The organism is Lacrimispora sinapis (genome assembly GCF_043633585.1).
Taxonomy (GTDB): domain Bacteria; phylum Bacillota; class Clostridia; order Lachnospirales; family Lachnospiraceae; genus Lacrimispora; species Lacrimispora sinapis.
Window position 1 is genome coordinate 3,570,446 of the sequence record NZ_CP141832.1, and the last position, 183,202, is coordinate 3,753,647.

169 protein-coding genes, 2 tRNA genes, 4 pseudogenes and 1 riboswitch (1 of these 176 only partly in view) are annotated in these 183,202 nt (G+C 44.7%); of the genes and pseudogenes, 44 read left to right on the top strand and 131 right to left on the bottom strand.

Features of this window, described 5'->3' with window-relative positions:
- The 12 genes in view from VIG27_RS16870 to VIG27_RS16925 are tightly spaced (at most 46 nt apart) and all read right to left on the bottom strand, a layout consistent with a single transcriptional unit that may run on beyond the window.
- On the bottom strand, positions 1-61 hold the start of the coding sequence (locus tag VIG27_RS16870) for an aldehyde dehydrogenase family protein (protein ID WP_394523819.1). 1,355 nt of this gene lie to the left of the window's left edge; the window shows 61 of its 1,416 coding nt (coding positions 1-61); its start codon is at positions 59-61; its stop codon lies off the left edge, out of view.
- A gap of 6 nt (positions 62-67) precedes the next feature.
- Complete coding sequence (locus VIG27_RS16875; RefSeq protein ID WP_394523821.1) at positions 68-748, bottom strand: phosphate propanoyltransferase; 681 nt, start codon at positions 746-748, stop codon at positions 68-70.
- Between the two features lie 40 nt (positions 749-788).
- The gene (gene pduA / locus VIG27_RS16880; protein ID WP_394523822.1) at positions 789-1,064 is read right to left on the bottom strand and encodes a propanediol utilization microcompartment protein PduA; all 276 of its coding nucleotides are present in this window, start codon (positions 1,062-1,064) and stop codon (positions 789-791) included.
- Positions 1,065-1,106: 42 nt separating this feature from the next.
- Positions 1,107-2,291 carry a methionine adenosyltransferase gene (metK, locus tag VIG27_RS16885; protein WP_394527632.1) on the bottom strand — a complete coding sequence of 395 codons (1,185 nt, stop codon included), beginning with the start codon at positions 2,289-2,291 and terminating at the stop codon, positions 1,107-1,109.
- A gap of 25 nt (positions 2,292-2,316) precedes the next feature.
- A complete protein-coding gene (locus VIG27_RS16890) occupies positions 2,317-3,630 on the bottom strand; it encodes an aldehyde dehydrogenase (RefSeq protein WP_394523823.1) in 1,314 nt (437 codons plus the stop codon).
- Between the two features lie 46 nt (positions 3,631-3,676).
- Entirely contained in the window at positions 3,677-3,940 is a 264-nt protein-coding gene (locus VIG27_RS16895; protein ID WP_394523824.1) for a EutN/CcmL family microcompartment protein, read from the bottom strand.
- Positions 3,941-3,985: 45 nt separating this feature from the next.
- Positions 3,986-4,495, bottom strand: a complete 510-nt coding sequence (locus VIG27_RS16900; RefSeq protein WP_394523826.1) for a BMC domain-containing protein — start codon at positions 4,493-4,495, stop codon at positions 3,986-3,988.
- Positions 4,496-4,499: 4 nt separating this feature from the next.
- The gene (locus VIG27_RS16905; protein WP_394523827.1) at positions 4,500-5,246 is read right to left on the bottom strand and encodes a hypothetical protein; all 747 of its coding nucleotides are present in this window, start codon (positions 5,244-5,246) and stop codon (positions 4,500-4,502) included.
- A gap of 42 nt (positions 5,247-5,288) precedes the next feature.
- The gene (locus VIG27_RS16910; protein WP_394523829.1) at positions 5,289-5,567 is read right to left on the bottom strand and encodes a BMC domain-containing protein; all 279 of its coding nucleotides are present in this window, start codon (positions 5,565-5,567) and stop codon (positions 5,289-5,291) included.
- Between the two features lie 46 nt (positions 5,568-5,613).
- Positions 5,614-6,411 (bottom strand): propanediol utilization microcompartment protein PduB, encoded by a 798-nt coding sequence (gene pduB, locus VIG27_RS16915; RefSeq protein ID WP_394523830.1) that lies wholly within the window; start codon positions 6,409-6,411, stop codon positions 5,614-5,616.
- A 26-nt stretch (positions 6,412-6,437) separates the two neighbouring features.
- A complete protein-coding gene (locus VIG27_RS16920; protein WP_394523832.1) occupies positions 6,438-7,355 on the bottom strand; it encodes a glycyl-radical enzyme activating protein in 918 nt (305 codons plus the stop codon).
- Positions 7,356-7,388: 33 nt separating this feature from the next.
- Positions 7,389-9,911 carry a glycyl radical protein gene (locus VIG27_RS16925; RefSeq protein ID WP_394523833.1) on the bottom strand — a complete coding sequence of 841 codons (2,523 nt, stop codon included), beginning with the start codon at positions 9,909-9,911 and terminating at the stop codon, positions 7,389-7,391.
- A gap of 270 nt (positions 9,912-10,181) precedes the next feature.
- Between VIG27_RS16925 and VIG27_RS16930 the strand changes: the two genes are divergently transcribed.
- Positions 10,182-10,643: a GlcG/HbpS family heme-binding protein gene (locus VIG27_RS16930; protein ID WP_394523834.1), complete on the top strand. Its 462-nt coding sequence runs from the start codon at positions 10,182-10,184 to the stop codon at positions 10,641-10,643.
- A 53-nt stretch (positions 10,644-10,696) separates the two neighbouring features.
- Here VIG27_RS16930 and VIG27_RS16935 read toward each other — a convergent pair whose 3' ends face one another.
- The 19 genes from VIG27_RS16935 to VIG27_RS17025 all read right to left on the bottom strand — a co-directional run bounded on the left by VIG27_RS16935 (position 10,697) and on the right by VIG27_RS17025 (position 32,280).
- The gene (locus VIG27_RS16935) at positions 10,697-11,584 is read right to left on the bottom strand and encodes a hypothetical protein (RefSeq protein ID WP_394523836.1); all 888 of its coding nucleotides are present in this window, start codon (positions 11,582-11,584) and stop codon (positions 10,697-10,699) included.
- A gap of 81 nt (positions 11,585-11,665) precedes the next feature.
- Entirely contained in the window at positions 11,666-12,859 is a 1,194-nt protein-coding gene (locus VIG27_RS16940) for an acetate/propionate family kinase (protein WP_394523838.1), read from the bottom strand.
- Between the two features lie 186 nt (positions 12,860-13,045).
- A complete protein-coding gene (locus VIG27_RS16945; protein WP_394523839.1) occupies positions 13,046-13,876 on the bottom strand; it encodes a helix-turn-helix domain-containing protein in 831 nt (276 codons plus the stop codon).
- Positions 13,877-13,894: 18 nt separating this feature from the next.
- Entirely contained in the window at positions 13,895-14,701 is an 807-nt protein-coding gene (locus VIG27_RS16950) for a glucose 1-dehydrogenase (RefSeq protein WP_394523840.1), read from the bottom strand.
- 34 nt (positions 14,702-14,735) lie between these two features.
- Positions 14,736-15,566, bottom strand: coding sequence for a MoaF C-terminal domain-containing protein (locus VIG27_RS16955; RefSeq protein WP_394523841.1), 831 nt, complete (start codon positions 15,564-15,566; stop codon positions 14,736-14,738).
- A 56-nt stretch (positions 15,567-15,622) separates the two neighbouring features.
- The gene (locus tag VIG27_RS16960) at positions 15,623-16,402 is read right to left on the bottom strand and encodes an SDR family NAD(P)-dependent oxidoreductase (RefSeq protein WP_394523842.1); all 780 of its coding nucleotides are present in this window, start codon (positions 16,400-16,402) and stop codon (positions 15,623-15,625) included.
- A 169-nt stretch (positions 16,403-16,571) separates the two neighbouring features.
- Complete coding sequence (locus VIG27_RS16965; protein ID WP_394523844.1) at positions 16,572-17,015, bottom strand: DUF2798 domain-containing protein; 444 nt, start codon at positions 17,013-17,015, stop codon at positions 16,572-16,574.
- Positions 17,016-17,027: 12 nt separating this feature from the next.
- Entirely contained in the window at positions 17,028-18,746 is a 1,719-nt protein-coding gene (locus tag VIG27_RS16970) for an amidohydrolase (protein WP_394523847.1), read from the bottom strand.
- 298 nt (positions 18,747-19,044) lie between these two features.
- The gene (locus VIG27_RS16975) at positions 19,045-19,944 is read right to left on the bottom strand and encodes a fumarylacetoacetate hydrolase family protein (RefSeq protein ID WP_394523848.1); all 900 of its coding nucleotides are present in this window, start codon (positions 19,942-19,944) and stop codon (positions 19,045-19,047) included.
- Positions 19,945-19,956: 12 nt separating this feature from the next.
- Positions 19,957-20,517 (bottom strand): glycerol-3-phosphate responsive antiterminator, encoded by a 561-nt coding sequence (locus VIG27_RS16980; RefSeq protein WP_394523849.1) that lies wholly within the window; start codon positions 20,515-20,517, stop codon positions 19,957-19,959.
- A gap of 260 nt (positions 20,518-20,777) precedes the next feature.
- A complete protein-coding gene (locus VIG27_RS16985) occupies positions 20,778-21,143 on the bottom strand; it encodes a DUF1667 domain-containing protein (protein ID WP_394523851.1) in 366 nt (121 codons plus the stop codon).
- A 1-nt stretch (position 21,144) separates the two neighbouring features.
- Positions 21,145-22,407: an NAD(P)/FAD-dependent oxidoreductase gene (locus VIG27_RS16990; RefSeq protein WP_394523853.1), complete on the bottom strand. Its 1,263-nt coding sequence runs from the start codon at positions 22,405-22,407 to the stop codon at positions 21,145-21,147.
- A complete protein-coding gene (locus VIG27_RS16995; protein ID WP_394523854.1) occupies positions 22,394-23,854 on the bottom strand; it encodes an NAD(P)/FAD-dependent oxidoreductase in 1,461 nt (486 codons plus the stop codon). The genes VIG27_RS16990 and VIG27_RS16995 overlap by 14 nt, the downstream gene beginning before the upstream one ends.
- A gap of 169 nt (positions 23,855-24,023) precedes the next feature.
- Positions 24,024-25,523 carry a glycerol kinase GlpK gene (glpK, locus tag VIG27_RS17000; RefSeq protein WP_394523856.1) on the bottom strand — a complete coding sequence of 500 codons (1,500 nt, stop codon included), beginning with the start codon at positions 25,521-25,523 and terminating at the stop codon, positions 24,024-24,026.
- Between the two features lie 194 nt (positions 25,524-25,717).
- A complete protein-coding gene (locus VIG27_RS17005; RefSeq protein WP_394523858.1) occupies positions 25,718-28,324 on the bottom strand; it encodes a cation-translocating P-type ATPase in 2,607 nt (868 codons plus the stop codon).
- A 68-nt stretch (positions 28,325-28,392) separates the two neighbouring features.
- Entirely contained in the window at positions 28,393-29,145 is a 753-nt protein-coding gene (locus VIG27_RS17010; protein WP_394523859.1) for an ABC transporter ATP-binding protein, read from the bottom strand.
- Entirely contained in the window at positions 29,142-30,203 is a 1,062-nt protein-coding gene (locus VIG27_RS17015) for an iron chelate uptake ABC transporter family permease subunit (protein WP_394523862.1), read from the bottom strand. Before VIG27_RS17015 ends, VIG27_RS17010 begins: the two co-directional genes overlap by 4 nt.
- Positions 30,200-31,207 (bottom strand): ABC transporter permease, encoded by a 1,008-nt coding sequence (locus VIG27_RS17020; protein WP_394523863.1) that lies wholly within the window; start codon positions 31,205-31,207, stop codon positions 30,200-30,202. The genes VIG27_RS17015 and VIG27_RS17020 overlap by 4 nt, the downstream gene beginning before the upstream one ends.
- Before the next feature lie 20 nt (positions 31,208-31,227).
- Positions 31,228-32,280, bottom strand: a complete 1,053-nt coding sequence (locus VIG27_RS17025) for a siderophore ABC transporter substrate-binding protein (protein ID WP_394523864.1) — start codon at positions 32,278-32,280, stop codon at positions 31,228-31,230.
- Between the two features lie 295 nt (positions 32,281-32,575).
- Here VIG27_RS17025 and VIG27_RS17030 point away from each other — a divergent pair, with 295 nt between their 5' ends.
- From VIG27_RS17030 to VIG27_RS17050, 5 genes are all read left to right on the top strand, one after another.
- Positions 32,576-33,061, top strand: coding sequence for an S-ribosylhomocysteine lyase (locus VIG27_RS17030; protein WP_394523866.1), 486 nt, complete (start codon positions 32,576-32,578; stop codon positions 33,059-33,061).
- An 89-nt stretch (positions 33,062-33,150) separates the two neighbouring features.
- Positions 33,151-33,552 (top strand): RrF2 family transcriptional regulator, encoded by a 402-nt coding sequence (locus VIG27_RS17035; RefSeq protein WP_394523867.1) that lies wholly within the window; start codon positions 33,151-33,153, stop codon positions 33,550-33,552.
- A gap of 52 nt (positions 33,553-33,604) precedes the next feature.
- Positions 33,605-35,488, top strand: coding sequence for an anaerobic carbon-monoxide dehydrogenase catalytic subunit (gene cooS / locus VIG27_RS17040; protein ID WP_394523868.1), 1,884 nt, complete (start codon positions 33,605-33,607; stop codon positions 35,486-35,488).
- Positions 35,489-35,499: 11 nt separating this feature from the next.
- The gene (locus tag VIG27_RS17045; protein ID WP_394523870.1) at positions 35,500-35,952 is read left to right on the top strand and encodes a 4Fe-4S dicluster domain-containing protein; all 453 of its coding nucleotides are present in this window, start codon (positions 35,500-35,502) and stop codon (positions 35,950-35,952) included.
- Entirely contained in the window at positions 35,949-37,178 is a 1,230-nt protein-coding gene (locus VIG27_RS17050; protein ID WP_394523871.1) for an NAD(P)/FAD-dependent oxidoreductase, read from the top strand. The genes VIG27_RS17045 and VIG27_RS17050 overlap by 4 nt, the downstream gene beginning before the upstream one ends.
- Positions 37,179-37,334: 156 nt before the next feature.
- On the opposite strand, the gene VIG27_RS17055 is transcribed toward VIG27_RS17050, so the two are convergent.
- Together VIG27_RS17055 and VIG27_RS17060 are read right to left on the bottom strand one after the other, a co-directional pair.
- Entirely contained in the window at positions 37,335-37,472 is a 138-nt protein-coding gene (locus VIG27_RS17055; RefSeq protein ID WP_394523872.1) for a family 1 glycosylhydrolase, read from the bottom strand.
- Between the two features lie 31 nt (positions 37,473-37,503).
- Complete coding sequence (locus tag VIG27_RS17060) at positions 37,504-37,929, bottom strand: hypothetical protein (RefSeq protein WP_394523876.1); 426 nt, start codon at positions 37,927-37,929, stop codon at positions 37,504-37,506.
- 67 nt (positions 37,930-37,996) lie between these two features.
- Between VIG27_RS17060 and VIG27_RS17065 the strand changes: the two genes are divergently transcribed.
- Entirely contained in the window at positions 37,997-38,164 is a 168-nt protein-coding gene (locus VIG27_RS17065) for a hypothetical protein (protein WP_394523877.1), read from the top strand.
- A 758-nt stretch (positions 38,165-38,922) separates the two neighbouring features.
- Here VIG27_RS17065 and VIG27_RS17070 read toward each other — a convergent pair.
- The 13 genes and pseudogenes from VIG27_RS17070 to VIG27_RS17130 form a co-directional block, all read right to left on the bottom strand.
- Positions 38,923-40,066 (bottom strand): annotated as a pseudogene (locus tag VIG27_RS17070) (IS3 family transposase).
- 678 nt (positions 40,067-40,744) lie between these two features.
- Positions 40,745-41,056 (bottom strand): hypothetical protein, encoded by a 312-nt coding sequence (locus tag VIG27_RS17075; protein WP_394523878.1) that lies wholly within the window; start codon positions 41,054-41,056, stop codon positions 40,745-40,747.
- 12 nt (positions 41,057-41,068) lie between these two features.
- Positions 41,069-42,658: a hypothetical protein gene (locus VIG27_RS17080; RefSeq protein WP_394523880.1), complete on the bottom strand. Its 1,590-nt coding sequence runs from the start codon at positions 42,656-42,658 to the stop codon at positions 41,069-41,071.
- A gap of 21 nt (positions 42,659-42,679) precedes the next feature.
- Positions 42,680-43,798 carry a pentapeptide repeat-containing protein gene (locus VIG27_RS17085; RefSeq protein WP_394523882.1) on the bottom strand — a complete coding sequence of 373 codons (1,119 nt, stop codon included), beginning with the start codon at positions 43,796-43,798 and terminating at the stop codon, positions 42,680-42,682.
- 68 nt (positions 43,799-43,866) lie between these two features.
- On the bottom strand, positions 43,867-44,466 hold the full coding sequence (locus tag VIG27_RS17090; RefSeq protein ID WP_394523883.1) for a hypothetical protein: 600 nt from the start codon (positions 44,464-44,466) through the stop codon (positions 43,867-43,869).
- Between the two features lie 21 nt (positions 44,467-44,487).
- On the bottom strand, positions 44,488-45,843 hold the full coding sequence (locus VIG27_RS17095) for a hypothetical protein (RefSeq protein ID WP_394523885.1): 1,356 nt from the start codon (positions 45,841-45,843) through the stop codon (positions 44,488-44,490).
- Positions 45,824-46,351, bottom strand: a complete 528-nt coding sequence (locus VIG27_RS17100) for a hypothetical protein (RefSeq protein ID WP_394523887.1) — start codon at positions 46,349-46,351, stop codon at positions 45,824-45,826. Before VIG27_RS17100 ends, VIG27_RS17095 begins: the two co-directional genes overlap by 20 nt.
- A 12-nt stretch (positions 46,352-46,363) precedes the next feature.
- Positions 46,364-47,794, bottom strand: a complete 1,431-nt coding sequence (locus VIG27_RS17105) for a contractile injection system protein, VgrG/Pvc8 family (RefSeq protein ID WP_394523888.1) — start codon at positions 47,792-47,794, stop codon at positions 46,364-46,366.
- Complete coding sequence (locus VIG27_RS17110; protein WP_394523889.1) at positions 47,791-48,120, bottom strand: DUF4280 domain-containing protein; 330 nt, start codon at positions 48,118-48,120, stop codon at positions 47,791-47,793. Before VIG27_RS17110 ends, VIG27_RS17105 begins: the two co-directional genes overlap by 4 nt.
- Positions 48,121-48,631: 511 nt before the next feature.
- Complete coding sequence (locus tag VIG27_RS17115; protein ID WP_394523890.1) at positions 48,632-48,769, bottom strand: hypothetical protein; 138 nt, start codon at positions 48,767-48,769, stop codon at positions 48,632-48,634.
- 715 nt (positions 48,770-49,484) lie between these two features.
- Complete coding sequence (locus tag VIG27_RS17120; RefSeq protein ID WP_394523892.1) at positions 49,485-54,902, bottom strand: RHS repeat-associated core domain-containing protein; 5,418 nt, start codon at positions 54,900-54,902, stop codon at positions 49,485-49,487.
- Between the two features lie 17 nt (positions 54,903-54,919).
- On the bottom strand, positions 54,920-55,975 hold the full coding sequence (locus VIG27_RS17125; RefSeq protein ID WP_394523893.1) for a hypothetical protein: 1,056 nt from the start codon (positions 55,973-55,975) through the stop codon (positions 54,920-54,922).
- Positions 55,976-56,172: 197 nt separating this feature from the next.
- Positions 56,173-56,604, bottom strand: coding sequence for a hypothetical protein (locus tag VIG27_RS17130; RefSeq protein ID WP_394523894.1), 432 nt, complete (start codon positions 56,602-56,604; stop codon positions 56,173-56,175).
- 1,066 nt (positions 56,605-57,670) lie between these two features.
- Here VIG27_RS17130 and VIG27_RS17135 point away from each other — a divergent pair.
- From VIG27_RS17135 to VIG27_RS17145, 3 genes are all read left to right on the top strand, one after another.
- Positions 57,671-58,258 (top strand): hypothetical protein, encoded by a 588-nt coding sequence (locus tag VIG27_RS17135; protein ID WP_394523897.1) that lies wholly within the window; start codon positions 57,671-57,673, stop codon positions 58,256-58,258.
- Positions 58,259-58,838: 580 nt separating this feature from the next.
- Positions 58,839-61,100, top strand: coding sequence for an ATP-binding cassette domain-containing protein (locus VIG27_RS17140; RefSeq protein ID WP_394523900.1), 2,262 nt, complete (start codon positions 58,839-58,841; stop codon positions 61,098-61,100).
- A gap of 11 nt (positions 61,101-61,111) precedes the next feature.
- Positions 61,112-61,549, top strand: a complete 438-nt coding sequence (locus tag VIG27_RS17145; RefSeq protein WP_394523903.1) for a MarR family winged helix-turn-helix transcriptional regulator — start codon at positions 61,112-61,114, stop codon at positions 61,547-61,549.
- On the opposite strand, the gene VIG27_RS17150 is transcribed toward VIG27_RS17145, so the two are convergent.
- From VIG27_RS17150 to VIG27_RS17235, 18 genes are all read right to left on the bottom strand, one after another.
- Positions 61,536-63,365, bottom strand: coding sequence for an alpha-amylase family glycosyl hydrolase (locus VIG27_RS17150; RefSeq protein ID WP_394523904.1), 1,830 nt, complete (start codon positions 63,363-63,365; stop codon positions 61,536-61,538). The genes VIG27_RS17145 and VIG27_RS17150 overlap by 14 nt on opposite strands.
- A gap of 31 nt (positions 63,366-63,396) precedes the next feature.
- On the bottom strand, positions 63,397-65,211 hold the full coding sequence (locus VIG27_RS17155; protein ID WP_394523905.1) for an ABC-F family ATP-binding cassette domain-containing protein: 1,815 nt from the start codon (positions 65,209-65,211) through the stop codon (positions 63,397-63,399).
- A gap of 28 nt (positions 65,212-65,239) precedes the next feature.
- Positions 65,240-65,995, bottom strand: a complete 756-nt coding sequence (locus VIG27_RS17160) for an exodeoxyribonuclease III (RefSeq protein ID WP_394523907.1) — start codon at positions 65,993-65,995, stop codon at positions 65,240-65,242.
- Positions 65,996-66,110: 115 nt separating this feature from the next.
- Positions 66,111-66,428, bottom strand: coding sequence for an energy-coupling factor ABC transporter substrate-binding protein (locus VIG27_RS17165; RefSeq protein WP_394523909.1), 318 nt, complete (start codon positions 66,426-66,428; stop codon positions 66,111-66,113).
- Between the two features lies 1 nt (position 66,429).
- Entirely contained in the window at positions 66,430-67,179 is a 750-nt protein-coding gene (locus tag VIG27_RS17170) for an energy-coupling factor ABC transporter permease (RefSeq protein ID WP_394523912.1), read from the bottom strand.
- Between the two features lie 125 nt (positions 67,180-67,304).
- Positions 67,305-67,491, bottom strand: a riboswitch (cobalamin riboswitch).
- 13 nt (positions 67,492-67,504) lie between these two features.
- The gene (locus VIG27_RS17175; protein WP_394523913.1) at positions 67,505-68,368 is read right to left on the bottom strand and encodes an energy-coupling factor ABC transporter ATP-binding protein; all 864 of its coding nucleotides are present in this window, start codon (positions 68,366-68,368) and stop codon (positions 67,505-67,507) included.
- A 31-nt stretch (positions 68,369-68,399) separates the two neighbouring features.
- The gene (cbiQ, locus tag VIG27_RS17180) at positions 68,400-69,176 is read right to left on the bottom strand and encodes a cobalt ECF transporter T component CbiQ (RefSeq protein WP_394523916.1); all 777 of its coding nucleotides are present in this window, start codon (positions 69,174-69,176) and stop codon (positions 68,400-68,402) included.
- 174 nt (positions 69,177-69,350) lie between these two features.
- On the bottom strand, positions 69,351-70,991 hold the full coding sequence (locus VIG27_RS17185; protein ID WP_394523917.1) for an ABC-F family ATP-binding cassette domain-containing protein: 1,641 nt from the start codon (positions 70,989-70,991) through the stop codon (positions 69,351-69,353).
- 163 nt (positions 70,992-71,154) lie between these two features.
- Positions 71,155-71,793 carry a hypothetical protein gene (locus VIG27_RS17190; RefSeq protein WP_394523918.1) on the bottom strand — a complete coding sequence of 213 codons (639 nt, stop codon included), beginning with the start codon at positions 71,791-71,793 and terminating at the stop codon, positions 71,155-71,157.
- Positions 71,794-71,893: 100 nt separating this feature from the next.
- Positions 71,894-72,658, bottom strand: a complete 765-nt coding sequence (locus tag VIG27_RS17195) for an amino acid ABC transporter ATP-binding protein (protein WP_394523920.1) — start codon at positions 72,656-72,658, stop codon at positions 71,894-71,896.
- 10 nt (positions 72,659-72,668) lie between these two features.
- Complete coding sequence (locus tag VIG27_RS17200; protein ID WP_394523922.1) at positions 72,669-73,319, bottom strand: amino acid ABC transporter permease; 651 nt, start codon at positions 73,317-73,319, stop codon at positions 72,669-72,671.
- 24 nt (positions 73,320-73,343) lie between these two features.
- On the bottom strand, positions 73,344-74,195 hold the full coding sequence (locus tag VIG27_RS17205) for an amino acid ABC transporter substrate-binding protein (protein WP_394523924.1): 852 nt from the start codon (positions 74,193-74,195) through the stop codon (positions 73,344-73,346).
- A gap of 133 nt (positions 74,196-74,328) precedes the next feature.
- Positions 74,329-75,888, bottom strand: coding sequence for a hypothetical protein (locus tag VIG27_RS17210; protein ID WP_394523925.1), 1,560 nt, complete (start codon positions 75,886-75,888; stop codon positions 74,329-74,331).
- A gap of 52 nt (positions 75,889-75,940) precedes the next feature.
- A complete protein-coding gene (locus tag VIG27_RS17215; RefSeq protein WP_415926618.1) occupies positions 75,941-77,218 on the bottom strand; it encodes a dihydroorotase in 1,278 nt (425 codons plus the stop codon).
- Positions 77,218-77,691: a threonine/serine exporter family protein gene (locus VIG27_RS17220; RefSeq protein WP_394523929.1), complete on the bottom strand. Its 474-nt coding sequence runs from the start codon at positions 77,689-77,691 to the stop codon at positions 77,218-77,220. The genes VIG27_RS17215 and VIG27_RS17220 overlap by 1 nt, the downstream gene beginning before the upstream one ends.
- Positions 77,688-78,527, bottom strand: a complete 840-nt coding sequence (locus VIG27_RS17225) for a threonine/serine exporter family protein (protein ID WP_394523931.1) — start codon at positions 78,525-78,527, stop codon at positions 77,688-77,690. The genes VIG27_RS17220 and VIG27_RS17225 overlap by 4 nt, the downstream gene beginning before the upstream one ends.
- A gap of 13 nt (positions 78,528-78,540) precedes the next feature.
- Entirely contained in the window at positions 78,541-79,287 is a 747-nt protein-coding gene (locus VIG27_RS17230) for an MBL fold metallo-hydrolase (RefSeq protein ID WP_394523932.1), read from the bottom strand.
- Between the two features lie 146 nt (positions 79,288-79,433).
- A complete protein-coding gene (locus VIG27_RS17235) occupies positions 79,434-79,730 on the bottom strand; it encodes a hypothetical protein (RefSeq protein ID WP_394523933.1) in 297 nt (98 codons plus the stop codon).
- A gap of 557 nt (positions 79,731-80,287) precedes the next feature.
- On the opposite strand from VIG27_RS17235, the gene VIG27_RS17240 reads away from it, so the two are divergent.
- A complete protein-coding gene (locus tag VIG27_RS17240) occupies positions 80,288-80,857 on the top strand; it encodes a nitroreductase family protein (protein WP_394523935.1) in 570 nt (189 codons plus the stop codon).
- A gap of 80 nt (positions 80,858-80,937) precedes the next feature.
- Here VIG27_RS17240 and VIG27_RS17245 read toward each other — a convergent pair whose 3' ends face one another.
- The 21 genes and pseudogenes from VIG27_RS17245 to VIG27_RS17345 form a co-directional block, all read right to left on the bottom strand.
- Positions 80,938-81,318, bottom strand: a complete 381-nt coding sequence (locus VIG27_RS17245; RefSeq protein WP_394523937.1) for a zinc ribbon domain-containing protein — start codon at positions 81,316-81,318, stop codon at positions 80,938-80,940.
- A gap of 325 nt (positions 81,319-81,643) precedes the next feature.
- The gene (fliB, locus tag VIG27_RS17250; protein WP_394523940.1) at positions 81,644-82,897 is read right to left on the bottom strand and encodes a flagellin lysine-N-methylase; all 1,254 of its coding nucleotides are present in this window, start codon (positions 82,895-82,897) and stop codon (positions 81,644-81,646) included.
- Between the two features lie 73 nt (positions 82,898-82,970).
- Entirely contained in the window at positions 82,971-84,179 is a 1,209-nt protein-coding gene (locus tag VIG27_RS17255) for a flagellin (protein ID WP_394523941.1), read from the bottom strand.
- A 403-nt stretch (positions 84,180-84,582) separates the two neighbouring features.
- Positions 84,583-84,795 carry a DUF378 domain-containing protein gene (locus tag VIG27_RS17260; RefSeq protein WP_394523943.1) on the bottom strand — a complete coding sequence of 71 codons (213 nt, stop codon included), beginning with the start codon at positions 84,793-84,795 and terminating at the stop codon, positions 84,583-84,585.
- Positions 84,796-84,848: 53 nt separating this feature from the next.
- The gene (locus VIG27_RS17265) at positions 84,849-86,363 is read right to left on the bottom strand and encodes an ATP-binding protein (RefSeq protein ID WP_394523946.1); all 1,515 of its coding nucleotides are present in this window, start codon (positions 86,361-86,363) and stop codon (positions 84,849-84,851) included.
- Between the two features lie 14 nt (positions 86,364-86,377).
- Positions 86,378-87,697 carry a VWA-like domain-containing protein gene (locus VIG27_RS17270; RefSeq protein ID WP_394523947.1) on the bottom strand — a complete coding sequence of 440 codons (1,320 nt, stop codon included), beginning with the start codon at positions 87,695-87,697 and terminating at the stop codon, positions 86,378-86,380.
- 30 nt (positions 87,698-87,727) lie between these two features.
- Positions 87,728-88,702 carry a leucine-rich repeat protein gene (locus tag VIG27_RS17275; protein ID WP_394523948.1) on the bottom strand — a complete coding sequence of 325 codons (975 nt, stop codon included), beginning with the start codon at positions 88,700-88,702 and terminating at the stop codon, positions 87,728-87,730.
- A 168-nt stretch (positions 88,703-88,870) separates the two neighbouring features.
- Positions 88,871-89,680: an ATP-dependent sacrificial sulfur transferase LarE gene (larE, locus tag VIG27_RS17280; RefSeq protein WP_394523950.1), complete on the bottom strand. Its 810-nt coding sequence runs from the start codon at positions 89,678-89,680 to the stop codon at positions 88,871-88,873.
- 92 nt (positions 89,681-89,772) lie between these two features.
- Positions 89,773-90,216 carry a MarR family winged helix-turn-helix transcriptional regulator gene (locus VIG27_RS17285; RefSeq protein ID WP_394523951.1) on the bottom strand — a complete coding sequence of 148 codons (444 nt, stop codon included), beginning with the start codon at positions 90,214-90,216 and terminating at the stop codon, positions 89,773-89,775.
- 29 nt (positions 90,217-90,245) lie between these two features.
- Positions 90,246-92,102, bottom strand: a complete 1,857-nt coding sequence (locus VIG27_RS17290) for an ABC transporter ATP-binding protein (protein WP_394523954.1) — start codon at positions 92,100-92,102, stop codon at positions 90,246-90,248.
- Positions 92,099-93,829 carry an ABC transporter ATP-binding protein gene (locus VIG27_RS17295; RefSeq protein WP_394523955.1) on the bottom strand — a complete coding sequence of 577 codons (1,731 nt, stop codon included), beginning with the start codon at positions 93,827-93,829 and terminating at the stop codon, positions 92,099-92,101. Before VIG27_RS17295 ends, VIG27_RS17290 begins: the two co-directional genes overlap by 4 nt.
- 238 nt (positions 93,830-94,067) lie before the next feature.
- Entirely contained in the window at positions 94,068-95,246 is a 1,179-nt protein-coding gene (locus tag VIG27_RS17300) for a pyridoxal phosphate-dependent aminotransferase (protein ID WP_394523956.1), read from the bottom strand.
- A 15-nt stretch (positions 95,247-95,261) separates the two neighbouring features.
- Positions 95,262-96,650 (bottom strand): FAD-binding oxidoreductase, encoded by a 1,389-nt coding sequence (locus VIG27_RS17305; protein WP_394523957.1) that lies wholly within the window; start codon positions 96,648-96,650, stop codon positions 95,262-95,264.
- Between the two features lie 24 nt (positions 96,651-96,674).
- Positions 96,675-97,598: a MetQ/NlpA family ABC transporter substrate-binding protein gene (locus tag VIG27_RS17310; RefSeq protein ID WP_394523958.1), complete on the bottom strand. Its 924-nt coding sequence runs from the start codon at positions 97,596-97,598 to the stop codon at positions 96,675-96,677.
- Positions 97,599-97,619: 21 nt separating this feature from the next.
- The gene (locus VIG27_RS17315; RefSeq protein ID WP_394523959.1) at positions 97,620-98,579 is read right to left on the bottom strand and encodes an L-lactate dehydrogenase; all 960 of its coding nucleotides are present in this window, start codon (positions 98,577-98,579) and stop codon (positions 97,620-97,622) included.
- A gap of 27 nt (positions 98,580-98,606) precedes the next feature.
- Positions 98,607-99,287, bottom strand: coding sequence for a methionine ABC transporter permease (locus VIG27_RS17320; RefSeq protein ID WP_394523960.1), 681 nt, complete (start codon positions 99,285-99,287; stop codon positions 98,607-98,609).
- Positions 99,268-100,314, bottom strand: a complete 1,047-nt coding sequence (locus tag VIG27_RS17325) for a methionine ABC transporter ATP-binding protein (protein ID WP_394523961.1) — start codon at positions 100,312-100,314, stop codon at positions 99,268-99,270. Before VIG27_RS17325 ends, VIG27_RS17320 begins: the two co-directional genes overlap by 20 nt.
- A gap of 386 nt (positions 100,315-100,700) precedes the next feature.
- Positions 100,701-101,135, bottom strand: a pseudogene (locus VIG27_RS17330) (glycosyl hydrolase family 18 protein); the annotation flags it as partial.
- A gap of 31 nt (positions 101,136-101,166) precedes the next feature.
- Positions 101,167-101,628, bottom strand: a complete 462-nt coding sequence (locus VIG27_RS17335) for a chemotaxis protein CheX (RefSeq protein WP_394523963.1) — start codon at positions 101,626-101,628, stop codon at positions 101,167-101,169.
- Positions 101,619-102,482, bottom strand: coding sequence for a response regulator (locus VIG27_RS17340; RefSeq protein WP_394523964.1), 864 nt, complete (start codon positions 102,480-102,482; stop codon positions 101,619-101,621). The genes VIG27_RS17335 and VIG27_RS17340 overlap by 10 nt, the downstream gene beginning before the upstream one ends.
- Positions 102,483-102,574: 92 nt before the next feature.
- Complete coding sequence (locus VIG27_RS17345) at positions 102,575-102,748, bottom strand: hypothetical protein (protein ID WP_394523965.1); 174 nt, start codon at positions 102,746-102,748, stop codon at positions 102,575-102,577.
- Positions 102,749-102,863: 115 nt separating this feature from the next.
- Here VIG27_RS17345 and VIG27_RS17350 point away from each other — a divergent pair, with 115 nt between their 5' ends.
- The gene (locus VIG27_RS17350; protein WP_394523966.1) at positions 102,864-104,420 is read left to right on the top strand and encodes a recombinase family protein; all 1,557 of its coding nucleotides are present in this window, start codon (positions 102,864-102,866) and stop codon (positions 104,418-104,420) included.
- 23 nt (positions 104,421-104,443) lie between these two features.
- Here VIG27_RS17350 and VIG27_RS17355 read toward each other — a convergent pair.
- Positions 104,444-105,160: pseudogene (locus VIG27_RS17355) on the bottom strand (LysM peptidoglycan-binding domain-containing protein); the annotation flags it as partial.
- A 149-nt stretch (positions 105,161-105,309) separates the two neighbouring features.
- On the opposite strand from VIG27_RS17355, the gene VIG27_RS17360 reads away from it, so the two are divergent.
- Positions 105,310-106,005, top strand: a complete 696-nt coding sequence (locus tag VIG27_RS17360) for a response regulator transcription factor (RefSeq protein ID WP_394523968.1) — start codon at positions 105,310-105,312, stop codon at positions 106,003-106,005.
- 8 nt (positions 106,006-106,013) lie between these two features.
- Positions 106,014-108,284 carry a sensor histidine kinase gene (locus VIG27_RS17365; RefSeq protein ID WP_394523969.1) on the top strand — a complete coding sequence of 757 codons (2,271 nt, stop codon included), beginning with the start codon at positions 106,014-106,016 and terminating at the stop codon, positions 108,282-108,284.
- A gap of 69 nt (positions 108,285-108,353) precedes the next feature.
- Here the strand turns inward: VIG27_RS17365 and VIG27_RS17370 are convergent, their stop codons facing one another.
- A complete protein-coding gene (locus VIG27_RS17370; protein ID WP_394523971.1) occupies positions 108,354-109,889 on the bottom strand; it encodes a peptidoglycan-binding protein in 1,536 nt (511 codons plus the stop codon).
- 166 nt (positions 109,890-110,055) lie between these two features.
- Between VIG27_RS17370 and VIG27_RS17375 the strand changes: the two genes are divergently transcribed.
- Entirely contained in the window at positions 110,056-110,862 is an 807-nt protein-coding gene (locus VIG27_RS17375; protein ID WP_394523973.1) for a ZIP family metal transporter, read from the top strand.
- Between the two features lie 123 nt (positions 110,863-110,985).
- On the opposite strand, the gene VIG27_RS17380 is transcribed toward VIG27_RS17375, so the two are convergent.
- The 12 genes from VIG27_RS17380 to trmB all read right to left on the bottom strand — a co-directional run bounded on the left by VIG27_RS17380 (position 110,986) and on the right by trmB (position 121,140).
- Positions 110,986-112,704, bottom strand: coding sequence for a methyl-accepting chemotaxis protein (locus tag VIG27_RS17380; RefSeq protein ID WP_394523974.1), 1,719 nt, complete (start codon positions 112,702-112,704; stop codon positions 110,986-110,988).
- Between the two features lie 202 nt (positions 112,705-112,906).
- Positions 112,907-113,332, bottom strand: coding sequence for an ATP synthase F1 subunit epsilon (gene atpC / locus VIG27_RS17385; protein WP_394523976.1), 426 nt, complete (start codon positions 113,330-113,332; stop codon positions 112,907-112,909).
- 16 nt (positions 113,333-113,348) lie between these two features.
- Positions 113,349-114,743, bottom strand: coding sequence for a F0F1 ATP synthase subunit beta (atpD, locus tag VIG27_RS17390; RefSeq protein WP_394523978.1), 1,395 nt, complete (start codon positions 114,741-114,743; stop codon positions 113,349-113,351).
- Between the two features lie 61 nt (positions 114,744-114,804).
- Positions 114,805-115,701 (bottom strand): ATP synthase F1 subunit gamma, encoded by an 897-nt coding sequence (atpG, locus tag VIG27_RS17395; protein ID WP_394523979.1) that lies wholly within the window; start codon positions 115,699-115,701, stop codon positions 114,805-114,807.
- Between the two features lie 3 nt (positions 115,702-115,704).
- Complete coding sequence (atpA, locus tag VIG27_RS17400; RefSeq protein WP_394523980.1) at positions 115,705-117,213, bottom strand: F0F1 ATP synthase subunit alpha; 1,509 nt, start codon at positions 117,211-117,213, stop codon at positions 115,705-115,707.
- A gap of 5 nt (positions 117,214-117,218) precedes the next feature.
- Entirely contained in the window at positions 117,219-117,722 is a 504-nt protein-coding gene (gene atpH / locus VIG27_RS17405) for an ATP synthase F1 subunit delta (protein ID WP_394523981.1), read from the bottom strand.
- Positions 117,703-118,203 carry a F0F1 ATP synthase subunit B gene (gene atpF, locus VIG27_RS17410; protein WP_394523983.1) on the bottom strand — a complete coding sequence of 167 codons (501 nt, stop codon included), beginning with the start codon at positions 118,201-118,203 and terminating at the stop codon, positions 117,703-117,705. Before atpF ends, atpH begins: the two co-directional genes overlap by 20 nt.
- A 54-nt stretch (positions 118,204-118,257) precedes the next feature.
- Positions 118,258-118,476, bottom strand: coding sequence for an ATP synthase F0 subunit C (gene atpE / locus VIG27_RS17415; RefSeq protein WP_394523985.1), 219 nt, complete (start codon positions 118,474-118,476; stop codon positions 118,258-118,260).
- 29 nt (positions 118,477-118,505) lie between these two features.
- Positions 118,506-119,168: a F0F1 ATP synthase subunit A gene (locus VIG27_RS17420; RefSeq protein WP_394523986.1), complete on the bottom strand. Its 663-nt coding sequence runs from the start codon at positions 119,166-119,168 to the stop codon at positions 118,506-118,508.
- A 911-nt stretch (positions 119,169-120,079) separates the two neighbouring features.
- A tRNA-Lys gene (locus VIG27_RS17425) sits at positions 120,080-120,152 on the bottom strand.
- 110 nt (positions 120,153-120,262) lie between these two features.
- The gene (locus tag VIG27_RS17430) at positions 120,263-120,415 is read right to left on the bottom strand and encodes a hypothetical protein (RefSeq protein ID WP_394523987.1); all 153 of its coding nucleotides are present in this window, start codon (positions 120,413-120,415) and stop codon (positions 120,263-120,265) included.
- A gap of 86 nt (positions 120,416-120,501) precedes the next feature.
- Complete coding sequence (trmB, locus tag VIG27_RS17435) at positions 120,502-121,140, bottom strand: tRNA (guanosine(46)-N7)-methyltransferase TrmB (RefSeq protein ID WP_394523988.1); 639 nt, start codon at positions 121,138-121,140, stop codon at positions 120,502-120,504.
- Between the two features lie 211 nt (positions 121,141-121,351).
- Here trmB and VIG27_RS17440 point away from each other — a divergent pair, with 211 nt between their 5' ends.
- The 10 genes from VIG27_RS17440 (at position 121,352) to VIG27_RS17485 (ending at position 131,036) form a co-directional block, all read left to right on the top strand.
- Positions 121,352-122,305 carry an SH3 domain-containing protein gene (locus VIG27_RS17440; RefSeq protein WP_394523989.1) on the top strand — a complete coding sequence of 318 codons (954 nt, stop codon included), beginning with the start codon at positions 121,352-121,354 and terminating at the stop codon, positions 122,303-122,305.
- A 218-nt stretch (positions 122,306-122,523) separates the two neighbouring features.
- A complete protein-coding gene (locus tag VIG27_RS17445; protein ID WP_394523990.1) occupies positions 122,524-122,835 on the top strand; it encodes an ATPase in 312 nt (103 codons plus the stop codon).
- Between the two features lie 4 nt (positions 122,836-122,839).
- Positions 122,840-123,886, top strand: coding sequence for a V0D/AC39 family V-type ATPase subunit (locus VIG27_RS17450; protein ID WP_394523991.1), 1,047 nt, complete (start codon positions 122,840-122,842; stop codon positions 123,884-123,886).
- A gap of 16 nt (positions 123,887-123,902) precedes the next feature.
- Positions 123,903-125,834, top strand: a complete 1,932-nt coding sequence (locus VIG27_RS17455; RefSeq protein ID WP_394523992.1) for a V-type ATP synthase subunit I — start codon at positions 123,903-123,905, stop codon at positions 125,832-125,834.
- A gap of 25 nt (positions 125,835-125,859) precedes the next feature.
- The gene (locus tag VIG27_RS17460; protein ID WP_394523993.1) at positions 125,860-126,291 is read left to right on the top strand and encodes an ATP synthase subunit C; all 432 of its coding nucleotides are present in this window, start codon (positions 125,860-125,862) and stop codon (positions 126,289-126,291) included.
- 2 nt (positions 126,292-126,293) lie between these two features.
- On the top strand, positions 126,294-126,602 hold the full coding sequence (locus VIG27_RS17465) for a V-type ATP synthase subunit F (RefSeq protein ID WP_394523994.1): 309 nt from the start codon (positions 126,294-126,296) through the stop codon (positions 126,600-126,602).
- Positions 126,603-126,618: 16 nt separating this feature from the next.
- Positions 126,619-127,221, top strand: a complete 603-nt coding sequence (locus VIG27_RS17470) for a V-type ATP synthase subunit E (RefSeq protein ID WP_394523995.1) — start codon at positions 126,619-126,621, stop codon at positions 127,219-127,221.
- Complete coding sequence (locus VIG27_RS17475; protein ID WP_394523996.1) at positions 127,214-128,980, top strand: V-type ATP synthase subunit A; 1,767 nt, start codon at positions 127,214-127,216, stop codon at positions 128,978-128,980. Before VIG27_RS17470 ends, VIG27_RS17475 begins: the two co-directional genes overlap by 8 nt.
- 14 nt (positions 128,981-128,994) lie before the next feature.
- Complete coding sequence (locus VIG27_RS17480) at positions 128,995-130,398, top strand: V-type ATP synthase subunit B (RefSeq protein WP_394523997.1); 1,404 nt, start codon at positions 128,995-128,997, stop codon at positions 130,396-130,398.
- A gap of 11 nt (positions 130,399-130,409) precedes the next feature.
- Entirely contained in the window at positions 130,410-131,036 is a 627-nt protein-coding gene (locus VIG27_RS17485) for a V-type ATP synthase subunit D (protein WP_394523998.1), read from the top strand.
- An 83-nt stretch (positions 131,037-131,119) separates the two neighbouring features.
- Here the strand turns inward: VIG27_RS17485 and yaaA are convergent.
- Positions 131,120-131,278: pseudogene (gene yaaA / locus VIG27_RS17490) on the bottom strand (peroxide stress protein YaaA); the annotation flags it as partial.
- A gap of 250 nt (positions 131,279-131,528) precedes the next feature.
- Here yaaA and VIG27_RS17495 point away from each other — a divergent pair.
- The 9 genes from VIG27_RS17495 (at position 131,529) to VIG27_RS17535 (ending at position 142,305) form a co-directional block, all read left to right on the top strand.
- Positions 131,529-134,186: a calcium-translocating P-type ATPase, PMCA-type gene (locus VIG27_RS17495; RefSeq protein ID WP_394523999.1), complete on the top strand. Its 2,658-nt coding sequence runs from the start codon at positions 131,529-131,531 to the stop codon at positions 134,184-134,186.
- A gap of 151 nt (positions 134,187-134,337) precedes the next feature.
- Positions 134,338-135,036 carry a LytR/AlgR family response regulator transcription factor gene (locus VIG27_RS17500; protein WP_394524000.1) on the top strand — a complete coding sequence of 233 codons (699 nt, stop codon included), beginning with the start codon at positions 134,338-134,340 and terminating at the stop codon, positions 135,034-135,036.
- A 37-nt stretch (positions 135,037-135,073) separates the two neighbouring features.
- Complete coding sequence (locus VIG27_RS17505; protein WP_394524002.1) at positions 135,074-136,381, top strand: sensor histidine kinase; 1,308 nt, start codon at positions 135,074-135,076, stop codon at positions 136,379-136,381.
- Positions 136,382-136,474: 93 nt separating this feature from the next.
- Complete coding sequence (locus VIG27_RS17510; protein ID WP_394524003.1) at positions 136,475-137,467, top strand: CPBP family intramembrane glutamic endopeptidase; 993 nt, start codon at positions 136,475-136,477, stop codon at positions 137,465-137,467.
- Between the two features lie 74 nt (positions 137,468-137,541).
- Complete coding sequence (locus VIG27_RS17515; protein WP_394524005.1) at positions 137,542-138,195, top strand: trimeric intracellular cation channel family protein; 654 nt, start codon at positions 137,542-137,544, stop codon at positions 138,193-138,195.
- 16 nt (positions 138,196-138,211) lie between these two features.
- A complete protein-coding gene (locus VIG27_RS17520) occupies positions 138,212-138,907 on the top strand; it encodes a TIGR01906 family membrane protein (protein WP_394524006.1) in 696 nt (231 codons plus the stop codon).
- An 86-nt stretch (positions 138,908-138,993) separates the two neighbouring features.
- Complete coding sequence (locus VIG27_RS17525; protein WP_394524007.1) at positions 138,994-140,490, top strand: D-alanyl-D-alanine carboxypeptidase family protein; 1,497 nt, start codon at positions 138,994-138,996, stop codon at positions 140,488-140,490.
- Between the two features lie 20 nt (positions 140,491-140,510).
- Entirely contained in the window at positions 140,511-141,602 is a 1,092-nt protein-coding gene (locus tag VIG27_RS17530; RefSeq protein ID WP_394524008.1) for a DUF4118 domain-containing protein, read from the top strand.
- Positions 141,595-142,305: a response regulator gene (locus VIG27_RS17535; protein WP_394524009.1), complete on the top strand. Its 711-nt coding sequence runs from the start codon at positions 141,595-141,597 to the stop codon at positions 142,303-142,305. Before VIG27_RS17530 ends, VIG27_RS17535 begins: the two co-directional genes overlap by 8 nt.
- Here the strand turns inward: VIG27_RS17535 and VIG27_RS17540 are convergent.
- The 5 genes from VIG27_RS17540 to VIG27_RS17560 form a co-directional block, all read right to left on the bottom strand.
- The gene (locus VIG27_RS17540; RefSeq protein WP_394524011.1) at positions 142,302-143,294 is read right to left on the bottom strand and encodes an exonuclease domain-containing protein; all 993 of its coding nucleotides are present in this window, start codon (positions 143,292-143,294) and stop codon (positions 142,302-142,304) included. The genes VIG27_RS17535 and VIG27_RS17540 overlap by 4 nt on opposite strands.
- Positions 143,295-143,306: 12 nt before the next feature.
- Positions 143,307-143,519 carry a DUF3006 domain-containing protein gene (locus tag VIG27_RS17545; protein WP_394524013.1) on the bottom strand — a complete coding sequence of 71 codons (213 nt, stop codon included), beginning with the start codon at positions 143,517-143,519 and terminating at the stop codon, positions 143,307-143,309.
- A gap of 25 nt (positions 143,520-143,544) precedes the next feature.
- Complete coding sequence (locus tag VIG27_RS17550) at positions 143,545-144,678, bottom strand: ComEC/Rec2 family competence protein (protein ID WP_394524015.1); 1,134 nt, start codon at positions 144,676-144,678, stop codon at positions 143,545-143,547.
- A 135-nt stretch (positions 144,679-144,813) separates the two neighbouring features.
- Positions 144,814-144,939, bottom strand: coding sequence for a hypothetical protein (locus VIG27_RS17555; protein WP_394524016.1), 126 nt, complete (start codon positions 144,937-144,939; stop codon positions 144,814-144,816).
- Complete coding sequence (locus VIG27_RS17560) at positions 144,914-145,375, bottom strand: hypothetical protein (RefSeq protein ID WP_394524017.1); 462 nt, start codon at positions 145,373-145,375, stop codon at positions 144,914-144,916. Before VIG27_RS17560 ends, VIG27_RS17555 begins: the two co-directional genes overlap by 26 nt.
- Positions 145,376-145,847: 472 nt before the next feature.
- Here VIG27_RS17560 and VIG27_RS17565 point away from each other — a divergent pair, with 472 nt between their 5' ends.
- Positions 145,848-147,221 (top strand): hypothetical protein, encoded by a 1,374-nt coding sequence (locus VIG27_RS17565; RefSeq protein WP_394524018.1) that lies wholly within the window; start codon positions 145,848-145,850, stop codon positions 147,219-147,221.
- Here VIG27_RS17565 and VIG27_RS17570 read toward each other — a convergent pair.
- The 4 genes from VIG27_RS17570 to gdhA all read right to left on the bottom strand — a co-directional run bounded on the left by VIG27_RS17570 (position 147,218) and on the right by gdhA (position 150,746).
- A complete protein-coding gene (locus VIG27_RS17570) occupies positions 147,218-148,057 on the bottom strand; it encodes an alpha/beta fold hydrolase (protein ID WP_394524019.1) in 840 nt (279 codons plus the stop codon). The two genes, VIG27_RS17565 and VIG27_RS17570, sit on opposite strands and share 4 nt — an antisense overlap.
- A gap of 131 nt (positions 148,058-148,188) precedes the next feature.
- Positions 148,189-148,265 (bottom strand) — tRNA-Arg (locus VIG27_RS17575).
- A 117-nt stretch (positions 148,266-148,382) separates the two neighbouring features.
- A complete protein-coding gene (locus VIG27_RS17580) occupies positions 148,383-149,270 on the bottom strand; it encodes a DUF3881 family protein (protein WP_394524020.1) in 888 nt (295 codons plus the stop codon).
- Between the two features lie 141 nt (positions 149,271-149,411).
- Positions 149,412-150,746 carry an NADP-specific glutamate dehydrogenase gene (gene gdhA / locus VIG27_RS17585; protein WP_394524022.1) on the bottom strand — a complete coding sequence of 445 codons (1,335 nt, stop codon included), beginning with the start codon at positions 150,744-150,746 and terminating at the stop codon, positions 149,412-149,414.
- A gap of 342 nt (positions 150,747-151,088) precedes the next feature.
- Between gdhA and VIG27_RS17590 the strand changes: the two genes are divergently transcribed.
- Both VIG27_RS17590 and nudC read left to right on the top strand, forming a co-directional pair.
- Positions 151,089-151,679, top strand: coding sequence for a biotin transporter BioY (locus tag VIG27_RS17590; protein WP_394524023.1), 591 nt, complete (start codon positions 151,089-151,091; stop codon positions 151,677-151,679).
- 145 nt (positions 151,680-151,824) lie between these two features.
- On the top strand, positions 151,825-152,667 hold the full coding sequence (nudC, locus tag VIG27_RS17595; protein ID WP_394524024.1) for an NAD(+) diphosphatase: 843 nt from the start codon (positions 151,825-151,827) through the stop codon (positions 152,665-152,667).
- 93 nt (positions 152,668-152,760) lie between these two features.
- On the opposite strand, the gene VIG27_RS17600 is transcribed toward nudC, so the two are convergent.
- From VIG27_RS17600 to adhE, 5 genes are all read right to left on the bottom strand, one after another.
- Positions 152,761-153,276 carry a DUF3267 domain-containing protein gene (locus tag VIG27_RS17600; RefSeq protein WP_394524025.1) on the bottom strand — a complete coding sequence of 172 codons (516 nt, stop codon included), beginning with the start codon at positions 153,274-153,276 and terminating at the stop codon, positions 152,761-152,763.
- A 230-nt stretch (positions 153,277-153,506) separates the two neighbouring features.
- The gene (locus tag VIG27_RS17605; RefSeq protein WP_394524026.1) at positions 153,507-154,082 is read right to left on the bottom strand and encodes an NAD(P)H-dependent oxidoreductase; all 576 of its coding nucleotides are present in this window, start codon (positions 154,080-154,082) and stop codon (positions 153,507-153,509) included.
- Positions 154,083-154,099: 17 nt separating this feature from the next.
- Entirely contained in the window at positions 154,100-154,654 is a 555-nt protein-coding gene (locus tag VIG27_RS17610) for a flavodoxin family protein (RefSeq protein WP_394524027.1), read from the bottom strand.
- 103 nt (positions 154,655-154,757) lie between these two features.
- Positions 154,758-155,084 carry an ArsR/SmtB family transcription factor gene (locus VIG27_RS17615; protein ID WP_394524028.1) on the bottom strand — a complete coding sequence of 109 codons (327 nt, stop codon included), beginning with the start codon at positions 155,082-155,084 and terminating at the stop codon, positions 154,758-154,760.
- 117 nt (positions 155,085-155,201) lie between these two features.
- Positions 155,202-157,817, bottom strand: a complete 2,616-nt coding sequence (adhE, locus tag VIG27_RS17620; protein WP_394524029.1) for a bifunctional acetaldehyde-CoA/alcohol dehydrogenase — start codon at positions 157,815-157,817, stop codon at positions 155,202-155,204.
- 434 nt (positions 157,818-158,251) lie between these two features.
- Here adhE and coaW point away from each other — a divergent pair, with 434 nt between their 5' ends.
- Positions 158,252-159,094 carry a type II pantothenate kinase gene (gene coaW / locus VIG27_RS17625; protein WP_394524030.1) on the top strand — a complete coding sequence of 281 codons (843 nt, stop codon included), beginning with the start codon at positions 158,252-158,254 and terminating at the stop codon, positions 159,092-159,094.
- A 131-nt stretch (positions 159,095-159,225) separates the two neighbouring features.
- Here coaW and VIG27_RS17630 read toward each other — a convergent pair whose 3' ends face one another.
- Genes VIG27_RS17630 through VIG27_RS17640 form a run of 3 tightly spaced genes read right to left on the bottom strand, consistent with a single transcriptional unit; the run spans position 159,226 to position 161,480 of the window.
- Positions 159,226-159,732, bottom strand: a complete 507-nt coding sequence (locus VIG27_RS17630; RefSeq protein WP_394524031.1) for a DUF4446 family protein — start codon at positions 159,730-159,732, stop codon at positions 159,226-159,228.
- Between the two features lie 24 nt (positions 159,733-159,756).
- Positions 159,757-160,707: a ParB/RepB/Spo0J family partition protein gene (locus VIG27_RS17635; RefSeq protein ID WP_394524032.1), complete on the bottom strand. Its 951-nt coding sequence runs from the start codon at positions 160,705-160,707 to the stop codon at positions 159,757-159,759.
- Positions 160,708-160,709: 2 nt separating this feature from the next.
- Positions 160,710-161,480, bottom strand: a complete 771-nt coding sequence (locus VIG27_RS17640) for a ParA family protein (RefSeq protein ID WP_394524033.1) — start codon at positions 161,478-161,480, stop codon at positions 160,710-160,712.
- 230 nt (positions 161,481-161,710) lie between these two features.
- On the opposite strand from VIG27_RS17640, the gene VIG27_RS17645 reads away from it, so the two are divergent.
- The gene (locus tag VIG27_RS17645) at positions 161,711-162,661 is read left to right on the top strand and encodes an alpha/beta fold hydrolase (RefSeq protein WP_394524034.1); all 951 of its coding nucleotides are present in this window, start codon (positions 161,711-161,713) and stop codon (positions 162,659-162,661) included.
- 1,013 nt (positions 162,662-163,674) lie between these two features.
- Here the strand turns inward: VIG27_RS17645 and rsmG are convergent.
- The 13 genes from rsmG to VIG27_RS17710 all read right to left on the bottom strand — a co-directional run bounded on the left by rsmG (position 163,675) and on the right by VIG27_RS17710 (position 176,525).
- Positions 163,675-164,406, bottom strand: coding sequence for a 16S rRNA (guanine(527)-N(7))-methyltransferase RsmG (gene rsmG / locus VIG27_RS17650; protein ID WP_394524038.1), 732 nt, complete (start codon positions 164,404-164,406; stop codon positions 163,675-163,677).
- The gene (mnmG, locus tag VIG27_RS17655; RefSeq protein ID WP_394524040.1) at positions 164,403-166,319 is read right to left on the bottom strand and encodes a tRNA uridine-5-carboxymethylaminomethyl(34) synthesis enzyme MnmG; all 1,917 of its coding nucleotides are present in this window, start codon (positions 166,317-166,319) and stop codon (positions 164,403-164,405) included. The genes rsmG and mnmG overlap by 4 nt, the downstream gene beginning before the upstream one ends.
- 79 nt (positions 166,320-166,398) lie before the next feature.
- Positions 166,399-167,778, bottom strand: coding sequence for a tRNA uridine-5-carboxymethylaminomethyl(34) synthesis GTPase MnmE (gene mnmE / locus VIG27_RS17660; RefSeq protein ID WP_394524045.1), 1,380 nt, complete (start codon positions 167,776-167,778; stop codon positions 166,399-166,401).
- Between the two features lie 72 nt (positions 167,779-167,850).
- A complete protein-coding gene (gene jag, locus VIG27_RS17665; RefSeq protein WP_394524047.1) occupies positions 167,851-168,516 on the bottom strand; it encodes an RNA-binding cell elongation regulator Jag/EloR in 666 nt (221 codons plus the stop codon).
- Positions 168,517-168,530: 14 nt separating this feature from the next.
- The gene (locus VIG27_RS17670) at positions 168,531-169,814 is read right to left on the bottom strand and encodes a YidC/Oxa1 family membrane protein insertase (RefSeq protein WP_394524050.1); all 1,284 of its coding nucleotides are present in this window, start codon (positions 169,812-169,814) and stop codon (positions 168,531-168,533) included.
- A 19-nt stretch (positions 169,815-169,833) separates the two neighbouring features.
- Positions 169,834-170,049 carry a membrane protein insertion efficiency factor YidD gene (gene yidD, locus VIG27_RS17675; protein ID WP_394524057.1) on the bottom strand — a complete coding sequence of 72 codons (216 nt, stop codon included), beginning with the start codon at positions 170,047-170,049 and terminating at the stop codon, positions 169,834-169,836.
- Between the two features lie 4 nt (positions 170,050-170,053).
- Positions 170,054-170,401: a ribonuclease P protein component gene (rnpA, locus tag VIG27_RS17680; protein WP_394524060.1), complete on the bottom strand. Its 348-nt coding sequence runs from the start codon at positions 170,399-170,401 to the stop codon at positions 170,054-170,056.
- A gap of 72 nt (positions 170,402-170,473) precedes the next feature.
- Positions 170,474-170,608 (bottom strand): 50S ribosomal protein L34, encoded by a 135-nt coding sequence (rpmH, locus tag VIG27_RS17685; protein ID WP_394524072.1) that lies wholly within the window; start codon positions 170,606-170,608, stop codon positions 170,474-170,476.
- Between the two features lie 262 nt (positions 170,609-170,870).
- Positions 170,871-171,668, bottom strand: coding sequence for an ABC transporter ATP-binding protein (locus VIG27_RS17690; RefSeq protein ID WP_394524076.1), 798 nt, complete (start codon positions 171,666-171,668; stop codon positions 170,871-170,873).
- Positions 171,669-171,682: 14 nt separating this feature from the next.
- Entirely contained in the window at positions 171,683-172,714 is a 1,032-nt protein-coding gene (locus VIG27_RS17695) for a FecCD family ABC transporter permease (protein WP_394524078.1), read from the bottom strand.
- Complete coding sequence (locus VIG27_RS17700) at positions 172,714-173,739, bottom strand: FecCD family ABC transporter permease (RefSeq protein ID WP_394524079.1); 1,026 nt, start codon at positions 173,737-173,739, stop codon at positions 172,714-172,716. The genes VIG27_RS17695 and VIG27_RS17700 overlap by 1 nt, the downstream gene beginning before the upstream one ends.
- A gap of 51 nt (positions 173,740-173,790) precedes the next feature.
- Positions 173,791-174,762, bottom strand: a complete 972-nt coding sequence (locus tag VIG27_RS17705; protein WP_394524080.1) for an ABC transporter substrate-binding protein — start codon at positions 174,760-174,762, stop codon at positions 173,791-173,793.
- Between the two features lie 152 nt (positions 174,763-174,914).
- On the bottom strand, positions 174,915-176,525 hold the full coding sequence (locus VIG27_RS17710; protein WP_394524082.1) for a helix-turn-helix domain-containing protein: 1,611 nt from the start codon (positions 176,523-176,525) through the stop codon (positions 174,915-174,917).
- 314 nt (positions 176,526-176,839) lie between these two features.
- On the opposite strand from VIG27_RS17710, the gene VIG27_RS17715 reads away from it, so the two are divergent.
- The 5 genes from VIG27_RS17715 (at position 176,840) to pta (ending at position 182,034) form a co-directional block, all read left to right on the top strand.
- Entirely contained in the window at positions 176,840-177,715 is an 876-nt protein-coding gene (locus VIG27_RS17715) for a glycoside hydrolase family 43 protein (RefSeq protein ID WP_394524084.1), read from the top strand.
- Positions 177,716-177,719: 4 nt separating this feature from the next.
- Positions 177,720-178,589: a helix-turn-helix domain-containing protein gene (locus VIG27_RS17720; protein WP_394524086.1), complete on the top strand. Its 870-nt coding sequence runs from the start codon at positions 177,720-177,722 to the stop codon at positions 178,587-178,589.
- Positions 178,590-178,756: 167 nt separating this feature from the next.
- A complete protein-coding gene (locus tag VIG27_RS17725) occupies positions 178,757-179,464 on the top strand; it encodes a carbohydrate ABC transporter permease (RefSeq protein WP_394524087.1) in 708 nt (235 codons plus the stop codon).
- A 25-nt stretch (positions 179,465-179,489) separates the two neighbouring features.
- A complete protein-coding gene (locus VIG27_RS17730) occupies positions 179,490-180,917 on the top strand; it encodes an MGH1-like glycoside hydrolase domain-containing protein (RefSeq protein ID WP_394524088.1) in 1,428 nt (475 codons plus the stop codon).
- A 139-nt stretch (positions 180,918-181,056) separates the two neighbouring features.
- A complete protein-coding gene (pta, locus tag VIG27_RS17735; RefSeq protein WP_394524090.1) occupies positions 181,057-182,034 on the top strand; it encodes a phosphate acetyltransferase in 978 nt (325 codons plus the stop codon).
- A 75-nt stretch (positions 182,035-182,109) separates the two neighbouring features.
- Here pta and VIG27_RS17740 read toward each other — a convergent pair whose 3' ends face one another.
- Positions 182,110-182,739 carry an ECF transporter S component gene (locus tag VIG27_RS17740; protein WP_394524091.1) on the bottom strand — a complete coding sequence of 210 codons (630 nt, stop codon included), beginning with the start codon at positions 182,737-182,739 and terminating at the stop codon, positions 182,110-182,112.
- Positions 182,740-183,202: the final 463 nt, after the last annotated feature.

Sequence of the window (183,202 nt, forward strand, 5' to 3'; positions counted from 1 at the left end):
ACTGAATCTCCCGTAAAACCTGTTCTACCATTTGCTCAATTGCTTTTAAATCCATATCCAAGTGTCTCTACCTTCTTTCCCTTATTGTGAATCTGCTTTGGCAATCCTTACCGCTCTTTCTGATGACTACGTGGTCCCCATTGCTTAATGAGAAGGCATTGGCCTCATCAACGTCTACATGCATTTCCAGAGCGAACTGGTCCGATACCCGGACCAGAACATCTCCAAATACACCGCGTCTCTCACCAAATACTTCCACCTCTACCATATCTTTGTCTTTCAGACCCATGGCAAGTGCCTGCCCGGGCGTCATATGTATATGGCGTAATGCAACAATGGTGCCACTGGAAAGAGAAACCGTACCTTCCGGACCGATTAATTCCAGTCCGGGAGTTCCTTCTAAATCTCCGGATTCCTTTATGAGAGGACGGATTCCAAGACGAAAACTGTCGGTTTTTGAAACTTCCACCTGACTTTGTTTTCTCACTGGTCCAAGAATCCGTACCCGTTCAAATTCTCCCTTAGGGCCTCGTATGGTTACTGTCTCATTGCTTGCAAACTGTCCCGGCTGTTTTAAATCAGCTTTTTTTGTCAGTTCGTAGCCTTTTCCATAAAGTATGTCTAAATCCTGTCTGGATACATGGACATGCCGGTTCGATACCCCAATGGGAACTTTATATGCATCATAATCTTTGATTTTCTCGATCACCCGCTTGGTAACAAGCTTGATTAATTCTTCTTTATCCATGATTCCCTTTTCCTTTTGAACGTGTTATTTCCCTGACAGTTTATAATTTGGGCAGAATCTTCTCCACATCGGTATGAGGTCTTGGAATGACATGCTGGGATACCACTTCCCCTACATTTGCGGCTGCGGCTGCTCCTGCGTCTACAGATGCTTTTACAGCGCCCACATCTCCGCGTACCATAACCGTTACAAGACCGGAACCGATCTTTTCGTATCCTATCATGGTTACATTTGCTGCTTTTGTCATTGCGTCTGCGGCTTCAATCGCACCTACCAGACCTTTTGTTTCCACCATTCCTAATGCTTCATTTGACATTTGTTTTTCCTCCTGATTTTTTGTTCTGATTATCATAATATATTAAAAGGCCAACTGTTTTAGTATCCATGCCTTATCGGTCTCTTCCCAGCCAAATCCCTGGTCTGTTCTTCCGAAATGCCCGTATGCGGCCGTCTTTAAATATTGAGGCCGTCTTAGTTTCAATTGGGTAATGCACTCGGAAACTCCAAAAGAAAATACATTTTTTATCAAGGCTTCAATCTGGCCGTCTCCAATGGTTCCTGTTCCGAAGGTATTGACCGTGACCGCCTCCGGCTCCACTCCGCCGATGACATAGGCAAACGCTACTTCACACCTTTTTGCCAAGCCTGCCGCTACAATGTTCTTTGCCACATAGCGGGCCATATAGGCAGCGGAACGGTCCACCTTCGTGGGGTCCTTTCCGGAAAAGGCTCCGCCTCCATGCTTTCCGACGGTCCCATAGGTGTCCACCATGATCTTTCTTCCGGTGACCCCCGTATCTCCTGCCGGACCGCCAATCACAAACCGTCCGGTGGGATTGATATGAATCCTCGTCTCCGGTGTGAGAAGGGCAGGATCAATCACCGGCTCAATGACCGTACACCGGATAAATGCCTCCAGGACTTCCCGGGACACCTTTTCGCTGTGCTGGGCAGATACAACGATGCTGTGGATTCCTATGGGTTCCCCTGCCTGGTTGTAGCGCACCGTGACCTGAGTCTTTCCGTCGGGATATAAAAAAGAGGCTCCCTGAGTGATTCTAACGCAGTCCAGCCGTTCTGCCAGACGGTTTGCCAGATAACAGGGCAAAGGCATCAGGCTTTCGGTCTCATCGACCGCATAGCCGTACATAACTCCCTGGTCTCCTCCGCCAAGCACTTCCTTCTTCCCGTCGGTCTTCTTGGTCACTCCCTGGGAAATATCCGGCGACTGGCTGTGAATATTGGTAAAGATCATGCAGGTATCTGCATCAAAGCCTTTGCCATGTTCCACATACCCGATCTCCCGGATGATTTCTCTTGCTTTTTTTACCACATCAATCCGGGCAGTGGAGGTGACTTCTCCTGCCACCATCAGAGTATCCGTAGAAGCCATAACTTCTACCGCCACCCTGGAAGCAGGGTCCTCGTTCAGATAGGCATCCAGAATCCCGTCCGCAATCTGATCGCAGACTTTATCGGGATGCCCTCTTGTAACTGATTCCGAGGTTACCAAATAGGTTCTTGATTGGCACCCTTCCAACATTTTCATCAACCTGCTTTCTCAATGATTAACGGAGGGAGAAGCCGTCTGTCAGCGTACACCTTCTCCTCCTGGTGAAGTGCCTTGCAGTGGCAGTTCCCTCTCCCGTTGCCGTTGCTACGGTAAAGCTAGCATGCCCCTCAAGGTCAAACCCGACGCCAAGGAGAGACGGGCCGTTTTTTACAAATACTGAGGTCTGCATCTTCTGCGCCGCACGGTTTAAGTGTTCGATGCACTGGGAATGAATGGTTGCCGTATGCTTAAACCCTTGTTCCAGCTCAAAGGCTGTTTCCAATGCCTGCTGAAAATCCGCTGCCTTGATAAGAGGTACAAGGGGCATGAGAAGTTCAAGAGTGGCAAAGAGGTGGGTCTTTTTCGTTTCCACCACGATCAGCTTTACAGGAGAGGAACAGGAAATTCCTGCGCTGGCAAGGATCTTATCTGCACTTTTTCCTTCCAGCTTTTTATTGATCACCCGGTCTTCTGTGATGGCAGTACGAAGAAGCTTTTCAATATCTTCTTCATTTTTCACATAATAGACCCCATTTTTCAAAAGCTGATAGATCAAAGCGTCGGCTGCCGGTTCTGTTACTACAATCGCTTTTTCGGAAGTGCACATTAAATTGTGGTCAAAGGCTGCTCCCCGAACGATATCATAGGCTGCCTGCTTCATATCTGCGGTTTCATCTACAATGGCAACCGGGTTTGCCGGTCCTGCTCCGATCACCCTTTTTCCCGAATTCATCGCCTGGTGCAGGGCGTCGGCGCCTCCTGTGCAGACCACCAGATCTACATCGGGATGACTCATGAGCTCTTTGGTATATCCCATAAGACTTTCATGGAGTGTTACCACAAGATCCGGTATGTTACACGTATCCATAACCGCATTGCTGATCACTGCCGTTACCAGCTGGGAGACCCGAAGTGCTCTGGGGTGAGGACAATGGACCACACTGTTTCCTGCCGCAAGCATTCCAATGGTGTTGTTTATGAGTGTGGCACATGGATTGGTGGAGGGCTGGACTGCACAGACGACCCCTGCAGGAGCAAGCTCATAAAGGGTCATGCCGTGATCTCCTGTATTGACCTCTGTAATCAGGTCTTCCACTCCTGGAGTTTTCTCTATGGCAAGACGGATCTTTTCGGTCTTATCGGTTTCATTGCCCATACACGTCTCTGCCACCGTCAGTGCCGCCAGTTCTCCTGCAATGGGGCGGAGAGCCGTCTTTACTGCTTCTATCACCTGCCGCCGCTCATTCAGACTCAACTCCGCATATCTTACGGATGCGGTCTTTGCGGCTGCTACTGCCTCCGTTACACTGGAGTAAATGCTGCTAATCATACTAATTCTTACCTCCTTTCCTGTTAAGCTGATAAGGAGAACGTTTTTAACCTACAACGGTATCAACAATTCCGATGATCGCCATGTCAATGACGGCCTCCCGCTTCTTCTTATCTACACGGACAGAAGAGCCCTGGCCGATAAGGACCGTCTCACCGACTCCTGCCCCCACATAATCTACCGCCACTTCTTCCGAATCTATGAAATTCCCGTGGACGTCGATCCTGCGGACGATCATCAGTTTGTAGCCCGTCAGGGTCTCATCCTTTCTGGTCGCTACAACCGTACCGGTAATCTTTGCCAGCCTCATTCTGTTCCCTTTCCTTTCCTGTCACAAGCCGCTTGATGCCTGCGGTCAACTTCTATTTTTACGGCTGCCGGTTCTTTTTGCAGAAGCACTGGCAGGTGCCGGTTCTTTTGTTTCCCGGACTTCTTCCGCAATTTGTGCAGGTGCTGCTTGTTCCGTCTCTTTTACTTCTTCCGCTTGAATTGTTTCTTCTGGATTTAATGTATCTTCTTTTTTAATTGTTTCTTCTTCTTGAACAATTTCTTCTGCTTCAGCTGCTGCTTCCTGCTCTGTCTTTGCTTGTTTCGCAGCTCCAAAGACCTGTTCTACGGAATCTGCGGGCCGGGCAATCACGTTCCAGGACACCAGTTTCTGGTTTTCCAATCCTGTCTGCCTGCCTGCGCTGACAGCCGCATTGACGGCACCCACATCTCCAGCAACTTTAATGGTCATATAGCCCTGGCCTTTGGAGTTTTCAATCTCAAGAATGCTGACATTTGCCGCTTTCACCATGGTATCCGCTACCAGTACTGCCGTTGATAATCCCTGGATCTCAACCAATCCCAATGCCTGTTTCATTTCATCACCTCACAACTTTTGTTTCCTGCAAGGCAATGTTTAACACCCTTGCCCTGTCTTTTGCCATATCTGTAATAATGTCCCCCTGGCGCACAGTGAGAACCCCGTCTGATGCATACTGCTCTACAGTTGATGCTGTTATGACCCGTTTTGGGCCAGCTGCACATACTTCCGTTTTTTTATCCGGAATAACGGCCGTAACGGGACTGCACAACTCCTTGCAGGAACAGATTTCTACTCCATATTCCAGGATTTTTCTGTAATAAGACAAGATCTGGTCCTGATAGGCCGGCTGTTCCTTTCCGGAAAAAGGGGTGAGTCCGGTCTGCATAAACAGAACCCGGCTCCCCTCCCGAAAACAGGCCGCCACCCAGGAAGTCTCAAATGTATCCTGTATGCACAGAGCAGTCTTCACGACCGCCTCGGTGGAAACCACTGGAAAAACGGTAACTGCTTCTTCTAAATTTTTTGGTATTCCCTGGGAATAACAGCGGATTCCGGTACAGGAAGGAAAGCCTTTCAAACGGGATTCCAGGCCCGATTCCTGCCATTCATCGGGAATGACAGGACAGACACGGTATTGCCCCGACAGCTGCAGTTCTTCCAGAAACGTTTCATACCTTTCATCCCAGGCTGAGGTGCAGACCATATACAGCAGTTTTTTTTCTTTTTTGCTCTCTTCTTCCAGCTTTTTTAATATCTTCCATACCAACTGCCTGAGCTGTTCTTCACTGATCTTCAATTCATCCACCTCATTTTAAGTCATAGGACGGTCAAAGTCCCATCGCCCCAATTACAGAAGATTGGGAATTACCTTTTCCACATCTGAATGGGGACGTGGAATGACATGGGTTGAAATAAGTTCTCCAACGGCTGCTGCAGAAGATGCACCGGCATCGGTGGCTGCTTTCACGGCTCCCACATCTCCTCTCACCATAACAGTTACAAGCCCGGAACCGATTTTCTCATATCCAACCAGTGTTACATTTGCTGATTTTACCATGGCATCTGCTGCCTCGATTGCTCCGATTAATCCTTTTGTCTCTACCATACCTAATGCATCTGCGCTCATTGTGAATCCTCCTTATGTTTCCTTCGTTTTCTCTCCGGGTTTCTTATCAAATATAGGGGGGCTGGGAAGACTTTGCTTCTCCTCCCATTGCTCCAAGCATCTTCTTTCCTGCTTCTATTGCGGCACGCACTGCCTGCCTTACCGCACCGGAATCTCCGGTAAAGGTAAATATTACTTCATTGGAATAGCTGGTGCCTGACGCTGGGGAACTGTATCCTACCACTTCAACATTGGCTGCCTTTACTGCGATATCCGCAAGAACGGTTCCAATGGCTGCCGGGCCGGCACAGGTCATTCCAAACGCTTTGCCTACCGGTGCTCCCAGTGCTTTTTCCAGACAATAGCTGGCTCTTGCCGTGTACTGGAACTCCAGATGACCGGCATCGTTGGAATAAACATCACCAAAGTATTTTGGCAGGACGGAAAGTGCGATCTCTACCGCCCTTCTGGCATCGGATACATCCTCTGCACCGATATAAATCAAACTTCCGTGACCGGCTCCGCCTTTGGTATCTCTGGGAAGCTCTACGGAAATAATTTCCGTGTTGGTCGCTTTTACTGCTTCATCTACGGCCCATATCTGCGGACCTGCTCCAACTCTGCCGCCGATGATTCCGATGGAACGGTATTTTCCCAGCTTCATGGCATCGGCAAGCATTGGGTCCACACTGGCAATCACAAGCCCTATGGTATCGCCAACGGAGGTTCCTACAAATTCAGTCAGCCCGATTCCGGCGGCCGGACGTGCTGTTTCTGCTTTTACCGTCTCTTTCTGGACTTCCGGCTTTATTCCCAGTTCATCCGAGACCTGTTTCATTACTTTTTCAATTAACTGCTGATCCATTCCTTTTCCTCCATTCTCAAATCACTCTAACCACCGATCACACACCGGAACCCACAGCGTTCCACTACTTCTTTGCACGCGTTTAGGTCCTCCGGGTTTAAGGGTTTTATATGCTTCAGTCCGTAATCCTTCCCCATGAGTCCATATTTGTTTTCTCCAAATGTATGATAGGGGAGAAGGTGTATGGTTCTTATTCCTGTCAATGTTTTTGCAAATTCTGCAATCGCCAGAATCTCCTCCGGCGAATAATTAAAGCTGGGAATCACCGGGACGCGGATGACGGTATCCGATATCTGGCTTATACGGGGAGCATTCTGCAAAACCACCTCATTGGAGGCTCCGGTAAACCGTTTGTGCTTCTCTTTGTCCATGTGCTTAATGTCCAACAGGACGGTGTCCACATAGGGAATGACGGTTTCCACCGCTTCGGCACTTCCGATCCCAGCGGTTTCTATGGCAGTATTCCAGCCTTGACTCTTACTGGCTTTTAAAAGCTCTGAGGCAAACTGATACTGCACCAGCGGCTCCCCTCCGGAAAGGGTGATCCCCCCTCCGGAACGGCGGTAAGTCGTGGCATCTTTTTTTAACTCCCGTACTACCTGCTGGACAGACATGGTCTTTCCCTTTGATACCAGGGCACCTGCCGGACATGCATTGGCGCACTCTCCGCATCCGGTACACTTATCTCTGTCAATCCAGGTTTCATTCTCCGGGCTGATGGCTTTCACCTTACAGACTTTGATACAGCGTCCGCAGTGAATACACTCACTTTTTTTATACATCATTACTGGGTTTATACTCTGGGATTCCGGATTGCTGCACCACTGGCAGGAGAGAGGACAACCCTTTAAAAATACGATTGTACGGATTCCCGGACCATCGTGCAGGGAAAACCGCTGTATATCAAATACGGTTCCCGTCAGATTATAATTGATCGAATCCATGCCGACTCCCTTCTTTTTCTTTGCCGGTCCCCTTTAGAGGGTCTGTTCGGTACGGCTTATGATATCGTCCTGGACTTCTTTTGCAAGAACGGTAAACTGGGCACTGTATCCAGCTACACGTACCACCAGATCCTTATGCTGTTCCGGGTCTGCCTGTGCGGCAAGAAGTGTCTCCCGGTCAATTACGTTAAACTGTACGTGCATTCCCTTATGGTCAAAGTAGGAACGTACAATGGAAGCAAAATGCTTCAGTCCATCATCTCCTGCAAGTGCGGACGGCAGGAACTTCTGGTTATATAAGGTTCCGTTTGAATAGTTTGCATGATCCAGTTTTGCTACAGACATGGCTGCAGCGGTAGGACCATTGGTATCCTTTCCCTGTCTTGGGGATACCCCGTCTGCCAACGGTTTCTTTGCCAGTCTGCCGTCAGGAAGAGCACCTACGTCCTTGCCGAATAATACATTGGCAGATACCGGATAGCAGCCTGCCTGGAACTGGCCCCCTCTTGGATTTTTATACTTTTCCACTTCATAGGAATAAATCTGTCCGCAGCGTCTTGCAATCATATCCACTTCGTCCTCGTCATTTCCATACCAGGGCGTGTTCTCAAGGATACGCTTAATCTGTGCATAGTCTTCCCTGCTGCCTTTTGCCTCTTTTGCCGGCTTGCTTAACTGGGCCTGAAGATCGGCCAGGTTGATGGAACCGTTATTGCTTAAAATCCTCTTTACCGCTTCATAAATTCTGGCTTCCTCTGTGTCTTCCGATGCAGTCTCAGCCTGTTCACAGTCATATCCAAAGTTATGATCAAGTGCTTCCTTTAACTGCTCCATTGTAATCTCTTTGTTCTCAAAAACGTGTTTTTTGATGGCACAGAGAGAATCTCCTGCATCCGCCACACCAAAGGCCTGAGGACCTGTGAAGTTATAGATGGCTCCGCCTTCCTGTACACTCTTTCCACGGCCGATGCAATCATCCACCAGCGCGGATAAGAATGGAAGAGGTGCTCGTTCCGCGTGGGCAAAATCCACACAGTTATCTGCTTCCGCCAGATGGTAAACAAAGTACTCCATCTGCTTTTTATATGCTTCAAAAAGCTCTTCCAGACTGGTGAAGGAAGTGATATCTCCGGTAACCGGACCTAACTGCTTATCTCCTACCTTTCCGTTATGTAGTGTGATTTCCAGGACCTTTGCAATGTTAAAGAATGCCGCATCATGCCAGCCTTCTGTTTTGTGAGGGCACTGAGGTTCCACACAGCCGATAATGCAGTAATTTCTTGCATCTGCTAAAGAAACTCCCCGGTTACAGAGTGCAGGAATGATCACTTCATCGTTATACATAGCCGGAACTCCAAGACCTAAGCGGGTGAGTTCACAGGCACGGTAAAGAAATTCGTCCGGTGTATTCTGATGAACCCTTATGGAGAAGGAAGGTGCAGGAAGTTTTACATGAGCAACTGCCTCCATGCACATATAGGACATTTCATTGGTCGCATCCAGCCCGTCTTCGGTCTGTCCGCCTACAATTAAGTTCTGGAATACTGCATATCCGGCAAACGCCTGAGCGGATACCTCGTCTCTGGTCTTATTTACATCGTTTAATTTGACCCAGATACAGTCTATTAGTTCCTGTGCAAATTCATGGGATATGCTCTGATCCATGGATAAGTAGGGGTTCATGTACTGGTCAAAACGTCCCGGAGAAATGGAATGGCCGTTGGCTTCAATCTGAAGAAGAATCTGCACGAACCAGAAGGACTGGCAGGCTTCATAAAAATTAGTCGCTCCTTGTTCCGGAACCCGGTCACAGTTGGCAGCGATTTGAAGCAGCTCTGCTTTTCTCTTTGCATCCGGACAAACCGCTGCCATTTCTCTGGCTTTGGCTGCATAACGATGTGCAAATTGAATGGCAGCTGTATAGGTAATAATGAGAGCTTCATAAAAATTTTTCTTTTTGATATATTCAGGATCTGAGGTATCAAGCTTTGTCATTGCCTCCATTACCTGACGGATAATTCCTGTAAATCCGATTTTTAACACTTTGCCGTAATCCACGCACACATGGCCTACACCGCCATAAAAATAGTTTCCTACGGTAAACACGCCGTTGCTGATGCAATCCTTTGTTTCCTGGGACATATAAGATTCTGCCAGCGCACTGGTGGTTTTGCCTTCCCAGTAGCGGAATGCTTCTTTTAATTCGGAAGCGGTCTCTTTGGGGATCTGGAATGGGTCTGCCATTCTGGTTCCCATTGTCTCAAACTCTTTTTCCACCCATTCATAAGAAAACTCCGGACAGATCTCCGTTGAGCGGATATTCTTTGTGATGGCACCTACGATCAGTTCGTCCTCACGAATGGTAACAGGAAGATTCTTAAAAATCTTCTCCGCGGCCTTGGCCCGTCTCATAATAGGGGAAAGCCCTTCTGTTTCTTTATAAGATTCCGTTACCAGGACTGCTCTTTCCGATTCCACATATGGAACAGCTTCCACAATTGCCCTTTTCAGCCTTTTTACACGCTCCGTTGGTTCTGTAAACCCTTTTGCAAGCATAAAATATCCTCCTTTTACATCATAAGTTTTTGGATGATTCCTCTATCCACATCATATCTCATCCGGGGACAAATGATGAAATATTATTAAAGCATAAAAAATGTACAATCCAGACTTCTTAAATCTTTTCTATTGTGCCTGAAATTTCATTTATGGATTTTATCTGTATTGGATCGTCCATTTTTTCGGATTGTACTGTGATTGAACCCAAGGAACTTCCCCCTTATAATGGACTTAAAACGATTAAAATTTCTGTGAGGAGGTATTTCTATGAGCGATTCCCATATGACGGGAGAAATTGCGGCTGCTGTGATCCAGGCTCTAAAAAGTGAACGAATGACTTTAAAAGACGCCTTAACCATAATAGAGAGAGGGGAAGAAATGGCCCGTAGCCTTGAGGTTTCCATGGTTTTTACCGTTGTGGATGACGGCGGGAACATGGTGGCTATGCACCGGATGGATGATTCCCTTCTTGCCAGTATCTCCGTTTCCCATTCAAAGGCTTATACTGCTGCCGCACTTCGCCTCCCTACCGAGGAGGCAGCCAAATCCATTCTTCCCGGACAGCCTCTTTACGGTCTCCAGCAGACCCACCCCGGAAAGTTCTGTATCTTTGGAGGAGGAGTCCCCTTAACATACAAGGGCCGTTTCCTCGGCGGGCTGGGTGTTTCCGGCGGAACGGTCGAGCAGGATATTGCCGTAGCCAGACACGCTGCCGGCGGCAGGGTATAACCAATACAAAAAACAAGCATGAGACAGTTTTTAACGACTGCTCATGCTTGTTTTTATATAGGAAGGAAAAATCCATTTCCAAATAGCACGTTTATCAAAAAGGTGAAGATAAAAATGGTACATGCAGGAGGGTCTACATGGGTATCACAATAACTGTTAAAGGTCTTTCCTGCAAAATCACCAAACAAAGCGGCCAGAATGCCAAACACACATCCCATAAGCGGATTCCCTGAGGTTACTGCCGCCAACGCAGAAATAAGGGCAATGTGATGGGTTGCCGGTACGGCAAAACCGGTCTGGGTAAAAATCAGGGAAAATGCCGCAATTCCAAAACAGAGAACCGGAAAGCTTCCTATAGCAGCCTGGGACACCCCGCCAGAGACCATGGCCTGGTATACAAAGCCGGCCCCAGTTCCGATTCCGGCCCCCAGCAGTACATTGCAGAACATTCCTTTTCCAGGGGTTATATATTCCCTTTTTACTCCCGATTCCGGTTTCCCGGTCAGGCCGCAGCTCCCAAAAGCAAAACGTACAATCAATGCAGAAATAATAACGGTAATTCCCGGAAGATCGGTGTTTAAACGAAGGACACTGCTCACAAAATAGTGAATCACAAATCCAAGCACCCCAAACCCTCCGCCTACCAGCAGAGTCAAAGGATCTGACAATCCGTACAAAGGCGATAAAATGTCCGCACCGCTTTTTAAAATCTTCTTTTTTCCTGCGTAAGCCGCTGCTGCTACGCCTCCTGCAAAAGCGATATGGGGACCGAGATAAGAACCAAACGCAACATAAGCGATGGTTGCATCCGCTCCTCCCGCCATGGCCGCTGCCGCCCCCGCAATTGCCATGACTCCTGTAAGAATAAACGCCGGCAGCGCTCCTATGTATGCCCCTATGATTCCTCCGCCAAACGCCCCGATTAAAGCAAAAACATCCATACCTTTTGCTCTCCTTATACTTTTTATTTTAAGCCTTTTTAAAACCCCTTTACAGGCTTACGTTCCTATCTGCCGGACCAGTTACCCCACAAGAGCAATGGTCTCTCTGGCAATGGCAAGTTCCTCGTTGGTAGGAATCACCAGAACCGCAACTTTAGAATCCGCGGTGGAGATTAACTGCTCGCTTCCTCTCTTTGCGTTCGCCTCATCATTTACATCAATTCCTAAAAATGCCAGCTGATGGCAGATCTTCTTCCTCATTTCTCCATCATTTTCCCCTACACCTGCGGTAAAAACAATGGCATCAATCCCGCCCATGGCCGCCGCATAAGCCCCAATATACTTTACGACCCGGTAGGTAAAGGTATCAAGGGCAGCCTGTGCTCTGTGGTTTCCTTCTGCTGCTGCCTTCATGATATCCCTGAAATCACTGGATACACCGGATATTCCAAGAACCCCCGATTTACGATTGAGCACATCAAGCATTTCATCAATGGTTAAGTTCTCTTTGTTCATAAGAAACTGCATGGCACCTGGGTCCACGTCTCCGCTTCTGGTTCCCATTAAGAGTCCTTCCAAAGGAGTAAATCCCATACTGGTATCAACGGACGCTCCGTTTTTTACTGCAGATATACTGGAACCGTTGCCCAGATGGCATACCACGATCTTCATGGCTTCATAGTCCCTGTTTAAGTATTCTGCCGCTCTTTTTGACACATAGCTGTGGCTGGTCCCGTGAAATCCATACTTCCGAACCTTATATTTCTCATAATATTCATACGGAAGGCCATAGAGATAAGAACTTTCCGGCATGGTCTGGTGGAATGCCGTATCAAATACTGCCACCATGGGTGTTTCCGGCATAAGCTCCATGCACGCCCGGATACCGGTCAGACTTGCCGGATTATGAAGGGGAGCCAATGCACAGCATTCTTCAATGGCCTTTAGCGTCTCCTCCGTAATGAGAGCGGAAGAAGTAAATATCTCTCCGCCATGAGCCACCCGGTGACCCACTGCCCCCACTTCCTTTAAACTTTTTATAATACCCGACGGTTCATCGGTGAGCAATTTCTGCATGATGATTACTGCTTCTTTGTGTGTGGGCATCGGCGCAAGAAGCACGCTCTTTTCTCCGCCCTTCTTCTGGTAAGTGACTTTGCTTTCCTCAATTCCGATCCTTTCGCAAAGTCCGATTGCCATCACTTCCTCTGATTCCGGGTTGATTAACTGGAATTTAAGGGAAGAGCTTCCGCAGTTTATTACCAATGTGTACATAATCGTTCCTCCTGCTTTGTTTATAGACCTGATTATACCTTTCAGACAGGAACATTATATCATCAGGGCCACTGGCTTCAGGTGTATTATACAGACAGGAAACCTGTAAAATACGTACCAATTTGTAAACGTAAAAAAAGCCTCCGGAAGGACCGGAGGCTTTTTATACCGCTTGTTATATGCACCTTAAAGGCTCTGGCAGGAGGCAGTTTGAATATTCAGACAGGACTTCACAAGGAATCCTGGTGTAAAAGAGGTGAACTGACGAAATTCGTTAATGAAGTGGGCCTCGTCATAATAGCCGTTATCATATACCGCATTCAGTATTTTATCCTTTTCATAAAAGCCTGTAAGCAAGGTGTTAAGGCTGTTCTGAAAGCGTATGATCCTGCAGAAGTTCTTCGGTGACAATCCCATCTCAGCGGTGAATTTTTTCCGAATGTACCGGTCTGAATAACCGGTGATATCCGACAATACCAAAAGGTTTAAATTCCCCTTTTGCTCCATTATCTTCCGGGTGCACACCATCATGACCGGCTGGGGCTGTTCCAGGGGCAGAAGCGGAGAAATCCTCTCCTGAAAAAAGGTTATCCGTTCCTCAAAGGAAGGCTTCTGAGCCAATTTAAGAAGAAGCTCCCCGTCTAGCTTCACGTAATTGCTTAAAGGCATGTTCTGATTGAGCAAGTCCTTCATGGTACAGGTCAGACCCTTCAAATTCTGATCCGGCATTAACCGAACCCCGAAATATTCTGTGTCCTCATCGAAAACATCTGATTTGTATTCTGTTAATTTGCCATAAATAAACAAGGCAGGATTGACAGGGTCACATTTCAGAATCAGATCCAGACAGCCATCGGGAAATACAGGCAGCCGCCCTGTCTCTCCGTTCTTAGGGGTCCTGAAATTAAAAAACAGTACCTCACTGCTCTCTTTGATTCCCCAGATATTCCGGCGTTCCTTGTAAGAATCACCTTCCAATAAAAACCGCGGCTGAATTGGAGCATAATACTCTGGCATCACGATCACCGCTTTCCATCAGGTATTGGGGGACCAGCCGGTGGCCGGTGTTTCCGGTAAGGTGCTTCCGCCGTCAAACACGATATGAGTGCCTGTAACATAACTGGATTCTTCGGAGGAAAGAAATGCGGCGACCTCTCCCGCCTCCTCTGGTGTCCCCAGCCGTTTCAGCGGAATTCCGGAGGCAATATTGTCCTTTATGCTCTGGGGATCCTCCGGGCAGGCTTCGGTACAGGATTTCTGCAGCATGGGGGTGTCCACCATTCCAGGAAGAATGGCATTAACGGTAATATTATGGGAGGCCAGATCCTGGGCAAGCGCTTTTGTAAAGCCCATGATGGCACCTTTGGAGGAAGCATAGGCCGTCATCCCCGGATCAACTGCCAATACCCCTGTCACCGATCCGAAGTTTACGATCTTCCCGTAGCCGGCATTCATCATATAGGGCACCGCAGCGCGGCAGGAATTCCAGGTTCCCTTAAAATTAACATCAAAGATCCGGTCCCGGAACTCATCGTCTGCTTCCCAGAACAGCTTTAAGTCTCCAACTCCTGCCACGTTGACCAGGATATCAATCTTCCCAAAACGTTCTGCTATTTCTGCATATGTATTTTTCAGTCCTGCCGCATCACGGACATCCACCTTGTAGCCCAAAGCGTTATAGCCTTCCTTTTGAAGCTCTTCGGCTGTATCAAAAACAGCTTCCGAAAAATCAATCAAAGCAATTTCGGCACCGTATCTGACAAAGGTCCTGGCAACACCCTTTCCCATGCCGGCTGCCGCGCCTGTAATAATTGCAGACTTATTATCTAATTTTCCCATCATAGAACTCCTTTCGTGAAATACCGGTTCGCCGGCTTTACTTCAAATCGTATTCTGTCTGGTTCAAAAGTGAGGCAAAAGACCCAACTGCAAAATTTGATACCTTGCCCGTCTCATATGTTTCATAACCGTAGAGCTTTCCGTAGGATCTCATTACATCAAGATCCTCCAAAACGATACCGAGTGTGGGAATGATTTTTTCGATCCAGATAAAGCAGTATAGATTCTCTGCCAGCTTATAGTAAAAGCATAAGTCCGTATCCGCAAGTCCCTCCTCGTTCCCCTGGATACAATGCCATGTGTAAAAATGCTTATTCAGATAAATATGTTCATATACACCGGTAGAGCTGTAATGGAACACCATCCGTTTGCCGACAAGTTCTGTGGTTTCCTCATGCTTTTTCGTGGAACTGCCAAAGGGTATTCCCACACTTGCATGTGTAACGGAAAGATTCACGGAGGAAAGGGGGAGGTCGCTTTTGGCCCGCTGGATCAACGGGATTTTCATTTCTTCTGCATTGGGAAGCACAGCCGTTATGATGGTGGCAATCTGCTGGGCGGCATCTAATATTACCGATACAGAGGTGGTGCATCCGTAAGAAACAACAAAATCTATAAAGTAAATATCTTTCCGGGGGGAATTGGCGCTGTATCCGCATATTACGCTGTACCGGCTGTCATCTGTCTCCGCCCTGGTATATTTAAGAGCCTGGCTGTCAATAAACTCCAGCTCCAGTATGCTGCCGTCTTCTAAAAAGAGCTTTAGAGATGTGTCTGCAAAGGTATCCACAAAAGGGATGATGTTGTCACTCATACCGATTGACAAATCACCTACCGAAATAAACTGCTCTGTTATTTTATTTTTCATGTTCATTCTCCCTATATTTTAAATTTTATACTGTTTTGTTCTTAGGTTTGTTCCTGTTATTCAGCCTCGCCGATCCACCGTTTCAGGCCCAGCCTTCCGATCCCTGCCGAATATCCCCCGTCGATCTGTATGTCCTCGCCAGTGATGAACTGGCAGTCGTCACAGGCCAGGAAATGAGCCAGGGCTGCCACCTCCTCTGGTTTGCACGGCCTTCCCAGAGGCCAGCAATAGTGCGCCATCTTTAACTCGTTTTCGCATCCTGGCAGATAGAGCATGGGAGTGTCAATGCTTCCGGGGCAGATCGCATTGACCCGGATATTCCGGTCAGCCAGCTCAAGGGCTACGGTTTTTGTAAGGCTGTTAATGGCACCTTTGGAAGCATTATAGGCAGAGTATCCGGGAAATGCCTGCACGCCTGCATTGGAGGAAATATTGATAATCGAGGAGCCGTTGGGCATATACTCCACAGCATATTTAATGCCGTTAAAATATCCAAAAAAATTGGTGTCAAACAGCTTTTTTGCCTTTTCTGTGTCAAGGTCCTGGATATCGGATTCGGGAAGGATCACAGCGGCATTATTCACTAAGATATCAATTCTTCCATAGCGGTCATAAGTATCCTTTAACAGACTCTGCACCTGACCTTCCACACTTACATCCGTCTTTATAAAGGTGGCATTGATGGCTTTCGCTGCCTCTTCTCCTTTGCCGTCACTGTTTCTGCCTGCCATTATGACCGTGGCTCCGGCTTCGGAAAATCTCTTGCAGACAGCAAATCCGACCCCTTGCTGCCCTCCGGTAACGACTGCAATTTTATTTTCTAATGAAAAAAACATAGCTTCACCTCATTCTGATTTTAAACTGACATCGGGTTGCAGGTACTTTTGATTGATCATACTTTGATTCATTGGAAGAGTATATCATGACACAGGAACAGGGGATTGTAAAAACCGGAAGCAGTCCGTGTTCCGTCTGAAAAAGCAAAGCCGCGCTTTTCTCCGGTCTTCATACTTCTTTTGTCAGCGTCACCGCCAGCTTCAGAGCCAGCGGCATAAAGACCAGCAATAAGACATATCCGATGAGAAGGGAAGGGGGATATGTACTTAACCAGGCCGGTATGAGAACGGGAGTAAACCCCACATTTATTAACGTACATAAAAAACCGATGCAGGTAACCATAATTGCGTCAAGCACCAGGGTACTCACCAAAGCATGACCGACCGTACCCTCTTTGCGTCCCAGCCGTTCTGCAATCTTATCCCCCCACATTTTAGCGGGAATTAAGTCCCCAATGGTGTAGCTTATGGCAAATGCAGGAATATAGGAGATAATAAAGGTCAGAAACGTAAGAGAGCCGTTGTGATATAAAATATAGCTGTTGAGTCCAAGACAAAGAATAAATCCAATAAATGAATTGATAATGGTTCCGAAACGGGCTTTACTGATCATAATCCTCACCTCTCAAAGTTCAATTTGTGAATTTCTGCAATAAACAACCTTTCCGCCTGCCATGGTCATCTCCACGCCCACGCTGCTGATTTCTTCCGGGTCGACCTGAAAAATATCCTGATCAAGAACCTGAAAATCAGCCACCTTTCCGATTTCGATGGAACCGCGGACCTGCTCGCAATTTTCCTGATATGCACCGTTGCAGGTAAACAACCGGATGCCCTCCTCCACGGAGATGGCAAGCTCCGGGGAATAGACCCTGCCAGTGATTGCAGAGCGTCTGGTAACGGCAGACTGCAAAGCCTTCCGCCAGTTGCAGTACTCGCCGTTCAGCGAATCAGAGCCGCCAGCCAGCACGACACCGTACTGTAAAAACTCTCTCAGCCCGAACATCCTGCTTGCCCTCGGCCCCACGCAATCCAGGGACGGTTCAAAGAGGTAATCCGCAAGCCCGGGCTGAACAGAAAATGGAATCTTGTATCTGGCCGCCTTTTGGGCCATCTCATTTGTTGCAAAAGAGTCTGCGTGAATCACATAATGCCTTAAATTACGGGACGGACACGCCTGCTTTGCCTTGATGTAGCCGTCAATTACAGCCTTGACAGAACGATCCCCGATGGCATGAGCGGCTACCTGATAGCCTCTCTGATGGGCAAGCATGATCATCTTATGAAGTTCCTCTTCCTGTTCCTCATCCGTATCCCCAGGGAACATGGACCGGCCATGGTATCCGGGCTGATCGTAATAATCCTCCATCATCCAGGCCGTATGGCCCAGGTGAACCCCATCACAGAAAATCTTAAGCATGGAAATTTTAAGCCAGTTAGGGTCCATATCCTTTGGCAGCTTCATGGTATCAAGATCATGAAGCATACTCTCGTAAGACTGTATCCCCTGACAACCCGTATATACCCCAATGGACACGCGGGCGGTCAGCAGACCTTCGTCATAAAGCTGCTTATAGATATGAATGTTTCTTTCTCCGGATGCACCGGAGTCCCGTTCATTTCCCCCAGGTCCCAGAGTGCTTTCTGTGTAGCTTGTATAGCCCTGCTCATTGAGTATTCTCTGATATTCCAGAATAAAGCTCCTAAGTTCCTCATCGGTCCAGAGGGGAACATGCTGGGAGATCAAATTGATGGCACTGCTTTCCAAAAATACTCCGGTAGGTACCCCGTGTTCATCCCGTTCGATGACACCGGATTCGGGATCTTTAGTGGTTGGCTGAATGCCGCAGATTTCAAGTGCCCTGGTATTTACCAAAACTCCATGTCCGCTCCAGAGGACAAGAATGACCGGATGGTCCGGCGTTACCGCATCCAGATCCCGCCGGCTCAAACCTCTGCCCGGATGATTGCGGCATTCCTCAATATTGTCGGAGTTTATTCCGTTGCCCCGGATCCATTTGCCCGGGGGAAGCTCCCTGGCCTTTTCAGCTAACATTGCCTGTAAGTCACCGATTGTCTTTACTTTGGGAAAGCTGCAGTCACAGCAAAGATGATTTGCACCGAAAACAACACCGTGGGAATGTGCGTCATGGGCGCCGGGCAGTATTACCTTGCCCTTCAGATCCATGATCCGGGTCCCGGAGCCAATATACGGTTTTATATCGGAGTTCTCTCCCACATCAATGATCCAGCCATCCTTGACTGCAATTGCCTTTTTGAAACTGAAATCCTTGTCTGCCGTCACTACTTTTCCGTTGATAAATACGCTGTCTGCCTTTTCCATACGATTCGTTTCATCCTTTCCGTTTTGATGGCATTATCCGCCAGAATAAGCACATGCACCAATCCTTTCCAATATTCTATAGTGGCCGTCGGAATAAAAGAAGCAAAAAAAGGAGCCTTCTCTTTACAGAGAAAAGCTCCCTTGCCTTCTTTTATTGTTAAATTAATTTACCGCCGGCAGCAGGTTCGGATTGAAATCCTGTGATCCTGCATCTCCTAATGGCAATATCATAGAACTGTTTTCTAAAAAAGGATTGTAAAATTCGGAACAAAAACAGAACAGCACAGATCTATTTCTTTTAAACTACCTTATTAATAATCGACCCGATCCCTTCGATCTTACATTCCACTTCATCTCCGGCCTGCAAAAACCTAGGAGGTTCAAATCCCATTCCAACACCCTTCGGGGTACCGGTGGAGATAATGGTCCCTGCACGAAGAGTCATTCCCTTTGACAATTCACTGATGATCTGGTCAATGTTAAAGATCATAAGCTTTGTATTGCTGTCTTGTCTTAACTCTCCATTCACCTTAGACTGAATGGCAAGCTCCGGCGGATAGGATAAGGAGGCTGCCGTCAAAATACAGGGTCCCATGGGGGTAAACCCGTCCAGGCTTTTTCCGAAATACCACTGTTTGTGTTTGTTCTGTACGTTGCGGGCGCTCACATCATTGATGATGGTGTAGCCAAAGATATAGTCCCTGGCCTGATCTGCGGGCACATCCTTTGCATCTTTTCCAATGATGATGGCCAGCTCCACCTCATAATCCAGGCTGTCCACCATGTCGCTGTGGCTTTGTATCTCTCCGTAAGGGCCTACCGCTTCGTTCACCCGTTTGGAAAAATAGACCGCATTTGCACGCTTTCCGTCAAATTCTTCTTTTTTGAACCGTGCGGATTCTTCGGCATGTTCCATGTAATTGATCCCCAGACAGATAATATCCTGTTCCGGCCGAGAGATAGGAGCCAGAAGCTTCACTTCCTTCATCATAGCAGCTCCCACGATGTTATTGTTGTAGGGGTCAAGTCCGGAAGAATGTTCCAGTAAATCGAGTTCTGACTGGCTAAGTCCTTTCACGACCTCCAGCATCTCCTTGTACTCCATACCAAAAGCCCTGAGGGGAAAGACCCACTTCTCATCCTTGCTCACGACTCCGATATCTCTTCTCCGGTCAACCTCGTATGTAACTAATTTCATAGCATCCTCCTTTTACATGAACCATAACTCTTCCTTGGTGGTGGAAATTGCATCTGCGCCTGCCGAAAAGGCCGCCATGATATCCTTTTTGTCCGATATCAGTCCGCCTGCTATAATGGGAATATCCGTGTAGCTGCGAATCTCTTTTAATACCTTTGGCATCACCCCAGGCATGACCTCTACCAGGTCCGGATGATAGGTATCCATTTGTTTTTTCATCGTACTCATGGCCAGGGAATCAATGATAAAAGTCCTTTGTATTCCGATAAATCCCAGCTCCACCGCCCGTTTTACCAGAAGGGGCTTTGTACTGATGATTCCATCCGCACACGTATTCTGCTTTAAGAAATCCACAACGATCTCCTTGGAGCTCAAGCCATGTGCCAGATCTGCGTGTACGATTGCATATTTCCCATGTTCTTTTATCTGACGTACGATACTGCCGATGTTTAAAATATTCCCATAAAGAATAAATACCACCTGGCACTCTGATTCAAAGCATCTATGAAGTCCATTCTCGTCCTTAACGGCTGCTATCACCGGAGATGCCTCCAACAGTTCCATCGCTTTCATCAATCTTCCTCCACACCTGCAAAAATATGGATCTTGTTCTACTTTATCAATCCTTTTCCCCACCGTCAAGGTAATTTTACCCATTGACGGTTTTCTTTGCATAGGAAAGCACTTGACCGCTCTTTTCCTAGTATAGCATTCTGCACAGGAAAATGCCATACGCCCCTAGCTCTTTTATGTAAAACAGCCCCGCAGGATTGGGAAGGCAAGAGAGTAATTCCTCTCATATTCCGGTTTCCGCGGGACTTTTTTTGTTGTTTTTAGGATACTTTTCCTACATTTCTGGTGGCAACAATGGGAACGCCGGTCCCGGCACAATCTTTAAGGATCACGTCCCCAATAGAAACGGGAGCATTTACGGTGATGTTCCTAATCTCCTTCATACAGGCAAAAATTTTGTCTTTTGGAATATCCTGACCGGTTTTTACGGAGACCCTTTTTAACACTCCGCCGATGACAGGGACGGAAGACGTCACCATTCTGGTGGGACTTAGAACTTCTTTTCTGCCATATTCCATTCCTCGGTTACAGGAATTACCGGTCACGCTGATTGTTTCTTCCCCTATGGTGACGGTTAAGGAACACCCAAGAGGACAGCAGATACAAGTCAATTCTCTCACTTCCATCTCATTCCACCTCCGTACAGACAACGATCTTTTGAAGCGCAGGGTGTTTTTTGAAACTGTCTCTGTTTAATACCACCTGTTCCATCTTGCCGGGGGCCAGCACCCGTTTCTTTTTATGGAGAACTCTGGTTCCATCATAGTAAACACTGATATACCGGTCCTTATAAACATCTGCTACCCGAAAACGCACCGTGACCTGGTCTTTTCTGGTTTCTATATCAAGCTTCTGGGGCACCGTATAGCGGACTCCGTTTCCGGTCTCAATGTCTGCCGCCCTGGACCCTTTCTTCTCCTTTGCATTTATATAGGAAGCCGCACTGGTTCCTGCCAGCGAGGCTTCCTCTGATACATAATCCACCAGATCGTGGACATGAAGCACATTGCCGCAGGCAAAAATTCCATCCTGGCAGGTTTCCAGCCGGTCATCCACCACAGGCCCCCCGGTCACCGGACTGATGCGGACTCCCGCGCCCTTTGACAGCTCATTCTCCGGAACCAGGCCAACGGATAAGAGGAGGGTATCGCAGCGGATAAATTCCTCCGTCCCCTTGATGGGCACCCGGTTTTCATCCACCTTTGCTAACGTCACTCCTCTCACCCGTTCCTTTCCTTCGATATCCACCACCGTGTGGCTTAGCTTTAATGGGATATTATAATCATCAAGACACTGGACTATATTTCTCTTTAAGCCGCCGGAATAAGGCATCAGCTCCGCCACCACCTTCACCGCGGCACCTTCTAACGTCATACGCCTTGCCATAATCAGGCCAATATCCCCGGAGCCAAGAATCACCACTTCTCTGCCCACTTTTTTTCCTTCTATATTTATGAACCGCTGGGCCGTTCCTGCGGAGTAGATTCCGGCGGGGCGGTATCCGGGGATATTTAAGGCACCTCGCGGGCGTTCCCGGCAGCCCATGGCAAGTATGATGGCTCGTGCCTTTATGACGGATAAACCATGTTCCCGGTTTACCATGGTGATCTCCTTTTCCGGACTGATATCTAGGACCATGGTATCCAGCAGAAAGGGGATGTTCTCCTTTTTCACCATTTCAATATAACGGGCCGCATATTCGGGGCCGGTCAGTTCTTCCTGAAACGTGTGAAGACCAAAGCCGTTGTGGATGCACTGATTTAAGATTCCCCCAAGAAAGGAATCCCGCTCCAAAATAAGAAGATCTGTTACTCCTGCGTTTCTCGCAGCCACGGCCGCAGCCAATCCTGCAGGACCTCCCCCTATAATTACAATATCATGCTCTGTCATGTGCTGTCCCTCCCTCTTCTTTGTCCAACAGATTGGAACCGGGTCTGTTTTTACAGATTTCCTCCATGGTCCTTCCTGTTTCTCTTGCCAGTATTTCCATGGTCTTTGGCATACAGAACCCGGCCTGGCAGCGGCCCATGCCCGCACGCACCCGGCGCTTGATCCCGTCAAGGGAAACCGCACCCAGGGTCCGGTTTACGCAATCCACGATCTCTCCTTCGCTGACTTCCTCACAGCGGCAAATGATGGTTCCGTACCTGGGATCGTTTTTAATCAGCCTGGCCCGTTCTTCAAAGGTCAGCTTTCTGGGATCTGTAATGCCTTTTCTGGTTTCCTTAAAATCTTCTTTTTTTCCGGCTCCGGCTTTCCTTGCAACCAGCTCTGCCAGATATTTCCCGATTGCCGGAGCACTGGTCAGACCAGGGGATTCGATGCCTGCCGCATCAAAGAAGCCCGGAGCGTCAAAAACCTCTCCAATGATAAAATCTCCTCCCACCTCATGGGCGCGGAGACCGGAAAAGGATGTGATGACCTGACGGAATGGAATGTCCTTCACTCCCCAGGAGGCTTTTTCCATAATATCCTTCCCCTCTTTTGCTGTGGTTTTCACATCCTCTTTCTCTTCCACGTCCGAAGCCGTAGGACCTGCAAGGAGGTTTCCATGGACCGTAGGGGTGACCAGGACCCCCTTTCCCATCTTTCCTGGCAGCTGGAACATGGTATGGGACACATGATTACCGGCTTCTTTATCAAGAAGCAGATAATCTCCTTTTCTCGGAATAATGGTAAGCTTTTTATCACTGACCAGGTTGTGGAACCGGTCCGCATACACGCCTGCCGCATTGATGACGTATGCAGTATGGAGCACACCTTTTGACGTTATTAAATCATAACCGCCAGACGTTTTTTCAATTTCCTTTACTTCAGTATGGAAGAAAAACTCCACACCGTTGTCGCAGGCATTTTCCGCCAGTGCAATGGTAAGGCCAAAGGGACAGACAATTCCTCCGGTGGGCGCATAAAGGGCTGCCACTGTCCGCTCTGATGCATTGGGCTCCATTCTGCGCACCTGGTCACCGGATAGAATGGCCAATCCAGACACACCGTTTTTTACTCCCTTTTCATAGAGTGCGTGCAGCGCCGGAACGTCTTCTTCCGATAAGCACAAAACCAGAGATCCGTTTCTTTGAAAGGGAAAATCCAGCTTCTTTGAAAGTTCCTCCATCATCAGACTGCCTTCTAAGTTAAATTTCGCTTTTAAGGACCCGAAAGATGCGTCGTAGCCCGCATGGACAATGGCGCTGTTGGCCTTTGATGTGCCGGAGCATACGTCTTCCTCCCGCTCCGCCAGACAGACCTTTAACTCATAACGGGCCAGCTCTCTTGCAATCGCACAGCCAATGACTCCGCCGCCGATGATTGCAGCATCGTAATACATTTCCTTCATGTTCTCCTCCTTCATCAACGCCATGAATACTCCTTGTTAAAACATATAAAAAAAGAGCAAGGAAAATAAACGGATTGCTCCGTATTATCATCCTTACTCTTTATTCTCAAAGGTTCGTTATTCAATTAAGCTCATGCTAACACAGATACAACCCTGGTGTCAAGCGTTTCTAACCTTCATCCTCCGACCAGCAAAGGGCACATTTTACCGCCCTCTTCCAGCCTTTGATCAGGCTCTTGCGTCTTTCTTCCTCCATCTGACTGTCAAACTCCCTGGACACCTTCCAGTTCTTTCTGATTTCCTCCCGGTCCTTCCAGTACCCTACCGCAAGTCCGGCCAGATAGGCAGCACCCAGAGCCGTGGTCTCAATGCACTCCGGCCTTACGATCCGGGTATTCAACAGATCCGCCTGAAACTGCATCAGGAAGTTATTGGCACAGGCCCCGCCGTCAACCCGCAGCTGCTTCAAATGAATGTCAGAATCCTGTTCCATGGCCTCGATCAGATCGGAGACCTGATAGGCCATGGATTCAATGGCGGCACGAATGAACTGTTCCTTGCTGGTCCCTCTTGTGACCCCTACAATGGTCCCTCTGGCATACGGGTCCCAGTAAGGGGCTCCAAGCCCTGCAAAAGCGGGAACAATGTAGACACCCCCCGTATCCTCCACTGCCTTGCAGTATTCCTCGGTCTGAGGCGCGGAGCGTACCATACGCATCTCATCCCGCAGCCACTGAACGGCAGCACCCGCCACAAAAACACTTCCTTCTAAAGCATACTGGATCTGTTCCTCATCGCTGGCGGCAATGGTCGTCAAAAGTCCATGCTGGGACCGGACTGCCTTGTTTCCCGTGTTCATAAGAAGGAAACAGCCGGTTCCATATGTATTTTTCACCTCCCCGGCATCAAAACAGCACTGGCCGAACAAAGCCGCCTGCTGGTCTCCTGCGGCTCCGGCAATGGGAATCTTTCCCCCCATAACGTCGGAGGAGGTATAGCCGTAAATACAGCTGGAGGGTTTTACAACCGGCAGCATGGATTTTGGGATACGGAAATAATTTAAAATGTCCTCATCCCAGCATTTCTTATGGATATCAAAAAGCATGGTCCTGGACGCATTGGTATAATCCGTCACATGGATACAGCCCTTTGTCAAATTCCAGATCAGCCAGGTATCCACCGTTCCGAACAAAAGCTCCCCCCGCTCTGCCCGTTGTCTGGCACCTTCCACATGATCCAGAACCCATTCGATCTTGCTTCCGGAAAAGTAAGCATCCGGAATCAGTCCTGTCCGTTCCACTATGAGATTCTCAAGGCCCTCGCTTTTTAAGTCTTCGATCCGGTCCGCCGTCCGTCTGCACTGCCAGACAATGGCGTTATAAACCGGTTCTCCCGTTTCCTTATCCCAAATGATGGTGGTCTCTCTCTGGTTGGTGATTCCGATGGCTGCAATGTCGCTGTTATGGACCCCGATCTTTCCCATGGCCTCCATGGTCACGGAAAGCTGTGAGGACCAGATTTCCATGGGATCATGCTCCACCCAGCCTGGTTTTGGAAAAATCTGTGTAAACTCCTTTTGTGCTACACTGCAGATGGTTCCCTGCTCGTCAAACAGGATGCATCTGGAACTTGTGGTGCCCTGATCCAGGGCAATGACGTAACTTCCCATAATTCCTTCCCCTTCCAATATTTGCCTTCGTCTGCTGCCTGTTAAAATTTTCCCAAGCAGCAAAGAAAGAGCCTCGGAAATGAACGGTCCCCCCGCATTCATCACCTGGCTCTCTCATCTCTTAGGCTTTTGCTTTAATATAGTTCATAGTATCATGGCCGGTATACCATGTCAAGTTTCAAGCATGTTTTTTCTCAATAAAGGCTTTCCCTGATGGTCTTGATTGCCTGGATCACAAGGGTGGGGATAAAGGCAAAAATAAATATGGTTACAAACTGTCTTCCGCTTAAATCTGCCACATAAAAAAAGGTATGGAGCCCCGGAATAAACAGCACCGCTGCAAGCAGGATGGTGCCTGCTTCAAAGGCCATGATGCTCCACAGATTGCTTTTTAAGCCGATCTTCAAGATGGAATGGCTGCTTCTGCAGTTAAAGCCGTGAAACAGCCTGGCAAGGGTCAGCGTGGAGAATGCCATGGTGCTGGCGGCGGCTTCGCTTCCCGTCACCAGACCTGTGGCATAGGCACTCATGGTGCAGACCGCAATTAAGGCTCCCTGAAAGAGAAGCTGAAAAACAAACCGTTTCGTTAAGATGCCCTCTTTGGGATTTCTTGGCTTTTGGGCCAGCAAATCTGCCTCCGCCTTTTCCATACCAATGGCTATGGCAGGAAGAGAATCGGTCAAAAGGTTGATAAACAGCAGATGGACCGGAGCAAATGGAACGGGCAGACCCTTTAAGGAAGTATACAGCACGCACAAAATTCCTGCCATGTTGCCGGATAAAAGAAACTTGATGGCATTTCTTATGTTCCGGTACACATTCCGTCCGTTGGCTACGGCCTTGATAATGGTTGCAAAGTTGTCATCGGTCAGGATCATGGCGGAAGCATCCTTGGACACCTCGGTGCCCATTTTCCCCATGGCAACGCCGATATCGGCCTGCTTTAAGGCGGGAGCATCGTTGACCCCGTCTCCCGTCATCGCCACAATATGGCCTTTTTTCTGCCAGGAGCGGACGATCCGGATCTTATGCTCCGGTGAAACCCGGGCGTAAACACTGATTTTTTCCAGTTTGCGGTTCAATTCCTCTTCGGACATATCGTCAAGCTCCGGCCCGCTGACCGCCAAATCTCCTTCTCCCAAAATGCCGATTTTTTCCGCAATGGCAGAAGCGGTAACCTTATGGTCCCCTGTAATCATCACCGGCCGGATGCCGGCGCGGCGGGCGTTCATCACCGCAGTTTTCGTCTCGGGACGGGGCGGGTCCATCATGGCTGCCAGCCCTAACAAGATATAGCCGTCTTCTGACTGCTCTGCCAGTACCTCATCATCCTTTACTTCCCGGCAGACAAAGGTCAGGACCCGCAGTCCCTGCGCGGAAAAGTCTAAGTTCTGTTCCATCAGGGCCTGGCGGTCCCCCTCTCTTATGGGACGGACGCCCTCACTGGTCCAGATATGGGTGATCCGGGGCAAAAGCACATCCTGGGCGCCTTTGGTAAAAAGAATGTTTTTCCCTTCGATCCGGTGAAGAGTACTCATCAGCTTTCTTTGGGAATCAAAGGGGATCTCCCCCAACCTGGGATAATGGGATTTGATGACTTCTTCCTCCGCACCGGCACGCTCTGCCATCTGCAAAAGAGCGGCCTCCGTGGGGTCTCCCAAAAGCTTTCCTTCCCGGTAGGTGGAATCATTATTTAGTACGGCATCGTAGAGCAGATATTTATGTACGGGAAGCTCCGGATTCAAAAGCTCCGGCGGATACAGGCGGTTGTTGACAAAGACCTGCTGGACGGTCATCCGGTTCTGGGTCAGGGTCCCTGTTTTATCCGAACAGATGACCGACACACAGCCAAGGCTTTCCACCGCCTTTAAATCCTTTATGATGGCATTTTCCCTTGCCATCTTCTGGGTCCCCATGGCCTGGACAATGGTGACAATGGAACTTAGGGCCTCTGGAATGGCAGCCACCGCCAGGGCGACCGCAAACATCAGGGAATCCAAAACCGGCATCCGCCGGTAAATACTCAGTCCAAACACCAGGAGACAGACCAGTAAAATGGCGGCGGCCAGCCTGCTTCCAAACTGATCCAGGCTTACCTGAAGAGGAGTCTTTTTCTCTCCGGTGTCATTCATCAAAGAAGCAATGCGGCCGATTTCTGTATTCATGCCAATGCCTGTGACCAGCACGATCGCCCGGCCGGCCGCCACCAGAGAACCGGAAAACACCATGTTGGACTGCTCGGCAAGAGGAACTTTTTCCTCCCGGAGCTTTCCCGTCCGCTTTTCCACATTGACAGACTCCCCGGTAAGAGAGCTTTCATTGACCAGAAGGGAATAATTTTCCAGAATCCTTCCGTCCGCCGCCACCATATCCCCTGCCTCCAGCAAAAGAATATCCCCCGGCACCACCTCTGCCGATAAAATCTCCTGGACCTTCCCTTCCCTCAAGACCGTTGCAACCGGTGCCGACAGGGCCATTAAACTGTCTAAGGATTTTTCTGCCTTCTGGTTTTCCACCGTTCCCAAAATCGCATTGAGCAAAAGTACGGCAAAGATTACTCCTGTGCTTTCTACATCACCGGATATCATGGAGATAACCGCTGCAATTATCAGGATAATAACAAGCAAATCTTTAAACTGATCCAGAAATACCTGGAACGCACTTTTCCGTTCCGCCTTTATAAGGGTGTTCTGGCCATACTGTTCTCTGCGCTTTATTACTTCCGCGCAGTCCAGCCCGGATCTGCTTGCCTGAAGCTGAGAGAGGGCTTCATCCTCTGATAAACGAAACCATTCTTCCATTCATGACGCTCCTTCCCATTTCTCATACTATGGTATGAGCCTCCCCCTTAATTTCATGAATGATAGAATTAATAAATTGCGATCGGCCCATAAGGACCCTCAATAATTTCGATGTTTGTCTCAAAGATATCCGTCAAAAGCTCCGGCTTCATAATCTCTTCCACCGTTCCGAACGCGGCGATCTGTCCTTGCTTCATGGCACAAATCCGGTCCGAATATTTGGCGGCAAAATTGATATCGTGAATAACGGTCACAATCGTTCTGCCAAATTCATTGGCGGCATGTCTTAAATGCTCCATCATCTGCACCGAACGGGCCACGTCCAGGTTGTTCAAAGGCTCATCAAGAAGCACGTATTCGGTTTCCTGGCACAAAACCATTGCCACATAGGCTCTTTGCCTCTGCCCCCCGGAAAGCTCGTCCAAATACCGGTTTTCCAACTCTCTTAAATCCAAAAAATCAATATATTTGGAAATAATCCTCTCGTCTTCCTTTGTCAATCTGCCCTTTGAATAAGGAAAACGCCCGAACCCGGCCAGCTGTCTGACCGTCAGCCTCGTCACAAAGTGATTCTCCTGCCGCAGAATTGTTAAAATTTTAGCAAGGTCTTCTGATTTAGAATCGGAAACATTCTTACCAGCCACTTTAATCTGGCCTTCATCCATGTTCAGAAGCCTTCCGATCATTAACAGTGCCGTAGATTTTCCCGCACCATTTGGTCCGATCAGAGAGGTAAGACCGGCTTTTGGTATCTGAATATTTAAAGGCCCTATTTTCACCTCATCCGAATATGTTTTTCTAACATTAAGAATCTCGATCATAGCGTTCCCTTTCTCAGCATTACAACTAAAAATGTGATTCCCCCAAACAGTTCAATGATAATAGAAACGACTCCCTGCGCCCGGAATATATGGTACATAAAAAAGTAGGAACCGGTTAAAACCAGAAATCCTATGGCAAGGGCCATTGGAAAAATATATCTGTGATCATAGGTGGGCGCTGCCTGATAAGTCATTGCGGCGACCAAAAATCCGTAGAACGTGAGGGGTCCCACCAAAGAAGTCGAAACGGACATCAGAACCGAAACCAGAATCAGGGTATAGATGACCCCCGGCTTATGACGGACCCCCAAGGAGGTGCTGGTGCTCTTTCCAAGGGACAATACATTCAGTTTTTTTGAATGGGCAAGAATCAGGACTGCGGCAAGGAGCACAACCGGAATTGCAACCGGAAAATATTCCGGATCTGCATTACTAACCGAGCCGAATAATCTGGACTGCAAAATATCAAACTCAGACGGAGCCAGAAGCTTTCTCATAAAAGACGATACCGACTTCAGCCCGGTTCCGATGATAATCCCCACCAAAAGCATCAGCTGGAGATTGCCATACTTTCCGGAAAGCAGCCACCCATAAAGGAGCAGGCACAGCAAAACCATGACCGCGATTTGAAACAGAAACGGCCCAACCCCGCTGAATTTTATAAATGCACTGGCACCAAAAAAGAACATGGTACTGGTATGTATGGTTGAGTAAAGTGCCTCAAACCCCAAAAGGGACGGAGTGATGATCCTGTTATTGGTGCTGGTCTGGAACGCAACCGTAGAAAGGCTCTGACAGACAGCCGCAAGGATCATTGCAATCACCGCCGTCAGCCTCCGTTTCACAACCGGGAGAAAGGAAGGTGAATCTATGGGAACCGGATTGTTGTAAACCAAAAGCCCATAGGCAGCAAGCGTCCCTAAAAGCAACAAGGTCATCAGCACGATCCAATAACGTGTCTCCTCTTTTCTGGAACGAAACGCTCTGGCCGATCTGTTTTTATCATAAAGTCCGGAATCTCTTCCGGGATCATTGTTATTGTATGTCAATTCACTCATCTTAGCTTCCTTTGTTTCATTAAGATCACGATAAATATAACCGCACCTACAGTTCCAAGTATGAAAGAAACAGGCACTTCAAAAGGCATGATAAGGGTACGGGAAACGATATCACAAAGGGTGATGGCCCCCATTCCCAGCACACAGACCCAGGGCAGGTTGCTCTTAAGATCATCGCCTCTGTACATGGAAACGATATTGGGGACGATCAACCCTAAAAAGGGCAGATTTCCAATCACAGCCGCAACGATACCAACGGCTGCCGAAATCAGGCCGGTGCCTAAAATAACAATCCTGTTATAATTTACTCCAAGGCTTGTTGCCACGTCTTCTCCTAATCCGGCTAACGTCAACCGGTCCGCATAGATAAAAATGACGATATTGATGATTACGATCAGCCATAAATATTCATAACGTCCGATCTGAACCGGAGCAAAGGAACCGACGAACCAGGTTTCAATGTTCTGGGTCATTTGAAAAAGGAGCCCGACAAACGTGGAAATGGAGGATATGACCGCTCCCAGCATCATTCCGATAATCGGTACGATCAAAGACGAGCGGAGCTTGACCCTTTTTAAGAACATAAAGAAAATCATAGTACCGATAAAAGAAAAAATAATGGCACCAGCCATTCGCTGCATCAGAGTCGGTGCCGGAATGACCAGATAAACAAACACAAGTCCCAGGCCCGCCCATTCGATCGTCCCCGTTGTGGTAGGCTCCACCATACGGTTCTGCGTGATCAGCTGTGTGACCAGCCCTGCCATGGACATTGCCGCACCTGTAAGCATGAGGGCCGCGGTTCTTGGAACCCGGGTAATAAAAAACATGCGTATTCCATCTTCCTGCCCTTTGATGTCATATACCCCCGTAAAAAGTGACAAGACCCCCAAAACCAAAACACAGACCACCGCGAGTGTAAAGGGTTTTGTCCATGTTTTACTAAAATTCTGGGGCTGAGAATTCTCAGCCCCTGTGATTTTTTTTACTCCATCTTTCCGCATTTTGATCTACGTCCTTTATCTTACTTGGCCAGAGAGCCTGCAAGGTTATCAAATAACTCAATATAGGTCTGTATGGATTCGTTGGTGTATGTATCGTTTGGTGCATAAACGATCTGTCCTTTTGAAACAGCCGTAGTGTTTTGAAGCGCCGGAGAATTGTTGATCACGTCCTGAGCGGGAACGGCATCCTCTGCGGAAGAGATGGCAGCATCACGGTCCAGAACAAAGATCCAGTCAGGATTGCTCTGTGCAATGGCCTCAACAGAAATGTCATCTCCCTGATGGTCGGAGGTGGCACCTTCAACTTCTAAAGCGGATTTCCAGCCAAAAACTTCATACATGGGGCCCCATACTCGTCCGGAAAGAGGGGCTGAAAAACCAATCTCACCGCCGGAAACAACTACGCTCATGACTTTATCGGTTCCATTATAGGCAGATTTTGCTTTCTCAATTGCCTGATCAAAATCAGCAGTCAGCTTCTCCGCTTCTTCCTCTTTATCGAAGATTTTACCCAATGTGACCGTGGAATCCTTCAGTCCATTGACGAAACTGTCACCAGACTTCCCGGCTTCTTTTGAAATCTCGAAACTAAGATCAACAACCGCTGCATTTGGTACCAGCTTCTTTATATCTTCATAATAACGGGAAAATCTCTGGCCCACGATCACAAGCTCCGGATCTGCCGCCGCAATGATTTCAAGATTGGGCTCGCTATGGTTGCCGATATCCTGGACCTCACTGTCTGCTACATACGGTGAATCCGCAGGCATGACCCCTTTTGGAACTGCCGCTAACTTTATTCCCCAATCAGATAACGTTTCAAACGTTCTGTTATCCAATGCCACCACGGTCTTTGGATTTACAGGAACCGTAACCGTTCCATGGATGTCTGTGACTTCAACGGTCGTGGCTTTTGCGGTTGTGGTTTCCGCTGCTGTTGATTCAGCCGCTTCCTTTGCCTGCGTACCCGCTTCGGTAGAAGCTGTATTATTACTTTGGCTTGCACAGCCCGTCAGCGTCAAAGCGAATACGGCTGCCAAAACAGTAAACTTGGGTAAAATAGATTTTCTCATAATATCCTCCTATTATGTTTTGATGAGTGAACGATAAGTTGCAGTTTCCGCACCCGAAATTGGTTAGCGTAAACTAACTTAATCCGCAGTTTACCATATCGCCCCATAATTGTCAACCGCTTGTCTTGCCCCAAAAACCTTCTGGTATTGGCAACGAACGGAGAAAAAACTATTGTATTTGACTCATATCTGTAATATCAGTTGCAGGAAGCCGGAATTTTTATTATAATTTCACCATAAGAAACAGATAACGGAAAACGAAATAGAATTACTATATAAGAAAGGATATGACATTATGGAAAAGATCACCAGCTTTACGATTAACCACTTAAAACTTCTTCCAGGCATTTATGTCTCCAGAAAAGACCAGACAGGGGATTCTCTCATCACCACCTTTGATATCCGCATGACCCGACCGAACTTTGAACCGGTCATGAATCCTGCAGAGATGCACACCATCGAGCATTTAGGAGCCACCTTTTTAAGAAACCACGAAACCTATGGTTCCAAGGTCCTTTACTTCGGCCCCATGGGATGCCGCACCGGATTCTATCTTCTTTTGTCCGGGGATTACAAATCCAGAGACATCGTGCCCCTCATGACAGAAATGTTTGAATTCATCCGTGATTTTGAAGGAGAAGTTCCCGGCGCTGCGGCAAGAGACTGCGGAAACTACCTGGATATGAACCTTGGGATGGCAAAATATCTTGCCAGAAAGTTCCTGGATTCCGTATTGTACGGAATTGAGGATGAACATCTGATTTATCCTGAAAACGACTGATTTTTCCCCGCTTTTGGCGGGGATTTTTTTATTGATAAATCTTGACCAATTAAGTACAGTATGATAGTCTTATTATGTGGAGGTGTTATATGCTGATAACCAAAGAATCTGACTATGCAATACGCATCATCCGGGCACTGTCTTCCGGAGAGACAGAAAATATTTCTACTATCTGCGAGAAGGAACAGATGACTTCCGCCAATGCCTATAAGATTGCAAGAAAGCTTGAGAAATCGGGTTATATCAAAAGCTACCGGGGAAGTGCAGGCGGATATGCTTTAAACTGCGACCTGGAACAAACGACCTTATACGATATTATATCTGTCATTGATCCCAAGATGGTGCTGATTGAATGTATGCAGGCCGGATATGATTGTCCCCTGCATTCCCATAAGAGCCCCTGCCACGTTCATCGAGAATTCTCCAGAATCCAGAGGAATCTAAACCAGGATCTGAAAAAATTTTCTCTGGCTAAAATTCTGGCTGAATAATTTTTTATCTTAATCTATACTAATTTAGTACAGTTTCATAAGGAGGAAAAAAATGAATCAATGTTATGGATGCAACACGTGTGAAAGTGCTGACAAACCTTTGCAAACGTTTATTTCCAAGCTGCCGATGGAAACGTCCCATCATCGTGTGGAAAAACAGAGGACGAAATGCGGTTTCGGACTCCAGGGCGTTTGCTGCCGTCTCTGTGCCAACGGCCCCTGCCGGATTACACCGAATTCCCCAAGAGGGATCTGCGGAGCCAATGCGGACACCATCGTGGCAAGAAACTTTTTAAGAGCCGTTGCTTCAGGAAGCGGCTGCTACATACACGTTGTGGAAAACACCGCTCTCAATTTAAAAAATACGGCTAAAATCAAGGGCGAAATCAAGGGCATGGAGTCCTTAGAGCATTTAGCAGATATTTTCGGCATTGAAGAATCCGACGTTTATAAGAAAGCGGAAAAGGTTGCCGATGCGGTCTTAGCCGATCTTTACAAACCGGAATATGTGGAAATGGAGCTGACCGAAAAAGTTGCTTACGCGCCCCGTGTGAAACGCTGGAAAGAGCTTGGCATCATGCCGGGTGGGGCAAAATCCGAAGTGTTTAAGGGCGTGGTGAAATGCTCCACCAACTTAAACTCCGATCCCCTTGATATGCTGGTGGATTGTTTGAGACTGGGGATTTCCACAGGCATCTACGGTCTTACCCTCACCAACCTTTTAAATGACGTTCTCCTGGGACAGCCAAAACTTCGTATGGCACCGGTAGGTCTGCGTGTGATTGACCCGGATTACATCAATATCATGATCACCGGACACCAGCATACGATTTTTGTGGATCTGCAGGAGAAACTCATTTCCCCGGAAGCCATTGCAAAAGCCAGAGCCGTGGGAGCAAAGGGCTTTAAGCTGGTGGGCTGTACCTGCGTGGGCCAGGACCTTCAGTTACGAGGCGCGCTCTATACGGAAGTTTTCGACGGCCATGCCGGCAACAACTACACCAGCGAGGCAGTGCTTGCAACCGGCGCTATTGATGCGGTGCTTTCTGAATTCAACTGTACTTTACCTGGAATCGAACCGATCTGCGACGAATTAAAAATCAAACAGATCTGCCTTGATGACGTGGCCAAAAAATCAAACGCCGAGCTGATGAAATTTGATTTTGACCATCGGGAAGAACAAAGCGAGAAGATCATCGACAAGGTCATAAGCGCCTATCAGGAACGCCGGGGCGTGGTCCCTCTCAATCTGTTCCCGGAACACGGAAATGACAACACCCTTACCGGTGTCAGCGAAGGGTCTTTAAAAAGTTTCCTGGGCGGAAAGTGGAAACCTCTGATTGATCTTATTGTCTCCGGTGATATCAAAGGAATTGCAGGCATTGTGGGCTGCTCCAACTTAACCGCAGGCGGCCATGACGTACTTACGGTGGAACTGACCAGAGAACTGATCTCAAGGGATATTCTGGTGCTGACCGCAGGCTGTTCTTCAGGCGGCATTGAAAACTGCGGACTTATGACTCCGGAAGCCGCCGAATTTGCCGGTCCCAAGTTAAGAGCCGTGTGCAAAACGCTTGGAATCCCTCCTGTGCTGAACTTCGGCCCCTGTCTTGCCATCGGACGTCTGGAGATCGTTGCCACCGAGCTTGCCGCAGACTTAGGCGTGGATCTTCCCCAGCTTCCTCTCGTTCTTTCCGCTGCCCAATGGCTGGAAGAGCAGGCGCTTGCAGACGGATGCTTCGGCCTTGCCCTGGGGCTTCCCCTTCATTTAGGCCTTCCGCCCTTTGTGACCGGAAGCAGCGTTGCTGTCAAGGTGCTGACCGAAGGCATGAAGAGCTTGACCGGCGGACAGGTGATCATCAACTCCGACTCTAAGGAAAGTGCGGATATCCTGGAAAACATCATCTTGGAGAAACGGACCGGTCTTAATATATAGGAGGTTGGCATATGAGACGGATATTCATTGATGCGGCCAAATGCGATGGCTGCAGGAATTGTTCTATTGCATGTATGCAGGCACACCGAACGGATGGGGGAACCATTTATGATCTGGATTTGACAGACCCTAATAATGAATCACGAAACCATATTGTAAGAAGCGGCGACGGAAGATATACCCCCATCTTCTGCCGTCACTGCGACCAGCCGGAGTGTGCTATGTCCTGCATGAGCGGTGCACTGAAAAAAGATAAGGAAACCGGTCTGGTCCTCTATGACGAAACCTTGTGCGGCTCCTGCTTTATGTGCGTGATGAACTGTCCTTACGGAGTTTTAAAAGCGGATACCAGCACGAAAACCAAGGTTATCAAATGTGATTTCTGCCGGGAGCATGGGGCAAACCCAAGCTGCGTCATGGCATGTCCTACGGGAGCGATCTATGTTGAGGAGGTGCAGGGATGACTCATGTAATTATTGGAGTGGGAGCTGCCGGAATTACGGCGGCAAAAACCATCAGGGAGCTGGAACCGGATGTGAGAATCCTCATGATATCTCCGGATGAAACGGTACATTCCCGTTGTATGCTTCACAAATACTTAAGCTATGAACGGGACGAAAAGGCCCTTTCCTTTATCCCGGAAAACTTCTTTGATGCTTCCCATATCACCTGGCTGAAGCATCAGGCGCTGCACATTGATACGGTCAAACAGCAAGTAGAGCTTGACGACCGGACAAAGATCCATTATGACCGCCTGCTCATTGCCACCGGGGCAGAGAGCGTCATCCCGCCCATCATGAATTTCCGGGAAGCAAACAATGTATTCGGACTGCGCAATTTATCCGATGCCAAAAAGATCCGGTCCTTTGCCCAACAGGCAAACCGAATTCTCATTGTAGGATCAGGACTTGTGGGAATGGATGCGGCTTACGCCTTTCTGGAACAGAAAAAAGAAGTGACCGTCTTGGAAATGGCTGACCGGATTCTTCCAAAACAGCTTGATGAAACTGCTGGAAAAGCTTACCAGCAGTTATTTGAACAGCATGGCTGCAAGTTTATCCTGGGCAGAAAGACCGTACTAAGCACCATGCCGGAAACCAATGAGATCACCTCTGTCATGCTGGATGACGGTACCCTCATCGTATGTGATATGATCGTAGTGGCAGCCGGTGTCCGTCCATCCACTGCCTGTGTAAACGGCAGCAATATTACCGTAGACCGTTTCATTCAGGTCGATGACTGTTTAAGGACCTCCTGCAGCCATGTGTATGCCGCCGGTGATGTCAACGGCATTGCAGGCATCTGGCCCAACGCCATGAAACAGGGACAGACCGCCGCATACAACATGTGCGGCAGGATGACCCCTTACGAAGACCGGTACGGCATGAAAAACACCATGAATTTCTACGGTCTCACCACCTTATCCCTTGGAGACGGCATTGCTGCAGAGGGGGACGAAGTGATTATCCGGGAAGATTCTAATTGCTATAAAAAAGCCATTCTCCGTGACGGCGTACTGAAAAGCCTTCTGATCCAGGGCCCCCTTGAATACATTGGAATCTATCAATATTTGATAAAAAATAACATCAATCTGAAGTCTGTAAAGACCGACCTCTTCCATTTATCCTTTGCCGATTTCTATGGAATGGATAAGACCGGGCAATATTCCTATCTGATGTCAGGGGGCTGACGAGCAGAACTGGAAGAACGGGTTTTAAAAGAAGCCATTCATAAAACAGGTATCCCGACTCGCTCATAAAAGCCATGATCAGGATACCTGTTTTCTTTAATATAAAATCATAAGTTGTTTCCGTTTGATTGAATTAAATCCCGGAATGTGTACTGACTAAATCAATTGCACACCGCGGACAAAATCCAAACAATTCGCCCCATCGGTAATCGCCAGCTGCGCCTGTTTGATCTGTTTCCTTAAATAATCAATGCGATAGTCATCTTCTACGGTATTATCGCTTTCTTCAGACAATCCAGAGCCAGAACCGTAAGCGGAAATTCAATCATCTTGATTTGGATTGCTGCTTTTCCCCACCCTTTAAGGTGGCATTCAAATGGAGACATAGGCCGTAGAACACGGATACCGGATAGATCCGGTTAAATAGGTTTTTCTTAAAATTCAAAAGTCCGGTTCGTATATTATAAGAAAAATCATACATAATCAGCTGAATCTGACTGTCTCCGGACTGGTATTCCCGTACATAGGCGTTGGCACACGCAATCTTAATATCGTTTTTCAACTGTTTGACCTGACCGGGACATGGATAAAGGAGAAGGGCAATCAGTATTTCTGAAGCAATCACAAGGGTCTTATTACCACGCTGAGTCTCGGTACAGAAAAAGCACCGGATCAGTGAAAAACGTTCCTCCGGCCTGCGTTTCTCTAACAACGGAAAATGAATTCTTCCATTTTTCCCTGCTCCTCTCAAAAACTCCCAGTGTACTTCACCAGATAACTGGTGTAAAATGAATTTAAAAAAGTAAGGGGTACATATTATGTCAAATTTCTATAATAATAAAAATAATTCTTATCAGTATGGATTAGCTATAGGAGTCTGTCTGGGGCTTATATTGGGTTCTATATTTAATAATCTTGGGTTGGGAATGATTATGGGGATCTGTCTGGGGCTGCTGTATGACCAGGGGTATTTGAAGAACCGGTGATGATGGAGCTTTTGTATCCGTTTGCCAGATGGGGGTTATGTTTCGGAGTTCTTTCTTTTGACAAAGACAGCTAGAAATGAATTACCGTAAAATCAGGCGATGAGGAAGTAATGTACGGAAAGATTTTTACTTTATTTTGTTTCAAATGCAAGGTTTTAAATGCAAGGATGGACTTTGGTGAAAATGAGGCAGGGGAAAGAGACGGGAATTTGTACGTCTCTTTTTTGTACTTAAAAATATTATAGCAAGGAGGATTATGAAATGGAAACATTAATAACAGAAATTCAAGATGCATATGCAGATTGCACAACATGCCGGGAGGCAGCGGAAGCATACGCTAAGATAATGATGGAGTCAAAAACAGATGGATTGTATAATTGATTCGTATACAGAATAAGCAGATGACCGATAGAACCACAATTCCAAATAGGAAGGGAGAAAGTATTGATCGTTATAAATAAATTGCCCGAATAAAATTCCGAATGCTTCAAATATGATAATCACGAATTTAATTGGTGGAGTGTGTTGGACTTGGATTTTTCAGATGCACTTGAAGCTTTAAATGTGATAAGATGTGTAAAAAGATATGCAGTTGGATATTGTGAGAGCATGAGAGTTAGATAAAGACCTAAAACTGATTCTTACGCTGTAATGTTTGAGAAAGATGGAGAAAGGTTTTGGTTTCATATTCAGAAATGGGAATTTGAATGTGAAGATCTGTGACTGAATGAAATCAGGATTGGATTGTCAACAGTTTTCTAGACAACTTTTTTAAGGGTAATCATTCTATACTTCACCGGTGATAGATATCCCAGTGAAGAATGAATTCTGTGATTGTTGAACCAGTTTACATAATCAGCCAATTCAATTTGAAGATGGTATAAGCTGTTGAAGGTCTGGTTCCTGACGAACTCTGTTTTGATTATTTTAAATGTTGCTTCTGCAACTGCATTATCATAAGGACAGCCTTTATGGCTGAGAGAGCGTTGAATTTCAAATGCTTTCAGAGTTTCATCAATCGTCTGATTCTTGAATTCGTTTCCACGATCCGTATGAAATATCTGGATATCTTTCAGATTTCCCTTTACGGACTGAAATGCCTGTTTTACAAGGTCTGCTGTTTTGTTGCGTCCGGCACTGTAACCGATTATTTCTCTATTAAATAGGTCAACAAGGACACATATGTAGTTCCAGCTCATGCCGACCCGGACATATGTTAGGTCACTTACAACAATATTTCTATATGGTTGTTGATTGAATTGGGGGTCAACCACGTTTTCAATTTTTGACTCGTTGCAGGTATCTTTCTGCGGACGGAACTGGGCAGTCGTATCATTTGAAACAAGTCCTTCCTGCTTCATAATCCTTCCGATGCGGCGACGGGATGCAATCAGATTTCTATCCTTTAAATCGGATTTTATTTTCCGCGTTCCGTAATTGTTACGGCTCGTCTTAAAGATATCAATTATATTTGCTGTCAATTCAGATTCATCTTTCTTTGCTTTTGCTTCGTAGTAATAGGTGCTTCTTGGAATTTGTAGGACTCTACACATTGCTGCCACAGAGTATTTGTGGGTATTTGCCTTGATCACATTTACTTTCGTCCTAAGATCAGCGCTGCTTGCTTGGCGCTGCCCACCCTTGGTGTAAAATGTTGTTCTCCATCTCCAATTGTTTATTTCGTTTACGCAGTTCAATTAATTCCTGCTGTTCTGTGGAACGGTTATCTTTCTCGTGGAAAGAACCAGAGGTGGCAGACTGCTTGAGCCATTTATCCAACAATGAGGTGGCAATATCGTATTCACGACAGATATCACATTTTCTTTTTCCATTATGATACAGCTGAACTAACTGCTGTTTAAATTCATCCTTATAAGAACGGGGCTTTCTTTTTTTGGTCATGATCATTACTCCTTTTCTAGCTTCTATTTTACATGACCTTAAAATATCTGTCCAATTTATTGTAGCCTATCCTTACGAATTCTTCCTATGGGAGTTTGATTTCAATCCACAAGGGTCTCACGACCCTCGACCAAAAGTGCATGTGGAGAGATATCTAAATTCCAGATTTCAATCCACAAGGGTCTCACGACCCTCGACTGATCCTTACGTAGCACTAACCATGATAAGCTAATTTCAATCCACAAGGGTCTCACGACCCTCGACACATGGGGTACACTTCAACCCGGAACTTGCGGAGATTTCAATCCACAAGGGTCTCACGACCCTCGACAGCAAAAATTGCCAAAATTCCAAACTTTAAATTCGTTTTTTATAAAACACTTTAACAATATTATTCTTCATTTCAAATAAATACTCTTTTTTTAAAAGTAAATACTCTTTTTTTATAAATAATTAAAGTGCGAATCTCCCACGATTTTCATGTTTACTTCCGGTTCGCACTAAGTCACCAACCACCATTTCAAATGGTGGTTTGATATTAGCCCTCCAAAGGGCTTTGTTGGATTGTCAACAGTTTTCTAGACAACTTTTTTGTGGCTGTAACAACTATGAAATCAACCAAATTTAAGACTTTCTAAAGTGTCAGTGCAGGTATACCTCATAATTCATCGTCATTCTTTAGAGTTCATCATAATTTATTCCATCTTCAACGATATATTTACCACCTGTTTTATCTTTTACATATGTTATAGCATCATTCACTTGTTTTTGAAACATTATCTTTTCTTCACTACTTGTAAAACCTTTAAAAGAAAATTCAATTCCATCATCAATAAACAAAGCGTCGTATTTATTTTGAATATCCATTAATTTATCATCAATGACTTTATCATTAATTAATTCTTCAACCAAATCATTATCTACAGATTTATTATCATAAATCCACATTGGATAACATTTATACTCTAACTTTATAACTATTTTTTTCATGTACTTCTCCTTCTACTTAGTTGAAACTGGATTGGCTCCTACTACAAATCCATTACTTCCAGTCATTACAGCAACCTTCCTTACTTCACCCTTATATGTAAATTCATATATCGGCCTACCTGTTCCTCTTCCTTGGTAACCCACTATTTTACCATTTTCCAAAGCATCCATTACATAATTCGAAATCTCATTTTTAGAAATTCCTTGTGTAGCAAAATCATCTGCATGATTCATAATATGATCTAATCCAGCATTGGAATTACCATTTTCTAACCATACAAGTTTACCATCTGCTGTTTTAGTTACTGCAACAACATCATCTGGATTATATTTTACCCCACTATTAGCAAGTTCATCTAAAAGACCTTGCGGCTTAAGATTACCCGCCACCCCAGCCCCTTCAGCCGACCGGCTGGCCTTGGCCATTTTTGCTTCTGCCTGATTGATTGACACTCCCTGCTTACCAATGGAACTGGCTTCACTTGCTTCCTGGCTAATCTTTTCTATGGTCTTTGTTCCTTCTGCCGCCTTGCCTATTTTCAAAACACATATTATTGAAGCTACCTCAAATAGAAGTCTCCCTTCAAGTCTTGCTTTTTCCTGAGGTGCCGCACCAACCATATGAAATGAAAATGTTTGAAAACTTTGAACTATCGCATGCAGCGTCTTCTGTGGATTTGTCGCCATATGTAATATTCCTTCTATGGTTCCATTTGGATCCAGACATATATTTACCATGCCATCAGCCATATGAACTGCTCCATCTACGAAACCGCCCATATGAGCACCAAGTACGGAGGCCATATTTGTATTATCCTTAATGCTGTTATATGTTGTAAGCAAATCTGCATAGTTTAAGATTCCCCCTCCTGCTCTGTGAGTTAAACAGTTAAACAAGGCAAGAGCCAAGTTTTCCTTTTTCCCTTCCAAAGGAAGAGGACCATTTTTCTTAAAATCACTGCTGTTTGTAAAAGCACCCACATAATTTGAGACAAAAGGTGTTTTTGAATTATAAACCTGATTTCCTAACTCGTTAAAATCTTTTTTTATAGATTCTTTTATTGTATTATAATAATTCTTTGCCTCTGATACTTTTGAATCTAAGGATATTATATTTGCCAGTTTTAACGCATCATTACACAGCCTTAAACCCGGCATCGACACGAGAGCCAAAGACCTTAATGCTCCACAACCAGTGTTTCCCTTTAATACACCATCATTATACTTTTGAAACGTTTCCTCCCAAGACAATTTAATATTATTTTGTACAGGAACTTGACATGCTTTCCCTGATTCTGCAGGTTTTATACTATTGCACGCCAATCCCTCTTTTTTCTTGCCTGAACTTTTTTGTTTATTCAAGGCTTCGCTTTTCGACGGCTGAACCGTCTTTGGCGTAACAGGTAATTTCTTACTTCCGTTTCTGTATGCTTTTAAAACAGGAGAAACTACTTGGGGGAGTACTTTTGCGGCCGCTTTCCCCCATTTACTACTTTGCAATGCCTTTACATAAGGCTTGGCCACTTTTTTTACAACTTTTAATGCTGGCTTGGCCCATTGAGGGATTACTAATTTAAACTTTTTTTCCGTTTTCCTTGCCATATGTATAAGTTCTCCTATAGTTTACACTGCCAGATGAATCTGTTCAAGCTGCCCGGAACTTAAATTTGCTTCTAATGCCTGTTTTTCAGTAAATATGCTTTCATATAAAACTGCATCAGTAAAATTACAGCCTGTAAGCCTTGCTCCCCGAAAATCTGATCCCATATAAACTCCGCCCAAAAAACTGGCTCCACTTAAATTGCTATTGCGAAAACTGGCTCCTGTATAACCCGGCGTTCGCCATGCATCCGCTTGGCTTTTCCCATGGTAGCTCACGCCGCAGGAAAAATCCGCATGCTGTAAGTCCGCATTGGTAAAATCTGCATTGTGAAACATACTTCCTACAAATGTGGCCTCCGCCATATTGCTATTTCTGAAGCAGGAACCGATAAGCAGAGATAGATTAAAATTGCTTTTTTCCAACCTTCCTTTCCTGAAATCCGAATAACGGAAATCCCGGCCAGACAGCATAAGATGACTTAAGTCCAATCCTTTAAAATCTTCAAATAAATATGCTTCTTCTGTTGCTTCCTCTAACTGCCTTCTTATCTCCTCTGCATCCTTTTTGGGCTGTTCCCGATACACCAGATCTCCAGGCTCCACATATTCTCCAATCCTTATCTGGAAATTATCTTCCTTCTCCATACTCAAATACGCATCCGTATCCGTAGCCTCGCCAACAGCATAAAGTACAAGCTCTTTTAAATACAGATAAAAGGGGGTGACCATATCCTGCATTGCTTCATCCACCTCAGGCATTGTTACATGTCCCACATAGCGCTTTGACAGCTGTCTGAGCTTGTCCCAAAGCGTTCCGTAAAGATGAAACAATTCTCCCATTTGCAGTTCCCCGACTTTCATTCCTATGTGATAATACCAGTTTTTATCGTAAAGAAACAACGGACAACGGTATTTTCCCCTTATCAAATCTGTACGCAGAAGATGACACATGATATAACCCGGAGTCATTTTGTGTATATTTTCTTTTTGTTTTTCACACACAAGGGAAAATTCCCTGATAAACTGAATCCGAAAGTCATCCTTAAAGCTTTGAAAGATCACTTCTGCCTCTTGAAGAATTTCAGACAGACATGGATTCATCTCCTTTTCCCGAAACAGTTGAAATGCCTTATTCTCCATAAACTCCTCCAAGCGCATGAGGGATGCTTTTACTCCCTGCCACATTATATGTTAATCCCTGTTCTTTATTATTCTGTTTCCTTCATGGTATCCAGTAACTGGGGGAGTATCTGCTGCCATTGTTTTTTTTCATTAACACTACAGTCAAACGTCCCCATCAACAATCCAGCCGCCATTGCCCTGAAAAACATTAGGTGATAGCACGTCTCATCCAACAGAGGAATATCCATGGAAAAAAGGCTGACTACATTTTTACCTTTGCCAATTCTTTTTTTATCCTTTACGGCGGAGGCCGGATATAAACGTTTCATTTCCCCTATTATAATATCCCGAACCGATTCTACCTCCTCTGTCAGAATTTCCCCCTCATCCAGAAAAAAGGTCATGGATACATCTCCGGATTCATTACTGTATATCCACTCAGGGCGGTCTGGATCAGGATATTTGATTTCCCTCAATTCCTCATCCATTTCCTTAAAGTTTACTGGCAGCAACAGGGTCAGGCGCCCATCAAGAAGCATCTTTTCTTCCAATTCCATCTTTTCATATTTGACAATCACATATCCCCTGGTTATATCATTTTCAACATGGTACCAGTCCTCTTCTTCCTTTACTTCCTCCTGCTTTCTGATACTTTTCATAATTTCTTCTGCATAAATTTCACTCATGGGGCTACTCCTTATCAACCATTATCCTTTAATCTGAAGCAGATCATCAATGACGATACTGGTACTTCCTGTAGCCAGTGCAATCTGCTCTTTACTCTTTATTTTTATATTGTCTGCGTTGCAGACAAAAGTCTCCCCTGCATTTATTTGAATGCCCCGAGAACTTCTTATTTTTACTCCCGAACGATCAGATAACTGCACGGTCATTTTTTTCCCAGATGCCCGAAAAAAAATTGAATGGGGGGTCACTTCCATGCCTTTTCCTCTTTTAGTAACAAAACATTTATGCTCAGGTTTCTGGTTTTTGGAATTCTTTTTCCCTGATGGTCTTATAATATCCGTCACATAGGCTAAAGCCTCATCTTCACCAGGAATATACAATGCTGCTTTACTTCCCACTTCTGGGATGCAGAACCAGTCATTTCTGTGCCAGGGATACCAATATAATTTTTCTTTCGGAACTTTTTCGTCTGCATCAAGCCTCACTCGGACCCGGTCCGGTCCTACTGCTGTTATGATCCCTTTCAGAGAGGCACCTTTTAGCAGTTTTTGATAACTTTTTTTCCGTGTGATACCTCCTTTGATTTCCAGCAGACATCGTCTTGATAAAAGACCATCCTCATAGGAATCCTCAATTCTGGTAACCCGTAAACTCCTGCCCTCACAAGCCACCTCATCTCCAAGACCACAGTTCCAGACATTATTTACGTAAAAGGCCAGAAAGTCGGATTCCATAAAAGAAGAATTAATTTTTCTAAATTGAAGATATTCACCCATTCTCTTCATGATTGTTTTATGAATGCTGTTGTCTACAGAAACGTGATTGCTGCCAAAACCTATATAAATCTGTGCGGTGCCCCCTGTTGGATTTGGATAAACAGGAACTCCCATGTGAGAAGATATTCGTTTTAAGAACTCCCAGTCCGTTTCTTCATACTGAATAAGAGGCGCTTTATAGACATCTGAGGACGAGGTAAAATCAATAATATCTCCTCCATTAGACTTTATCAGTTCACGAAAGAGTGTCTTATAGGTCCTATCGTTTCGCTGGAAACTCCTGGTCTTCTTTTGATCGTCCATAAACATGCTTCTGCTGCAAAATTCCAGGGAAACATAAGCCTGCCCTTCATATTTGATCTTTACCCCATACGGAATTCCGGAAAATATAATTTGATTGGTTTTTCCATTTTCATATGTTATGGTAACATTTTCTCTCCAGCTTAAATTGCTGCAGACTTTTACATCCTGATCCTGTATTGTTCCCTCAAGCCATGCTCTGGAATGATGGTTGAGGCTTTGGTTTATTTTCAGCTTTGTTACACTTGTTAATGCAAATGGCAGTTCCACACTGATAGAATCATGAATTATTGTTTTCATAGACATTGCTCTCCTTCCAATTTATTTTCACAGGGACAAAACGGATTCCATACAAATGCCTTCTGAGCATATTTTCAGCCAACTCCATGGAAACCACCATGTACTGTGCCTTTTCTTTTCTGACACGCAGCAGATAACGGGTAAGTCCCCGGCTTTTGCGAAGTGTCATTTCCCATTCCTCTTTTGAATTGCGAAAGGCAATACATTCCTCCATGGAACACTCGATTTTCCAACATACGACCTGGGAACGATATGCTTCATCCGTCAAAAAAAACGGTACAGCCTGAAGATTTGAGGAATAAACATCGAAAATCTCCTTTAAACGGTCCGTCACACAAAAATAATAATCAAACAAGGATTTTCCATAGAAAAAGTCCGGATATCTGTCAGAGACATCAAATTTTCCATAAGTCACAAATGGCTCCTTCTGCCGAAATCCCGGTACAGAATAATCCAGGTCTTTGTATAGAGAAATTCTTTCATCAGGCAGTATTATAAAATAATCCATTGTTCCCTCCACTTAATTGATTCTTACATCCGGCCCGGAAATATCAACCATTGTATCCATCTTAATCCGGCTCTTTTTACAGTGAAGCTGAATACTATCAGAAGCATATAACTGAATGGATTCCTCCGCATTGATACTGATTCCTTCCCCGCTGCTTAAAGTAATACCTCCCTCACTTTCAATGGAAATTCCATCATCCTCATCAAGAGTAATAGCCGTTCCGTCTTTACAGGTAATTATTACCGCTCTGCGGGTAAAGCGGATTTCTTTTCCATGAACCGTACGGAAATATTTTATGGAAGGATCTTTGACACTTTCATTTCGGTCCCTACCCTTTCTTGAGGAATTTTCTGCAACAGCACTCGCTTCATTTTTATCTGGAAAATAGATGGACACCGTATCATCGGGTTCCGGCATGCAATACCAGCCGCCTTCCTCTCCTGCCGTATACATGGTCTGATAGGGAAATTCCCAAACGGATTCTTTTTCCGGCTTTTTATCATCAATTTCCAGCTTCACCAATACTTTATCCCGTACGGATTCAATGACCTTCGCTGCAATTGAAACACCAATGAGTTTTTCCGCATAAAGGCGGGGCTGTTCCAGCCCTTTCTCTGTATGTAACCAATACCGAAATACCACATCGCCCCGTTCTATCCTGGCTTCCAGCTTTTTGATATATAGTTTTTTTTCCTGAAACATAACACTTGAACCTGTTTTATAGTACTTACCACAGGTTACTTGATAATGAACGGAATCAGTCTCTGTATAACCCTCATGTTTCTCCGCTATATATTTCTTATAGGAACCTAAATCCTTTTCCAGTACATAGGAAAAGCTGTGAAGCTTATCTGCTGCCGTGTCCTTTCTCAGTCCAAAGTAAACTTTAGGATCTTTAAATTGTGTGTCAGGCAATAATCCTGCATGAAAATGAGATGCCAGACGCTTTAAAAACTCCCAGTCCGTTTCCTCATACTGTACCGTAAGACTTTGAATGGTTTTGTTATTAGAAACGTAGTCCAGAATATCCGCACCGTTATACTCTCCTGAGATCAGCTTTATAATATCCTGATAGGTCTGTTGTTTATCCTGAAACGATCTTGATTTCTGGTGAATATCCATTAAATAGGTGGCAGATATCAGTTTGATTTCCGCTTTATACAAATCTCCGTCCTGGTATACGGAAATTTCATCGGTGATGCCGTTGAATAAAGTGGTGCCATCATTAAAAAAAACTTTGACCGTATCTCCACTGCAGTTTTCAAGTACCAGTTTATCCTGGCTGCCATCAGCAATAATTCCTTTTATGATACAATGTCCGTGTTCATTCACTTCCTCTGTTAATGTAAAATCTGTTATCTCCCGGATCATTTCCAAATCCGTCTTAATCTGTTGATAGGTTTCATTCATTACCGTAATTGCTCCCTCCTTACCATTTCTCATGGTTTCTCACTTACACGAATAATGCCTCCACAAGCACAGGAGAGAATGCTTGTAGTAAAAAGCACCGCCTCTCCATTGATCTTATAATTTTTATCCTCAATAAGCCATGGCGTAAGAATCACCGGATTACAGGGCTCTGAAGGTGTCATTTTGCTGCATGTACCAAAAGAGGTTATATGAACTCCTGATTTATAATCTGAAACTATGGCCTGATTTCTTCCGCTGATGCAAGCTCCATGGCAGATGGGAACCTTTATCCTGCTTTCACTGCTCCCCATAGTACATTTTAGACAGAACCCATCAAGAACCTGAATTTTCTTATTCATTTAGAATTACCTCACAAAAAGTATTTTCATTAAATAGTATATAATGGTAATATAAAACAAAATCTGACAAAAAAACCTTATATGTAAAAAATAACCGTTTTAAAGTAAGTATTGGTAAAAGAATGAAACTATATCTTTGATACAACCTCAAAAAAGCTTTTGCATCATAGGCCAATACTGACTTATTCTGCAAAAGCTCTATTTTGCTGTCATAATATAGTTGTATAACAAATAACTGTAATCCAAATGGATTTAATAGTTATACTAGCAGGTAGTATCAAATGATTTATGAATATTTTCAACAAGCGGGAATGGCTCAATTAGAACCTTGAAAATTGCAGATATGTAAGTTTTTGGCAACGTCCGCCACCCTTGACGGCACACAAAAGCAATGCTCTGAACGTGTCACCGACGGCGGTTGTGTTTATGGGGGCGAAGGAAGTTGTAGTAGGCAACCCAAAGGGTTACGTTGCAGTTACAACACAGGCCGCAGCAAGTGTATCCCATGGCACTATTGTTTCATCTTTTGAAACAGACCAAGTAACATTTGTACGAGAATCAATTTGTCCTCATGCAGCCGGATATCCCGGCATTTCTGCTCCGTTGGTGTGGTGTAGGTAATATACTTGTGGCGTGATTCCCATTTCACCAGATACCCCTGTCTCTCCAATGCGAGATAAAACTCTGGCTGGGGATATTTCATTGACTGATTTTGAGCAATGGCTAAAAGGGTAACGCGTCTTATGGTTTAAATCACTTTACCAATTTATACAATATTAGGGAGCGATACCTCCCAATGAGGAATATCAAAGAAACAACATTTATTAATTAATATCAGAATTGTAACTGCCAAATTCATAATACCTTTCATGTTATCACATATTTTATTTTAAAGAAGGTGAGCCACCGTATTACATATTTTGGTGACTCACTTCTTTATTAATCTTCATTAGTTAATTGAGGCTTAGCTAGTTCCTTTCATTGGAAAGATTCATTTTTTTGCCCAATGCCAAATCACATATCGCTGTATATAATGCATTGAGCACTGAAATAAATAGATACACACCAAAGCCATAACCCAAACCTAAATAAAAAATTACATCTGACCTCACAATCATGTAGTAACCAAGCATAAAAAAAGAAAAAATCATATACAACAAAGAACAAACTTGACAAATAACTACATTCATAGGTATTCTTCCACGATTACATTGGACAAAGAATAACCAACTAATTTTTCTTGGAATTTGGACATATTTAAAATTTTTATAATCAGACATCCGCTTTCCACTAAAATAATCATAAACTGGAATCAGCACAAGAAAAACGTAAAATTGTAAAAAATTCAAACCCCTTTTGAAAATTTAGTTATATAAATATGTAACATTCTGTCTTGATACTACCTGATTTGTGAACCCTTTCATTTGTTCTATTACCACGCCTGCCACTGACGATCGGGTAATTGCTTTCAAGGTCTCAGTTACTGCTTTTTCAGCTATATCCGAGTCAATATAACGAATAACATCATGTCTTAACAAATAACTACCTTGCGTCACATATGAAACACTATATTTATTGGCACCGTTATACGCTCCTTTTCCACCAATTTGTCCTACTATAGCTCCAACAAATATCGAAGTTCCCAATTCAAATTTATCAATATTACCAGTATATACTTTTTGTGTTATCGCATTTGATACACCCGAGATAGCTGCATTGCCAATTCTTTGTCCGACAAGGCCAACACCTGATGCGGCTAATCCACCTGATACAGCTCCCGTCGCAGCTTGGATCCCAACTCTCCCCCACTCAACCTTTGCTAACGATTTACTCTTCCAAAGCTGCATTCCTAATTCTATACTTGCACTAATTACAGCACCTGCCAATGCACCGATAGCTATAGCAGCCAACAATGCCACTTCACCGTCTTTATCGCTATATCGAGTCGGATTATTTATACAGTACATATATAAGTTAGTGCTTTGATTAATTGCTTCAATATCTGGCATTATAACACTGTTGGTAAACCGCGACAAACCTTTTATATCTGTTATATATTTGTCGTTTTGTCTCTCTTGATCTCCATAAATCATATTTCCAGAATGCCAATGAGAATCCTCTGTAAGAAAACGACCTGCTGCTGGCCGATAGTATCTCGCCCGCAGGTAATACGTATTACTGCTCAAATCCAAACACTCCCCGCAATACCGAAACGGATTCTCATCTTTCTTATCTGGATTTTTCTCAATTCCAAAAGCATCATATTCATACGAGGCTTTACAAGTTCCGCTTTGGCTCCACAGCCCGGTTACATCCCCATGTTCATTCAATATATAATAGTATGCCAGATCATTAATTTCTGTGGCAATTAAATTGACTCCCCTTAAATAGGTTTTAATCTTGCTGCCGTCAGTCTGTTCTCCTACAATATTGCTTCCATCCCAGCAATACAAATTTGTTTTTCCCCGACTTTCGCTCAGTTTCCTTACCTCTGTACTATGGCGCAGTCCATCTCCCCGGTACTGATATGTAATCTCTTTGTCATCCTGATTTATTTTACTCAGTTGATTGAATCCATCATAGTGTCTCCACTCATAAACCGTTGGATTCTCCTTCTGATAGGTCCCCGATAATTTGACATTTCCCGGATAGTCCGGTGTTGGGGATGTTTTCTCCCAAATCCGGAAAGTTTCATTCCCATTATCATCATAACGGTACCGATACGTTTCCGTTATTTTCCCCTGCTTCTTTGTCTCTTTTTCCAGTCGGTTGTTTAAACCATATTCATAGCTGGTAACACTGATGAGTTCGTTCTTTGTTCTGCCCTCTACCATCATTTTCATACGGTTGGAATAAGCGTCATAGGTATAAATAGTTCGCTTCCAGCCGAAATAATCTTCTTCTGTCAGACGCCCAAGCCGATCATAGCAATAGGATATTGTATCTGGAGCAGAACCTGCTTTGTTAATCTTACTTAGAATGTTTCCATCCACATCATAGTCATATTCCCATGCAGAAATCACAGTTCCCTGCCTTTTATTCTCTAAGGCTATTACTTTGTTGCCGTCATTATATTTATACAGAGTTTCCATACCAGACTGTGGATAGAAAAGAGTTTTACGGTTGCCTTTTTCATCATATTCATACTCTGCAAGTATCACCCCTGCAGCACTGTTTTTTCTTATCTGCTTTAAACGGTATAAATCATCATACTTATAATACAGACTGACATCCGGATTTGCATTTCCTTCGCGGGTCAGTTGAAAGGACTGACGGTTTCCATATATATCATAGGTATAATCCTTCTTTGTATTTGCTGGATCTTCCTGATGAGTCAGCTGGCCTTTATTGTTGTAACGGTATTTCATCTCCAGAAGGACGTTTACTTTTCCTCCCATGGATTCCCGGCTGACTACTCTAATCTGCTTACCGTTCTTACTATAGGTATACTCCCGCTCGCTAATCACCAGTCCTTCCGGAGTTGTCTTTTGAACGGTTTCTTTTATCAAACGTTCCAGAGCATCATGCTGGTAAACGGTCTGGTCCTTGTTCCTGTCCGTTTTTTTCTGCAGTCTTCCGACTTTATCATATTCATAGTATTCCGTACAGCCGCGGGCATCCGTTATTGCCGTAACGTTTCCAAAGCGGTCATAGGCGTATTTTGTAACCTCCCGCCCTTCGCCGGACGGAGTGTCCCCGGTCCTTCTTAGAATGACCTGATTCATTGCATCATACCTGAAAGTGGTCTTAATCCAGCTGCCCGGATTTAGGTACTGGTAAGTATCAGTCACTCGGTTCCTCGCGTCATAAACATACTGGATTTCCTGCCAGCCATCATTTTGTGCCTTCTTTTCACCAATTACATTTCCGGTACCATCATAGTAATATTTTACAATCTGGCTGCGGTGGTCAAATGGCTTGGTGATTTGAATCAGACGCCCTGCATTATCGTATTGAAATTCAGTTCTCTTTCCGGTTTCATCCCAAAGAAAACGTTTATTACCTAATGCATCATATTGAATCCTGGTGATTCTCTCCTGGCCAGAGACTGTCCGAATGGATTTTACTACCCTTCCTGCATAATCATGCTCCCATCGTTCCGCGTGGTTTCTGGCATCAACTTTGCAAATATTGTTTCCTGCATTATCATACTCGTAGGTAAATACCTTCTCTCCGGCTAAAATCTCCTTCCGAACCTGACCTTTTTGATCTTTATAAGATTCCGTCACAATACTTGGAGCGGATGCGTCTCCTATAACATTTTTCAGTTCCCGATAGTACTTTCTGCCATCCGCCGGATCGGTAAATACCTCATTGTATTCATACTTCTCCTCATAGCCCACTTGCTGAATCGAACGGGATAACACCCGGCCAAAGGAATCATAGGTATAACGCTCTGTCTTTCTCACATGGTCCGCTGCTGTGCCGTTCCCATTATATGTAACTGCTTCTGTCAATTCGCCCCATGAATTATACCGAAAATCTTGCAGCACGACATCACCGGAGGCCGGTTCATTGGATACGGCCAGACAGACCTGTCGAATCTGTCCAAACGGTGTGTAATAAATTCGTCTTTTGTGGTGGTTCGCATCAGTTTCCGTAATATAGTTCAGGCTATCGTTATAATAGGTTTCATTTGCTGCCTGCTGGCCGTCTGCCGGAGGCAACGTCTGTGCTTCAATTCGCCCCACCCCGTCATAGCGGGTGGTAGTAACCTGATTCCTGGAATCCTTTTTGGAGATGAGCCGCCCCCAATCGTCATATTGATATTCTTCCTTTATTGGTTCGCAGGGCTGGCCGTCTGCATCTATCATGCCGGTTTGTTCTTTTATGATAAAGTTATGTGTGTATCTGCTGACTTTACTGGAAGAAGAACTATAATGATAAATTGTTTCAGCATAATTACCTGACTGTTCCAGACCCCCGCTGTCTGCCAGGAAATACCTTCTTTCGTTGGTCACACAATAGGGATTTTTCGGATCTTTATAATCATATCCTGTTTTTTCCTTTAAGACTCCATTTTGATATACTCGATGATATTTTATGACCTTATTTCCCAACTCTGTACAAGGCTCATAGGTTTCTTTAATCTGGTCAGAGCCCTTGTTTCTTTCTGTCTCAAGAATGATGCTGTAGTCTCCATAGCTTGTTTTCACTTCCTGATTACAGGAAGGATCCTCTGGATACTCTTCAATAAGCTGAATAACGTTTGCTTTTCTATCTGTAGAATATTTCCAAAACGTTTTCTTTTCTAAAAATTTTGATTCATCGTTCCTGTCAAAACTCTGGTCAACGGCTGACACAATTAATTTATTGCTGTATTTATAAACACTTTTTGATATAAGAGCGTTCTGATGTCGAACCTCTTTTTTTAATAGTTGCCCTTTTCGGTCAAACTCATGGGTTTCCACAATATCCTGATGATTTTTCACTTCTGCATATTCGATATACTCCCCACTGCTATACTCGTAGGTGGCTCTGGAATCAAGCCTGTACCTGTATTCAACCAGGTTGTATTCGTTTCCGTCTGCAATATCCTTTTTAAGCGTCAATGCAAAATGAGTAACCTTTCCACCTGCATCATTTTTAATATTAATTTTCTTGCCGTATGTAAACTGGGTGGAGGCATGATTGGGATATGTAACACTTTTTAGTAGCAGATAACTGCGTGCCATATTACCAGTAGAATATCCGACTGCTTTTTTAGAAGCATAAGTCATAATTCCCTTATAATCTTCCGGATTATAGTAATTATACTGGGTTATGCGGCCTGCGGGGTCTGTAACTGCGGTGAGCTTAAGGGGATTTGCCTGATCGATATGGTAGGAAAATTCACATGCCTTTCCTGCCGTGCTTTCAGGTAATCTCCAGACAAGCCCATAATCCGTCTTCTCCAAGTTGATTTTACGCCCCCAGGTATCCACAATCACCATACCACCGTGGTCCTTTAAATCATAACATATTACATTTCCATACTTATCCTGTCTGGCAACCAGTGTAAACTGTTGCGGTATCATCTTATCCCGTTTGCCAATATTTCCATATGAATCTTTAAAATAGTCTTTGTTTCCATTCTTGTATTCAATTATGATATCATAACCTTTTTTAACATCAACCGCATAAGGGTGCACAATTGTTCCTGATCTGGTAGCAATGGTAACATCTTTAAGGCTATAATTTTCAAATCGGTCTGAGGATCGGCTTATATTTAAACTTCTACCGTCTTCCAGATGCAAAATATAATCATAACCGGGAGTTCCCATTAGAATTGATTGCTTAGGATCAATTGATATGTTTATGTAAGTACAATTAAGATATGGTACAGTCTCAATGGACGGCAGCACAAAGGACCAGCCATATCCCAACCCATAAGTGGCAGTATTAAAACTATTATTTTTTGAACCTGTTTTTAGCTTATTATTTTTCACATATGGAGCCATATCCACTAAATTGGCACAGCCTGAATCATAGCGCCTGGCAATGGTAACATCAAAACCATTTCTGCCAGGCAGTACAAAATCTGTTACGTCATATTGAAGACTTCCCGTACTTAACTGAACATTTACTTGATTGGTGTCAAAGTAGGTAAATGGGGATTCCGGATACTGTTTTATATCAGAAAACTCTTCCTCATCAACAGGCACTTCTGCTCTGTTAAACAGTGCTTTCGGTCTATTTACTTCATTTTCTTCTCCACTTGATATATACTCCGCCGTCTTTATATCAGGAGATTCCCCTTCCTTTATATCTATGTTATTTTCATTATTCTTTTTATTGTCCATCGAATCCCTTCTTCATTCTAATATAATAATACTGCTGCACTTCCGGTCCCCTTGGCAATAAATTCTACCAATGCAATGCAGCCACTAAAACATTCCTTCTTACTTAACTGTCTGGTCGATTGGAACCATAGGTTTCCTGGAATACTGGAATATACTCTTATATATTCTTCCGGATAATTTCCTGGTTTTGTTATGCTTCTTAGGCTGCCCGTTGAGAGGCTGGTTAATTCCAGTAAGTACGGATCATACCGAAGATTCATGCGGATCATGTCCAGACCGATGACCTCCTGTGCCTTTAAAAGAACTACATAACGTTTACCGTTCTTTACCGGATATTCCATTGCGCTGCTGCGGTAAAATACAGGAATAACCGGCAACTGTAATGTCTCTAAATAATCAGACTCATTTCCTTTAGAACCACATGCTTTGATCCGGTACATTGCGTTGGACGCCCCAATTGGTATGTTATCTGTCATTCCTTGATGCTCTTCTATATTTTTCTGTGTATCCAATTCATGAAAAGTCAGTTCTTTTATTTCCCATTCATTAAATGTCAGCCATCTGGAATCAACACTTTCCCATGAGATGCCAGGCAATGTCACCTTTTCCCCTTGAGCCCATGAATGTTCGGTTCTATCCAGACTGCTCCAGTCTTGATTAAGCTCGTCCAGTTCCAGCCAGGTACGTCCCTGCTCAATGCCAAGCTGTTTAACACCAGGACCGTTATATATTTCAAAACTGATTTCCCGTCTCTCTAATGCTTCCCAGGTATATGACTGTTTCTCAAACTGTAACCAGCTTAACTGTTCATAATCCAGGCGCTCCCAGTGCTGACCTTTTCCTGTTCTCGTTTCAATTTGATGCCAGTTTAATCTTGCCTGTTCTTGGCTGCTCCATGATTCATTGGTACTATCAAAATTATCCCAGGTATATCCTGATAGGGCTTGTAAAAAAGATTCATTGAATACTCGTTCTACAATATAATTTTTATCTGCTTCCACTGCTTCCCAGTTGATTTGTGCTTGTTCTCCTTCGTGGAGCGTGGGAATATGTAAACATTCCGGTCGGTTCATAAATAACAGGTTTTTCCTTTCATTTTTCTATTGGTAATATTCTTTTTGTCTCCGTTCTTTGTGGTTATTTTTGAATTTTGTTTTTTAATGATAAAACTGTTGATTGAAAAAGCTACTTATTGCTTTATACTCCCCCTTTGCTATTGAGTTGAAAGAAGGAGTATCAGCAGTTTCACTTGTATTAAGTAAATAGCAATTTAGGTGGTAACTCTTTTACCATTTAAATAAATTCCATCCGGTCTAAATTCGTATATAGCTAAAGTTGTTCCACCAAAATCTCCATAAATCCGGAAAATATTGTTGTAACAATCCAACACAGTAGTATCACCAGTATTTCCACCCAAACCTCTAAAAACAATTTCGCTCCCTTCAGTGCTAGAAGGAGAAGCTTCTTGTGAATTCAATACAAGAGCGCCATAATTGTCAAAGAGTCCGCGTGTTGATTTTATTGTTTTTAAATTGCTATTTAACTCAGAAATCTTTTCATTAACAATATCATTATAATTGTTATTTAACTCAGATATCTTCTCATCAATAATTACGTTATCATTAACAAAATCCTGTCTTACCGGTTTATCCGATGCTTCCCATATATTTAATCCTAATGATGTTTTATTTGTACTTGACATATTATTTCTCCTCATTCGTTTTTTCTTGATTTTAACTATAAAACTATTAAATCTTTTAACTATACATATTGTCACGAAAAGTTCTTTACTCTCCGCAAACTCGAACATATGTTCTTTTGTCGACAATTAGATTATAATACCCTTCATTCTTATTGTCAATATTTTTTCGAACATATGTTCTTTTTATGGGATGATTAAGGTTATATATTTTTTAATAAATTATTCCTCCCCATTAATCCTGCTCAAGTAAGTAAATCCAACTAATTTTTATTATGTATTTATATAAATTAGATCGGTACTAGTCAATATAAGTAGTTCCTGCAAAGCAGAATTTTCTTGGCCGACAGTTCGACCGACTCCTTGACAGACATTTTTTCTGATCTTAAATTTTGCTATTATAATATATTAGAAATATTATTATTGAAAAATACCGCTTTAATAAATGACATCATTTTAACATAATAAAGCTCTGCATAAACTGTATAATCAGTTCTTCGGCACTACTGCTGCTACAATGGAAACATATTTTGAAACCGGGAGGAAATGGATAGAAAAAAAGACAAGCATGAGTAGAAAAGAAATTAAAGAAAACCGCTTTATGTGGAATTCTTTATTGAAAAATTTAAATAATTCATTTTCAAAAGTGAGCTTTTTTCCTTATGCAAGAAGTATGACTAAAAGAGATATTCATGACCAGCCTCTTAATTTGTACTAAATTGAACGTTCCGCAGATATAGTTAGTAAAAATACAGACAAGATTGGGACATTCCGTCTTTACAGGTAATCATAACCGCTCCACGGGTAAAGCGGATATGATTACCATGAACCGTACGAAAATATTTTATGGAAGGATTTTCAACAATTTTATTTCGGTTCCTACCCTTTCTTATGGATTTTTCCGCAACAGCATTTGCTTCATTTTTATCCGGAAAATAGATGGACACCATATCATTGGGTAGATCATAGAAATCTAAATTTAAAAATCCTACTTTAACATTCACAATAAGAATTTCTAAAATACATATTTGTGCAGTTTTTCCGCATACTAGCAGTACGAGGTGAAGATATGAAATTACTGAATTATTACGAAATTATTTTTCTATGTCTATTAATAATACTGGCTCTCTATTATGTTTTTAAGCATGAATATAAAATAATAAAATCCATTGCATTGATGTTTGTGTTTTCCCTTTTACCCGCGTTCGCAAGGACATTCTTCCGAATTAAAATAGATATGTTCAGCATTCTTCTCTATTTTGTCATCCTGTTTATGGCAATATATCTGGGCAGCTCGCTTAAATTTTATGATAAATACAAATGGTGGGACCGATCCATTCATTTTCTTTCAGGTGCCGGGTTTGTAGGCTTTGGAATTGCGATTATCAGTTTAAACCCCGGAATTTCCAAGTGGGCAGTAATCTTTTTCGGTGCCACATTTTCAATCACACTTCATGTGATTTGGGAAGTACTTGAATATATAAGCGACTGTCTGACTCATGGAAATGCCCAGCGGTGGCAGAAAATAAATGCAAACAACAATCATTTATCAGAAAATGCACTTCAGCCCTCCGGGCTTGTGGACACCATGAATGATTTCATCTGCTGCATTGTAGGTGTCATCCCTGCAGTCCTCCTATGGTCGATTGCTTTATGATCCTTGCAGCATTACTTCAGAAACTTTCTTTAATCTTTGCCACTTTAATTTTATTAAAGCAATTCTGTCTTCCTCTGTAATCAAACGTAATACGATACACGAATGTCCAACTGAAAGCAGTACTGCAAATATGTTTTTCCCTACATTGCCTGCTCCGATTACGCAACCCGCTTTCATTGGCGGGTTTTTGTGAACTGCCTTACCCAAATAGTCAAATGCCGGTGAAAATTCTTATTAAGCCATTGGATTTTTACATCTGCACATCTTTATCCAAATAAAAACACGTATCCTCGCTCTCATTCATCCCAACGTCCAAAATAGCCAGTACCTCTTTCCCCCTTCTCCACAGCGTTCCTGTAAAACCTGAATTCAATCCACTTTATCCAGAAATCTCACACCTGGCAACAATGTTATTTAAAAAACCAGAATCCCGTCCAGCCCTTCCCCGAAAAATGTGCCATCATAGCTCTCTTACAAATAAAAATCATGGAAGCATTGAAACGAAACATCAACCATGTTAAAATATACTTAACCCGCTCATATATTAACCATTTCATATATCAGTCAGAAAGGCGACACGATGTGCAATAATTATATCCGGGTGACCGGAGCCAGGGAACGGAACTTAAAAAATATAGATATCAATATCCCCAAAAAGAAGATCACAGTGTTTACGGGAGTATCCGGTTCCGGCAAATCGTCTTTGGTATTTGATACCATCGCAGCAGAATCCCAAAGACAGTTAAATGAGACCTACACCAGCTTTATCCGCCACCGCCTTCCCCATTATGGAAAACCCGATGTGGATTCCATGGAAGGTCTTTCTGTGGCCTTTATTATCAATCAGAAACGCTTGGGAGGCAATGCCCGTTCAACCGTAGGAACCATAACAGATACTTATTCCTTACTCCGCCTTTTATTTTCCAGGATCGGCAAACCGTTTGCAGGATATTCCGATGCTTTTTCATTTAATAATCCGGCGGGAATGTGCGGCGGCTGCCAGGGTCTTGGGACAATAGAAGCGGTGGATCTTGAACGCCTGTTAAATAAAGATCTATCTTTAAATGAAGGTGCCATACGTTTCCCGACGTTTGAACCAGGCGGATGGCGGCATACACGTTATATTCACTCCGGACTGTTTGATAACGATAAAAAGATCCGGGATTTTACTTCCCAGGAAATGGATTTGCTGCTATACGCCGACAACATGAAGCTGAAGAACCCGGACCCCCAATGGCACAAGACCTCACTGTACGAGGGACTCATCCCCCGGATTAAACGGAGCTTTCTAAAAAAGGAAGAAGGCGAAAAGGTGAAATACAGCAAAGAGATCGAGGGCTTTGTTACCAAACAAACCTGCCCCTGCTGCCATGGGCAACGGCTCAATGAAAAGGTGCTTTCCTGCAAGATCAACGGGAAAAATATTTCCCAATGTGCGGATATGCAGGTAAGCCAGCTGCTGGATTTTATCGGGTCCATCACTGTTCCTGCGGCCGCGCCCATTGTTTGCGAACTGACAAGCCGGCTGCAGCATATGGTGTCCATTGGGCTGGATTATTTAAGTCTGAGCCGAGAAACCTCCACGCTTTCCGGAGGTGAATCCCAGCGGATCAAAATGGTCTGCCAGCTGGGAAGCAGCTTAACAGACTTAACTTACATTTTTGATGAACCAAGCATCGGACTTCACCCTCACGACATCAGCAAAATCAACGGACTTATGAGACTTTTACGCGACAAGGGCAATACCGTGTTGATTGTGGAGCATGACCCGGATATGATCCAAATTGCAGACCATGTGGTCGACATGGGACCGGGGGCCGGAATCCATGGCGGTGAAATCGTCTATCAGGGAGATTATGAGGGTCTGAAAGCATCCGGTACTCTGACAGGAACCTATCTGTCACACCGTCCTTCGTTGAAAGAAACTCCCCGTACCCCAAAGGGATGGCTCTCGCTATCCAATGCCACACTCCACAACTTAAAGAATGTGTCCGTAGATATCCCAAAAGGAGTCATGACCGTGATAACCGGAGTCGCCGGATCTGGAAAAAGCACTCTGATCAATCAGATTCTACCTGAGTTTTACCCTGAAACGGTATTGATTGACCAAAAAGGAATACCAGCTTCCAAGCGATCCAACCTTGTCACCTTTACAGGAATTTTTGATATAATCAGAAAGCTGTTTGCAAAAACCAATGGGGTCAGTGCATCGCTGTTCAGTTTTAATTCCAAAGGCGCCTGTCCGGTCTGCAAAGGCTTAGGCGTTACCTATACGGACCTGGCATTTATGGATACCATAGTAACCGTATGCGAGGAATGCCACGGAAAGCGTTACACAGAAGAAGTGCTTCATTACCGGTTAAGGGGAAAAACCATTGGCGATGTCCTCCAAATGACGGTATCAGAGGCTTTGGGATTTTTTCACGAAATGGAGATCGTAACCGTACTGAAGCGGCTGTCTGACGTGGGAATCACCTATATCACACTGGGTCAGCCATTAAACACCTTATCCGGCGGAGAACTGCAGCGCATCAAGCTGGCATCTGAACTGGAAAACCAGAGTCAGATTTACGTGCTTGATGAACCCTCCACCGGCCTTCATATGGCCGATATCAGCCAGTTAATCCACATGATGAACCGCCTTGTAGATCGAAATTCCACTCTGATCGTCATTGAGCATAATCTGGACATTATGTGTCAGGCGGACTGGATCATTGACCTGGGTCCATATGCCGGGCAAAATGGCGGAGAAATTCTGTTTTCGGGACTGCCAAAAGATATTATTTCTTGCGAAAATTCCCTGACAGGGACTTATTTAAAGAACTATATTAAGAAAATTTAGGAGAATGTGAAATGGCTTCAAATAAATTAGAAGAAACTTATGTTCCTTTTCAATGCATGATCGTTTCCAATACCAACCGGTTCAACGTGGAGGGCGTTTCAACCGCTCAGTATTATATTCTGGATACCCTATTTAAACAGGGGCCAAAGACCGCCAAGGAACTGGCGGAAATGAAAGGCATTTCCCAGTCCGGCATTTCCAAGCTGACCAAACGTTTGCTGGAAAAAAATTATATCACGCAGGAACGGCAGACCAAAGACCGCCGGTCCTATAACATTGTGCTTACCGGGGAGGGAATTGCCTTTTTAAGACGGGTGGAACGTCTGGGAAATGAAATTATGGATTTGATTGAACAAGCACTGACTCCACAAGAAGTAGAAACATTCTCAGCCATGTGCCGGAAAATTACGGATTTGTATGCGGAAAACCAACACGCTACTTTTCCATAAACACCACGATCGTCCTTGCCGGAACCAGATATCGTCTGCCCTCCGCCTTTGGTTCCGCCCCGCTTTCATACCTTCCGCCGGTATCCTTCGCGTCCGTATGAAACACCACATGCCATGACTTTCCCTCTTTCCGGTTGGGCAGATCAAATTCATGGGGCTCCCAGTGCATGTTATAGACCACATAGAAGCTTTTATCCTTCGTGCCATCCGGTTTCACTGCATATTCCCCGCAGAAAAGGACCCCTAACTGCCTTCTGAAATTGTCAAACTCCGGGCACCAGGCTCTTACGCCGTGGTAGGACATATCCGGCAGTCCGCAGGCTAAATAATCCATCAGTCTCGGCTCTTTTGGCATATGAAATACCGGATGGGCTTTCCGGAAGGCAATCAGGGCTTTTACAAAATCAAAAAGATCCTGGTTTTTCTTTCTTAAATTCCAGTTCAGCCAGGACACCTCATTGTCCTGGCAATAAGCATTGTTATTGCCTGACTGGGAATTACCAAATTCATCTCCCGCCAGAATAAGAGGAGTGCCCTGACTCAAAAAAAGAAGAAGAAATGCATTGCGAAGCTGTTTTTTTCTCAACTCCAAAACCGTTTTTCTTTTCGTCGGCCCTTCGGCTCCGCAGTTCCAGGAATAGTTGTAAGGATTGCCGTCCCGGTTATTTTCCCCGTTTCCTTCATTATGCCTGGTGTCGTAGGAAACCATATCCATCATGGTAAAGCCGTTGGTAGTTGCCATATAGTTGATGATGCCATGTTCCGCCGGGTTTCTCCTGATACGGAATGCCAATTTCTTCATCTGGTCCTCGTCTCCCTTTAGCACCCGGCGCATATCCACCAAAAAACCGTCGTTGCATTCTCCCAGGTGCTTTCTCCCTTCTCCTGGTCTCTCCCCCCACGAGCCGGCAATCAGCTTGATCCGGCTCAGATACGGATCGTCTCTCAGGATGTCCAAAGGCGGAAAGCCGGCTAAGTGGATTCCATCCACATGAAATTCATTTGCCCAGAAACGAACCACATCAAGCACAAAGGAAGCCGGCTCTTTCCCTGTAAAATAGAGTTCGGTGATCAATTCTATTCCCTCTTTATGAAGGGCTTTCACAAGGTTTTTAAATTCTATCCCAGGATCAGACTCCCCAGATGCAAAGGAAGCCTTAGGCGAAAAGTAAAATCCCGGCCCATATCCCCAATAATTTAATTTTCCAGTGGGTTTATCCACACCAAATGGATTTCCAGGCACATATTCCGGCATTATGACCTCCTGGAATTCATTGACCGGCAGCAACTCCACCGCCGTGATTCCCAGTTCCTTCAGATACGGGATTTTTTCCATAATTCCCCGGAACGTGCCCTTGTCTTTCACCCCGGAAGAACTGTGTCTGGTAAAGCCACGGCAGTGCATCCGGTAAATGATGGTATCCTCATAAGGGATTTGAGGCAATTGGTCTTGCTCCCAGTCAAAGGGCGAGACCTCTAAGGGAGAGAGCTGGAGACGCTGGGCCTGGTCCAAATCTCCCCATACCTCCCGGTTTGTAAACCTCTTTCCATAAGGATCGGGAAACCGTTTTCCATCAATCTCAAAGCAGTAAAAAAGGCCGGAAAAGTCCCCTGATACCGTCATGGAAAAGACATTTCCCCGTCTCCACTTTTGGGGGAAGGATAGTGTCTGAAATGGTTCCTCCTCCCCCTCTTTAAAGAACAAAACACGGCAGTCTTCTCCTTCTGCGGCTACGCTGAAATGAATTCCGTTAAGTACCATGGTCTGTCCCATGGGAAATATTTCCTTCTCCGCTCTCAATCTGTACTGTTCCATACCTGGTTACTCCTCTGCCTCTTTTGTGTTGTCACTGGTTCCGAATCTGTTCTGCCAGTTCATTTAAGTACATCCAGCGCTCCATCTTCTCCTCCAGAAGCTGTTCCTTCTCTGATTTTTCCTTCATCAGAGCATTTAACCGGCTGTAATCACTGGCCGCCTCCGCCATCTGTCCGTCTAAGCCCTCCAGCGCTTCTTCCAGACCTGCGATCTCATCTTCAATGGTTTCCCATTCCTTCTGCTCTTTATAGGAAAATTTAAGCTTCCGTTCCAGTTTAGGCCGTTCCTTCGCCTTCTTCTCCCCGCTGTCTGCTTTCTTCTGCCTGGATTCGCTCTGACCAGGTAATCCATCCGGGTATTTTTCCTGAAATGCCGCCTGGTAATCCGTGAACCCGCCTTCATACTGGGTCACCTTTCCCTGGCCTTCAAACGCAAAGATCCGTCTTACCACACGGTCTAAGAAATACCGGTCATGGGATACGGTAACAACGATTCCCTGGAAGCTGTCTAAATAATCCTCTAAAATGGTCAACGTCTGAATATCCAGGTCATTGGTCGGCTCATCTAAGAGAAGCACATTGGGTGCCTCCATCAGTATCCGGAGAAGATAAAGCCTTCTTTTCTCTCCGCCGGACAGTTTATCAATTGTGGTATACTGGACACTGGGCGGAAATAAGAACCGTTCCAGCATTTGGGAGGCACTGACGCTGCCATCCTTTGTCTTTACATACTCTGCCACATTTCGGATGTAATCAATGACCTTCAAGCTGCCATCCATATCTTCGCTTTCCTGTGAAAAATACCCCATTTTCACCGTCTGGCCTATGGTGACGGTTCCCGAATCCGGCTCCTGCCATCCGGTGATGATCTTCATCAGCGTGGATTTTCCGCTTCCGTTTGGCCCGATGATTCCGATGCGGTCATTTTTCAGGAAGATATAGGTAAAATCCTTCATTAATACCTTATCACCATAGGCCTTGCATATATCCTGAAGCTCCACCGTGGTACGGCCCAGCCGGCTTGCGATGGAATCCAGCTCCACAGTCTGGTCAAGCTCGATCCCCTTTTGGTCTCTGAGCGTCTCATACCGCTCAATATGGGCCTTCTGCTTGGTGGAACGGGCTCTGGCTCCCCGCTGCATCCATTCTAACTCCACCCTTAAAATGGATTGGCGTTTTCGCTCCGAGGCAGCCGCCATATCCATTCGTTCTGCCTTCAGCTTTAAATAGCCCGCATAATTTTCCTGGTAGCTGTAAAGCTTTCCCTTATCCAGTTCCACGATCCGGTTGGTCACGCTGTCTAAGAAATACCGGTCATGGGTAACCATGAGAAGGGCGCCTTTAAACCGGCGCAGATAGTCCTCCAGCCATTCCGCCATACTGCTGTCCAAATGGTTGGTAGGCTCGTCAAGAACCAATAGGTCTACCGTGGAAAGCAGGACGCTGACCAAAGCCACCCGCTTTCTCTGGCCTCCCGATAAAGTCTCCACCTTGGAGTCAAAGTCCGTAAAGCCAAGCCTTGTCAGCATGGTCTTCGCCTGGCTCTCCAAGTCCCACACATGTTCGTGTCCTTCATTTTCCCGGACAATGCTCTGTAAAATGGTATCCCCCTCATGAAACTTGGGATTCTGGGATAAAAACCGGATATCCAGGTTCCTGCCCTTAACCACATTTCCCTCATCCGGCACCTCCAGACCTGCAACAATCCGCAAAAGCGTGGATTTTCCCGTACCGTTGATGCCGATCAGTCCGATCTTTTCTCCTTCATTAATGCTGAAGCTGGTATCGTCAAACAGCAGCCGTTCCGTATATGATTTTGTCAAATGTTCAATCGTCAGTAAATTCATTCCTTATCCTTCTCTCCTGTCTTTCCCATTACCGGATCACAAGCTCCACCGGGCAATGATCCGAGCCCAGAACCTCCGTATGGATGGCTGCGCTCTCCAGCCTGTCCTTTAAGCGTTCCGAAACGCAGAAATAGTCAATGCGCCAACCGGCATTTTTCTGTCTGGCACTGAAGCGGTAAGACCACCAGGAATACACCCCTTCGGTATCCGGGTAGAAATAGCGGTAGGTATCCACAAATCCGGCTTCCAAAAGACCGGAAAATTTCGCTCTTTCTTCATCGGTAAAACCGGCATTCTTACGGTTGGTTTTCGGGTTTTTCAAGTCGATCTCCTTATGGGCAACATTGAAATCCCCGCAAAGAATTACCGGCTTTTTCTCTTCCAGCTTTTTTACATAAGCCAGAAATGCATCCTCCCAGGTCATGCGGTAGGGAAGACGGGCCAGCTCATTCTGTGAATTAGGAGTGTAACAGGTAACCACATAATACTCGTCAAATTCGGCGGCAATCACACGTCCCTCTTTGTCATGCTCCTCTGCTCCAATCCCGTAAGCCACCGACAAGGGTTCCTCTTTGGTAAATATGGCAGTTCCCGAATATCCCTTTTTTTCGGCATAATTCCAGTACTGGTGATAGCCGGGAGTGGGCAGATCAATCTGTCCTTCCTGCAGCTTGCTTTCCTGTATACAAAATACATCTGCATCCACTTCTTTAAAATAATCCAAAAATCCCTTTTCCACACAGGCACGAAGGCCGTTTACATTCCAGGAAATCATTTTTTTCATTGTTTTCACCTCGGTCTAAAGATAGGTCTAGTATACCATTCCCCCATGAATTAGAAAAGGGGGCTTGCGCACGAAACATGCGACAGCCCCCAAATCAATGGATTTTTCCGTATTCTTACTTCTGTTTGTCCTGCCATTTTTTCCGTTCCACAAAACGGCCCATGAAAAAGGCCATGACTCCCACGCCGATTCCGGTCTGAAGACAGAAAAGAAGGCTTTCCACTTCGCCGGGAAGCTCCCCGCCGATCACGGTCTCAAAAACGGGAGTGAACCAGGGTTCATACTCCGCGCCCCGGATCTCAGAGATCATCTGGCTTCCTGCATCATCGGACCCGCCGAACTCTGCCCCTTTAACGGCAAATAACGGAATGACCGCGATCAAACATACCAAAATCAAAAGTGCGGCTACGATCTGTTTGTTTTTCTTTGTCATTTTACCGAACCTCCTTTGAAAATCCGATGGCTTTTAATTCGGGAAGTGCATAGGTCTCAAGCGTCATGATGATAACGGTAGTAAGGATTCCCTCGATGACTGCCAGAGGAAGCTGGGTAGGCGCAAAAACACCTAAGAACTTCACGGCAGAAGCAGCCACACCGCCCACCTCTGACGGGTAAGCAAGTGCCAGCTGAATGCTGGTCACGCAGTATGTAAATAGATCTCCCAGCATGGCGGCCAGAAATACACTGACAAGTTTGTTGACCTTACAAGCCCTGCATAATTTATAAATTCCAAAAGATACAAAAGGCCCTGCAATCGCCATGGAAAAGGTATTGGCCCCAAGCGTGGTCAGTCCTCCGTGAGCCAGTAAAATCGCCTGAAAGATCAGAACAATGATCCCCAGAATGCTCACAGCCGACGGACCGAACAAAATGGCCCCCAGCCCCGTTCCGGTCATATGGGAACAGCTTCCTGTGACAGACGGGATTTTTAAAGAGGAAATGACGAATACAAACGCTCCTGACATGGCAAGTATGGTCATTGCTCTTTTGTTTTCCCTAAGGGTTTTCCTGATGGAGAAAAATCCTGCTGCCAGAAACGGTACACACACCGCTCCCCAGGCGATGCAGTATCCCAAAGGCAGATACCCCTCCATAATGTGCATGGCATAGGCACTTGGCATGATCCCAAAGGCCAGTGCAAATGCGACTGCAAGTCTCATAATACTTTTTTCTTTCTTACTCATTGTTATTCTCCTTCCAAAAAAATAAGCCCCTCTCATCCGATGATTCCCACTCATCAGACAGGCGCTTGTTTAAGAAATCTTTGCACAACAAAAAGACTTCCGGCACCGGTCATCACTCGTAACCTGTGCGTAGCGAAATGAAAGGCAGGTCTTCTGACTCATGGATCTTCACAGCAGTTTCTCTTCCCAGTTTCCCAGTGATCTATGAAACTGTGCTCCACACTTACAGCGGCGGGACCGTAAGGGATTCTCACCCTTTTCCCTATTATCCTGCGGAGAATGTACACAGGCACCTTTCACGTAATACTCTCCTATTTTAGACGTTTCACACCATTCTGTCAATTTCTTTGTAAATTTCTGGAATTTCGCTTAAAAGGACCTCCAGCTCCTTTGTATTTCTCGGAAAACGATCCCCCTTTTTTAAAACACCATGCCCCACCAGACTTTCATAAACCTCCATCAGCACAGGCTTTTTTAGATTTGCCTGCTCCAACACCTCCTTTGATTCAAATACGTCCTTAACCGGACCATCGGCGATGATCCGCCCATCGGCAAAGACCAGCACCCGGTCCGCCCATTCATACGCGAAATCCACATCATGGGTGGAAATCAAAAGAGTTTTCCCCATTGCCCTCATCTTATCAAGAACATCCTTTAACATTTCCACATTTACCGGGTCCAAAGACGCCGTAGGCTCATCAAATAGAATGATCTCAGACTCCATGGCAAGGATATCTGCGATGCTGACCCGTTTTTTCTCCCCTCCGCTTAAATAATGGGGGGGCCTGTCCTGAAACCCGCTTAAATTCATATCTTCCATGGCAGCTACCACCCGCCGCCGCACTTCCTCCTTTGGAAGCTTTAAATTCATAGGGCCAAAGGAAATCTCTGCAAATACCGTGGAAGCAATGATCTGATTGTCTGCATCCTGAAAGACGATTCCCACATTTTTTCTAAGTTCATTTAAGTCCTTTTTTTTAATCTCCTTCCCCCGATAAATAATTCTTCCGGTGCTGGGCTGATATACGCCGTTCAGATTGAAAAAGCAGGTTGATTTTCCCGCTCCGTTAGAACCTAAAACTGCGATTTTTTCTCCCTTTTTTACCGTCAAACTGATTCCCTTTAATACCTCTTTGCCCTGCTCATAGGAATAGCTTAAATTTTCGGCCTGTAAAAGGATTTCCTCCATGTTTCCTCACCTCTCCTTCTCTTTGCTATCTTTAAATGGACAGCAGGTATCCCAGGAAAAGAATTAGAAAATAACTGACTGCCGCCCAGATCTGCCACCCTTTCAGCCTCTTTTCCTCTTCCAGAAACATAAGCTCCCCATCGTAGCAGCGGGCCGTCAGCGCATCATAATAGACCCCCGCTTTCTTTAAGGAAACCACAAATAAATTCCCGGCCAAACTGCCAAAGGAACGGCAGGCGGTTCTAAACCCCAAAAATCCCAGTCTGGATTCGGCTGCCAGCCTCATGCGGTACTGGGTGTCCATCATCACGAAAATGAACCGGTAAATCATATTCATAAGCTCCAAAATGATCTTAGGTACATGAAGCCTGCCAAATATGCAGATGATCTCACTTGCGGGAGTGGAAAGCACCAGCATATACATGGCACTTAAAGCCGCCATCGCCTTTAAAATCAGCCGGACCGCCATCCGCAGCCCATCCTCTGTCAGATACAGATAATATCCAAACACCGATACAGAAACGTTCCCATAGGGTACGGGGGACAAGCCCACTGCAATGGCCGCAGTTCCCATCAGGAGAAAGGCTAACGGAATCCGAAGAAGAGCCAAATAACTTCTCCATGAAACTCTTCCCACAAATACCGTCAGAAAAGACATGGGCAGAAACACCAGCATGGACACCCATACCTTATCCGCCCCAATGCAAAAAAACAAGGCTGCCACAGCCACAATTGCCTTAAATTGGGAGTTCCAGCCCTTCATCCCGGAAACATAAGCATAATAATCAATGGTATGTATCGTTTTCACCTCCTTTTAAAGGCGATTATACGTCATATGAGAAAAATATTCAATCACGCTTTAAAATAACCTGCATATTATCATGGGTCACAAAAAAATCCCCCAAATGAGTGTTATAATAATCATTCATTCAGGGGATTAACTTCTTATGTGATTTACCTTCAAGCCGGTAAATTACATGGATTAATTGTTCTCTTCTGCCTGTTCCTCTGTCAGAGTAAATACCTGTCTCTTACGAGCCATCTCATCACTTGCCAGATATTCGTCATAGGTAGTGATCTTATCAATCAGCTGGCCGTTTACGATCTCCATAATACGGTTTGCTGTGGTCTCAACGATCTGATGGTCACGGGAGGAGAAAATAAGAACTCCCTGGAACTTCACAAGACCATTATTCAGTGCGGTAATCGACTCCATGTCCAAATGGTCCGTCGGCTCATCAAGCATCAGAACATTGGCACCGGAAATCATCAGCTTGGAAAGCATACAGCGCACCTTTTCTCCACCGGATAACACCTTCACTTTCTTAACACCGTCTTCACCGGCAAAAAGCATACGTCCAAGGAAGCCTCGTACATAGGTGGCATCCTTTTCCGGGGAATACTGGGTCAGCCAGTCAACGATGGTATCATCGTTGTCAAATTCAGCCGTATTATCCTTTGGGAAATAACACTGGGAAGTGGTAAGCCCCCACTTGTAATCGCCTTCATCCGGCTCCATCTCTCCTGCAAGAATCTTAAAGAGAACTGTCTTTGCAAGTTCGTTAGGCCCTACCAAAGCCACCTTATCTTCACGGTTTAAGGTGAAAGAGATGTTATCAAGGATCTTCACACCGTCAATGGTCTTTGATAAGTTATTGACGGTCAGCACTTCGTTTCCAATCTCACGGGCGGGACGGAAATCAATGTATGGGTATTTACGGCTGGAAGGCTTGATGTCATCCAGCTCGATCTTTTCTAAGGCACGCTTTCTGGAAGTCGCCTGCTTTGACTTGGAAGCATTGGCGGAGAAACGCTGGATAAAGTCCTGCAGTTCCTTCATCTTCTCTTCCTTCTTCCGGTTTGCTTCCTTCATCTGCTTTACCATAAGCTGACTGGATTCATACCAGAAATCATAGTTTCCGGCATAAAGCTGGATCTTGCTGTAATCAATGTCCGCAATGTGGGTGCAGACTTTATTTAAGAAATAGCGGTCATGGGAAACCACGATCACCGTATTTTCAAAGTTTATCAGGAACTCCTCCAACCATGCAATCGCATCTAAATCCAGGTGGTTGGTCGGCTCGTCCAACAAAAGAATATCCGGATTGCCAAACAGGGCTTGTGCAAGAAGCACCTTTACCTTTTCCGCACCGTTTAATTCTCTCATGGTTTTATAGTGCAGATCGGTTTCTATCCCAAGACCATTTAAAAGGTTTGCTGCATCGGATTCCGCCTCCCAGCCGTTCATCGTAGCGAATTCGCCTTCCAGCTCTGCTGCCTTGATGCCGTCCTCGTCGGTAAAGTCTTCCTTCATATAGATGGCATCCTTTTCCTTCATGATCTCATAAAGTCTGGTATTTCCCATGATAACGGTGTCCAGTACCTGGAAGTCATCGTATTTGAAATGATCCTGCTTTAAGAAGGAAAGTCTCTGTCCTGGTGTAATGACGATGTCACCGGCTGTAGGCTCCAGTTCACCGGAAAGAATCTTAAGGAATGTGGATTTTCCAGCACCGTTGGCACCGATCATACCATAGCAGTTTCCCTCAGTAAACTTAATGTTTACATCTTCAAACAAAGCTTTCTTCCCGATTCTTAATGTTACGTTATGTGCACTAATCATCTTAAATTTCCTTTCTGTGATCTGCTTATGAAAAAACCATAAAAAAAGGGTCTATAGACCCTTCCGCTGTCATCTCTCTTATTTTACATGAAAATCCCGAATTTGCAAGCCTTTTATCAAAAAAGCCTTGGTTATCCGGGATTTCCTGGGGTATTACTTTCTCTTATTTGGCAGCTTCTACCTTCAGAGGAAAATTAGAAGCGCTTCCTGCATCATATTTGACCGTCACATAAGTAACCTTCACGTTTGCTCCGCTTCCGTTGCTGTCATCTGCGGCCTTTCCAAGTACATCGGAATCCAGACCTTCTGCATTGTCTTTCATAAAGCCCATCTCCGTTCCGGATTCGGTCTTGATGGTAAAGGTGCTCATGGCCTGGTCTGTCACGATTCCTGTGACTTCCTGCACTTTCATGCTCTCCTGGGCATCTAACACAAGTAAGATCTTCGCATTCTTGGCATCATCACCGGAGATTTCCCCTTTATAAACCACGGAAACCTCTACTCCATCTTCAAGCGCATAGGAAGTCTCTACTGCCACACGGTCTAAATCAAGGGTAGTCTCTGCTTTCCCATTCAATACGGTGATCTGATCCATGTTGTCGGTAACATTTACCACCTTGCCGGTCAGGATTTTAAATTCCTCTGTTTCGCCGGGAGCTTCTGTGCTTACCTCAGCCGAGGTTCCTGAACTCTGAACCGGAGCCGATGTCCCGGTTGTTTCTTTATTAACAGCTGATCTTCCACAGGCCGTAAAGACAAGGGCCGAACAGATAAGCAATGCTGCCATCCATGTTTTTTTCATAAACTTCCCTTCTTTCTTTTATGCTTCAACGATGATTGCGATTTCAGTATACCATCCGATTGTGAAAAATCTTTTTCTTTTTTCTTAAATTTTCCAATTTCTACAAGATTTCATTATACCTGCCCAAAAAACTCTGTGTGCGGACATTGATGGAAGAGAACACTTCCTCCGGTGTCCCTTCCTCCACGATGACTCCGTCTGCCATAAAGATGACCCGGTCGGAGATATCTCTGGCAAAGGCCATCTCATGGGTGACGATGACCATGGTGATCTGAAGCTCTGCCAGGGATTTAATGACCTTTAAGACCTCTCCTGTCAGTTCCGGGTCCAAAGCGGAGGTAGGCTCATCAAAGAATAAGATCTTGGGATGTAAAGCCAAAGCCCTGGCAATCGCCACACGCTGGCACTGACCGCCGGAAAGCTGGCAGGGATATGCCTCTGCCTTGTCTTCCAGTCCCATTTTCTGAAGCAGCTTTATGGCTTCTGCCTTGACTTCCTCCTTGTTTCGCTTCTGCACATGAACCGGAGCATCAATCACATTGTTCATCACCGTCATATGAGGGAATAAATGAAAGTTCTGGAATACCAGCCCGTAATATTTCTGAATCCGGCGCAGCACGTCTTTGGCTGCGTAGACGGAATTTCCCTCTGTTCCGGAATATGCTGCTTTTTCGCCCAGATAAATGAGCTCCCCCTGGTCCATCTGCTCCAGCATGGCAGCACATCGTAAGAGGGTGGATTTCCCGGAACCGGAGGGACCGATGATGGAGACAATCTCCCCCTCTTTTACGGACAGGGAAATATCCTTTAAAACCTCCTGGCCGTTAAATGATTTTTTCACGTGGTTCATTTCCAGTAAATACATCTCGGTCCTCCTACTCATAATAATTCATCCGTTTTTCTAAGGATTCCATCCCGACTGCAACGATCAAGTTAAAGACATAGTAAAAAAGTCCTGCTGCCACAAAGGGAATCAGGCTCGTCTGGGAAGAAGCCAGCGCTTTTGCCACGGCAAACATCTCCAGGACGCTGATGGTAAATGCTAAAGAGGTATCCTTTACCAGCGTGATCACCTCATTGGTGACAGAAGGAAGAATCCGTTTGACCACCTGAGGAAATATAATGCGGAAAAAAGTCTGGGACTTTGTATAGCCAAGCAGCCTGGCGGCCTCATACTGGCCCGCAGGCATGGACTGGATGCCGCTTCTGTAAATCTCCGCAAAATACGCCGCATAGTTGATGACAAATCCGATAAACGCAGCATAAAGGCGGTAATCATTCCCCACCTTTATACCGAATAAGTTATATGGACCGAAATAAACCACCATCAGCTGAAGCATCAGGGGCGTTCCTCTCATGACTGAAATATAGAATTTAACAATGGCCTTTATGACCGGGTTCCTTGACATCCTTCCAAAGGAAACCAATAGTCCCAGGGGAAGCGAAAAGATCAGGGTCACCACAAAGATCTGAATGCTGACCCACATCCCCCCTGCCAGTTGTGATAGTATCTGTATGAAAGTCATGATTACTCCTCCAATTACGTTCTTTTATTTTGCAACAGTGGTAACATCCTTGCCAAACCACTGTTCTGAAATCTTCTTTAAGGTGCCATCGGCTGCCATGGCTTCTAACTGCTCCTGAACCTGATCTCTTAACTTCTCATTTCCCTTTTTAAAGCCTACTCCGTACTCTTCGGCAGATAAGGATTCTTCCAGGATCACAAAATCAGCTTTTCTCTGTTCAATCTGGTAGGCGGCTACGATTACATCCATGGCAACGGCATCCACTGCGCCCATTTCCAGATCCATAAATGCGGTGTTGTAATCCGGAGTGGTCTGTAAGGTCTTAAACGTATTCAATAAGGTCTCATCTTCCTTTAAGGCTTTTTCTGCGGAAGAATCGGCCTGGACTTCAACGATCTTTCCGGACAGGTCCCCAAGGGTCTGAATTCCGGAGTCCTTAGCTACCACAAATACCTGGCTGTTTTTCATATAGGGTTTTGTCCAGGTGTAGCCGTCTTCCCGCCCGTTCATGGTAAATCCGTTCCAGATGCAGTCGATATTTCCTGATTCCAGCTCCATATCCTTGGCATCCCAGCCGATTGGCTGTGCCACAAACTTCTTCCCCAGGCGGTTTGCCACTTCCTTTGCCAGATCCAGGTCAAAGCCGGTGTATTCTCCATTGTCCCCTACAAATCCCATAGGCGGGAAATCCTGATCAAAGCCTACCGTAAAGGTTTCTTCCCCATCGCCTGCCTTTGCTGCACCGGACTCTTCGGAGCCTGACTCTTTGGTTTCCCCGGCCTGGTCTGCCGGTGCTGTCTCCTGCTTTGAAGAGCAGCCGCTCAGTAACGCCAGTACACTCAGTGCTGCTGCCATTTTTATCATTATTTTTTTCATCCTTGTATCCTCCTCGTTAATTTCATGTGTTACCATGGTAGCATAGTAAAGTGTTTCTGTAAAGCAAAAAGTTTACACAAAGAAAAAAATATGATTGAATTTAACAGCATATCTGAAAACCCCTCAAAAACATTTAAAGAAAAACAACTGCAAGCAGTAAAATAAGGAAAACGGCTGCGCCTCCGATCAAAAACAGGGAGGAAGCCGGTACCGGTCCTCTATCAGGCTTGTTTTCCGGTTCTGCGAACATGCCCCAGGGACTTAATTCCAGAACTCCAAACGGCATTCCGTTTTGGTCCTGGCCATTTAGAAAGGTTTGGAATTCCCTGAAATCACGCTCTATCTGACGTTTTCCCTCCTTCCAGTCCTCTATGGCATCTTTTTTGCCCTTAGAGAAAAAGAACGAGGATTCGTCCCCATCCCTCAACCCTTCCTTTTTCTTTAAAAACTGCCGGTATGCATGGCGCATGCCTTTGTTTACCGTCTCCTGCAAGTCTTTTGTAGTCTGATAAAGATTCATCAGATAATAAAAGATTTTATATGCCTCCTTGGGTTGAAAGGACTGCCGTCTGCCTTCCAAACCCCTGCTTCTGTTTGCAATCCTCTGATCCTGTTCCTGTATGTAGAAGTCAATCATCCGGTCAATGGAATCCCTTAAATCCGAAGCCAGCCCCTTATCAATGCCGGAATACATACCAAAAGCCAGGGATTTCATAGCCATTAACGCAGCAAGAAACCCGTACAGCTCTTCACTTCCCCCGGATAAGGCAGATGCACCTAGCAAGTTGCCGGAATGATTCATGTATGCGGCAAAACGCTCTGCAAGAGCAAGGTCCGCCGGAGTATAGAGGTTCTTTTCCGCCATTGGGGAAATGGATACCTTGGCACCGAAGACCTTTTCGCTTTCCGCTCCCTTTCTGTTCTTTCCATCAATGACCGATATGTAAGCTTCCTTTAACATCCGCCTGGAATATCCTGCATCGTTTTTGATCCGCCCTTCGCCGGCGGGCTGATAGATGATTCCCTGTTCTCCCTGGTTCTCGGATTTATTGACGGGAATCCTTATGCCACCCTGTCCCTCTTCCATGGCTTCCGCCCCTTTAAGAACGCCTTTAAAAACCTGCTCAAGCTCCCGTTCGCTCAGGGCATTGCCTGTCACGTTGTAATAGAGGGCGGCTCTTAGTGCATTTCTGGCACTCTGAGAGCCAAAATTCTGAAGCAGGGCTTCCAACTCTCCCAGGCTGACATTCAGAAGCTTTGCAAGGAGGTCCGGAACCATCTCTTCCAAAGCCGAAAGTTTTCCCTGCCTCTCTCCTTCTGAAGTATGCTCCAAAATGGCAAGCAGCAGTTCTTTGTAGATAACAGTAAGGTCCCTCAGCTCGTCTGCCAGCTCTCTTTCCGGGGACGGAATCCAGCTTTTGATGGTTTTCCAGGCCAGGTCCGGGTCCGAATCGTCTTCCTGCCCTTCCTTATAATGTCCACTTTCATCGGAGACAGAGGCCCTATCCCTGGAGGAATCAGCCTCTTTGGGCGGCTCTGCCCCGGCTTCCCCGGCTTTTTCCATAGAGGTCTTGGCCGTTTCCCCTATGTCCTTTATAAACTCAATCTCAGCCTCAATGGTCCCTTTTCTTACGGCCCGCTCCATGGCCTGGGGCAAGTCTCCGGCCAGCTGGTCCTGTACCTTGATTTCCATATCCATTGTCCTCACTGGTATTTTCAGAACGTATATATTTCGGGGCTAAGAATCAGTCCTTTTCATCCTGAAATACGATCTTTCCATTGCAGATGGTATACTTTACCTTTCCAAACAGGGACTCTCCGGTAAATGGGGAGTTGGAGGACTTAGAGGCATATTCCCCTACGACCCATTCCTCATTGGGATCGAAGATCACAAGGTCCGCAGCACTTCCTTCCTTTATCCCGTCAAATGGCAGCCGGTAAAGCTTTGCAGGATTGCGGCTCATTTTTTCCATCAGCTCCATCATGGTTAAATGACCGGCACGCACCAGATTGGTCACACCCAGGGCTAAAGCCGTCTCCAGGCCAAGGATGCCGCTGGGAGCCTGAGTAAAGTCCCTGGCCTTTTCCTCCGCACTGTGAGGTGCATGGTCTGTCGCAATAATATCAATGCTTCCGTCCTTTAACCCCCGGATAATGGCCTGTCTGTCCGCTTCCGTCCGCAGGGGCGGATTCATCTTCGCCAGAGTCCCATGCTTTAATACGGCTTCTTCTGTCAATGTGAAATGATGAGGCGTTACCTCCGCATACACATCTGCCCCTAATTCCTTGGCGAACTTTACCATCTTTACAGAAGCGGCGGAACTGATATGCTGGATATCCACTGCAGCTTTGGTATGAAGGGCAATCATTAAATCCCTGGCCACCAGACTGTCCTCCGCAACAGCCGGGGAACCATAGATTCCAAGCTGTTCGGATACCCTTCCGTGGTTGATCCCGTTATTTACTATAAAAGACGGATCTTCTTCGTGAAAGCTTAAAGGCACATCAAGTCCGGCTGCCCGTTCCATGGCTTCCTTTACAAGCTTTGTGTCGAGAAGAGGGATTCCGTCATCCGTAAATCCAGCCGCACCGTTGGCTTTTAATTCCTCCATATCCGTCAGCTCCAGCCCTTTCATTCCCTTGGAAACCGCAGCAACAGAAAGTACGTTGATCCCAGTCTTTTTGCCTTCCCTAAGCACATATTTTAATGTCTCTGTGTTATCTACAGGAGGTCTGGTGTTGGCCATACAAACCACTGTGGTAAATCCGCCCTTGGCTGCCGCTCTGGCCCCCGTCTGGATATCTTCTTTATAAGTAAGTCCGGGATCACGGAAATGAACATGAACATCAATCAGTCCCGGAGCCACCACATAGCCGGACGCGTCAATTACCACATCCTCTTTGGAAACCCTGAATTCCAGCCCTTTGCCGATGGCCGCAATTTTCCCGTCAGCAAGGCAGATATCCACCGTTTTCTCCGATTGATCCGCCGGGTCTATGACGTGTGCATTTCTAATCCATATCATTTTATATTCTCCCTTTCTTTTCTCTCATCCGTTTGTAACGGCTTTTTTACAAATTTAAAAAATCCCTGAGGCAGTTCAAACACAAATACAATGCCCAGCACAATGGCAACCGCAACCTTTAACGCCATAAATCCCGTTCTTGCCGCCAATGCCAGCTGATCGGTCACAATATAATAGGCAGTCCAGTATAAACCTGCCCCCGGCACCAGAGGAAAAATACCGGATATTAAAAATATGGTGACCGGGCACCGTTTTCCCACCGCAAACATTCTGGACAATAAAATGACCACGATCGTGGCAATCAGCGCGGAGGCCGGAGCCGTCAACCAATTCAACAGCACCGCATAAACGATCCATCCGGAGCCGCCGATAAAGCCGCAGTAAGGATAATAAACGGTAGGTACACCAAACAGCAGGGAAAAGGAAACGGTTCCGATGACAGCCGCCCCGGTCTCAAGCAAAAGGCTCATAAAAGCGTACCTCCTATCAGCTGATGGATTACACCAAACACCATTCCCACCCCTATGGCAATGCTGAAAAACACCAACAGGGCATCCAGCATCCGGACCGAACCGGAGATGTAATCCCCGTCTGCGATATCCCGGATGGCATTGGTAAACGGCACACCCGGAATCAAAGGCATGATGGAGCCGATGATCATATAATTGAGATGTTCTCCTATTTTCAGAAGATAAAATGTGGTGCAGGCAAAGGTGACAAGGGCACCGCCGCCGATGTTTCCCACGATTTTTGAAAGACGTGGAGCGCTTATAAATATCACATACAGATACAGTAAGATCCCTGTCAGGAAAGCGGCTCCGCTGTCCCTTAAATTTCCGCCGAAAAGATAGCAGAAGCAGGCGCTCCCCACACCCGAGGCAACGATCTGCATGGTCTTTGATTTCCCAGGCATGACCCTTATCTCTTTCAGGCGGCGTTTCACTTCCTCTAAATCTACGGACCCAGCTTCAATTTCCCTGGATAATTGGTTCACAGCCGCCACCCGGTCTAAGTGGGTTCCACTCACCGGAATGTGCTGGACCTTTGCAAAAATCTCCTCCCGCTCATTGCCGGCAGTTGTAAAAATTCCGTTGCTGAGGACAAAGGAATTGCCGGATTCAATTCCATAGTAGCGGCAGATCCGCTCCATGGTCTCCTCCACCCGGAAAATCTCCGCCCCATTCTCTAACAGGATGTCTCCTGCCTGCATGGCAGCATCAAGAACCTCCTTGGGGTCGATTGCCGCCTTTTTATCCCCCGCTTCCCTATGATCCAGAACTTTTGTCTGGTCTTTTTCATGTTCCATTGCCGCCAGTCTCCTACCCGATTAAAAAGCTCTCTCCGTCCTCCCGGATCTGAACGATCCGGTCCCGGTACGGGCCTGACACTTCCATGTCTATCAGTTTCCTTATAACGGAAAAATCACCCCAGCAGTGCATGGGAAATGCATGGCTGACTTTGGTCTTCCGCATAAATTCATCAAAGCCAAGATAAAAAGCGTTCTCCTGTCTTGGGTCCAAAGGCAGAAAGGCTGCATCAATGCACATCCCCTTCATCTTGTCCACTTCCTCCGTATAACGCTTTGCCATGGTCTCATTCCAGTCTCCCGGCTCTCCTTCCCAATACCAGTTGTTCAAATCCCCGGCATGGTAAAGCACCCGCCCTTCGGCTTTTACAAGAAAGGCAACGCCTTCATCGGTGGAGCAAAAGGTAAGGACCTTCATATCCGCTTCCCCTTCATCAAAAGATCGTTCCGTGATCCTCCCATCCGCAAACCGGAGTCCAAGCTCCTCCCCCGGTTTCATGGAAGTGATATCCTCCAATCGTTCTTTGGGCAGACGGCTTCTCCAGATATCATCCGAGAAAATAAATCTGGTATTTTCATGTTCCTTTCTAATATCCAAAACCTTTTCTGAATAATGGTCCCCGTGCCGGTGGCTTGCAAATACCAAAAGGGGCTTATCCTTTCTGATTTCCGGCAGAGTGCCTTCCGTATAGTCAAACAGCAAAGTCATTGTTTCCAGTTCCGCTAAAAATGAGCTGTGGTGGATATAATGGATCTTCATAAGAACAGGCCTCCTTTATTTGGCTGATTGAAAAAATTATATCACAATAACCGTCCATCTGCATAGCATTTGAGCACAAAAAAAGACGAGGACAATTGTCCCCGCCCCAGAAATAAAAATTCCTGATTGATCCGGTTATGTACGGATTAGTTAGCTGCTGTTGTAGTCTCAGCTTCTGCAGATGTTTCAGACTCAGACTCAGAATCAGCTGCTTCAGAGGAAGCATCTTCGCTGTTAGCTTCTTCAGAAGATTCTTCTAATGTAGTCTCTTCTTCAGTTGTTGTAGTTTCTTCTGTTGTAACTGCTTCTGTTGTAGCTTCTGTTGTTACTTCTGTTTCAGTAGCTGCTGTTGTTTCTTCTGTCTTGCTTCCGCATGCAGAGATGGTTGCCATTGCTAATACAGCTACGCCTGTAAGTACGAGTTTCTTTGTTGTTAATTTCATAATAATTCTCCTCCTTGCGACCTACATAGGTTGTCTTTTTTTAGTATGCTGCCGCGACCTAAGGTTGTCCTATGACCCTCAGGTCGAGTCCCAGTTTAACACCTTAGGATTACAAAGTCAATGACCTTTTCATGATTTTTTTCTTAATTAAAATCAGGGGAATTCTTAAAAATTATTACAAAGGCAGTTGGGATACAGAAGAATCTTTTTATGAATTTATACACTTGAAGCAAGTGTTTTTTTCGTAGTTTTAATTTTGTCTACTTAAAAAGTGCAATATTTTATCTATATATAATCATAAATTTTTGTAAATAATATATAAATAGTTTTCCTTTTTATGGAAATTTATAACCCAATATCATACCATTTTTCAATCATACGCACTCTTTTCTTGTTCGGTACAGAACCATAAATGAGCACCGTATTCCTGTGTTTCTTGTTTCCATGGAGCCCCGAAAGAGATCATTGTTGTCCATTGCAGATAAAGCAAGGACCTGATATACTAAAACTATCAATATAATTATGGTGGAAATCCAAATTGACAGGAGGAATTTTGTATGCTGAAAGACCTGGTTACTAAAAGCCGCACGTTCCGGCGTTTTTATGAGGACGTAACCATATCAACCGAGGAATTAAAAGAACTGGTGGAGCTTGCCAGATATATTCCCTCAACCGCCAACTCCCAGGCACTTAAATTCCGGCTCTGCAATTCGCCGGAGGAAACAGAAAAAGTATTTGATACCCTTGGCTGGGCCGGTGCCCTGAAAGACTGGGATGGTCCGGAAAAAGGAGAACGGCCTTCCGCTTACATAATTATACTATGTGATTTATCACTCGGCAAAAACAAACTATATGATGATGGAATTGCGGCACAGACTATCATGCTGGGAGCTGCCGAAAAAGGCTACGGAGGCTGTATCCTGGGGAATGTGCAAAGAAACCGTCTGGCGGAAGCTCTAAATATTGATACTGCCAGGTATTCCATTGATTTGGTTCTGGCCCTTGGGAAGCCGAAAGAGAACGTGGTTCTTGTGCCGATGAAAGAAGATGGGGATGTGCGGTATTACAGGGATGAAAATCAGGTGCATTACGTTCCGAAGAGAAATCTTGAGGATTTAATCGTTTAAGTGGGATCAAACAATGATCAGCCGGTCTATGAAATTTACAGCCGGCTGATCGTTGACTTTCTTTCGCTTTCATAAGAAACCTAAAATCTTTGTCCGCATTTCGGGCAGTATTCAAAGTCTTCTGCCGTTTCATAACCGCAGCTTGTACACTTCTTTCTGTTCCATTCTGAAGTTCTTTTTCCAGGCTCTATGATGGTTAGATCCTGTTCTGTAATTGCTACGGTTTCTCCCTTGCTTACTCGTTTCCCTTTTTCCGGGTTCAGCTCATAGAGCGTGTTACAGCACGACGTTTGAACGTAATATCGACGGTCCCATTTGAAAATGGGGATAAAGAAAACGCTGAAATAGCTGTAGGTCATGAAAACCTGATACCTGCCGTAGCCTCCGCACTGGCTGCAGATTACGGTCCTGGCATAATCAAATTGTTTTCTGCCTTGGCTGATGCCGCATATGAAAAACATAGGTCACCTCTCCTGATAAACTGCTTATTAATATAATAACCGCTTTTCACTCAATCTATTTTTTAGTTTAAACAGATCCATCAACAAAAGTTCATAGAAACACATGTATATATTGGTACTGTTATTTGGGATTATATTTTTATGTATGGCATTACATACTTAGAATTAAGACAAAACTGATTTTATATAGATATTTTTCTTTATAACTGCATCAATGAATCTTGCCAAATTTTCACACCGACCGCCTGTACTCTGATACAATCCAATTACAGCCATAATACGAGTCAGGCAGCCAACCTGTGAATTTTTCTATCCCTTTATCCATCTAACAACTCTTTAAAAGTACAGCCAGATGAGCCAGACTATTTCCATGATTGTTAAAATCTTGAATTACTTTATTAAAGAGGCTGCGATTATGCCCCAATTTACGAAAGAACACACTGCAGCAATGAATCATGTCTTCCTCCGTGCTACCCGCTTCCAAATAAGTACTAAGAGAAACCTTTACCATACTATATACCCATATAAAATACAGGTAATTTTCCCATAAGCTTTTTTCCATATCCCTAAAAGGAATATTGGCATAAAACATATAAGTAACCATAACATTCTCAAGGAAATATTCTTTTCCTTGAATCCACTCTTTAAACTGATCTTTGCAGTTGTGATAAAGCTCTTTTTCAATCTTAAAAGAATAGTTATCCTCTGAGGTATTATTTAAAACAGCGTTGGCATCCAGGTTCAATCTTTTACAAATGCATTCCATAACCCGACTGTAATAAGGATCATCCCCATTTAGATATATTAACCCGGTCAAGACACTATAATAAACAGACAGGGTGTTATCCACCTTAATGCCCTGAAGCATTCCAAGTACCTCTCCCTGTTCCAATTCCTTTAAAAACTGGTCAATATATACAGGAATATCACTGCATCTTTCCTCTGCCTCTAATTCATCTATACGGCGCATAGCCATGCCCAATAGCAGCAAGCGATCTTCCAAGGAGATTTCTTCAAGCTGAAGTAATATAATAAAAAGAGTTTGAATGTCATAGTAATATTTTAAAACAGGACGTTGTCTTTTCTTATTCTGATTGACATAACTTCCATATCCGAACTTAGGGGGAAACGTCTTTTTTTCATTATTTAAAAGAACCCCGTCTTTTTCCTCCATAAGCAGCTCCAGAACCTTTTCACAGCCCAGGGACATGGAACACTCCACCTGATCAAGATAGCGATGAGATTGCCTGGGAAAGGACTGACAGGTGTTTGAGAGTATGGTGTATCCATATTTCTTTTGAGCCTGACAAAGCCCTTCTTCTGTCAGCATAGGACATTTATTTTCTTCGTCCAAAATAAATTTCGCATAATTGGATTCCGTCTTTTTATCTGGGGAGTATATTTCTATGGTCTTATCCCACGCATCTCGTCCCACAACCTTTTTCTTCCGCCAATTGCGATATTTTTCCCTTGACATGGAAATCTCCCAACACTGACAGCAATTATAGGAACAATCCCCGCCTTTGCACTGAAAGCGGTCATACCAGGAAGGCTTTAAAACATCTAGTTTTTCCATCATTGTCTCCATCATTTTATAAATCTATAATTTAAAAAATGGATGGACCTAAGTCCATCCATAAAAGGTAAATAAATTACTTTAATAACTGAAGAACACCCTGAGGTACCTGATTTGCCTGAGCAAGCATAGCCTGAGATGCCTGAACAAGAATGTTGTTCTTTGTATAAGACATCATCTCTTTTGCCATATCAACGTCACGGATACGGCTCTCAGCTGCTGTCATGTTCTCAGTTGTTACGCTTAAGTTATTGATCGTATGCTCTAAACGGTTCTGAAGAGCACCAAGGTCACCACGAGTATCGGATACGGTGTTGATTGCATTTTTAATTACCTGAACAGCATCTGCTGCTGAATCCTGTGTAGCAACACTTATACCAGTTAATCCTAATCCCTTTGTACTCATAGCTGAAATGTTAACATCAAGCTTATTATGAGATTCTGATGACTCACCGATCTGAAGAGTAAGAGCTTTTCCTGCTCCCTTTACCGTTGCATCACTAGTAACTCCAGCATTAGCAACACTATCATCAGCGAAAACGACCTTTTCACTTAACTTTACTTTAAGATCACCCAGTGCTTCAAAATCAGCTTTACTGCTTCCTTTACGTGCATCTTCCAATGCCTTATTAATATCAGACTGTGTGATCTCATCACCTTTTTTACCGCTGATTGTAATTGTGACTTCATTTTTGTCAGCACCGCCGATTGTAGCTGTTGCTTTAGCAGCACCAGCAGCTGCTGTTGCGATTATTACTTTTGTTCCTTCTTTCGCTCCAACAACATCAAATGAAAATTCATTTGTTTTTAAAGCAGTTGCATCTGTATCTGCTAAAGTTTTAGTTGCTTTTGCACTGCCATCTAAGTTACCGCTAAGCAAAGCAATACCATTAAAATTAGTACCTGTAGAAATACGGTCAATTTCTGTAGTCAGGGACTTCATTTCTTTCTGAAGGTTTTCTCTATCTACGGAATCCTGGTATGTACCATTTGCAGACTGCTGAGCCAATTCAACCATACGGTTTAGCATGGAGTGAACTTCTGTTAAAGCGCCTTCTGCTGTCTGAACTAAAGAAATACCATCGTTAGCATTCTTTGTTGCAGTCTCAAGACCTGTGATCTGTGCTCTCATCTTCTCAGAAATAGCAAGACCTGCTGCATCATCACCTGCACGGTTGATTCTGTAACCGGAAGATAACTTCTCCAGGTTCTTGGATACGGTACCGTTATTGTTTGTTAAGTTTTTGTAAGAATTTAATGCTGCGATATTGTGCTGAATTCTCATTTGTATTACCTCCTTGAATTATGACGGGGACTTCCCTGTCCCCCTATTTTTTTATCTATTTCAAACCTGTCATTCGGGCCCTGAGCAACAGGCTGAAACCTTAATTTGATGCCATAGGATCCTTTTTCAAACAACAAAGGACCGATATGGAGAAAAGTTTGTCCGAACAATGGATACTGCAAAGTAGCGGAAAGAACTTTCTAATTGCTATATCGTCATATCTGAAGTTTTCATAAGAGTTTTTTTTTAATTTCTATCATATTTTTTTGCGGCTGCGGAATGGAATACAAAAACAGTTCTTCAGCCCGCTGCGCCCCCCTTATTACTACACAGTGAAAGGGCACTGCCCCATGACCAAAGACCAACGTCATGATGCAATGCCCTTTTTTGTACAATCATCTTACTATCTTTCTGCTCTAGCCTCTGAATTACCATAAAATGTAAGCAGATATAAACCTGAAATTCCCACCAGGCCATACACGATCCTGGTAATCCATGTCATGCTGCCGAAAATAAATGATACCAGGTCAAAATTGAAGAATCCAATGAGTCCCCAGTTTACTGCGCCGATAATGGCAATGGTCAGAGCTGTGTAATTCAATGCTTTATTTCCCATGGCACTACCTCCTTTTCTTTCTTATTATGGAGCTGCCCGATGGTTTTTATACATTATTTTCCCAAATTATCAATGCGGGTTCTTAATTCATCTTCCCGGTCTTTGAATAAAAGCCTTTCGTTGTACTGATAATACCTCTCGCACTCGTATTCTTTCAAAAATTTCACGCTGTAATACCCGGTATTCAGCTCGGTCACGAATACTACCATTTCCTGCCCGTCCATAAAGGCGGCTTCCATAAAATCAAAGGCGTATTCCAGGGTTTTTCCGGCATCCGCTAAGAATGTTTCGTATTTGGCCGTTTCTTCTGCAAAAAGTTCCCGGAGCTTGTCCCAGGAAGCCTGATCATTCAGGTCATCTCCGTTTCGGAGGGTTTCTTCGTATTTTAAAAGAAGGGCTTCCACATCCCGGCACAAATAATCCTCCCGCCGGTTGATGAGTCCGGCCTCCCGTTTTTTATCCCAGGTTTCCTTCCAGGAACTTCTTAAATCAGACAGGCGTTTGATCATGGAGTCCGATTCCACGTCATTTAGGTCCGGGCTGATCTTTTTAAGCTCGTCCATAAGAAGGGCCGTCCGGTCTCCCTGATCGGCTACCCTGCGGAAATGCTGTGAAAGTCTGGAAAGCAGAAGTCCGATTACGTTTAATTTTTCATCAAACGGGGCCCGGCTTAATTTATTGCACAGGCTTTCCCGGATGGTGCCGGATAAGATTTCTTCGATCTGGTAATCCTCACGATATTTGTAGTATAGCTCCAGATAATTGGTGAAATCCTTGGCAATCCTTGGAAATTGAATGTATTCCCCAACGACGTCCCGATCCGCCTTCTTATCCAGGCGTTCGTAAATCTGGATAAACCGGGATAAATCCTCCCAGCCTCTGGGAGTGGCAAAAAATTTGCCGTCTACCGTGGTTTCGATGCGGCAGAAGTGCTCCGGTTTGGTGTTCAGATAGGAGATCACAGCCGGATGCAGATCATTTTCATAGGCATAGGCCTTCCATACTTCAAAATCAGGTTCTACGTGAATCAGCTTAATTCGGTCCAAGGTCACCACATCAAAATCCCGGACGGACTTGTTGTATTCCGGGGGATTTCCAGCGGTTACGATGACCCAGCCTTCGGGAATCTTATGGTTTCCAAAGGTTTTATACTGGAGGAACTGAAGCATGGTAGGTGCCAGGGTTTCGGAAACACAGTTGATCTCATCAATAAACAAAATCCCTTCCTTCAAACCGGTGGTCTCCATCTTTTCATAGACCGATGCAACGATCTCACTCATGGTGTATTCGGTCACCCGGTAGGTTTCATTTCCAAATTCCTTATCAAGAATAAAGGGAAGGCCCACGGCACTCTGGCGGGTATGATGGGTTATGGTATAAGCCACCAGTCCTATTTTACATTCCCTTGCTACCTGTTCCATGATCTGGGTTTTTCCCACTCCGGGAGGTCCCATGAGAAAAATGGGTCTCTGGCGCAAGGACGGGATCTCATAAGAGCCGTAGGCATCCTTTAACAAATAGGCTTCAATGGTGTTTTTTATTTCTTCTTTTGCTCGTTTTATATTCATGGCAGTTTCTCCTGTTATGAAACATTTAAATCCTCTTCCGTCAGTATCACTTTCATGGCCCAGCTTGGGACTGAGATATCTTCATACTGGTCTTCCATAAAAACAAAGGCCGTATCATAAGGGGGCATGGTGACCGGATAGATACCTTTCCCGTCGGTGAAATACAGCAGTCCGCGGAGTTTTTTAAAGACTCCCCTGTTTATCATGCCGTTTACATATTCAAAGGCTGGCCGAAAATCGGTTCCTCCAAACCCGGACAAGGTAAAATGTTCCATATAATCTTCCATTTCTTTTTTACTGGTTATGGTCACATCCGATTGGATTGCTTCGTCGCACTGGATGATATGGATATTGACCTTTCGGAAATAGCTTTCCGATTCTCCCAACACTCCATAGGTTTCTTCCAAAAAACGCCTCACCAAATCCCCGGATACGGACATGGAGGTATCAATGACGATGACGAAATCTTCAATTTTAAATACTTCTCTGGTCTCTAACGGCTCGATCAGGGGCATTCGTTTATAAAGGGTCATGCCGTACGTATAAAAGATGGGGTCAAAGGAATCCGGATCAATCTCAGCCTCTTCCCGAAGGACAGCAAACTTTTTTAAAAAGCTTTTGTAATCATACCGTTCCCGGTTTTCTGCCTTCACCTGTTCCAGAAGATTTTTGCCGGACTTGGCATCCTCTTCTCCAAAGGACTCCATCTCCGTCTCCATCTTTTCCCGCATTTCCTGCCACTGATTCTGCCGTTCCATCCGGACCCTGGGGTATTCCTCCTGATCCCACAGTTCATGGCTGTCCACATAAAATTCTGCCGCCATTATGCTGATCTGTTCGGGTGTCAAGTCCATTTCCTTTAAATCCTTGTAGATTCCTTCTGCGGTAAAAACCTTCCGCTTTGCCGCGATTTTCCCGTAGACCTCTCTTCGGTAGGGGGACTGATGGCGGTAAACCGATTTCACATAGAAGCTGTCTAAGATGGACTCGATGGCAATGTCGCTTGCAATATCCCAGAGGACCTTTTCCCGGCTGCCCATCTCACTCAAATGGCAGAAAAGGCAATGAAACAGCATATGCAGATAAGCCCGGTTTATGAGGATGCGGCTGCTCTTATACATGGCAAACAAAAGGTCTGGCTGATAATAGATCACATAGCCGTCAGTGGCAAGCCTTTTTCCGGTTCTGTCCGCTTCAAATACAAAGCTGCTGAGTGCCACATCCAGGTACCTAAAATTCAGATATAACTCGTTGCGGGCATTCATTAAAATGCTGTGTCCCACTTTTACTTCTTCCAGTTCCTGCAGCTGCCTTTCTTTTACGGGATCGACCATAATCCACCTAACCTTTCCTGACTCATCTATTTATAGGGAAAAGGTCCTTTTTTTCGCCGGAAATCTGCGTCGCCTTAAATCCATTAAGTTGCTTAACAGCTCCGGTTTCTCTTCCTTTGAGGCCATTTCCACTATGGAATCAAATTGCTTCTGATCTTTACCATATTCCCTGACAAGCCAGAGAAACATGGCGGGATCTTCTTTTAATGCCTGTTTGGCAATATTTTCTATGTGTTCTTTTAAATAGTCTTCATATAAATTTTTATCATGCTCCAGCAGATGCACCGGTGTATAAAGCCGGTTTATGACCAGCGATCCGATGACCCGTTTTGTCTCCTGGACCAGCAGGTGGGGAAACAGAGCATCGTATTTATGAAACTGAAACTCTGTATGGTCAAAGCAGTACCGGTACATGTGTCCGCAGCCGTGCATTTCCCGGATAATGATCCTGGCGGGAGTATGCTCCACCGATTCCTCAAACATCTCAGGAAACAACAGTCTGGCATTGCCGGACGCGCTGTAGTAGTTTACATAAAGTTCCTGTCTTAATTCCGATAATATTTCCTTTAAACAGGAATGGGGTTCACCGGTCAGATGGAAATCCAGATAACGGATTCCGATGCAGCCCGTAAACAGACCGGAACCTAAATCATTGATGGAACTGTAACACTCCACACGGCTTAACTCGACGCAATTATAAAATGCGTAATTTCCGATTTTCCGAATGGTTTCCGGCAGATAAATTTCCTTGAGTGCTTCACAGCTTATAGGGGGAGGTAATTGCTTTTCCTCCGCTTGAACAGGATTTCCTTCTTCATCACAAAAGAGCACCTCCTGCTCCAGAGAGGACATCATCTTTTCCCTTCCCCAGCCCCCGGAAAAAGCGTAGGCGGACAGCTCGGTTACAGGCATTGCCTGGATCTTTTCCGGAACCCTGACAAACCCGCTGTATCCCCGGTAACCGAGAATCCGTATGTGTTCATTGATAACTTGATATAAAAACATTTTGAAATCCTCTCAACCAATCATTTAACAACCAAATATAACAGAAATGCAAGGTAATTGCAACGAATATTTCCTGTCAAAAGAAAAACGGCATACCTCTCTGACGAAATAGGTATGCCATTTGCCTCACCGGATGAACCAAACCGTCAATACTTACGTCTCGTTTCATCATTCCGAGTCTTTTAACGTCGCATTCATGCTTCCCGTCCGGTAGCCATCCAAGTCCATGGTAACGTAGGTAAATCCCAGTTCATGAAAATACCCGGCAATTTCCTCTCTGACCGAAACCAGACGCTCCAACTGGTTCGGAAGCACTTCGATACGTGCAATGGTTCCGTGAATCCGCACCCGCACCTGCTGAAATCCCATATCGAGCAGACGCTGCTCCGCTTTGTCCACCATGGAAAGCTTTTCCCTGGAAATGGTCTCTCCGTACACAAAACGGCTGGAAAGACAGGCAAAGGACTGCTTATCCCAGGTCTTTAGCTCCAGTTCCTTTGATAAGGCTCTGATCTCCTCCTTGGTAAGTCCGGCATACCGCAGAGGACTTTTAATGTTTAATTCCGCTACGGCAACCAGCCCGGGGCGGTAATCTCCGTTGTCGTCAAGATTGGAGCCTTCGGCGATCTCTTTGATCCCCTGCTCTTTTGCTATGACTGCGATCTTTTCAAACAGCTCATGTTTGCATAGATAGCACCGGTTTTTCGGATTGCTTTCAAAACCTTCGATGTCCAGCTCCTCACTGTCCACAATAAAATGCCGGATTCCTTCCTCTTTGCAGAAGGCGATGGCTTCCTTTAGTTCCCTCTCCGGGAAGGAACAGGAGCGGGCGGTCACTGCGATCACCTTATCCCCCAGCACCTCATGGGCCGTTTTTAAAAGAAAGGTGGAATCGACTCCTGAGGAAAAAGCTACGGCAAGGCTTCCCATTTCTTTTATATAAGATGTTAGTATTTCCTTTTTTTCCTGTAATGTCATAGGCGCTCCTTATCAAACAGATCAGATATATATGTTAATAGAAATTATACCAGTGTATCCTGTCCTGTGTCAATCTTACGAAAAGGAGGGGATCACATTTCTTTTCTGCTGTAACCTTCCAGATTCTCACACATCTTTAATAATATCCTGCAGAATAATTCTGCCTCTTCTTCTGAAATGTCTTTACAGGCGATCTCTTCAAACTGCTCAAACACTTTGTGTATTTCCCTGGCTTCTGCAAGGCCTTTTTCCGTCAGGCAAATCAGAAAAGACCGCCTGCGGTCCGGATTGTTCTTCCGGGTGAGAAGTCCAAGCCCCTCCAGTCTGTCTAAATTTCTTGACATGGTGGCCACTTCCATATGGCAGCTGTCGGCCAGCTCCTTTTGGGTGATATGATCCTTTTGCAGAAGACAATGCAAAATTCTGGCCTGTCCCTGCCCCGGCGTCAATCCAAAACCGGACAGCAGCGGAGAAAATATCTGTTTTCTGGCTTTTTCTCCACGTACCATCAGTTCTCTTATATTTTGCTTTTTCATAGTTCTCTCCTTTTAATATATCCCCGCTCCTATTCCAACTCAAACTGCCCCATATGCAGCTGATAATATTTTCCCCGCTGCTCCAGCAGTTCGTCATGGCTGCCCCGCTCAATGACCTCTCCCTGTTCAAGAACCAGGATGGCATCGGAATTTCTCACCGTGGAAAGGCGGTGGGCGATTACAAATACGGTGCGGCCCTTCATGAGCGCATCCATCCCTTTTTCGATCAGCTTTTCCGTTCGTGTGTCAATGGAGCTGGTTGCCTCATCCATGACAAGAACCGGCGGCTGGGATATGGCGGCTCTGGCAATGGCGATCAGCTGGCGCTGTCCCTGGGATAGATTGCTGCCGTCGCTCTCAAGCATTGTGTCATACCCATTGGGAAGGCGGCGGATAAAGGAATCCGCATTGGCGATTTTTGCAGCTTCCAAAACGTCTTCGTCGGTGGCATTCAGTCTGCCGTAGCGGATGTTATCGGCAATGGTTCCTGTAAATAAATGGGTATCCTGAATGACCAGGGAAATGGACCTCCTCAAATCATCTTTTTTGATGGTCCTGATATCAATTCCATCATAAGTGATGGTACCTCCATTCAATTCATAGAACCGGTTGATTAAATTGATGATCGTGGTTTTGCCTGCACCTGTGGAACCCACAAAGGCAATCTTCTGTCCAGGCTTTGCGTAAAGGCTGATGCCGTTTAATATGGTTTTTTCTCTGTTATATCCAAATACCACGTCGTGAAAACGGACATCGCCTTTTAAGGGCACCAGCCGGTACCCTTGCGTTTCATCGGGAACCTTCCAGGCAAAGGAACCGGTATAGGAATCGGTTTCCTCCAGGCTGCCGTCTTCGTTTTGGATGACCCGGCTTAATGTAACTGTACCATCATCCACTTCCGGTTCAATTTCCATCATGTTAAAGACCTTTTCCGCACTGGCCAGTGCCACCATAAGAAAATTGATCTGGTTGGTAAACTGGTTCATGGGCATGGCACTTTGTCTCACATAAACCAGATACGATGCCAGTGTTCCAAGATTAATCAGCCCTGATAACGCAAATAAGCCTCCCACACAGGCAGAAACCGCATAGTTGATATAGGAAAGAGATACGATGGTGGGAACCGTGATACCGGTATAGGTCGTTGCTAACGTCGAGGAAATTCTCAGCTTCTCGTTCAGCTCGTTGAATTTCTCCAAATCCTGTTTTTCATGGCGGAAGATTTTTTCCACCTTCTGTCCCTCAACCATCTCTTCCACAAAGCCATTGATGTTACCAAGGTTCTTCTGCTGTTCTACAAAATATTTGATGCTCAGTTTTCCGTTATGCCGGATGTAGACCAGCATTACGATCAGAAAGAAGATTACGATGAGAGAAAGCCGGATATCCAGGACCATCAGCATGATAACCGTTCCCACCGATGTAATAAAGCTTTGGATCAATAAGGTAAAGCTGTTGTTCAGTGCTTCGGAAATGGTATCCACATCGTTTGTGAAATGGCTCATCAATTCCCCGTGGGTGTGGGTATCAAAATAATTTAAGGGGAGCTTTTGTGTCGACTGAAACAGATCCTTACGGATTTCCCCCACAACCTGCTGAGATACATGGACCATCATTCTGTTATAGAAGAGACAGCAGAAAGCGCCGGCTAAATAAACTAATCCCATGACACCGATCATGCGGATCAGTCCGGGAATGTCTCCGGGAATGATGTAATTATTGATTGCCGGCTTTAAGAGGTATGTTCCCATAATTCCAGCCAGCGCACTGATGCACACAAATATGGCGATAAGCACAACGGAAAACTTATAATGCCCGATATAACCCAAAAGCTGAATCAGGGTTTTCTTTGCATTCTTTGGTTTGACGATTTTTACATGTTTCATAAGCCCTGGGTCCCTCCTTTTTGCTGAGAATAATAAATATCCTGATAGATCTCATTTTCTTCCAGTAATTGTTCATGGCTTCCGATGGCATTGATCCTGCCGTCATTCAGAACAATGATCTGATCGGCATGCATGATGGAGGTGATCCTCTGGCTGATTATGATCTTTGTGGTACCCGGAAGTGTTTTTTCCAGTCCTTCCTTAATTTTTGCTTCCGTAGCCGTATCCAAAGCGCTGGTGGAATCGTCTAAGATCAGTACCTTCGGTGCTTTTAAGATGGCTCTTGCAATGCACAGACGCTGCTTTTGTCCGCCGGACACATTGACTCCGCCCTGCCCCAGCTCCGTATCATATCCATCCTTTAAACGGTCCATAAATTCATCCACACAGGCAATTTTGCAGGCCTGTTCCAGTTCCTCGTCTGTGGCATCTTCCTTTCCCCAATAAAGATTTTCTTTTACCGTACCGGAAAAAAGAGTGTTTTTCTGAAGCACCATTGCAATCGAGTCCCTCAAATGGTCCTGGGTATATTCGTAAATGGGATGGCCATCAATATAGATGTTGCCGGACGTGGCTTCATAAAGCCTCGGAATCAGCTGGACCAGCGTACTTTTTGCCGCTCCGGTCTGACCGATGATCCCAACGGTCTGGCCCGGTTTGATTTCAAAAGAAATGTCAGAAAGTACATATTCTTTTGCAGTATCCTTGTATTTAAAAGATACGTTTTCAAAACGGATTCCGCCTTTTGTAATGGTGATATTCTTCGCCCGGTCATCATTGATCACCGGTTCTTCCTCTAAAACTTCGGAGATTCTTCTCCAGGATGTCAGGGAACGGGTAAACAGCAGGAAAACATTGGAAAACATCATGAGAGAATTCAAAACCTGAAGCACATAGCTTAAAAAGCTGGTCAGTGCCCCGACCTTCATATTCCCCACAATGACCATATTTCCTCCAAACCACAAGATACTGAGAATGGTTCCATACATGACAAACTGCATGGCAGGCATATTGAGTGCCGCCAGGGAAAAGGACCGCTCCGAGGTGTTTTGGAGATTGGAATTGACCTTCTGGAATTTCTCAATTTCATAATCTCCCCGGACATAAGCCTTCACCACCCGGATGGCCACCAGGTTTTCCTGAATGATGCGGTTTACCATATCCATGGCTCCCTGCATCTTTGCATACAGCGGTCTGACGTTTTTAATGATGAAAAATAAAATGACAGCCAGAGTCGGGGCCGCAAGATAAAATACCATGGCCAGCTTCGCATTTAAGTAAAAGGAGACCACCATGGCGGTGATCATCATGACCGGAGAGCGGAATCCGGGGCGCATTCCATTGCAGATGGAGTTCTGAATGGTAGTGATATCGCTTGTAAGTCTTGTGACCAGAGACGGGGTGCTGAACCGGTCTGTGTTTGCGAAGGAATAGGTCTGCATTTTTTGAAATTCAGCCAGTCGGATCTGTGCGCCGACTCCGTTTCCGCAGCGTGCGGTAAACCGGGCACAGGCATGGCCGAGAATAAGTGAAAGAACAGCAAAAAACACCATTTGAAATCCTTTTGCCAGGATGTAATGCCGGTCTCCGTTAGCAACACCAACATCAATGATATCCGCCATGATCATTGGTATGATGAGTTCAAATATGGTTTCAGCCTCGATGCAGATAACTGCAAGAATGAATTCTTTTTTGTACTTTTTTGCATAAAGCAGCAGGTTTTTCATGTTAGGTTCTCCACATTCGTAATTTAATAATAGTTGCACGTGCAACAGTTGCATTTACAACTATTATATCTCTGTTTTAAAAATAGTCAATGGAAATATGTATTCCCTAATAGAAATTCTTATTTTCAGTATGCACCGCAGAGTGAACTTAAAATCAGCCGGAATGATAGATGTCATCAAAAAATATGTACAAAAAAAGCCGTAATCCGCCAGATGGGATTACAGCTCTTTTTTACTTCTATAAAAACCTGCTTTTAACCGGAATCTTTTCCTTAATCCTTGAAAGACGGTCAAGCGCATGGAAAAGTGTCTCATCCTTTTTTGCAAAGTGGAACCGGATCAAATGATTCACCGGCTCCTTAAAGAAGCTGGAACCGGGAACCGCTCCCACGCCTACCTCTTTTGCCAGCACCTCACAGAATTCCAGATCACTTTCATAATGGAAGTCCCTGATATCTATCATTACATAATACGCACCCTCCGGCACCGTATGGATAAGCCCGATGTCATCAAGGCCCTTTAAGAATAAATCCCGTTTCCTGGTGTACTTTAAGAGCAGCTCGTCATAATATTCCTGTCCGAATTTAAGACCGGGAATCACGGCCTCCTGAAGGGGTGCAGCGGCTCCAACCGTAAGGAAATCATGGACCTTTCTTGCCACATCAACGATTTCAGGGGATGCGATGATATAGCCAAGCCGCCAGCCTGTGATGGAGTAGGTCTTTGATAGGGAGCTGCAGGAAATGGTCCTCTCCCACATTCCGGGCAGAGAAGAAATATAGGTGTGTTTGTGAGGCGCATAGACGATGTGCTCATATACCTCATCTGCAATCACGTATACATCATACTTTTTGGCCAGATCCGCTATATAAGTCAGTTCCTCCAGAGTAAACACCTTGCCGCATGGATTGGAAGGGTTGCAGAGGATCAGTGCCTTGGGGTTCTGGGCAAAAGCCGCTTCCAGTTCCTCCGGGTTGAACTTGAACAGAGGCGGATGAAGGGGCACATAGATGGGCTCTGCTCCGGATAGAATGGCATCTGCCCCGTAGTTCTCATAAAAAGGAGAAAACACGATCACCTTATCTCCAGGGTTTGCCACGGTCATCATGGCTGCCATCATGGCTTCCGTGCTTCCGCAGGTCACCACAATTTCGCTGTTGGGGTCAATGTCATGCCCCATAGGCCCGGACTGCTTTGCCGCCAGTGCCTCTCTGAAATTCTGGGCCCCCCAGGTAATGGAATACTGGTGGAAATCCTGATAAGCCACCTCTTTTAGACGGTCAAGGATTTCCTTTGGCGGATCAAAATCAGGGAATCCCTGAGATAGGTTTACCGCACCGTACTGGTCGGAGATCCGGGTCATGCGGCGGATCACCGAGTCCGTAAAGCCCGCCGTCCGGTCAGATAGTTTCTGCATCTTCTTTGCCTCCTGTTATGTATGATTTGCTGTGATATATGATTTGCCGTTATTTAAGATGCCCTGGGGGTCCAGTGCCTTCTTGATCTGGTTCATTACCATTATATTTTCCTTTGGTGTCTCATGAAGGAAATAAGGACGTTTGCTTATTCCGATTCCATGTTCCCCGGAGGTAAGTCCCCCCAGAGCATAAGCCTTCGCATAGATCTTCTTCATATTTTCCTTTAATTCCCTATGCCAGGTTTCCTCATCCCGGTCCCCCCGCACCACACAGAGATGTACGTTGCCGTCTCCTGCGTGGCCGAAGCTTACCATCTGCATGTTGGAATCCTGCTCCAGCTGATTGATGTAGTCAATAAACGAATCGCTTTGGTTGATCGGCACCACGATATCCACAGGCTCCTGTTCCGATACGGCTTCCACCGCCCTCACAAGAGCCCCTCTCACTTTCCAGATGCCATCGGATAAATTTTTATCCTCCAAAAGCAGAAAATCCATGGCTCCGTGTTCCATCACCAGTTTTCTTGCCTGAGCCGCCGACGCTTCCACCTCTTCCTTTCTTCCGTCAAAGGTGAGAAGAATGTAGGAGCCTGCATCCGGCCTTGGATATTTGATTCCCATAAATTCCTCTCCAAGGCTGACCACCTTTCTCTCCACGAACTCCACCGCCGTGGGATTTACATTGGCCTGTAAAATGGTAAGGACATTTCTTATGCCCACATTTAAGCTTTTAAAGGGAACCAGAACACTGAAAGACACTTCAGGCTTTGGAATCAGCTTTAATATACATTTTGTGATGACCGCAAGGGTTCCTTCTGAACCTATGATCAGGTTTTTAAGGGAAAGTCCGCTTGCATCCTTTACATTCTTGCTGCCAACCTGCAAGACCGTACCGTCTGCCAGAACGATCTCCAGCCCTCTCACATAGTCTCTGGTCACTCCGTATTTGACTGCCCTCATGCCCCCGGCATTGGTGCTTATGTTTCCTCCCAATGTGGATTCCTTTTCACCCGGATCAGGGGGATAGAAAAACCCTTCCCCCTCTACAAAGGCCTGAAAATCCTTTAAAAGCACTCCCGGCTCCACCGTAGCGGTAAATGTCTCCCGGTCCAGTTCTAAAATCCGGTTCATCCGGGATAAATCAAGAATGATCCCGCCTTCCTCCGGCACCGTGGAACCCACCAGATTGGTACCTGCTCCCCTTGGGGTCACAGGGATTCGGTTTTCATGGGCGTACTTTAAAATCCCACTGACCTCTATTTGAGAGACAGGGAAGACCAGCACATCTGCCCTGCCTTTTAAACGCCCCAGATTATCACTTAAAAACCGGGGTTCAATTGTTTCAAACACGATGCGGGAATCTTCTTTGATGATCTCCCGCAGAGCTTCTCTGTTAAGGTCCATCACTGCCTCACGATCCTTTAATGATTATTTGTTCAACATATCCTGATCCCAGCCGGCTTTGATGAAATAGCCGCCAAAGGTGTCGTTGAATACGGTTTCTGTTTCCGGTGACTGGAAGGCTTTTACGACTTTTTCATAGACTGCTTTCTTCTCCGGATCGGAAAGATCCCCGGTGCGTGCTGCAATCAAGTTCCAGTAATTTTCTTCTCCAAGGCTGGTGTCCTTAAATACGGCCTCATCGGTCTTTAAGCCAAAGTCCAGAGCATAGTTTCCATTGACCACACCGGCCGTCACATCCGCCAGGGTGGAAGGAATGGTGTTGGCAGCCAGTTCCTCAATCTTGATTTTAACGGTGTATTCCTCAATATCTCCCACGGTCGGGTTAAAGCCTGCTTCTTTCTTTATTTTGATCAGTCCTGCAGACTCTAAAACTTTCAGGGCGCGGCCGCCGTTGGTGACGTCATTGGGAATGGCAATGGTATCGCCATCTTTAATTTCAGATACATCCTTTACTTTGGTGGAATACAGGTTCAAAGGAATGATAAAGGTATTGCCGATGTTTTGAATCTGATAGCCGTAGCTTTCAATTTCATTCTTTAAATAAATGCGGTGCTGGAATGCGTTTAAGTCGATTTCTCCATTTGCCAGTGCATTGTTGGGAGTCACATAATCGGAGAACTGCACGATCTCAAGGTTAATGCCTTCCCCCTTTAATTTCTCCTTTGCCGGGGTCCAGAGATCTTCATAGATACTTCCAACCACACCAAGCTTCACGGTGACCGGATCAGTCTTTTCTTCGGCTGCTGCCGTTGTTTCCGTTCCTGCTTTTTCTGCTTTTGAACCTTCGGAACCGGACGTTTTGCCGGTCTTTGCTCCGCAGGCGGTCAGTACCAGGGTCAATGCTGCTGCCGATAAAGCAAGCGTAATCAGTTTTTTAATTTTCATCATCGTTTCCTCCATTGTTTTTCCTTATAAAGTAAGTGCCAGTTCAAAATTTTCTTTCATGGTCTGACAGGACTTATGAAATTCTTCCAGTTCTTCTTTTGTTAATGCAAGTTCGATCACTTCCGCCACACCATGACGGTTTAAAACCGAAGGAACACTCGCGTAAACATCCGTTTCCCCATATTGACCCGTAAGAAGTGTTGATACGGGTAAAATCCGGTTCTCATCCCCAAACACCGCACGCACGACCTCCGCAATGGCTGCGCCGATGCCGAATTCCGTAGAGCCTTTTCCAGCCAGAATATGCCAGCCTCCTGCCTTTCCTTCTGCTGCTATGGCTTTTAAATCAAGAGCCCCGTAGGTTTCCGGCTGTTCCTTCTGAAGCTGGGAAAGGGGCTTTCCACCGATGGTTACTGCGGACCACGCGGCCATCTGGCTCTCTCCGTGTTCCCCAAGCGCGTAGGCCAGAATGGACTTCTGATCCACTCCAATGGCTTCTGAAATCGCTCTCCGAAGTCTTGCGCTGTCCAGGGTGGTGCTGGTCGAAAGAATCTTTTTCACCGGATAATCAAGTGCGTGCTGGATATAATGGGTCACCACATCCGCAGGATTGGAAATATTTAATATGATTCCTTCAAACCCAGAGGTGCGTATGTTTTCCACTACGTCCTTTATGATGGCAATGGTCTGGCTTAACGTATCCATTCTGGTCTGACCCTTGCTCATATCCGGCAAAGGTCCTGCTGCCACGATAAGCAGATCCGCGTCCCTGGCATCCGTATAATCTCCTGCCCTGACCAGACACCGTTTCGGCAGATAGACCGTGGCATCAAATAAATCCATGGCCTGGGCCGCCGCCTTTTTCCTGTCCGTGTCTATATAAACGATTTCCTCACAAAGCCCCTGGGAAATTAGAGCATATCCCGCATGGGAGCCAACATGACCTGCACCTACAATGATAATCTTTCTTTTCTGAAGTTCCATTCCCTGCCTCCTTTAATCCCAAACCTATCAATGAGTGTTCTTTTTTACAATCTGATTCCCGATGATCTGTATGATGCTTACCATGAGAACCAGCACCAGAATGGTTACATATGTCACATCCGTCTGATTCCGGTCATGCCCGTAACGGATGGCGTAATCCCCCAATCCTCCTGCACCTACCGCTCCCGCCATGGCCGTCAGACCAAGAAGGCTGATGGCAGTAATGGTGGTGCTTCGGGCAATGCCGGCAATGCTTTCCCGTAAGTAAACACGGAAAATGATTTCCATAGGACTTTTCCCCATGGAAAGAGCCGCTTCCACCAATCCACGGTCAATCTCTGCCAGCGCACTTTCGATCTGCCGGGCAAAAAACGGGACCGTTCCAAATACAAGCGGAACAATGGCACCCTCCACACCGATGGCCGTTCCCATAATCAATCTGGAAACCGGCATAACACCCGTCAGAAGAATGATAAATGGAATGGAACGGAAGAAATTAATCACCTTATCAAGGACCTGAAATACTCCCTTATGCTCCAAAATCCCGGAGGGCCTGGTCACGGTGATGGTAACACCAAAAATCATACCCAGAAGAAAGGAAATGGAACCGGACCAGAACGCCATAATCAGCGTATCAATAATGGCCTCATAAAAGGTGGGAAGCTTTCCCATAACATTTGGTATTATACTATGAAGCAATTCCAGCATCTTTAATCACCTCCACGCCTACATTTTTTTCTTTCAGATATTCCATGGCCTTTGTTATCTGCTCCCGTTCTCCGCTCATAATGGCCACCGTGCCGCCGATGGGTGCATCCTGAATGATCTCAATATCAGAAAATATGATGTTTAAGTCAATGCCAAAGGTCCTTGAAACGGTGGAAATGAGCGGTTCCGAAACGTTTTTCTGTACATAAGACAGACGGACAATCATCTCTCCCGGTTTCAGCCTGGTTACCGGGGAATCCTCTGCCAAAAGGCCCTCGATCTTCTGTAAATTAGAGGTGGTCCGGATAAAATCCCGGGTCACTGACTCTTTGGGATTTGCAAAAATGGAGAACACTTCTCCTTCCTCCACAAGCCTTCCCTTTTCCATAACAGCCACACGTCCGCAAATCTCCTTGATGACCGCCATTTCATGGGTGATGACCACTACGGTGATACCCAGCTGCTGATTCAGCTTTTTCAAAAGCTGCAGAATGGATTTGGTGGTCTGCGGGTCCAGGGCACTGGTCGCCTCATCGCACAGAAGCACCTTGGGATCATTGGCCAGCGCTCTGGCAATGGCAACTCTCTGTTTCTGTCCCCCGGAAAGCTGGTTGGGATAGGCATTTTCTTTATCACCGATATCCACAAGCCGTAACAGTTCCCGGACCTTTTTCTCCTTTTCCGCCTTGCTCATACCGCTTCCCTTTAATGGAAATTCCACATTTCCGAATACCGTTCGGGATGGCATCAGATTAAAATGCTGAAAAATCATTCCGATCCCTTTTCTTGCCGCTCTCAGTTCTTTGGGTGACAGAGCGGTAAGTTCCTTATCATCTACCTTTACTTTGCCGCTTGTCGGTACCTCCAGCAAGTTGATGCATCGGACCAGTGTGGACTTTCCCGCTCCGGAAAAGCCGATGATGCCGAATATTTCCCCTTTCTCAATGGAGATGGATACATCCTGAATGGCATGGACTTTTCTCTCACCGGTTCCGAAAACCTTAGAGATATTCTCAAGTTCGATCACTTTAATTCCTCCCTTAAACAGAAAAAAACGGACTCCCGAAGGCTCCCGTTTCTGGTCTATGGTAAAACCGTACAAAAATATGTACCTTTTTACTTACCTGACTGAGAGCTCAAAAAATGGAAAGAATCGCAGCACATGAAAAACATGACCATTGCCATGCTCATAACCATATTGGATTTTTTGTTTGCTGTGTTTGCCATCTTTTTCATTTAAAGCTCCCATCTTATTCTCATTAACATACTAGTTTTGTTGGTATAATAGCACCCTGATTCTCCCTTGTCAACTTAAAATTAATAAATATTCATAACATTTTTATTTTATTCGTTTTTGCCTAAAAAAATAAAACGTGCAGGACACCGGTTTTTCCCGTCTCCCTGCACGCTTTCTTAATCTCCTACTTTTTTAATATCAAACATCTGTTCCAGCAATAACCAGTTGGCCCGGAAAAACTGCATCAGCTGCCAGTATCCGGCTCCGGTCAGTCCAAATTCCTTGATCAAATCAAACTTTGCCTTATAGCTTCTGACATCTTCAAACCAAACCTCATGCTGCACCCCGTACTGCCAGTAACGGAAATAAGGGGTCATGGCAACCTCGTCAAACTGGATCTCCACGCCATGTTCAATGGCAAGCTGAACGGCTTCCAGATTGTTGATGGTGGTGGCACGGGTGACCCCTCTCTCATAAGGAAGCGGCCAGTCATAGCCATAGTTTGGGATTCCAAGACTTATCTTTTCCTTAGGAATTTCCGTCAGACCATACTCCACCACTCTCCGCACCATATTGATGGGCGCAACCGCCATGGGGGGGCCATATGTATAGGAACCGTCAGGTCATAAGTCATAAAAGCCCTTAATTGTCAACGGAAATATTCACCTCAAAGGGGATTCCATCTGCGGACATCTTAACACAAAGCACCTGGCTGGAACTCATTTTTATGGATATATTGTTTCCGTATAACAGAGTCGGAGTTGAAATATCGACGGTGATTCCGATCTCAGAAAAAAATGTAGCCGCATTGGCTGTCAGCATATTGGCCAGTTCGGAAACTGCACTCTGTGCCATTTCATCAAATTCTTCCACCGGCGCTCCCATCATCATCACAGACGCAATCTTTTTGGAATTTTCAAGATCCGTACAATATACCACATTCCCCTTAACCTCTCCAACGATACCCACCGTCATGACCACACCGGAATTGGTCAGGTTGTCCTCTTTGAGATTGATTCCGTCTTTTTTTATCTCGTTAAAACCTAGTTGGGGCATTACAGAAAAAAATGCCTGTACAAAAGGATTTATGTATTTTACATCCAATGATCATCACTCCTTTGAAATCCGACGTTAATAAGAACCTCTCCGTATACTGTTTCAGCATGGACGGAAGTGGTGTAAAAATCGGAAGTGGTTATGTGGACATTCTCACCATGCATAATGGTCGGAGGCGCCACACGCAGTCCAAATGCCTGATTCTTCCTATTCAGTACGGAACAGGCGTTGCCGGAAATAATATTGGTAAGCTCACTCATTACTGCGATCACTTCATCGTTTGAATTGTCTTCCTTTTTCAAAATGGCTGCCGTCAATCTGCCGGCCGTATCCATATCCAGATCAATCAGCATCCGGCCGGAAAACTTTCCGATGATTCCAACAATAATGGTCAGTCCTTTGGATTCAAATTCCTTATCACAGGAAGATTTATCCTCAAATTTAACCAGTGTTTTTGTCATCTTGTTAATCCCATCCATCAAGGCATCCTTAAAGGATCCCATGTGTTCAGCCATTAACTCTTCATATAATTTATCCGATTCCAGCACCCGGCTGATGGCAGTCACAAGGCTGTCCTCATCAATGGGTTTCTGCACGTAAGCCGAAACCTTATTCGCCCTGGCGGCTTTCACAATTTCGTCATCCATCATGGAGCTGATAACAATTACTTTAATATCTTTATTGATTTCATGAATGGCCCGTGTACATTCCAATCCATCCGTTCCCGGCAATGTCATATCCATGGTTACAAGCTGAGGGTTTTTCTCTTTTACCACTTCTTTTACTTTGTCTAATGTTCCCGCTTCCCCAACGACTTCAAGCCCATGTTTTTCAAGAATTCCCTTGATATAGGCGATCGAGAAAGGGGAATCATCAACGATTACTACTTTTGTACCAACCATATAAGCAAAAATCCTCCTGATTTAAAAATTCAATAAAAAACGAATATCTTCCCATAAACATAGCACGTATTTCCATATTTTGTCAAAGATTTTCATATTTCATTTTTTGATACATCCCATTCAGCCCTCATTGCCGGCAACGCCTCTTTTGCAATTTGATCTAAAATAGCCCGGATCTCCCCTTCTGTGGTGTCTTTACAGCAATCCTCATAGAAAATAAAGGTCGTGTCCTGTTGTTTCATTTCCTTTACCGGTTTATGCTCCATTTTGCCGCCCCCTTTTCATAGATTCTATGCCATAAAGATTGTACACCTTTCCTAAGTCACTACTATTCACCGGGAATCTGCCATAAGATTATATATACATTTTAAGGAGTCTCTCATGTCATATCTCATGTATTTGCGTAAAAGCCGGGCAGATAAAGAAGCAGAAGCACGGGGAGAGGGGGAAACACTGGCCCGCCACGAACAATTGCTTAAGGAACTGGCGGCTAAAATGCAGCTTCCCATCGGTGCCGTTTACAAAGAGCTGGTATCCGGGGAAACCATTTCCGCACGCCCCAAAATGCAGCAAACCCTGCTGGAAGTCATGCAGGGCATGTGGGAAGGTGTTCTTGTCATGGAGGTGGAACGTCTGGCCAGAGGTGACACCAAGGACCAGGGAACCGTGGCAGAAGCCTTTAAATTCAGCAACACAAAGATCATCACCCCCTTAAAGACCTACGATCCGGCCGATGAATTCGACGAAGAATATTTTGAGTTCAACCTATTCATGTCACGCCGGGAATATAAGACCATCAACCGGAGAATCCAGAGAGGCCGCATCGCCGCTTTCCGGGATGGCTGGTACATTGCGGGAACCGCTCCCTATGGGTACAAAAAAGTAAAACATAAGGAAGAGAAAGGATATACCCTGGAAATCATCCCGGAAGAAGCAAAAATCGTCTCCTGTATTTATGAGCTTTATACCCATGCTTTTTTCGGCTGTTATCAGATCAGGGACCGGTTAAATGAACTGAATATCCCCTCCCCAAGCGGGAAATCCTGGTCCGCCTCCACCGTGAGTGATATCCTGGGCAATCCGGTATACTGCGGATACCAGCGGTGGCAGCGGCGAAAAGTCCAAAAACAGATCATTGACGGAAGAATCGTGGAATCCAGACCAAAGGATAAGGACTGCGAACGGGTAAAGGGACGTTTTCCGGCTATCATAGAAGAAGAAAAATTTGACCTTGTGCAAACGATCAAGGCCCGAAAGCCCCTTCCCAAAAATCCGGAAACCGCTCTGCAAAATCCGCTGTCCGGACTGATCTACTGTGCAAGGTGCGGCACACTTCTCACCAGACAAGCAAACAATGCCCGGCTGCCCCATGCCGTTCTTCGCTGCCCCAACAAAAAATGCAGCAACATATCATCCCCCCTTTACCTGATTGAAGAGCAGGTGCTCGCAGGCTTAAAGGAATGGTTCGGGGGGTACGAACTAAACTGGCAGGAAGATATGGAAGAAGAAAGCAACGCCACACGGACTGTTCTGGAAGATTCCATTCATAACATAAATGATAAATACGAAAAGACCAAAAAACAACTCAATGCCGCCTATGATTTATTGGAGCAGGGCATATACTCCCCGGCGATTTTTAATGAGAGGCGCAGCACTTTGGAAGCACAAAAAGAGGCGTTGAAAAAGGAACTGGAGCACTTAAAAGAAGAACGGAACCGGATTGCCGCAGCAGAACTGGCAAAGAAAGACGTATTTCCGTCATCAGTTCCATTCATTGACGTTTACAGGGAAATAAAAGATATAAGAATCCGAAACTTTATGCTTAAAAATGTTTTAGACCATATAGAATATTTAAAAACAGAACGAAATAAAAAAGGGGCAGGGAATACGGCCAATTTCACCTTAAAGTTTTACCCAAAGCTACCAAAAAGCCATTGATACCTGCGGCTTACAGGTCCTTATGTATATCCCCACTCATAAGTCATCAAGAGCACGCGGTTGGCTGCGGCCCCAAGAAGCCCGTAATCCACGCCTTCATATAAAAGACCGGGCTGATCGGCGGAAGTCTTCGGTGCAAGAGCCAGAGTTACCTGATAGCCAAACTGGTTCATAATCTGGGTGGTTCTGGTGACAAAATCCGCATAGGCCAGCCGGTCATCAGCCATAATATATTCAAAATCAATATCCAGGCCCCCAAACCCCTTCTCCTGCATGGTCAGTCCCAGGTTCCAGATCAGCCGCTGCTGGACCTGAGGATTATGTACCACGATCGAAACCAGGTTGTTGTTGAATTTCCCGTCAGGACCAAGGGGCGTCAGGGTCAGGATCGGACGCACGCCCACCCCCAAAGCCCGTTCAATCATCCAGTCATCGTCAATCGCAGGAGGAACCAGATCTCCATTTTCCGTAAATCCATAGGAAAATACATAAAGATCCGTCAAAAACGGGAGCGTATTATCCAGATTATCCGAATCAATAAAGGGATACGCATAGCCAAATACATAAAGAGGAATCGTATCCTCAGGAGGACTGTCCTCTGCAATATAAAGCGCCTGGCCGACTGCCAGGCGGTAAGGAGGATTGATCTGGTTATCATAGACCAGGGTTTCCACCGGTATCCCTTCCGCACTTGCAATGGAGTCCACACTATCCCCGGGTTTTACCACGTATATTCTCATAACAGCATCCTTTTACCAGAATTGGTAAAGCATATGTGAAAAAATGGTGAAACATGACAGCTGGGGGGCCGCTTTCTTATTTCTTTAGAAAAAAGTAAAGTGCTTTTTCATTATCTTCGTTGTATAATGATTGAAAAGGAGGTTTTCTTATGCAGAATATCTTAGTATGTGATGATGACAAACAAATCGTAGAAGCTATTGACATATATTTAACAGGAGAAGGGTTCCATATTATAAAGGCATATGACGGCTTTGAAGCCCTGGAACTTATGGAAGAGAATGAGATCGACTTAATGATCCTTGATGTGATGATGCCCGGTCTGGACGGAATTCGTACCACGTTAAAGGTCCGGGAGACAAGCAGCATTCCCATCATTATTCTTTCTGCAAAATCCGAAGACACGGATAAGATTCTGGGTCTTAACATCGGTGCTGATGATTATATCACAAAGCCCTTTAATCCCCTGGAACTGGTTGCCAGAGTCAAATCCCAGCTGCGCCGCTACACTCAGCTTGGCAACATGAATCAGCAGCCTGCCGGGGCCATTTATAAATGCGGCGGCCTTGCCATCAATGACGATAATAAAGAAGTGACCATTGACGGCGAACTGATCAAACTTACCCCCATCGAATATAACATTCTCCTGCTTCTGGTGAAGAATGCAGGAAAAGTATTTTCCATTGATGAGATTTACGAACAGATCTGGAACGAGGAAGCCATCGGCGCAGATAACACCGTAGCCGTTCACATCCGCCATATCAGGGAGAAAATTGAGATCAACCCCAGAGAGCCACGGTATTTGAAAGTGGTGTGGGGCGTCGGCTATAAGATCGAGAAGCAGTAGGAGTGATTATGAAGAAAAGAAAAGAACTTGCGGTCCTCTTGCATATCTTCTTCTCCTTTCTTGTAGTAGTTGGCGTTACCATCATGTACAACAACGTCCACTACGGGGAGGGGATCGACTGGATCGCCCATGAAACCTATGAGGACACACCTGAATTCACCCGCCAGCTGAAATCCGATATTGATGAGATCTTTAACTATGTTAAATATAAAGAAGTATTTGAGACCGATGGCCGCATTGATTATTCAAAGCCCATTGTCCGGGTTACCGACGGTCCCGGAACCACGAAGGAATATACGGTAGATGAGATGGTCCGCCGGGCCAAGTCACAGGGGTATTATCTGAATGAGCAGTTTAAGGTCAGCGGAGGCCACCCTCCCTCTTCCGACAGGGATAATCCGGATGTCCGGGTGGATTACCGGGCCTATGAACCTGATTTTGAAGCCACAGAGCCGGGAGAAAGCTTTCTTACCATGGATCAGCTCTCCTATGAGGTTTTAAGCCATCTGGGAAATTATTACTCTTTTTATTACCGCTTTATCCAAAATCCCAGCAACTTAAAATTCGAGATCCTTTATCAGAATACCAAAGACGATTATAAGCTGTACCGCAACGTTACAGGAAAAAACTTAAACGACTTTAAGGCCATGGGGAAATATCTTTATGTGACCGGGGAATCTCTATACGCAGATTCTAATTTGACCACCATTCCGAAAAACGTTTCCTCCCAGCTGGAAAAGATGAATCCCTATAACAACGGCAATTATCACATGACCATCGCTGTGGATACTTCCTACCCCTACAACGACGCTTACGCCAAGGCAGACGCTGCCTATAACCGCATGAGGCTGTTCTATATCGCAGGGATCGTAAGCCTTGCAGCCGGAATTCTGGGCAGCGCAGTTACCCTCTACGTTTTAGTCTCCCTGGCCGGATACCGGGAAAAGGGGCCAAAGGCTGCCACACCGGAACGGTTTGACCGGATTCCTGCAGAAATCTGCTTTCTTATTTTTGCAGGCGCCACTTTGATTTCCCTGTTTCTGGCAGACAAGCTGTTTAACAAGATCATCCACCTGTTTCTCGCCTATGATCAATGGTTTTACGGAGAACTGGTCCTCCGGGTCCTGATCTATTATGCGGCCGGGCTTATGTTTGCATTGTGCTTGTTAAAACGCTATAAGGCAGGAACTCTTTGGACGGCAAGTCTTTTATACCGCTGGCGGAACAACCTGGCCCTGTATTTTAAAAATCACCGGTTCACCACCCGGATTGCATTTTCCTATATCCTGTTTCTGGCCTTTAACATCTTGATGATCGCGGTCTTCTGCGTTCTATTGTTTACTTATAACAATCTGGCCTCCCGGATACTCATGGGGACAATCGGGACCCTGCTGCTTTGTTTTGATCTCTGGGTCTTTCACAAGATGTATCAAAACGCATGGCAAACGGATCAGATCAACCAGGCTCTGCTGCACATCTCCGAAGGAAATACCACCTATAAGATCAACACTGAGACCTTCTGCGGAAAAGAACGGGAACTGGCGGAAAATATCAACCACATCAGCACCGGTTTAGAAGCGGCCCTTCAGGAAAAAGTGCGGAGCGAACGTTTAAAAACCGATCTGATCACCAATGTATCCCATGACATCAAGACCCCCCTGACCTCCATCATCAACTATGTGGACCTGATCAAACGGGAGGGGATTAAAGACCCTAAGATTTTAGGCTATCTGGACGTCCTGGAACAGAAGTCCCACCGGTTAAAGACCCTGACCGAAGACCTGGTAGAGGCTTCCAAGGCAAGCTCCGGGAATTTAAAGCTGGAAATTGCAAGCATTGATTTTGTGGAACTGATCCACCAGACCAACGGAGAATTTGAAGAAAAATTTGCCCTCCGCCATCTGGAGCTGATCTCTGATTTACCGGATGAATCCTTTTTTATTGAGGCGGACGGCAGATACTTATGGAGAGTCCTTGAGAATCTGTATAATAATGCCTTCAAATATGCCATGGAACACAGCCGGGTATATGTGGACATCATACAGGAACATGATATGGTGGTATTCACCATGAAGAATATTTCTCAAAACCCGTTAAATATACGGGCGGATGAACTGACGGAACGTTTCGTCCGGGGCGATGTAGCCAGAACCACGGAGGGAAGCGGTCTTGGCATTTCCATCGCCAAAAGTCTGACCGAGCTTCAGGGCGGCAAGTTCATGCTGTATATTGACGGGGATCTCTTCAAGGCCAGCGTGGCCTTCCCCATTCAGAGATAATATTAGAGGGAGAGCAGGAACCCACACCGGGTCCCTGCTCTCCCTCTTACCATTCTGCTTTCCAGCTTCTTAACCGAAGATTCTCCAGCCGCAGATAAAGTTATTTCTCCACCAGCTGCTCAAGGAACGCTCTACGACTCTGCCGTTACTGGAGGAAGCATCAATGACCTTTCCTCCTCCGGCTACGATGCCCACATGACCGCTGACCACAATGATATCGCCTGCCTGTAAGCTTCCAAAGCTGCTGATCTTTGTATATTTTCCAACATTTCTCCAACCAGAGGAAGTCAGGTAACTCTGTCTTACCCCCACCTGATTTAAAGACCAGTATATAAACCCGGAACAGTCAAAGGAATTGGGGCCTTTGGACCCCCATACATAAGGACGCCCAACCTTTGATCTTGCGACGGATAACAGTCCGCCTACCCCGGAGCCGCCCTTAACGGTACCGCCTTTTTTACTGCTTCCTTTTCCGGTTTTTCCAGAAGAGCCGGCACTCTTTACTCCGCTTCCCGTAAGCTTATTAAGCGTATTCCGTCCGACAGATCCATCCGCGGAAAGACCGTTGTTGCTCTGGAATGCTTTTACGGCATTTTCCGTCACTTCCCCGTAATAACCGGTGATATTCGAGGATGACAGATAGCCGTATTGATTCAACAGCTGCTGGACCTTCGTTACGGAATCTCCCTGCTCTCCCAGCGTCATTCCGTTTGGCTGAGCGTCGGGGCTTGTTAAGGCCAATCGGGTGGAGGGTCCTAAATAACCGTCCACAACAAGATCATTGCGGGCCTGGAACTGCTTGACTGCAGTTACCGTATCGTTGCCGTATGCTCCATCCGGCTCCGACAGCAGATATCCCAGGGCCTTCAACCGCTGCTGGCTGACTAAAACAACATCACTTTTTTCTCCATAGGATATCAGGTTCGGCTTGATCTCTTCGCTGTACAGCAGGTTGATGGTCTGACGTCCCACTTTTCCATCAATATTTAAAGAGTTGACTTCCTGCAGCTTTTTGACCGCTGCCTCCGTCTCATCCCCGAAGTTCCCGGAAACCTGTGCTGCATTGGCAAGGTAGCCAAGCTCATAAAGACGGGTCTGTATCCGTAAAATATCATCTCCGGCCACTCCCTTTGATACCGCATAGTATTTGGCGGAAGGAGACATTATGGATTCCAGGGTCTGAGCACCTACGATTCCGTCCTGGTCCAGCCCATTCTGACGCTGGTACGTCTTAACCGCCGCCTCTGTCACGTTCCCGAAATACTGGGTCGGCTCATCATTATCCATGAATCCCAGGTCCATCAGCCGCTGCTGAAGGCTTGCCACCACCGGATGCTCCACGCCGTTTCTCAAGTATTGCGGAATTGGGTTCTCCTTCTGTTCCGGCACGTCTTTCAGCCGGGGCAGCAAATCTCCCCCCGGAGAGAGCAGGCTGATTGGCTGAAGTTCCTTTTTTCCCAGGGAAGGGGTAGCCTCAGAAGTTGTAGCGATCTCTTTTCCCATAACTCTGCCGGTATTGGTGCATCCGGACAGGAACGATGCTGCCGCTGCCGCTAAAAAAAAGGAGCAGAAGGAGCGTCTTTTCCATTTTATCTTTATGTTCATAAATCAATTTCCTTTCCTATGTAAAATCAGGTCTATTTTAGCATAAATTTGTCGGAAAGGGAAAGGGAATTTATCTCATTGCGTCAAAAGAACTCTTATGATATATTAAAAGCAGAAGAAAAACTGCTCTTTGAAAGGAATGGTTTTAAATAAAGGAGGGATTTTTATGACACCTATTTTATGGGCTGCCGGAGGTACCGGCTTTACATTTCTCATGACCACTCTCGGAGCATCTGTAGTATTCTTCTTTCGGAAGGAAGTGAATCAGGCGGTACAGAGAATATTTCTGGGCTTTGCCGCCGGCGTTATGATTGCAGCTTCTGTCTGGTCACTTTTGATACCAGCCATTGAAGAAGCAGAGGCAGCCGGAGGCATCGGATGGATTCCTGCTGCGGGAGGTTTTATTCTCGGCGTTTTATTCCTTATTGTTTTAGACTCCCTGCTCCCTCATCTTCATCCGGATATAAGCAATCCAAAAGGCAACGAAGCAGAAGGGATCTCTTCCACCTGGAAACGAACCACACTTTTGGTTATGGCAGTCACACTCCATAACATTCCGGAAGGGATGGCAGTCGGCCTGGCATTTGCTCTCGCCGCCCAGCATGGCAGTGATCCGGCGCTTTACACCTCCGCCCTGGCGCTTGCTATTGGAATCGGCATTCAGAACTTTCCGGAGGGTGCGGCCATATCCCTTCCTCTCAGACAGGAAGGGCTCTCCACAGGAAAAGCGTTTTTCCGCGGCAGTATGTCCGGCATCGTGGAACCGATCTTTGGAATTCTGACGGTATTGATCGCAGGAAGTATCACGCCCCTCATGCCCTGGCTTTTATCCTTTGCTGCAGGAGCCATGATGTATGTGGTGGTGGAGGAACTGATCCCCGAAGCACATTTGGGGGAACATTCCAACGCAGGAACTCTGGGTGTTATGAGCGGATTTTTGATCATGATGATTTTAGATGTGGCATTGGGTTAAAAACCAATACATTATAATTGAAAAGCGGGTGGTGCAAAAGGAACTTTCCTATTGCACCACCCACTTTTATTATTTTGTTATTTCAGCCCAAAACGTTGCTTCATTCTTTCTACAGCCGTCAGTCTATGAATGGCTCTGACTATCCTGGAACAAATGGAAACGTTCCACAAGCTGCTCCAGATACGCCGCCTGGCCGGAGAGTTCCTCGCTGGCTGCAGCACTCTCCTCTGCGGTTGCGGAATTGGTCTGGACCACCTGGGAGATCTGGCTGACCCGTTCTGATATGTTTTCTACAGATTCTGCCTGCTTTTCGGAAGCATCTGCAATTAAATTTACCGTATCCACTACCTGAACGGTGGTATTCTTTACCACATCAAGAGAATGAGACGTCTGCTCTGCAATGGCCATTCCGTTTTCCACTGCTTTTACCGAATTTTCAATCAAAACAGCCGTATCCTTGCTGGCCTCTGCGCTCTTGCTGGCAAGGCTCCGCACCTCATCTGCAACAACTGCAAAGCCTTTTCCCGCTTCTCCCGCTCTTGCTGCCTCAACCGCCGCATTCAAAGCCAGGATGTTGGTCTGGAATGCAATATCTTCAATGGTCTTAATGATCTTTCCAATCTCCTGGGAAGATTCATTAATCTCATTCATCGCGGAGTTCATGGTGACCATATGAAGATTGCTTTCCTCCACTTCCTTCTGCACCTTAGCCGTCAGAGCGTTGGCACTTTGGGCATTCTCTGCATTCTCCCGGATCTGGGAGGAAATGTCTGTAATGGCACCAGTCAGCTCCTCAAGAGCCATTGCCTGCTCTGTGGAGCCCTGAGATAACATCTGTGCCGCATCCGACACCTGGTCAGAGCTTATGTCAACCTGAACGCTGGACTGATGAATATCTCCAAGCGTATTATTAAAACTTTTCAATATTGTAACAAAGGAACTTTTAATCTCTGAAAAATCTCCCATAAAATCCGTAATCTGATCTCTTGGAACCGTTAAATCCCCTTTGGACAGACGCAGGAGAATGGAAGAAATCTCCGTAACATAAGAATCCAGAATGGTCATAGTGCTTCTCAAGCTGTCCGCAAGAAAACCAATCTCATCCTTTGACTGATAGGTAATGTATCTGGAGGCTTTTAAATCACCCTTAGACATTTCCTTCGCCGCTACGTCAAGCTCTTCTAACGGTTTGACAATGGATCTTGAAAAACGCATCGCAATCAACGCACAGACGAAAACCCCTATGATCATTGCGCCAATTCCCATTACCACTGCATTCCGGTTGGTCCCATTTGCCTCATCTACAAATCCTTCCGCATCACTGGACACCGACTGAGCCAGATTGATTACCTTCCCTTTTAAATCCTCATACTTTGGTTCATAGACATTCTTGATCATAGTTCTGGCTTCATCTGATTTGCCCTGAGCCGCCAACTTCAGTACTGCTGCCTGGATCTGATCGGACTCCTCAAGCCCGCTTTTGATTTCAGTCAGTATCTGTTTCTCATTCTCTTTTTTTAATAAAGTTTCCAGATTAGCCAACGCTGTCTGCATATCTGCAGAGTCCTTGTCAATCAGGGACTTTGCCTGGTTTCCTGCACTTGCAATATCCGATTTCTTTTCACTTGCCAGCCGGTAAAGCACCATCTGGCTGTCCAAAAGGTTGCGGCGGATGACCCACATGTTATCCGATGCCGCATAAGGCCCCTGATAGAGCTTCCGTAGATTCCCCGATATCCCCATCATCCCCACAAGCATTACCATAACCGCCAGAATACTAAGTAAAATTATGGCGCTAAAGACAACCACCACTTTGGTTTTTATCTTTCGATTTCTATACACAACTCTGCCTCCACTTATCTCCTCTTTAAAAGGGGTTATTTATTCAGTGGCTACTATAGCACCGTTTATAGACATCGTCAATCGTTACATTTACCATATCATACCAATTATTTTAAAAAAATACATAACTGCTTTCCAAGGCTGGAAAAAGAAAAAAAGATACCCCTGCACAGTTTCCTGCGGGATATCTTTTATCTTTGTTCTATTTCCTATCAGATCCCATTTTTTGCTTTGTGCGCAGCCTTGCCAGTGATCTGGCTAAAGATGCTTCAAAATGAGAATGCTCCTGAAGGCTCTTGCTCTGTCTCAGCTGTTCCTCCGCTCTTTCCCTGGCTTCTTCGGCCCGGCGTTCATCAATGTCCTCCGGACGTTCCGCGGTATCTACAATGACGGTAACACGGTTATTGATAATCTGGGCAAATCCATTGCCCACCAAACCGCTGATCCATTGACCGTTTGCGTCAAGTAAACGCATTTCCCCGATCGCAATGGCAATCACCATGTTTTCATGCTGGGGAAGAACTGCCTTTTCCCCATCCAACAGAGGAATGATCAGCTCCTGACAGGAACCTTTGTAAAACACCTTATCGCTGGCAAGAACCTGAAGGAAAAATGTTTTCGTACTCACAGGCAGCACCTCCAAGTTAAGCCTCTAATTTCCTGGCCTTTTCAATGACCTCATCAATGGTTCCTACATTAAAGAACGCAGCCTCCGGATACTGGTCCATCTCGCCGTCTACGATCGCCTTAAATCCGCGGACCGTCTCTTTAAGAGGAACGTACTTACCGGAAACACCGGTAAAGTTCTCTGCAACAGAGAATGGCTGGGATAAGAACTTCTGGATCTTTCTTGCCCGGTATACGGTGGTCTTATCGTCATCGCCTAATTCTTCCATACCCAGGATCGCAATGATATCCTGAAGCTCTTTGTATTTCTGAAGCAGCTCCTGTACCTTACGCGCAACTTCATAATGCTCTTCCCCTACCACATCAGGTTCCAGGATACGGGAGTTGGATTCCAACGGATCAACCGCCGGATAAATACCCTGCTCCACGATCTTTCTGGATAAAACAGTGGTGGCATCCAGATGTGCGAAGGTTGTTGCCGGAGCCGGGTCTGTCAAGTCATCGGCCGGTACATATACAGCCTGAACCGAGGTAACGGAACCATTTCTTGTGGAAGTGATTCTCTCCTGAAGTTCTCCCATCTCCGTAGCAAGCGTTGGCTGATAACCAACCGCAGAAGGCATACGTCCAAGAAGAGCGGAAACCTCTGATCCTGCCTGGGTAAAACGGAAAATATTATCAATGAACAAAAGCACGTTTTTATGCTCTTCATCACGGAAATACTCTGCCATGGTAAGTCCTGTTTCGGCTACACGCATACGTGCGCCCGGCGGCTCATTCATCTGACCGAATACCAAAGCGGTCTTAGAAATAACACCAGATTCTCCCATCTCGGTCCAAAGATCATTACCCTCACGGGAACGCTCTCCAACACCGGTAAAGATGGAATATCCGCCGTGCTCGGTTGCGATGTTATGAATCAGCTCCTGAATCAGAACCGTCTTACCAACACCAGCACCTCCGAACAGACCTACCTTTCCGCCTTTTGCATAAGGAGCCAAAAGATCAATAACCTTAATTCCTGTCTCCAGGATCTCAGCTACCGGACTCTGATCCTCAAAAGCCGGCGGGTCTCTGTGGATGACCCATTCCGGACCACCGGATAACTGCTCTCCGTTATCAATGGTCTCACCAAGTACATTAAAGAGACGTCCCAGAGTCTGCTCTCCAACCGGAACTTTAATACCCTCTCCGGTTGCAGTTACTTCCATACCTCTGCTCAATCCTTCGCTGGAAGCCAGCATGATACAACGGACGGTACCATTGCCCATATGCTGGGCAACTTCCATTACGCAGCGCTTTCCTTCATTGATCACCTCAAGGGCGTCTTTAATTGCAGGAAGCTCACTGCCCTCTAAAAACTCAACATCTACTACAGGTCCCAGGACCTGAACGATCTTACCTTTATTCATATTCTGTTACTCACAGTCGTGAGGACTCCTCCTCTCTCAATTCATAGAAAACACGATGAAGCTACGCTTTCTTCCTTTTTTTCTTCTGGGCTTTCGCCCCGCTGATTACCTCAGTGATTTCCTGAGTAATGGCCGCCTGTCGGACACGGTTGTAGGTAATGGCCAGTTCATCAAGCATATCCTGAGCACTATTCGTCGCAGCCTGCATCGCCATCATTCTGGAATTCTGCTCGCTGGAATAGGATTCCACCAGACCGCCGTAGATGAATCCTGCAATATAATTGGGCACAATAGCATTGATCACGGCTTCAGGAGAAGGACTCATGGTGATTTCCTCCAAATGCACGTTTACCGGAACATTCAGAGATATCTGCTGCTTTGGAATCGGAAGAAGCTGCTTTACTTCCGCTTCCATCTTCATAGCATTGACCATTCTGGTGTAAATCATATACACCTCATCAAGTTTTCCAGACAGAAAATAATCCACGATCTTTTCTTGTATGATTCTGGCCCGGCTCATATTAGGCTTTTGTACCGTATACCGGAAATCCTGTTCCACCGGGATACCTTTTTTTGTAAAATACTGCTGTCCCAACTCTCCTACTACGAACAGCATAGGATTACCACCCTTGTCAATCTGCTCCTGGGCCAGTTTAAATACATTATGATTATAAGCACCCGCAAGTCCTTTATCAGCAGTCACCACGATATAGCCGATCTTACGGTCTTCTTTCTTGATCTCCGGCCGGGTATCCAGATAAGGATCATCAATATCAGGGGTATGTCTGATGATTCTTGCGATGGTGCTCTGCAGCGTATAAAAATAAGGCTCTGTATCAGTCAGGGCTTTCCTTGCCCTTTTAAGCTTTGACGAGGAAATGGTATACATCGCATTGGTAATTTTCATGGTGCTTTTGATGCTGTTTATTCTGCTTTGTATCTCTCTCGCATTTGCCATATCTTACACCCGTTTCTTTATATAATCAACCGCTGTATCAAGGATTTTCTGTTTCAGCTCGTCAGATAATGCTCTGGTTTCTTCGATTTCTTTGCCGATTTCCGGATGTGCATTGTCAAAGTATTCAAGAAGCTCTCTTTGGAAATCCTTGATCTTGGAAACTTCAATATCCAGTAACAGGCGGTTATTGGCTACGACCAGACTGATGACCTGTGCATGAAGGCTCAACGGATGACATAACGGCTGTTTTAACAGCTCCGTAAGTCCTCTTCCGTATTGGATCTGCTCCTTGGTTGCTGCATCAAGATCCGAACTGAACTGGGTAAATACTTCCATTTCACGGCACTGTGCCAGATCAATACGAATGCTGCCTGCTGCCTTTTTCATTGCTTTGGTCTGTGCCGCACCACCAACACGGGATACGGAAAGACCAACGTTTACGGCCGGTCTCATACCGGAGAAAAAGAGATCACTCTCCAGGAAAATCTGTCCGTCGGTAATAGAAATAACGTTGGTAGGAATATATGCCGCCACGTCTCCCGCCTGGGTTTCAATGATTGGAAGGGCTGTAATAGAACCGCCTCCAAGCTCATCCTTTAACCGGCTGGAACGCTCAAGCAGTCTGGAATGAAGATAGAAAACATCACCAGGATATGCCTCACGTCCGGGAGAACGCTCTAAAAGCAGTGACAGAGAACGGTAAGCAACTGCGTGCTTGGATAAATCATCATACACAATCAGTACGTCTTTTCCCTTATACATGAAATACTCTGCAAGAGCCGTTCCGGAATAAGGGGCGATATACTGAAGGGGTGCAGGCTCACTGGCAGAGGAGGATACCACAATGGTATAGTCCATGGCGCCGTAATGAGTCAGCGTATTAACCAGTTTTGCAACTGTAGAAGCCTTCTGTCCAATCGCAACATAAACACAGATCACATCTTTCCCCTTCTGGTTTAAGATGGTGTCGGTGGCGATAGACGTCTTACCGGTCTGACGGTCACCGATGATCAGCTCTCTCTGTCCGCGTCCGATAGGGAACATGGAGTCGATCGCAAGGATTCCTGTTTCCATAGGAACGGACACGCTCTTACGGTCAACGATTCCAGGTGCCTCATTCTCAATCGGACGGTAATCGTCGGAAACGATATCGCTCTTACCATCGATCGGGGCGCCAAGAGAGTTCACTACTCTTCCAATGAAGCCATCGCCTACCGGAATACCGGCACGTTTCTTGGTTCTTGTAACCTTGGAGCCTTCTTTTACTTCTCGGTCGGAACCAAACAGGATGCATCCGATATCTTCTCTTCTGATATCCTGGACCATACCTTTGATTCCATTATCAAATACAACGATTTCTCCGTACATTGCATGATCAATTCCATAAACCGTTGCAATGCCGTCGCCTACGCTGATGACAGTTCCCACTTCCTGGTCCCTGGCATGCGTTTCATAATCTTCAATTTCACTTCTTAAAATAGAAATAATTTCATCTGAATTGATGGAAGCCAAGCTTTTCACCTCCGCATTATTTTTTGTTCTAATTGTTTCAGACGTCCCTTTAAGCTCCAGTCCGTTTCCACATCACCTACACGGAGAATGAATCCACCGATTAAACTGGCATCTTCGATCAAGTAGAGTCTTACGTCCTTTTTGTCGTACTTTCTGCAAAGCATCGCCTTTATTTCCCGTAACTGTTCCTCGTCGGGCTTTGTCACGTAGTACAAAGAAGCTTCCAATATCCCTTCTTCTTCTAATACATGCGCACGCCAAGCCTTAAATATATCACCGGCAAGGTCCATATCCCGGCGGTCAACCAAAACCTTTAAAAAGGTTATCATCTCCTGGGGAAATACCCGTTCGATCACCCGATGCTTGCTGCTTATTGCAATGACTGGGCTGCTTAAAGCATGTTTAAGCTCCGGCACTACCTTTAGCACCAGAGCTGCTTCTTCAATGGCCGTTTTTGGAACGGACATCTCATAAAGCACCCGTCCATAATTAATTGCTGCCTGCGTCATGGGCATCACCTGCTTCTGCTAAAAATGAATCGTAAAGCGCCTTGTTTGACATCGCACTCGCTTCCTGATTAACTACCTTGGCCGCTGCTGCAATCACTAAGCCTGCGATCTGCGTCTTAGCTTCACGCAAAGCTTTTTCCTGATCAGCTTCTGCTTTTTTCTGCGCTTCTGCTATCAGCCGGCCAGCCTCTTCATCCGCATTCTTTAAAATACGGTCGTACTGAGCCTTTGCCTGGTTCTTTGCTTCTTCGATAATCTTTAATCCTTCTTCTGAGGAGGCAGCCAGTTTCTCTTCATACTGCTTTTTGATCTCTGCCGCCTGCCCCTCAGTATTCCTGGCATTTGAAATACTGTTCTCAATCATTGCCTGCCGTTTATTGATAATACCCATAACCGGCTGAATCAGGAAGTGCCTAAGCAAAAAATACAGGACAATAAGATTAACTATATTCCATACAACGTTCATATCCAGTCTAAGCATCTTTACCGCCTGCCTTTCTTTCTAAATTTTCCAACATAATCCCGTTCAAAGGCATTATTTAAGGAATAAGATGATAAGAAGGGAAACAACGAAACCATAGATGGCAGTTGCCTCTGCAAGTGCACAACCTAATAAGAGAGCCTTGCTGATCTTGCCTTCTGCCTCTGGCTGTCTTGCAATAGCATCTACAGACTTAGCTGTTGCTAAACCAATACCTACACCCGCACCAATACCTGTTAATACTGCGATTCCTGCTCCAATTGCTGTAAACATAATAATCTCTCCTTTAATTTGAACTGTTTTTACTCTACTGACTCTTTTAAGAAAAGTGCAGTCAGAAACACAAATACATACGCCTGAATCAATCCGTCAAAAATATCAAAATATAAGGAAAACGGAATCGGTACAATCGGCGCTGCAACCAGCTTTATAAGCTCCATAACTACAAACGCTCCTAAAACATTACCAAACAATCGCATGCAAAGCGACAAAGGTTTAATAAATACTTCCAGGACGTTGATCGGTGCAATAATAGCCACCGGCTCTGCAAAACCCTTAATAAAGCCCTTTAGACCTTTCTTATGAAAGCCTGCATATTCAATCAGCAGAATGCTCATAATAGCAAGCGCTGCGGTGGCATTTAAATCTTTGGTAGGCGGTTTCACACCCAGCAAACCAATCAAATTGGCCACACCGACATAAATTGCCACAGAAATCAAATAGGGGATATAACGTTTTTGTTCCTTACCAATGAGATCCTCAAAGAACCCGTAAAGTCCCCCAACGGCTAATTCCAATACCTGCTGCTTCCTTCCAGGGTTCTCAACCTTTAAATTTCTTACCAGGCAAATAGAAAGCAGGGTCAGAACCGCCATGATAACCCATGTTACCACAACAGATTCCGAAATCTGAATCCCTCCGAATATTGGAATCGTGAATACCGTTTCGCAGTTCAGTTCTTCCATTAACTTCTCTGCTAAATCCTCCGTAATGCTCACTTCCTTTCTTAGAGACAGTCTTTCTCTTTAATCTATTACCCGTTTGGATTGTACTTTTCAATGTACAATATTTCATGAGGTATATGGTGTATCATACTTTCATCTACGAAAATTGTCAACTTTTTGCAGGTTTCATAACATTTTATTAATGTCTACAATTGTTTAAACATTTGGAACAATTTTTTTGCCATAAAATCTTATTTTATTATCCATTTTTTAACGCTAAATGTAACAAAAATGTAAAGTGATTTTCATTCAGCTAATTTTTCTAGGTATTACGTAGGTTTTTCCCGGAATAATTTGTGAAATTTAACCACGTTTTTCTTTCATTTTTTAATTTCACCGTCATTACTTACTAATATCCAAGTATTTTAAAGGAAATACATGAAAAATAAGACAGGCTTATAAGAAACATCAGGGAATTTGCGTGGAATTTTCACAAATGCTCCCTTAGCAAAATTTTATGTTATATAGGACTTTCTTCCTATTTAATAGCAACATGCAGAACCGTATAACCTAAAATATTGTTAAGGTATCTTACATCAAGGGAGCATGACATTTTGGATTTATAAAGAAACAGATACCCGGAGCATGGAGTTTCAAAGACTTAAATTAACAGATGTTAAGATTTCCTTTAGGTTCCCTATGGTTTCAATCTCCATCATGTTTTATAAAGTAAGTATGATTTATTCTTAACCGGATTATTCTTCCGATTTTTAATTTAAATAAGAAGGAATAAAAAACGAAATAAAAAAAAGCCAAAGCTTATAACCGCTTCCGCTTCCTGCATTCCATGATAAGTTCTCCCCGGATAAATCCGGACAAAGGAAAAGCACCGTCCCCAACGCTCTCCGTCGTCAAAAACAGTACTTTTTTAGTGCGCCTTCGGGGGCTCGAACCCCGGACAAATAGATTAAGAGTCTACTGCTCTACCAACTGAGCTAAAGGCGCTTGTCTTTTGTTTTTTGTTGTGCCCTTGTCTCAAGCACGTGTGTAATTATATAACCGTCTTCAACAAAAGTCAACACTTTTTTTATAAATAATTTACCGTTTTTAAGTATTTATTTATTTTTCTTATTTTTATCAATATTTGTACCCAGTGTTTTGTTCACTTCCACAAAAGATTTGTTCCAGGAAAGCAGTTTCTTATTTAAGTCCGTCTTGTCACTGGTTGCCTGGAGAAGCTTTTTTGTAACCTTGTCTTTCATGCCCATGATCCTGCACCTGCGTTTTCTTTTTCTTTATTATATGCAGAACCGGTGCCCTGGTTATAAAAACCCGGCACCGGCAGGGTAAATTCTTATTTTCTTCCTGCAATGAGTTTATAGATCGGGTTTCCCTTGGAAGAAAACTTCTCTTCGTACTCTGTCATAATATTCCCCTCTCCCATCTCACTGTGGTGAAGGTCATAAGTAAACGCTTTGATCTCCCATACATCTCCTGGAACCGCCTCCAGGGAATAGTCAAACAGCCCTTTATTATCCGTTTTAAATTCCACGGTTCCATCGGGTTTTAGTATCTGGTCGTAAACTGCCATAAATTCCTCTGATGTGAGCCTGCGTTTTGCATGACGGTCCTTGGGCCATGGATCGGAAAAGTTTAAATAAATCTTCTGAACCTCTCCAGGTGCAAATATCTCAGACAATTTTTTTGCATCCACACACATAAAGTAAATATTGTCAAGCTCCAGCTCTGCTCTCTTTTGAAGTCCGCGCAAAAGCACGCTGGGATACCGTTCAATCCCCACATAATTGATCTCCGGATGAAGGGTGGCCAGTTCCATGATAAAACGGCCTTTTCCCATACCGACTTCTATTTCAATAGGATTCTCATTTCCAAAGACTTCCTTCCAGCAACCCTTTTTTTGTTCCGGATTCTGGACCACATATGGGCTGCGGGCGATTTCTTCTTCCGAGCCTGGTATGTGACGTAACCTCATATTTACTTCCTCCAAATCGTTTCTCTTCTTATAATCATAAACGTGGTTTGATCTTGCAGGTAGATTGTATCATAACTCAAGGGACCGGTGCAAGTGGGCACCTTCCTTGGTTGACGGCTGGAAAGTGGAAAATAACAGGTGCACAATTTAGAATAATAAGGTATAATGTCTGTATATTTGAATACAACCGTTATTGCAAAGGAGGAAATATATGGGAACCACAGATAACCGTTTCTGGATCAGAATCCAGCAGGGTCTTAAGGAAACAGAAATGCTCATGAATCAGAATCAGTATAACATGTCTATGATCAAAGCCCGCCAGACACTGGAATTTATGATTCATTATCTGGGAGAAAAAGCACTGATCGTGGAAGGCGATCTGGCCGACAGCATTGACCAGTTATTTGAAAGGCGCCTGATTTCCCAGGCTTCCAAAGACCACTATCACAGAATCCGCATGATTGGCAATAAGGCAGTTCACGAAGGCAATGACAGCCCCTATGATGCCAGAGAAGCCCTTCAGCTTCTCTCACAGGAAGTTCAAGCCTTTGCAAACGCCCTTCATAAAAATAATTCCAATACAGCTCCTAACAGGCAGCGCTCCCCTCAGCCAAAGACTGCTCCGATGGCTTCAAGGAGTGGTTCGGCCAGACGCAGTGCTCCTCAAAGAAGTTCATCCAGAGGCCGCAGCAGACGCCGCTCTCCAAAAAACACGCCTGACATCAACGGTCTTTTAAAGCCGGCACTGATTTTCTTAGGAGTGCTTGTAGTTGTGCTGATTTTTGTAAAGCTGGTGCCTGGAAAAGGAGACAAGAAAGAAACGGGGGCGCCTGAGACCTCCACTCAGATCTCCACAGAAGCAGCCACCACGGAGGGGAGTTCCGAAAATGCCACAGAGCCGGAGACACAGGCATCTAAAATCTATACCACTAAGTCCAAATTAAACGTCCGTTCCACACCGTCTACCGACGGCACCAGACTGGGAAGTCTTGCAGCCGGTACGGTTGTTGATTTTGTTAAGACATACGATGACAAATGGACGGTTATCAAATTTGAGGGAAAAGAAGCTTACGTTGCAACGGAATATCTGACAGAGTCCGAAGCTCCGTCTGATTCCGGTAAAACCACAGAGTCCGGAGAAACTACAGAGAAAAAAACTCAATAAACCACCGAAAAAGCGAAGATACCAGAGTAAATATCCTCTGGACTTCGCTTTTTTTGATGAGGCATAACAATTGCTTGGGCTGCGTAAGCTATAAGCATGATTAAATATTTATAAATTTAGTGAATTTTTCCAAAATACTATGGTATTTTTTTCAAATTATAGTATCATTATAATATAATATGGTAATTTACAAACTTATTTCACAAGGAGGCTACGGTATGGATAAAGTGATTGAAAAGATTTCTGACATCGAATCGGCAGCAACTTCCATTATGGATAATGCCAACGAACGAAAGAAGGCATTTGCAAAAGAAATGGAGGAACGGACTGCCGCATTTGATCATGATTTAGAGGTGCAGACCAACAAAAAAATCGAAGCACTGCGTAAAGAAATGGAAATTAAGATGAATCATCAGCTGGAAAAGCAGAAAAACGATTCTATGAGAGTACTGGCCGCATTGGAAGCCCATTATGAGAAGGAGCATCACCGGTACGTTGAGAATTTATTCCAAACTATGATAAAGGAGTGATCCTATGGGAGACTTGCTGTCTTACAGCGGCATTACAACCAAGGTAAGAGCCATGGAAAGCCACCTGATCACAGAAAACCAGTTCCGGGAAATGTCCGGCTTATCAACCGTTTCTGAGGCCGTGGACTATTTAAGCCATCTAAGTGCCTATGAGGGGCTTTTTTCAGACCTGGAGGGAAGCGGTCTTCACCGGGGTGCGATTGAACAAAGGCTGGTTCTTTCTCTTTACCAGGATTTTGCCAAGCTCTACCGTTTTTCCAATTTAAACCAGCGTAAATTTTTAAATCTGTATTTTATGCACTTTGAAATCGATATTCTGAAGAAATGTCTCCGAAATGCCATTGGGGAGAATCCGCCGGATATTGATCTTTCTATTTTTGAAGATTTTTTTAAGAAACATTCCAAACTGGATCTTATGAAGCTGACTTCCTCTAAAAGTCTTTCTGAATTTGTAGCAAACCTGGAAGGTTCAGTCTATTACGGCCAGCTCTCTGGTTTAGACGATACCATGGAGCCTGCTTTATTTGACTATGAAGTCCGTTTGGATCTTCTATATTTTAAAACCATTTGGAAGGTAATGGGGAAATACTTGAAAAAGGAAGAGAGGGAACTTTTGACCCGGTGCTTTGGAAGCAAGCTGGACCTGTTAAACATCCAGTGGATCTACCGCTCCAAGAAATATTACCATTTACAGCCGGCAGACGTTTATGCCCTTCTCATTCCCACCTATTACCACCTGAATAAGGAACAGATCACGAAAATGGCGGAGGCCGGAACCATGGAAGAATTCTACGCGGCGTTAAAAACCACCTTCTATGGCCGGAAAGCAAATATAGAGGTGTTTGAGATGCCGGATCTGGAACGGCTCACTGCGGAGGTGCTTGATAAAATTTACCGTTCTGCCAGCCGGCAAAATCCCTATTCCATTGCCACTCTGAATTCCTATCTTTATTTTAAAGAGGAGGAAATACAAAAAGTCATCACCCTCATAGAGAGCATCCGGTACCGCTTGACTCCGGATGAAATCATCTCCTATGTGGTAAAACAGTAAAGGGGGTTACTTTTCCGTGATAGAAAAGATGAAATTCTTAAGTATCACCGGACCAAAAGAGGATATTGACCGGGTGATTGACACCTATTTATCCAGATATGAAATCCATCTGGAAAATGCTCTTTCTGAGTTAAAAACGGTGCAGGACTTAAGGCCATATGTTGAAACCAATCCGTACAAGGATATCCTCCAGCGCGCATTCGAGCTGGTGGAGCTGCTGCCTCCGGGAGAGATTTTTCAGACTTCGCAGAAAAAGCTATCCGTGGCTCAGGCGGCAGATATCATCGAGGAAATTGGGAAAGAAGCAGAAGAACGTAAGGCCAGGGAAGAGGAATTGGTATCCAAACGTGACTCATTAAAGGAGTCTGTGGAGCGGATTCTTCCATTTACCGGTCTTAATTATGATTTAAGTTCCATCCTTCATTTTAAGTATATCAAGTTTCGTTTTGGGCGTATCACCCATGAATATTACGAGAAATTTGAGAACTATGTATACGATACCATTGATACAGTCCTCTACAAATGCAAAGAGGACGAACAATACGTCTGGCTGGTTTATTTCGTGCCGGAAACCATCTCAAACCGGATTGATGCCATTTATGCATCCATGCATTTTGAGAGAATTGACGTTCCGGATGAATATAAGGGCACACCTTACGAAGCCAGCCAGTCCTTAGAGGAAAGCATGAAAGCCGTCCAGACAGAGATCAATGACATCCGCAAACAGCTTTCCGTTCTTTTGGAAACCAGACGGGAGGACTTACTGGCTGCCAAAGACCGTCTGGAAACCTTCTCTACTAATTTTAATGTGAGAAAACTGGCTGCCTGTACAAAACAGAGCCGGAACACCTTTTATATCCTCTGCGGCTGGATGAGCCAACGGGATGCCGATGCGTTTCAAAAAGACATTTCAGACGATGAAAAAACCTTTTGTATTGTGGAGGATGACCAGGAAAACATCATGAGCAACCCTCCTACCAAGCTATTGAATCCAGGGATTTTTAAACCATTTGAGATGTTTATCCGAATGTATGGACTTCCTGCTTATAATGAGATTGACCCTACCATACTGATCGGACTGACCTACTCCTTCCTCTTCGGATTCATGTTCGGGGATGTGGGACAGGGGCTTTGTCTTTTATTCGGAGGACTTCTTCTTTACCGGTATAAAAAGATCAGTCTTGCTGCTATTCTATCCTGCTGCGGCTTCTTTTCAACCATTTTCGGATTCCTGTTTGGAAGTATCTTCGGATTCGAGGATGTGATTCATGCGGTCTGGCTCAGGCCCATGAAGCATATGACCGAGCTTCCCTTTATCGGACGGTTGAACACAGTTTTCATCGTTGCAGTTTCATTGGGTATGGGCATCATTCTTCTTACCATGATCCTAAATATGGTAAACAGCTTCCGGTTCAGAGATCCGGAACGAACCTTTTTTGATACCAACGGTTTGGCAGGCTTTATTTTCTACGCCTCACTTGTGCTTACGATAGTTCTCTATATGACAGGCAACCCCATTCCTGCCGCTACTCTTCTGGTCCTGATGTTTGGGGTTCCGCTGCTCATCATGTTTTTTAAGGAGCCGCTCACAAACCTGGTGGAACGTAAGGCCAGGATTATGCCGAAGGAAAAAGGCATGTTTGTGGTTCAGGGCTTTTTTGAACTGTTTGAAGTGCTTTTAAGCTATTTTTCCAATACCCTTTCTTTTGTCCGTGTGGGAGCTTTTGCAGTGAGCCATGCGGCCATGATGGAGGTGGTACTGATGCTGTCCGGCCACGAAACCGGAACCGTAAACTGGCTCGTCGTCGTTTTGGGCAACTTGTTTGTATGCGGCATGGAAGGACTGATTGTGGGGATTCAGGTGCTTCGTCTGGAATACTACGAACTATTCAGCCGTTTTTACCGGGGAACCGGCCGCGCATTCAAACCCTACGGAAAAAAACTATAAAAAAACATATCAGGAGGTATTTCTTATGTCCATGTTAGTAAAAATCACTTTAGCAATCGCATTAACCTTGAGTATCGTTCTTCCCCTTTTTGTATTTGCCCTGGGAGAAAAAACGAAGGGCCGCTATAAAACCGCACTTTCCATTAATGTGCTGTTATTCTTTGGCACCATGATCGTATCCAGCGTGATGATGTTCCATGGCCAGGCTTTTGCGGCAGAAACTGCAGCCGGCGTTAGCGGAAGCGTCGCAGGCATGGGTTATATCGCTGCGGCCTTATCCACAGGTCTGGCCTGTATCGGCGGCGGTATCGCCGTATCCGCAGCCGCCAGTGCAGCGCTTGGCGCCATCAGTGAAGACAGCTCCATTTTAGGTAAATCACTCATCTTCGTAGGCCTTGCCGAAGGTGTTTGTCTTTATGGTCTGATCATCTCCTTCATGATCCTCGGAAAGCTATAATCATGAAAATGTATTTAATCAGCGACAACTTAGACACCTGGGCCGGCATGAGGCTGGCCGGAGTGGAAGGAGCTGTCGTTCATGAAAAGGATGAGCTTAAGAATGAACTGGATAAAGTCCTGGCCGATAAGGAGATCGGGATCATACTCCTGACAGAAAAGTTCGGAAGAGAATTTCCGGACATCATCGACGATGTGAAGCTGAACCGAAAGCTTCCTCTCATCATAGAAATTCCTGACCGCCACGGTACCGGCCGCAAGCCCAGCTTTATCACAGATTATGTAAACCAAGCTATCGGATTAAAACTATAAGAAAGAGGTGGTCATCTTGACAACTGAGGAAAAACTACAGCATTTCCTGGAGTTTTGCATGGAAGATGCCAGATCCCGCAGTGCAAAGATGCTTGATGAATATACGGCTGCTTTGGAGCAGACCTTTGCAGAGCATCAGGACAGTGCAAACCGGCGGGCCGAACAGCAGGTGGCATTGGAACAGAAACAGATCGAACGGGAAATCAACAAAAAGCTGTCTCTGGAACAGATCAATATCAAAAGGGAATATGGAAAAAAGCAGGATGAGCTCAAGGAAAAGCTGTTTGAGGAACTCAAAGAGCGGCTTACCGAATACATGAAGACGCCTGAATACACCAAGCTGCTGAACTCTCAGATACAGAAGGCTTTAGAACTGGCTGACAAAGAATTTATTACCGTTTATATTGATCCAGCCGATGAAGGGAAACTTTTGGATCTTTCCCTGCCCCAGAAAGCAGACATACAGGTAAGTGAATACTCTTTTTTTGGAGGGATCAGAGCCGTTATCCCATCAAGACATATTCTGATTGATCATTCGTTTCAGACAAAGCTTGCTGAAGCAAAACGTGATTTCCGCTTTGATGTGAAAGATATAATGGGAGGTACGGCCAATGAGTAATACAGGTAAAATCTTCGGCATCAACGGCCCTGTGATTTATTTAAAGGGTGATACGGGATTTCAGATGAATGAGATGGTCTACGTTGGAAAGGACCACCTGGTGGGGGAAGTCATCGGTCTGACAGACCGGCGCACCACCGTACAGGTCTATGAGGAAACCAGCGGCCTAAAACCAGGGGAAACGGTGACCTCTACCGGCTTCCCCGTATCCGTCACTCTGGCTCCCGGCATATTAAATAACATCTTTGACGGAATCGAACGTCCCCTGTCGGAGATTGCAAAAACCGGCGGTGCCTATATTGACCGCGGCATCCAGGTAGATTCTCTTGATACACAAAAACTTTGGGACACTCATATAACGGTGAAAAAGGGCGATCACCTTCTGCCCGGCTCCATCATTGCCGAAGTACCGGAAACACCTGCTATCGTCCATAAGGTCATGATTCCTCCTGATATGGAAGGTGAGGTGGCAGAGGTGGTTTCCGACGGCTCCTATACCATCAGCCAGCCTCTTCTGACTCTGAAGCTTTCAGACGGTACCACCAAACAAGTGACCATGACTCAGAAATGGCCCATCCGGGTCCCCAGACCTATCTTAAAACGGTATCCTGCCACCAAGCCTTTGATCACCGGCCAGAGAATCATTGATACTCTGTTTCCCCTGGCAAAAGGCGGCACTGCCTGTATCCCCGGCGGTTTTGGAACAGGAAAGACCATGACCCAGCACCAGATCGCCAAGTGGTCTGATGCGGATATCATCATTTATATCGGCTGCGGGGAGCGCGGCAATGAGATGACTCAGGTTCTGGAGGAATTTACAGAGCTGATCGACCCCCGTTCCGGCAATCCCTTAATGGACCGGACCACTCTGATTGCCAATACCTCAAACATGCCTGTGGCTGCCAGAGAGGCCAGCCTCTATTCCGGTCTTACCCTGGCAGAATATTACCGGGATATGGGATATCATGTTGCCATCATGGCAGATTCCACCTCCAGATGGGCAGAGGCTTTGAGGGAGTTATCGGGACGTCTTGAGGAGATGCCTGCGGAAGAAGGCTTCCCGGCATACCTGGCTTCCCGGCTGTCCGCCTTTTATGAACGGGCAGGTATCATGCAGAACTTAAACGGGACCGAAGGTTCCGTTACCATCATCGGTGCGGTATCTCCTCAGGGCGGAGACTTTTCCGAGCCGGTGACCCAGAACACCAAGCGTTTCGTCCGCTGCTTCTGGGGTCTGGACCGGAATCTTGCCAATGAGCGTCATTTCCCTGCCATCCACTGGCTCAGCAGCTATTCGGAGTATCTCACTGATCTGGCTCCCTGGTATGTGGATTACGTGGATAAAAAATTTGTGGATTACAGGAACCGTCTGGTATTTTTGCTGACCCAGGAAAGCAGCCTTATGGAAATCGTTAAGCTGATCGGCGGAGATATGCTTCCTGACGACCAGAAGCTGATCCTTGAAATTTCCAAGGTGATCCGGGTCGGATTTTTACAGCAGAATGCGTTCCATAAAGAAGATACCTGCGTTCCTATGGAAAAGCAGTTCTTAATGATGGATCTGATTCTTTATTTATACAAAAAATCCCGTTCTCTAATATCCATGGGAATGCCCATGTCCGTATTAAAGGAGGACCCTATTTTTGATAAGATCATTTCCCTAAAATACGATGTTCCCAATGACCGGCTGGATCTTTTCGATGACTACAAAAAGCAGATTGATGCCTTTTATGAATCCGTCATCGAACGCAACGCTTAGGAAGGAGGAAGAAAATGGCAATCGAATATTTAGGCTTAAGTGCAATCAACGGCCCGCTGGTCGTATTGGAAGGCGTCCAGAATGCTTCCTTTGACGAAATCGTGGAAATGACTGTCGCAGGAAAGAAAAAAAAGCTGGGAAGAATCATTGAGGTTTACGAGGATAAAGCCATCATCCAGGTCTTTGAAGGAACCGAAGGACTGGCACTCCGAAACGTCCACACCCGCCTTACCGGACACCCCATGGAGCTGTCCGTATCCGAAGACATGTTAGGCCGGACCTTTAACGGGATTGGAGTCCCCATTGACGGATTAGGAGATATTGGCTCCGACATCCGGCTGGACATTAACGGTAAGCCCTTAAACCCTGTAACCAGAGAATATCCAAGAGATTATATCCGTACCGGTATTTCAGCCATCGACGGGCTTATGACACTGATACGGGGACAGAAACTGCCAATCTTTTCCGGCAACGGTCTTCCTCATGATGAACTGGCGGCTCAGATCGTTCAGCAGGCTTCCTTAGGGGATGATGCGGACTCCAGCGAAAAGTTCGCCGTGGTGTTTGCGGCAATGGGGGTGAAATACGATGTGGCAGACTTTTTCCGCAGGACCTTTGAGGAAAGCGGAGTTTCCGATCACGTTGCCATGTTTATCAATCTGGCAAATGACCCGGTGGTGGAGCGTCTGATCACACCAAAGGTGGCTCTTACTCTGGCGGAATATTTAGCATTTGAAAAAGGAATGCACATCCTTGTGATTTTAACAGATATGACGGCTTACGCGGAGGCTCTCCGTGAGGTTTCCTCTTCAAAAGGAGAAATCCCTTCCAGAAAAGGATATCCGGGCTATTTGTACAGTGAACTGGCCTCCATCTATGAACGGGCGGGAATCGTAAAAGAACAGCATGGTTCCGTCACACAGATTCCCATCCTCACCATGCCAAACGATGACATCACCCACCCCATTCCGGACCTTACGGGATATATCACAGAGGGTCAGATCGTACTGGACCGCAGCTTATACGGCCAGTCCGTTTACCCGCCCATCAACGTCCTCCCCTCTCTCAGCCGTCTGATGAAGGATGGCATCGGAGAAGGCTTTACCAGGGCCGATCATCAGGGCGTGGCAAACCAGCTGTTTTCCTGTTATGCAAAGGTGGGCGATGCAAGAGCGCTGGCGTCGGTTATCGGTGAAGATGAGCTTTCTCCCATTGACAAGAAATACCTGGTATTCGGGAAAGAATTTGAAAACCGGTTCGTGGGCCAGGGAAATCATACAAACCGCAACATCCTAGAGACGCTCACCATTGGCTGGGAACTGTTAGGACTACTGCCAAGAGCCGAATTAGACCGTATTGATACAAAAGTCCTGGATCAGTATTACAAGGAAACCACCCCTGACGCTTCGGAAGAATAGGAGGGAAATTCATGAATCCCAATACATTTCCCACGAAAGGAAATTTAATTCTTGCCAAAAACTCTCTCGCTCTGGCCAGACAGGGCTATGAGTTAATGGATAAAAAGCGGAACATTCTGATCAAAGAGCTGATGGAGCTAATTGATGAGGCCAAGGGCATCCAGTCTGAAATTGATGAGACCTTTACTTCTGCTTATAAAGCCCTTCAAAAGGCGAACATTGAACTAGGCATTGATTATGTAAAGGACATCGCTCTGGCGGTGCCTGTGGACGATTCGGTGCGCATCAAGACCAGAAGCATTATGGGGACGGAGATTCCTTTGGTGGAGCATGAAAAGCGGCCATTAAACTTAACTTATGCCTATTACAGCACAAAGGAATCTCTTGATGAGGCCCGCTACAAGTTTGAACGGGTAAAGGAACTGACCTTAAAGCTTTCCATGGTGGAAAACTCCGCTTACCGTCTGGCAAACAGCATCAAACGGACCCAGAAACGGGCCAATGCACTGAAGAACATCACCATTCCCCGTTATGAAACGCTGACCAGAAACATCACCAATTCTCTTGAGGAAAAGGACAGGGAAGAATTTACAAGACTAAAGGTGATTAAACGAACGAAAAATAGCAGCAACGGGTGACAGAGAATGCAAATGGGATAGATTTTTTAGTTCGGCCAAAGAAATACCAATTTATTATGCCCGAAAAAGAGTTCGCTGTACTTTTCTTCCATAAAACGGACCATTTCTCCCCTTGCCATCTTGGCAAGGGTTCCCTTTTGCTTTCCTTTCCCACCGGATAATTCTCCAAATTCCACGGTAATAAGCTTGTCCTCCGGGGCCAGATATTTCTCAATTGCTGTGGAATACTGCTTACCGGAAATGAATCACAAAATTCCCAACTCCGTAGTTGACAAAAATTATCTGCATATGGTATGATACTAAAACACTTGAGGGAGTAGTTTGCGCAGTATTTCTGCGTGCCAAGTCAACATACTGACCATTTACGGTCTGGCTTGCCTTAATAAACGAGACTCATGTATAGCGTGGGCTATACATGGTCTATTTTTTTTGACTCATGCATCGCTTGCCTATGCATGAGTTTTTGTTATATACAAATAATCTAAGGAGAGAATGGCATTGAAGGAATTTCAGGAAAACACACGGGATTTACTCAACCGGCTGCAGACCCACGATGCAGACGGACTAAAAAGCGGACAAGTAGAAATACAGCGGGAGAAATACGGAAGCAATACGCTGACCAGGGAAAAACCTGAGTCGCTGATGCGGCGCATTGGGGAAGCTGCCAGAGAACCCATGATTCTCATGCTCATCATGGCTGGTGTCATCGCGCTTCTGGTCAACATCATTCGCGCCACCACCGGCTCAGAGGCAGATTTTTTAGAATGCCTGGGCATTTTTGCAGCCATCTTTCTGTCTGTACTGATCACCGTCATCATGGAAGGCAAAAGTGCCAAAGCCTTTGAAGCCTTATCTAAAATCAGCGATGATACCATGATCAAGGTGATCCGGGACGGCCAAACGCATTTGCTGAGCCAGAGGGAAATCGTTGTCGGCGACATCATTCTTCTTTCCACCGGGGATAAGATTCCTGCCGATGGACGGCTTTTACAGAGTTCCGGACTGACCGCAGATGAATCCGCACTGACCGGAGAGAGCCTGCCTGCAAAAAAAGAGGCGGATCTTCTCATTGTGGATGAAAAGACACCGTTAGCGGAACGGGCCAACATGGTGTATTCCGGCAACTTCATCACGGGCGGTTACGGTAAGATGGTGGTAACTGCAGTCGGTGACAGCACAGAATTCGGAACCATTGCAAAAGAGCTTACAAATGCGGAACGCTCTTCCACCCCTCTTCAGGAAAAGCTTGCAAGACTGGGAAAAACGATCACCTTACTGGGTATTATTGCTGCTGCCATTGTTTTTTCCTCAGAGCTGATCTCCTTTGCTTTGGAAGGCAGGCTTACACTGGAAACCGTTCTCGATGCATTTGTTACCAGCATCGTTCTCATCGTAGCCGCGGTGCCAGAGGGACTTCCCACCATTGTGGCAGTCTCCCTATCCATCAATATCATCAAGCTATCCAGGCAGAACGCCCTGGTAAAAAAGATGATCGCCTCTGAAACCGTAGGCTGTATCAATGTGATCTGCTCCGATAAGACAGGAACGCTTACAGAAAACAAGATGACGGTCTCCGCATTCTACGACGGCTCCTGGAAGGAAAAGACCAGAGACCTTGCTTCAGACTGGCTGATCCATAACATCTGTTTAAACACGACAGCGGACATTTCCCCGGATGGTTCCTTTATCGGCAATCCGACGGAATGTGCCATGCTGAACTTCTACCAGCAATCCGATGCCTGCAAAAAAAGCGGAAAGACTTATAAGGATGAACGCTGTGACCACGAAGTGCTCCATGCGTTCCCGTTTTCTTCCGAGTTAAAGCACATGACCACCATCAGCAAGGTGGATGGAAAGATCATCTCCTATGTAAAAGGAAGTCCGGAGTGCGTTTTCTCCATGTGTGCCCTTTCTGACGAGGAGCGCGCCAGGATTGAAACCTTCATCGTAAAAGCACAGGAAAAAGCCATGCGTGTCATTGCCTTTGCCCATAAGGAACTTCATGAAATGCGGGACTATGAAGAGGAAGCTCATCACAATGCCATGGAAAAGGACATGGTATTTGACGGTTTTGCCGCCATTTCCGATCCTCTTCGTTCCGATGTTTACGAAGCGGTCAAAAACTGCCGCATGGCCGGAGTGGATTTAAAGATCCTGACCGGCGACAATATCATTACGGCTACCGCCATTGCCAATGAGCTTCAGATTCTTGAAGATGGAAGGATGGCAGTGGAGGCCAGAGAAATTGTGGAGCTAAGTGATCAAGCGCTTCTTGATCTCCTTCCCAGAATCAGCGTCATTGCCCGGAGCACCCCTTCTATTAAGATGCGGGTGGTAAAACTGTTAAAATCCCAGAACAACGTGGTTGCCGTCACCGGTGACGGAATCAACGACGCTCCTGCCATAAAGAACGCAGATGTGGGCATTGCCATGGGCATCTCCGGTACGGAAGTTTCCAAAGAGGCCAGTGACATCGTGCTCCTTGACGATTCCTTCTCCACCATAGTAAAAGCCATTGCCTGGGGACGGGGCATCTATGAGAATTTCAAACGTTTTATCCAGTTCCAGCTTACGGTCAATCTTTCTTCCGTGATTGTTGTATTTTCCTCTATTCTATTGGGATTAAAAGCACCATTTACGGCTCTCCAGCTGTTATGGATCAATATCATTATGGACGGGCCGCCTGCCCTCACTCTTGGTCTGGAACCTATTTATGATGATTTGATGAATCGTCCTCCTACGGGAAGAAGTGACAGCATTATATCAAAGACCATGTTCCTTCGGATTGGACTTACAGGAATGTATATCTCCGTCATATTCCTATGCCAATATGTCTTTAACTTTTTAGGTGCAACCGACAGGGAAATGACGACCGTACTCTTTACCCTGTTCGCCCTATTCCAGCTTTTCAATGCCTTTAACTGCCGGGAGCTTCATAAAACCAGCATCTTCAAGCATTTATTTCAGAACCGGATCATGCTTTTGGTCATATCTGTTACCTTCCTTCTGCAAATTCTGATCATTCAGTTTGCAGGGGCATTTTTCGGAACGGTGCCTCTTGGCTTTGCCATGTGGCTTAAAATCTTCGGGCTTACCTTCAGTGTTATTCTCCTATCCGAGTTTGTGAAGCTGCTGCTGCACCGTAAGTAAGCATCAAACAGCCGGTGGAACGACCGCATGCTTTCTATACCGGCGTTTCACTGGCTTTTTTAATGGTTACATCTTATAGGAAATGATATAATAAAACTTATGGGATATAAAAACAGAAATCAGGTTATACCAGAAATGGATAAGGAGCGTTATGAAAATTGCAGTTTGCGATGATAATATTTTGTTTCAGGAAGAAATCAAAAATCTTTTATATGAATACTTTGGAAGACTCTCTGTGGAGATAAAACTGTTTTCAAACGGAATGGAGTTTCTTAGAGCGGTCCAATCCATCAGCAATCCTTTTGACCTTGTTTTTATGGACATTGAAATGCCGGGAATTGACGGGCTGGAAACTTCAAGGCAGCTAAGAAAAAAGAACCGGGATCTATTCCTGATATTTTTATCAAGCCACACCGAGCTGGCCTTTGATGGTTATGAGGTGGATGCCTTTCGCTTCCTTACAAAGCCGGTCAAGCGGGACAAATTATGGAAAGCATTAAGTGACTGGGAGAAATCACGCCTTTCCGAGGAACGAATCTGCTTCAATCTTGGTGACCGCAGTCAGGTATTAAGCTGGAGTGAGATCCAGTACATTCAAAGCGAAAATGTCTACGTAAATGTGGTCACCGTAAGTCAACGGATTCTCGTCCGCATGAAGATGAAGGAGCTGGAAAAAAAGATGCCGGAATCCATGTTTTTTAAGCCCCACCGCAGTTATTTGGTGAACTTAAAGCATATTCTCAGCTTTGATTCCAAAAAAATCCGCATGGCGGACGGTCTGGAGGTACCCTTAAGCCGGAGACATGCGGCAGAATTCCGGAACCGGATGATGAAATTTTTAAACCGTTGATAGAAACCTGCTTAACTTCTGTGGAGGGATCACTCATATGAATACCGTTTACCAATTGATCGGGGGACTTGAGATTTTGATTCTCATGACTGCAATCGCCCGATATGTATTTCTCATCAACGCCCCTCAGACAAGAAGCGGGCTGCTGCTTTTCTGGGGGAGCTTTCTCCTTGCGGAAACAATAGCGGGAGCTGTCTTTCATTCGGAGCCGGCAACTGCCCTGCTTCCCTTTTTATTTGCCATACTATTTCTTTGGCAGGGAAGACCGTCCCGACGCATTCTGGGAATGTTTTTTATCATTCCAATCTCCGGAATGATGCTCTCTCTTCTATTTCTTCCAATAATGATCGTATATCTGTTTACAGGCTCTATGAATCAGGTACTGGACAACAAAGACATCTTCTGGATTCCTATGGATATTCTGTTTTGGTTCTTCTGCATTCTATTTGCGGTAAAAGTCAGACGCTGGAAAAGCAGGTATTCTGATTCCTTTAATCAACGGAAACTGACACAATGGGAAACCCTTTTACTATGGGGAATCGGTTTCCTTTTACTGGTCCTTTTCTTCCTGTTGAGCCTTATTGATGAATTTTCTTTTACGCTTTCTATCGCCAGAGGGTTTGTCATCGGTGCCATTGTGATTTTAGGAATCCTTCTGTATACCGTTGTTGCAGTCACCATTCAGGGGAATCGGAACGCCTATTTTGAACGGGAAGCCGCTTTGAATGAATATTATTTGAATGCACAGCTAAAACATTTTAAGGCTTATCAGGAAACCCAAAAACAAACCCGGAGAATCCGCCACGATATGAAAAATCACATGGCCTGCCTGTACGCACTTTTAGAAAAGGGACATTATGAAGAGGCTCAGCTCTATATCAAAGAGATGAATGAGCTGGTAAACCAGTCCGAAGAACATTTTCATACCGGTGATCCCATGATCGACGCCATCTTAAACGAAAAAACTCCGGATGCTCTTTCAAACGGAATCCGCCTGTCTGTAGAGGGAATTCCCCAATTTTCCCATATGGAACCGGTGGATGTCTGTACGATTTTTGCAAACGCCATGGACAATGCCATCGAAGCCCAAAAAGATTTAAATGACCGGAACAAATGGATCCATGTTTCATTTGTCCGCCAGCATGCCATGCAGTACATCCGCATTGAAAACCCCTCAAATGAAGTCCGTAAATCAGGCACCTCCTTCCTCACGGAAAAGGACCCAAAAGAGCATGGATTCGGACTGGAGAATATAAGACGAGCCGTTGAAAAATATGACGGTCAAATGAATGCTTCCTATCAGAACGGGATATTTGTACTGGAAGTGCTCTTTACAACAAAATAACTGCCATCCGCAACAAAAAATCACCAGGAAATGATTCCTATGCTATATTGGGTCTATCAAACACCGCGGTCCGGCGGTAGAAGGGTGGTAGATATGAACGAAGAATTAAAATTAACGAAACAACTTGAAAAAAAGAAACAATCCGAAAAGAAGAAACAAGTTAATAAAGTTATAACCGGTGTTCTGTTCTATGAACTGATTACGGTCGTATGTGTGATGCTGGACGCCCTCATACAAATGATCCGGGTGGCAGTTCTCTACAGGAACAGTCCTGATATGGAACAGCAGGTGGAGGCCGTTTTGGAAGATTGCATCAACAGCGGAAGGGGAATGATTCTTTCCATTGCCGCCGGCCTTTTCTTTCTATTTATTTATTTTCGGAAACAGGAATATTCAAAAAAGATATTTAATCAAAGCCGTTCCATGAAAAGAGCTGAATTCTTTCCCATCCTCACGGTATTTATGGCACTTCAGGTCTTTTTCCTGGTGGTGGGCAACGGAGCCGAATCCATTTTGAATAGGTTCGGATTCAGTCTGATGGAAGAAATCGAATCGGCAACCAGCGCAAGTACCGTGTTTTCCATGTTTTTGTACGTTTCATTTATTGCCCCCATCGCAGAAGAACTGGTGTTTCGTGGCTTTGTGATGAGGGGACTGGAACGGTTTGGAAAAATCACAGCCATATCTGGTTCTGCCCTCCTGTTCGGAGCCATACACGGAAACCTGATTCAGGGTGTTTTTGCAGCCATGGCAGGGCTTGTCCTTGGTTATGTGGCCATGGAGTATTCGATTCTCTGGTCAATCGTCATTCATATCATCAATAACTTTATTTTCGGTGATTTGTGGGCCTATGTGACAGGCGGCTTGAATGAAACCCTGCAGGACATTCTATTCTATGGCATTTATGGTTGTTTCTTTGTGGCTGCAGGGATCGAGCTATACTTAAAACGGAACGAAATCAAGGAGTACTGGAGAAAGAATAAAAACAAAAACGGCCATTGGAAGATTATCGTTACGTCCTTTTGGTTCATCCTTTTTATGATCCTCCAGCTGGCAGTAGGGATCAGCGGAATCCATAAAATTTAAGGGGATTGACAAACACTCCCCTAAATCATATACTTTCCTTAATTTCCAAAATGGAAATAATCCGGAGGTTACTAATGAAAGCTGAATTTTCCTTGTTTTTCATCATTGAAGTCATCGGCACCATAGCCTTTGCTTCTTCCGGGGCAATGGTTGCCATAAAAAAACAGCTGGATCTGCTTGGAGTCGTTGTTCTGGGAGTCACTACAGCGGTAGGAGGCGGCCTGTTAAGGGATATTATCATAGGCAATGTCCCTCCTGCCATGTTTCAGGACCCTTTGTATGTATTACTTGCCTTTTTCACGGTTATGATTCTATTTATTATCGTTCGGCATAACCAGAGAATCCTGGCCGGCCGATCCATTGAAACCTATGAAAAGGTCATGAACATCTTTGATGCGGTGGGACTTGGTGCTTTTACCGTGGTGGGAATTGATACGGCTATCCTTTCCGGCTATGGGGAATACCATTTTCTCATCATATTTTTAGGCGTCATCACAGGTGTGGGCGGGGGGATTTTACGGGATATCATGGCAGGTCAGACCCCTTATGTCCTCCGCAAACACATTTATGCCTGCGCTTCCATCGCCGGAGCCATTCTTTATGCCGGGCTTTTAGAACACATCAACGGAAATGCCGCCATGCTCATCGGTGCCTGTTCTGTAGTTTTGATCCGTGTGCTGGCAACCCGTTTCTGCTGGAACCTACCGACCGCAACCCAAAAAAATTAAGGAAAGGGAAAAATCCATGAACCGTTTTTTGCAATACACCATTGGAATCATATTTTCCATCTGTTTCATGATCGTTCTTTTATTTACATCTGTGGAGGCCACAGTTTACTGGATTCCAGGATATTTTGAAACAGAATACACCAAATATAACGTCACAGAGGCCGTTTCCATGACTATGGATGACTTATTGGAGGTTACGGACCAGATGATGGCATATTTAAAAGGAAACAGAGCGGATCTGCACGTTCCCACCACCATGGGAGGTGTAAAACGGGAATTTTTCAATGCCAGAGAAATCGCTCATATGGAGGACGTCCGGGGGTTATTTTTAGGGGCAGTTTCCATTCGGAGAGGCTGCCTGGTGATCATGGCTCTCTGTGTGATTTTACTGTTTTTATTAAAGACCAGCTTTAAGAGAACGTTTCCCAGAGCAGTGTGCGTGGGGAGCGGACTCTTTTTTGCGTTGTCGGCTGTTACCGCCACAATCATCTCTACGGATTTTTATAAATATTTTGTCCTGTTCCATCAAATGTTTTTTAAAAACGATTTATGGATGCTGGACCCTTCCACGGACATGCTCATTAACATCGTTCCAGAAGGTTTTTTCCGTGACACGGTCTTTTTGATCGGGCTTATCTTCTTCCTTTCTGTTCTGATTATCCTCTCTGTATGCCTGTTTTTGATACATAAAAACGGGAAAAATCCCAAATAATCTTTACTTGTTACCTTAAATAACCTATACTGTAAAGTGGAGAATTGTTTGAAACCGATTTTGAATTTATGGAGAGATTATCCTATATGACTCAATTTATAAAAAGGTCCACTGTATTTTTCCTTTGTCTGCTTCTTTTTGTCTCCTCCTCTGCAGGAAATGCCCGGGCGGCCGCTGAATGGCCGTCTGGTTTGTCCGTGAATGCACAGGGAGCAATCGTGATAGATGCGGACACCGGAACCGTTCTCTGGGGCCAGAACATACATAACCAATATTATCCGGCCAGTATTACCAAGATCATGACCGCCCTGCTGGTGATTGAAAACTGTGATCTGGAGGATACCGTCACGTTTTCCCACAACGCCGTGTTTAACGTGGAATCAGGGAGCAGCAATGCGGGGATTAATGAAGGAGACAAGCTGTCCGTCAGGGACTGTCTCTATGCCCTGCTGTTAAAGTCTGCCAATGAATCTGCCAACGCCCTTGCAGAGCATGTGGCCGGAAGCAGGGAGGCATTTGCGGATATGATGAATGCCAAAGCAAAGGAACTGGGATGTACCAATACTCATTTTGCCAATCCAAGCGGCCTGAATGACCCGGAGCATTATACCTCCCCCTATGACATGGCGCTGATCGCCAAAGCGGCCTTCAACAACCCGGTGTTTGAAGAAATAGACTCCACCACGTATTACAAGCTTCCGCCTAATTCCATCAACAAAGAGGGACTTTCCATCTCTCCCGGACATAAGATGATGAGAAAAAGCAGTCCGTATTATTATCCGGGCATAATCGGCGGGAAAACAGGCTATACCACTCTGGCTGGGAACACCTTAGTCACCTGTGCGGAAAAAAACGGAATGAAACTGATTGCCGTCATTTTAAAAGGCTCTACCCCGGTGTACTGGTCGGATACAAAGAACTTACTGGATTTTGGATTCGAGAATTTTGTCTCTTTAAAAGCAGCCGACTATGAAAAAACCTACAGCTCCATCACCAGCGATTTAAGCTTCAGCGGACTTTCCATTCAACATCCCGAAGCCCTGGTACTGGACCCGGACAGCCGCATCATACTTCCCAAAACAGCGGATTTTTCTGATGCAAAAGCCGAATTAAGCTATGATGTCTCTGCAGATGACCCAAAAGGTGCCATCGCAAAAATTAATTACCGTTACAACGACCGGGTGGTGGGAAGCACATTCCTGGAAATCAACAAGGAGTTATTCCAGGCGGACGAACAAAAAGGACCAGTCTCCGAAACAGACGGAGAATCCCGTAAGACCTCTGCCGGGGTATCCGACGAATACCGGCAGAAAGCGCTTCGTCCGTTTAAGATTCCACTGGCCGCCTGGCTCATTCTGGGCGGAGTGGGTGTTCTTGCTCTGATCGGCTGTCTTGTGTCTTTCTTTCTGTATAAAAAGCGCAGGTATGAGGAAGATTTTCTCATTCGGAGGGAACAACGCATGAAACGGCTTAAGGATTCGGGTATTTCAGTCGATGAATTCAACAGTATCTTAGAACAGAGACGCTGCTCGTTTCCGTCAAAAAGAAAAGGCCGGCGGGGCGGCCGGTTGAAATTCCGTTAAAGCGATCAAGGGGGAGGGACATGGTGAAATTTAGAAAACCGACGAAAAAAGAACTGGTGCATAACGTTCTGACAACCGTATTGTTTCTATTGTCAGCCACGATTATCTCCTACCTGATCATGTTTTTCGGCGGCCTTACTAATAACGTGGGTATGGTTTATATTATGGCAGTTGTACTGATCTCCCGGTTTTCCAATGGTTACATACCGGGGGTGGTGGCATCCTTTATCAGCATCCTCTGCGTCAACTACATATTTACCTACCCTTATATGGAATTTAAAGTTTCTGGGATTGGATACTCCATTACGTTTATTACCCTGCTTGTGATTTCCACCATAACAAGCGCTACCACCACACACCTAAAACAGCAGAACCGGATTCTCAGTGAACGGGAAAAGCTTCTTATGGAGGCCGAAAAGGAGACCATGCGGGCCAATCTGTTAAGGGCCATCTCCCATGACTTGAGAACTCCGCTTACAGGCATCATCGGTGCCAGCAGCGCATATCTGGATAATGAAAGCAGCATGTCAAAGGAAGAAAAGAACAATTTGATTTCCAATATTAAGGAAGATGCCAACTGGCTTTTGAACATGGTGGAGAATTTACTCAGTGTCACAAGAATCCGGGATACCGGTGCTCATGTGACAAAGCAGCTGGAGCCTTTGGAAGAAGTGGTATCCGAAGCACTGCAGCGTTTCCGGAAAAGACTGCCAGCCGCCACCGTACATGTAACCATTCCCGACGAACTGGTCATGGTTCCCATGGATGCCACCCTCATCGAGCAGGTGATCATCAACCTTCTGGAGAATGCGGTCTACCACTCCAATTCCACGGAACCCATAAGCCTTGCAGTCTCCATTCATGACGGGTATGCATGGTTTGAGGTCAGCGATCAGGGGATCGGACTTTCTTCGGAAAGGCTTTCCACTTTATTCGACGGCTATACTTCTTTGCCCAACAGCAGCTATGATTCCCACAAGGGGATGGGAATCGGTTTATCTATCTGTAAAACCATAGTGACTGCCCATAACGGAAAGATCATGGCAGCAAATAAAGAGCACGGGGCTGTTTTTACGTTTACATTACCATTAGGGGAGGATATTTATGAGTAAATTTACAATCGTCATGATCGAGGATGAAAAGAATATATGCAACTTTATAGAAAGTGCATTAGAAAGGCAGGATTATAAAGTGAATACCGCCTTTAATGGAAGAGATGGACTTGCTTTGATCAATTCCCTTTGCCCGGATGTGATTCTTCTGGACCTGGGACTCCCGGATCTGGATGGAATTGACATTATAAAAAGTGTCCGCAGCTGGACGACTATTCCTATCATCGTCATCTCAGCCAGAACTCAGGAGCAGGAAAAAGTAGCAGCACTGGATTTCGGCGCTGACGATTATATTACAAAGCCTTTTGGCACCAGCGAGCTTTTAGCCCGAATCCGCACCGCGCTGCGCCATGGAAAACCGACCGTCAAAGCCATTGACGGAAGTGTGGTTCAGACTCCGTACCGGAGCGAAGGACTGCTGATCGACTTTGCAAAACGGCTCGTTACCCTCAATGATCACAAGATCCATCTGACCCAGATCGAGTACAAGCTGGTATCTTTGCTGGCAGAAAACTCAGGAAAGGTTTTGACCTATGACTATATCATAAGCCACATCTGGGGACCTTATGCAGATAACAACAACCAGATCCTGCGGGTCAACATGGCTCATATCCGCCGAAAAATCGAAGCAAACCCGGCGGAGCCAAAATATATTTTTACGGAAATCGGCGTAGGCTACCGTATGAAGGAAAGCGAAATTTAAGAAAGGGGCTGTGCCCCCTTCTTCTTATTCTGTTTTCGGACTTTTGTTTTCTCTACCCGCTTTTTCTTAGCTTCTTCCTTTTTCTTAAATATCTCACCGATCTCTTCTTCGCCCACCAGTTTCATGGTTTTGACCACATACACCTGTCCTTCATCACTTCTTCTAAGCCGGATCTTTCCCTTAACATTACCATGGACCGGACAGCATCCCAGGGCCGTATAAAACTTCTGATTGACAGAAAACCACCGGATCTTCTTTCTGAGCATCCGGTTGCACTTACAGCAGATCAAATCCGTTACGGTCTTATCCCCGATGGCGTCCTGTTTGGTGGCAAAGGGTCTGGATATATATTTGGAATACTCCGGAAATACCAGATATACCTCTTCCTCCCGGTTTTCCGGGAGACGGTAATAGTCTGTAGACCAGTATTCCTTCACCTTTTCAAAATCCATCTTGTGCATGATCCGCCCGGTGTAATGGGCATCATCCAAGGCCCGGTGAAAAGGCCTTTCCTCCATGATCCCCATCTCAAACACCGCAAGATCCAGTGACAGACGGTCCTTGCCGTCTCCATAGAGCAGACTGTAGAGTTTTTGCAGGTCATAGTAAAGGAGGGGCTTTGGAAATGGATTCGGTATTCCATAATAGGAACAGTTTCTCTGCAGCTCCGTAAGATCCATGGACCCCCAGGTGCAGTAGACGGCGTCCTTCCCGCACCATTGCAGAAACTCCTGAAACGCTACTTTAAAGTCTGTTCCTTCCTTTAACAGAAGCACTTCATCCATATGGGTCACTTCCAGAATCTTTTCATGAAGCTCTGTATAAACTTTGGGCTTTATCAGCCTTCGGAATTCCCCCACTTCCTGGAGGGATTCATCAAGCTTTACGGCTCCAATCTCGATGATCTCAAAGGGAAAATGCTCAACCGTATCTTCCTTTCCCCCCGCACTCTGGTTCCATTCCAGATCCAGTACAATATAATTATTCATAGTTTAAATCCTTTATTCTAACAGTCTGTTCAGCTTATCCGCCATGACCCGTCTGCGCTCTCTGCTCCCTTTTTCATCTATGCACCATACGCCGCTGTCCTTAAAAATGAGGTCACCTTCTTTCGCCCCTTGGGGAAGTTCCGACGCTTTCAGCTTTACGCTGTCCCCGTTTTCGTCCTCACAAACAGCAATTTCCCCGCTGATGCGGTCTATAATATATCTCATGGCTTTCTCCTTTCATTTGCAGGTCCTACGGCTTGCAGATTTTGCAAGGCTCATATCCCATCCCGATCAGTTCCTCTCTGGTCCCAATTATGGAGCTGCGGTTCATTTCTTTTATGGAATCTGCAGAACTGCAATCCGGCAGGTGGAACTTCTTTGTTTTGGTATTCACCACGTATTCCCGGCGGGTGGACTGGCTGTCCGGAGCTTCGGTTGAAACGCCGGACGCTTCTGAACCTTCTGCTGCCTTTGGTTCCATCCTATCACCGACACCCGGAAAGGTGACCTTCGTTCCATCGCTTACCGCCACGATGGTCCCCAGTTGATCGGTACGCAAAACTTTGATATGCTTTTTCTGAAACAGTTCCAGGGTCTCCTTATGAGGATGCCCGTAATCGTTATTTTTCCCGCAGGATATCACTGCGTATTCCGGGTCTGCCCGGTCAATAAAAGCCTGGGAGGAAGAAGTGGAACTGCCGTGGTGGGAAACTTTTAAAACATCGGCTTTTAAGGATAGTCCGTTTGCAACCATATCCTCTTCCGCTTCTTTTTCTGCATCTCCGCATAAAAGAAAGCTGTTGTTTCCGTAATCGACCCGGATTCCTACGGACCAGTTATTCAGTTCATCTCCGTAATCCCGGTTGGGCGCAAGGATCTGAAACGATGCGGACCCAAGATCATAAGTCGTCCCCGGTTTGGGAAGGGTGATTTTTAAATTCTTTTCTTCGATGGTATCGAGAAGACGTTCATAAAGTTTTGTGGTGTGAGCCTTCTCTGGCATAATGATTGTACCAACATCAAACGCCCGTATGACCGCTTCAAGCCCCCCAATATGATCCGAATGGGGATGGGTCCCAATCACATAGTCAAGCGTCTTCACGCCCTGTTCCTTTAAGTAGGAGACCACCACCGGACCCTGATCCCGTTCTCCGGCATCAATCAGCATGTAACGTCCGTCCTTTTCGATCAGCGTACTGTCTCCCTGGCCCACATCAATAAAATGTACGTTTAAATCCGTCCCTGACTCCGTTTTCGCCGCTGCGTCCTCAGCCCTGCCGCTTGATGGGGCAATTCCTGAACAGCCTGTTAAAAACAGTGCCAGAATAAGGATTCCAGCTAAAAATATCCGTTTATAAAATTTTCCTGTCACTTTTTCTGTCATTTCCAAGTGCTCCTTCGTGCTATTATATGATAGAATGTTTCATCCTACAAGTATTTTTCAGAGGAACACCAGTTCACTCTTGCCCAAAAAGACGGACTGCAAGCTCAGGCAGTCCGCAGATTTTCCTGTATAATTTTAAGAAATTTGATTTGCTTCCCGGTTTTTTTCCGCCGCATCCCCATCCATGTATTTGGCCGAGGATTCTACCCAGTCGACCTTTACCGCCTCATTGCGTTCATTGACCAGCTGCCAGATTTCCATCTCCCCAGCCCGCCTGCTGAACGGACTGGGTATATTCACCTACCTTAGGCAAATCCACCGTTACGGTAAGCGTCCGGCTTAAATCCGCCCGTTTCTGCTTGATATATGTTCCGCCGCTGACTAAAATGCCCTTCTCATCCGTGGCAAAATAATATCCATCTTCCGCATATAGCTTTATTTCCATTCTCGGAACATCGCCTTCAAACCACTGAAAACCGTCATTAATAAACTCACAGTCCCCCACGTAAACCCTGCTGTTCTCTGCCGTAACCTCCACCTGCTGCTCAGAAATGGAATCTCCCGGCATGATCTGTGCCGAGACCGTCATCTTTACTTCCGTGATTTTTTTTCTGGAAGCCGCCATGGCCGGCATAGAGAAAAGCCCTGCTGCGAGAGCCGCCGCTAGAACCGTTAAAATCATTTTTTTACCCGTCATATGGAATCCTCCTCTTTCTATTTCCTTTAAGCGTTGTAAATAATGGTAGGTCATTGGTTTATTATAACCCATTTCCTGTCATTTGTGAACTGCCGGCATAATTTAGGTCAATAAACACCTTCCGTAGCAGCAAGTCCTATTGTTTCATTCAACGAAAAAAGGGTAATAAATCTCATTTCTTTGTCTTTTATAAACGAAATTTGTCACATTTGTTTATATTTACAACTAGGAATCCCTTCTTTGATATGCTATCATAATTTTATTGAATGGTAATTAATAAGACTATTGATAGAATTCAGGTTCAAAAGAACGTGGATCTTTTCCGTTTTCGATACATATTTTTACACTTTTACCGTAAGACAAGGAGTTTTTAAAGTTATGCACTGTTATCCACAAAATAGAAATATGAGTACCACAAATTGTTCCTTTTTATTTCCTGCTGGATTTAAACGGCAAGGAGGCCACGAGACTGATGGATATTAAGACTATTCTTTATCATGGTTCAGATGTATCCGAAACGGGACTGGAAGAGGACCAGGCAAGGTTTGAACGGTTTTTGGAGCATTTTATCAACCAGACTCCGGAATGGGGTACAGAAGCACTTTTGGTTCTTCCCAACGAAAAGGCACTTCCCAAGCCATATTACTGGACAGGCATGGCACGAATCAGCTGCATGGATCACATCGCAGCAGTAGGGATCCATACTTACTTGAACTTTTCCATCACGAAAAGCTTAAAGGCATTTGATGCTGCAGGAGGATACAGGGAAAAGCTCAGGATCTGTGCTGTTTATCATCCGGAGCTGATGGCGATGAGCAAATTCTTAAGCTGCTGCCAGAGATTAATAAAGGAAAACATATCCTTTTCCGTTGGTGTCATTGGCTTACCGGAGAAGCTGGATATGATTAAGGAACTCCGCCGCTCCCTTCCCTCCGACATTTACCTGTGGATTGAACCTGTATCAGATATGAATTATCTCTATTCTCATGAGGAAGAGATGGAATTCCGGTTCATTGATCCCCTTTTTTCCCAGGAATGGACCTATACACCGGCGGACAAGAGCCAATGCCTGAACCAGCTCTTTGTAGAAAGCGACGGGAAGCTCAGACTTTGTGCCTCCAGTGAGTATCTCGAAGGAAGCTGGAGCCAGCTTACAGATAAACTCCCGGCTCCAACATGCAATCAGTCCATCTGCAGCGGATATCTTTCCTATGGCGGGCGCAATGATTACAGGCCCGGAGACATTTTCGGACAGTATGCCATGTTCCGGATTCCGTATAAGCCGAAGGCTTACTTTTTGACAGCAGATAAAATTCCTTTTCATAATCTTGAAACAGAGGATTCAGAATTTCTTTCGGCACTCAAAGACCGGAGAGAGACTGCCCCTCTTTTCCTGGTCACCACACTGCCTTACCGGGAAGCTTCCAGGCATTTCCATACCCTGCTTCCAATTTGCGGAGGCGGAATATTTGCGGGGGGCGCCCATATTGTGCTGAATAAAAAAGGCCGTCAGCCCCGCCGGGAAGAGATTCTGGCCCTTGATCCTTCCATTCAGCCGGTTCTGATGGAAAAACAGTCCGAATACGGATGCAGGCTCAGAATATTTCAACAGGAGGATACCATTTACCGGTTCACCATGGAAAAACCGTTCAGCCGTATGTGGCGGGAATCCGAGTATGATGCGCTGATGGAACTGATTCCTTCCAAAAATTACCGCTGCTTTATCGAAAATAACAGCTTTCACATCCTTCCTGCTCATGCAAATGAAAAAAACGGCATTAAAACCATCAGCCATTGGCTTTCCATCTGTCCGGAAGACTGTGTTTCCTTGGATAATTTATCTTAAACAAAGGGATCAAAAGAGACGCCTTCTCCCTTTGCAAAGTCCGCCAGCTTTTTGTTAAACTCATCTTTCTGATCGTAAAATGCAGCGTGCCCGCTGAACTCAAAGGCTTCCAACACAGAATTTTTAATATACTGATGCTGGATCTGACCGAGTACAAAGGGCACCACCTCATCGTGAATCCCGTGAATGATGAGGGTCGGTACGGTAATTTCCGCAAGATCCTGAAACAGCACTTCTCGGACCCAGGTCTTGGCTATGGCTGCAGTCGCCCAGCCGGCAGCCTGAATACCGATCTGGAAGAACCACTGGGCAAACGGCTCCGTAATATGCTGAAAAAAGAATCTATTGCCAAAACCGTTCAGCATATTGGGGCGGTCCGCATAAGTACCGTCAATAATATCCAGGACGGTTTGCTCCTCGATCCCGTAAGGGAAATTGGGCCGTTTGATCAGGCTGGGGGCGGCGGCGGCAAACAGGGCCAGCCTGGAAACTCCATATTCATGATGTCTCGCCATGTAGCGTATGGCAATGGCACCACCGGTGGAATGTCCGGCTAATGTAATATGGTCAAGCCCCAGCGCCTCAATCACCTGTCTGACATCATCTGCCAGCCGGTCATAATCGTATCCGTAAAAGGGTTTATCCGAATCTCCAAATCCTCTGGTATCAATTCCGATGCAGCGAAATCCCATCCCGGGAAGTACATCGAACTGGTACTCAAACAGCCTATGGCTTCCAGGCCAGCCGTGAAGGAACAAAATGGTATCTTTGCATTCCGGGTTTAAGTCCTCCACATAAATTTTCACATCTCCGTCAACGGTAACATAATATCCCATAATATCAATTCTCACAGGGTTTTAGTTTATACTATTCCCCATAAAAATCCAGCGTTCGGTTTTCTACTGTAATTTTAAAAGAATACAAAAAAAGCCGAAAACCTGATAACCATGGCTTTCGGCGAAACTTCTGGTGTTCCTGAGCGGATTCGAACCGCTGGCCTTCCGCTTAGGAGGCGGACGCTCTATCCTACTGAGCTACAGAAACACATATCAAATTTATATGGGCGAATCCCAAAAACGACTCTGCCTGACAGCAAATGCTGGAAACAGTGCAATATTTATTATATTCACAATTGTCCTTTTCGTCAAGCGATAACTTGCATTATTCCGCTTTCTCTTTAAAATTTACGATTCCCTGCATCCAGATCTGCCCCTTAAATCTGCGTCCGACCTCTGGAGTTCCTACCAAATCTTTCTTTGCAATGCCCACATGAAAGGTCAAGTCACTGCACTCTATGGTGAAATCGTATACCTCTTCTCCTGTGATCGAATTCTTTTTCTCGTCGATCTTCATGATCTCTCCGATGATGGAATACTGGTCACATTCCACCCCGCATGGCATGAAACAGGAATCAATAATGGAATACAAATCTTCCTTCATGGCTCTTCTGGATGCCTGGGAATATAAATCAATATCCTCGATGGTCAGGGTTTCCATGGCATCTTCATCACCGTTTTTCGCGGCTTCCAGTAAGGTGTTGCGGTCTTTTGCCGCCACTCTGGCCTTCTCTCTCTGCTTATCTGATTTCTGTATGGGAAGAAGGATCTTTCCGCTAATGGACAGCCCGGAAAGACATGCATCCTTTGTGTCCATAGAATGATGATCTAACAGCCGTTCCCTGCATTCAAACGAATTGTCTATATAAAAGATCAGGGAAATCCCCACTTTATATTCATCCAAAAGACCGGCATAGGTTTCCCGCTCCGTATGGCGCTGTATGGTACAGGGTACATCCGATGTCACGTCACTGGTTCTTAAATAAGGATAATAGTAGCTTCTTCGAAATTTCCCTTCCCGGTCCATCTCTCCGAAAATGGCGATCCCCATTCCTGGTGCCACTTCCTTTCGAAGTTCACAAAGATTGGATTCCTCGTCGATCTGAATCCGCTTTAGTCCGGACAAATCTTCACAGATCTGATCCAACAGTTTTTCTATGTCCCGGTCCTTCTGGTAAAGGCTGAAACCAATGGTTCTCAGGAATTTGTGCATAGAATCATCACCTGCTTTCTGATATACTAAGTTAAAATTCAGGAAAACAATAAGGCGAAGAACACTCCGCCTCAAGTCTTACCGCTTATTATATACCAAAATCAGTAACAATGCCAGTAAAATTTTTGTATCCAGCCACCATTATACGATTCCCTGGGAAATCATGGCATCCACAACCTTTTCAAAGCCTGCGATGTTTGCTCCTGCCACATAGTTTCCTCTTACCCCGTAACGCTCTGCGGCATCGGAAGCTTTTTTGAAAATATTACCCATGATCCCATGAAGCTTTGCATCCACCTCTTCAAAGGTCCAGGAAAGTCTCTGGCTGTTCTGGGACATCTCAAGGGCAGAAGTTGCCACACCGCCTGCATTGGCTGCCTTCCCCGGCATAAAGAGCATTCCGCTCTCCAGGAAGTAATCCGTGGCTTCTCTGGTAGAAGGCATATTGGCTCCCTCTGCAACGGCAAAGCATCCATTTGCTTTCAGAGCCTTGGCATCCTCAATGTTCAATTCGTTCTGAGTCGCACAGGGAAGAGCGATGTCACAAGGGATGGTCCAGATTCCCTTTCCTTCGGTGTAAACAGAGGTTTTCACGATTTCCGCATATTCCCTGATGCGTCCTCTGCGTACTTCCTTGATCTCCTTGACCGCATCAAGCTGAATTCCGGCCTCGTCATGGACATATCCGCAAGAATCACTCAATGCAACCACGGTTGCACCAAGCTGCTGTGCTTTCTCTGCCGCATAGATGGCAACATTGCCGGAACCGGAGATAACAATCTTTTTCCCCTTCAGTTCTTTTCCGTTTGCTTTCAGCATCTCATCGAGAATGTATACAAGTCCGTAGCCGGTGGCCTGGGTGCGCACCAGAGAGCCGCCGTAATTAAGTCCCTTTCCGGTAAGGACCCCTTCGTACAAGCCGGTCATTCTCTTATACTGTCCATACAGATAGCCGATCTCTCTGGCACCTACTCCGATATCACCTGCCGGAACATCCTGGTCTGCACCGATATATTTGGATAACTCGGTCATAAAACTCTGGCAGAATGCCATAACCTCACGGTCAGATTTTCCCTTAGGGTCAAAATTTGAGCCGCCTTTGCCTCCGCCGATGGGAAGACCGGTCAACGAATTTTTAAATACCTGTTCAAAGCCCAGGAACTTTAAAATACCCTGGTTTACGGATGGATGAAGACGCAGTCCTCCCTTGTATGGCCCGATGGCACTGTTAAACTGTACACGATACCCTTTGTTCACCTGGACATTTCCCTGGTCATCAACCCAAGGCACACGGAAGGAGATGATTCTCTCCGGCTCTACAAGGCGCTCTAAAAGCCCGATCCTACGGTAATGTGCCTCATTGGCATCAATAACCAGTTTCAGGGAATCAAGCACCTCTTTCACGGCCTGATGAAATTCTGCTTCTCCCGGGTTCTGTTTTACGACTCTGTCATAAACTTCATCCACGTATGACATATTTTTCTTTCCTCCTTGGGTTATATTATGTTGTAATAACTTAATTATATTAAGTTTCTGAAAAAGGGCGAAAAAGGGTCCAGAACATTGAAGTTCCGGCCCCTTTGCCTGGTCACTGCTTGTAGGAAATTATAACAAGTTAATTTAATAAAGTCAATAAGCGGCTTTGCTTAATTTTATTCCTTCTGTTTATTATTTTTGCAAAGTGACACTTGTGAGTGAACATATTTTATATATTATGGAGTCAAATGTAAACCATTAATATATTTTAAGTTGACATTTAATATTGCCTATGATAACATTCCAGTAGATTTTTAGACTTTGTTAAAGGAGCAAACAACCATGAAAGATGCACAATCCATAAAAGCCAAGCCAAAGAATGCAGTCAAACGTCCGGTCAATACCAAAGATCTGGCCATTGCCGGAATGTTTGCTGCCGTGCTCGCTGTAATTTCCCAGATCTCCATTCCCATGCCCACAGGCGTTCCGATTACCATACAGATTTTTGGTGTCGCTCTTGTGGGAGTCATTCTTGGATGGAGACTTGGTGTTTTAGCAACTGTGGTATATATCGTTCTGGGTGCCGTCGGTCTTCCCATCTTTGCAAATTTCCGGGGTGGAATCCAAATGATTTTCGGTCTGACCGGAGGTTACATATGGGCATGGCCAATTATGATATTTTTCTGCGGATTGAAACCCAAAACTCCCATTAAGGCCCTGAACACCTTACTTTTATTTTTACTGCCTGTTCTTGGCACCATAATCAATGAACTAATCGGAGGCCTCCAATGGGCGGCATTATCGGGAGATATGTCCGTATATGGCGTATTCACTTACTCCATGGTGGCATTTGTACCAAAAGACGTACTTCTTACGGTCATGGCAGTAATCCTTGGTCTGCCGATACGAAAGGTCATTCAAAAACAGCTCTAATAATATAGAGGAAGCCGTATTTTCCCTGCCGGCTTCCTTTTATTTTTGTTATTTTCCCCTGGTCCGCTTGACAGGAAAGAGTTATGAACTTAAAATAGGTTCCATGCTATAAAATTTACAATACTAACAAAAAGAAGGTTTTTTCATGATACAGGATATATTCCCACACGAATTCCGAAATGAATTTCAAGTAAAGACCCCAGGAAATGACAGTTATTTTCTATATTTTCTGGATGAAAGTCTTATGCTTTGCAAACACAATACAAAACTGATTCCTCAGTTTGAAGACCTTGGCTCAATGGGCCAGGAAGCAATGTCCCATAGTGACTTTCTCTTTTCCATTGATGAGATGGATTTCTACCTGGTGGACGAGTCCTGTGTCAGGCTGGAAGAAACAGATACATTAAAATTATATAAGACCGGCATCATCAGGGAATTAAAACCCATGTGGGTCTCTTTTGCAGCGGTTTCGGCCCAACAGCTTCACCGCTTCTATACCTCCAACCGGTTCTGCGGCTGCTGCGGCTCTTCCACGATGAAAAGCAAAAAAGAACGGGCGGCTGTCTGCACCACCTGCGGCAACACAATTTACCCTAAGATTTCCCCGGCTGTCATCGTTGGGATTACACATGAAGGAAAGCTTCTGTTGACCAAATATGCGGGCAGAGAATATACCCGTTATGCCCTAGTCGCCGGTTACACCGAGTTTGGTGAAACGCTGGAAGACACGGTAAAACGGGAAGTCATGGAGGAAGTGGGGGTCCGGGTAAAAAATATCCGTTACTACAAAAACCAGCCATGGGGCTTCAGCGATTCCATTTTAGTGGGATATTGGGCAGAACTGGAGGGTTCTCCACAAATTCATTTAGATGAAACAGAATTATCCACAGCCGTCTGGATGGCACCAGAGGATATCCCCGATGATTTCACCAATTTGAGCCTGACACATGAAATGATCCTGCTATTTAAAGAAGGAAAAGTGAAATAAGCATATAACACAGAATGCGCCTTGAAAGCAATGATTTGCTTTATCAAGACGCATTCTCTACGTTATTTATGAATTTATGAAATTTAGATTTCCCTATGATACCCCTTTGTAAAAAGTTGCATATCCGTTTGATACCATAATCCCCTTTCCAGGGATCTGAACCGCTACAAGAATCATGTTCATCAAATCCACACACGCCCCGCCTGCATTCAGTACACTTAAAAATATCAAATACCAGCTCCATCTTCCAGCTGTCCACATTAGAAACGGAAATACAAAGGACAGCATAAAAAGCGGCATGACAGACACAAGAAGAAATCTTTCCTTAGATAGCTTCTCTTCTGAGTACACAAATCCGAACAACCCGTTAAAGCCCCAATATGTTTTTTCAGACTCCCATACTTTAGGTATAAAAACGGCATGAATGGCTTCATGGACCAGCGTATAAGCCAATATACCAGCCAGATACCGTATCATCTTTAAATCCACGGTAATATCCAATAGAATGCCTCCCTCATCCAGAAAAACAAACATGGAGGGATCGAGAAAATAACACCAGATTTCGTTTAAAACCATCAGTAAAACAGACAATGGAAGTGACAATCCCATCGGCACTCCTATTGATTTCGGTTCTTTCATTCTTTGAAAACCATATGACAGTCATTCCCTGGTTCTGGCCTGATCTTCCATTGGAATTTTTTTAATATATTTCATTAAACTTTATTTTACGTGCTTTATAATATATTTTATTGTCTCTATTTTAAACAAGGCACATATCTCTACATGCCTTGTTTTTTTACATATATCTTAACACCTTGAATTTTCTTCTATATATAATTTTATTTCAATACTGAATTCTCCAACTTTTGCAGAAATTTCTTCCGCTTCTCCTGAGCTCCTTTAGAAACATCCCCGCAGTAGATCCACTTGGCATTTTTAATTCCTACGCTTTTTAATGTAGTATTGATAAATGTTTTCTGAATTAGATTACCTGCAAAAAATTTTAAATACCAACGAGGAGATTGGCCTGTTGTTATCACTTTGGCAGATTTAATATTGGTTAATTGCCCCTTTAATCCTGCACTTGTTTCTATATATGCGAAATTTTTCAACATAACTTTATCGATGAAACCTTTAAGGATTGCAGGTGTATCGTACCACCAAAGGGGAAATAAAAAAATAATTTCATCTGTTTTTCTTAATATGCTTTGATATTTTGTTACCAAAGGGTCCTTATGTTGTCCTCTTGAATACAAAGCCAACTCCTCTTCGGTCATAACAGGATTAAAGTTCTCTTTATTTAAATCAATTACCTGATATTCCTTTTTCTCTTTCACTAAGACACTTATTATCTTATCCAGTATAGCCTTATTAAAACTTCCGTGCCATGGATGCGCGAATACAATTGTTACCATATTAAAACACCTCTCTATTAATATTTTATAATTTCTGTCCCTAATCTATAGGCAGTTTGTTTAGATTGCTCATTTTTAGAAACCTCTACCTCATATGTGCTCACATTAAAGTTTTGTATAAACTTCATCCCAAGATATTGGGAAAGCATAGCGATGGATTGAGTAATATTGGGGACCCCTGCATTGAGTTCATTGCTATCTCCATAGGTAGTTAACAATACAACTTTTTTATTTAATAAAGTATTATAATCCACTGCATGCAACCGGTCTAAAAAAGTTTTTAACTGTCCAGACATATTAAAAACATAAACGGGAGTAGCAAAAACTAAAACATCAGCTTTTTCAACACTTTTATAAATATTCTGCATATCATCCTTTATTACACACGGACTTTTACTGCTTTTCTGGCAGGCATTGCAACCTCTACAATACTGTATGTTTTTTGATTGGAGAAAAATTGTTTCTACTTGTGGTGAAGGATTTAAATCCTCTGCACCTTTTAAATATTCTTTCAATAAAATAGCTGTATTGCCTTTATTTCGTGGGCTTGCTAAAATGGATAGTATGTTCATAATTACTCCTTTCTTTCATTTAACTTGGTGATAATACGATACTTTAGTGCACACATATGCACATTATAGTATTTTTAAAAAGGCAATCTTGCCTTTTTAAATTTCATTGCTGTATTAATTCTTTTAAATTACTTGCTGTTAATTCAAATTTTTCAAGAATATATTTATCGTTCAATTCATAAAAAACATTCCTATTCTTTTTAATCTTATTAACTATCTCATATCTGTACATTAAATCCAAGTGTCTTGAAATAACGGAACGATGCTGTGTGAAATTATCAGAGATATCTTTGATATTCTTAGTGCCGTTTATAGCCAAGTATTTCATAATATCACATCGTACCGGATCAAACAAAGTCTTAAAAAATTCAAAATCAATGCTTTCTTCTATTTCTTTGGTACATTCTAAAATCAAATTATTATTATTCATATTTATCACCTTGATTACATTATATATGCACACACATGCATTTGTCAACAGTTTTTATTGATATAAAATAAAAAGACCGCCTGCAACTGCAGAACGGCCTTCTTACTCTATCTTATTTTATTTACCATAGTAAGCTTTTAAATACATTTCCTTAATCTCACTGAACAGAGGATATCTTGGGTTTGCACCGGTACACTGATCATCAAATGCATTTTCAACCATTTCATCAAGAGTCTCTAAGAAGTATTTCTCATCTACCCCATAATCCTTAATGGTAGCCTTGATTCCCACTGCTTTTTTCAGTTCCTCAATCTTAACAAGGAATTTTTTAAATACATCGGCATCATCTTTTCCTTCTACCCCGCAGAAGCGTGCACATTCCGCATATCTTGCCAGTGTATGAGGATACTGGTACTGGGAGAAGGTTCCCATCTTAGCCGGTGCTTCCGAAGCGTTAAATTCCATTACCAGAGTAATCAAGAGGGCATTTGCCACACCATGAGGAATGTGATGGTATGCACCTAATTTATGGGCCATGGAATGACATACTCCCAAGAAGGCGTTATTAAAGGACATACCTGCCATACAGGAGGCGTCTGCCATCTTGCATCTTGCCTCTACATTAGTACCGTCATTGTAAGCGGTCGGCAGATATTCAAATACGTTCTTCATCGCCTTCAAAGCCAGACCATCGGTGTAATCCGAAGCCATAATGGAAGCATAAGCCTCTAATGCATGAGTCAGAACATCAATACCGGAAGCACTGGTTAAGCCCTTTGGCTGGCTCATCATGTTGTCTGCGTCAACGATGGACATATTTGGCATCAGCTGATAATCTGCAAGAGGATATTTAACCCCTGTTTCCTGATCTGTGATAACCGCAAAGGAAGTCACCTCGGAACCGGTACCGGAAGAGGTAGGAATGGCTACAAAGTAAGCCTTTTCTCCCATTTTCGGGAAGGTATAAACCCTCTTTCTAATATCCATAAAACGCATTGCCATATCCTGGAAGTCAACCTCCGGATGCTCATACATCACCCACATGATCTTGCCTGCATCCATGGCGGAACCGCCGCCCAGTGCAATGATGGTATCTGGCTGGAATGCTCTCATGGCAGCTGCACCTGCCTGTGCATTGGCAAGGGTCGGATCTGGCTGAACATCGGAAAATACAGTGTAAACAATGCCCATTTCGTTTAATTTATCTGTGATCGGCTTGGTATAGCCATTCATATAAAGGAAAGAGTCCGTAACAACAAACGCTCTCTTTTTGTTATATACAGCTTTTAATTCGCTCAGTGCTACTGGCATACAGCCTTTTTTAAAGTAAACCTTCTCCGGATTTCTGAACCACAGCATGTTCTCTCTCCTCTCTGCAACGGTCTTGATATTGAGCAGATGTTTCACGCCAACATTTTCAGAAACAGAGTTTCCGCCCCAGGAACCGCAGCCCAGAGTCAAGGATGGCTGTAATTTAAAGTTATAAAGATCACCGATACCGCCGTGAGAAGACGGTGTATTGATCAGGATTCGGCAGGTCTTCATCGCCGCTGCATGTTTTGTTATCTTTTCCTGTTCATTTACATTCACATACAAAGAAGCGGTATGGCCGTAGCCGCCGTCAGCAACCAGCTGCTCTGCCTTTTCAATGGCCTCATCAAAGGTTTTTGCCTTATACATTGCAAGAACCGGAGAAAGCTTCTCATGGGCAAATTCTTCTTCAATATGAACGTTTTCCACTTCACCAATAAGGATCTTTGTGGATTCCGGTACATCAACTCCTGCAAGCTTTGCTATGGTATGAGCCTTTTGTCCAACGATCTTTGCATTCAGTGCGCCGTTGATGATAATGGTCTTACGAACCTTATCAAGCTCTTCGCCCTTTAAGAAATAACATCCGCGAACCGCAAATTCTTTTTTCACAGCTTCATAAACCTTCTCAAGAACCGTTACAGACTGCTCTGAAGCACAGATCATACCATTATCAAATGTTTTAGAATGAATGATAGAGTTTACTGCCATCTTTACATCAGCCGTATCGTCAATGATAACAGGGGTATTGCCTGCACCAACGCCCAGTGCCGGTTTGCCGGAAGAATAAGCCGCTTTTACCATACCAGGGCCACCTGTTGCCAGAATGATGTCCGCACCCTTCATAACCTCATTGGTCAGCTCCAGGGAAGGAACGTCAATCCAGCCGATGATGCCTTCCGGTGCACCAGCTTTTACTGCCGCGTCAAGAACCACTTTCGCTGCCGCAATGGTAGAATTCTTTGCACGTGGATGAGGAGAAATAATAATGGCATTTCTGGTCTTCAAGCAGATGAGTGTCTTGAAGATTGCAGTAGAAGTCGGGTTTGTGGTGGGAATAACTGCGGCCACAAGACCAATTGGCTCTGCAATTTTTTTGATGCCGTAAGCTTTATCTTCTTCAATGACACCACAGGTCTTAGTATCCTTATAAGCATTATAAATATATTCCGCTGCATAGTTGTTTTTAATGACCTTATCTTCTACAACCCCCATGCCGGTTTCTTCCACCGCCATTTTTGCCAATGGAATTCTTAATTTGTTTGCTGCGCTTGCTGCTTCATAAAAAATCTTATCTACTTGTTCCTGTGTAAAGGTAGCAAATACTCTCTGCGCCTCTTTCATGGCTTCCATCTTTGCAATCAGGGAATCTACATTATCAATAAGCTCTGGGATTCTTACCTGTTCTTCTTTCTTTGCCATCTTAAATCTCCTCCAATTTTATGTGCTGATAAAAGGTTTGCCAAGTTCGATATTTTTTTAACGATCTATCGTAATTTCATTATATGTTATTGTTATTTTTTTGTCAATATGTTTTTGTATTATTTTTTTCTCTGAACGCTTTTACGGTTTTCTAATAGCAAGCCTTCTTCCTTATTTTAAAATTGCTGAATCAAGACTGATACTTTGAACTTTCACGAAAAAAATCCCTGGAGTGGGAAGAATCATAATAACTGTAAAACTATGAACGGATTTAAAAACTTGGCAATCCGTACCATGTATGTTATAGTTAGCCCTGGAACCATACTATTCTGTACAGACTCTGAAAATCATGAAAAATAGCTTAAAAGCTGGATTTTTATTGATATGATCTGACTATGGACGGTTTCAGAGAAAGATAAGGGGATTAAAGAAATATGAAAATTACAATTGGCATAGATCTTGGGGGCAGCACCACGAAAATTGTAGGATTTCAGGATCATAAATTAAAAATACCAACCTTTGTAAAGGCAGATAACCCCATCGCCTCTCTTTTTGGAGCGCTGGGAAAGTTTATTTACGATAATAACATCCAGTTGAATGAAATAGAAAAGATCATGCTTACAGGGGTGGGAAGTGCCTATGTGGAGCAGCCGCTGTACGGGATTCCTACTTTTAAAGTCGATGAATTTATTTCCAACGGGCTGGGAGGACAATATTTTACGGGGCTGAAGGACTTGATCGTGGTCAGTATGGGAACCGGGACCTCCCTTGTGCAGGTAAACGGTGACAAAATTGTTCACACCGGCGGCATTGGCATTGGGGGCGGAACCATTGTGGGACTTTCCAGCCTTTTATTAAAAACCCAGGACATTGCCCAGATCATGGACCTGGCAAGCAGAGGCAATTTAAGCAACATTGATCTTCAGATTCACGATATCTCAAAGAATGCTCTGCCTGGTCTTCCGCTTACTGCCACAGCCTCAAATTTTGGTAAAGTACGGAATCTGGTTTCCGAAGAAGACATTGCCATCGGAATCATCCATATGGTACTCCAGGTCATTGGAAAATCAGCGATTTTGTCTGCTTTAAACAGCAATATCAATGATTTCGTTATGACCGGAAATCTGGTTAAGTTTCCTCAATGCAAGGAGATCTTCCAGTCCCTGGAATCCATGTTTGATGTCCATTTCATCATCCCGGAACAGGCAGAATACAGCACTGCCATCGGTGCGGCGTTGACAGAAGAACGCCATATGGAAATGAAACAGGTCTTATAATTTCATTGTAACGACTTATATTACGGCCGCCGGTAAGAGTATTTACGGCCACTCTGCTTTTCTTCCACGATCTGAAACCACATCAAAATATCAATACATAAAAACAGGTGCAGCTTTTGCCGCACCTGTTTTTATGAGTGATATCCCAATGCTTGTTCCAAAGCATCTTTTTCTTCACTTCCAAGTAATACTTCTGTTTCTCCCCGGTCTACCTCTTTAATGTATACATAACACCCTTCTCTGCTATGAACAGAGTTTAAAACAAACCCGGTATTGGTGTAATCAAGCAATGCCATGGCAAAGCTCAAATTACCTCCCATTCCCTTAAATGCATTATATTTAACAAGCCCAAACTTTTGAAGGGCTCTTCTGTAATTTTTATTGGTATTGCGAAGGGAATCTTTATTGGCTCTGTCTTCTGATTTTAACTCTGCGATATCTTCCATCTGGCCCATAATAATATCTTCCAGGGTTTCTGCGTCTTTTCCCCTCATAAAATAATCGTATCTGCGATACAGCTTTCTCATCTGAATCAGACATATGATCACAATAATCATAAGTATGATGGTAATTACAGCCAATCCAATCATCAAATATGCAGGATCCATTGGCAGCTGACTCAATACACTGTTATCCATTCTTTCGTCCTCACTTCCATGATGTTACCTTATGGATTCTATTAACTCTACTATTCTTTCCAATTCTGCCTCAGAATAATACTCAATTTCAACTCTTCCTTTATTTTTATCCTTCCGGTTGATGCTGACTTTCGTACCCATAGCAGTTTTCATTCGATCTTCCAATTCACGGAATATAAAAGTTAAACTCTCATCCTCTTCTTTTTTTTCCTTTGGTTCCTTCTTTTTTGATAAAGATTTTACCAGTTTTTCAACCTCGCGTACACTTAAATTCTCTGCTACAATTTTTCCTGCAAGCTGGAACTGAAGTTCCTGATCCTCCACTGACAGAAGTGCTCTGGCATGACCGCCTGTGATCTGATTTTGAATCAACATTTCCTGAACCCGTTCATCAAGCTTTAACAATCGCATACTGTTGGTAATTGTAACACGGCTTTTCGCGACCCGGGCAGCAATTTCTTCCTGTTTTAAGCTGAATTCATGCATCAGCCGTTGATATGCCTTTGCTTCTTCAATTGGGTTTAAGTCTTCTCTTTGAACGTTTTCGATCAATGCAATTTCCATGGACTGCTGCTTTGTATATTCCCGGATAACCACCGGTACTTCTTTCAGTCCTGCAAGCTTTGCTGCTCTCCATCGGCGTTCTCCTGCTATGATCTCATAGTAATCCCCTCTTTTTTGCACCAAAAGAGGCTGCAGAACTCCATATTCCTTCATGGATTCCGCCAGTTCAAGAAGGGATTCTTCACGGAATTCCATTCTCGGCTGATCCCGGTTTGGCTCAATGGAAGATAATTTCAGAAACATTTCCCTTCCCGTTTCTAACTCCCGTACCTCTTCCTTTTTTGCCTCTTTATTGATTGAAGAGTCCACTTTTATTTGATTTTTCGACTCCTGTTCTTCCGCCGCTGACTCCATTACTTCATCTCCAAAAATTGCTCCAAGTCCTTTTCCTAAACCTGTTCTCTTTGCCATAGCTAGATCTCTTCTCCTCTGCTTATTACTTCGGCCGCCAGTAACCGGTAGCTTTCTGCTCCCGCTGATCTGGAATCGTACAAATTTATTGGCATTCCATGACTGGGTGCCTCTGCCAGTCTGACATTTCTGGGTATAATGGTTTTATAAATATTCTGGTTTAAATTATTTTTTACACTTTCCACAACTTCCAATGAAAGGTTTGTCCTTGCGTCGTACATGGTAAAGACCACTCCTTCCATCTCCAAAGAGGGATTGAGCTTCTTTTTTACCAAATTTACAGTTTTTAGCACCTGACTTAACCCTTCCAATGCATAATACTCACATTGAATTGGCACTAATACGGTGTTTGCAGCTGTTAAAGCATTGATTGTCAAAAGATTTAATGACGGTGGACAATCTATGATAATATAATCATAGTTTTTCTTTATTTTTTCAAGATATGTTTTAAGGAGGATTTCTTTGTTTTCAATTTCCAGTAACTCAATTTCTGCTCCAGCCAACTCTACATTTGATGGCAGCATATCCAAATTTTCCTGGACATTGGTAATTAGACAATCTTCAATTTCACATTCTCCTACCAGCAGATCATAGATGGTTCGATCCAAGGTGCTTTTTTCAATTCCGAGCCCGCTGGTTTCATTTCCCTGTGGGTCAAAATCCACAGCTAATACCTGTTGTCCTGATTCCGCAAGACAAGCAGATAGGTTAATCGCAGTAGTCGTTTTACCGACTCCGCCTTTCTGGTTTGCTATCGCAATGATTCTTCCCATTATTCATTTTCTCCTGTTAAAACATCCGGAAATTGCAGTTCAAACTAGAGTATAGCATATTTTATTTTTTTTTCCTATGGTTTCCTGTAAAAAAAATACATAATTTATAAAAAATGTTTCACGTGAAACATTTTTCCAAGTTTAAGAATAAATTAATATGTTTTCCGTTGTAAGTACATATTGATTATATTATAATAGGAAAAGATAAGTCTACTTTTAGGAGGGAAATAATGAAAACAAAGAACAAATTACTGACTCTTCTCATTCTATCTGCCAGTGCTGCTACTGCTACTGCTGTTATTAATAAATGCATTAAACTATCAGCGACCTCCAAGAATTTACTAGCCGATACAAAAGCTCACTGCTACAAATGGCGTTTTGGAAACATTCATTATACAAAAACCGGAACCGGAAAACCGCTTTTATTGATTCATGATTTGGCTGCTCATGCCAGCGGATACGAATGGAATCAAATGATAACTTCTTTAAAAGATCATTATACGGTTTATACCATTGATCTTTTGGGATGTGGCCGTTCTGAAAAGCCTGATCTCACTTACACCAACTATCTCTACGTGCAGATGATTTCGGATTTTATTAAATCAGAAATCGGACATCGGACCAATGTCATTGCTTCCGGGGCTTCTTCTGCTCTCGCAGTTATGGCATGCAACAATGCCCCGGAACTGTTTGACCAGATCATGCTGATTAATCCGGACAGTCTTCTCATGTGCAGTCAGATTCCTAACAAACACGGAAAACTGTATAAGTTTATTTTGGACCTGCCCATTATTGGCACTCTTCTGTATCATATCGCTACCAGTAAAAAGGCGATCAAAGAGGAATTTACCAGAGACTATTTTTCCAATCCATACTCTGTTAAAACATCACTCATTGATGCTTATTATGAATCCGCCCACTTGGGAGATTCTCCAAAATCTCTCTATGCCAGTGTAAAATGCAATTATACGAAATGTAATATCGTAAATGCACTGAAAAAAATCAACAACAGCATCTATATTGTAGGGGGAAGTGATATGGATCATATTGAAGATATAATACAAGAATATCAAAGATACAATCCAGCGATTGAAAGCTCATATGTTCCACATTCCAAATATCTTCCTCAGTTGGAAAATCCTTCCGAGCTGTTGCATATGATTCAGATGTTTTTTGTTTAGACGGATTAATACTTTTTGATTTTAGATTTGAAATTTATATGTGAGATTTATATGAGATTATTTCCAGGGTTTTTAATGATTTATAAAGAAAGTTTATGGGCAGATCCTTATGGATCTCTTCATAAACTTTTTGTTTAGCTGCAAAACTTATTGAGCAAGATTTTTCTTTTGTGATACTTTCTTCTACTTTAAATTTATTTATATCTATATACTATTATTTCTATAAACTTATTACAAGCATTTAGCCTTGAATTATTAATAGAACAACTATACTCATTATATATAATTTTATATATATGTCTATGACATACTGCTTTTGACTTATTGCTCTTGACTTACTGCTATTAACTTATTGCTCTTGACTTACTGATCTGACTAACCTTTTCTGCATATTACACACTTTAAGATTTATCTTTCTTCTTAAACATATTTCTATGATTAAATATATATTTATGATCTATTTTATTACTCTATCTTACCACTTGACCTTACCACTCTACCTTACTACTTTATCTAATTTCTATATTCTACTACTTTGATTATTCTTCCAATATATTTTCCTAACTTATTTCTTCGATATTTCACAAGCATAGTTCGCCATATTTTTCTCTCGCCTTTTACATTGACTCATTTCATAAACTTTATCCCTATCTTCCCCCTCTTACTAACCTCACTAAAACTTATACTTTGATTTTTACATTTGCTATTTACTCTCACCCATTTCTCTGCCCTATTACTTTGACCTGTCACTCTAAACGATTTCATTTCTCTAGGTAATTGCTTTCATCTATGAAACTCTTTAAATTACTATAACCTATAACTCCAAACTACTGTTTTAATCCAACTATAAAACGAGTTGTTATGACTCTACATATAAACCACACCAATAGCCATCAACATATAAATGTAAATATATATAAATACTACATACAGATAACAAAAAAAATGTTTCACGTGAAACATCCATCTGTCAATGCGGAGCATATGCTCCCGGATGTTTCACGTGAAACATTTTATTTCAATGGTTCTTTTGTTGGCAATCCTGCTTTTCTCGGATATTTTTTTGAAGTTTCACTATTCTTGCGAATGGTCACCAAAGATCGCTCAGCGTCTGTACCTGGAAGTAGAAATGCTTCCACGCTTTCAACCTTTCCTCCCAGTAGAAATACCGCATGCTTTGCAGCATTTAACTCCTCTTCTATTTTGCCTGATTTATATGGAACAAATGCTCCTCCGACTTTTACAAAAGGCATACAATACTCTGACAAGGTGCTTAAATTGGCTACTGCTCTGGAAACGCAAAGATCGTATTTTTCCCGATGAAGGGGTTCCCGCCCCATATCTTCCGCTCTCCCGTGATTGGCTTGAATATCGTTCAATCCCAGTTGCTTGATCACTTCATTCAAAAACTTCACCCGTTTATTCAAAGAATCCATCAAAGTGATTTTTAATTCGGGAAATGCAATTTTTAATGGAATTCCAGGAAATCCAGCTCCGGTACCCACGTCAATGATTTTATATTCCTTTTCTCCCAAATCCTTTACCGCTTTGATCAATGATAAACTATCAACAAAATGTTTTGTTATGACTTCATCCATTTCAATAATAGCCGTCAGATTCATAAACTTGTTCCATTCTGTTAATAATTCATAGTATTTATAAAATTGTATTAATTGGTTTTCTTCCAATTTTATGGACAATACGTTTAATTCACTGGTAAACCGTTCTTTGAATCCATCCGTCATGATTCTGTTTCCTCTTCTTTCTTTTCCAGACTCTTCTGATGCCGATGCTGCTCCAAATGCACCAGCAACACAGAAATATCAGCCGGAGAAACGCCGGAGATTCTGGATGCCTGCCCGATGGACATTGGTTTATAAAGATTCAACTTCTGGACAGCCTCCCGTCTCAGACTTTTTACGGTGGCATAATCGAAATCTGCATCCAATTTTCTATTTTCCAGCTTCTTAAACTGGGATACCTGTTGTTTTTGCCTGCGGATATAGCCGTCGTATTTGATATTGATATCCACCTGCTGAATCACATCCCAGGGAAGTTGCGGTCTGTTTTTATCTATTTTAGTCAACATAACATAATTCAGTTCCGGTCTTCTCACAAGTTCTGCCAAAGTAGTTCCTGTTTTCAAAGGAGTGCTTCCATTCTCTTCCAAAAATTCCTGGACTTCCTTTGACGCACCGATATTGGTTGTTTCCAAACGTTTCATTTCCTTCTCAATGGACTGTTCCTTCCTAAGCAGCTTCTGATATTGCTCCTCTGAGATAAGCCCGATATCGTGTCCAATCTCCATCAGCCGAAGATCTGCATTATCCTGGCGAAGCAAAAGCCTGTATTCGGCTCTTGAGGTCATCATACGGTACGGCTCATGATTTTCCTTGGTAACAAGATCGTCAATCAGCACTCCGATATATGCCTGGGACCGATCCAGCACCTTGGCTTCTCTTCCAAGGACCTTCATGGCTGCATTGACCCCAGCCATAAAGCCCTGAACAGCCGCCTCCTCATAACCGGAGCTTCCGTTAAACTGGCCTCCGCTGAACAAACCGCTTACTGCCTTAAATTCCAGTGTTGCCTTCAGCTGATGGGAATTGATGCAGTCATACTCAATGGCATAAGCATTCCGGACAATTTTCACCTTCTCAAGGCCAGGAACCGTCCGGTACATGGCATACTGGACGTCCTCAGGCAAAGAACTTGACATACCGCCCAAATACATCTCGTTGGTATAAAGCCCCTCCGGTTCCACAAATACCTGGTGACGGTCTTTGTCCGGGAATTTCACCACCTTATCCTCAATGGATGGGCAGTATCTTGGTCCGGTTCCCTCAATGGCCCCGGAAAAGAGCGGAGAACGGTCCAGATTGCTCCGAATGATCCGGTGGGTTTCCTCATTGGTATACGTGAGCCAGCAGGATACCTGCTCCTTCTGTACGGACTCCGGGTCCGTAGAAAAGGAAAACGGAACGATACGCTTATCACCGAACTGCTCTTCCATCTTGGTAAAATCCACGCTTCTCTTATCTATCCTGGCAGGAGTACCTGTCTTAAAACGCACCATTTCGATTCCATGGGCTTTTAAAGAATCAGTCAGATGATTGGCTGCTTTCAGCCCGTTAGGGCCTGTATATTCACTTACATCACCATAGATGCATCTTGCATTCAAATAAGTACCTGTGGCCAGAACCGCAGCTTTACAGCGGTAAACCGCTCCGGAAAAGGTCTTGACCCCTGTAATGGCTCCATGTTCTGTGATGATTTCCGTAACCTCTGCCTGTCTTATGGTCAGATGCTCGGTATTTTCAAGGGTCCTTCTCATTTCTCTTGAATATTCCTGCTTGTCCGCCTGAGCGCGCAGCGAATGAACGGCAGGCCCTTTGGACTGATTTAGCATCTTGGACTGAATAAAGGTTTTATCTATATTTTTTCCCATCTCACCGCCAAGGGCGTCAAGCTCCCGGACCAGATGGCCTTTGGAGCTTCCGCCTACATTGGGATTGCAGGGCATCAGCGCAATGCTGTCTACACTTACGGTAAATACAATGGTCTCCAGGCCAAGTCTTGCACAGGCCAAAGCCGCTTCACAGCCCGCATGACCGGCACCGACGACCACTACATCATAAGACTCCTCTAAATACTGCATTTTATTCTCCCTTCTTCTTTCGAGCCCTTACCTCCGGGCATAAAGGTGTGCCTCCAGGGCACATTACTAACCCAACTCACTATTTTCCCATACAGAATTTACTGAATATTTCATTGACCAGATCATCTTCCACCGACTCACCGAGAATGGTTCCCAGCTGCTCATACGCATCCATTAAATCAATGGAATAGAAATCCTCTGGCATTCCATTCAGAACACTCTGCTCCACCATGGTAAGACTTTTCAATGCTTCTGAAAGTGCATTTTTATGCCTTACATTGGTAATGTAAACCTCATCATTAAAATCCAGTTTACCTTCATAAAACATGGATTTTATCTCCTGCTCCAGATCCTTGATCCCGGTCCGTTCCTTTGCGGAAATAGAGATCACCGGATGACCGGTCCGCTCCTTCAGCAGAGCTTTTGTTACCACGGAATTTAAGTCCATTTTATTTAAAAGAACAATTGCCTTTTTGTCTTTAATAACTGAAAAAATCTCTTCATCGTTTTCATTAAGAGGACAGGAACCATCCACCACGTATAGGATTAAGTCTGCCCGTTGGGCCGCGGCTTTCGCCTTTTCCACTCCGATTTTTTCCACCACATCTTTTGTATCACGGATTCCCGCCGTATCAATGATGTTAAGACTCAATTCCTCAAGACGGATCTGCTCCCTTAACGTGTCTCTGGTGGTTCCTGCAATATCGGTGACAATGGCACGCTCCTCTCCCACCAGAACATTCAAAAGAGACGATTTTCCTGCATTGGGCTTCCCCAATATAACGGTTTCGATTCCTTCTGAAAGGACTCTTCCGTTATCTGCAGACCGGATCAGCCCCTCCAGTTCCTTTTTTAACGGCGTAAGAGTCTCAAGAAGGGTTTCCTCATACCCATCCAGAGAAATGTGTTCCGGATCGTCAAGTGCCGATTCAATAAACGCAATATGGTAAATGATTGTTTCTCTCATTTTCTTAATACGCTTGGAAACGGCCCCCTCCAGCTGGCTGACGGAAGACTTCAGGGCATACTCATTTTTGGCGTTGATCACATCAATGACGGCCTCTGCCTGAGATAAATCCACTCTGCCGTTTAAAAAGGCTCTCTTCGTGAATTCACCTGGCTCCGCCGGCCTGGCACCATACTTTAACACCGTTTCCAGAATCTTTTTCGTCACCAGGACTCCGCCGTGACAGTCGATCTCAACCGTATCTTCCGCGGTATAGCTTCTCGGCCCCTTCATAATCAAAACCAAAACCTCATCCACCACTTCCTCCCCATCACAGATATAGCCGTAATGGATGGTATGGGATGGCTCCTTTGAAAGCTTTTTATCCGCATTTCCTTTTCCTTTAAATATTCTATCTATAATCTGAAATGACTCCTCGCCGCTGATTCTCACGATTCCGATCCCGGAACTTGACATCGCTGTAGCGATAGCCGCTATTGTATTCAACTTCATATTCATTCACCTTTTTATAAGGAAAAGGGTTGAGGTGCCTTCCGACAGCCCCAACCCCTCATTGTTATTTGACTATTTAACTCTTTCCTGATTCCGATCCTTTTTGGGATATTCCCGTTTTAAAGAAATTACAACATGTCTGAATGGTTCTTCCCCTTCACTTCTGGTAACAATGAGTTTGTCGTTTTGAAGTGCGGAATGGATGATCCTTCTTTCATAAGGATTCATAGGTTCCAGTGAAACAGAACGTTTGGTCCTTTTTACCTTGTAAGCAATGTTCTTAGAGAGTGTTTCCAGAGTTTCTCTTCTACGTTCTCTGTAATTTTCTGTATCCAGCTTCACCCGGATATAATCTTCGCTTTCTTTGTTTACAACAAGGCTTACCAGATACTGAAGAGAATCCAGAGTCTGTCCTCTTTTACCGATCAGGATTCCCATATCATCCCCTGACATAACAATGGAAAGTTCCCTGTCTCCTTCATCAAAAGAGACTTCCAGACGGACTTTCATATCCATGGCATCAAAAACCTCAGAAAGGAACTCAGACGCTTTGTCTGCCAGAGTCTCTTTTCTCTTTGCACGGATAACAGCCGGCTTTTGACCGATAAATCCCAGAATACCATTACTGCCCTTATCAACAATTTCATATTCCAGTTTGTCACTGGTTGTCTCTAACTCGATTAATGCCTTTGTAATCGCTTCATCAACGTTCTTTGCTGAAACTGTAATCATATCCATAGGTCACCCTCCTGTTATTTTTGCTTTTCGTTATACTTTTGGACCATTCTGGCCTTTGCTGAGATGCTGTTGGGATTGGATGTGTCTTTTTTATAATAATCATTGGAAGCCTTAATCTGCTCCCTTGTCTTTTCCAACTTTGCATTCACGTCAGCTTCTGCTTTTTGTGCAGATGCCTGAAGGTTCTTTAAATTAGCGGTTGCATTCTGGGAAACACGCTGAGGGGGAAGTCCCTTCTTAGCACGCTTCTTATTTGCCTTTTCAACATTATTCTTAATCATCTCATCCATGTCAATACGGTTTAAATACCGGTTGACTGCTAACTGCTGAAGGATCTGAAAAACGCTGGAGGCAATCCAGTAAATACCGATACCGGAAGCAAATGAAAAACAGAAGAACACTGACATCAGAGGCATGAATGTATTCATCATCTTCATGGACTGAGCCATGGTGTTGTTTTCATCTCCTGCTTTCTGAGTCTGATTCTGGTTTACCGTCATCAGCTTTGCACTGAACCACTGGCTGACACCGGCCAGAACAGGGATCAATATGGCTAAACTGAAATGAAAACCTCCTCCGCTTGGAAAAATAACACTGGAAGGGGTGGAAGCAAGATTGATTCCCAAAAATGAATTCATATGGGAAATCTGTTCCGCACTGGTTGCGATCACATCTTTGGCACTTGGGAACAAGTCCTGAAGCTGTCCCCACTGAGTCGGATTTAACTGATACAGAAAATCTACCATTCCATTGCTTGTGGACATATCATGGACTCTTGCTAAATTGATCTTGTTATTAACAGCAAATTGTTTCAGCGTTTCCACATGGTCCACGTTCAAAGAGCTGATGGCTGTCACAACATTTTCAAATACTCTCTTTACACTTGGCACGTAAGCAGGAATCTGATAGATAACCTGATAAAGAGCAAACAGAATGGGCATCTGAATGATCAGCTGTAAACATCCGCCTGTCATGGAAGTTCCATATTTCTCATAGACTGCCTGGATCTCTACGTTTTGTCTGCGCATGGATTCCTGGTCGGTCTTTCCTTTATACTTTGCCTGAATGGCTGTTATCTCCGGCTGCATAACGGCCATCAGTTTTGACGATTTCTGCTGTTTTAATGTCAGCGGAAACATAAGAAGCTTTGTTACAAGGGTAAATAAGATAATACACAAACCGATATTCTGGATTCCAAACATACTGGTCAGCTGAAACAGCCAATCCATGATAACTCCCAGAACAGTTGCAAACGGGCCCAGAATGCCCCCTACCTTAGTCAGTACTAAGAATTCCAATGAACTACCTCCTCATCTGTTACGGAACTGGATCATAACCGCCTTTTGCAAAAGGATTGCAGCGAAGTATTCTTTTGCAAGCCAAAAACGTACCTTTAAACACTCCATACTTATTCAGTGCCTCAATGGCGTATTGAGAACACGTAGGGGTGTAGATGCAGTGAGTTCTTATTTTAAGAGGGGACAGAAACTTCTGATATCCTCTGATCAATAAAATCATGATTTTTTTTACCATAAGATCACTTCGATTCTTTTTTTAAAATGTTATGAAGTCCGCACAAGTGCAGATATGCACTTTCGATTGTTTTGTAATTTTCTTCTTTTGCCGCTGCTCTCACAACGACCACGATGTCTAACCCGGCCTCTACCATGTCTTCATGAAGCCTGAAGCTTTCTCTGATTAATCTGGTTATGCGATGTCTCACAACGCTGTTTCCTACCTTCTTGCTGACGGAAATTCCGATTCTTGTTTCGGGCCTGTCCGTCTTTTTCACATACATCACAAGAAGTCTGTTGGCTAAGGACTTTCCACTCTGGTAAACAGCCTGAAAATCCTTATTTTTTTTAATCGAATTAAAATGTTTCATAATTGTCTTTCCTTTTCCGTTTATCTGGAATTTGAGAAAAGAAAAGGCCACAATTACTTGCGGCCTGGTCCATTAAGCTGATAATTTTGCTCTTCCTTTTGCTCTTCTGGCAGCTATTACTTTTCTTCCGCCTGGAGTGCTCATTCTGGCTCTGAAACCATGAACTTTGGATCTCTGTCTCTTCTTTGGCTGAAACGTCATCTTCATAATGTACGGACACCTCCTCTTGTTACAATAGCTTATCATAGGCAATATGATGAAACATATTGAGACTATTTTAGTTAAACATCGTTTCAATTATATAGAACAATATATGGTTCGTCAAGGGAAAAATGCAATTTTACTTGTATTTAAGCCGATTTCTGTAATATGATTTTACAGCTGGTTATGTTTTTTTCCAGCCTCATCCAATAATCTGCGTCTGTGATTACTAAAAATTAAGACAAACGCTTTTTTCTTTGGGGATTTCCTATGTTTCAACCCTGCGTCCTTTCCCATGAGGCAGAAAAACAGGAGTTCCAAACAGAGAATCTTTCATCATGTCACACTCAATCCCAAACACTTCCCGGACCATTTCTGTAGTCATCACCTCTTCCGGTGCTCCCTGCGCCATAACAGTCTGATCGGAAATCGCCACAATCTGATGTGCATAACGGCAGGCCAGGTTCAAATCGTGCAGCACCATTATAATGGTACAGTGTTCGCGGGCATTTAGCTCATACAGCAAATCAAGGATCTCGATCTGATGTGCTAAGTCTAAGTAGGTGGTCGGTTCATCAAGCAGAATAATGCCGGTATTCTGAGCCAGCGTCATTGCGATCCACGCCCTTTGGCGCTGTCCTCCTGACAAGGAATCCACGCTGCGGTCCATCAGTGCTGACATTCCCGTATCCTTCAGTGCCTTTTCCACCAGCCGTTCATCCTCTTTTGACCATTGGGACATAAAATTCTGATGGGGATATCGTCCCTGCCGTACCAGCTGCTTTACCGTCAGACCTTCCGGTGCGTGAGGGGACTGAGGCAGAATGGCCATCCGTTTTGCAACTTCCCTGGTGGACCACTTATGAATCTCTTTCCCCTCCAGCAAGACAGTTCCTTGTTCCGGCTTGATCAGACGGCTGACCGCACGTAAAAGAGTGGATTTGCCACAGCCGTTACGCCCCACAAATACGGTGATTTTGCCCGGCAAAATGGATAAATCCATCTCCTTGATGATCGTACAGTCACGGTAGGATAAGGTAAGCCCTTTTGTTTCGAGTGTTGTCATTGCCTTTTTCCTCCTTATTTATTGCGGTTACGAAACAGTAAGTAGATAAAAAACGGTGCGCCCACAGCAGCCGTCAACACACCAACCGGAATATCCTTGGGCAAAAACAGTGTCCTTGCCACAGTATCTGCCAGAAGGACCAGTATCCCTCCTGTAAAAGCCGATGCCGGAAGCACTGACTGCATGGACAGACCACAGAGCTTCCGCGCTATATGAGGGCCAATCAAGCCTACAAATCCAACCGCTCCGGCAACTGCCACCGAGGAGGCAGAGAGAGCCACACTAATAAAAATCAGTACCGCCCGATGACGCTGGACCGGGGAACCCAGAGCCGCTGCTATATCATCCCCCATTTCCTGCAGAGCCAGATGTCTGCTATATAAAAATGCAATGGGAAAAAGAACAGCGGTCCATGGAAGCAATGTAAAAATGTTTCTCCAGGAGGACCCATATACACTTCCTGTCATCCATACATAAGCCTTGCTCGCCGAGGCACTTGGACTAATGGTGATCATAAATGTCGTCAACGCACCGGTAACGGCTGAAATTCCGATACCGATCAATACCATGCGGGTAGGTCTGATACCCTGATTCCATGCCAGTACATAAATCAAAAAAGACACTCCTCCTGCGCCGCACAGGGCCGCAACAGGCAGCCAATGGATGCTGATCTTTCCCGAAAAAACAGTCAGAAATAATATTGCGGCAAAAGAAGCACCATTGGAAATTCCAATAATATCCGGGGAGGCAAGAGGATTGCGAATTATTCCCTGTAATATGGCTCCTGCAACGCTCAGGGAAGCTCCCGCAAGCACTGCAACAAGAATCCGCGGCAGCCTCATTTCCATAATGACCAGCCATGCATAGGAATTCTCTCCCCTGACAGCCTCATATAAATCAGTCAGGGAAAACCACTGACTCCCCGCAGCCAGACTCACTCCAATCAGAACAAGAAGGACAAGCAACAGCCCTAAAAGGACTTGAATGTTACGGGTATCATATAAAAAAGTGATTTTTTCCTGTTTACTCCGAAATATACGTTCCATTATGAACCTCCTTCCTTAAAATGCAGTTCTTTTTTGGCGGTATAGACAAAGAACGGTGCCCCGATCAAAGCTGTCATAATGCCGATAGGTACTTCTCCGGGCATAATGACATAGCGCACTGCCACATCTGCAAGCAAAACCAGAATGGCACCCAAAAGGGCACTGTAAGGTATTACCCACCGGTAGTCCGTTCCCACCAAAAAACGGGCCATATGAGGCATTACTAGTCCTACAAAGCCAATAGCCCCCGCAACAGATACGGAACTCCCTGCAAGCGCAACAATCACAACGGCACAGATCAATTTCACGGCCATCGTATTCTGTCCAAGTCCTTTGGCAATGTCTTCCCCTGAAATCAAAATATTAATGGGACCAGCTAACAGTTGCGCTGCCGTCAACCCCAGCAACAGATAAGGAAGAACTATTTTTAACTGCTCCAGCTCCCTCCCTGCAATTGATCCGGAAAGCCAGAAAAGAACGTCCTGAAGTCCCGCTTCATTCAACACTAACATCCCCTGAGTAAAAGAAGAAAATAAAGCGGATATAGCAGTACCGCCCAATACGATTTTAACCGGGGTAAGTCCGTCCCTGCCTAAGGAACCAAGTCCGAAAACAGCCGCCGCTGAAACTGCTGAACCGAAAAAAGCAACCCAGATCAAAAGATTCATGGATTTCACATTTCCCATATTCAAAGCTGCCACTATAAAAAATACGGCACCGGAATTGATTCCTAATAAGCTTGGAGAGGCAAGGGGATTGCGGGTAAGCGCCTGAGTCAAAGTGCCTGCCACCGCCAAAGCTGCTCCCACCAATAAGGCGATCACAGCACGGGGAAGTCTTGTGGTCCGGATGATCATCTGATCCATTGCACTGCTGTCATAAGCAAACAAAGCCTTCCACACGGAATCCGACGGCAGCCTGGTACTTCCCAGCCATAGATTGAAAAAAAAGGCGGCAGCCAGAAACAGACAGCCAATCAAAAGGCCCGTCCCACGCCGCCAGGTTTTACTTAACAACAAAATCACACCACTTTCCTAACATTTGATCCGGGCAGTCATAACCACCCGGATCTGTTTTTATTTTGAAGACTGAATATTAAAATATCGGTATAAATCATCTAACATTAAGGAAGCTGCAAGAGGCCCGGAGCCATTGTTCCAAACCGCCGTGTTTACCAAATAGATCCGGTTGGTCTGCGCGGCTTTTAAATTTTTAAAAAGAGGATGCTCCATCCAGGAAGTGCGCAGATCCACCCGTCCGTCGTCCCGGTCCATACTGGTCTGGTCAAAGATAATATCCGCATCCATCTGAGGAATACTTTCTTTTGTTGTCAGCTTCACTCCCCATTCTTCTCCCTTTTGGTTCTCCGGTCTCTTTATTCCCAGTTCATCAAGTACCAAAGCGGCAAATCCGGAGTAAACAATTCTTGCATGATCTGAGCGGAAATCTATAATAGCAACCGTTTTTTGTTGAAGCTCCTCTCCCGCATCTTTCTTAAATTTTGCAACCTTTTGGTCCCACTCCTTTAAAAAAGCTTCTTCTTTTTCCTGCTTATTAAGGGCTTCTGCCGTCAAATGAAGCGTATCCTTCCAAATATGCACCTCTTCCGTCATCACAGTTGGTGCGATTGCAGAAAGCTGTTCACTGATTTTTTCATGGCGGGTTTTTGAAGCAATAATCAGATCCGGCTTTAATCCTGCAATCATTTCCAGATTCGGTTGGTTTTCATCACCAAGATTTACAACTCCATCCATTTGACTGCGTATATATTCGTACCACGGCTTTTCAATCCAGGACTCCACAGCACCCACAGGCTTAACTCCCAGAGTCAAAGATGCATCCGTAGCTCCCTGAAACAGCGTAACCACGCGCAAAGGTGTTCCCTTAATTTCAGTTTCTCCCATGGCGTGGGAAATTGTACGGACCTCCTCCTTTTCCGCTGCTACAGAGGTGCTTTCCTTCTCCGCAGACTGACCACATGCCGTCAGCATGGAGGCAGCCAGCAGGATTCCCAGGAAAGTCTTACCAGTTCTTTTTAAGTTCCACATAAATTTATCTCTCCTTCGACGAATTTTTACTTTTTATTTTCCTTGTTCATTATAAAAAAGAAAGATTTGGTTGAACATGTAGAAATCTGACATTGATATGTACATTTCTGACATTTTCCGTATTTCCTAAACAAAACTCTTTTTTACAATCGTCAGCAGAGATTTTTTTGTACACATTCCAGCAACCGTTCATGGGACCAGGCATTATAGCTGGTACAAAGATGTCCGCTCTCCAGAAGACAAAGTACCTTTCCCTGTGCCACAGCAGGAAACTGATTCCACACAAAGCTGGTTTCCAATCTGTTTAGTCTCCGAACCATGCTTTGAGTTGTTTTGGGGCTTCCGTCGTTCTGGACACTGAACAATATCATCCGCTCCACCTGGTAGGATGACAATTCCTGCAAAGATACCGGTATGTAATGGGCAATCCTGTCTACCCCTTCAGGCATCTGCATTTCCAGGTCTCCATATAACACTTCTCCAAGATTACGCCTTCCAAAAATGTACAATTGTCCGTAACCATCCATTCCGACCAGCAAAACACGCTCAGAGCCTATTTTTTTGCGGACCGCTCGCCGTATTTTTTGGACCTTGTCCTCATACCGCTCCATGAAGCGGAGTGCCTCCGGCTGTCTTCCGATGACTCTGGAGATTTCCTTCAGCTGGTGTCTCCAGTCCTGCCAGAAATCCAGCATCAGAGTGGGAGCAATCTGATCCAATTGCTGTAACCGGGAAGAAATGGCCTCATCCCGGTTACAACGCATGAGGATCATTTCCGGTTTTACATCAAGGAGCCTGTCCATATCAGGCAGAAACTGCCCCACGGACCGAACCTCTTTCAAATTGTTCCCCGCCTGAAACGCATTGTTTAAGACCGCAGCATAAGGAGTAATACCAAGAGCAAGCAAGTGCCCCGTAGTGAGGTGATTCAGTGATGCAATTCTTTCGCCCTGTTTCAGCCGCTTCATATAAGCAACCGGAGAAATCCCCATCCGCTCCTTGAATTTACGGCTAAAATAAAATTCATCATTGAACCCAAGATCATAGGCAATCCTTTTTGAAGATTCATTGCTATGAAGAAGCCTGCTCTTGGCGTGATACACCCTAAGATTTGTAAGATAGCGGATAGGACTTTCCTTATAATACTGTTTAAAAGCTCTGGAATAATAATCCGGATGAAGACCTGCCACAGCCGCCAGCTGATCTCTGGTAACCGGCTCTCTATAATGCTCCTTCATATATTCTATACTTGCCAGTAAACGTTCCTCAGTCGTAACCCTTTGCTGCAGGTCTTCCTCTTCCGGCTGAAAAAGCTGTGCGAGAAGTGTATACAACCGGGACTGGGCCTGCAGATAGTCTCCCGGCCGCCTGCTTCCTGCAAGAAGCTTCAGCTCCTTCATCTGCTTGATTCCTGTTTCCCTGTTCAGGAGGGTACACCCCCATAACCGGTTAGAAAAATCGTTTTCCACTCCCCCTAACCGGTTGGTTCGCAACCACTGAAATGTCAGCCGGCAGCCGGCAGCCTTTGCATCCGGAGACAATTTAATCCCGCAGGCACGAAAACTGGAGGCGCCGATCATGAGTCCCGGACACAGCCTTACTGTTTTATCACAGATCTGAAGGGAACCTGAGGCATCATTTAAGAATAAAACAGAAGAAGTATTTTCATCTTTTAACGCAGATTCCAGGCTGAGAAAAGAACTTACCTTTAAAAGCTTAAATGTATAGGATTCAATAACATCCGTATTCTCTATATTTGTCATATCTAAAAATCTCCTTCATTAAACAGCAGTTTATCATCTTCCTTTTGACATAAGCCCAAAATACGAAACTGAATTCCCGCCGCTGAACACGATGTGATTAAAACACGGTAAATAGGATTGCATAAAGTTAGTTGTGGCTAACCAATACGTTCATCATAACAAAAGTTATTTAAAAAAACAATAGCTTCACAGCAACTATGAGAATCTTTCACAGGTCTCTCATTTTAATACTAAATATCTACCAATTTATAATCCACTATAGTATAATAAAACCAGCAAAAGCCACAAAACAAGCATGTTAAGGGAGGTATTTTATGAAACGGCAAGAAATTAACATCAGAGACCCATTTGTATTGACTGAAAACGGCACTTACTATTTATATGGAACCCGAGCAGAGACCTGCTGGATGGAAGCCGACGGCTTTGACTGCTATACCAGCAATGATTTAGAAAACTGGGATGGCCCTTTTGAAGTATTTTGTAAGCCGAAAGATTTCTGGGCGGATAAAAACTGCTGGGCACCAGAGGTCCATAAGTATAACGGTTCCTACTATATGTTTGCCACCTTTAAAGACAGCAAAGCCTGCGGCGGAACCGCAATATTAAAAGCCTCTCATCCACTTGGTCCATTTACCGGTCACAGTGAAAAACAGATCACCCCGCATGGTTGGGAGTGCATCGACGGTACCTTTTACGTGAGTCCTAAGAAAACTCCATACATGGTTTTTGTACACGAATGGGTCCAAATCTCAGATGGTTCTATCTGTGCCGTAGAACTCAGCAAAGATTTAAAAAAAGCCGTTTCCCAGCCCTTTGTCCTCTTCCACGCCTCTGAAGCCTCCGGATGGGTGGTCCCCATCACGCCAGAGAACAGACCCGGAACCCACTACGTAACAGACGGTCCTTTTCTATACCGTACCCAAAATAACCGCCTCCTCCTGCTTTGGTCAAGCTTTGGAAAAGAGGGATATACCGAAGCCCTTGCCTATTCCGACAACGGTGACATTACCGGAAAATGGAACCAGGATGACAGGCTTCTCTTTCAGAAAGACGGCGGTCACGGCATGATTTTTCCAAGCGTGAACGGTGAATTATATCTTACACTCCATACACCCAACGAGCATTTAAAAGAGCGTCCCGTCTTTTACCCCTTGGAAGAAAAAGACGACACGCTCTGGCTGAAAGGATAATAGTATGAAAGAAGTCATCTTTGCAGGAACCTGCGGCGGCATAGGAATCAGCCATGTAGCCCGTGACTGTGACTTTGCAAAAACCATAGGATTTTATAAAAATGAGTATCAGATCCATTACATACTGGATGGAGAACGATATTTCTATTCGGAAAATAAAAGCTGCAGGATGTCAAAAGGCACCCTGTCTTTTATTGATAAAAAAAAGATTCCTTTTACAAATGTGATCGGCGGAAAGTTCCATGAACGTGTCTTGATCGAAATTGAAGAAAGCTGGCTGACTTCTGCCGGAACCGTCATGGAACTAGATTTTATCCGTTTTTTTCAGAACTATCACGGTGTATTTTCCCTTGATGAGACCCGAAGAAATCAGATGGAACAATATTTGAGTGAGATGGAACAGACAATACAGAATAATATTCCGTTTGCTTGCGCAGAAATCAAGAAAATTTTGTTTTCCGTCTTTCTCATGGTTTTAAAAGGAGAGGGCATCAAGCCGGAAGAACCCGATCATCAAAAAGGAAAGATGATACGCTATGTAAAAGTTTCTGAGATTATGAGTTATATTATGGAACATTCCTGTGAGATCTGCGGGCTGGAAGATCTTGCAGCTATTTTTTACCTGGATAAAAGCTATTTAAGCCGGATATTCAAAGAAGTGACCAATTTTACCGTAAACGAATTTATGAACTGCCAAAGAATTGAACAAGCACGGCGCCTTCTTCTTAATGATTCCCTTTCAATGGAAGATATATCCAAAAAATTAGGTTACGAACGGCTCTCATACTTTGACCGGGTCTTTAAAAAACATACGGGAACCACCCCGCTCCAATACCGGAAGTCAAAGAAAAATCCAGGAAACCGGTCAATATAGTGCAAATTTAATTCTTTTTCCAATGTATTGGTGTTTTGCCTAAATATGATTGTTATTTCACCATTATTATATTAAAATGTTACATATATTTACTGAATCCGGATGGTAAAAATAGCAAAAATAACAAATGTATGCGTAACAGCAAAACATGAAACGGAGGAAGCGGCATGGACTTAATTCCATATCACTGGAGAATTGAAAATTTTACCAATGGCTATAAGGGCTTTGGCGGAATCAGTTTTCAGATATTCTTTCAGAATTCTTTACTGGTTGCCTCCATTTCGACCCTGGCAACGGTCCTCTCCTCTTCCTGCGTGGCCTATGCCTTTTCAAGAGTTCCTTTTAAAGGGCGCAATCTCTGGTTTATGGCAATGATCGGAACCATGATGCTGCCCTCTCAAATCATTTTGGTTCCCCAATACATTATATACAACAAACTTCATCTTGTAGGAACCTATCTCCCCCTCCTACTGCCTCATTTTTTCGGCCAGGCTTTTTTTATCTACCAGATGATGCAGTTTGGAGCCGGTATTCCAAGGGACTTAGACGAAGCTGCCATCATCGACGGCTGCAGCAAGTATTCTATTTTTACCAGAATTTTTCTGCCTTTGTTAAAACCCTCCATTGTAACCACCATCATCATTCAGTTCTACTGGAAATGGGATGATTTTATGTCACCGATGATTTACCTAAGCAAGCCCAATTTATATACAGCCTCCGTGGCCATCAAAAATTTTGCTGATTCCACCTCCACCACTGATTATGGTGCCATGTTTGCCATGTCCACCTTATCCCTGGTTCCTGTATTCCTGATCTTTCTGTTTTTCAACCGCTATCTGGTAGAAGGAATCAGCGGAAGTGGTATCAAAGGTTAAAAAACAGCTGCAGAAAGGGTTTATTGTGAAAATAAAAACAAACGTATCATTTAAAACCTCTTATGAACTATTACAAAAACTGGTGGACACCGCCGAAGAAAAATCCTTAAATAATTTAAAACAGTTCGAGTCCCGGATGGTCTTAATTGAAGGAGGCGGCTATGAAAAAATATGGCTGGAGACACAACCCATGGGCGGCGAAATGTATGCCAAAAGAAATTTAGAGGCTGGGCTTAATAACAATCTTTTATTTATGGAAACCCAGAGAGAGGATGGAAGGCTTCCCGGAAGCATAGCCTTACTGGATGGAACCATAACTCCCCAATTTAATAAATTTCAGGGCTTTTGCTTTCCATCCTCCGCTCTTAACATGTACTATCTAATAGGGAAAGAGGACGATTATCTCACCCTTCTTGCTTCTGCTTTAGAAAAATTCGATTCATATTTATGGAAAGTACGGGATTCCGACGGGGATGGCTGTCTGGAAAGCTGGTGCAAATATGACACCGGAGAAGATTATGCCCTGCGCTATGGGGATGCCCCTGATGACTGGGACAAGGAAACACCTCCAAAAAACTGCCGCATCGTGCCTATGGCCTCCCTGGACATCATGAGTTTTTCTTATTCCGCGAGAGAAACCTTATCAAAGATCGGAAGGATCAAAGGTGATTCCTCCATAACGGACCGGTGGTTAAAAAAAGCCCGTTCCATTAAGAAAACCATACAGACTTACCTTTGGGATGAAGCAAGAGGTGCCTGCTTTGACCGGGATAAGCATCATAAGCCGCTGGATGTCCTGACTCATAATAATTTAAGAGCCATGTATTGGAACAGCCTAACACCCTCCATGGCCAGGGAATTTGTGACCAGACACTTACTAAATCCGGAAGAATTCTGGACTCCCATGCCGCTTCCCTCTGTAGCAGTCAACGACCCTCTGTTTCAAAACATCGAAACCAATAACTGGAGCGGACAGCCCGAAGCACTTACCTACCAGAGAGCCATCCGCGCACTGGAAAATTACGGTTATGATTCTTTGATCCCGGTTCTCGGAGAAAAATTGTTTCATGCCATTGGAGAGTCCTGCATTTTTGTACAGCAATACGACCCTTTTACCGGACAGCCCTCTCTTCAAAGTACTCAAGACTCCTATGGCCCAGCCCTTCTCTCCGTTTTAGAATACGCTGCCCGTATGTTTGGAATTCACCTGGAACAGGACAAGATCTTCTGGGGCACCATGGGCGGCCATGAAAGTATTTATGAACAGGTTTGGGGCGAATATTGTTTTAAAATCAGAAACACCGGTGACTATGCAGAAGGATTTATCAATGGGAAGAAAATATTTGAATCAGGAAAAGATTTAAAACTCATCACAGACCTTAAAGGAAATCTTCTGCATGTAAAACAATTATCAGATAAGGCCAATAAAAGTAATTTAAAATTTTATCTATAAATTTTATATTTATTTCCCCAAACCAGTTGTGATCAAATATGATTTGAGATAATATTTAAAGTAATTGGGCAAAGTATTTCTATAAAATAGTAGAAATACAAAACTCATAAACTGTAAACCAATAACAAGTACGGAGGAAATGATCATGTTTGAATCTATGATTGCTGCACTGAAGGACCAGAAAAGAAAGATCGTATTTACAGAAGGCACGGATCCAAGAATTTTGGAAGCTGCAAGCCGGCTTTATAAGGAAGGAATTCTAACACCCATCCTTTTGGGAACCGAAAAAGAAATTGATGAAGCCGCAAAAAAGTATGGATGGCCAGTGGAGGGAATAGAAACCATTGACCCTCTTCACTATAACGAAATTGATGAAATGACATCTAAAATGGTGGAACTGCGAAAAGGAAAGATGGATGAGGCAGCCTGCCGGGCCGCTCTTTTAAAATCCAACTACTTTGGCACCATGCTGGTTAAGATGGGAAAAGCCGACTGTCTGCTGGGCGGAGCCACTTATTCCACTGCTGATACTGTAAGACCGGCCCTGCAGTTGATTAAAACAAAGCCCCAAAACAAAATTGTTTCCAGCTGCTTTATTCTTTACCGCCAGACAGAAGGCAAAAACGAAATGTATGCCATGGGAGACTGTGCCATCAATCTTAACCCAACCGAAGACGAGCTGGTTGAAATCGCTGTTGAAACAGCCCGGACCGCAAAGACCTTTTCCATTGATCCAAAGGTTGCCCTGCTTTCCTACAGCACGCTGGGTTCCGGTAAAGGAGAATCCGTTGATAAGGTAAACCACGCCGCCACAAAATTAAAATCCTTAAATTTAGACTTCCCGGTGGATGGCGAACTCCAGTTTGATGCTGCGATCTCCCCCGCAGTGGCAGAAACAAAAGCATCCGGTTCCCCCGTTGCCGGCAACGCCAATGTTTTTATTTTCCCTGATATCAATGCTGGGAATATCGGCTATAAAATTGCACAGCGACTGGGCGGATTTGAAGCCTTCGGACCCATCCTCCAGGGACTGAATGCACCGATCAACGACTTATCCAGAGGATGCAATGCTGACGAAGTTTATAAAATGTCAATCATAACAGCAGCCCTGATTTAAAAGATAATCCCAGGCTGGAATGGTTAAAATGAAAAAGCGGCTCCCCTTAAATTTCAAGAGGAGCCGCTTTCTATCCTATCTTCTCATGGCCTTATACAATGCCTGAGTAACCGCAGTCGTCAGAATTCCCGCCACGATTGCCTCAGGAATTCCATTAATACAGATAATTCCAATTATAACCGAATAAATTCCCTCCGACAGTCCTTTCGCAGCATGTCCATATTCTTTACCAAAAAGAAAATAAATCAGATTCATTACCAAAAGCGTATTGGTTAATGATCCGGCCGCCCCGGCTGCCGCCAGTGCAATGGTTCTTTTTCCCTTTTTCCCCTTAAAGCCTTGAAGCACCGCCCGGAAAACGTAAAACGATACGATACCGATTAAAATTCTCGGAACCATACAGATGACCAGGCTCCCAAAATTACCGCCGTACTCTCCCACCTTTATAAACGGAGAAAATACAAATGAGGTCGGATTTGGCATGTAGGTATTTTTCCACAAACTGGTAAGTCCAAACACCATTCCTAAAAATCCCCCATATTTTGGTCCAAGAATAATGGCTCCAATTATGACCGGAACATGAATGATGGTGGCGTTCATAAATCCCAGTGGAATATATCCTAAAGGTGTAAATGCCAGGATTACGATAATGGCAACAAATACAGCTGCCAATACCAGGTTACGGGTCTTGTTCTCAATGTTCATCTTATACCTCCTGTGCTACTGTTCTTATTCATAAGATACAATGCAGCTAGTTACTTCTGCATTATACCTACCGCCATTGCTTTTCGTCAATCATGTTCTCAATTTCACACGAAATTTGTTAATTTACATAAAGTTATCAACAAAGTGGGGATAACTTGTGGAAAACTATCTTGATACTATCTTGATAACCATCCATTTGTTCACAAGCATGTCCCTTCATCCCAGATAAATAAAAGTTTTCCAGAATGTGAATAACGGGAGTTTTAAAAGCTTTCTTTTTTGTGGACAACTCTCTCCCTGGATGATTATCAACATTTCATTCACATGCAATACACATCCTCTGCACACACTTATCCACAATTTTTTACTATTCTCATTGAAATATATTTCAAAATAGTATAGAATGAACAGTAGATTGGGCAAATGCGCATATTTGCATTTTTATAGATGTAGGAGACATACA

Bases quoted from the DNA above. Each gene is read 5' to 3' on its own strand.
- VIG27_RS16875 (WP_394523821.1), bottom strand. From the start codon at position 748: ATGGATAAAGAAGAATTAATCAAGCTTGTTACCAAGCGGGTGATCGAG.
- pduA (WP_394523822.1), bottom strand. From the start codon at position 1,064: ATGTCAAATGAAGCATTAGGAATGGTGGAAACAAAAGGTCTGGTAGGT.
- metK (WP_394527632.1), bottom strand. From the start codon at position 2,291: ATGTTGGAAGGGTGCCAATCAAGAACCTATTTGGTAACCTCGGAATCA.
- VIG27_RS16890 (WP_394523823.1), bottom strand. From the start codon at position 3,630: ATGATTAGCAGCATTTACTCCAGTGTAACGGAGGCAGTAGCAGCCGCA.
- VIG27_RS16895 (WP_394523824.1), bottom strand. From the start codon at position 3,940: ATGAGGCTGGCAAAGATTACCGGTACGGTTGTAGCGACCAGAAAGGAT.
- VIG27_RS16900 (WP_394523826.1), bottom strand. From the start codon at position 4,495: ATGAAACAGGCATTGGGATTGGTTGAGATCCAGGGATTATCAACGGCA.
- VIG27_RS16910 (WP_394523829.1), bottom strand. From the start codon at position 5,567: ATGAGCGCAGATGCATTAGGTATGGTAGAGACAAAAGGATTAATCGGA.
- pduB (WP_394523830.1), bottom strand. From the start codon at position 6,411: ATGGATCAGCAGTTAATTGAAAAAGTAATGAAACAGGTCTCGGATGAA.
- VIG27_RS16920 (WP_394523832.1), bottom strand. From the start codon at position 7,355: ATGGATTCGATCAATTATAATCTGACGGGAACCGTATTTGATATACAG.
- VIG27_RS16925 (WP_394523833.1), bottom strand. From the start codon at position 9,911: ATGCTTGCAAAAGGGTTTACAGAACCAACGGAGCGTGTAAAAAGGCTG.
- VIG27_RS16930 (WP_394523834.1), top strand. From the start codon at position 10,182: ATGAGCGATTCCCATATGACGGGAGAAATTGCGGCTGCTGTGATCCAG.
- VIG27_RS16935 (WP_394523836.1), bottom strand. From the start codon at position 11,584: ATGGATGTTTTTGCTTTAATCGGGGCGTTTGGCGGAGGAATCATAGGG.
- VIG27_RS16940 (WP_394523838.1), bottom strand. From the start codon at position 12,859: ATGTACACATTGGTAATAAACTGCGGAAGCTCTTCCCTTAAATTCCAG.
- VIG27_RS16945 (WP_394523839.1), bottom strand. From the start codon at position 13,876: ATGCCAGAGTATTATGCTCCAATTCAGCCGCGGTTTTTATTGGAAGGT.
- VIG27_RS16950 (WP_394523840.1), bottom strand. From the start codon at position 14,701: ATGATGGGAAAATTAGATAATAAGTCTGCAATTATTACAGGCGCGGCA.
- VIG27_RS16955 (WP_394523841.1), bottom strand. From the start codon at position 15,566: ATGAAAAATAAAATAACAGAGCAGTTTATTTCGGTAGGTGATTTGTCA.
- VIG27_RS16960 (WP_394523842.1), bottom strand. From the start codon at position 16,402: ATGTTTTTTTCATTAGAAAATAAAATTGCAGTCGTTACCGGAGGGCAG.
- VIG27_RS16965 (WP_394523844.1), bottom strand. From the start codon at position 17,015: ATGATCAGTAAAGCCCGTTTCGGAACCATTATCAATTCATTTATTGGA.
- VIG27_RS16970 (WP_394523847.1), bottom strand. From the start codon at position 18,746: ATGGAAAAGGCAGACAGCGTATTTATCAACGGAAAAGTAGTGACGGCA.
- VIG27_RS16975 (WP_394523848.1), bottom strand. From the start codon at position 19,944: ATGAAATTAGTTACATACGAGGTTGACCGGAGAAGAGATATCGGAGTC.
- VIG27_RS16980 (WP_394523849.1), bottom strand. From the start codon at position 20,517: ATGAAAGCGATGGAACTGTTGGAGGCATCTCCGGTGATAGCAGCCGTT.
- VIG27_RS16985 (WP_394523851.1), bottom strand. From the start codon at position 21,143: ATGGAAGTGAGAGAATTGACTTGTATCTGCTGTCCTCTTGGGTGTTCC.
- VIG27_RS16990 (WP_394523853.1), bottom strand. From the start codon at position 22,407: ATGACAGAGCATGATATTGTAATTATAGGGGGAGGTCCTGCAGGATTG.
- VIG27_RS16995 (WP_394523854.1), bottom strand. From the start codon at position 23,854: ATGAAGGAAATGTATTACGATGCTGCAATCATCGGCGGCGGAGTCATT.
- glpK (WP_394523856.1), bottom strand. From the start codon at position 25,523: ATGGGAAGTTACGTCATTGCCCTGGATCAGGGCACCACAAGTTCCAGA.
- VIG27_RS17005 (WP_394523858.1), bottom strand. From the start codon at position 28,324: ATGGAAGAATGGTTTCGTTTATCAGAGGATGAAGCCCTCTCTCAGCTT.
- VIG27_RS17010 (WP_394523859.1), bottom strand. From the start codon at position 29,145: ATGATCGAGATTCTTAATGTTAGAAAAACATATTCGGATGAGGTGAAA.
- VIG27_RS17015 (WP_394523862.1), bottom strand. From the start codon at position 30,203: ATGAGTGAATTGACATACAATAACAATGATCCCGGAAGAGATTCCGGA.
- VIG27_RS17020 (WP_394523863.1), bottom strand. From the start codon at position 31,207: ATGCGGAAAGATGGAGTAAAAAAAATCACAGGGGCTGAGAATTCTCAG.
- VIG27_RS17025 (WP_394523864.1), bottom strand. From the start codon at position 32,280: ATGAGAAAATCTATTTTACCCAAGTTTACTGTTTTGGCAGCCGTATTC.
- VIG27_RS17030 (WP_394523866.1), top strand. From the start codon at position 32,576: ATGGAAAAGATCACCAGCTTTACGATTAACCACTTAAAACTTCTTCCA.
- VIG27_RS17035 (WP_394523867.1), top strand. From the start codon at position 33,151: ATGCTGATAACCAAAGAATCTGACTATGCAATACGCATCATCCGGGCA.
- cooS (WP_394523868.1), top strand. From the start codon at position 33,605: ATGAATCAATGTTATGGATGCAACACGTGTGAAAGTGCTGACAAACCT.
- VIG27_RS17045 (WP_394523870.1), top strand. From the start codon at position 35,500: ATGAGACGGATATTCATTGATGCGGCCAAATGCGATGGCTGCAGGAAT.
- VIG27_RS17050 (WP_394523871.1), top strand. From the start codon at position 35,949: ATGACTCATGTAATTATTGGAGTGGGAGCTGCCGGAATTACGGCGGCA.
- VIG27_RS17065 (WP_394523877.1), top strand. From the start codon at position 37,997: ATGTCAAATTTCTATAATAATAAAAATAATTCTTATCAGTATGGATTA.
- VIG27_RS17075 (WP_394523878.1), bottom strand. From the start codon at position 41,056: ATGAAAAAAATAGTTATAAAGTTAGAGTATAAATGTTATCCAATGTGG.
- VIG27_RS17080 (WP_394523880.1), bottom strand. From the start codon at position 42,658: ATGGCAAGGAAAACGGAAAAAAAGTTTAAATTAGTAATCCCTCAATGG.
- VIG27_RS17085 (WP_394523882.1), bottom strand. From the start codon at position 43,798: ATGGAGAATAAGGCATTTCAACTGTTTCGGGAAAAGGAGATGAATCCA.
- VIG27_RS17090 (WP_394523883.1), bottom strand. From the start codon at position 44,466: ATGAGTGAAATTTATGCAGAAGAAATTATGAAAAGTATCAGAAAGCAG.
- VIG27_RS17095 (WP_394523885.1), bottom strand. From the start codon at position 45,843: ATGAAAACAATAATTCATGATTCTATCAGTGTGGAACTGCCATTTGCA.
- VIG27_RS17100 (WP_394523887.1), bottom strand. From the start codon at position 46,351: ATGGATTATTTTATAATACTGCCTGATGAAAGAATTTCTCTATACAAA.
- VIG27_RS17105 (WP_394523888.1), bottom strand. From the start codon at position 47,794: ATGAGAAATGGTAAGGAGGGAGCAATTACGGTAATGAATGAAACCTAT.
- VIG27_RS17110 (WP_394523889.1), bottom strand. From the start codon at position 48,120: ATGAATAAGAAAATTCAGGTTCTTGATGGGTTCTGTCTAAAATGTACT.
- VIG27_RS17120 (WP_394523892.1), bottom strand. From the start codon at position 54,902: ATGGACAATAAAAAGAATAATGAAAATAACATAGATATAAAGGAAGGG.
- VIG27_RS17125 (WP_394523893.1), bottom strand. From the start codon at position 55,975: ATGAACCGACCGGAATGTTTACATATTCCCACGCTCCACGAAGGAGAA.
- VIG27_RS17130 (WP_394523894.1), bottom strand. From the start codon at position 56,604: ATGTCAAGTACAAATAAAACATCATTAGGATTAAATATATGGGAAGCA.
- VIG27_RS17135 (WP_394523897.1), top strand. From the start codon at position 57,671: ATGAAATTACTGAATTATTACGAAATTATTTTTCTATGTCTATTAATA.
- VIG27_RS17140 (WP_394523900.1), top strand. From the start codon at position 58,839: ATGTGCAATAATTATATCCGGGTGACCGGAGCCAGGGAACGGAACTTA.
- VIG27_RS17145 (WP_394523903.1), top strand. From the start codon at position 61,112: ATGGCTTCAAATAAATTAGAAGAAACTTATGTTCCTTTTCAATGCATG.
- VIG27_RS17150 (WP_394523904.1), bottom strand. From the start codon at position 63,365: ATGGAACAGTACAGATTGAGAGCGGAGAAGGAAATATTTCCCATGGGA.
- VIG27_RS17155 (WP_394523905.1), bottom strand. From the start codon at position 65,211: ATGAATTTACTGACGATTGAACATTTGACAAAATCATATACGGAACGG.
- VIG27_RS17160 (WP_394523907.1), bottom strand. From the start codon at position 65,995: ATGAAAAAAATGATTTCCTGGAATGTAAACGGCCTTCGTGCCTGTGTG.
- VIG27_RS17165 (WP_394523909.1), bottom strand. From the start codon at position 66,428: ATGACAAAGAAAAACAAACAGATCGTAGCCGCACTTTTGATTTTGGTA.
- VIG27_RS17170 (WP_394523912.1), bottom strand. From the start codon at position 67,179: ATGAGTAAGAAAGAAAAAAGTATTATGAGACTTGCAGTCGCATTTGCA.
- VIG27_RS17175 (WP_394523913.1), bottom strand. From the start codon at position 68,368: ATGGAGGAAATCCTTTTACAGGCCGAAAATTTAAGCTATTCCTATGAG.
- VIG27_RS17185 (WP_394523917.1), bottom strand. From the start codon at position 70,991: ATGATTAGTGCACATAACGTAACATTAAGAATCGGGAAGAAAGCTTTG.
- VIG27_RS17190 (WP_394523918.1), bottom strand. From the start codon at position 71,793: ATGAAAAAAACATGGATGGCAGCATTGCTTATCTGTTCGGCCCTTGTC.
- VIG27_RS17195 (WP_394523920.1), bottom strand. From the start codon at position 72,658: ATGTATTTACTGGAAATGAACCACGTGAAAAAATCATTTAACGGCCAG.
- VIG27_RS17200 (WP_394523922.1), bottom strand. From the start codon at position 73,319: ATGACTTTCATACAGATACTATCACAACTGGCAGGGGGGATGTGGGTC.
- VIG27_RS17205 (WP_394523924.1), bottom strand. From the start codon at position 74,195: ATGAAAAAAATAATGATAAAAATGGCAGCAGCACTGAGTGTACTGGCG.
- VIG27_RS17210 (WP_394523925.1), bottom strand. From the start codon at position 75,888: ATGGAAATCAAGGTACAGGACCAGCTGGCCGGAGACTTGCCCCAGGCC.
- VIG27_RS17220 (WP_394523929.1), bottom strand. From the start codon at position 77,691: ATGAGCCTTTTGCTTGAGACCGGGGCGGCTGTCATCGGAACCGTTTCC.
- VIG27_RS17225 (WP_394523931.1), bottom strand. From the start codon at position 78,527: ATGGAACATGAAAAAGACCAGACAAAAGTTCTGGATCATAGGGAAGCG.
- VIG27_RS17230 (WP_394523932.1), bottom strand. From the start codon at position 79,287: ATGAAGATCCATTATATCCACCACAGCTCATTTTTAGCGGAACTGGAA.
- VIG27_RS17235 (WP_394523933.1), bottom strand. From the start codon at position 79,730: ATGAAATTAACAACAAAGAAACTCGTACTTACAGGCGTAGCTGTATTA.
- VIG27_RS17240 (WP_394523935.1), top strand. From the start codon at position 80,288: ATGCTGAAAGACCTGGTTACTAAAAGCCGCACGTTCCGGCGTTTTTAT.
- VIG27_RS17245 (WP_394523937.1), bottom strand. From the start codon at position 81,318: ATGTTTTTCATATGCGGCATCAGCCAAGGCAGAAAACAATTTGATTAT.
- fliB (WP_394523940.1), bottom strand. From the start codon at position 82,897: ATGATGGAAAAACTAGATGTTTTAAAGCCTTCCTGGTATGACCGCTTT.
- VIG27_RS17255 (WP_394523941.1), bottom strand. From the start codon at position 84,179: ATGAGAATTCAGCACAATATCGCAGCATTAAATTCTTACAAAAACTTA.
- VIG27_RS17260 (WP_394523943.1), bottom strand. From the start codon at position 84,795: ATGGGAAATAAAGCATTGAATTACACAGCTCTGACCATTGCCATTATC.
- VIG27_RS17265 (WP_394523946.1), bottom strand. From the start codon at position 86,363: ATGAATATAAAACGAGCAAAAGAAGAAATAAAAAACACCATTGAAGCC.
- VIG27_RS17270 (WP_394523947.1), bottom strand. From the start codon at position 87,697: ATGGTCGATCCCGTAAAAGAAAGGCAGCTGCAGGAACTGGAAGAAGTA.
- VIG27_RS17275 (WP_394523948.1), bottom strand. From the start codon at position 88,702: ATGTTTTTATATCAAGTTATCAATGAACACATACGGATTCTCGGTTAC.
- larE (WP_394523950.1), bottom strand. From the start codon at position 89,680: ATGACATTACAGGAAAAAAAGGAAATACTAACATCTTATATAAAAGAA.
- VIG27_RS17285 (WP_394523951.1), bottom strand. From the start codon at position 90,216: ATGAAAAAGCAAAATATAAGAGAACTGATGGTACGTGGAGAAAAAGCC.
- VIG27_RS17290 (WP_394523954.1), bottom strand. From the start codon at position 92,102: ATGAAACATGTAAAAATCGTCAAACCAAAGAATGCAAAGAAAACCCTG.
- VIG27_RS17295 (WP_394523955.1), bottom strand. From the start codon at position 93,829: ATGAAAAACCTGCTGCTTTATGCAAAAAAGTACAAAAAAGAATTCATT.
- VIG27_RS17300 (WP_394523956.1), bottom strand. From the start codon at position 95,246: ATGCAGAAACTATCTGACCGGACGGCGGGCTTTACGGACTCGGTGATC.
- VIG27_RS17305 (WP_394523957.1), bottom strand. From the start codon at position 96,650: ATGGACCTTAACAGAGAAGCTCTGCGGGAGATCATCAAAGAAGATTCC.
- VIG27_RS17310 (WP_394523958.1), bottom strand. From the start codon at position 97,598: ATGATGAAAATTAAAAAACTGATTACGCTTGCTTTATCGGCAGCAGCA.
- VIG27_RS17315 (WP_394523959.1), bottom strand. From the start codon at position 98,579: ATGGAACTTCAGAAAAGAAAGATTATCATTGTAGGTGCAGGTCATGTT.
- VIG27_RS17320 (WP_394523960.1), bottom strand. From the start codon at position 99,287: ATGCTGGAATTGCTTCATAGTATAATACCAAATGTTATGGGAAAGCTT.
- VIG27_RS17340 (WP_394523964.1), bottom strand. From the start codon at position 102,482: ATGGTTGGTACAAAAGTAGTAATCGTTGATGATTCCCCTTTCTCGATC.
- VIG27_RS17345 (WP_394523965.1), bottom strand. From the start codon at position 102,748: ATGGAGCATAAACCGGTAAAGGAAATGAAACAACAGGACACGACCTTT.
- VIG27_RS17350 (WP_394523966.1), top strand. From the start codon at position 102,864: ATGTCATATCTCATGTATTTGCGTAAAAGCCGGGCAGATAAAGAAGCA.
- VIG27_RS17360 (WP_394523968.1), top strand. From the start codon at position 105,310: ATGCAGAATATCTTAGTATGTGATGATGACAAACAAATCGTAGAAGCT.
- VIG27_RS17365 (WP_394523969.1), top strand. From the start codon at position 106,014: ATGAAGAAAAGAAAAGAACTTGCGGTCCTCTTGCATATCTTCTTCTCC.
- VIG27_RS17370 (WP_394523971.1), bottom strand. From the start codon at position 109,889: ATGAACATAAAGATAAAATGGAAAAGACGCTCCTTCTGCTCCTTTTTT.
- VIG27_RS17375 (WP_394523973.1), top strand. From the start codon at position 110,056: ATGACACCTATTTTATGGGCTGCCGGAGGTACCGGCTTTACATTTCTC.
- atpD (WP_394523978.1), bottom strand. From the start codon at position 114,743: ATGAATAAAGGTAAGATCGTTCAGGTCCTGGGACCTGTAGTAGATGTT.
- atpG (WP_394523979.1), bottom strand. From the start codon at position 115,701: ATGGCAAATGCGAGAGAGATACAAAGCAGAATAAACAGCATCAAAAGC.
- atpH (WP_394523981.1), bottom strand. From the start codon at position 117,722: ATGACGCAGGCAGCAATTAATTATGGACGGGTGCTTTATGAGATGTCC.
- atpF (WP_394523983.1), bottom strand. From the start codon at position 118,203: ATGCTTAGACTGGATATGAACGTTGTATGGAATATAGTTAATCTTATT.
- atpE (WP_394523985.1), bottom strand. From the start codon at position 118,476: ATGTTTACAGCAATTGGAGCAGGAATCGCAGTATTAACAGGTATTGGT.
- VIG27_RS17420 (WP_394523986.1), bottom strand. From the start codon at position 119,168: ATGGAAGAACTGAACTGCGAAACGGTATTCACGATTCCAATATTCGGA.
- VIG27_RS17430 (WP_394523987.1), bottom strand. From the start codon at position 120,415: ATGGGCATGAAAGACAAGGTTACAAAAAAGCTTCTCCAGGCAACCAGT.
- trmB (WP_394523988.1), bottom strand. From the start codon at position 121,140: ATGAGGTTACGTCACATACCAGGCTCGGAAGAAGAAATCGCCCGCAGC.
- VIG27_RS17440 (WP_394523989.1), top strand. From the start codon at position 121,352: ATGGGAACCACAGATAACCGTTTCTGGATCAGAATCCAGCAGGGTCTT.
- VIG27_RS17445 (WP_394523990.1), top strand. From the start codon at position 122,524: ATGGATAAAGTGATTGAAAAGATTTCTGACATCGAATCGGCAGCAACT.
- VIG27_RS17450 (WP_394523991.1), top strand. From the start codon at position 122,840: ATGGGAGACTTGCTGTCTTACAGCGGCATTACAACCAAGGTAAGAGCC.
- VIG27_RS17460 (WP_394523993.1), top strand. From the start codon at position 125,860: ATGTCCATGTTAGTAAAAATCACTTTAGCAATCGCATTAACCTTGAGT.
- VIG27_RS17465 (WP_394523994.1), top strand. From the start codon at position 126,294: ATGAAAATGTATTTAATCAGCGACAACTTAGACACCTGGGCCGGCATG.
- VIG27_RS17475 (WP_394523996.1), top strand. From the start codon at position 127,214: ATGAGTAATACAGGTAAAATCTTCGGCATCAACGGCCCTGTGATTTAT.
- VIG27_RS17480 (WP_394523997.1), top strand. From the start codon at position 128,995: ATGGCAATCGAATATTTAGGCTTAAGTGCAATCAACGGCCCGCTGGTC.
- VIG27_RS17485 (WP_394523998.1), top strand. From the start codon at position 130,410: ATGAATCCCAATACATTTCCCACGAAAGGAAATTTAATTCTTGCCAAA.
- VIG27_RS17495 (WP_394523999.1), top strand. From the start codon at position 131,529: ATGGCATTGAAGGAATTTCAGGAAAACACACGGGATTTACTCAACCGG.
- VIG27_RS17500 (WP_394524000.1), top strand. From the start codon at position 134,338: ATGAAAATTGCAGTTTGCGATGATAATATTTTGTTTCAGGAAGAAATC.
- VIG27_RS17505 (WP_394524002.1), top strand. From the start codon at position 135,074: ATGAATACCGTTTACCAATTGATCGGGGGACTTGAGATTTTGATTCTC.
- VIG27_RS17510 (WP_394524003.1), top strand. From the start codon at position 136,475: ATGAACGAAGAATTAAAATTAACGAAACAACTTGAAAAAAAGAAACAA.
- VIG27_RS17515 (WP_394524005.1), top strand. From the start codon at position 137,542: ATGAAAGCTGAATTTTCCTTGTTTTTCATCATTGAAGTCATCGGCACC.
- VIG27_RS17520 (WP_394524006.1), top strand. From the start codon at position 138,212: ATGAACCGTTTTTTGCAATACACCATTGGAATCATATTTTCCATCTGT.
- VIG27_RS17525 (WP_394524007.1), top strand. From the start codon at position 138,994: ATGACTCAATTTATAAAAAGGTCCACTGTATTTTTCCTTTGTCTGCTT.
- VIG27_RS17530 (WP_394524008.1), top strand. From the start codon at position 140,511: ATGGTGAAATTTAGAAAACCGACGAAAAAAGAACTGGTGCATAACGTT.
- VIG27_RS17535 (WP_394524009.1), top strand. From the start codon at position 141,595: ATGAGTAAATTTACAATCGTCATGATCGAGGATGAAAAGAATATATGC.
- VIG27_RS17540 (WP_394524011.1), bottom strand. From the start codon at position 143,294: ATGAATAATTATATTGTACTGGATCTGGAATGGAACCAGAGTGCGGGG.
- VIG27_RS17545 (WP_394524013.1), bottom strand. From the start codon at position 143,519: ATGAGATATATTATAGACCGCATCAGCGGGGAAATTGCTGTTTGTGAG.
- VIG27_RS17550 (WP_394524015.1), bottom strand. From the start codon at position 144,678: ATGACAGAAAAAGTGACAGGAAAATTTTATAAACGGATATTTTTAGCT.
- VIG27_RS17555 (WP_394524016.1), bottom strand. From the start codon at position 144,939: ATGGAAATCTGGCAGCTGGTCAATGAACGCAATGAGGCGGTAAAGGTC.
- VIG27_RS17560 (WP_394524017.1), bottom strand. From the start codon at position 145,375: ATGACGGGTAAAAAAATGATTTTAACGGTTCTAGCGGCGGCTCTCGCA.
- VIG27_RS17565 (WP_394524018.1), top strand. From the start codon at position 145,848: ATGGATATTAAGACTATTCTTTATCATGGTTCAGATGTATCCGAAACG.
- VIG27_RS17570 (WP_394524019.1), bottom strand. From the start codon at position 148,057: ATGGGATATTATGTTACCGTTGACGGAGATGTGAAAATTTATGTGGAG.
- VIG27_RS17580 (WP_394524020.1), bottom strand. From the start codon at position 149,270: ATGCACAAATTCCTGAGAACCATTGGTTTCAGCCTTTACCAGAAGGAC.
- gdhA (WP_394524022.1), bottom strand. From the start codon at position 150,746: ATGTCATACGTGGATGAAGTTTATGACAGAGTCGTAAAACAGAACCCG.
- VIG27_RS17590 (WP_394524023.1), top strand. From the start codon at position 151,089: ATGAAAGATGCACAATCCATAAAAGCCAAGCCAAAGAATGCAGTCAAA.
- nudC (WP_394524024.1), top strand. From the start codon at position 151,825: ATGATACAGGATATATTCCCACACGAATTCCGAAATGAATTTCAAGTA.
- VIG27_RS17600 (WP_394524025.1), bottom strand. From the start codon at position 153,276: ATGGGATTGTCACTTCCATTGTCTGTTTTACTGATGGTTTTAAACGAA.
- VIG27_RS17605 (WP_394524026.1), bottom strand. From the start codon at position 154,082: ATGGTAACAATTGTATTCGCGCATCCATGGCACGGAAGTTTTAATAAG.
- VIG27_RS17610 (WP_394524027.1), bottom strand. From the start codon at position 154,654: ATGAACATACTATCCATTTTAGCAAGCCCACGAAATAAAGGCAATACA.
- VIG27_RS17615 (WP_394524028.1), bottom strand. From the start codon at position 155,084: ATGAATAATAATAATTTGATTTTAGAATGTACCAAAGAAATAGAAGAA.
- adhE (WP_394524029.1), bottom strand. From the start codon at position 157,817: ATGGCAAAGAAAGAAGAACAGGTAAGAATCCCAGAGCTTATTGATAAT.
- coaW (WP_394524030.1), top strand. From the start codon at position 158,252: ATGAAAATTACAATTGGCATAGATCTTGGGGGCAGCACCACGAAAATT.
- VIG27_RS17630 (WP_394524031.1), bottom strand. From the start codon at position 159,732: ATGGATAACAGTGTATTGAGTCAGCTGCCAATGGATCCTGCATATTTG.
- VIG27_RS17635 (WP_394524032.1), bottom strand. From the start codon at position 160,707: ATGGCAAAGAGAACAGGTTTAGGAAAAGGACTTGGAGCAATTTTTGGA.
- VIG27_RS17640 (WP_394524033.1), bottom strand. From the start codon at position 161,480: ATGGGAAGAATCATTGCGATAGCAAACCAGAAAGGCGGAGTCGGTAAA.
- VIG27_RS17645 (WP_394524034.1), top strand. From the start codon at position 161,711: ATGAAAACAAAGAACAAATTACTGACTCTTCTCATTCTATCTGCCAGT.
- rsmG (WP_394524038.1), bottom strand. From the start codon at position 164,406: ATGACGGATGGATTCAAAGAACGGTTTACCAGTGAATTAAACGTATTG.
- mnmG (WP_394524040.1), bottom strand. From the start codon at position 166,319: ATGCAGTATTTAGAGGAGTCTTATGATGTAGTGGTCGTCGGTGCCGGT.
- mnmE (WP_394524045.1), bottom strand. From the start codon at position 167,778: ATGAAGTTGAATACAATAGCGGCTATCGCTACAGCGATGTCAAGTTCC.
- jag (WP_394524047.1), bottom strand. From the start codon at position 168,516: ATGGATATGATTACAGTTTCAGCAAAGAACGTTGATGAAGCGATTACA.
- yidD (WP_394524057.1), bottom strand. From the start codon at position 170,049: ATGGTAAAAAAAATCATGATTTTATTGATCAGAGGATATCAGAAGTTT.
- rnpA (WP_394524060.1), bottom strand. From the start codon at position 170,401: ATGAAACATTTTAATTCGATTAAAAAAAATAAGGATTTTCAGGCTGTT.
- rpmH (WP_394524072.1), bottom strand. From the start codon at position 170,608: ATGAAGATGACGTTTCAGCCAAAGAAGAGACAGAGATCCAAAGTTCAT.
- VIG27_RS17690 (WP_394524076.1), bottom strand. From the start codon at position 171,668: ATGACAACACTCGAAACAAAAGGGCTTACCTTATCCTACCGTGACTGT.
- VIG27_RS17695 (WP_394524078.1), bottom strand. From the start codon at position 172,714: ATGGAACGTATATTTCGGAGTAAACAGGAAAAAATCACTTTTTTATAT.
- VIG27_RS17705 (WP_394524080.1), bottom strand. From the start codon at position 174,762: ATGTGGAACTTAAAAAGAACTGGTAAGACTTTCCTGGGAATCCTGCTG.
- VIG27_RS17710 (WP_394524082.1), bottom strand. From the start codon at position 176,525: ATGACAAATATAGAGAATACGGATGTTATTGAATCCTATACATTTAAG.
- VIG27_RS17715 (WP_394524084.1), top strand. From the start codon at position 176,840: ATGAAACGGCAAGAAATTAACATCAGAGACCCATTTGTATTGACTGAA.
- VIG27_RS17720 (WP_394524086.1), top strand. From the start codon at position 177,720: ATGAAAGAAGTCATCTTTGCAGGAACCTGCGGCGGCATAGGAATCAGC.
- VIG27_RS17725 (WP_394524087.1), top strand. From the start codon at position 178,757: ATGGACTTAATTCCATATCACTGGAGAATTGAAAATTTTACCAATGGC.
- pta (WP_394524090.1), top strand. From the start codon at position 181,057: ATGATCATGTTTGAATCTATGATTGCTGCACTGAAGGACCAGAAAAGA.
- VIG27_RS17740 (WP_394524091.1), bottom strand. From the start codon at position 182,739: ATGAACATTGAGAACAAGACCCGTAACCTGGTATTGGCAGCTGTATTT.